The sequence below is a fragment of the Alloalcanivorax profundimaris genome (genome assembly GCF_015265435.1).
Lineage (GTDB): Bacteria > Pseudomonadota > Gammaproteobacteria > Pseudomonadales > Alcanivoracaceae > Alloalcanivorax > Alloalcanivorax profundimaris.
Map to the genome: position 1 here is coordinate 1 of NZ_JABJWH010000021.1, position 227,230 is coordinate 227,230.

Here is a 227,230-nt window from a genome sequence, read left to right on the forward strand (position 1 = left end):
CACCAGCGGCACCGCCAGGCGGGCCACCGCCGAGGCGCGCGGCGCGGCGGCTTCGTCCACCTCCGCCAGGGTCACCCGGGTGGCGATGCGCTCCCGGTAAACGGCGCCGGAGCCGGCCAGCAGCCAGTCGCCGCCGTCCAGGGCGGGCACGTCGTCCGGGTCGAACAGGCCGTCCGCCAGCAGCGCCTCGACGCGCTCGCCCTGGCCGTTGCCGCCGGCGTAACAGTGGTAGGCGCCCAGGTAGAGCTCGCCCATGCGCGCGTCGAAGGCCGCCAGCACCCGGGGGCGCGCCGGGTGGGCGTCGAAGGCGGCCAGCGCGCAGGCGGCCAGGGTGGAGACGCCGGCCACCGGCAGGTCGCGGGCGAACGCCAGGCCCTGGATCACCGAGGTGGCCACGCGCACCCCGGTGAAGGCGCCCGGCCCCTGGCCGAACGCCAGGGCATCCAGGGCGCCCAGGCCGATGCCCGCCTCGGCGAGCAGGTCGTCCACCAGGGGCAGCACCCGTTCGGTTTGACGGCGGGCACCGGGTTCGAAGCGTTCCAGCACCTCGCCGTCCCGGTACAGCGCCACCGAGCAGGCGTCGGTGGCGGTTTCAATGGCCAGAATGTGCGTCATGGGTCGGCTCTTGCGGGGCGGGCGCCGGCGGCGCCTCGCCGGGTTTCGATTGCGCCAGGCGTTCCGCCTGCAGGCGGGCGATGTGCGGGAAGAAACGCTGCACCACTTCCACTTTGCGGGTGCGCGTCATGCCCGGCAGGCTGTCCAGGAACAGGCGCCCGTAGCCCTTGGTCACCAGGCGCGGGTCGCCCACCACCAGCAGACCGTGGTCGTTGGGGTCGCGGATCAGCCGGCCGGCGCCCTGGCGCAGGGCCAGCACCGCCTGGGGCAGCTGGTAGTCGCGGAAGGCGTTGCCGCCGTTGGCGTTGATGTGCTCGATGCGCGCCGCCGCCACCGGGTCCCCGGGGGAGCCGAACGGCAGCTTGTCGATGATCACGCAACTGAGCGCCTCGCCACGCACGTCGATGCCCTCCCAGAAACTGCTGGTGCCAAGCAGCACCGCATTACCCAGACGCCGGAACTCGTCCAACAGTTCCCGACGGCCGGCCTCGCCTTGCACCAGCAGCGGGTATTCCAGCTTCTCCTCGCGCAGCAACGCCGCCGCCTCGCGCAGGGCCCGGTGGCTGGTGAACAGAAAGAAGGTGCGGCCCTCGGCGGCGCGGATCACCGGAATCATCGCCCGCGTGAGGCTTGCGGTGTAGTCCGGCGAGGACGGCGCCGGCAGGTTCTCGGGCACGTAGAACACCGCCTGGCGTTTGAAATCGAACGGGCTCTCCAGGCTCAGGGTCTCCGCCTCGTCCAGGCCCAGGCGCTTCTGCAGGTGCTCGAAGCGCCCCGCCACCGACAGGGTCGCCGAGGTCAGGATCCAGGCGCAGGGGTGCTTTTCGCGCTGGGCGCGCAGCTGGCCGGCCACCGACAGCGGCGTGCTGTGCAGCACCACGGTGCGGCGGAAGGTCTCGAACCAGTAGACCCGGTTGGGGCCGTTGGCGTCGAGGATCGATTTGAGCGTCAGCACGTGCTCGGAGGCCCGCCGGGCACAGGATTCCAGGCCCCGGCTGGCGCGGGCCTGGGGCTCGAGAAAATCGTTCAGGTCGATGAGGGCATCCAGCAGCGCCTCGCCGGCCTCGCGCACCGCCGGCAGCTCCGCCACCTCGGACCAGGGGGCGCGGCGTTCCTGCTCGCCCAGGCTCAGGCGCAGGTCCTGGCCGGCCTTGTCCAGGGCGGAGATGTGCTGGTTCAGCGCCGCCAGATCCAGCGCCGAGTGGGCCGCCTCGGACAGGGCGTCACGGCCCAGTTCCTGGATCTGGCGGGTGCTCAGGGAGTCGCCGAAAAAGGCGGCGGCCACCTCCGGCAGTTGGTGGGCCTCGTCGAAGATCACCGTGTTGGCGCTGGGCAGCAGCTCGGAGACGCCCTCCCCGCGCAGCGCCGCGTCGGCGAAGAACAGGTGGTGGTTGACCACCACCAGATCCGCCTCCTGGGCTTCCTTGCGGGCGTTCATCAGCGGGCATTCGCTGTATTTGGGGCACTCGGTGCCCAGGCAGTTGTCGGCGGTGCTGGTCACCCAGGGCCACACCGGCGCGTCCTCCGGCAGCTGCTTGAGCTCGGCGATGTCGCCGCTCTTGGTGCGCCCGGCCCAGTGCGCCACCACCTGCAGCTGCTCGGCGGTTTCCCGGGTCAGGAAACGGGCTTCCTCCTGGTGCAGCTCCAGCCGGTAGGGGCACAGGTAGTTGGCGCGGCCCTTGAGCAACGCCGCCTTGCGCGGCAGGCTCAGAGCCTTGAGCACCACCGGCAGGTCCTTGAAGAAAAGCTGGTCCTGCAGGCTCTTGGTGCCGGTGGACACCAGCGTGGGGCCATCGGACAGCAGCGCCGGCAGCAGGTAGGCCAGGGTCTTGCCGGTGCCGGTCTGGGCCTCCACCAGCAGGGTGCCCCGGGCACGGATCGCCTCGGCCACCGCGTCGGCCATGCGCAGCTGGGGCTCGCGGGGGCGATAGCCGTCCAGCAAGCGACCGAAGCGGTCGATGTCGTTAAGATAGTCGCGGGCGCTGTCCACTGAATGTCCCCGGTTGCCTGGGCGCAGAGGATAGCGGATAACCGATCACACTCCCAACACCGCGATAGCGCATGGATCTTTTCTATACATTACTGATTCTGGCCGGCGGCGAAGGGCGCCGCATGGGCGGCCGCGACAAGGGCCTGGTGGAGATCGACGGCCAGCCGCTGGTCGACCAGCTGCTGGACGCCGTGGCGCCGCCGGGGCCGGTGGTGATCAGCGCCAACCGCAACCTGGATCTTTACCAGGGCCGGGCGGACAGCGTGGTGCGCGACCGCCGCGACGGCTATTTCGGCCCCATGGCCGGCCTGGAGGCGGGGCTGGCCGCCTGCGGGGACGGCCCGGTGCTGTGCCTGCCCTGCGACCTGATGGCGCCGCCGCCCACCCTGCCCGGCCTGCTGCTCGACGGCCTGCCCGCCGACCGGGTGCGGCGGCTGGAGGACGACCACGGGCCCCAGCCCCTGTGCCTGGGGCTGCATGGCGCGCGCTGGGTGCCTTCGATCACGGAATATCTGGACCGGGGCGGGCGCAGCGTGCGCGGCTGGCTGAAGAGCGTGCCCCATGAGGTGGCGCGCCTCCACGGGCGGCTGGAGAACCGCAACCGGGAAGAGCGCGGCTGACACGGCCTGCGTTATCGCGACTGAAGTCGCTCCTACGGCCGGTGCTGTAGGAGCGACTTCAGTCGCGATCAGGGGTCCGGGAAAACACCCCCAAAAAAACGCCCGCGCGGGGCGGGCGTTTTCGATTCACCGAGGCGAAGGCGGATCAGGCGGTGATGTCCTGGATCTGCTTCATCAGCTGCTTCTGCTCATCGGTGGGCTGAGCGGACTGCAGGGACATCAGCTTGCTCATGTCGCCGTCGACCTTGATCTGGCCGCTCATGAAGCCCTGCATGCCGGCGGACTGGTCGCCTTCGATGAAGATGCGCTTGGCCAGATCGGCGGGCAGGGTCAGGGTGGTGGCCGCGTCCGCGTGCTCGCCTTCCTCGATCATGCCGCCCACCAGGGACAGGTGCTTCTCGCCGTCGTCGGTGTTCACCTTGATGTTGATGACCAGGTCGGCCAGGGCGGCGGGCGCTTCCACGTCGCCGGCGGACTCACGGATTTCCTTTACCTTCGCGAACCATTCGTCGGACAGAAATTCCACGCTCATTGTTGTCTCCTTGGTTGGATTCCGCTTCGACGCCCGGCTCGGTGCCAGGACCGGATTCAAACGAGCGTTCGAAACTTTCCCGTACCTTATAGAAAGGCCCCGAAGCTGACAATGCTTTCCCGGCGCTGGCAACGGGCCAACCGGTCAGCATCCCCCATCGTGGGAATCACCGCGCAGCAGCGCCTTGTAATGCTCGATGCAGCCGATGTTCTCACGCGGGTATTCCGGCGCCAGGGCGGCCAGCGAATCCGCCACCAGGCCGGCCACCCGGGCCCGGGCGGCGGGCTTGTCGTCGTTGGGAATCAGGTGCCAGGGGGCATGGTCCGTGTGGGTGGCGGTAAGGGTCTCGTTGACCAGCGCCAGATAGCGGTCCCGGCCGCGCCAGTTCTCGATGTCCGAGGGATCGAATTTCCAGCGCTTGCGGGGCTTGTCCAGGCGCTTGAGCAGGCGTCGGCGCTGCTCGTCCTCGGAGGTATTCAGCCACACCTTGATCAGGCGGGTGCCCTCCCGGTGCAGATGCCCCTCGAACTCGTTGATGGCCCGGTAGCGGCCGCGCCAGTCCGGCGGCGGCTCGCTGGTCGGCCACAGCCGCTCCGCCAGCACCGCCTCGTAGTGGCTGCGGTTGAACGCCACCACCTCGCCGCGCTCCGGCAAATGCCGCCACACCCGCCACAGGAAGTCATGGTGCACCTCATCGCCCAGGGGGCGGGCAAAGGAATGGGCGCGGAAGGCGGCCGGGTCCATGGCCCGGGCCAGGGTGCGGATCAGGCTGTCCTTGCCGGCGGCGTCCAAGCCCTGGACCACCAGCAGCACGGCGTAACGGCGGCCGGCGTAGAGCCGGCGCTGATGTTCGTGAATACGATCCAGGCTGTCGTCCAGGGCCGCCACCCCGTTCGCCGCCACCTGGAAAGGCAGCTGGCGAACGTCCAGGGCGCCGGCGTGGGGCCAGCCGTAGGGGTCCAAATCCATGGGGGCTCCTTAAAACGGTACCCCCAAAGCATACTGGACCCCGGGCGGCGGCGTCAGAGGTCGTAGCCGCGTTCCTCGTGCAGGGCGATGTCCAGCCCCTGGCTTTCCTCGTCCGGGCTGACGCGCAGCGGCGTGAACAGACCCACCAGCTTGAGCAGCGCCCAGGTCAGCAGCGCCGTGTAAACGAAGGTAACCACCACGCCCAGGGCCTGCACGCCCACTTGCTGAAGCATGCCGTAGTCCGGTTTGGCGAAGCCGTAGCCGGAGAACACGCCCAGCTCCGTGGAGGCGAACACCCCGGCCAGCAGGGTGCCGAGAATGCCGCCCACGCCGTGCACCGGAAACACGTCCAGGGAATCGTCGATGCGCCAACGCTGCTTGACCACCAGCACCATGTAGAAGCAGATCACGCCGGCGGCCAGGCCGATGATCAGCGCACCACCGGGGCCCACGAACCCGGACGCCGGGGTAATGGTGCCCAGCCCCGCCACCATGCCGGTGGCGATGCCCAAAGCGGACGGCTTGCCGAATTTTTTCGCCTCCAGGGTCAGCCAGGCCAGGGAACCGGCGGCGGCGGAAATGTGGGTCACCAGCATGGCCATGGCGGCGTTGCCGTCGGCGGCCAGCGCCGAGCCCCCGTTGAAGCCGAACCAGCCCACCCACAGCATGCCCGCGCCCATCACCGTCATGGTCATGTTGTGCGGCTTCATGGCTTGGCCGGGCCAGTCCTTGCGGCGGCCCAGCACCACCGCCGCCACCAGGGCGGCGACGCCGGCGGTAATGTGCACCACGGTGCCGCCGGCGAAGTCGTACAGGCCCAGCTGCGCCAGCCAGCCGCCGCCCCACACCCAGTGGCACACCGGCACATAGACGCCCAGCACCCACAGCACCGAAAACGCCAGCATGGCGCCGAAGCGCATGCGCTCCGCGAAGGCGCCCACGATCAACGCCGGAGTGATGATGGCGAAGGTCATCTGGAACAGGCCATGCAGGCTTTGCGGCAGGGAGCCGGCCAGGCTGTCCCGGTCGATGCCGGCGAAGAAGGCGTGCTGCAGGCCGCCGATCCAGGCGTTGGCGGCGCCGCCGTCGGAAAACGCCAGGGAATAGCCGGCGATCAGCCACACCAGCGACACCGCGCAGGCGATGGCGAAGCACTGCATCAACACCGACAGCACGTTCTTGTTGCGCACCAGGCCGCCGTAAAACAGGCTCAGGCCCGGCAGGGTCATGAACAGCACCAGGGCGGTGGCCACCAGAATCCAGGCGGTATCGCTCTTGTCCAGGCCGTCCGCCAGCGCCAGGGACGGGGTCAGGGCCAGCAGGCCCGCGATCCAGTATTTCATCGGGGCCTCCGGTTACAGGGCGTCGTCGTCGGTTTCGCCGGTGCGGATGCGCACCGCCTGCTCCAGCGCGGTGATGAAGATCTTGCCGTCGCCGATCTTGCCGGTCCCGGCGGCCTGCAGGATGGCGTCCACCGCCTGATCCACGCGGCCGTCGGCCACCGCCAGCTCCAGCTTGATCTTGGGCACGAAATCCACCACGTACTCGGCGCCCCGGTACAGCTCCGTGTGGCCCTTCTGGCGGCCGAAGCCCTTCACCTCGCTCACCGTCATGCCCTGAATGCCCACCCGGGCCAGAGCGTCCCGTACATCGTCCACCTTGAACGGCTTAATCACCGCCGTGATCATTTTCATTCTTGAGTCCCTCGTCCTCGGGGCCGAAACGCGGCCCGGAATTGCACCGCCGGAGCGCACCCCGACGGCATTGCACCGGGAAAGGGCATACAAGAATCAGGCCAGATCACAAACCCAGCGAACGCGCCCCTTCAGGGCGCAACCCGCACAAAATCCGGGCAAATACGCACCCAGAAAGTGCACATGCACCCTGAAAAGCACCAATGTCGATCACAAATAAGAAGAAAGCCTGCGCCACAAACAGGCAGACACAGAAGCAAGGGCCGTAGGAGAGACCGTAGGAGCGACTTCAGTCGCGATAATGGCGCCGAGTTATCGCGACTGAAGCGGAATGCCGCCCAGTCGCCCCTACCGCCACATCCAACCGCCAACGCCACACCAACGCCCCACTAAGGAGCCGCCCGTGACGCTACCTCGGAGCGTCCCGGTGTGGGCCCCCTTTCCGGGACCCTGTTTGACAGGATGTCAAACCGGGAGCCCCCAGGGGTGAGGCAAGCGTGTTGCGAAGCACTGCTTCGCGCGCCGCCGAACGCCGCCCATCTGTGATGGGTGGCCGGACCCGCTTGCGGGGGTTCACGGCGTTCCCGGAAAGGGGGCCCACACCGGGACGCGGCCAGAATGGAGGGCCCGGCGCCCCCCAGACGACTCAATGCAGATAGGTGAACATCCTGCGCCGATACTGACTGGCGAGCGGATCCCCCTTGGGCAGGCAATCGAACACCTCCAGCAACGCCTGCCGCGCCACCCCGTCCTTGTAATCACGATGATCGCGCAGCAACCTCAGCAACGCGTCCAGGCCGGCCTGGAACTGGCCCGCGGCGGCGGCACGCAGACCATAGGCGTGCAGATCCTCCGGGGTCGGATCGCTCTCGATGCGCGCGGCCAGGTCATGCAGGCTCTCGCCGCCGCCTTCCAGCTTCTCCAGCAACGCGAAGCGCGCCCGGAACGGCCGCAGCTCCTCCACATCCTCGACCACCTCGGCCAGCACGGACTGGGCCTCATCGGTGCGCCCCTCGCCCAACAGGTACTCCACCAGCAGCGCGCGGAAAGCATGCTTGTCCGGCTGCTCGGACAGGGTCTGGCGCAGGGCCTGCTCCGCCTGGCCGCCATGGCCGGCCTCGATGGCCTGGCGCACCTGCTCCAGGAACTGCTCCTCCTGCTCCGCCTGGGCGGCGTCCGGATCCACCACCGGCGCCAGCCACTGGCGCAGGGCACCCTCGGTCTGGGCACCGTCCAGCTCGCTGACCAGCTGCCCCTGATAGACCAGCTTCAGCGACGGCAGGCTGCGCACCCCGAACTGGGCGGCGATGTTCTGCTGGGCGTCGGCGTCCACCTTGGCGAGCAGGAACTTGCCCTGGTATTCGCCGGCCAGTTTCTCCAGCAGCGGCGCCATTTGCAGGCAGGGCTGGCACCAGGAGGCCCAGAAGTCGAACAGCACCGGAATCTGCCGGGAGCTTTCCAGTACCTGTTGAATGTTCTGTTCGGTGACATCGATGATCGAAGCGTTGTCCTGCACCGGGGACTCCTGTGACGGGAATGACTTTAGGGACCTTGATTGGCGGCAATTGTACGAAATTCCAAGGGTCCATAAACAGATTAAAAACTGTTAAAACGGCAACAGGGCGGGACGATGGGCGTACACTGGAACAAACGTTCACGTGCCCTCCATATCCACTGGGTAAGGTATGGAGGCATTCCCGACACAAGCAAGCGTCCTGGCAAAGGAGATGACCATGCTGAGCCTTTTGGCCCTGGTAATACTGGCCGCCACCCTGTTGGCCATATTCTACATGCAGCTGTCGCTGACTACCGGCAGCGCCGTGTTCGCGGTGGTCTGGCTGCTGTGCGGCCTGCTGGCGTCGTGGCTGTACAACCCGATTCTGCTGATCCTGGTGGCCGCCGTGCTGGTGGTGCTCAACCACCCGGGTCTGCGCGCCAAGCTGATCAGCCGCCCGGTGTTCAAGACCCTGGGCAAGATGATGCCGCCCATCGGCGACACCGAACGCGAGGCCATCGAAGCCGGCGCCACCTGGTTCGAGGCGGAGCTGTTCGGCGGCAAGCCGGACTGGGATGAATTCTCCAAGACCGACTTTACCCGCCTCACCGACGAGGAGCAGGCGTTCCTGGACAACGAGGTCGAGGAACTCTGCGGCATGCTCGATGAGTGGAAGATCTACCACGAGCTCAAGGACCTGCCCGAGGAAGTGTGGGAATTCCTCAAGACCAAGGGCTTCTTCAGCCTGATCATTCCCAAGGAATACGGCGGCCGCGACTTCAGCCCCTACGCGCAAAGCCGCACCATGAGCAAGATCGCCACCCGCTCGCTGACCACGGCGGTGACCGCCATGGTGCCCAACTCCCTGGGCCCGGGCGAGCTGCTCGCCAAGTACGGCACCGACGAACAGAAACAGCGCTGGCTGCCGGGCCTGGCCTCCGGCGAGGAAATCCCCTGCTTCGGCCTGACCGGCCCGGAAGCCGGCTCCGACGCCGGCGCCATCCCGGACAAGGGCGTGGTCTGCAAGCAGACCGTGGACGGCGAGGAAGTGATCGGCATCCGCCTGGACTTCGCCAAGCGCTGGATCACCCTGGCCCCGGTGGCCACCGTGGTGGGCCTGGCGTTCAAACTGTATGACCCGGAACACCTGCTCGGCGACCAGGACGAAATCGGCATCACCTGCGCCCTGCTGCCCGCCGACACCGAGGGCGTGGAAATCGGCCGCCGCCACAACCCGGGCGGCTCGCCGTTCATGAACGGCCCGATCAACGGCAAGGACGTGTTCGTGACCCTGGACGCCATCATCGGCGGCCAGGAAATGGCCGGCAAGGGCTGGCGCATGCTGATCGAGTGCCTGGGCGCCGGCCGGGGCGTGTCCCTGCCCGCCCTGTCCACCGCCAGCGGCGAAATCGGCTATCGTATGACCGGCGCCTTCTCCCGCATCCGCCGCCAGTTCGGCACCGCCGTGGGCCACTTCGAGGGCGTGCAGGAATCCTCCGCCGAGGTGGCGGGCCTGGCCTACACCCTGGAAGCCTACCGGCACCTGGTGACCCGGGGCCTGGAGGAAGGCACCATCTCCGTGGTCACCGCCATGGCCAAGTACCACTCCACGGAAATGATGCGCGTGCTGATCAACAACGGCATGGACATCGCCAGTGGTCGCGCCGTGCAGATGGGCCCGCGCAACTTCATGGCCCTGCCCTACCAGTCCATCCCGGTGGCGATCACCGTGGAGGGCGCCAACATCCTGACCCGCTCGCTGATGATCTTCGGCCAGGGCGCCCTGCGCTGCCATCCGTACCTCTACGATGAGCTGCAGGCGATCCAGGACGAGGACCAGGAGCGCGGCTTCAAGAACTTCGAACAGCTGTTCTTCAAGCACGCCGGCCATTCCCTGGGCAACATCAGCCGCGGCATGGTGCACGGCCTGAGCGGCGCCCGCCTGGCGGAAATCCCCGCCAACGCGGACAGTTTCAGCGCCCCCTGGTACCGCCTGATCACCCGCTACAGCGCGGTGCTGGCGAGCTTCTCCGACATCGCCTTCGCCCTGCTGGGCGGCGACCTCAAGCGTCGCGAGATGGTGTCCGCGCGGCTCGGCGACCTGCACAGCCACCTGCTGATCAGCTGCGCCGTCCTCAAATACCACGCCACCCTGCCCCGGGACGAGGCCAACGACGCCCACGCCACCTACGCGCTGCGGCGCTCGCTGAGCCAGGCCCACCAGGCGATCGAGGACTTCTGCCGCAACTTCGGCTACTTCGGCGTGGCGCGGCTGCTCAAGGGCCTGTTCTTCCCGCTCGGCCGCCCGTGCCTGGCGCACAAGCCCAGCGACGGGCTGATCCGCACCCTGGGCGAGCAGATCATGAGCCCCTCCAGCGTGCGCGACGCCCTGGCCGCCAACGCCTACATTCCCCAGGACCCGGAGGACAACATCGGCCGGGTGGAAGCCACCTACAACAAGCTGCTGGAGGTGGAATCCGACTTCGAGGCGTTCTACAAGGCGGACCTCAAGGGCAAGCTGGAAGGCGACACCCTGCGCGCCAAGGTGGAGAACGCCGCCGCCCAGGGCATCATCCCCAACGACAAGGTGGAGGCCATTCTCGAGTACGACGAGATGCGCTACGACTGCCTGCTCACCGACGCCTTCGACAAGGAGTTCAAGGAGGTGCAAATGCACACCGAGCGGCCGATCTGATCCGCCCGGCAGCCCCCACCCACAAAACCGCCCTCCGGGGCGGTTTTTTTATGTCTCGCGGTTTGGCGTGAAAGCCAGGGGGGTGATCCCTCCATCGGGGCCGCGTCTCGGTGTGGGCCCCTTTCCGGGACCCTGTTTGACAGGATGTCAAACCGGGAGCCCCCAGGGACGGGTTCACGGCGTTCCCGGAAAGGGGCCCACACCGAGACGCTTCGAGGTAGCATCACGCACGCTCCGCAGGGTGGGGGTTACGGTAGGAGCGACTTCAGTCGCGATGGCCACCATCGAAGGCAGTGCCGCCTTCATCGCGACTGAAGCGGAACGCCGCCCGGCCGCTCCTACAGCAGGGTCCAGGCTACGGGGCTCCCTACGCCGTTGTTCTTACCTGGCGACGGATTTCTGTCCAATCGGTCCCAGAGCGGTGAAATTTAACAAAGCGCCTCTGTCACGCCGCTTTCACCGAATGGCGCTTTCGACTAGGCTTTTCCGGACTTTCGTCGCCGGCCGCCCCGCTTCCGCGCCGGCGTCCACCCATTCGGTACAAGACACCCTCTAATGACAGTGGCTTCCGAGGAAAAAGCGGTTCTGGAATTCAAGGGCCGCATGCTGATGATGACGGTCCTGCACCTCAAGGACCTGGACCCCAACACCCTGCACCGCGAAGTGGGCCGGCGCCTGGACGAGGCCGCCCAGTGGCTGCGCGACGCCCCGGTGGTGATCGACGTGGCCGACCCGGAAAACAGCAACCAGATCGAGCTGCTGGCCGCCGTGGACACCCTGCGCGGCCTGGGCGTGAACCTGGTGGCCCTGGCCCGCAACGCCCACCTGGACGCGGACACCGCCGCCATGCTCGGCCTGGGCAGCATCAGCCTGGCCGGCGGCCGGGACGTGCCGCGTCCGGAGCCGGCCCCGGCCAGCCAGGCGCCGGCGGCGGAGACCCTGGTGGTGGAGCAGCCGGTACGCTCCGGTCAGCAGATTTACAGCCACGGCGACCTGATCGTGCTGGCCCCGGTGAGCACCGGCGCCGAGCTGCTCGCCGAGGGCCACATCCACGTCTACAACACCCTGCGCGGGCGTGCCCTGGCCGGGGTGCGCGGCAACACCGCCGCGCGCATCTTCTGCCAGGACCTGGACGCGGAGCTGGTATCCATCGCCGGGCACTATCGCGTGGCCGAGGATCTGCCCGATAATCAGCGCCGCAAGGCGGTGCAAATCACTCTGGACGGCGACGCCATGCGCTTCGTCGAGCTGAGCGGCAAATAAGCCGCCCCGCGAACACTCATTCAAGGAGACGAGATCGTGACAAAAATCGTGGTCGTAACATCCGGCAAGGGGGGGGTGGGCAAAACCACCACCAGCGCGGCCCTGGCAACCGGCCTGGCGCAGCGGGGCCACAAAACCACGGTGATCGATTTTGACGTGGGTCTGCGCAATCTGGACCTGATCATGGGCTGCGAGCGACGGGTGGTCTACGACCTGGTCAACGTGATCAACGGCGACGCCAACCTCAAGCAGGGCCTGATCAAGGACAAGCGCGTGGAGGACCTGTACATCCTGCCCGCCTCGCAGACCCGCGACAAGGACGCCCTCACCCTGGAAGGCATTGAGAAGGTGCTCGATGGCCTCAAGGAAATGGGCATGGAATACATCATCTGCGACAGCCCCGCCGGCATCGAGAAAGGCGCGCTCACCGCCGCCTACTTCGCCGACGAAGCGGTGGTGGTGACCAACCCGGAAGTGTCCAGCGTGCGCGATTCCGACCGCATCCTGGGGATTCTCTCCAGCAAGACCCGCAAGGCGGAACAGGGCGAGGGCGACATCCCCGCGCGCCTGCTGCTGACCCGCTACTCCCCGGAACGGGTGGAAAGCGGCCAGATGCTGTCCGTGGAGGACGTCAAGGAGATCCTGGCCATCGACCTGCTGGGCGTGATCCCGGAATCCCAGGCGGTGCTCAACGCCAGTAACGCCGGCAGCCCGGTGATCCTGGACCGCGAGTCCGACGCCGGCCAGGCCTACGACGACTCCGTGGCCCGCTTCCTCGGCGAGACCCGCGAGCACCGCTTCCTGACCAGCGCCAAGAAAGGCCTGTTCGGCCGCCTGTTCGGAGGGTAACGATGAGCATCTTCAGCTATTTGCTGCCCAAGAAGGAAAAATCGGCCTCGGTGGCCAAGGAACGCCTGCAGATCATCGTGGCCCGGGAACGGTCCACCCGCGGCGGTCCGGACTACCTGCCGCAGCTTCAGGAGGAGCTGCTGATGGTGGTGCGCAAGTACGTGCCCGTGGACCAGGACGCCGTCAACGTGCAGATGGACCGGGAATCCGGCTGCGAGATCCTGGAACTGAACATCACCCTCCCCGAGCAGGAATAAGCGGGCGAAAAAAAAGGCGCTCGGGGATCTCCCCCGGCGCCCAACGCTCTCCCATGTCTTGACCACTGTCCATTTGTACAGTATATTCAAGTTTCCGGCGGGCCCCCTTCAGGTTTTCTTTTCTGCGACCCCTCCGAAGGCCTGATCGATCTCCAGGTTCCAGGGACGGAACCGGGCTCCCGGACCCTATCCCATGTGCCAGCCGTGGCTGACGATCACCGACTGCCCGGTGAGCGCCGCCGACCGGAACGCCGCCAGATCCACGGCCAGTTGGCTGATGTCCTCCACGGTAGTGAACTCGCCGTCCACGGTGTTCTTGAGCATCACGTTGCGCACCACCTCCTCCTCGGACACGCCCAGTTCCCGGGCCTGCTCGGGGATCTGCTTCTCCACCAGCGGGGTGCGCACGAACCCCGGGCAGATAATATGGCTGCGCACGCCGTGTTCGGCGCCCTCCTTGGCCACCGCCCGGCACAGGCCCAGGAGCCCGTGCTTGGCGGCCACGTAGGGGGCCTTCAACGGCGACGCCTCCATGGAATGCACCGAGCCCATGTACAGCAGGGTGCCGCCACCGCCCTGGTACATCCGCCGCAGCGCCGCCCGCGTCAGCAGGAAGGCGCCGTCCAGATGCACCGCGGTGACCTTGCGCCATTCCGCCAGGGACAGCTTGTCGAGGGCTTCAATGTGCTGCACCCCGGCGTTGGCCACGGCGATGTCGAGACGGCCCCAGGTGTCGATCACCCGTTGTACGCCGTCGTCCACCGCTTCTTCGTTGGTGACGTCCATGGTCACGGCGATCGCCTCGCCTCCGGCGGCGCGAATCGCGGCCGCCGCGTCCTCGGCGGTGGCGGCATCCAGATCCGCCACCGCCACCCGCGCCCCTTCCCGGGCGTACCCTTCGGCGATTGCCCGGCCGATACCACGGCCGGCGCCGGTAATGATTGCTACACGGTCCTCAAGACGCATGACTTTCTCCTTGCGCGGACACCCCGTCCCGGCTCGCACCGCCGTTGCCGGCGCGGCGCTGGCGGCGGCGCGCCGCCCACAGCCGCAGCTGGCCGACGATGCCGGAGGGGAAGAAATACACGCTGAGCACGAACAGCAGGCCGAACCACAGCAACCAGCTGTCCGGGCCCACCAGCTCGGCGAGCATGGAGCCCTTCTCGACCTGGCCGGCGAGCAGCTTGAGCAGGTCCTGCAGGTAGTTCTGCGCCAGCAGGAACAGCGCCGTGCCGACCACGGCGCCGTACAGGGTGCCCATGCCGCCGATCACGCACATCAGCAGGATGAACACCATCAGTTCGAAGTTGAGCGTGTTCTCCGGGTTCACGTAGCGGTTGATAAGCGCGAACAGCACCCCGGCCAGGGTGGCCAGCACCGCCGACACGATCACCGCCGCGGTGCGGTAGAACACGGTGCGGTAGCCCAGCGCCTGGGCGCGGAACTCGTTCTCGCGGATCGCCTGCAGCACCCGGCCGAACGGCGAGTTGACCATGCGCAGCAGGAACAGGAACACCGCCACCGCGCTCAGGAAGGCGATGTAGTACACCAGGTGCCGGCCGTTGACGCGCACGTCGAACAGGGCGTCCTTGAAGGCATTGGCCGGGTCGCTGAACAGGCCGCTGAAGAAGCCCACCACATCGAAGCCCACCCAGGGCTCGTCGAAGGGCCGGAACGCCGGGCCCAGCTCCCGGGGCACGCGCACCGCCAAGCCGTCCTCGCCGCCGGTGAGGTTGTACAGCTGGGTCACCAGGCTCAGGAAAGCGAACGCCACCGCCAGGGTCACCAGGGCGAAGAAGATCGCCTTGACCCGCAGCGACAGCAGCCCCAGCAGCAGCGACAGCAGAATGGTGAGCAGCACGGCGCCGCCGATGCCGGCGAGCACCGCGCCGTAGCCGTTGCCCAAGGCGTCCGTGGCCATCGCCACGCCATAGGCGCCGATGCCGAAGAACATGGTGTGCGCGAACGACACGATGTGGGTGTAGCCCAGCATCAGGTCGTAGGAGGCCACCACGATGATGAACACGCAGATCATGCCGAGCATGGAGAAAGCGCGCACCCCGGGGAACAGGAACGGCCCCAGGGCCAGGCTCGCGCCGATGATCAGCAGCAGCGCGGTGAGCGCGCGGCTGCGCGGGTAATCGCCGGAAAGCAGTCGTTGCATCATGGCTGGCCCCTCACACCTTGATGACCGGAATCAGGCCCTGGGGGCGCCACATCAGCACGCCCACCATCAGGCCCACGGTGGCCACCGCCGCCAGACGCGGTTCCAGGTAGCCCACGTAGAGGTTGATCAGCCCCACCAGCACGGCGCCGTAGAAACAGCCCTTGATGGACCCCAGCCCGCCGAGAATGATCACCACGATCACCGAGATCATCAGCTCGTCGCCCATGTGGGCGGTGATGATCTCCCGGTACATGGCCCACATGGCGCCACCCAGCCCGGCCAGTGCCGAGCCGGCCACGAACACCCCCAGGAACAGCAGGCGGATGCGGTAACCGTGCACCTCCACCATCTCCCGGTCCTCCACGCCGGCGCGAATCAGCACGCCGGTGCGGGTGCGCTCGATCACCCAGGTCATCAGGCCGTACACCGCCAGCCCCAGGATCACCGCCACCAAACGGTATTTTTCCAGGGCCACGCCGCCGATCACCGGCAGGGATTCCGGCACCAGGAAGGCGCCGGTAAGGGTCTCCGGCCGGGGCACGGGAATCTCGTTGGGGCCCCACACCACCTGGATCAGCTCCATGAGAATGATGGAGCCGCCCACGGTGACCAGAATCTGTTTGAGGTGGTCGCCGTACACCGGCTTGATCACCAGCCGCTCGAACAGCAGACCGATCAGGCCGGCCACCACCAGGGCGAAGCCCAGCGCCGGCAGAACCGCCGCCAGGTTGGCCCACACCGAGGCCTCACCGGCCTGGACGTTGAGCCAGTGCACCAGCACCGTGGCGCCGGCGAAGGCGCCCAGGGAAATAAAGGCGCCGTGGGCCAGGTTGAGCACGTTCATCAGACCGAAGGTGAGCGTCATGCCCGAGGCCATCAAAAACACCATGGCGCCCATGGCCAGGCCGCTGATGGTGAGCACCACCCAGGTGCGCGGGTCCATCATGAAAAACGCCACCAGCATCATAAGCACCAGCAGGAACAGATGGGGCCGCTCCTCCCGGAAAGCGCGGAACCGGCCCAGGGCGCCCCGGGGCCGCGGTTCAATCAGTTCGTCGTGGGCCGACATGGCTGTGTTCTCCTTATTCATAGCGGCGCGCCCTCATTGATGCGCGCCGAGACCGAGGCCGAGCAGGTCGTGCTGCAGTTCCTCGTTGTCGGCGAGCTCGGCCATCTGGCCGGAATACACCACTCCGCCGTCGTTCATTACCGCCACGGACTGGCCCAGACGCCGGGAGAAATTGAAGTTCTGCTCCACCAGCAGAATGCTCACCCGCTGCTGCTTGAGCTGCTCGAAGGCGTCCGCCAGATCATTGATGATGGCCGGCGCCAGGCCCTTGGTGGGCTCGTCCACCAACAGCAGTTCGCGGGGCTCGATCACCGCCCGGGCGATGGCCAGCATCTGCTTCTGGCCGCCGGACAAATTGCCCGCCGGCCGGTTCCAGAACTTCTTCAACGGCGGAAACAGATCAAGGATCCAGTTCAGGCGCTGCTCGTCCATGGGGCCGCTCACCGCCGCCAGAATCATGTTCTCGCGCACCGTGAGCAGGCTGAAGATGCCCATGTTCTCGGGCACGAAGGCGATGCCCTTGCGGGCGATGCGCGGCGTCGGCTGGCCGGTGATGTCGTCGCCGCGAAAGCGCACGCTGCCGCCGGTCACCGTGGTCAGACCCATGATGGTGCGCAGGGTGGTGCTCTTGCCGGCGCCGTTACGGCCCAGCAGCACGGTCAGTTCACCGGCGGGCACTTCCAGGTCGACGCCGTGCAGAATGTGGTACTGGTCGATATTGGCGGACACCCCGGACAGGGACAGAATCGATTCGCTCATCTCAGATCTCCTCCACCTCGGCGCCCAGGTAGGCTTCCTGGACGATCGGCGAGGCGATCACCTCGGCGGGCTCGCCGTCGGCCACCAGTTCACCGTTGTGCAGCACCACGATGCGGTCGGACAGCGAACGCACCACGTCCATCTTGTGTTCCACCAGCAGAATCACCTTGTTCTGCTTGTTCTTGATGTCGGCGATCAGATCCAGGATCACCGGCACCTCGTCCACGCTCATGCCGGCGGTGGGCTCATCGAACATGAACACTTCCGGCTCCAGGGCCAGCATCAGCGCCACTTCCAGCTTGCGCTGGTCGCCGTGGGGCAGATTGGCCACCAGGGCGTCGGCGCGCTTGCCCAGGTTGACCTGCTCCAGGAAAGCGGCGGCGCGGTCGGTAATGTCGCGGCGCCGGCTCGCCATCTGCCAGAACACATGGCCGATGTGGTAGCGCGCGGCCACCGCCAGGCGCACGTTTTCCAGGGCGGTCAGGTCGGGGAACAGGTTGGTGAGCTGGAAGGCGCGGCCCAGCCCCTTGCCGGCGCGGGCGGCGGCGCCCAGCCGCGTGATGTCCTCGTCGAACAGGCGCACGCTGCCGGCGGTGGCGGCGAGCTGCCCGGAAATCAGGTTGAACCAGGTGGTCTTGCCGGCCCCGTTGGGCCCCACGATGGAGGTCAGGGTACCCGCGTGGAAGGCGCAGGAAACCTGGTTCACCGCCACGTGACCGCCAAAGTTGATGGTCAGGTCGCGGGTCTCCAGCACCGGGCGGGAATCGGCTTCGGGTTGCAAGGAGGCCATGGGAGGTCCCTTCGTGTTATCGGAATCATCGGGATCGGGGATGGGAGGCGTGGCCCGGCGGGGCCACGCCACCGGCTTAACGGTCGTTGCGGATCGGGATGTTCATCTGGTCGATGGCGATCTTGCGCACCAGCTCCGGCACGCCGGCGGTCACGGCGCGGTCGGCGAACCAGTCGTCACGCTCTTCCACCTTGACGCGGAAGTGGTACATCTCCTGCAGCGCCTGGTGGTCCTCGTCGCGGAGGATCATCTTGCCCTTGGGGGTCTCGAACACCAGCCCTTCCAGGGCGCTGATCAGGTCCTCGCTGTCGGTGGACCCCTCGGTCTCGCGGATCGCCGCGGTGATCGCCATGGCCTGGGAGAAACCCTGGGCGGTGAAGAAGTCCGGCGCCGCGTCGAAGCGCTTGAAGTGCTCCTTCACGAACCAGTCGTTGATGTCGTTCTTGGGCGACTCGAAGTAGTAGAAGCCGGCGCCTTCCATGCCCGGGAACTCGGAGTAGCTGACCATGGCCGCCAGGATGTTGCCGCCGGTGGCCAGCTTGATGCCATAGCGTTCCGGCTGCAGGTCCTGGATGCGGCTGAGCGGATTGGCGCTGCCCGCCCAGATGGCGAAGATGTACTTGCCCTGCTCGCAGTCGTCACGGTCCTTCAGGGAATTGAACAGCCGCTGGGCGGCGGCGGTGAAGTCGGTGGCGTCGGTGGGCAGGTATTCCTCGTGGACCACCTGGCCGCCCTGGCCTTCCATCGCTTCCTTGTAGGCGGCCACGCCGTCGCGACCGAAGGCGTAGTCCTGGGCGATGGTGGACACGCACACACCCGGTTCGCCCAGGGCCACCGCGTTGGACACCGCGTCCTGGGAGGAGTTACGGCCGACCCGGAATACATAGCGGTTCCAATCGGCGCCGGTGATGGCGTCGGCCACGCCCTCGGGCATGATCACGCGCTCGTACATCTCGGCGATCGGCAGGGTGGCCAGGGCCACGCCGGAGGACACCGGGCCCACCACGATGTGGGCGTCGTCCTCGGCGTAGGCTTCCTCCACCAGGGAGCGCGCCCGGGCCGGGTCGAGCTGGGTGTCCTTGTCGATGATTTCGATCTTGCGGCCTTCGATCTCCATGCTGCCGTCGGTGGCGTACTCGAAGCCCATCTTCATGCCCACGCTCAATTGCTCCGCGTAGGCGGACAGCGGGCCGGTGAAACCGGTGACATGGGCAATGCGAATGGAATCGGCGGCCTGGGCCGCGGGCGCGGCGGCGAGAGCGGTGAGGGTGAAAGCCGTCGCGGTAATGAGACGCTTCATAGGATCTCTCCCTTGTTGTTTTTCCGGCGCGGAGCCGGGGTTGTTGTTGTGTTGTTTATTCGGAGTTCGCCAACAATATGACAACTGATTCACCTTTCCGCAAGGGGTTGGCCAAAAAAATTCCACGATCGTGGAATATTGCCAAAAGGCACCAACGGAATAAGCGCAAAGCCTTTTATAAAAGGGGTTTCAAACCATCGACCGGGAGCCGGCGGCACCCTCTCCGAGCCACCATCCAGGTCTGGCCGGTTGACAGAACCGGGGCCCGAACCTAATTTAGTTGAATACCGATTCAACTTTCAAAGAACAACAACGGCCCCTTCCATGAACACTGCTGTCAACGCCAAACAGGCCGGCGCCGCCGGCAACCCGGGCCCCGGCGCCCCCAAGACCGCCCGCGGCGCCCGCACCCGGGCACGCATCCTGAAAGCGGCGGAAGACACCTTCGGCACCCTCGGCTATCACCGCGCCGGCATCAGCGATATCACCCGCGCCGCCGGCGTCGCCCAGGGCACCTTCTACACCTACTTCGCCGGCAAGGAAGAGATCCTGCGCGAGCTGGTGCGCGACATGGGCCACCAGGTCCGCGCCCACCTGGCCGCCGAGATCGTCGACGCCCGCGACCGGCTGGAAGCCGAGGAGAAAGGCCTGCGCGCCTTCCTCCAGTACCTGTTCGAGAACCCGTCCCTGTACCGGGTGCTGCAGGAAGCCCAGTTCGTCGACGAAAGCATTTACCGGGATTACTACGAGGCCTTCGGCAAGGGCTACCTGCGCATGCTGGCCAACGCCACCCGCAAGGGCGAGATCCGCGCCGGCAACAACGAGGTGCGGGTGTGGGCACTGATGGGCATGTCCAATTTCCTGGGTCTGCGCTACGCGCTCTGGGAACGGGACGTGCCGTTCGACGAGATCGTCGACACCATCGCCGACCTGTTCCGCAACGGCCTGACCCTGGACGGCAAGGAGAAAGCCTCATGAGCGCCGCCACCCTCCATGCCGCCACCCTGCACGTCGAGGACCGCGTCGCCCGGCTCACCCTGAACCGCCCGGAACGCCACAACGCCCTGGTGCCGGAGCTGCTGGACGCGATCCGCGAGCAGCTCGCCCGGGTGCGCGACAGCGACGCGGCGGTGCTGATCCTGGACGCCAACGGCCGCTCCTTTTCCAGCGGCGGCGACGTGGCCGGCTTCTTCGACACGCCCCGGGCCGAACGCCGCGCCTACGCGGAGAGAGTGGTGGGCACCCTCAACGCCACCCTGCTCGACCTGCTCGACCTGCCGGTGCCCACGGTGGCGGCGGTGCACGGCCTGGTCACCGGCGGCTCCCTGGGTCTGGTGCTGGCCAGCGACATCGCCGTGGCCGGCGACCGGGCCAGCTTCGCGCCCTGGTACACAGTGGTGGGCTACAGCCCGGACGGCGGCTGGACGGCGCTGATGCCGGAGCGCATCGGCCGCGCCCGGGCATTGGATATTCAGTTGACCAACCGCCGCCTGGACGCCGACGAGGCCTATCGCCTGGGTCTGGTGCAGTACCGCGCCGGCGCCGACGACACCGGCGCGCGGGCCCGGGAAGTGGCGGAAAAAATCCGCGACGCCCGGCCCCACAGCGTGGCCCGCACCCTGGCCCTGACCCGCCCGGACCGGGCCACCGTGGCCGCCGGCCTGGAGGCCGAATACCGGCATTTTCTGGAGCAAATAGAAAGCGACGAGGCGGACCTCGGCATGGCCGCCTTCCTGAAACGATAAGCGTCTGATCGCGACTGAAGTCGCTCCTACGGAGCCCCCTGTAGGAGCGACTTCAGTCGCGATACAAGACGCGAAGAATAACAACCAACGGGAGAGCATCATGAAAACAAAAAACCTGGCCGGCGCGCTGCTACTCGGCGCCCTGCCCCTCACCATCCCCCTCACCGCCGGCGCCTTCGACACCTTCGCCGACGAGGACCGCTCCGCGGAACTCAGCGGCGAGCCGGTGCAGCAACGCTACCAGTTCAACACCCCCACCACGGTCACCTATGACCGCGACTCGCTGAGCGGCGGCGCCAGCGGCGCCCGGGTCTACGTGGCCGACATGGGCAACCACGAAATCAAGGTGCTGAACCTGAACGGCGCCCTGGTGGGCCGCCTGGACGACGCCGACACCACCCTGGCCGGCGACAGCCCGGCCGCCTCGGTGCCGGAGATCCGCGCGCCCCTGGGCATCGCCTTCCTGTCGGAAAGCGAAGCGGACGACGACCGCCTGGCCGGCCTCTACGTCAACGACGTGGGCCGCCAGCAGATTCACTTCTTCCGCACCGTGGCCGGCGCCGCCGGCGACTTCGAATACGTCACCTCCATCGGCCAGCCCGGCCACGGCGGCGGCGAGGACCTCTACCTGCCGCGCAACATGACGATCACGCCGCAGGGCTTTATCTACGTTTCCGATGAGTTCAACCACCGGGTCAAGGCGTTCAGCATTGATCCGGACAACGGCTACCAGGTAAGCCTGATCCAGACTCTGGGCCACCAGGAAAGCGGCGACTATGTGCAAGCCGGGCCGATCATCCGTGGCGTGGACAAGAACTACGGCAGTGACTCCACCCACTACGACGACTACGCCGGCGAGCCCGCCAAACGGGACGGCTACCGCATTCCCCAGGGGATGACCTACTACCAGTCGCCGGACAACGGCGCCACCTACCTGTACGTGGCGGACAACGGCAACAACCGCATCAAGATCTTCCGCGTCGACACCGGCACCGGCCAGCTCACCCTGGACGACATGCTGGGCCGCTTCCGTGACGACGACGGCGACGTGGACCACCTCAAACGCCCGCGCGGCGTGCGCACCGACCTGGACGGCAACCTCTACGTGGCCGACACCTACAACGGCCGCATCCTGCGCTTCGATAATCTGGCCGCCACCACCGACAGCGACCCGATCCGCTACCGCGCCAACCAGAGCAGCGACGCCGAAGCGGCCTGGGTGTACGGCCGCCTGGGCATCCACCAGGTGGAAATGCGCGCGCCCACCAGCGCCGGCACCGAGGACGAAGCCTTCCAGCTGCCCAACGATCTGGTGCCGGTGATCCGCGCCGACGGCAGCTTCTACCGGGAGAACATCTATTCCTGGGGCTACTACTACAGCAACGCCCGGGTGCATCTGGTCAGCGACTCCGGCAACAACCGCATCAAGAAATGCTGGACCAATTCCAGCGGCACCAGCCTGCTGCGCTGCTCCGTGTCCGCCGGCGTGGGCACCGTGTCCGATAATGAATACTGGGGCCACCCGCGCACCCTGGCCGGCCAACTGCACTCCGCCAGCGGCATGGCCTGGTTGGGCAGCAAGAACCGCCTGCTGGTCAGCGACACCCCCAACACCCGCATCAACATGTACGACGGCAGCGGCACCTATCAGGGCCGCTTCCCGGGCACCAACATCAGCTACGGCGTGACCGGCATCGCCACCTTCAACGACCCCAACATCGGCGAAGGCGTGGCGGTGCTGGTGGGCGCCGACGCCACCCTGCCCTGGCCCTACACCGGCGACGCCAGCCTGCGCATCTACGACGCGGACGGCAACCTGGAGGAGTTGTTCAACCTGAGCTACCGCACCGGCGGCCTGTCCGCCCCGGAGATCGGCCTGTCCACCAGCAACACCAACTACCCGGTATCGGTGTCCGTGCACGGCGAAGGCGGCGACGAGCACGCGGTCTACATCACCAGCTTCGGCAACTACGTGTGGCGCTTCGACTACGACAGCGGCAGCGGCACCCTGGATGGCAACTGGTACGCCGGCGGCCCGGATAGCGCCAAGGGCAACGACCTGGGCGAAAACTGGAGCCTGGGCCCGGACTTCTTCGAGCAAGGCGCCGCCGGCACCTTCGACCAGATCGGCGATGTGCTGGCCCTGGACGACCGGGTCTACGTCACCGACCGCCGCAACCAGCGCCTGCAGGCCCTGGACCCGGCCACCGGCGCCCGCCTCGGCCAGGTGGGTCTGGGCGGCGGCACCTACGACCACCCGGAGGGCCTTGACCCGGACCGCCTGTTCCTGCCCGCCGGCCTGGCCTACGACGCCGGCCATGACGCCCTGATCGTGGCGGACGGCTTCAACATGGTGGCGCGGGTCTGGAATAACCCGGACGACTACGCCCCCAACGCCAGCGGCGTGATCGACCCGGCCTACCAGGGCCACTGGCTGGACCGCGACCTGGGCACCCGCCCCGGCGGCCTGTTCGACACCGAGCAGGTGGCGGTGGGCGGCGGCAACGTCTATGTGTTCTCGTTGATCAGCAACCGCATCACCCGGTTCAGCTGGTCGGAGTTGAATCCCTGATCGGAGAATAAAAAATGGAGATGTTCGACCTGCTCGCCCACCGGGCCCGGGTAACGCCGGCCCGGCCGGCGCTGGAGGACCTGGACAGCGGCGAACGCTACGACTACGCCGGCCTCAACGAGCGGGCCGCGCGGCTGGCCGCCGCCGCCCGCGAGCACTGGGGGCTCCAGGAAGGCGACCGACTCGCCTTCCTGGGCCACAGCCGCGCGGAATTCTTCGCCATGCTGTTCGGCTGCGCCAAGGCCGGCCTGATCCTGGTGCCGCTCAACTGGCGCCTGGCGGTGCCGGAGCTAGCCGTGCTGATGGACGACTGCAAGCCCGGCGCGCTGATCTTCGGCGCCGAGTTCGCCGACGCCGCCGCCACCCTGGCGGAGCGCCAGCCCGGGCTCACCCTGGTGGCCCTGGACGGCGCCGCCGCCGGCCAGCGCGACTACCCGGCGGATCTGGCCGACACCGAGCCGGACACCCGCGCCCACCCGGACAAGGACCCGGACACCCCCTGGTACCTGCTCTACACCTCCGGCACCACCGGCAAGCCCAAGGGCGTGATCCAGACCTTCCGCATGATGCTGGCCAACTACCTCAACATCGGCCTGGCGGTGGAACTCACCGGCAGCGACGTGCTGCTCAACGTGCTGCCGCTGTTCCACACCGCCGGCATCAACCTGTATTCCTCGGCGGTGTTCCTGGCCGGCGGCAGCGTGCTGGTGCCGCGCGGCTTCGAGCCGGACCAGGCCCTGCGCGCCCTGGAGGAGCGGGCCACGGTGTTCTTCGGCGTGCCGGCGGTGTACCAGGCACTGATTGACCACCCGGCCTTCGACGGCCGGCGGCTGGAGCGGGTGCGTTCCTGGGGCTGCGGCGGCGCGCCACTGTCCCTGCCGGTGGCGCAGCGCTACGTGGACCAGGGCATCCGCGTGCGCACCGGCATGGGCATGACCGAAACCGGCCCCACGGTGTTCCTGCTCGACGAGGACAGCGTGATCGACAAGATCGGCTCCGTGGGCCGCCCGCAGCTGCTCACCGAGGTGCGCATCGTCGACCGCGACGGCCGCGACGTGCCCGAGGGCGAGGCCGGCGAGCTGCTGATCCGCGGCCCCAACATCACGCCGGGCTACTGGAACCGGCCCGACGCCACCGCCGAGGCGATCCGCGCCGACGGCTGGCTGCACAGCGGCGACGTGGCGCGACGGGACCAGGACGGTTATTACTATATCGTCGACCGCTGGAAGGACATGTACATTTCCGGCGGCGAAAACGTCTACCCCGCCGAGGTGGAGAAGGTGCTCGAGCAGCACCCGGCGATCGCCGAGGTGGCGGTGGTGGGCATGCCCGATGAACGCTGGGGCGAAGTGGGCAAGGCCTACTACGGCCTGCAACCGGACCAGGATGACCCCGGCGAGGACGCTCTGCGCGACTACTGCCGCGAGCGGCTGGCGGGCTACAAGGTGCCGAAGGCATTCCAGCGCGTCCAGGCCCTGCCGCGCAATGCCCTGGGCAAGGTCACCAAACAGGAGTTACGCGATGACGCACGACGCTAAGCAACAGGATAACGACCGCTGCATTGCCTGCATCGAGCGGGACCTGGTCCTCGAGCAGTCCGACTTCGACCGCTTCGCCACGCTCAGCGGCGACCACAACCCGATCCACGTGGACCCGGACTACGCCGCCGCCACCCGCTTCGGCGCCACCGTGCCCCACGGCATGCTGCTGTTCACCGCGGTGCGCGGCCTGATCGCCGACCAGTACCCCGGCGCGGACCTGGAGACCCAGGAACTGATGTTCCCGGCGCCGGCCTTCGCCGGCGACCAGATGCTGATCCGGCTGAGCATCCCGGCGCCGCCGGAAAACGACCATCTGGAGCTGCGCACCCAGGTGATCCGCTCCGACGACCAGCTCTGCCTGGACGGCCGCTGCCGCCTGAAACTGAACCACGAGGACCCCCGATGAGCGACCACGAGCTGCCCCGTTTCGAGCGGCTGAGTATCGGCGACCGGGCCCAGGTGTCGCGCCGCTTCGAGGCCGCCGACCTGGAGCAATGGTGCCGCCTGGCCGACCACGACGGCGTGTGGCCGGAGGAAGTCCCCGAGCCGCTGATCGCCGCCCTGTTTTCCTACCTGCTGGGCGAGGAGCTGCCCGGCCACGGCACCAACTACCTGAAACAGAAGATGCGCTTCCACGCCGCCGGGCGGCCCGGGGAAACCCTCACCGCCACGGTGACGGTGTCGCGCCTGCGCCGGGACAAGGCGCTGGTCTACCTGGACACCCGCTGCACCGGCGAGGACGGCCGTCTGATCTGCGACGGCGATGCCCTGGTGCTGTTTCAATGCTGAAAGCGGACCATCCGAACGCCGGCCTAGCCGGCTGGCTGGACGGCCTCAACCGCCTGGTGGCCGAACAGGCCGCGCGCGGCGTGGCGGCCACCCCGGCCTCGGTGCGCGACAGCATGGCCGCCATGACCCGCAACCTGGTCACACGGTCACCGGCGCTGCCCTGGGTGGGCGACGCCACCGTGCCCGCCGACGGCGGCCCGGTGCCGGTGCGGCTCTACGATCCGGCCCCGGAGACGCGCAAGCCGGTGTGCCTGTTCTTCCATGGCGGCGGCCACCTGGCCGGCAGCGTGGCGGTCTATGACCCGATCTGCCGCAAGCTGGCCGAGGCCAGCGGCCGGCTGGTGGTCTCCGTGGACTACCGGCTGGCGCCGGAGCACCCCTACCCACGGGGGCTGGAGGACTGCCTGGCGGTGGCCCGCCATCTGTGGCCGCTGCTGGAGGCCGAGGGGCGCCGGGTGGAACGGCGCCTGAGCCTGGCCGGGGATTCCGGGGGCGGCACCCTGGCGGCCACGGTAAGCGCCGTGGCCCAGGACGATCCGGACCTGACCATCGAGCGGCAGGTGCTGATCTACCCGAGCCTGGATTACACCCTGGACCACCCTTCCGTGGAGGAGAACGGCCACGGCTACCTGCTGGAGACGCCGCGTATCCGCTGGTACTTCGACCATTATTTCCAGGACGGGCCCGCGCCGGACGCGGAGCGGCGCCGCGCCGCCTCGCCGCTGTACATGACGATCAGCGAGCGGCTGCCGGAAACCCTGGTGATCACCGCCGGGTTCTGCCCGCTGCGCGACGAGGGCCTGGCCTACGTGAAGCGCCTGGAGGCCGCCGGCGTGCCGGTGCGGCATGTGCCCTTCGCGGACATGATTCATGCCTATCTGAATCTGGAGGATCTGGTGCCCGAGGCTTGCGCGGAGACCTATCGGGTGGTGGGAGAATTCCTGGCTCGGTGATTCGGCGTGGGGAGGTGTCGTCGGAGGTGGGTTCTCCAGCGGGGGCGCGTCCCGGCGTGGCCCCCTTTCCGGGAACGCCGTGAACCCGTCCCTGGGGCTCCCGGTTTGACATCCTGTCAAACAGGGTCCCGGAAAGGGGGCCACGCCGGGACGCGCCGAGGTAGCTGCCACGACAGGTAGCCGGAATGAGCGGTTGGGGGCGTGGCGGGTGCGGCTGGCACCGAGCGTGGAAAGGATGCGGTAGGAGCGACTTTAGTCGCGATGGGGGTGGCACGGCGGTTCAGGGGGTGATCGCGACTAAAGCGGGATGCCGCCCAGTCGCTCCTACGCGTGTTAGAGGCGCGGGCGGGGGTCAGCCGCTCTGGCCGTCGTCGTCGGCGGCGGGGCGGCGGAGCAGTTCGTCGATGCCGTAGCAGGGGCCGGCCATCAGGTTCTGCGCCAGCATGAAGCGGTCCCGGGGGGTGTCGGCGGTCATTTCCGCCACGCTCAGGGATTCCAGCATCCAGGTGTCCCAGACGTTGACGAAGTGGGCGCGGATGTCCACGTCGCCGCGCAGCATGTCCGCCTGCAGGGCGGTGACGGTGAGGTCGCCACCGTCCCGCTCCACCTGGTAGCCCTGGTTGGGGTAGCCCACCTCCAGGCAGGCCAGGAAGTTCTTCATGGAGCGTTCCGAGGGCTGGCCCAGGGAAAACGCCAGAGGCTGGTCGGGCAGATCATCAAGGACCTGCAGGATATGGGCGTCGGCGAGCCGTTCGCGCAGGCGTGCCTGGTTCTCTTCCTCGGCGTTGGCTTGCTGGCGTTCCTCGGCGTCGCGCCGGGCGGCCTCCATGGCTTCGCGCACCCGCCGCTCTTCCGCGCGCTGTTCCGCCAGCGCCCGCTGGTGGGCCTGCTCGGCCTGGTAGGCCCGTTCCACCAGGCGCGCCATTTCCTGGTTGAAACGGCGTGCTTCCTCGATGCGCCGGCGGCAGGCCGGCAGCCACAGTTCCTCGAGGGTGCGTCGCGGTACGTAGCGTTCGGTGTCGTGGGCCTGGCGCAGGTTTTCGCAGCTGCCCTCCAGGGCACCCAGGTCGCGGATGGCGGTGTAATCGAGCCCGTCCACCGTGGCCGGCGCCGGGATGCGGCCGATCAGGCCGGCGGTGGTGTTCATCAGGGAAGCGCAGCCGCTCAGGCCCATGGCCAGCAGCCCCACCCCCAACAACAACGGTAAACGGCGCGTCATAAAAAAAAAGCCAATCGACGGCGATCAAGACTTCCGGCGCCGGGTCCATTGAACCGGGCCCGGCGTCCCCCGGTGCTCTAGGAGTCCAGGCACCGGGTTAAGTTCCGTCAAAGTGGAAGATTCAGGCGGTTTCCGCTTTTTCGGCGATTTTCTTCTTCCAGATCACCGGGCCGGTCTTGTGCACGGACTCGCCCTCGGAGTCCACCGCCACGGTCACCGGCATGTCCTCCACCTCGAACTCGTAGATGGCTTCCATGCCCAGGTCCTCGAAGGCGGCCACGCGGGAATGGCGAATCGCCTTGGACACCAGGTAGGCGGCGCCGCCCACGGCCATCAGGTAGACCGCCTTGTTGTCCTTGATCGCCTCGATGGCGGTGTCGCCACGCTCGGCCTTGCCGACCATGCCGATCAGGCCGGTCTTCTCCAGCATGGTGCGGGTGAACTTGTCCATGCGGGTGGCGGTGGTCGGGCCGGCCGGGCCCACCACTTCGTCGCCCACCGGGTCCACCGGGCCCACGTAGTAGATAAAGCGGTTGGTGAAGTCCACCGGCAGTTCCTCGCCCTTGGCGATCATGTCCACCATGCGCTTGTGGGCGGCGTCACGGCCGGTGAGCAGCTTGCCGGACAGCAGCAGGGTGTCGCCGGGCTGCCAGGTTTGCACTTCTTCCGGGGTCACGGTGTCGAGGTTGACGCGCTTGGCGCCCTCGTCGTTGCCCCAGGCGATGTCCGGCCATTCCTCCAGGTCCGGCGCCTTCAGGTCCGCCGGGCCGGTGCCGTCGAGAATGAAGTGGGCGTGGCGGGTGGCGGCGCAGTTGGGAATGATCGCCACCGGCTTGTTGGCGGCGTGGGTGGGGTAATCCGCCACCTTCACGTCCAGCACCGTGGTCAGGCCGCCCAGGCCCTGGGCGCCGATGCCCAGGGCGTTGACCTTCTCGTACAGCTCCAGGCGCAGTTCCTCGGCGCGGGTCTGGGCGCCCCGGGCCTGCAGCTCGTGGATGTCGATCGGGTCCATCAGGGATTCCTTGGCCAGCAGCATGGCCTTCTCGGCGGTGCCGCCGATGCCGATGCCGAGCATCCCCGGCGGGCACCAGCCGGCGCCCATCTTCGGCACCTGCTCGAGCACCCAGTCGACCACGGAATCGGACGGGTTGAGCATGGCGAACTTGGACTTCGCCTCGGAGCCGCCGCCCTTGGCCGCCACGTCGATTTCCAGTTTGTCACCGGGGACGATGGAGTAGTTGATCACCGCCGGGGTGTTGTCCTTGGTGTTAGCGCGCTTGCCGTCCGGGTCCGCCAGCACCGAGGCGCGCAGCACGTTGTCCGGGTGGTTGTAGGCGCGGCGCACGCCCTCGTTGATCATGTCGTCGAGGCTCATACTCTCTTCCCCGGAGGACGCCTCGAACGTCACGTTCATGCCGACCTTGGCGAACACCGTGACGATGCCGGTGTCCTGACAGATCGGCCGATGCCCCATGGCGGACATGCGCGAGTTCACCAGAATCTGCGCCATGGCGTCCTTGGCCGCCTTGCTCTCTTCCTTTTCGTAGGCTTCCTTGACGCCACGAATGAAATCCACCGGGTGGTAGTAGGAGATGTACTGCAGGGCGTCGGCCACGCTCTGAATCAGATCGTCCTGGCGAATCACCGTCATCGGGGTACTCCTGGGCTTGGAACGAGGGGCGCGCATTATAGCCCAGGGTGGCGGCGTGTTCACCCGCCCGCGTCAGACGCTGGCACCACCGCCCGGCACCCGGCAGAATCCCGGTTCTGACAAAGGACGGAGAACCGCGTGGGCGGCAACGACGACAAACTGGGCCTGGCGACGGTCACCGCCATCGGCATCGGCGGCATGATCGGCGGCGGCATCTTCGCGGTGCTCGGGCTGGCCATCGCCACCGCCGGCCACGCCGTGGCCCTGACCCTGGCCGGCGGCGGCGTGATCGCCCTGCTCACCGGCCTGTCCTACGCCCATCTGGGGCTCGCCTACCGGGACGACGGCGGCAGCTTCACCTACATCGAGAAGGCGTTCGACTCCCCCACCCTGGCCGGCTTCGCCGGCTGGTTGCTGGTGGCCGGCTACGTCGGCACCCTGGCGCTCTACGCCAGCGCCTTCGGCGACTACGGCGCCAGCCTGCTCACCGAGCCCGGCGGCAAGCCGGTGCTGGCGCCGCTGCTGGCCGCCGGGGTGCTGCTGGCGTTCCTGGCCATCAACCTGACCGGCGCCAGGCTCTCCGGCGGCGTGGAATTGACGGTGGTGGCCATCAAGCTGGCGATCCTGGCGCTGTTCGCCGTGGTCGGTTTCACCACCGTGCAGCCGGATCATTTCACCCCCCTGTTCGACCGGGGCCTGGTCACGCCGCTGGCGGCCATGGCACTGATCTTCGTGGCCTACGAAGGCTTCGAGCTGATCCCCAACGCGGTGGACGAAATGAAGGACCCGGAGCGCAATCTCAAGCGCGCCCTGGTGATCGCCATCCTGGTCACCACCGCCCTGTACGTGGTGGTGGCCCTGGTGGCCCAGGGCAATCTCACCGCCACGCAGATTCAGCAGGACCAGGAGTACGTGCTGGCGGTGGCCGCGCGCCCCACCCTGGGCCAGGCGGGCTTCGTGCTGATCGGCCTGGCGGCGCTGCTGTCCACCGCCTCGGCGATCAACGCCACCCTGTTCGGCGCCGCCCGGCTGGCCATGGTGATGGCCCGGGAGCACGCCCTGCCCCGGGTGTTCTCCCTGCGCGAACGGACCCGGTCGGTGCCCTGGGTGGCGTTGCTGGTGCTCACCGGCCTGGCGCTGCTGTTCACCCTGGGGGCGCCGCTGGCGGTGATCTCCACCTTCGCCAGCGCCACCTTCCTGATCATTTTCACGGCGGTGAACCTGGCGGCGCTCAAACGGCACCGGGCCATCCGGTTGAACCGCTGGGTGCCCCTGGCCGGGGCGCTGCTGGCGGCGGCCAGCCTGGTGGTCCTGCTGGTGCACACCGGGCGCCAGGACCCGGAGGGGTTGGCCTGGCTGGGCGGGTTCTATCTGGTGGCGGGGGTGTTGGAGGCGGTTCTGGTGGCCCGGCGTGGGCGGCGGGCTTATCGCGACTGAAGTCGCTCCTACAGTGGCTCTGTAGGAGCGGCTTTAGCCGCGATCCGCACGGATCAGACCAGGCATTCCCCGCGCTGCAGGTGGCGCACCAGCAGATCGGCCACCGCGTCCGGCCGCTCCAGGTGCAGGAAGTGCCCGGCGTCTTCCACCCGCTCCACGTACAGGCCGGCGGGAAAATCATCGGTGTTGATGGTGTGGTCCAGCAGCCTCGGGCTCATGCAGCCGTCGCGCTCGCCCATCAGCACCTGGGTCGGCACCGTCACATCCAGGGACAGCCACTCCTGGGCCTCGCGCTGCTGCTTGCGCCACAGGCGGATCAGGTGCCGGTACCAGCCCAGGGCGGCGGGCAGCACGCCGGGCTCCGCCAGGACGCGTTTGGCGTTCTCCAGGTACTCGCCCGGTTCCCAGTCCGGCGACCAGCGCCGCCACAGCCGCTCCACGCCGCCCAGGTCGTCGCGCTTGAGCCAGGCCTCCGGGGCCACCGGCAGCTGGAAGAACTGCATGTAGCCGCTCAGCTTGATCTGCTCGGGCACCTTGAGCAGGGCCTTGGGCAGGCGCTTGAGCGGCGGGATCGCCAGGGCGTTGAAGGTGCAGAACGAATCCGGGTAGCGGGCGCAGGCCAGGTAGCCCACGGCGGCGCCCCAATCATGGCCGATCAGATGCACGCGGCCACCGAGCTGGTTGGCGAACACCAGCAGATCGTCCACGGCGGCGTGCAGGGAGTAATCGCCACTGCCGGGCTGGCAGGACGGCGCGTAGCCGCGCAGTGCCGGCGCCACGCCGGTGTAGCCGGCGTCCGCCAGGCGCTCCAGGATACCGGCCCAGTTCTCATGGCAGTCGGGAAAGCCATGCAGCAGGATCACCGGCTCGCCGTCACCGGTGAGCAGGGCGGGAAAGCGCAGGTGCCCGTTGACCAGTTCCACTTGCTTCATATCAGACGCCAATCTCGAAATCCGTGTAGCGGCGGAGTTCGGCCTCGCTGACGCACAGCCCGGTGACGTCGGCGCCTTCCGGGCCTTCGCGCATCCAGACGATGAGCGTTTCCACCGCGTCGTCGCCGCCCTCCAGCCAGGCTTCCACGCGGCCGTCGGGCAGGTTGCGCACCCAGCCGGCGACGCCCAGATGGCGCGCCCGTTGCTGGGTGGAGGCCCGATAGTACACACCCTGAACACGGCCCCGGACGGTAACTTGTCGGGCAATTTCGGATTTATTGTTCATTTTTTTCATCCCGTTGATGGTGATCGTCGTTGTCCTCGCCCACCCGGTTCTCGAACAAACTTTCCAGGTCGAATTCCAGGGGCCCGTGCAAGCCCCGGCGGGCCTCGTCGCAGCGCTGCTTGAGGGTGGCCTCCCAGGGTTCCTTGCCGTGGGCGTTGACGCGCAGCTGCTGCTCCGCCGGCCAGGGCATCATCGCCACCAGCTGCGACAGGGTGAGCCGGCGCAGGTCCCGGGTCAGCACGTAGCCGCCTTCCTCGGTGCGCCGGATCAGCCGGCAGTCCTGCAGCAGGTTGCGGAAATCGTCCCAGTGGGTGACGCCGGACTCCTGCATCACCTGACGCACCTCGGTGCTGCGCAGAATGCGCCCGTGGCGCTGGCGCTCCCAGAACACCCGCAGCAGGCGCAGCAACGCCTGGGTGCCGGGCACCCGGCGGCGGTGCTCCTGGAACACCACCAGGGCGCGCACCAGCTCGGCGCCGAGCAGCACCAGAATCCAGGAAATATAGATCCACAGCAGGAACAGCGGCACCGCCGCGAAGGCGCCGTAGACCACCTGGTAGTTGGGCGCGTGCTTGATGAACTGGGCGAAGGCGGTCTTGGCCAGCTCGAACAGCAACGCCGCCACGGCGGCGCCGATCAAACCCTGACGTACCGGCACCGAGGTGTTGGGCACCATGATGTAGAGCAGCGACAGCATGGCGAAGGTGAAGAAGAACGGCAGCACCGACAGCCAGAAGCGCACCCCGCCCAGGTAGGCCACGGTGTCGCTGATCAGCGACACCGAGGTCAGGTAGGAGGAGATGCCCAGGCCGGCGCCCAGCAACAGCGGCCCCAGGGACAGCACCGCCCAGTACGTCATCAGGCTGAACAGCCCCTTGCGCGGCTGGCGGATGCGCCAGATGCGGTTGAGGGTCTGCTCGATGGTGCGCAGCATCAGCACCGCGGTGACGATCAGAAACACCACCCCCACGCCGGTCAGATTGGTGGCCTGCTGGGAAAACGTCGCCAGGTAGCCGAGAATCTGGTTGCCCGCCGAGGGCACGAAATATTCGAACGCCCATTTCTGGATCGCCAGGCCGCGTTCGTTGAGCGATGGAATGGCGGCGATCACCGCGAACATCACCGTCATGATCGGCACGATGGCGAACAGCGTGGTGTAGGTCAGCGCCGCGGCGCTGGACTGACAGCCGTCTTCCACGAACTGACGCCGCAATAACTGCAGAAACGCCCACACCGACGCCGCCCGGGCGCGGAACGGAATCACCGGTGGTTCGTCGGTTTTCGCCGGCTCGTTGTTCTCGCTCACTGGTTTCCTTAAGTCGTTATCCGTTTCGTCGCCGCCGCTCCTACAATGGGCGCGGCGCGTACCGTACAATGCCCCGCATCGAATCCATCAACGGCATTGCTCCAATGGCACAGTACACCATCTACCACAATCCGCGTTGCTCAAAATCCCGCCAGACCCTGTCCCTGTTGCAGGAACACGGCGTCGAGCCGGAGGTCATCAAGTACCTGGACACGCCGCCGGACGCCGACACCGTGCGCGATCTGGTGGGCAAGCTGGGCCTGGCCCGCGCCCATGATCTGGTGCGCGCCAAGGAAGCGGAATACCGCGAAGCGGGCCTGAGTCCGGACGCGGATGACGAAACGGTGATCCAGGCCATTGCACGTTATCCGAAATTGCTGGAACGTCCCGTGGTCGTCAAGGGCGGCCGGGCGGTACTGGGGCGGCCGCCGGAAAACGTGCTGGATTTGATCGGATGAGCGACTACATTCTCGTGCTCTATTACAGCCGTACCGGCTCGGTGGCCAACCTGGCCGGCCAGGTGGCCCGGGGGGTGGAAGCCGGTGGTCTGGAGGCGCGCCTGCGCACCGTGGCGCCGGTGTCCGCCAACCACGAGGCCACGGCGGCGCCGGTGCCGGACAGCGGCGCGCCCTACGCCACCCTGGACGATCTGGCCGGCTGCGCCGGCCTGGCGCTGGGCTCGCCCACCCGGTTCGGTAACATGGCCGCGCCGCTCAAGTACTTCCTGGATCAAAGCAGCGATCTGTGGATGGGCGGCGCGCTGATCGGCCGGCCGGCGGGGGTGTTCACCTCCACCGGCAGCCTGCACGGCGGCCAGGAGAGCACCCTGCTGTCGATGATGCTGCCGCTGCTGCACCACGGCATGGTGCTCACCGGCGTGCCCTATTCCGAACCGGCGTTGATGACCACCACCGGCGGCGGCACGCCCTACGGCCCCAGCCACGTGGCCGGCGAGCGCGGCGACAGCGCCACCAGTGACGACGAGAACGCCATTGCCCGGGCTTTGGGGAAACGGCTGGCGCACACCGCCAGAAAATTGAGCCGGCCCCTGAACGGGGCATAACGGCCGCGGGGGAGCGGAAGGACGAACATGCTGGATTTCATTTTACGCGCTTGCTACGCGCTGCTGTTGTTGCTGGGCGTGGCCGCGCAGTTCTGGTTCGCGCCGCCCAACGCGCCGGTGGCGGCGTCGGTGATCATGGCGATGGTGCTGTATCTGCCGCTGTTGCTGATGGCGGTGGCGCCGCTGCGGCTGCATCCGCGCTCGCTCACCTGGCTGTGCTTCCTGCTGCTGTTCTATTTCTGCGGTTACGTGATCCAGTGTCTGAACCCGCCGCCGCAGCGCACTCTGGCCATCGTCCAGCTGTCGCTGACCGTGGTCCTGTTCCTCGCCGCCATGCAGTTGATCCGGCGGGGCCCCCGTGCGGATTGACGACCAGCTGCACATCGATACCCCGGAAGGCGCCCGGCTCAGCCTGTCCCTGGCCGGGCCGATTCCCCGTGCCCTGGCCTACGGGCTGGACCTGGCCCTGCGCGGGCTGATCCTGTTCCTGGTGTCGATTCCGCTGATGCTGATGGGCGGCCACGGCTACGGCCTCTACCTGGTGCTGATGTTCCTGCTGGAATGGTTCTACCCGGTGTTCTTCGAGATGCTCTGGCAGGGCCGTACCCCGGGCAAGCGCGCCATGAAGCTGGCGGTGGTGCACGGCAACGGCGCGCCGCTGAGCCTTAACGGCAGCCTGGTGCGCAACCTGCTGCGCACCGCCGACCTGTTCCCCATCGCCTACCTCACCGGCTTCGTGGTGATGCTGATCTCGCCGCGCCTGCAACGGCTCGGCGACCTGGCCGCGGACACCGTGGTGATCCACGTGCCCGAGCCGCTGCAGGCGCAGCGGTCCCCCGGCGAGGGCAGCGAGGCACCGGACTGGCCCCTGAGCCGGGACGACCAGCTGGTGCTGCTGGCCTTCAGCGAACGGGCCCCGGGCCTGTCCCGGCAGCGCCAGGAGGAACTGGCGCGGCTGGCCTTCCCCGAGCAGCCGCCACCGGCCGCCCTGGAAAAACTGCGCCGCGTGGCCCGCCACGTGCTCGGCGACCCGGGCGGAGGGCGGCCATGAGACAGAGCCAGTTCGAACTGCGCTACCGGCCGCTCTGGGAGCGCCTGGAAACCACCCTCAAGGGGCTGGAAGGCGTGGGCAAGCCGCCGGCGGAAAACCTGTCCGCGTTCGCCGCCGACTACCAGAGCCTGTGCCATCAGCTGGCCCTGGCCCGGGAACGCGGCTACAGCCTGGCGCTGCAAAGCTACCTCAACGACCTGATGCTGCGCGCCCACCGCCAGCTCTACCGCCACCGGGCGCCGCTGCTGCCGCGCCTGGCCGCCTTCTTCGCCCGGGGCTTTCCCCAGGCGGTGCGCCGCCAGTGGCGCTGGCACCTGATCAGCACCCTGGCGTTCGTGCTGTCGGCGGCGCTGGTATGGGGCCTGATCCAGCACGACCCGGAGCTGGTGCACACCGTGGTGGGCCCGGATCAGGTCGCCGACCTGGAGGAAATGTACCACCCGGACCTGCGCGATACCGGCGACCGGGGCCGGGCCGACGACGTAATGATGTTCGGCTATTACATCTACAACAACATCGGCATCGCCTTCCGCACCTTCGCCGGCGGCCTGCTGCTGGGCGTGGGCGCCCTGCTGGCGATGCTGTTCAACGGCAGCTTCTTCGGCGCCGCCGCCGCCCACCTGAGCCTGGCCGGGGCATCACAGCCGTTCTTCACCTTCGTGATCGCCCACGGCGCCCCGGAGCTCACCGCCATCATGCTGGCCGGCGGCTGCGGCCTGAGGCTGGGCTGGTCGGTGCTGGCGCCGGGCTCCTGGAGCCGGGTGGACGCGGTGCGCCGGGCCGCCGGCGAGTGCCTGCCGGTGATGTACGGCGTGTTCGTGCTGCTGGTGATCGCCGCCTTCATCGAGGCGTTCTGGTCGTCCCGGGAGCTGGCGCCACAGATCAAGTACGGCGTCGGCGCGGCCTGCTGGGGCGTGCTGTACCTGTACCTGTTTCTGGCCGGGAGGCGCCATGGATCTGAATAGGATCAATGCCCGCCTGGCGCCGCGCTCCTGCTGGCAAGCGGTGGACTTCGGCACCCGCCTGTACCGGCGCTGGTGGCGCCAGGGCGCCCTGGTGTGGCTGGTGTTCACCGCCCTGCCCTTCGCCCTGCTGGCGGGCTACGGCGCCGCCACCCGCAGCGTCTGGCCGATGTTGGTGTTCTGGTGGCTCAAGCCGCTGTGGGAGCGCCCCCTGCTGGCCTTCTACAGCCGCGCCCTGTTCGGCGATTACCCGAGCCCCTGGACCCTGCTGCGCACCTTCCGGAGCTACGGCGTCAACGGCCTGGCCGGCCAGCTCACCTGGCGGCGGCTGAGCCCGATGCGCGGTTTCCTCACCGGCGTGTGGCAACTGGAAGGCAGCAAGGGCGACAAGGCGTCCGGGCGCCTCTCCGTGCTGCTGCGCCCGCCCAGCCAGCGTGCCGGCACCCTGACGCTCACCGTGCTCACCCTGGAGCACCTGATGACCGTGGCCCTGGTGGTGCTGGCGATCACCCTGGTGCCCTGGCAGTTCAACCTGGAGTTCAGCGTCTGGTTCCAGGAGCAGAGCCGGCTGCAATGGGCGTTCGCCAACCTGGCCTGGTACCTGGTGCTGATGGTCACCGAACCGCTCTACGTGGCCACCTCCTTCGCCCTCTACCTGAACCAGCGCACCTGGCTGGAAGGCTGGGACCTGCAGCTGGGTCTGACGCGCATCGGCGAGCGGCGCCGGCGCGCCGGCCGTGGCGGCGCCGCCCTGCTGGTGCTGCTGGCCCTGTTCAGTGCCGCGCCGCATCCAGCGGAAGCGCAGGCCGGCCAGCCCGAATCGCGACTGAAGCGGGATGCCGCCCAGTCGCTCCTACCGCCTGTAGAAAGCGGTAGGAGCGACTTCAGTCGCGATAACGGCGCCACCGAAAGTGCCAGCACCGACAAGGACGCCCCCAAACAACAAGCCCTGGACCTGCTCGCCTCGGACACCTTCATGCCCTTCGAGGAACGCCAGGACCGGCGCCTGCGCGAATCCCTCCGCGACGACGACAACGACAGCTGGTGGCGGGACCTGCTCAAGAAGCTGCTCGAACGGGACCGCGACAACAGCGACCGCGACGACCCCCTGTCGATCCCCGACACCGTGGTCGAAGGCATGGGCTACCTGCTGTTGCTGGTGCTGCTGGGCGTGATCCTGGCGCTGATCCTGCAGCGCCTGCCCGGCGGCCTGGCACGCCGCCGGCGCGGCCCGGAGATGCCGGTGAACGTGGCCGGCCTGGACACCCGCGCCGACAGCCTGCCGGCGGACCTGAACCAGGCCCTGGACGACGAACTGGCGCGCGGCGACATCCGCGCCGCCCTGGCGCTGCTGCTGCGCGATGGCCTGATCACCCTGTTCCAGCGCCACCCCACGCCGCTCACCGCCGGCGCCACCGAGCAGGACTGCCTGCGCGCCTACCGGCGGCTGCTCGGCGACGCCCCGGTGGTGGCCTGGCTGGCGGATTTGATCGACGCCTGGACACGCACCGCCTGGGCCCACCGGCCCAGTGACCGGGAGTGGGTGCGGGCGCTGCGCGACCGCTGGGGCGAGCTGCGCCCGGCCCTGACCGGGAGGGCGCCGTCATGAAGCGCTGGTTGATCCTGTTCGTGGTGCTGGTGGCCGGCCTGGTGGCCGGTTATTACTGGGCCACCGAGCCGGTGCGCTACATGGCCCCGGCCCGGGCCGACGCCGCCGCCCGCGACCCGTTCCTGGCCGCGCGCACCCTCCTGGATCGCTGGCAGCGGCCCAGCCGCCGGGTGTTCAGCACCCGCGCCCTGTTCCCCCTGCCGGCCACGGACACCACCCTGATCCTGGACGAATACCGGGGCGATCTGGGCCGCGACCGCATCCAGGCGCTGCTCGACTGGGTGGCCGCCGGCGGCACCCTGATCGTGGCGGCGCGGCCGGTCTACGGCGACCAGGACGAGGACCGGGAGCGCGCCGACCCGCTGCTGGAAGGCGTCGGCGTGCACGCCCGGCGGCTGCCCAACGAGAACGACGACGACGATGACCCCATGGCCACCATGCTGGACCGCTTCCAGCCCATGGAAAGCCTGTTCCTGGAGTACTGCCTGGGCAGCGACGACCCGGAAATGCAGCGCCAGTGCGAACGGCTCACCTGCGAGGCCCCGGCACGGGCGGCGCCGGCGCTGACCCGGGACTTCGACGGCACGCCCCGGCGGCTGCAGATCCTCAACAACCTGGTGCTGCTCTACAGCGGCGCCGAAGGCACCCGCATGGCGGTGCTCGCCGACAACGACCAGGGCCTCAAGCTGATCGGCCTGAACCACGGCGCCGGCCTGATCACGGTGGTGGCCGGCCTGGATTTCTGGAACAACGACCACCTGCACTATTTCGACCACGCCTGGCTGCTGCGCCGGCTCACCGGCGACGGGCCGGTGTGGTTCGTGCAGGGCATCGACATGCCGCCGCTGCCGCTGTGGCTGTGGGAACACGCCTGGCCGCCGATGCTGGCCCTGGTGCTGGCCCTGGCGCTGTGGCTATGGCGGCGGCTGCCGCGCCCGGGGCCGCGATGGCGGCCGCCGGGCCAGGACACCACCGACTACCTGGGCCACCTGCGCGCCCTGGGGCATTTTTACTGGCGCACCGGCCAGGGCGAGGCCCTGGTCTCGCCCCTGCGCGACGCCGCCCGGCGCCGGCTGGCGCTGCTGCACCCGGACCCGGAGCGGGCCCTGGCGCTGGCCGCGCAAAAACTGGCCATGGATGAGAACGAACTGCGCGCCGCCCTCGGGCCGGCGCTCAAGGACCGCCCGGGCTGGACCCGCCAGGTGGCGGTATTGCAACGGATCAGGAGCCGTCTATGACACCGCGAACCATCGAAGAAGCCGCCGAGCTGGCCAACCGGATCGAAACCCAGCTCAACCAGGTGCTGATCGGCCAGCCGGCGGTCACCCGCCAGGTCATGCTGGCGCTGATCACCGGCGGCCACGTGCTCATCGAGGGCGTGCCCGGCCTCGGCAAGACCCTGCTGGCGCGCAGCCTGGCGCGGGTGCTGGAGCTGGATTTCCAGCGCATCCAGTTCACCCCGGACCTGATGCCCTCGGACGTCACCGGCCATGTGCTGTTCGACAGCCAGACCGGCGACTTCCGGGTGCGCAAGGGCCCCGCCTTCACCAACCTGCTGCTCGCCGACGAGATCAACCGGGCGCCGGCCAAGACCCAGGCGGCGCTGCTGGAGGTGATGCAGGAACGCCAGATCACCATCGAGGGCGAGACCTTCGAGCTCGACCCGCCGTTCGTGGTGCTGGCCACCCAGAACCCGCTCGACCAGGAAGGCACCTACCCGCTGCCCGAGGCGGAGCTGGACCGCTTCCTGTTCAAGATCCTGATCGACTATCCGGAACTGGAGGACGAAACCCGGATGGTGGAAATGGTGCTCGACGGCAGCCTGCCGGACAGCCTGGACGCGGAGCAGCTCACCCCGGTGACCAACGCGGAGGGCATCCTGGCCCTGGCCCACCAGGCGGAGGCGGTGATCCTGGACCGCGCCATCATCGACTACATCCTGCGTCTGGTGCGCGCCACCCGCGAGCACCCCAGCCTGATCCAGGGCGGCGGCCCGCGCGCCAGCATCGCCCTGGCGCGCACCGCCAAGACCCAGGCGCTGCTGGCCGGCCGCGACTTCGTGATCCCCGACGACATCAAGCAGGTGGCGCCGCCGGTGCTGCGCCACCGTCTGCGCCTGGGCGTGGACGCCGACATCGAGGGCCAGACCGTGGAATCCGTGCTCGAACAGCTGCTCGAACAAGTGGAGGCCCCGCGCCAATGACCGCCCCCCTGTCGATCACACCAGCGCCGGCGAACGCGGTAGCCACCGCCGGTGCCATGGCAGCCGGCAACCAGGTGCGAGCATGCCGGTAAGACCGGGCGCGCGGCTGATCCAGGCGCTGCTCGGCTGGGCGGCGCTGGGCGCGCTGCCGTTGCTGGCGCGAGCCTGGGCGCCGGCGCTGGCGATGCCGGTGCTGCTGGCCTGGGCGCTGCTCGGCGCGCTGCTGGCGTTCTGGGCCCTGGACGACCTGCGGCGCCTGCGCCGGCGGCCCACGCCCCGGGCCGAACGGCGCCTGCCGGCGGCCCTGGCGGTGGGCGTGCCGCACACCGTGACCCTGACCCTGGACACCGGCGGCGTGGCGGAACGCTGGGTGGTGGCCGACCACCACCCCGCCGATGACATCGACACCGGCCTGCCGCGCACCCTGACCCTGACGCCGGGCCATGAACAGGTGGCGGTGACCTATCCGTACCGGCCCAGCCGCCGGGGCCCGGTGACCTTCGGCCCCATCGAGCTGTGGCTGCCCTCCCCGCGCCGCCTGTGGGAAGGCCGCCGCCGCATCGACGCCGAACGGCGGGTACCGGTGTATCCGGATTTCTCGCCGATTTCCCGGGCCGCCCTGGCGGTGGACAAAAGCCGCACCCGGTTCGGCGCCCGGGTGCAGCCGCGCCAGGGCGAGGGCCTGGAGTTCCACGAGCTGCGCGACTACCAGCCCGGCGACAGCCCGCGCCGCATCGACTGGAAAGCCACCGCCCGGCGGCGCCGGCTGATCACCCGCCACTTCCAGGACGAACAGAACCAGACCGTGTGGATCCTGCTCGACGGCGGCCGCCGCATGGCCCTGCCGGTGGGCGGGCTGACCGCCTTCGACCACGGCCTCAACGCCGCCCTGCTGCTGGCCTGGTCGGCGCTGCGCCAGGGCGACCGCGCCGGCGCCATGCTGTTCTCCGCGGAACAGCCGCGCTGGCTGGACCCGGTGCACGGCCAGCACGGCATCCAGAACCTGCTGCAGGGCTTCTACGACGTGCACCCGGCGGACCGGGCCAGCGATTTCAGCCAGGCCGCCCGCCACTTCCACGGCCGCTGGCCGCGCCGCTCCCTGGTGGTGATCGTCAGCCGCGTCCAGCCCGAGGACGGCGACGACCTGCTCACCGCCGTGCGTCTGCTGGGCCAGCGCCATCTGGTAATGGTGGCGGACATGGCCCTGCCCGAGCAGGAGGCCCTGCGCCGCACCGACGTCACCGAGCTGGACGACGCCCTGCGGCTGGCCGCCGACGCCCGCGAGCACCAGGAGCGCCGCGACCTGCACACCCGCCTGCGCCACGCCGGCGCCCATCTGGTGGCCGCCACCCCGGCCACCCTGGCGGAGCGGTTGGGGCAGGCGTATCAGCAGCTGAAACGCGCCGGGCGGCTTTAAGCGCTCACACTTTTCTCACACCCCGCCTGTGTTAGCCTCAAGGGCTCTTTCTGTACCCTGTACCGGCCGAAAGGATAAGGAGAGCCCAAAGATGGCCAATGAATCGGAATCACCTACCCCGGATTCCCCCAACGTAAAAATCAATCCACCGGTGTTCTTCACCTCCGTGGCGATCATCGCCGGCCTGGTGATCTTCTCGGTGGTGGCGCCCAAGGTGGCCGAGAACTTCTTCGACGGGCTCAAGAACTGGATCATCTCCGACGCCGGCTGGTTCTATGTGCTCACCGTGGCGATTCTGATCTCCCTGGTGGTGTTCCTGGCGATCAGCCGCTACGGCGACATCAAACTGGGCAAGGACCACTCCGAACCGGAATACAGCTACACCTCCTGGTTCGCCATGCTGTTCTCCGCCGGCATGGGCATCGGCCTGATGTTCTTCGGCGTGGCGGAGCCGGTGCTGCACTTCGGCGACCCGCCCATGGCGGAACCGGGCACCATCGCCGCCGCCCAGGAAGCCATGCGCGCCACCTTCTTCCACTGGGGACTGCACGCCTGGGCGATCTACGCCATCGTCGGCCTGATCCTGGCCTATTTCAGTTTCCGGCATAACCTGCCGCTGACCCTGCGCTCGGCGCTCTACCCACTGATCGGCAAGAAGATTTACGGCCCGCTGGGCCACGCGGTGGACGTGTTCGCCGTGGTCGGCACCGTGTTCGGCGTGGCCACCTCCCTGGGCTTCGGCGTGGAGCAGGTCAACGCCGGTCTCACCTATCTGTTCGGCATTCCCAAGAACGAATGGGTGCAGGTGGGGCTGATCATCGGCATCACCGGCCTGGCCACCATCTCCGTGGTCACCGGCCTGGACGGCGGCATCCGCCGGCTCTCCGAGCTCAACCTGGGGCTCGCCTTCCTGCTGCTGATGTTCGTGCTGTTCCTGGGCCCCACCGTGTTCCTGCTCAAGGCCTATGTGCAGAACCTGGGCGCCTACCTGTCCGAACTGGTGAACATGACCTTCAACCTCTACACCTACCAGCCAAAGACCGGAGACGGCCCGCAGGACTGGATGGGCGGCTGGACCCTGTTCTACTGGGGCTGGTGGATTTCCTGGTCGCCGTTCGTGGGCATGTTCATCGCCCGGGTGTCCCGGGGCCGCACCATCCGTCAATTCGCCCTGGGCGTGATGCTGGTGCCCGCCGGTTTCACCCTGTTCTGGATGACCGTGTTCGGCGACTCCGCGATCCAGATGATCCTGGACGGCATCTATCCGGAGCTGGCCGCCCAGGTGGACGAAGACAAGGCGGTGGCGCTGTTCCACTTCCTGGAGCAGTTCCCCTGGTCGGGCTTTATCTCCGGCGTCGCCACCCTGATGGTGGTGGTGTTCTTCGTCACCTCCTCGGACTCCGGCTCCATGGTGGTGGACATGCTGGCCTCCGGCGGCCACGACGACACCCCGGTGTGGCAGCGCATCTTCTGGGCCAGCTCCGAGGGCGTGGTGGCCATCGCGCTGATGCTGGCCGGCGGCCTGGGCGCCTTGCAGTCCGCCACCATCGCCTCGGCGTTGCCATTCTCGGTGGTGCTGCTACTCACCTGCTTCGGCTTGCTGCAATCGTTGCGGGTGGAGGGCATCCGAAGGCTGAGTTTCCAGAGCAACCTGGGCACCGCCCCGGCCACCATCCACGTGGGCCACACGCCACGCAGCGGCGGCTGGAAGGTGCGCCTGAAGGGTATGGTGAGCTTCCCGCACCGGGCCCGGGTGCTGCAGTTCGTCCGTGAAGTGGTGACGCCGGCGTTCAACGCCGTGGCCGAGGAGCTGCGCAGCCATGGCCTGGAAGTGGAGGTCAAGGAAGGCGACGACCGCGCCACCCTGATCGTCAGCCACGGCCAGGAAACCGACTTCCTGTACGGCGCCCGGGTGCGCGGCTACGCGCGGCCCTCGATCACCCTGCGGCAGCTGGAGCATTCCAAGCGGCACGCGGATACCGACCAGTACTTCCGCGCCGAGGTGTTCCTCCGTGAGGGCGGCCAGGATTACGATCTGATGGGCTTCACCCGGGAACAGGTGATCAGCGACGTGCTGGATCAGTACGAGAAGCACATGCACTTTCTGCATATGCTTCGGTAATACGAAGAGCATCGCGACTAAAGCGGAACGCCGCCCGGTCGCTCCTACGGGACGTTGTAGGAGCGACCGGGCGGCGCTCCGCTTCAGTCGCGATCATCCTAACGTTTCGATCAGAAGTTCACGGTAATCCCGGCGCTATAGCGCCGCCCGTCCAACACCCGCCCGAAGTTCTCGCTGTCCACGTCCTTGTCGAGCACGTTGTAGACGCTGCCGTACACCTCCACCCGCTCGGTGAGCCCGTAGATCACGCCGGTGTCCACCAGGGTGTAGCTGGGGTACTCGTCGGTGAGCCCGCCCCGGCCGGCCACCTGTTCCGCCTTGCCCTTGAAGCGCGCCTTGGTCCACAGCCGGGCGGCGTCGTTGACGCGCCAGTTCACGCCCACGTTGGCGCGGTGGCGGGGCTGGTCGTTGAGCGGGTTGCCCTCGTTGTCGCCGGACAGCTGCTCGCTGTCGGTGAAGGTGTAGTTGGTGTCCACCCGCACGCTGTAGCCCACCGGGAAGGAGAAGGTCACCTCGGCGCCACGCACGCGGGCCTCGTCCACGTTGGTGTAGCGGTACAGTTTTTCGTAGTCGTAACCCTGGTACACACAGGTGGCGTCCGGGCCGGACACGCGGTCGCAGATCAGCGGCTTCTCGATCTTGTCGTCGTAGTCGGTGTGGAACACGGTCACGCTGGCCTGCACGCCGTTGTAGCCTTCCCAGAGCGCGCCCAGTTCGTAGGTCAGGCTCTTCTCCGGCTTGAGGTCGTCGTTGCCGATGTCGCCGCCGTCCGTGGAGGGGCCGCCGCCACCTTCCACCCAGTTGGAATCGCCCTGCTTCAGGTCCGGGGTGCGGTAGCCGGCGCTGACGCCGCCCTTGAGGGTGAACCGGGGCGTGAAGTTGTACACCGCGTAGGCCCTCGGCACCGCCTCGCTGCCGTAGTTCTCGTCGTCCACCCAGCGCAGGCCGGCGGTGAGCGCCAGCGGCTCGGTGACGAACCACTGGTCCTCGGCGAACAGCGCCATGTCCCAGCGCTCCAGGGTGGACTCACCGATGGCGCGGCTGGGGTTCTCGGTTTTCTGCTCGCGGTACTGGCCACCCACGGTAAGCACGTGATCGGCCAGCGGGATGGCGGTCTGGGTATTGGCGGTGACCCGCTCGTAGAGCGCGTTCTGGGTCTGGTTTTCCAGCTCCTCGCGCTGCACGTAGCTCTTCGAGCTGACGTCGCCGGCCCACAGCAGATCGTGGCTGAGCGCCTGGTGGCGACGCACGGTGTACAGCTCGCTGTCGCCGCGCCCGCCGGTGTTTTCCACGGTGCCGATGGTGGTCTGGTCGGCGTAGCCCGCTTCCAGGGACAGGGTCTGGTCATCCCCCGGGGTCCAGGACAGCTTGGCCGTGGTGTTGTCCCGGTCCAGGTCCCGGTAGCCGCCCTCGATCTGGTCCTCGTCGCGCTGGTAGCGGGACCCGGTAACCGTGAAGCCCAGGGTGTCCTCGATCAGCGGCCCGCTCAGGTAGTAACGCTGCTGCTGATAATCACCGGACTCGTGGCTCTCCTGTTCGGTGCGCTCCAGGGTCACGGAACCGCCCCACTGATCCGGCGTGCCCTTGGTGATCACGTTGATCACGCCGCCCAGGGCATCGGAGCCGTACAGCGAGGACATCGGCCCGCGGATCACCTCGATGCGCTCGATGGCGGAGATCGGCGGCAGCCAGCCGTACTCGGCGCCGGAGCCGAAGCCGTTGTAGTAGGACTGGCCGGAGCCCTGCGGGCGCCCGTCCACCAGGATCAGGGTGTACTTGCTGTCCATGCCGCGGATCGAGATTTCCTCGGTGCCGCCCTTGCCGGAGGGGCCGTCGTCCACGTACACGCCGGGCACGTCCTGCAGCGCCTGGGTGATGTCCCGGTAGGACTTGCCTTCCAGGTCCTCGCGGCTGATCACGGAGATGCTGGCCGGAGCGTTGGTCACGTCCACGGCGCGACCGGAGGCGGACGCGGAGGTCACGCTCACTTCCGGCAGGCGGTGTTCGCGGTTGTCCGCCTTCGGCAGCCGGCGCAGCCGGTAGCTGCCGTTGGGCTGGCGCACCGCTTCCAGGCCGCTGCCGGCGAGCAGCGCGCGCAGGCCGCCACGGGCATCGTAGCGACCGTCCAGGCCCGAGGTGGTCTTGCCCTCGGTGAGGCGGCCGTCGATCACCAGGGTCAGGCCCGCCTCGCTGGCGTAGCGGCTCAGGGCGCTGTCCAGGCGCCCGGCCTCGATCCGGTATTCGCGGGCCTCGGCGGCGACCGCCGGCAGCGGCGCCAGCACGGTGGCGGACAGGGCCAGGCACAGTCCGGCGGCCGGCAGGCGGCGCCGTAACGTTGAGAAACGCATCATTCTCCGATCCTTAGCAGGGGTGAATTTCGTGTGGCTATACCGGTACCCCGAACGAGGACGGGAAAAGTGCTACGCCGCGTGGAAATTTTTTTGGGGGAGGAGGATTTTCAAGCCAGGCGAGGATCGCGCCTGAAGTCGGACAACGGCCGGCGGCCGAATCCAACGCCGAATCGCGACTAAAGTCGCTCCTACCGCTCCAGCCCTGGTAGGAGCGACTGGGCGGCACTCCGCTTTAGTCGCGATCCGGCGCCGGAATGAACTCCAGCCCCGATCGCTCCTTCAAACGGCGCTGACCCGCACCAACCAAGGCGTGCGGTAATGCACCGCCACCGGCAGCGCCTGGGCCAGGGACTGCAGCGCGTAATCCGTATCCGGCACCCGGAAGGCCCCGGACACCACCCGCTCCGCCACCGCGTCATCGCAATACAACAAGCCGTGGCGGTAGCGCCCCAGCTCGGCCAGGAAATCGCGCAGCGGCAGACGGTCGGCGCGCATCACGCCCCGGGTCCAGTCCAGGGCGGCGGCCCGGTCCAGCGGCACTCGCCGCACCCCGTCCGCCGACAACCAGGCCGCTTCGCCGGCCAGCAGGGTGGCTGCCCTGGGTGCGCGACCCATCGCGGCTGAAGCCGCGATGGCCCCGGGCCCGGTCAATACCCGCACCCGGCCCGCCAGCACCGACACCGCCAACCGCTCGCCGTGGTCGCGCAGCACCACCTGGCTGTCGGCGGCATCCAGAGCCATTTCCGCCATCTCCAGCCGCAGCGGGCCGCCCCCGGTGCCCCGGCTGTCCAGGGCGATCTCGCTGCCGGGCAATACCCGCAAACGACGCTCGCCGTTGAACGCCAGGTTCACCGCGCTGGCGGTATTGAGTTTCAGGCTGGAACCGTCCGGCAGGGTCAGATCGCGCTGCTCGCCGGGGCCGCTGCGGCAATCCGCCACCGCCCGCTCCACCCAGCCACCCCGCGCCACCAGGGCGCCGGCGCCGGCCAGACCGAACAGCGTCAGGGCCTGGCGGCGACTGAAGCGGCGCGACCGTTTCAGGGAGTGGCGGGCCACGTCCGAAGGCAGCTCGCCCAGGCGGCCGGCGAGCCGTTCCACCTCGGCCCAGGCGCGCTGGTTGCCCGGGTGCGCCGCCAGCCAGGCGGCCCAGTCGCGATGGCCGGCGTCGTCCATTTCCCCGGACCAGAGCGTCACCTGCCACTCCAGCGCCGCTTCCAGGCGGCCGGGTTCCAGGCCATGGCGGGCGGCGTGGCGCCCCAGGGCGGCGTTGGCGGTCATCGGCTCATTCGTCCAGGGCCAGCAGGCAGGCCTGGGTGGCCTTGAGCATGTACTTGCGGACCGCGCCGTGGGAGATGCCGAGGCGCTCCGCCACCTGGTGGTAGGTGAGCCCTTCGAAGCGGGACAGCAGGAAAGCCCGCGACACCTTGTCCGGCAGGCGGTCCAGGGCCTGGTCGATGCGCACCAGGATATCCAGCACCAGGGCGCGCCGTTCCGAGGACGGCGCTTCCTCCTCCGGGCGCGCCGCCAGGGCTTCCAGGTAGGCGCTTTCCAGCCGGCGGCGGCGGTGCAGGTCGATCACCAGCCCCCGGGCGATCTGGGTCAGGAATGCCCGGCCCTCCCCCGGTGGCGGGTAGCGGCCGGTGTCGATCAGGCGCACGTAGGTGTCCTGGAGCAGGTCGGCGGCGTCGTCCTGGTCGCCGCCCAGGCGGCCGCGCAGCCAGCCGAACAACCACTGGGCGTGGTCGCGGTAGAGGGTGCCGACGTGGGCGTTCAGGGCATTGCTCAAAGTCGTGGAGGCCATGGCATCCGGAATGTCTGGACCGCGGCAAAAGCGGGTGATTTGCGAATACAAATAGGAATAATTATCAATAGCGGGAATATAAAGGAGTGGTGGGTGGGTGGCAAGTGTTCGGGTCGGGGTGCGGGCCCTCCAGCGGGGACGCGTCTCGGCGTGGCCCCCTTTCCGGGAACGTCGTGAATCCATCCCTGGAGACTCCCGGTTTGACATCCTGTCAAACAGGGTCCCGGAAAGGGGGCCACGCCGAGACGCTTCGAGGTAGCCGCCATGGTGGGTGGCCGGAATGGGCGGTTGGGGGCGTGGCTGGCGCGGGAAGGATACGGTAGGAGCGACTTTAGTCGCGATGGAGGTGGCACGGCGGTTGGGGTGGGATCGCGACTGAAGTCGCTCCTACGGGGGGACGTGGCACGTGCTGGGTGGTATGGGGCGTGAGAAGGATGCGGTAGGAGCGACTGGGCGGCACTCCGCTTCAGTCGCGATGGAGGGTGGCACGGTCGGTGGGCGGAAAGACGGCGTCTAGGCGGTCGGCGAGGGGGCGGTGGGCGGTGTGGTAGTGGCGCTCGAGGGCGGCGACCCATTGGCGGGGGCGTTCGGGGAGGCCCTGGTCGATGAGGTCGTGGGCGAGCGCGCGGACGTCGGTGGCGAAGCGGTGGGCGTCGCCGGGGTCGCCGTCCAGGTTGTCCAGGGACACCTGGAAGCGGTGCTCGCAGGCGGCGCAGAACAGGGCCTCGAAGGCCTGGGGGCGCACTTCCACCCGCAGGAAGCGGGCCTGCTGATCGGCGTCGCGGCCGTCCGGGGCGTACCAGTAGCCGTAATCCTCCAGGGCGCGGCGGCGCCGGCCGGCCACGCACCAGTGCGCCACCTCGTGCAGGGCGCTGCGGAAATAATCGTGGGTGTAGCGGATTCGCGCCGGCGCGCCGGGCCGATAAAGGGGTTCGGCGAAGCCGCCTTCCAGCACGGTGTGGTGGCGGGCGTAAAACGTGTCACGGAACAGGGTTTCCAGGTCGGCGGCGCGGTGCATGGGCGGGGTGCTTTGCGGTATGGTAGCCGCCCCTTGCCCTGTCGCTGATTCACCATGTCCTTGCATCGTCGGGAATACCTTGCTCAGTTTCGCATTGCTCTGCCGATTCTCGGCGGCCAGTTGGCGCAGACCGCCAACGGTTTCGTGGACACCATGATGGCGGGCCGGGTGAGCGCCGAGGATCTGGCGGCGGTGGCGGTGGGTGCCAGCATCTGGGTGCCGCTGTTCCTGTTCATGACCGGGGTGCTGACCAGCGCCACGCCGATCCTGTCACGCCATCTCGGCGGCGAAGCTTACCATCGCGTCAACCCGCTGGCCCAGCAAGGCCTGTGGCTGGCCCTGGGCCTGGGGCTGCTGAGCATGCTGATCCTGCGCTCCATGGCGCCGGTGCTGCATCTGATGGACGTGGACGAAGCCATCCGGCCGCTGGTGCAGGGCTACCTGGACGCGCTCAGTTGGGGGATGCCCGGCGCCGCCGTGCTGCTGGCGTTGCGCAGCTATACCGAGGCCATGAACCACACCCGGCCGGTGCTGCTGATCAGCGTGGCGGGCCTGCTGATCAACATTCCCGCCAACTACCTGCTGATTTACGGCAAGCTGGGGCTGCCGGCCCTGGGCGGCGTTGGCTGCGGCTGGGCCACCAGCCTGGTGATGTGGTCCATGGCGCTGATGATGGCCGGCTACATCAAGCGCCACCCGGTGTACCGCCCGGCCAGGCTGACCCTGGGCCAGCGTCACTGGGAGCCGTCCAGCCTGGCCTACATGCTGCGCCTGGGCCTGCCGGTGGGGCTGTCGATTTTCTTCGAGGTGAGCATCTTCGCGGTGATCGCCCTGCTGATCAGCCGCCTGGGGCCGGAGATCGTGGCCGGCCACCAGATCGCGCTCAACTTCACCTCGCTGATCTTCATGCTGCCGCTGAGTTTCGCCATCGCCGCCACCGTGCGCGTGGGTCATGCGCGCGGCCGCGGCGACCGCCAGGGGGTGGGGGTGGCGGTGCGTTGCTCGCTGATCATCACCGCCGCCATCGGCCTGTTGGCCGGGCTGGCCCTGGTGCTCACCCGCGCCTGGATTCCACACATCTACACCGACAATGGCCAGGTAATCGCCCTGGCCGCCCACCTGCTGCTGTTCGCCGGCATCTATCAGGTGTCCGACGCCATCCAGGTGAGCGCCAACGGCTGCCTGCGCGGCTTCGAGGACACCGCCTGGCCGATGATGATGACCCTGCTGGCTTACTGGGGCGTGGGCCTGCCGATCGGTTACGTGCTCGGCCTCACCGACCTGTGGGTGCCGGCCATGGGCCCGGCGGGCTTCTGGATCGGCCTGGTGGCCGGCCTCACCAGCGCCGCCATCATGCTGGCGCTGCGGCTGCGCTGGCGGTTGCGGCAGCCGTTGCCGGCGACCGCGCGGCGGGATGAGGCAACCCTGGAGCAAGCCGCCTGACGGCGGATCGCGGCCGGGCGGCGTTCCGCTTCAGCCGCGATCGGGCGGGTAAAGAACGTATCGCCGGATTGCATCCCTTTCCTATATGCGGATAATAACGATTCTTATTTTCCGTGGGCTCCCGGGGATTCCATGTCCAAGCTTTCTCTGCGGCAACTGGCCGCCTCGCCGCGCCTGGGGGTGGCCTCGCGCACCCTGGTGGCGGTGTTCGGCGGCTATGCGCTGGCCGCCGTGACCACCGCCGCCCTGGCCCTGTGGCTGCCCGTGGAGCGGGCGGACGCGGTGATCACCGGCACCCTGCTCTCCTTCCTGATCTACACCGTGGCGGTGCTGTTCGCCTTCTCCACCCGTAGCGCCCTGCGCGCCTGGGTGGGCATCCTGGCGCCGACGCTGGTGGGCGCCGCGCTGGTGTGGCTGGGGGGCCCGGCATGAAGGCAAGCCTGCGACAATCCATGGCCTGGCTGCACACCTGGAGCGGCCTGCTACTGGGCTGGCTGCTGGTGGCCATTTTCATCACCGGCACCAGCGCCTATTTCCGCGACGAGATTTCCTTCTGGATGGCCCCGGAGCTGCACCATTCGGTGGCCTCGGAGGCAGCGCCCCGGCTCGCCTGGGAGCAGCTCAACGCCACCGCCCCCGACGCCCGCGACTGGCTCATCGCCCTGCCCCACGAGCGCCACCCGGCGGTGGAACTGCGCTGGCGGCCGGACACGCCGGACGCTCAGGAGAACCGCCGCCGGCGCGGCGAACGGGCGGAGCTGGACGCCACCACCGGCGAGCTGCTGGAACCCCGCGCCAGCCGGGGCGGCGGCTTCCTCTACCGGTTCCATTTCGAGCTCTACGGGGTGCCGCGCATCTGGGCGCGCTGGCTGGTGTGCGTGGCCACCATGTTCATGCTGGTGGCCATCGTCAGCGGGGTGATCACCCACAAGAAGATCTTCAAGGACTTCTTCACCGTCCGGCCGGGCAAGGGCCAGCGTTCCTGGCTGGACGCCCACAACGCCACCGCCGTGCTGGCCCTGCCGTTCCATTTCATGATCACCTATTCCGGGCTGCTGATCTTCATGGTGATGCTGATGCCCTGGGGCATGAACGTGGCCTACGAGGACGGCTGGCGGGGCTTTTTCAACGAGGTCTTCCCCCGCGAGGAGCAGGCCGCCAACGCCGGCGCCCCGGCTCCCCTGGTGGACGACATCCAGCCCCTGGTGGCGCGCACCGAAGCCGCCTTCGGCCAGCCGGCGCGCTACATCGAAGTGGAATGGCCGAACCGGGACAACGCCCTGATCCGCATCACCACCGCCAAGGAAGCGGCGATCACCGACCGCCGCCGGGGCGGCAACCCGTCACTGAGCTTCGAGGGCACCAGCGGCCGCCTGCTGAAGACCGACCCCGGCGTCGGCGCCGACGACGGCTTCGCCGCGCGCACCTACAACCTGTTCGTGAACCTGCACCTGGCGCGCTTCGCCGACCCGGCCACGCGCTGGCTGTTCTTCCTGTTCGGGGTGGTGGGCAGCGCCATGGCCTGCACCGGCATGTTGCTGTGGGTATCCAAGCGCACTCAGCAACTGCGCGGCAAGACGCCGGGCTTCAACCTGCGCCTGGTGAACGGCTTGAACATGGCCTCCATCACCGGGCTGCTGGCCGCCATGGCGGTGTATTTCGCCGCCAACCGGTTGCTGCCGGCGGCCCTGGAAACCCGGGAAAGCTGGGAGATTCGCGCCTTCCTGCTGGCCTGGCTGGCGACCCTGATCCACGCCCTGTGGCGGCCGCACCGGCGCGGCTGGCTGGAGCAACTGGCCGCCCTGGCGGCGCTGTGGCTGGCGGTGCCGGTGATCAACCTGGCCACCACCGACAGCCATCTGTTCAGCGCCATCGCCTGGCGCCACGGCGCCCTGGCCGCCTTCGACCTGGTCTGCCTGGGCATGGCCGCCGGCGCCGGCTACGCCTTCTGGCGGGTGGCCGGCCACAAGCCGGCGCGCAAACCGGCCCGGGCCGCCCGGGCCCGCCGCGCCGCCGCCGGAGAATCGTCATGACGCTGCTGCCGCTGACCTGGACCCTGGGCTACGCCGGCCTCACCGCCCTGGCCCTGGCCATGAAGCGCCACCACGAAGCGGTGCTCGGCGCCAAGGCCTCCGAGGCGCGGCTGCGCGGCTTCCGGGTGCTGGGCTGGGCGCTGCTGGCGGCCATGACCGCCGGTTGCCTGGCGATCTGGCCCACCGCCCTGGCGCTGTGGATGGCCCTGGGCATGGTGGCCTTCGCCGGGCTGCCCCTGGTGTTCCTGCTGCCCTACCGGCCGCGTCTGGCCGGCGGGCTGGCGGTGGGCTTGCCGGTGGTTGGTTTGGTGGTTGGGTGGGTGTTGGGCTAGGTTCGACGCCAGCGTTGATCGCGACTGAAGTCGCTCCTACGAAGCCGCTGTAGGAGCGACTTCAGTCGCGATCGGCGCCGCAACGATCCACCGCACCCCGCTCAGCCCCGCGCCGGGCCGGTGGCGTCCGGCCAGCACTCGGTGGCCAGCAGCCAGCGATAATATTCCTCGCTCAGCCAGGGCCGGCCGCTGAGCAGATGGTTCAGGTACCAGCGCTCCGGCAACACCGTGTCGCTTTGCCAATGTTCGTTGGCGATGTACACCCAGGTGTCGATGGGCCCTTCCCCGGCGCGCACCGTCATGGCATGGCGGCGGTAGCGCTCCGGGTGGCCCTCGAACGGGTCCATGCGGGCGATCTCGTCGGCGCCCACCAGCTCGTACAGCACCCCTTCCACGCCGCCACCGGCGTCCTCGACGATGTTGGCGTAGGCCCGCCCGTCGCGGCCGTTGGCGCGTTTGTTGAACGCCAGCGTCCAGCCTTCCAGAAAGCCGGCCACGCTGCGCCGGTAGCGCATGCCACGGCTGGCCATGCGCGCCGGATTCATATTGGAACCGTAGGCAAAGTAATAAATCGTCATGGCGACGAATTGTAACGCGGCGCCGTAAACAACGCTTGCGCCGCCCCCGCCGAGCGTCTAGTGTGAATTTGGAACGTCGGAATAACTCATGCGTGAGCACGCCGGCAGCGAGCGTCTACGTATCAGTTATTCCGCAGTTCCTTGGTCGGCTTGCGCGGAGGCGCTTATGGCAAACCGGCGTGACCCTCGCGGCAATAACGTATTGCCGTTCACCCCCCGACGGCGGGCATCGATTCCGCCGATTCTGCGACTCTCACCCGAGTACGACGGCATGGAGCTGCTCTATGCCAACGATCAGCACCCGGACACCCTGTTCTCCATCAAGATCCTCGCCTGGGCCCGCCGCGAAGACGGCGACACCGTGGCCGTGGTGCCCTGGCTCAAGGAGCTGGTCTCCGCCACCGATCTGGCGGACCCGCTCAACGGGCGCTGGGAGGGCTATCGCCTGCCCGACAGCGACTATCTGTTCCGCGACGCGCCACCGCACAAGGTCCAGGAGCTGGACGCGGCGGTCGAGTTCTTCGGCCGGCCCGGCGGCGACGGGCCGATCCAGGAGATCCCGGACACCATCGGCACCCATGCGGTGTTCTCCGAGGATCAATTCGAAACCCTCAGCCTGACCGAGGTGGTGAGCTGGCGGCTGTACGCCGACGGCACCGCCAAGGCCATGGTGGCCGACGAGGAGGCGGTCACCCAGACCCCGATCCTGCCCGGTGACGACTGCCTGCGCGCGGCCCAGGACGAACCGGACTTCCGCTACTTCTTCCAGCACGGCATCGCCAACCGGCTGAAGGACCGGGACCCGGAAGCCCTGGCCGCCATCGCCATGCTGTCCACACGCTCCTAGGCGCCGCAGCGGTAGGAGCGACCGCCCGGTCGCCCCTACCGCTCCGGCGGGCGTTTGCGGCGGGCGTCCGCGTTTTGCTGGCGCATGCTCCGCGCCAGGCCGATCAGCAGCACCTGGTCGCGGCGCGGCACCTCACCGAACAACCGCACCATGCTGCGCAGGCGCCGGGAGACACCGTCGCCCTCCGGCGGCGCCGTCTCGATGCCGTCCCACTGCTCCACCTGGCGCAGAAAATCCACCACCCGCACTCCCAACGCCGAACACAACCGGCACAAACGCCGGAAGCTCACGTCCTGGGCGTTACGCTCCACCCGCGACAGATTGCCCGCGTCGGTCCCGGCGCGCTCCGCCACCTGCTGCAAGGTGGCGCCCTGCGCCAAACGCTGCCGCTTCAACCCCGCTCCGATATTCATGACCCGCTCTCCCTTATCGCCTTCACGCTTTGCACTAGCGCAAAGCTTCGCTCTATACGGATAGCGAATCAATAGAACAACGATCAGGGGTCGGCGAAAATACGCAGGGTCTCGGGAAAACTCAGGCCGATCAGCAGCAAGGTACGGGCCGCGCCCCCGGGCGCCCCCACCCCACGCTCCCAACGATCCAGGGTCACCGGGTCCACGCCCAGCAAACGGGCCATGCGAAAACGGTCCAGCCCGGTCAGCCGCATCACCGCCGTCACATGGGTGCCGTCCACCGGCGTCTCCAGCGGCAGGTTCGCCAGCTCCGCGCGGCTGTGCTCCAGCAGCCGGTCCACCCAGGTATCCAGGGCCCGCCGCGGGCACGGCCAATAAGGGGTCTGTTCGTCCGACATGGGCGTCCTCGCTGCCGGCCCGGGCCGGCGTCGGCTTGCGTATCACGCATTCATCGTGACCGCCTCGCCGCCATCGAAAAATCAGCGATCCACCGCAATCTCTGTAGGAAATCCACCCCGAACCTTGTAGGAACGCCACGCGGCGCGCCTACAGCAGGACTTCGAGCCCCTTGCTTTCCACCAGGTTTAGCAGTTTCAGCGAAATGCCGTTGGGGCTTTTGTCACCACGTTCCCACTTCTGCACAGTGGAGATCGACGTATTCAGATAAGCGGCGAACACCGCTTGGCTGACCTTGTAACGCCGACGCATACGGCGGATGTCGGTGGCGCTCAGAGGGCGAATCTCCGGCAGACACATTGCGTCGAATTCGCGCAACGTCACCGAATCCATCACACCCGCCTCGGAAAGATCACGGGCCGTCTCGTGTACCGCGTCCAGAATACCCTTAGCCATCGTTGCTCACCTCGATGATCGCTCCGTGCCTCAGCGCCCGGTCAATCTCCGCCGCGCCCAACGGGCGAAGGAACGGTTCATGAATATTCGCACATCTCACCCAATCATACCACTTAGTGCCACAGAGTAGGATTCAGAATCCTCTGCTCAGCCAAGAGCATGGGCGGAGTGAACCGGCACGGCATTGGGTGATCTCGGAGATCGACGTAGGCATTCCGCCCCACGGCCTGTAGGAACGCGTCGACGGCGGCGCCGTGGATCAGGGGCTGGTGAGGGGCGCCGGGTCGGAGGCCGGGGCGGTGCCGCCGGCGAGGGCGGCCTGGACGGAGTCGTAGCCGGCCAGACGGTGCAGCACCGCCGTGGTGGGGGTGGCGAAGCGGCGCCGGCCGGTGCGGCGGTCCGCCAGGGCCTGGCGGGGCGTGAGCCAGCAATGATCGATGGTTTCCTGGCCATCGTGCAGAGGCACTTGCCCGGGCGGCGCCTCGGCCACGAAAAAGCGGGTGTCGAAGCGACGCGGCGGGCCCGGCGGCGTGACCCAGTGATCCAGGTACGCAACCCGGTCCAGGCACAGGTCCAGCCCGTGCTCATGGCACAGCACGGTGAGGCTGGCCTCGCCCCGGGCCACGGCGTGGCGCGCGGCCAGCACCGGATGGGCGGCGTCCACCCAGGCGCCCCGACCGTCCCGGGCCAGCAGCAGGCCGGCCTCCTCGAAGCACTCACGCACCGCCGCCACCAGATAGCCCAGCCCGCCCTCCTCCACGCCCAGCATGGCGTTGGCGGCGAGCTCCGCGGGCCGCGCGCCGTCGGCGGCCAGACTCAGATCGTGGTGGTCCACGGCGCCGCCGGGGAAGACGTAATAACCGGGCATGAACACGGCCTGGTGGGTGCGCTGCAGCAGCAGAACCTGGGGGCCGTCGTCGGAATCACGGAGCAGGGCGAGGGTGGAAGCGGGGCGTGGTTGCATGGCGTTATTATTCTCGAAACCGGACTTCAGCTTCGACCATAACCCGAGCCGGCGGAATCATCCAGGCACACGACACATTCACGGCCGGATCAGGCAACGGAGTCGTTCAAAAGACTTTCGTAGGGAATTCGAAGTCCATCGTGCAGCTTGCGGATCATCCGCAGGCTGAGCGCCCGCTTGCGATTCAGGACCTCGGACACCCGCCCGCTGGAACCAATGTAGGCTTCAAGATCACGCCGGGTAAGACCACGCTGCTCCAACGCGAAAAGAATCGCCTCGACGGGATCCGAAGGGCCAACGGGATAATGCTCATCTTCGTATTTCTCGATCAGGATGGAGAGAACTTCAAGTTCATCCGCCTCCTGGGTGCCTTCATCGGCTCCCCACAGCTCTTCCAGACGTGCGAAAGCACGCTCAAGATCGTCATCGGTATGGATCGGCTGAATATTCATCACACAATCTCCGCATCAACCCGGTCGTACTGAGCATGAGTGCCTACAAACCTCACCCAGGCGATCTGAAGATCGTAGCGGATGGCAACAATCACCCGGTATTTATTGCCGGCTATGTTGAAAACCACCCGACCGCCCCTCAGAACGCTGGCAGTACTGATATCGGCCTTAACCGCCTGGGGGGTGGCCCAGCACGCCCTGGTCATCATGTGGTACCACTGCGTAAGAGGCCTTTCCGCATCGCCATGGTCAGGCTCTTCCCAGAACTGCCTTAACGTCCGTTTCGCAATCACTCTCATCACTTTTCCCTACTTGTGCCGATCCTAGATCCTCCCAATTTGGGAGTCAAGAAAGATGAGCTCCCTCTCCCTCGCATTGTCCATGAGCTGATCACGAAAGCGCTGTTTTGCGGATTCCTCAACCTGGCCCCGGGTCCGAGGTCCGTGGCGGCGACCATGAAAGGACACATGGACCGGCTAAAGCGGCCACTGCTGAGCGGCATGCAAAATCTGGATGATCTCAACGTGGTCCTCCGAACAAGCGTAGACGACGATGTAGTTCGGGCGCACCACCAACTCCCGGGTTCCTGCGACACGCCCAGGCCGATGTATCAACGGATTCTCCAGCAGGCGAACGACTTTCTCTTCAATCTCATCCATCAAAGCCACCGCGGCAAGAGGGTTATCGTCAGAGATGTAATCCAGTATCTCCAACAAGCCCTCCCGAGCCATCGCACGCCACTTAATTCTTGCGCTGTCGTTTCCTTTCGATGAGCTCCCTTGCATCGTCCATGACCTGATCATGAGAAGCGGCCGCGCGGGTGTCTTCCATGGCCTCGCGGACTTTTGCCTTGAACCAAGCGTCGTAAAACTCGGGATCAGCGGTCAGACCGAGGGGCAAACCACGCTCCCTGACCACTCGAGTCAGCAAGATCCGTACGGCATCCGAGACCGTCAAACCCAGTCCGGCCAAAGTATCGGCGGCTTCGCCTTTCAATTTCTCGTTAATGCGCACATGCAGCATCGTCGTTTCAGCGGCCATGATTCTGTCCTCCTTATCTCGATGCCAATTCTGTATCTCAAATGAGATACATGCAATCAAGTACTGCCGGATCATGGCCCCAGGAAGTCTCCAGGCTAGCGTCCGGGACAGCGTGTCGCTGTAGGAGCAGGCTGAAAGCCTTGTCAGCCGAAACGGAAAGTCAGCCGGGAAGCCCCAGAGGCGGAAACCCCGGAGGCGGGAAACCGCCGAAAACCGTGCCCATAACGGCCGTTTTAGGGGAAAAACGGGGCCAAAATGGGAAAAAAGCGCTGTTTTGCGGATTCCTCAACCTGGCCCCGGGCCCGGGGTCCGTGGCGGCGGCATAAACACGCAGCCGCCATCCGTTTCCATTCCGGCGTTGCGGGCGGCGCCGGGGGCCTTCCCGGACGTGCCGGCGGCCGCCAGCTTTCCATAAATCCCAAGCGGTTCAATCACTAACGCCGCCACTTCCGGGGCGTTCATCGCGTCAAGGCGTTTTCGCCGCCCTACTGTCGCTACTGATGCCCGCGCCATGGACCATGAAGGCAAGGCAACGGGGATCCGCGGGCAAGGAGCCAGCCATGAGGGAGCGGGAACGACTGCTACTGACGGGGCACGCCCACCACCTGCTGCGGCAGGCGCGGGACGGCGAGCGCGTGTTCCGGGAACACACCGACTACGTGCACGGCGTCCGGCTGCTGCACGAATTGGCGGCGGAGCATGGCGTTGCCCTGCATGCCTGGTGCCTGCTTCCGGACAGGCTGCACCTGCTGGCGACGCCCCTCGGCGACCCCTGGGGCCTGTCGGTGTTCATGAAGGCACTGTCCTGCCGCATGGCGTTGCGCCATCGGGAGCGCCACCGGTCGCCGTCACCGTGGCGGCGACGCGGTCGCGGACGGCATCACCCTCAGCGCGATCGCGCCCCGCCATGTCCTGCTCGACCACGACGGCCGCCTGGAAAAACTCACCCTCGACCAGCGGACCGCGCTGAAGGGCGTGGCGGCCGGCCCCGAACCGGCCGCCGCCAGCGATGACGCCCGCGGCCGGCTGATCGAGAGTCTGGGCCTGACACCGATCCGGCCGGGCATGGCCGCCGGCTACCGGGTGGAGAATCCGGAAGGAGGCCTGGCACGCAAATACGGCTTCCTGGAAGGCGACGAAATCCTGTCGGTAAACGGCTATCCCCTGGGCACTGCGGAGGACGACCGGCTCGCCTACCACGTGGCCAGCCGGGCCGACGTGGCCCAGCTGCGGGTGCGCCGGGGCGACCGGGAGATCCGGCTCGAATACCACGCCGATCAGGACCGCATCGAAGGCCTGGACGCCCTCAAAACCGAATAACCGCTCCAACCGCCGCGAAAAAAACGCACAAGAACGATTTTAATCACGCACAAGTTTCGCCGTCCGCACCTTGCCCCACCCTGCCCACGAGAATTTACGCCGAACGACAGCGGTGAAAACAGCAAACCGGCCCGCCGTTTTCATTGTGGTACGAACGAACCAGAAACTAATTTGGAAATCGCCGGCCCCGAGCCGGCGCCCTCGGCGGCGCCCTGCTTCTGCTCTCACCGCTCAGCCAGGCGGGCTGGGTCAGCGGCGCCTGCCCCTCCGGGCTCTCGGTGCCGTGCGTGGAACAGGACTACAACGGCACCGTCTACCACTTCAACGGCGGCCACGCCGATGAGTGGCACCCCGACGCCAACGGTGACGACTTCAGCTTCTCCGGCAGCGGCACCATCCAGTGCCCCAGCCAGACGCTGGACTGCTCCGTCAACCTGGACGCCCAGGTGAAGAAGTTCCAGGACGACCAGGATGTCTGGCGCATCGGCTTCAAGGTCACCGACGCCAGCGTCTCCGGCGGCTTGCTGTGCAGCCTGGCGGACCTCAGCGGCATGCCCTGGTACCTGGCCGACAGCAGCACCCACGACAACTTCGGCAACGACGACGGCGTGGTCTGGCCGGGCCCCATCCAGGGCAACATCGGCACCCTGGAGGTGCTGCTCGCCGGTAGCTCCGTGGCATCGAACATCCATGCCCACGGCGTGAGCTACGACAACGTCGACACCTTCAGCCTGACTGGTGACCTCTACAATAACGGCACCGACACCGCCCAGGGCTGCAGCCTCAGCGGTGACCTTACCCTCGATTCGCCGGTGAACTACCTCACCGTGTTCTAAACCCACAACCCGGCCTGGCGCTCCCCGGTTTCCCCGCCGGGGGGCGCCCTTTAGCTCGAAGGCGGCTGGGCGTTAGCGGAACAGCTCGTCCAGGGAGGTGGCGTCCAGAACGCGATCGGCGAGGCTTTCCAGCTCAGCCTGGGAAGCGCCTTGCAGGCGCAGGCGGTACACGGCGGGCAGGTCGCCGAAGCGGTGCTGGATCAGGCGCAGGACCAACGCGCGCTCGCCTTCCAGACGGCCTTGCTCCACACCCTGAGCACGCCCCTGCTCGACGCCCTGCTCCAAGCCCTGCTCCACGCCGGCGCGACGCTGGCGTTCCTTCCATTCCTCGAACCGGTTGGTGATCATCTCGTAAGTCTCCTGCAGGTCGTGCATCTCAGGGAAGGTCTCGCCAGGGAACCAGCGCGGCAGCCGGCGGCGCAACCATTCCAGGCAGAACCAAGGCACTACCGCCTGGAAAAAAGCAGCGCCAAACGCTGAAAAGCGTGCCCAGGGCGGGCGTTTTAGGGCGAAAAACGGGCAAAACTGAAGGGGAAAGCGGTGCTTTGCGGATTCCTCAACGCCCGGCCGCTGCCACGGCGATGGCGAGTCATCCGCCCAGAAGCGGCCGGGAAAGCGCCAATGTTTCACAAAATGTCCAAGGATGATATTTTATTTAATAAATACCGCCACACGAAGACCCAAAGAGAATAAGAAAACCCTTTTTAATGCCCGCCATACCTGTCCTTTCCGGACACCGATAAATATTTTAAGCGACAATGTTCCCTTATCGGCAGAACTCCCGCCAAAGCCCCCTTCAAAGTCGACAAAAAGAGCCAATGAATCACGAAAAACCTGTCCCCAATATACCGCTTATCAGATTTTTGCTACCGAATAAAAGTGAACATCTCAACACTCACCTTCAATAAGCGCATGATTTCATTGAAATATCCGGCACGGAGAGGCGTTCTTTTCACCATTTTCAACCCTCCTTTTCACTCGATAAAATTCCAGACACAAAACGTTTCCTATTAAGGTTGTACCGACACAAACAAAAAACGAACACCAGCAAGGGGACCGGGGGCTCTATACCAGCCACCTTCGAACGTTTGAACGTCCGGCAGAGCGGCACCCAAGTGACGCCGACCGGACACCTCCACGTAAATCGAACGGGAAACACAAGCACGGGATGAGCTCAGAACGAGAATATTGATGAAAGGAGAATCATCATGTCTGGTAAGGATCGCTTGTTACTGGCGGGACACCCGCACTATCTGATGCGCAAAAGCGCCGACAACCAACCGGTATTTCTCGACGAGGCGGACTGCAACCACTGCCTCGGAGACATGCGCGAACTCAGCGCCCAGTACGAGCTGGCCGTCCACGCTTACTGCCTGCTGCCGCAAGGGCTGCACGTGGTGGCCACGCCGCGCGAGGACCCGGCGGCGCTGTCGCGGTTCATGAAGGCGCTGTCGTGCCGCGCCTCCCTGCGCCGCAAGAACCTTCATGGCCGCGACTCGGCCTGGGAGGTGCGCTACCGGTCCAGCCCCATCGAGCCCAGCCAATGGCTGCTCACCTGCATGTGCTATGTCGAGCGCCTGCCGGTGGTGCACGAGCTGGCGCCCTCCGCCTACCACTACCGGCGCAGCAGCTACCGCATGCGGCTGGGCAAGACCGGCCACTACTGGCTGAAGGATCCGGAGGAATACACCCGCCTGGGCGGCACCCTCGAGGAACGGGCGGAAGCCTACCGCATGTACATGAGCAGCGGGCTGGACACCAACGACGAAAGAGCGATCGAGGCGGCGGTGAAGCAGTGCAAGCTGATCGGGTCGGTGCGTTTCATACAGGAGGTGTGCCGGCGCTATGGCCTGCAAGGCGGTAAGTAGGAGGCGCTGGAACACGGGTCGGCGGGCTCTCCAGCCGCCGGCCCTTCCTCGGCAATCGTGGCGTTAGCGGAACAGCTCGTCCAGGGAAGAGGCGTCCAGAACGCGGTCGGCCAGGTCTTCCAGCTCGGCTTGAGAGGCGCTTTGCAGGCGCAGGCGGTAGCCGGCGGGCAGCTCGCCGAAGCGGTGCTGAATCACGCGCAGGACCAGTCTGCGCTCGCCTTCCAGGCGGCCTTGCGCCATGCCCCGCTCCATGCCTTGCTCGACGCCGGCGAGACGCTGGCGCTCTTTCCATTCCTCGAACCGGTCGGTGATCATTTCGTACGCCTCCTGCAGGTCGTGCAGCCACGTTACCAAAAGCTGAAGAAGGCGGGTCACTTCGCCGTAAGAGCCGTAGTGCTCCGGGGACGACAAAGAGCAAAAAAGGCGTCAAACATGCCCATTAAGGCCGCTTTAGAGAGAAAAACCGGGAAAACAGCGCCATTTTGCGGATTCCTCAATGGCGGTCGACGTGCCGCTTTGGCCGCGCCCGGATTGGCGGCCTCCGCCTACCACAGCCGGCGCGGCTGCCACCGCCTGTACATGATCGGCGGGCTGGATACCAACGACAAGAGAGAGATCGAGGCGGCAGTGAAGCCATATAAGCTGATCGGGCCGATGCGTTTGATACAGGAGGTGTGGCGGCGGCACCTGCGAGTTGCTCAACCTCCGGTCCCCGGGAGGCTCACGCCTTTGACGTCATCCGGAAAGTGGAAGGTGAACTCATCGCCCTCCTCTGTCCGGACCAGCACGCTGGCCCGATACCGGTCCTTGAAGGAAAGCCAGACAAGGTAGTCGCTATGGTATTCACCCACCGGATAGCCGTTCACGGCAACGATGGTGTCACCCGGCTCAATGCCCAGCTCCTCCGTGCCGCTTTCAGGGAAATCCTCCCCAACGCGATACCCATCCGGCGAGTGCTCACTGACCGGCTTGAGATCGAACTTGCTCAGAAAATCCAGCACACGTTGCGGCATCTTCGGGCCATCGTCGTCACTTGCCGGCGCTTCGTCGTCCGCGTCGGCGATCTCGGCGCGGCCTCCACCGCCTCTAAGTCCCATGCGTAAAGTGATACGCCGGTCACCATCACGGATGATCACTTCGGTGGAGCGTATATCCGCCAATACACCGCCTTCCGGCAGCTCAGCCCCCACATGGTACCGATGCGCACCCAGGCCCTCCGTATGGATCACCGCGGAAGCCAGCGGGCTATGGGCCTGGAAAACAGCCAGCAGTGCCAGGGCGCCGGGATCCATTCCAGACGGAGGCAACAGCGCGGCCGGTGTTGGCGTGGCGGACGGCGGCTCGGGGTTCACCTCCGGCAACGATGCTTCCGATGCGGCGCCGTCCGCCCGTGGCGTCAGCGACTGGGACGGGCGCTCCGTCCTGTTCTCCTCCGCGCCGCTCTCCTTCGGCTTTATCGCATCATCCATGCCATTATTCTCTTTCACAAAAAAGAAAATAAGGGATAGAAAAATTAAAGCCAGAAGAAACAGGCACTTAGTAATTATCTTCTGTCCTTTCATAATCACCCGGCCAAAAATTATGGTTTACGACTTGTTTTACAAGGAACTTAAATAATATATAGCTCTCTTTACTGAAGACAACAAAGAGCAAAAAACAAAAACCACGGAAGTCTCAATCAGGAGGAATCATGAGGATCCTAATCTTTGGCGCGCTGCCCCTGGCCATCCTCGCGGGGTGCAGCCACAACCCACCCGCGCAAAGCGAACTGAACACCAACCAACAAAAAGCCTCCTACGCCGCCGGCATGCTGCTCGGCGACAGCCTGGGCGGCACCCTCTCCAAGAGCAAACTCAACGAGGACCTGGTTCTGGAAGCCCTGCGCGACAAGCTAAAGGGCAACGAACTGCGCCTCAGCGAAGAAGACGCCCGGGCCGCATCCGCCGCGTACCAAAAGGAGGTCATGCAGCGCCTGGAGGAAGAGCACAAACAGCTCATCGCCCGCAACACGGCGCAGGGCGAGGAATTCATGGAGAAAAACAAAGAGCGCCCCGAGGTGAAAACCCTGCCAAGCGGCGTGCAGTACGAAGTGCTTGAGGCCTCCACCGGCGGCGCCAGCCCGGATGCCAATGACGCGGTCCGTGTGCATTACGCCGGCACGCTGCTGGACGGCACCTTCGTGGAAAGCAGCCTGGCCCGTGGCGAAGCCGTACGCGTGAATATGGGCGTGGCCTTGAAAGGGTGGCAAAAAGCGCTGGTGCACATGAAGGAAGGCGATAAATGGCGCCTCTTCATTCCGCCGGAGCTGGCCTACGGCGAAGCCGGCCTGCGTGGGAAAGTACCGCCGCAATCCACTCTGATCTACGAGCTGCAACTGGTCGAAGTGATCGACAGAAGCTGATAACCACCATTGGAAGGGGGCACACCCATGAGACCGTATCGCTACATTCTGAATGTTCTACTCATCGCCTTGGCACTCCCCGGCCTGGCCACCGCGGACCTTCGCGAGCGGGTGGAAAGCGCGCTGGCCGTCACCAACCCGAACCTGAGCGTGAAAAGCGTGCAGGACAGCCCCGTGGAGGGCGTCAAGGAAATCAAGCTGAGCAACGGCGAGTTCCTCTATGCCGAGCCGGGCAGCGACCATATTTTCTCAGGCCGCCTGCTTACATTCACCCAGGATTCCTGGAAAGACCACACCGAGGAGCGGGAACGGCAGGACCGGGCGCAAAGGCTTCAAGGCGTGGACAAGGGCACCACCATTACCTTCCCCGCCACCGGCCAGGAAGAGCACGAGATCTATGTGTTCACGGACATCACCTGCCCGTACTGCAAGCGGTTCCATGCCCATATGGCCGACATCAATGAGCGCGGCATCACCGTGCACTACCTGGCGCTGCCCCGGGCGGGCATCGACTCCTCGGCGGCCAACAACATGGCCAGGATCTGGTGCACCGAGGACCCGCAAACCGCGATCACCGACGTCTTCTCCGGCCAGCCGCTCACCCAGGAAGTGCTGCCCTGCCGCTCACCGGTGGCGGACCAGTACACCATGGCGCAGACCCTGGGCGTCAGCGGCACGCCGTCGGTCTTTGCCTCCGATGGCCGCAACCTGGGCGGCTACATGTCGCCGGATGAGCTGAGCGCCGCCATCGCCAACACTGCGGGCCTCAGGAACTGACAGCCCTCCGGGCCTGCATGATCACGCCGACATGCGGGCCCGTATTCCTTCCCTGTTAATCCCTCCCCAAGGCAAATAACCCCGCTTTATCGTATTTCCACAAAAATCCACCGCCGTGCGGGTCATAAGAAGCTGGCTAAGTGGCTGATTAAAAAGGCCATCCCGCAAACACCCTAATTAAACCCCGCCGAACTGCGGAACCGCCGCTAAAACCTTGCTACGTTGAAATGGCAGTACATTCTGCAGCATACGAACGACAAACAATTACGGAGACTTTGTCATGAAGACGAAACTGTTACTTTCAGCACTTCTCGGTATGGCCGCCTGGTCCTTCTCTGGCGTGGCAACCGCGAACTGGGATACCGGTGCCTGCCCCGGCGGTGGCTCCGCGCCCTGTATCGAAACCGAAATCAACGGCAACACCTATCATTTCAATGGTAGTGGCGGCCACGCCGACATCTGGCACGGTCGCCCCGCCGCCGAGGGTGGTGGTGACTTCGTATTCGAAGGCGACGGCACGGAACTGATTTGCAACCTCGATCTTAACTGTACCCTGGCGCTCAGTGGTCAGGTCAAGAAGTGCCAGGACTCAACCGGCGCATGGCGTATCGGCGTGAAAGTCAATGACGCCGACGTTTCAAACGGCACTTTCTGCGGCTTGGTGAACGTGAGTGGCTTCCCCTGGTACTCTAAGGACGCCAGCATTACCCCCCACTGCCCGTTCGAGGATGACTGCGACAGCTTCATCCCCTATGACCCGAACGCAACCAGCTACACCGGTAATTTCGGGGACATCAACGTCTCCGCTCTGGGTATGACCCTGGTCGATAACGAGCACGTTCACGGTGTGGTCTTCACCCCGGGTGTTGGTGCCAACTTCGACTTCCAGTCCTACTTCTACGATTGTGGAGAAAACCCAGACTGCTATATTGACGGTACTCTGACCGTTAATAATGCCACATCCCTGGACGTCAAATAACAGCGATTCATGGATTAACGTTCGGCGCTATAGCTCGTAACCAGGCTGGCGCCGAATGCTTCCCCATCCAGCCCCGGCCTTGCCGGGGCTTTTTTTGCCTTGAACGATACATTATGGAGATGGCAACCATGAAAATAACAAGCCCACCCCTAACTCTTCTCGGCCTGGCGGCCTGGTCTCTGTCCAGCATCACGACGGCGGCCTGGGACACCGGCACTTGCCCTGGCGGTGGCTCGGTGCCCTGTATCGAAACCGAAATCAATGGGAACACCTATCACTTCAACGGTACCGGTGGGCATGCCGATATATGGCATGGCCGGCCCGCCGCCGAGGGCGGCGGCGACTTCGTTTTCGAAGGCGATGCAAGTTTTGATTGCACCATCGGTTTGAACTGCACACTAGCCTGGAGTGGAGAGATAAAAAAATGCCAAGACAGCAATGGCAACTGGCGTATCGGCTTCCAGATCAATGGGGCCAGGATGTCGAATGGCGCGCTCTGCAGCTCGTTCGTTCTGAGCAATTTCCCCTGGTACCTGAAGGAACCCAGTCTCACCCCCCACTGCCCGTTCGTGGATAACTGTGATGACTTCATACCTTATGACGCAACAGCATCTAGTTATACCGCAAATCTGGGACGAATCAGCCTGACCGCTATCGGCATAGGATTAGTGAACGAGGAGCATCTTCACAGCGTGGCCTTCACCCCCGGCCTCGGCGCCAGCTTCGACTTCTCTTCCAATTTTTACGATTGCGATGAGAGCTCAGACTGTTCCTTTGAGGGTGAGCTGATGATTTATAACGCCACATCCTTGGACATCCAATAACAGCCAATATCGGCAGGCTCGGCGTCGGATCTCGCAATCGGGCTAACGCCGAACACTTCCCCATCCGGTCCCGGTCTAGCCCCGGCTTTTTTAAACGACTCGTTATGATGACAACCATGAAAATAGCAACTCTACCCCTGACGCTTCTCGGCCTAACGGCCTATTCGCTGTCCAGCATCACGGCGGCGGACTGGGACACCGGCGCTTGCCCCGGCGGTGGCTCGGCCCCTTGTATCGAAACCGAAATCAATGACAATACCTATCATTTTAACGGTACTGGGGGGGGGCACGCGGATGCATGGCATGGCCGCCCTGCCGCGGAGGGCGGCGGCGACTTCGTTTTCGAAGGTGACGGTGTGCCCTTCTATTGCGACTGGAGTGTGGACTGCGCCTTAGCCTGGAGCGGTAAGATAAAGAAATGCCAGGACAATAATGGCAACTGGCGCGTCGGATTCCAAATCAATGGGGCCAGCATGTCGAATGGCACTTTTTGCGGTCTTCATCGTTTCAGCGGTTTCCCTTGGTATACCAAAGATCCGGGAATTACCCCGCACTGCCCGTTCGAGGATGACTGCGATAGCTTGATCCCGTATGACGGAAACGCCTCTAGCTATACCGCAAATGTAGGCAACATAGGTATTAGCGCCCTGGGCGTTCCTCTCGTCGAAGACGAACACCTTCAAGGTGTTATTTTTTCTCCAGGTGTTGGCGCCAACTTTGCTTTCGCATCCGATTTCTACAATTGTGATGATGACGCGAACTGCTACCTTGACGGCGCACTGACGATAAAAAACGCTGCCTCACTGGACATCCAGTAACAAGCGATAGCGATATAAATTCGGCACCAGGTGGGCACAATCCGCTTGGCGCCGAACGCTTCCCCATCCTGCCCCGGCCTCACCGGGGCTTTTTTGAACGAATCACTATGGAGACGGCAACCATGGAAATAACAACCCGACCCCTAACACTTCTCGGCTTGACGACCTGGTTACTCATTACGGCGAAGGACTGGGACCCCGGCCGACGGCGGATCGGCGCCCTGTATCGAAACCGAAATCAACGGGAGCGCCTATAACTTCACCGGCACCCGCTCGCACGCAGGTGCGTAACATAGCCGATCTGCTACGAAAGAAACGGAATTTCCATTTTTTAGGCAACCATGTGATGGGGAAAGCTTACGTAAGCTCGCTCCGCACGCTTAACTCTTTGAGTCATCAAATCTACCACAATCAGGGCTGGAACGTGTCGACTCTATTCAGAACGGGCCAGGATAATAAAAAAGGGGCTCCTTACGGAGCCCCTTACAAGTAGGGCCTTGCTTTCTACTATTATTCCTATTTTATAGGCTCCGAAATCATATTAATACGGGATCCATATTCAGGAATAAAGAGATCAAGGTATCCTGCTTCTTCTCCACCAGAAGATAGACCGATATCAATATTGATCAAGTTGGTATTACGCTGTTCAACCTGCATGCGCCCGTCATCGAGAAAGCTTACCTCGCCCTCCAGGTTCATATTTAATTGGTAAGACTTAAGGTCCCCCGGGTTACTGAGCGGGTCCCACTGCAAAGAGTTCGGCGCATCAAGATAAAGTTCCATATCCATGCTCAATACCGCACCCTGATCTCGTTCCGAAATCCAGCCGACAATCGGCTCATCTCTATTATTTCCAGAGAAACGCATTCGCAGGATCTGCGGACCTGTCAGGGTACCCGCAGCGTAATACAAAGCACCAAGAGCATTGGTGTTGATATAGAGGTCAAGCGCTGTCCCCATAACAAGCGAGGGCCACAACTTGATTTTTACACGGCCATTCTCATCAACCTCATCGGTCACCTCCGCGATTGCAGCGGACATCAAATAGCTGAACTTGTTTTCGGGGCACTCAAGGGGTTCCCGAACTTCACTGGTGACCGGAAATATAGTGACTGGATCCATCTTGAAATCAGAATCATAACTGCATCCAACGTTTGCTCCGCTTAAGCTTTCCGCGGGCCCTCGGGAATCGAAGCGTGAAAGAATTTTTGCACTGTTCTTCGCAGGCTTGAATCCGTTCGGATCATAATCGGGATATAAACCGAACCCGAGATCTCCCGCCACAAGCGGACCTTCGGGACCGTACTCCTCAATATCGAAATCAAACTCCCCTGTTCCTGCAGCTCTTACGGGATCCGGCTCGCCCGTTACAGTCCAGAAGTCGATCACGTCGTTTATACTATCAGCTGCAGCACCGATATTAGTGCGGTCACTGACGAAGTTCCGGTTGGTATCTGCTATAGGCTGTGTTCGCAGTACTTGCAAGACATGTGCGCTTGGCGCATCGCCCCGGAAAAATTGCGTCATATTCGGGCCACCCGCCGTTATAGACGCGGTGGGATTCTCAGTGTATTTGTGGAATGTACCATCCGGATTCGTTTTTCTTGCAAAGGCCACTCCCACGGGCAGGGTGCGCACGGGCAAGCCTTCACTATCGCATACTGCGTCCACGCCGCATTGGAAGTCTCTGTTGTCCGCCGTTATCTGCGAATTCGCGCCAGTGCTGCATGGCTCAATTTCCGTGGCATCGTTCGCGACGATACGCTTCATGCTGCCGTTTCCCTCTGAACAGATTGCCCAGCCGGATGACTTCAGTGTGTACTGGTACAGTTCGTCTTCTTGCCACGGCTCCGCCGGCCAGAACTTTAATGTCATATCGGACATTTCCACCGTACCGGCCACTTCTTCCAGCACTTGTTCGCTCTCGTTGATCCTCTCCACTTTGAAGGTTTGACCCAGCACTACAGTATCGGGGTCGACCTTCATGCCGAAAGCAATGATGATTGGGCGGTTAGCGGGCATATCCATCACGGGGATCGCGTCATCCGCGGGACGATTCTCTCTCTCGGTGCCATCAGTGATGGCTTGCGCACCACCAGCGCACATACCCGCGACGCCGTTGGCAAGGTCTCTGTAGGAGGTCTGCCCGATGTCGTTACCCCCCGAGCCAGACTCAGACAGCCCAGTAAAACCACCTGCCTCGATAAAGTCCTCCAGCAAGGCGCAGGGAAAACCGGGATAAGCAGCCAGAATCACCGGCGCTTGTCTCGTCGTGCGAATCTCATTCCAGAAAGGCGAGGACGGATAAGTTGGAGACACCTCAGGGCTGGTCAGATCATAATCCGGCACGATGGTCGCCAGCTCGAACTGCTCGATCATCGGCATGCCGGTGGCCAGGTTGCCGGCGAGGTCGGTGGCGCCATCCACTTCCACGCGGTAGACGTTCGGGTTCTCCGCCGGGCTCAGTTGGAAGCCGGGCTGGCTTACCTTGGTGCCCGCGGCGGTTTCCTCGCTGGTTTCCTGCAGTTGGATCACCAGGGCGCTGCCATCGACGTAGTAGTTGATGTCCATTTCCTGATCGGCGGCATCGAAGACGTGCACCTTGCCTTCCACGCTGCCCGGCTCCAGGGGCTCGTCGAAGTTCATGATGATGGGGTCGCCGGGCTTGGCCAGCACCGCCTTCTCGTCGCCGGTGATGCTGTCGTTGCCCATGCTCCAGCTCTGCATCATCGGCGGCGTGGTGTCCGTCTGTTGCTGGCGAACGTCCGCCACCAGTTGCTCGGTCTGGTCCCGGTAGGTCTGCAGCTGGAAGCTCAGGGTGCCGTAGCCGCGTTCCAGGCCGAGGATCATCGGTTCCACCACGCCCACGGCGTTGATGTCGATGACGCCGGCGTCGGTGTCGGTGCTCACCGTGCCCACCAGTTCCAGGTGAGTGATGTTCTGGGTAACACCGCCGTTGGCGATGGCGTCCTCGGTGGTCATGGCCACATCCATGAACAGGCGCACCATGCGCGGGCCGTCCGGATCATAGACGTTGGGGATCAGGTAGCCGTTGGCGTCGGAGAGGAAATGCACACGCACTTCGCCGCTGTCGAAGCCGGCTTCCACTTCACCGCCGATTTTCACGTCGATGCTGCTGCCGGTGAGGAGCGTGCCGCGGCGAATGCGCAGCGGGGAGACCGTGGGCCAATCCGGCAGGAACGCCAGGTCGCCCAGTACGTCGCCTTCCTGCTGGGTGGCGGCCATGTTGGTGGTCTCGGCATCGCCGAGCAGCACGGCGTTCACCGGGATCTCGTTGATCGGCTCGCCGGTGAGTGGCGACACACCTTCATTATTGTCAGGATCATCGTCGTTTTGCAGCTCTTCCGGCGTGGTAATACGCTGCACCAGCGGCAGCGGCCGCTCGTCCGGGCCCTTGCCTTCGGCCAGGGAGCTGGACGGGTTGAAGCGGAAGCGGTTGCTGTTCGGGAAGGCGAAGCTTTCGCCGTAGATGCTCTGGACGGCGCCGTCCTCGAACGCCAGGCGGTAGGACTGCCCCGGGGTGAGGTCTTCCTTGGGGTCGACGGTGAGGTAGGGGCCGTCCACCACCACCCAGGCCGGCACCAGGTCGTCGTTGCGGTCCAGCAGGCGCACGGTGCTGTCGCCGCCCTGGCCGTAGACCAGGCTTTGCGGGTCCAGGGGCTGGGTGAACTGCAGGCGAATGGTGGAGAAGTCCATCATCGGATCCTGCTCGCCGCCGCTGGGCATGGCGCGGGTGACGTCCAGGGTGTCGGCGGTGATGGTGTTGGCCTTGATGCCCTCCTCGGCCGCGCGGGTGCTGAAGCGGATGTCCTGGGCGCCCTCAATGCCGGTGTCATCCGGGAAGTCGACCATGTACTCGGAGTGGTACTGGAGCTTCTGGGTCGGCGTGAGGATCAGTGATCGCCCGCCGTCGGCGAAGTGGCTTTCAGTGTCGATTGCCTGGCCGTCGAGGCGCAGGACCACGCTGTTCTCGATCCCCTGCCCTTCGACGCTTTCCGAGAAGCGCAGCACCACCGGCGTGGGGGTGGGCACTTCCTGCTGGTCTTGCAAGGGGAAGGAATAGATCAGCGAAGTGCCGGAGGCCTCGCCGGCACTGCCGGACGGGCTGCTTGAATCCCCCCCGCAGGCGGCCAGCATCACGGCCGCGGGCAAGGCCAGCGCGACTGGCGCTATCTTTCTTATCATGGTCGCTCCTCGACGTTTCATATTTAACCTCATTGTTATCAACGTCTTTTTTATATCGGCGTATTTATTTTAAATAGCCGCCGCGCACCGATCGCCACCCTTCCATTATTTTAAGAAGGCTCCGGCGAGTGGCGCGCGAATTCCTGATTTCCATTTTTTATGGGCACAAAACCCCTAAGGGCGGACTCCGTCTATAGTGGAAACTCGTTCACGTTTACAGCACTGAGAATAGCCAGCCGCTGGCCGGGGTGTATAGGCAGGGGAGACGTTAAAGAGGGTTTTCAGGGACAACCCTTAAAAGGGGACAGATATAATAAATTCTTGTTTATTAATAATGACTTACGGGCGGACCAAGAGCGTTTTTTGTGTATTTGGCAAAAATCGGCGTTGGCGTATGCACAAACAGGGAAAAGGTGACGGAATAAAAAACAAGCGGTTTTGTCTACATCTGTTACCGATAGAAACAGAGCCGCCGACCGGGGTGCCTCAGTCGCCGAACACCTGCCCCAGCGACTCGGCGTCGAGAATGCGGCTGGCCCAGAGATCGATCTCCTCGGGGGTACCCTGCCCCACCCTTTGGCGCACTTCATCCGGCAAGGGGCCGAACCGGTGGGTGAGCAAGAGGATGAGCAGTTTGGTCTGGCCCTGCTGCATGCCTTGTTGCTTGCCCTGTTCAACGCCTTCTTCCTTGGCGAGGCGCTCAAAACTGGTTACGTATTGCATGTGCTCTTCTCCTTCGATGGCGGTGTCTTGTTACTTCGGCGTGCAGCGGCCTTCTTGTGCCGGGCGGATGCGGTCGCCCGTGGCCACCTGGTGGCGACGGAAGAACCCGGCGTTGACCTCCAGGGCCGCGGCGTAGTCGATGCCGGGGCGGTAAACCCGGCAACGGCGGGGATCGCGGCTCTCGCAGGGGGTCATGGTGCGCAGTGCCAGAATGCGGCCGTCCGCGTCCAGGAAAGCGATGTCCAGGGGAATCAGGGTGCGGTACATGTAGAAGCCCTGGGCCCCGGACACCGGAGGATCGAAGCGGAACAGCATGCCCGTGTACGGCGCCAGGGATTCGCGCTGCATCAGCCCCCGCTGCCGGGACTCCGGCGTGGCCGCCACCTCCACGCGCACCGGTTGGTCCAGGTCGGCCACGCACAATGTTTCTTGCGGTGCCCCGTGGGTGACATCCGGGGTAATAAACAGCGCGCCAGCCAGCAGGGTCAGGGCTTTTAGTGGGGCAATGCGTTCGCCGGGCATGGTCATTTTTTGGACGCCTCTGGAATGTTTATCCGCACGGGGCGGGGCTTCAAAGGCTAGCAGACGCTTCGGTCCGCCTGAAATTATACATCGCGGGTAATTTTGTCGACCTTTCTTCACGCACATGCCGCTTATCAGATTTTCCATACCGCCTGTCATCGGATTTCTTAATAAAGGGGACGTATAACTTATTGAATTCACTGGATATTCTCTCTTTCCGCTCTCCTTCTTTTCCTTTAACGCAAACCCGGTTTTCAAAAAATGCCATTCCCGGACCCCGCCATTTCGATTAGGGTTTTATGCGTCGTCAAGAAAAGCGGCACACGCCCAAGGGCACGGAAGAAAAACCCGGCCGGCGTATACAAAACGAATATGGAAATCTCATGTCACTCGAAAAAAGAAACGTTCCCGGTAACCGTGGCTTGGTAAAGCCCCGTGGCGGGGTCGCACGGACAGCACCCCGCCTCCCTTTTTTACCCCCGGTTCCACCATCCAGGAACGTCCAGGAGGTCTCATGGCCATCCGCAGTACGTATACCCGCGCCGCCGGCTCCACGCCGAGCGGTTATCACTCCGCCATCGATCCGGGATCGGGCGGCCCACCTTTCGCAAGACGCCATCCACCCTGGTCTCGCGTGGCCTCCTTGTAGCCCGCGAGCACACACCACGCCGATCAAACAGAGGCCATCACGCGCAGTTGGCGAACTCTCGCTTTCGTGACCTCAAGGAACAGACACCGTGATGAAGGAGAATCATCATGCCTGGCACGGAGCGCTTGCTGCTCGAAGAGCATCCGCACCATCTGATGCGCAAAAGCCGTAAAGGCGAGCGCGTCTTTCAGAACGAAGCCGACTACCGGCACTGTTACGGCCAAATCCGCCAGCTCAAACAACGCTACAAGCTGGATCTCATGGCCTGGTCCATCCTCCCCGACCGGATTCACCTGCTGATCCGGCCAACACAGAAAATCAAGCACATCTCCGCCTTCATGAAGGCCCTGTCCTGCCGCGCCACGCTGCGCCAGCGCTACCTGAGGCAGCGCGGCTCGCCCTGGGAAGAAGGCTTCCGCGCCAGCCCGGTGGAGCCCGGGCAATGGCTGCTGGCCACCATGTGCTACATCGAGCGGCTGCCGGCCATGGAGGGGCTCGCCACCTCCGCCTTCCAGTACCGGCACAGCAGCTACCGCATGCGCCTGGGCAAGAGCGATCGCTACTGGCTCGACGACCCGGAGGAATACGCGCGGCTGGGCGACTCCATCGAGGAACGCGCCCTCGCCTACCGCACCTATATGAAGGAAGCCCTGGACCCGGGCGACCTGGAAACCATCCACGACGCCATCCACCGCAACCTGCTCACCGGCTCGCCCCGGTTCGTCCAGGAGGTGTACAAGAAGTTCAACGTGGTGGCGCGCAAACGCGGCCCAGGCCGGCCGCGCAAAAACGACGACGATGGCTTCGACGGCTTCGAACCGATCCCGCCGAAAGCCTGACCCACCCTCTTTTTAACCCGGACCCACCCAGCGTGGGCCCTTTTTATTCCGGCCACGCACCGTAGGAGCGGCTTCAGCCGCGATCATCGGCGTTGGTTATCGCGGCTGAAGCCGCTCCTACAGTGATATTTCCCACACGCTGTGAACGCACGTACCTGCCACCCTTGAAGCTCCATATCGACCAGCCGCCGCCCTCGACACAACGCCTTCTCCCTATAACTCATTGAAATATATTGGCTTTCCCAGAAACCGGACCGAATCAGAGAACGATCCAACCACCGCCCAACCACCTGAACGAACCCAGAACGTTACCTCTGGTAACACACCGGTGACCAGCCGCTCGATGACAGTCACATTAAAATTTTGAAAACGGAATAGTTTTCTATTTAGCGGAACTTTTAATAACCAAATGGAATAAAAATAGCAAATTTACCAATTAAAGGCCACAAAAAAGCAGCCCGAGACCACCTTCCCACTGGGGAAAGTTTACAAATGTACCGGGATGTGGATTCGCAAGTGTTTGATATCCCTTAATTTTCAATTTTCCGCGGGAATGAAAACCGGAATGAAAGGCACTTTTCGTCTTTTGCTATTTTTATTCACGGTCTTCTCTACTAACTTTGAAGTTGTCGGTTCGGGGGAAATAAAAACAACTCACGAACCGACGTCACGGCGAGCATGGAAGAAGTAAAAATCGCCGCGACAACCAATCCTTACTAACGGAAAAAATGAGGAGACTCTCATGTCTATCGAAATCATGAAGAAAGGCGCTTTGAGCCTGATCGGTGCGGCCGCAATCGTGGCCAGCGGCAACGTGCTCGCTGATGGCGAGATTTACGACGGCGCGCAATCGCCCACCGGTCCGCTGACTAGCGCGACTCGTAGCTTCACTGATTCCTCCGCTACGCTCACCGCCAACGTCTTTGGCAACCCCACTGACATCACCTGCGCACTTACCCTCGATGGTCAAGTCGACATTGATGCCTCTGGCACCAGCGGCACCGTGACCGTGTCTAGCGGCGACGTATCCGGTGGGTTCCTGTGCGGCCTGGTGGAACTTCAGTTCGCAAGCAACGGTGGCCAGGACTGGGTTGCTACTGCTGACGAGGCGGATCTCGCTTCCATCAGCAACCCTGTTGGCGATGTACCTCTGACGTTCCAAAACGTCTCCGTAAACCTCTGCAACAACGGTAACCCGGTATCTGTAGACACCGTCTTCAACAACAACGGTAACGGTACCCTGCTGAGCGGCGACTCTACCTTCACCTTCGACAACGCGGCGGTTGGCGGCTGTTCATTCACCGCTACCCTGACCCCGGATGGTGACGACATCGATGTTGTAGCCAACCCGTAAGACAGTTGACCTAGTCAACGGCAGGCTCCGACCAACGCGGAGCCTGCTTCTAGTCAAAGCAGTGCCATGACAAAATATAAGTTAAACAATTATTTATCCAAAGTTTCTTTGCTCCTCGTTGGTTTGATAGGATCATCTAGCCTCTATTACCTTTCTCGCCCGCCGACAGACACCCTCCCCCCTACTCCCATACCGAAAGCTCAAAAAGTGAACTCCGCCGCATCAAAAGAGACCATTACTTTGAATCAAATAGAATCCTGGAAGCTTTTTGGGCCATTGTCCAAAAGCCATACTGGCCACAGGGAAGAGGCAGAATACAAAGAAACTTCACTACCCATCGTAATAAAAGGACTTCTATCAAATGAAACTGGAGGCGGATGGGCCATCTTCGCTTTAGATAAGGGAGAGGAGAAAATCATTCGGAAAGGTATGGAAATCAAACCAGGCATTAGAGTTGAACGGCTAGAACAAGGCTATGCCGTAATCATAAATAAAGGAGTCTCGGAAAAAGTAGCTCTCTCTGACTTTTCTGACATTCAAGGGCTAGGTATAGAGAAAAGCCGAAAAGAACCCAACCTAGCTGAAACAGAAAAAGCGGAAGAAAAAGCAAGCGGGATACTACAAGCAATAAGAAATGCGGGCCTTCGGCGCGTATCGAAAGAAAGCGCAAGCGGCTATGTGGTAATCGGCGAAGACAACCGAGCCAACAAACAGTTTAACCTCAAAAAAGGTGACGTTATAAATTCGGTTAACGGCTACCCCGTCGGCTCAGACTCAGCGGACAACCTGGCTTTTAAAACTTACCAGCGCACAGGCAAAGCCAGCGTCGAAATATCAAGATCAGGAGAGACCATATATATAGAGTACCCTCTCTAAAGTTGCTAATTTTACCGTTAGTTAATTATTAATATAGACCCACCGCATTTCAAATAGTATTTCATTCAGATAGTCCTCATCATGGCATATCTTTTGGAAACTATGGCAATTAGATTCTTCTAGGCTCCACAGCACTTCCCAAATTCACTTCTCCCTTGTATTGCGAGCAGTTTTCCTCTTAGCCAAACTTGCCAACTCGCCCTGGGCCCGCATTGGGTTTTAGATATTTATATCATCATCACCCGCATACAACTAAATTCAGACATTCAAAACGCCTTTTATTATCTCCAAATCAATAAATATACACTTAATATAGGTTTCCCAAAACTCAAGCATAAGGGAGTGTCACCGTCCCGCCCTCTTATACCACCGGGCATACGGTTTCGCACCACGGCGGCGGTTCGACGTGGGCTGGCTGTGAAGCCCCACGACCGTGCCCATCAACGATACCGATCATAGGCTTACGAGGTACCGATTCTCGGCAAACCACCTTCAGCTGCGAGGCGCCGCTATTCTACCAAGACTTTCGGTCATTACTCGCGCTGTGACACGCTCGCTCTACGAGTAACCCCGGCCTCATCGGCGCACTCGGCTTCGCCGTTTGTCTGCCAGAACCATCCGGATTCACTCCTGTATTTGGTTACCCTTCCCGGGCCTGCAGAGGACTTGCACCTCCAAGCTGCCCCGGGCGGTCCCACGGCAGGCGGGGACAGGCGCTTCGTACAATGCCTAATGCAAAAAAAAGGCTCGCCGCAGGCGAGCCTTTAAATAGTCACGTAAAACTATTTTATAGACTCCGACACATATTGAATGTTCGTTCCGTATGCGGGAATAGTGATTGGAACGTCGCCCTGGTATGAGCCATTAGTACCGTAGAGCTTCACGTCGACCTCTACATCGTTCAGATTATATTGCTCAATAACCAGGCGCCCATCATCCAGAAAATCTACTTCGCCAGTTAACTCCATTGATATCTGCTTGCTGTATAGATTGTGAGAAGGATTATTAATCGGGAAATATGAATCGAGATCAACGCCATCCATATAAAGATCAACATCCGCGCTAAGCATCAAGGAGCCGCTCGAATCACTAATCCATCCAGTAATCGGCCGAGTCCTATTACCTTTTTCATCTTCTTCGTAACGCATACGAAGAATCTGAGCTCCACTAGCACCCTCAACAGCAAAAGGGAAAGCTGAGAATTGGGTAAAGATCGGCACCGAAGAGCTCATGATTTGACCGGGCCAGATCAATACTTTAATACCCATCTCAGGATCAACATCATTAGTCACTTCCGCAACCAGCGCGCCATTGAGGAAGGTGAATTTCTGGGTTGGACATTCCAGAGCGCCAGTGATCAGTACGCCAGCATTAATGTTGTTGGGATCAAGCAGTTGCGCATCAGAGTAACCGCACCCGAAGTTTGCACCGTTGATTGCTGACGGCTCGGTCAGGTTCGGCATTTCTCTCGATAGCACCTTGGCGCTATTCGGGGGAGGAAGAACGCCTCCAGGATCGAGAGCAGGATCGGCGTTGGGGTCCTCAGGTTGGTTCTCAGCCCCAGGCTCCTGGAAATTTTCAGCATAGGAATAGGTTGCATATGCCGGCTGATATTGAAGGAAGGGAGACATCTGCTCAGGCCCCACCTCGCGATTGTTATCATGCCGAAAGTTAGCATTAACGTCGTAAGACGGAGTGTTTTTTAAGATCTGAACGACACTCGTCCCATCAGGGCCACCAACAAAATATTGGCGAAAATCGGGGCCGCCGGCATCATATGGCTTTGGGGTTGCATCAAAATAAATCTGCTTATCATTATTAGAGACGCTGTCATATGGACCGATATTAAGATCAGCGAAAACAACTGTCTGAATGGGCAAACCATCTGCTAATCCGCATACGGCACCCTGCCCATCACACACCGCATCGGAAGAACTAGAGTCACCATTAGATGCGATTTTATAACTATAGTAGCTCCCCTCTTTCCAAGGATTATCAGGGATGAACATTATGGTTTTACCAGTAACCCTGACACTCCCGGGGATCCTGCCAAGAGCGGCACCGTTTTCATCAACTTCTGATACAACAAAAGAAGGCGCTGCTCCAGTGGTTTGCACACTTTCAGGATCAATAATTTTTGAAAACTGAACCACAATCGGCTTATTTGCCGGCAAGGCCTGTAAAGGCAGGAGATCGTCTTGCGGAATTAAATCGTCCGCACCGCCCGTCATAACGCCGGGAAAGCTCCCCTCACAACGTCCCTGCACTCCTGCGGAAAGATCAAGAGAACTTTCGTCCAAAGCACACGGAAAACCAGGATATGAAGAAAGAAGAATCGGCGAATGCTTCAAGGCGTTGGTTTCTATATTAACCGGACCATCTTCATCGTAGGTTTGAGTGGCATTTTGCACATAGTTCGGTAACTCAAAGACATCATCAACAACGCCGGTCCATTCATTTCCAAAAAGATCGGATACGCCGCTCAACTGCAATCTATACGATTTCTCTTGGTTTTCATAATTGTAAGAAATTTCATTTTTCGGACGAATCACAATCGCGGTGCCATCTACACTGACAGAGAGACCACTTTGCTCAACTCCATTCTCATACAAAATCGCCGATATATTATCAACGTTATGATCTAGTACTTCGTCAAAATTAAGAACAATCGCATCACCGGTGCGGTATATTCCGGATTTATTGCCGACAAGGTCGGAGTCATTGTCTAGCGTCCAGCTCTGCAAAACTGGTGGCGTCGTGTCCTCCGCGGCCCGCGGCGCATTGTTCTGGTCCTCGTAGGACTGCAGCTGGAAGCTCAGCAGGCCATAGCCGAATTCCTGGCCGAGGATGTCCGGTTCCACCACGCTGACCGCGTCCACGTTGAGCACGCCGGCGTCGGTGTCGATGTTGGCCATGCCCACCAGCTCGATATGCAGCAGGTCCTGGGTGAAGGCGCCGTTGGCCCGCGCCTCGCCGGTGGCGATGCCCACGTCCATCATCAATTTGATCATTCGGGCGCCGCTCTCGCCGCCGTCCGAATACGGGTTTTGCATCAGGTAGCCGGTGGCGTCGGAGAGCAGCGTCATGGTGACGTCGCCGGAGCCGAAACCGGCCGGCACTTCACCGCCGATCAGGATCGGGTTGATTTCATCGCCGTTGAGAACGGTGCCCTTCGGCAGGCGAATGGGCAGGGTCTCGGGGAACTGGGTGGCGTCGCCCAGCTCGGCGATCACGGATTCGGCCCGGGCCTGGGTAACGTTCGCGTCCTCGCCCAGCAGAGTGCCGTTCACCGGTACCTGGTTGACGTCGCGGCCGGTGAGCTTGGAGCGGCCGCCCACGGTGAGGCGCTGCACCAACTCGGTGGGCTCGCCGCGCGGCGAGGTGTCCAGGGGCCGGAAACGGAAGCGCTGCTCGGTGAGGTTGGCGCCGTAGGTGCTGGCCAGGTCACCGGTGAGGGTGAGGGTGTAGTTCTGGCTCGGATCCAGGTGCTCCGGTTCCGGGTCCACGGTGAGGTAGCGGCCGTCCACCAGCAGGGTCGCGGGGACCTGCTCATCGTCCACGCCGTAGGTGAGCGTGACGCTCTCGCCGTAGACGGCGGTGCCACGATCCACCGGTTGGGACATCTGGAAGCGGAAGCTGGAGAAGTCCATGGCCGCCAGGCGTTCGCCGTCGGCGACGGTCTGGTTATCGAAGTTCGGGAAGGTACGGATGACGTTGAAGTCATCCATGTCCGTGACCACCAGCTGCTTTGGCCCTTCGTGAAGCGCCCGGGTGGTGAACTGGAGAGTGCGGTCCCGGGCGGTGTCGCCGTTGGTGAGCCGCAGGTCGTCGATGACCACGGTGTATTGCTGGTTGGGTTGGAACGGGTCGTCGTCCGCTGGGACGATCATCACGTTGTTGGGTTCCCCCTGAACGGCTTCCACGTTCGGGGTCATCTCGCGGCCGTCGGCGCCACCTTCATAGAGGCGGATGCCGTTCATGGCGTCGCCGGCGCTGACGCTGGCGGAGAAGCGCAGAATGACCGGCGCGGCGGTGGACACTTCACCCTGGTTGTCGCTGGGATAAGCGTACACCAGGCCCTGGGATTGCGTGGAAGGGTCTTCGGCGCGACCGCCGGCGGAATCTCCGCCCCCTCCACACGCGGAAAGGAGTACCGCGGTGGATAACGCCACCGCGGCGGAGTTGAGGATTCGAATTGTCATAATGCCCTCTGTATACGATTTCGAGTGATGGAGCTGGTGAAATTCCGTCCTAGAATTTCAGTGTTACGGAGCCGGAAAAGACGTTCACATCCCCTTCGGTTACGACGGAATCCGGCACCGGATCGCCGGTCTGGGTGGTGACGATGTCGAAGCGACGCTCGTCGAGTTTCTGGTACTGGTAGGCCAGGTCCACGGTCAGCGGCCAGGCCAGCAGCGGCGGATTCTGGAAGGTGGCGGAGAGGCCCGCGCCGATCACCAGTTTGTCCGCGTCCAGGTAGTTCACGTCCTGGGAGGTCTGGTCTTCCAGGGGTGATTCTTCCCAGGCCACGCCGGTGGTGAACATGAAGCTGGGGGTGAAGTCGAACTCCAGGCCCACGCGCGGCACGAAGGTGTCCTGGAACTGCAGGTTGCCCTGGTCCTTGACGGTGTCGCCCTCGAACTCCTCGGAGAGATCGGACCACACCTGATATTCGCCGGTGAGGGCAAGGCGGGTGCGACCGAAGTCATAGCGGATACCGACGCTGTAGATATCCGGCTGGTAGCCTTCGATCACGTCCACCACACGGATCGGCAGCGCGTTGATCAGGCCGGGCACGTTGGGCGTGGCGGCGATGGAGGTGGTGGTCTTGGAGTAGCCGCGGAAGGCCAGCGCCGTGTCCAGGTTGTTCAGCCAGCAGGCGTTGTCCGGGCAGAAGGTCTCACCCCAGTTCATGCTGACGCCGACGATGGGCCGGTAGCTGGTCTCGGCGGACACGTCCAGGTTCTCGTAGCGGGTTTCACCGCTGAGTTCCAGTTGGGTGTCCAGGTCAGCGTCGTTCTGCAGGGTGATGTTGATCGAGGCCCCGAAGTCGATGCCGCGCCAGATCGGCGTGGCGGCGCCCACGTTCAGGAACAGCGGATTGCGGCCGTAGGTAAGGTACTGGCCGTCCCGGGAGGTCTGCGACTCGAAGGCGAGCATTTCCCGGCCGTACTTCTCGCTGCCCAGCATCAGGGCGAGATAGATCGGGTGGCCGGTGGTCAGCAGGTCGCTGGCGTCGGCCTTGAGGCCGAGGATCAGCTGCTGGGACGGCTCGTCGTTGATGCGCTTGCTGTTGGGGCCCGGGCCGGTGGCGTCCTTGTAGCCCAGGTCCGGTTCGCCGTGCAGGATGGCGCCGGTGAGCTGGCCACGGGTGTCCTGGGCCAGGGCCGCCGGGTTGTAGAACACCGCGTTGGCCTTGTCGCTGAACATGGAGAAAGCCTGAGCCGATGCCACATCCGAGGGGAACATGCCATAGGTGGACGGCGCGTTGCTCATGCCGGCCGCGGCGGTGGAGCTCAGCGCGAGCATGACGCCCGCGGACAATAGGTTGATTGGTGTCGAATTGCGGCTCATAGAAGCGGACCTCTTAACCCTGTTCTGCTTATTGTCGTATTGGTAGTTTTTATTTCGCATTGTGGTACCCACCGTATTCGTTTAACCGGTTAGAACTTCATGGTGATCGAGCCGGAGAAGACGCTGACTTCGCCGTCCGTGCTCACCGAGCCATAGGTCTCGTTCGGTTGACCCAACCGGCGGGTCCTGCTCAGTTCGAAATCACGCTCGTCGAGCTGCTGATACTGGTAACCGAAGCTCATGGTGACCGGGTGCGCGATCATGGGTACGTGCTTGAGGTTGGCGCTGACGCCCACGCCGAGAACCAGGCGGTCGGCGTCGATGTAGTTCACGTCCGGCGAGGAATCGCTTTTGAGGGGGGATTTCTCCCAGGCGACGCCGGAGGTGAGCATGAAGACATCGTTGAGATCCACTTCCAGGCCCACGCGCGGCACGAAGATGTCCTCGAATTCCAGGCCGGCCTGATCCTTGATGGTGTCATCGCGGAACTTGCTGCCGAGGCGGGACCATTCCTGATATTCCGCGGTGAAGCCGAGCCGCCAGGCGCCGAAGTCGTACTTGAAGCCCGCGGTGGTAACCGCCGGCTGGAAGGAGTCGATGACGTTGTTGACTTCGATCGGAATCCCCGGGGCGGTAACGGTGCCCGGGATGATGGCGTTGGAGGACACGGAGGTCTGCTGATCCGCGGAGGCGCGGTAGCTGATGGCCGTGTTCAGTTTGTCGAGCCAGCAGTTCTCCACGTGGCAGAAGGTTTCACCCACGTTCATGGTCAGGCCGACGATGGGCCGGAACTGCGGGCTGGATTCCACGCTCACCCGCTCGTAGGTGGTGGTGCCGGCCAGGTTGTTGGTGATGAACAGCTCCGCGTCGTTGTGCAGGGTAACCTGCACGCCGGCGCCGAACTTGATGCCGCGCCAAACGTTGGTGCCGATACTGGCGGCCAGGAAAAGGGGCTGACGGTCGTACTGGAAGTACTGGGCGTTGTCGCCTTCCGCGGAGGAACTGAAGGCCAGCATTTCCTTGCCGTAACGGTCCACGCCGGCGACGAAGCCGAGGTAGATCGGGTGTTGGGATTTCATCAGGCCGCTGAGGTCCGCCTTGAGCCCCAGCATCAGTTGCTGTGACGGGGTATCGAGAATGTTGCCGTCGTAGGCGGGGTTCGGGCTTTCGGTGTTCAGCTCATGCTCGGCGTGAAAAATCGCGCCGGTCACTTCGCTACGACGATCCAGCACCAGGTTGGCCGGGTTGTAGTAAGTGGAGGACGTGTTGGTGCTGAACAGTGAGAGCGCCTGGGCTGAAGCGATATCCGACGGAAACAGACCGTAGGTGGTACCCGTGTTGCCCATGTTGGCGAGCGCGGGCGAACCGAGAGCCAGCATTCCCGCGGGCAACAGGATTGTTTTGATTATCGATTTTTTCATAGTTAGACAACCTTTCTACCTGATGTTGTTCTTCTTGATGAACGCAGCCGGGTGACCGCAGCTCAACCATTAGCACAGCTTTTACATTTTCAGTAAGGATCATAGCGCCGCGATAAACGGTCTCCACGGCTAGAGCCGCGGCGTACCGGGTGTTTAAGCGGAGCGGTATTCGGGTATCGGGGGAACGGATGGGCCGTCCTGGCTCGTCGATGCGAAGAACATGCGTTCTCGACCTCCTTCTTTTTTTGTTGTACTTCACCGCGATAGGTCGCGGCTGATTTCTTTTTTTCGTCACGTTTTTCGGAGCGCCAACCCGGGCGCCGGAAAGACAGCGAAAAGACTGCCGAAATCCTAGTGGGTCGGCGACGAAACCGTAAACATAAAACCAGTGAAAAGCGGGTTTTCAAATATTGAAAAGAGGGATTTTTTCCTCACTCCCGCCGGTCACGCGGTCGACCATGACACGTCGCCGTCGCACGAACAAATGTAAACACTAATCCCCTACCAAGTCCAAGCCTGTTTCGCCCGCGAAAAGCGCAAAAAAATATACACACGGATCTGATTTGTTTCTTTTTCTAAGAAAACCTTCCCTTGGTCCTATAATTTAGGAAACATCGAGAGGCAGGATGTTGACTTAGTTTACAAGTGTTACCTACAGGAACACGGGGGTGCCGGAAAGCGCTTTCAGGGGGTCCGGGGTGGTCGTTCGGTAACGCGCGGGCACGGCGCCGGGCGGACCGGGGGTGTACCCGAAAGGATAAAAGCGGTGTTTCTCCGGCCTATGGTCGGGGCGAAACGGCTATGCCATACTCAACGACGTTCATGGATGGACGTACATGCACCCAGCTGCACCGCGCCAGGGCGTGGTCATAAAAAAACGAAATCAGGTGTAAACAACAAAAAGGGAATGAGCGATGAAACGGCTTGCGGATTTCGCCATTTTCGTGGCGGTCGTCAAAGCAGGGACCATCTCCGAAGCGTCCAAAACGCTGGATCTCTCCATTGCCTCGGTGAGCAAATACGTCACCCGTATCGAACAGGAAATGGGGGTGCGTTTGCTGGTGCGCAGTTCCCGGGGGCTGAAGCTCACCGACGAGGGCCGCGACCTCTACGAACACGTGGACCGGCTGCTCAACGAACTGGACACCGTGGTCACCAAGGTCAGCCGCACCAGCCTGCATCCCCAGGGCGTGTTGCGCATTACTTCCAGCATCGGCCTGGCGCGCCGCCAGATCGCGCCGCTGGTGTCGGAGTTCGCGGCGCAGTACCCGGACCTGTCGGTGCAGCTCACCTTCGGTGACCGGGAGCCGGACACCAGCTCGGAGCGGGTGGACGTGGCGATCGTCATCGGCCGGCCGCAGGATTCCTCCCTGGTGGCCAAACGCATTCTGCGCAATCCCTGCGTGCCGTGCGCCTCGCCGGCCTACCTGGAGCACCACCCCGCCCCCCACGACCCCGAGGATCTGAAGGAGCACGATTGCCTGGTTCTGGACTGCCCGGGCTCGTTCAAGGATCTGTGGGTGCTGGAGGACGACACCGGCAAGCGCCAGTCGGTGCGGGTCAAGGGCGGGCTGATCGCGGACAACAGCGAGACGCTGCGCCAGTGGGCCCTGGAGGGCCGCGGCATCGCCATGGAAAGCCTGTGGGACATCCAGGAGCCGCTGAAAAGCGGCGAGCTGGTACGGCTGCTGCCGCGCTACCGGGCGCCGGACCTGGACTTCTACGTGGTGTACGCCGGCCGCGAACTGATCCCGGCGAAGACGCGGGCGTTCGTGGCGTTCATCGAGGACCGCGCCGAGCACCTTCAGGAAGCCGGCTGAACGCCATTCGGGGCTGAACCCCATCTCAAGCCAGGGCCGGGTAATCCAACGTCCGGTCCAGGCGCCGAACCCAGGCTTCCACCTGCCCGCCCAGCTTGTAGTACAGATCCTGGGGATGAATCGAAACCCGCAGTGAGCGGCCGGCCATCAGGGCCATGGCCAGGTTGGCGCGGTTGAAGAGGTTCAGGCTCCAGGCCCGCCAGGCGGTGTCCGCCTCGAAGCCCACCAGCGGCAGCCGGATGAAGCGGCGTTCCCGGGCGTCGTACACGCCCCCCAGGGTCTCGAAATAACGGAACGGCAGGGCCGCCAGGGCCTGGGGTTCGATGCGACCCAGCGCCCAGGCCGGCGGCACGTAGAGCGGCGACGGCGTGAGGCCGTGCTCCACGAACCAGCGGTGGCAGTCCTGGATCAGGGCGGCGATGCCGGCGCCGTCCAGGGACAGGTGCTCGGCCACGTCCCGGGAGATGAACAGGCTGTGCAGGCGGTGATGGAGGGTGCGCGGCGGGTCGCAGCGGTGCCGCCAGCCGTGGCCGGCGAGCGGGTAACCTCGGGTACTCAGGTCGCGCAGCCAGTCCAGATCGTCGCCGCTCCAGTCGCGGCCGGGCACCACCAGCAGGGTGACCGCCGCCGGCGGCACGTCCGCCAGGCGTGCCAGTAGCTCGGAGACCCGGTCCCGGGTCTCCGGCATCACATCGTGAATGGAAACGAGCCCGGAAAGCGCCATGTCAGAGCCCGGGGCGGGCCTGGTTGGTGCTCAGGCGGCGCAGCACCGCCAGGGTCGGTGAGCGGCGCGGCTTGGGCAGGAAGGCGCCCTGGCGGGCGCAGCCCTGCAGGACCTGCAGCCAGCCGTTCACGGCCTCGCCGTTCATGGCCAGTGCGGCCTCGCGGCCGGCACGGGCCTGCTCGCGGCGCTGTTCCGGCGTCATCGCTTGCAGGCGGGCCAGGGTGTCCGCCAGGGGCTCGTCGGCCTCGGCCACGGTAAGGGCGCGGGCCAGGGCCGGCCATTGATTGATGCCGCACACCGGTGTGGTGATCACCAGCCGCTCCCGGGCCAGGGCTTCCAGGGCCACGGTGCCGAACGCCTCCACCGCGGAGGGCAACACCAGCACCTGGTGGCCGTCCAGCTCCGCCACCACCCGTTCGCGGCTGCACCAGCCCAGGAAATTCAGATTGGGCAGGTCCTTCTGGCGCTGTTCCACCAGGCCGCGCAGAGGGCCGTCGCCGGCCACGGTGAAGCGGCAGTCCGGGCGCGCCTCGGCCAGGGCCAGGAAATGTTCGATGTTCTTTTCCGCCGCCAGCCGGCCCACGTAGAGCACGGAGTCCGCCTCATCCGCCAGGGGCGTGACCTCGCTGTTGACGAATTCCGCGCCCAGGGGCGTGCCCACCAGTTGCGGGTGGCGGGCGCCGGCGGCGCGGGCGTCGGCGATCATGCTGTCGCAGATGGTGGCCACGGCGCTGCTGCCCCGGAACATGGCCCGGTTGAGCCAGTTGAGCAGGCCGCCGGCCAGGCGCGCCAGGCGCGGCCCCCAATACAGCTGCACCAGACGGTCGTAGTCGGTCTGGAAGGTGACGCACACCGGAATGCCCAGCTTGCCGGCGATCCAATAGGCGCCCAGGGAGAAAATGCCCGGCCCGGGGATCACGATGACGTGGGGTTTCATCTCCCACACCAGGGCGCTCAGCTCCCGCATCTTGGGGAAGAACAGCCGCTGGGTGGGGTCGCCGGGGATCGGCATGGACATGCCCTGGCAGGGGTGCGGGTCCTCCAGGCTGGGACAGACCAGCTCGGCCCTTTCCACCTCGTGGTCGAGGTGCGCCACCAGGTCCTGGAAGTAGGCTCCGACGCCATTTCGGCCCTTCATGGCGTCTACGACAAAAAGTACGCGCAGGTCTTTTGTTTTCATAACAGGCAGTATGAGTACCACTTATTTCCGATTTGTGACAAGAGAAATGTCACTCGTGTTCATCCCCCGGCAAGGGGTAACCAAACTTTTCGTAGACCCAGCCGAAGGTCTCGCGCAGCCGTTCCGGTGCCACGCCCAGGTTCTCCAGGGAATAATGGTGGCCGCTGCGGTAGCGCCGCGCGCGTTCGTCCTCGGCGGCCAGGCGGGCCTGGTAGGCCGGCGACGGGGTCAGGCCGAAGCGGTGGTAGAAGCCTTCCACCGTGGCGCGGGGCTCGGCGGCCAGGGTTTCCATCACGGACAGGGCCTGGCGCTCGGCGGGCAGGCGCGCCAGCTGGTCGAGCAGATGGCGGTAGTAATAGTCGAGCATGCCCAGGAAGCCTTCGCGCCAGTAGGCGGCGGTGTCGCGGCCGTCGAACACCCGGGCACCGATAACGATGGAGTTGATCTGCGAGGGCACCGCCGCCGTCGGGTTGCGCAGGCAGCCGATGAAGCGGGCGTCCGGGAAGGCCGCCGCCAGCGTCGCCATCAGCGGCGTGAAGGACGGGTTCTTCGACAGGAACGTCAGGTGGTCGCCATGGAAATAAAGGTGACGCTGCACGAAGCGGCGGTAGGCGGCCATCAGCCGGTGCTTCTCCGCCGCCGGCAGGTCGCGGTCCGCGTAGGTGAGCCGCCACAGGCGCGGATCCGGCACGGCCAGCACCAGCAGAAAACAACCCAGCACCGGCAGCAGCGCCAGATAATCTTCCTCCGGGTCGCGCAGGCCGGTCTTGTGGACGTCGTCCAGGCCGCCCAGCAGACGCCGCTCGGCCCATTGGAAGGCGCGCCCCAGCGGGCGCCCGACCAGGGCGTCCAGCCGCCCTGCCCCGCGCCACAGGCAGCGCTGGGTGATCGAGGGAGCGAAGATCAGCTCCCACAGGGCGGTGGTGGTGAAGCGTTTGTCGTCGGCGGCCAGCAGCCGGTGCAGGAAGGTGGTGCCGCTGCGCGGCACGCCCACCACGAACAGGGGCTCGCGCACCCGCACGCGGCGGAAATCGGGAAACAGCAGGTGATCCAGCAGCAGCCCCAGGCCGTTGATCGTCTGCACCAGCAGGAACAGGGGCCAGAAGCCGGCCATGACCAGCCAGCGTCGCGGCGAGACGCCGCTTACGGTGCCGTCGTAGTCCGGGTTCCAGGAGCGCACGAACAGCACCGCGTATGCCTTGATCAGGGAACCCATCCCGGTCTCCGGCGGTTCGCGGTGGGCCAACCCTAGCAGGCGCAACATGACTCTTCCATGACAATTGCCACGCGGCTATTGATGCGGCCGGAACGCCCACGCACAATGCCCGGCGATCCAGCGGGCGTCCGCGCAAAGCACAAGAGACCCATGACCCAAGGCATCCCCACCATTGTCGGCCACCGCGGCGCCCGCGGCGAGGCCCCGGAAAACACCCTGGCCGGTTTCCAGGTCGCCCTGGAAGCCGGCGTCCGCGAAGTGGAGCTGGACGTGCGCCTGTCCCGGGACGGGCACCTGATCGTGGTGCACGACCAGCACGTTACCCGCACCACCGGCGAGCGCGGCAAGGCGCACCACTACACCCTGGCGCAGCTGGGCGTGCTGGACGCGCGCCACAACACGCCTGGCTGGCACAGCCCGGTGTGCATTCCCTCCCTGCGCGAGGTGGTGGCGCTGTGCGGCCCGGACATGCGGTTCCAGTTCGAGGTGAAGGGCACCGAATCCACCCTGCTCCACCGTCTCGCCCACCAGCTGGTGGCGCTGATCGACGAGCTGGGGCTGCACGACCGGGTGGTGGTGACCTCCAAACACACAGGCTTTCTGCGCATGCTGGGCAATATGACGCCCCGGGTGGAGCGCGGCTATGTGGTGGAATACCGCTACCAGCAGCCCACCCGCCGCGCCGCCGGGCTGGGCTGCGCCTGGGTGATGCCGCGCCATTCCCTGGTGACGCCGGCGCTGATGCGCCGCGCCCGGCGCCGGGGCCTGAAGGTGTCCACCTGGACGGTGAACGATCTGATGGAAGCGGAGCGCCTGGCCGGGCTGGGAGTGGACGGCATCATCACCGATTTCCCCACCAGCTTCATCGCCCACTTCAATAAGCGCCGCGCCAATCGCGACTGAAGTCGCTCCTACAAAACCTTGCCAATAGCCACTGTAGGAGCGACTTCAGTCGCGATCCGGCCGGCCGACGATGACGGCGGTACGCAGGCGGGCCTGCCCGTAGCGGGTCATGCGCTCGAAACGGTCCCGGGTGATCGGCACGTGCTGGCAATCCAGCGGCACCTGATCCTCCGCCGGATCCGGGTCGTGGATGTAGAAGCATTCCTCATCGGCGCCGCTCACCACCACCCAATGGGGCGCCTTGCGCCCGTCCAGCCGCCAGGTGCTGATCAGCACGATGGCCACTTCTCCGTTTTGCAGCGCCCGGTCCAGCCGGGTCGCGGTGAGTTCCTGGTAGTGAACCGGAATCGCCAGCGCGCGGGCCTCCTCCTCGAAATGACCGTGCACGGTCTCGATCACCCGCTTCTTGTTCTCGTCGCGTACGGAATCCAGGAACAGCGGCCCGCGCTGGTTGCAGTAGACCTCCGCGTTCAGCCCCCGCCGGCGCGCCGCCAGGGCCAGCCCCAGGGGGTGGCAGCCGCCGTGACCGGCGGTCATGAAGATGGTGGTGGCCTCGCGCCAGATCAGCAGCTCCTCGCGCTCGTCCGGCGTGCGCCGCAGCAGCGCGGCCAGGGCCATCTGCAGGCAGGCCGGGCCACAGGTGAATTCAGTGCTCTGACGCACCCAGGGCACCGCCAGCCGGCTGCTGCCCTGGGGCGTGTAGTGCAGCCGCTTCTGGTAGCGCAGGGCGTCCTCGTGGTCCTCGTAGTAATCCGGCGTGCGCGCGAACAGCTTGTAGCCGCGCCGCTCATAGAGGCGGATGGCGGCGGCGTTGTCGCGGCGTACCTCCAGGCGCAGGTACAGGCGTTTCTCCTGGTGGGCGTAGTCCTCGGCGGCGTCCAGCAGCTGTTCGCCCAGGCCCTGGCCGCGCCGCCGCGGATCGGTGGCGATGGAATACAGCCGCGCCAGGCGCGTGCCACGCTGCAGGATCACCAGGGCGTAGCCGGCCAGAGCCCCGTCCTCGGCCTCCGCCAGAATCAGGCCGGAATGGGCCTGGCGGATCCAGTGGCGGAAGCTGCGGCGTGACAGCTGGTCGCTCTGGAAGCAGCGGCGCTCCAGGGCGGTGAGGGCATCGAGGTCGTCGGAACGGGCGGGGCGGAAGGTAAAACGATGGGCCATGGGTTTATCCGTTGAAGTGCGGCCAGCATAGCGCCGCCCCGGCGCCGGGCGCCAGCGGTTTCCGACGGATGACGGGCCGCCCGCCGTCGCCCATAATGCCGCCATAAGGAGATCGCACCATGCCAGTTTCGTCCGCCCCCACGCGGGGGCTGATTCTGTCCGGCGGCGGCGCCCGCGCCGCCTACCAGGTGGGCGTGCTCAGCGCCATCGCGGACATGACACCGCCCACCGCCGCCAACCCCTTTCCGATCATCTGCGGTACCTCCGCCGGGGCCATCAACGCCGCCGGCCTGGCCGCCGGCGCCCACGATTACCGCCAGGCAGTGCGCGGCCTGGAGCAGGTGTGGGCCAACATGACCGCCGACCAGGTCTACCGCACCGACATCGTCGCCTTCCTGCGCAGCCTGCTGCGCTGGCTGTTCAGCTCCGCCGCCGCCGGCCGGGGCACCACGCGCAGCGCCTTGCTCGACAACACGCCGCTGAAACGGCTGCTGCGGCTGGTGATCAACTTCCAGCGCATTGGCCAGAGCATCGATGAGGGTCACCTGCGGGCACTGTCGATCACCGCGTCCAGTTACGCTTCCGGGGAGTCCGTGGCGTTCTTCCAGGGCGCGCCGGATCTGCCGGAATGGAACCGGGCGAGGCGGCTGGGGCGGCGCTCCGCCATCGGCGTGCAGCATCTGCTCGCCTCGGCGGCGATCCCGCTGCTGTTCCCGGCGGAGAAAGTGGACGGCCGCTACTACGGCGACGGCGCCGTGCGCCAGCTGGCCCCGGTGAGCCCGGCCCTGCACCTGGGCGCCGACCGCCTGCTGGTGATCGGCGTGTCCGGCAATTCCTCCGCCGAGCACCAGCGCCAGCTGAGCGGCTACCCATCCCTGGCCCAGGTGCTCGGCCATGTGCTCGACAGCGTGTTCGTGGACACCCTGGAAGGGGACGTGGAACGTCTCGAGCGCATTAACCGCACCGTGCAGGCCCTCAGCAACCGGGCCCGCAACCAGCACGAGATCCAGTTGCGTCAGGTGGATGTGCTGAAGATCTACCCGTCCCAGCCCCTGGACGAAATCGCCGCCGAGCACACCAAGGAGCTGCCGCGCACCCTGCGCTTCTTCCTGCGCGGCTCCGGCGCCACCCGGTCACCGGGGGCCTCGGCGGTGAGCTATCTGCTGTTCGAGCCGGGATTCACCGGGCGGCTGATGGCGTTGGGGTATCAGGACGCCAAGGCCCGCGAGGAAGAGATTCGCGCCTTTTTGGCGGACTGAAGGGCCATCGCGGCAATGAGCGGCGGCCCTCGGGATAGGCCGGATCGCGGCGGGCGGCGCGGGGCGCCGGCCGCGGTGCCGGTTCAGGTTTTGAGGACGTCGCGGCCGAGCTCGGCGGCGCGTTGGGCGTTGACCTGGCGGGTGTTTTCGTCGCAGGCGTCCTTGTCGCCGCCGCAGATTTCGCAGCCGTCCTTCATGCCCAGGGCGGCGAGACCGCCGCAGGAGCCTTTCACGGGTTTGTTGGCCAGGATGGCGCCGATGGCCATGCCGGTGAACAGCAGGGCCACGATCACGAAGCTGGCGAGTACAGTGGCGAGCATCTCAGTTTTCTCCTTCCTCGGCTTCCAGGAGGGCCCGGAAGGCGGGGGTCATGATTTCCTCGGGGCCGTCATCGGTTCGGACAATGAACAGCGCCGGCAGTTCGCGGGCCTCGGCGAAGGCCCGCCCTTTTTCCGGCCCCAGCACGGTGAGCGCGGTGGCCAGACCATCCGCCACCATGCAACTGGAGTGTAACACGGTGACGGAGCCCAGTTGATGGCCCACCGGGTAGCCGGTGCGCGGATCGATGGTGTGCGAGTAGAGGGTACCGTCGTCCTCGAAGAAATTGCGGTAATCGCCGCTGGTGGCGATGGACAGGTCCTTGAGGGCGATGACTTTTTCCATTTCGCGGACGCCGGGGATCGGGCGTTCCACGGCGATGCGCCAGGGCTGGCCGTAGGGTTTGCGTCCGCCGGCGCGGAGTTCGCCGCCGATTTCCACCAGATAGTTCTTGATACCGGCGTTTTCCAGCACTTCCGCCACCTTGTCCACGGCGAAGCCCTTGGCGATGGACGACAGGTCCAGGTAGACCCCGCCGGGCTGCGCCAGCTGGTCGCCGTTGAGCTTGAGCTTGTCCCAGCCGACCCGGGCCCGGGCCGCCTCGATGTCCGCCTCCGGCGGCGGCTCGAAGCGCTCCGGGTCGGGCCCGAAGCCCCACAGGTTGACCAGCGGCCCCACGGTCACGTCGTAGGCGCCGTCGGTATCCCTGGAGATGGACAGGGCTTCCCGCAGAACCCTGGCGAAGTCCTTGGAGACGGTCACCGCCCGGCCCGCATCGGCCCGGTTGAAGCGGCTGATGGTGGCGTCTTCCCGGTAGGTGCTCATGTCCGCGTTGACCTGCTCCAGGGCGGCCTCGATGTTCTGGCGCAGCGCCGGGACGCCGCCGCTCGGCGTGCCGGTGAATTTCACCGACCAGGTGGTGCCCATGGTGGGGCCGGTGAGCGCGGACAGGCGGTCGTTGGTGTCGTCGCAGGCGGCGAGGAGCGCCAGGAGAGCGAGGAGCGGGAACAGGCGGAAGAGAGGGATTCGCATGGGGCTGCCGATTCGCGGGTTGGGGGATGCCGAGGAGCGGCGTCGGATCGCGACTGAAGTCGCTCCTACGGCACGTGGCGCGGTAGGAGCGGCTTCAGCCGCGACACCCGAGGTTTAATCACCCCCCGAAGTCATCCAGCATGATGTTCTCCGGCTCGACGCCCAGATCCTCGAGCATCTTGATCACGGAGGCGTTCATCATCGGCGGACCGCACATGTAGTACTCGCAATCTTCCGGTGCCGGGTGGTCCTTGAGGTACATGTCGTAGACCACGTTGTGGATGAAGCCGGTGGGGCCTTCCCAGTTGTCCTCGGGCTGAGGATCGGACAGGGCCAGGTGCCACTCGAAATTGTCGTTTTCCTCGGCCAGCTGGTCGTACTCTTCGTTGTAGAAGGTCTCGCGCCAGGAGCGCGCGCCGTACCAGAAACTGATCTTGCGCTTGGAGTTGAGGCGCTTGAGCTGGTCGAAGATGTGGCTGCGCATGGGGGCCATGCCCGCGCCGCCGCCGATGAACACCATCTCGGCGTCGGTGTCCTTGGCGAAGAACTCACCGAAGGGACCGAACACGGTGATCTTGTCGCCCGGCTTCAGGTTGAAGACGTAGGAGCTCATCAGGCCCGGCGGAATGTCCTTGGCGCCCGGAGGCGGCGTGGCGATCCGGATGTTGAACTTGAGGATGCCCTTCTCTTCCGGGTAGTTGGCCATGGAGTAGGCGCGCACCACGGTCTCGTTGCTCTTCGCCTTGAGGTCGAAGAACTTGAAACGCTCCCAGTCGCCGCGGAACTCCTCGTCGATCTCGAAGTTGGAGAAATCGATGTCGTAGGGCGGCGCTTCGAGCTGCACGTAACCGCCGGCGCGGAAGTCCACTTCCTCGCCTTCCGGCAGCTTCAGGGTCAGCTCCTTGATGAAGGTGGCCACGTTGGGGTTGGAAACGACTTCGCATTCCCATTTCTTCACGCCGAAGAATTCCTCGGGCACCTTGATCTTCATGTCCTGCTTGACGTTCACCTGACAGCTCAGACGCCAGCCGTCGCGGATTTCGCCCTTGGTGAAGTGGCCTTCCTCGGTGGGCAGAATGTCACCGCCACCGTCAAGCACCTGGCATTTGCACTGGGCGCAGGTGCCGCCGCCGCCGCAGGCGGAGGACAGGAAGATGCCCTGGTCGGCCAGGGTGCCGAGCAGCTTGCCGCCGGCCGGGGCGTCGATGCTCTTTTCCTGGTCGCCGTTGATGTCGATGTGGACGTCGCCGCTGATCACCAGCCGCGAGCGGGCGGCGAGAATCACCGCCACCAGCGCGAGCACGATGGCGGTGAACATGACCACGCCGAGAATGATTTCAAAACTCATGTTCTGGCTCTCCCCTTACCCTTAGAGTTGCACGCCGGAGAAGGACATGAACCCGAGTGACATCAGGCCCACCGTGATGAAGGTGATGCCCAGGCCCTTGAGGCCGTCGGGAACGTCGCTGTACTTCAGCTTCTCGCGGATACCGGCCAGCAGCGTGATCGCCAGGGCCCAGCCGGTGCCGGCGCCGATGCCATAAACCAGGGATTCGCCGAAGTTGTAATCGCGCTCCACCATGAACAGGGACGCGCCGAGAATGGCGCAGTTCACGGTGATCAGCGGCAGGAAGATGCCCAGGGCGTTGTACAGGCTCGGCACGTACTTATCCAGGGTCATCTCCAGGATCTGCACGATCGCCGCGATCACGCCGATGTAGCTGAGCAGCCCCAGGAACCGCAGGTCCAGGTTGGCCAGGGCGTCGATGCCGGTCCAGGCCAGCGCGCCCTCGTCGAGCAGGTACTTGAGGATCAGGTTGTTCACCGGAACGGTGATGGTGAGCACCACGACCACGGCGATGCCCAGACCGATGGCGGTGGAGATCTTCTTGGAAATGGCGATGAAGGTACACATCCCCAGGAAGAAGGCCAGCGCCATGTTCTCCACGAACACGGCGCGGACGAACAGGCTGATATAATGTTCAAACATTGCTTAACTCCCCTGTTCCACGCCGTTAAAACGCGTCGCTGACGCGGCTGTGCGGCTTCATCTTGAAGTCGTCCTCTTCCACCTGCTCCGGCTTCCAGGTCCGCACCGCCCAGATAAAGAAGCCGATCAGGAAGAAGGCGCTGGGCGGCAGCAGCAGCAGGCCGTTGGTCTGGTACCAGCCACCGTCGGCGGTGCTGGGCAGCACCTGCATCCCGAACAGGCTGCCGGCGCCGAACAGCTCGCGCACGAAGCCCAGGGTGAGCAGCAGCACGGAGTAGCCCAGGCCGTTGCCGATGCCGTCCATGAAGGAAGGAACCGGCGCGTTCTTCATGGCGAAGGCTTCCGCGCGGCCCATCACGATGCAGTTGGTGATGATCAGGCCGACGAACACCGACAGCTGCTTGGAGATGCTGTAGGCGTAGGCTTTCAGGAACTGATCCACCACGATCACCAGCGACGCGATAATGGTCATCTGCACGATGATCCGAATGCTCGACGGAATGGTGTTGCGGATCGTGCTCACGAAGAAGTTGGAGAACGCCACCACCAGGGTCAGCGCGATACACATGGTCACCGTGGTGCTCAGGTTACTGGTCACCGCCAGCGCGGAGCAGATACCCAGGATCTGCAGCGCGATGGGGTTATTGTCGAAAATGGGACCGAACAACAGGTCCTTGGTCTTCTCCGCCATTACGCCTCTCCTCCAGTCTCGCCGGCGTCGGATCCGGCATCACCGGCGCCGTTCTGCTGCATGCGCTCCAGGTAGGGGCCGAAGCCCTTTTCACCGACCCAGAAGCGCACCAGATGACTTACGCCCTTGCTGGTCAGGGTGGCGCCGGCCAGGCCGTCCACCTTGTTTTCCGCGTTGGGCGTCTTGCCGTCGACAGTGCCCTTGATGACCTGAATGGCCACGTCGCCGTCTTCGTCGTAGATTTTCTTGCCTTCCCAGAGTGCCTTCCACTTGGGATTGTCCACCTCGCCGCCAAGACCCGGGGTCTCGCCGTGCTGGTAGAAGCCCAGGCCGGCGATGGTCTTGGCGTCCGGCTCCAGGGCCATGAAGCCGTAGAGGGTGGACCACAGACCATAGCCGCGCACCGGCAGGATGATGCGGCTCAGGTCGCCGCTGTCATCACGGGCCAGGAACACCTCGGCCACGTCCGCCTGGCGCTTGATGCTGGCGATGTCCTCGTCGCCGCTGAGCGCCTCGCTCTGCTCCGGGTCCTTGGCGGCCTTGAGCTGGTCGTAGGAGTCCGGCTTGTCGACGTACTCCCCAGTTTCCAGATCGACGAAGCGACGTTCAATGGTCTCGAACGCCGCCTGCACGTCCATGCCGGGCTGGTAGAGGCCGGCGGCCTGCAGAATGTTGACGCGGCGGTCCAGGGTCTGGTTCTTCTGCTGCACGGGACGCAGGGTCACCGCGGCGGTGGACACCACCACGGCGCACACCAGACAGACCAGGAACGCGACCGTGAGGGTTTTTGCTACGCTCTCTTTGTTTCCAGCCATTACACCGCTCCACCGGTCCGACGCAGGCGACGACGGATGTTCGCCTGGGTCACGAAGTAGTCAATCAGGGGCGCGCACAGGTTGCCGAACAGGATGGCCAGCATGATGCCTTCCGGGAAGGCCGGGTTGACCACCCGGATCAGTACCGTCATGACGCCGATCAGCGCGCCGAAAATCAGCTTGCCGGTGTTGGTCATGGCCGCGGACACCGGGTCGGTGGCCATGAACACCAGGCCAAACGCCAGGCCACCCACGGTCAGGTGCCAGTACCAGGGCATGGCGAACATGGCGTTGGAGTCGCTGCCAATCGCGTTGAACAGGCTGCTCATGGCCACCACGCCGAGCAGCACGCCGAGCATGATGCGCCAGGAGGCGATCTTGGTGAGCAGCAGGAAGGCCGCGCCCAGGCCGATGGCGATCACCGAGGTTTCGCCGATGCAGCCCTGGATGCCGCCCAGGAAGGTGTCCATCCAGGCCAGGCTCTGGGTGGCGCCGTTGGCGCTCGCGGACAGGGCGTTCTCGGACAGGCCGGCGGCGAAGTTCAGGTCGCCGTTGGCGGCCAGGCCCAGGGGGGTGGCGCCGGAGAAGTTGTCCACGGCGGTCCAGATGGCGTCGCCGGACATTTGCGCCGGGTAGGCGAAGTAAAGGAAGGCACGGCCCACCAGCGCCGGGTTGAGGAAGTTCTTGCCGGTGCCGCCGAACACTTCCTTGCCGATCACCACGCCGAAGGACACGCCCAGCACCACCTGCCAGAGCGGAATCGCCGGCGGCAGGATCAGGGTGAACAGGATGCCGGTGACGAAGAAGCCTTCGTTCACCTCATGGCCGCGCTTCCAGGCGAACAGCGCCTCCCAGAAGAAGCCGGTGAGGTAAACGGCGATCAGGATCGGCACGTAGTAGACCAGGCCGTGCAGCAGGTTGGCCCAGAAACTCTGGTAGTCGAAGCCGGTGAGCGCCATCACCAGGTCCGCGCGCCAGCCGGGGATGGCGTCGTAGCCGAACTCGGTGATCTGCAGGTTGGCCTGGTAGCCGGTGTTGTACAGGCCGAACAGGATCGCCGGGAAGGTGGCGAACCACACGGTCATCATGATCCGCTTGAGGTCGATGCCGTCGCGCACGTGGGCCGCGGACCGGGTCACCGAGTCCGGGCTGTACAGCATGGTGTCGAACATCTCGAAGAAGACGTAGTACTTCTCGAGCTTGCCGCCCTCGTGGAAGTGAGGCGCGATTTTGTCGTCGATGTAGTTTCTCAGGCCCATCTCAGCTCTCCGCCTCGATCGTGGTCAGGTTGTCGCGCAGGATCGGCCCGTACTCGTACTTGCCGGGGCACACATAGGTGCACAGGGCCAGGTCCTCCTCCACCAGCTCCAGGGCGCCCAGCGCCGTGGCGCTGTCGGTGTCGCCGACGATCAGCGAGCGCAGCAGCTGGGTGGGCAGAATGTCGAGCGGCATGACCTGCTCGTAGGCGCCGATCGGCACCATCGCCCGTTCACTGCCGTTGGTGGTGGTGGTGAGGTTGAAGCGCTTGCCGGGCATCAGCTTGGACAGGTAGATGTTCATCACCGAGAAGCGGTTCATGCCGGGGGAGATGTAGCCCAGCAGATCCCGGTCGCGGCCTTCGCGCAGCACCGTCACCTGGTTGGCGACACGGCTCAGGTACATCAGCGGACCGCGGGCGTGGTGGCCGTTGAACACGGACCCGCCGATCAGGCGATTGTCGCCGTCCTTGAGTTCACCGCGCGTGAAGTCCTCGAGGCTGGCGCCGACGCGGGTGCGCAGCAGACGCGGGGTCTTCACCTGCGGGCCGGTGAGGGCCAGCACTCGGTCGGTGGCGATGGAGCCGGTGGTGAACAGCTTGCCGATGGCGATCACCTCCTGGTAGCCCAGGCTCCATACGGTTTTTTGCATGCTCACCGGATCCAGATGATGGATATGGGTGCCGGCGTTGCCCGCCGGATGCTTGCCACCGAAGGCCTGCTCGCGGATCTGGCCCTCGGCGAAGGACGGCAGATCGCCGCCGGCCGCCTTGCACACCCACACCGGACCGTCGGTGAGGCGGGTCAGGACGGTGAGGCCGTGGCGGAAGCTCTCTTCGTTCTCCTTGATCACCACCGCCGGGTCCTGGGCCAGGGGGTTGGTGTCGATGGCGGTGACGAAGATGGAGTTGGGGGCGCTGCCCGGCGCCGGCACCTTGCCGTAGGGGCGGGTGCGCAGCAGGGTCCACTCGCCGGAGTCGACCAGTTGCGTCTGCACGGCTTCCCGGTCCAGGGAGGCCAGGGACGCCGGGTCGTGGGCGGTGAAGGTGATTTCCTCCTCCTGGTCGGCGATTTCGATCACCACGGACTGGAGAACGCGCTTGTGGCCGCGGTTCACGGCGGTGACCTTGCCGCCGGCGGGCGCGGTGTATTTCACACCGTCGGTCTTTTTATCCGTGAAGAGCAGCTGGCCCTTCTTGACCGTGTCGCCTTCGCGGACCTCCATGGTCGGTTTCATCCCCACGTAGTCGCCGCCGAGCACGGCGACAGAACGGACCTGATGACCCTCCTCGATCGCCTGGCGCGGCGCACCGGCGATGGGAAGGTCAAGCCCCTTCTTGATTTTGATCATAGTGTCTCGCCCACGTTGCGTGTTGCTGAAGTCGAGCGGCGCTTTCCCCGGGGACCGCTGAATCGCGGTGGAGGCGGGAAGGCGCGCGGAAACCGGCAGAAAGCGTCAGGAACACCCGTTCGGGAAGTCCGGGCACCAAGCTCCGGAGAGGCCGGCGCCGGGCCGGCGCGCGACATTATAATGACCGACCGGTCCGGATGCCAGGATTGCCCGTGTGGGTATTCCCGAAAAAAAGCCCGCGGAAGCGGGCTTTTTCCTCTGACCGGTCAGTCTTTCGGGTAAATGGGGTATACCACCCCGGACAGTTGCTGCAGCAGGCGCACCACCTGGCAGCTGTACCCGAATTCGTTGTCGTACCACACGTACAGCACGCAGTGGCGGCCATTGTTGACAATGGTGGCCTCGGCGTCGATGACGGCGGCGTGACGGGAGCCGACGAAGTCGGTGGAGACCGCGTCCGGGCTGCTGATGAAGTCGATCTGACGCTGCAGCGGCGAATGCAGGCTCACCCAGCGCAGGTAATCATTCAGCTCTTCGAGCGTGGTTTCCTTGCCCAGGGTCAAGTTCAGGATCGCCATGGACACGTCCGGGGTCGGCACCCGGATGGAATTGCCGGTGAGCCGGCCGGCCAGATCCGGCAGCGCCTTGGCGGCGGCGGTGGCGGCCCCGGTTTCGGTGAGCACCATGTTCAACGGCGCGGCGCGACCACGACGCGGACCCTTGTGGAAGTTATCCAGCAGGTTCTGGTCGTTGGTGTAGGAGTGCACCGTTTCCACGTGGCCCACTTCGATGCCGAACTTGTCGTTCAGCGCCTTGAGCGGCGGCACGATGGCGTTGGTGGTGCAGCTGGCCAGGGACAGGATGGTGTCCTCGGCGGTGACCAGGTCGTGGTTGACGCCGGGCACGATGTTCTTGAGGTCGCCCTTGCCGGGCGCGGTGAGGATCACGCGCTGCACGCCGGCGCACTGCAAGTGCTGGGAAAGACCCTCGCGATCCCGCCATTTGCCGGTGTTGTCCACCAGGATGGCGTTGTTGATGCCGTACTGGGTGTAATCCACCTTGGACGGATCGTTGGCGTAGATCACCTTGATGTAGTTGCCGTTGGCGATGATGGCGTTTTCTTCCTCATCGACGGCGATGGTGCCGGCGAACGGACCGTGCACGGAGTCGCGGCGCAGCAGGCTGGCGCGCTTCTGCAGGTCTTCCTTGCCGGATTCGCGGACCACGACGGCCTTCAGGCGCAGGCCGTCGCCGGAGCCGGTCTTCTCGATCAGCAGGCGGGCCAGCAGGCGGCCGATGCGGCCGAAGCCGTACAGCACCACGTCGGTCTGGCCGGGCAGGTCCACCTTGTCGTTGACCGCTTCCGCCAGTTCCTCGCGGACGAAGTCCTCCACGGACAGGCCGCGGTTGTCCTTCTTGTAGGCCACCGCCAGCTTGCCGATGTCGATGCGGCTGGGGCCGATGTCCAGCTTGGACACTTCCTGCAGAATCGGGAAGGAGTCGACCACGGACAGGCCGCTCTCGAACAGCTCGGACCCTTCGATCTGCTTAACGAAACGGTGGGTCTTGAGGATCTGGATCACGGAATTGTTGACCAGGGAGCGGCTGTACACCGAGGTGGTCACATTCTTTTCCCGGTAGAGACGGCCGATCATGGGGATCATGGCCTCGGCGATCTCTTCGCGGTTTTTCCAGCGTCCGAAGTGGTCTTCCAGTTTGTTCACGGGGCGCCTCTCAGTCAGGTTCTGCAGGTCGGTTTACCGGTCCTCGGGGGACCGGACCCGGGGCGCGCGCATGATAGCGCCAAACGCCGGCCGCATCCAGCGGTGCCGCGACCCGGTGGTCGCTCGTGTGCCGGTTACACCAGCTCCTCGCCGGGGCGCAGGCGCATCAGCCCCTCCTGGGCCACGGTGGCCACCAGCACGCCGTCGCGGCGGTGGATGTTGCCGAAGGTCAGGCCCCGGGCGCCAGCGGCGCCGGGGCTCTGGCAGTCATAGAGCAGCCAGTCGTCGACCCGGAAATCGTCGTAGAACCACATGGTGTGGTCGAGGCTGGCGCACTGCACGTTGCTCTGCCAGAAGGTCATGTCGTGGGGCTGCATGGCGGTGCCCATGAAACCGTAGTCGGAGCAGTAGGCGAGCAGCGCCCGCTGGGTCATGCGGTCCGCTTCCACGGTGTCGCCCACCTTGAACCAGAAGCGCTTGACCGGCTCCCGGGATTCCGGCTCGAAGGCGTCGCGGGGGGTCACCGGGCGGAACGACAGGGGCCGCTCGCGGAGGAAGTCGTCGCGGAACTGCTTGGGAATCCGGTCGGCCATGCGCAGGCGGGCCTGCTCATCGGTTTCCAGTTCCTCCGGGGCGGGCACCTCGGGCATGGGCGCCTGGTGCCGGGCGCCCTCCTCTTCCACCTGGAAGGAAGCGGCCAGGCTGAAAATGGGACGACCGTGCTGAATGGCGTTCACGCGCCGGGTGGTGAAGCTCTTGCCATCGCGGATGCGGTCCACGTCGTAGATCACCGGGCGGCGGATGTCGCCGGGGCGCAGGAAGTAGGCGTGCAGGGAATGCACCGGCCGCTCCTCCGGCACCGTCATGGACGCCGCCAGCAGCGCCTGGCCGGCCACCAGGCCGCCGAAGATGCTGCGCTGGCCGTTGGCCTCGCTTTGTCCCCGGAACAGATTGTCTTCCAGGGGCTCCAGGCTGAAGCGCTGCATCAATTCGCGAACCGATTCTTTCATTGTCTGCCTCTGCGTATACCGAGCGGCGGGATGCTACCACAATCATCGCGGCTAAAGCCGCTCCTACGGTGAAGCCTCATGAACCCGTCACGCGGCTGCGTTACAATGCGCGCCCTCGATGGAGGCACGATGACCCTGTTACCCGATACTCCCCTGTTTCCCGCCGGCGCCGAGCACTTCAAGGATTGGCGCGGGCTTTCCGACGGCAGCCTGGCGGCGGTGCTCACCCAGGTGGCGCGCTCCCTGGACGGCCCCCTGGTGGTGGCCGCGCCGGGCAGCGGCCGCGCCCAGCAACTGGCCGACGCGCTGAGCTTTTATCTGGCAGGCAACCCTGTGGCAGGCACCCCTGTGGCAGGCACCCCTGTGGCGGGCGACGCCACCGGGGGCACCGGCGGCGCGCCGGACCTGCCGGTGATGCTGTTCCCGGACTGGGAGACCCTGCCCTACGACCTGTTCAGTCCCCACCAGGACATCGTCAGCGATCGCATCCGGGTGCTCAACTGGCTGCGCGGCGCCCGCGCCGGGGTGCTGGTGGTGCCCATCAACACCTTGATGCAACGGCTGGCGCCGCCGTCGCACATCGGCGGCAACAGCTTCATGCTGCGCGTGGGCGAGGCGTTCGACATGGAGCGCACCCGCTCGCAGCTGGTGGATTGCGGCTACCGGCAGCGCGACAACGTCTACGAGCACGGCGAGTTCGCCGTGCGCGGCGCCATCATGGACGTGTTCCCCATGGGCTCCACCCAGCCGTTCCGGGTGGAGCTGTTCGACGACGACATCGAATCCCTGCGCCTGTTCGACCCGGAAAGCCAGCGCTCCACCGGCCAGGTCGACGAGATCAACCTGCTGCCCGCCGCCGAGTACCCGCTCAGCGCCGAGGGCATTCGCCGTTTCCGCACCGCCTTCCGCGACACCTTCGACGTGGACCCGCGCCATGTGCCGCTCTACCAGGACGTGTCCGAGGGCATCGCCGCGCCGGGGCTGGAGTACTACCTGCCGCTGTTCTTCGACGGCCTGGCCACCCTGTTCGACTACCTGCCGGACAACGCCCGGGCCCTGGAGATGGCCGGCTGCGAGGAGGCCGCCAGCCACTTCTGGGACGAAGTGGGCGCCCGCTACGAGTCGCGCCGCCACGACATCCACCGGCCGGTGCTGCCGCCGGCGCGGCTGTTCCTGCGCCCGGACGAGCTGGACGCGGCCTGGAAGGGGCTGCCCCGGGCCCGCCAGCGCGACAGCGACCAGGCGGTGTCGTTCCGGGTGCAGGCGCCACCGTCGGTGGCCGCCGACCCGCGCGCCCGCAACCCGCTGGCGCCGCTGCACACCTTCGCCGACGAGCACCCGGACACCCGCATCCTGGTGGTGGCCGAGACCGCCGGCCGCCGGGAAGCCCTGCTGGAGCTGATGCAGAAGATCGGCATCCAGCCGGCGCTCAAGGACGGCTGGGCGGACTTCATCGCCGACCCGCAACGCTGGAACCTGACCCGGGGCGAGCTGGACGCCGGCTTTTACGCCCCGGAACACGAACTGCTGGTGGTCAGCGAGAGCGAGCTGTACGGCGAGCGGGTGATGCAGCGCCGCCGCCGGCGCACCAGCGAGGACAGCGGCAACGATCTGGGCATCCGCTCCCTGGGCGAGCTCAGCATCGGCGCGGCGGTGGTGCACCTGGACCATGGCGTGGGCCGCTACCAGGGCCTGACCCACATGACCGTGGACGGCCAGCCCCATGAATTCCTGCTGCTGGAATACGCCGGCGGCGACAAGCTTTACGTGCCGGTGTCGTCGCTGCACCTGATCAGCCGCTACGGCGGCGGCGACCACCCGCCCCTGAACCGGCTGGGCACCGAGCAATGGAGCAAGGCGCGCCAGAAGGCCGCCGAGAAGATCAACGACGTGGCCGCCGAGTTGCTCAACACCTACGCCCGCCGGGAGGCCCGCCAGGGCCGGCCGTTCGGCGTCGAGTCGGAGGACTACGAGCGCTTCGCCAGCGGTTTCCCGTTCGAGGAAACGCCCGACCAGGAGGCCGCCATCCGCGCCGTGATCAGCGACATGCAGCTGGCCAAGCCCATGGACCGGCTGGTGTGCGGCGACGTGGGCTTCGGCAAGACCGAGGTGGCCATGCGCGCCGCCTTCGTGGCGGTGCAGAGCGGCGCCCAGGTGGCGGTGCTGGTGCCCACCACCCTGCTCGCCCAGCAGCATTACGAGTCCTTCGTGGACCGCTTCGCCGACTGGCCGGTGAACATCGAGGTGCTGTCGCGGTTCCGCAGCGCCAAGGAAAAAGCCGAGGTGCTCGACCGGCTCAAGGCCGGCAAGGTGGACATCATCGTCGGCACCCACCAGTTGCTGCAGGAAAGCGTGTCGTTCTCCGACCTGGGCCTGATCATCGTCGACGAGGAGCACCGCTTCGGGGTGCGCCACAAGGAACGGCTCAAGGAACTGCGCGCCGAGTGCGACATTCTCACGCTCACCGCCACGCCGATTCCACGCACCCTGAACATGGCCATGAGCGGCATGCGCGACATTTCCATCATCGCCACGGCGCCGCAGAAACGGCTGTCGGTGAAGACCTTCGTGCAGCAGAGGGATTCCACCGCCATCAAGGAAGCGATCCTGCGCGAGCTGCTGCGCGGCGGCCAGGTCTATTACCTGCACAACGACATCGACACCATGGCGCGCACCGCCGAGGAACTGCGCAAGATGGTGCCGGACGCGCGGGTCGGCATCGCCCACGGGCAGATGCGCGAGCGCGAGCTGGAAGCGGTGATGAGCGACTTCTACCACCGCCGCTTCAACGTGCTGGTGTGCACCACCATCATCGAGACCGGTATCGACGTGCCCAGCGCCAACACCATCATCATCGAGCGCGCCGACAAGCTCGGCCTGGCCCAGCTGCACCAGCTGCGCGGCCGGGTGGGTCGCAGCCACCACCAGGCCTACGCCTACCTGATCACCCCCAGCCCGCGGGCCATGACCAAGGATGCCCTCAAACGCCTGGAGGCCATCGAGCAGGCCACCGATCTGGGCGCCGGCTTCGTGCTGGCCAGCCAGGACCTGGAGATTCGCGGCGCCGGCGAGCTGCTCGGCGAGGAGCAGCACGGCAACATGGAAGCGATCGGTTTCTCACTGTACATGGAGATGCTGGAACAGGCGGTGGAAGCGCTCAAGAACGGCGAGCAGCCGGACACCGCCAAGCCGCTGTCCGGCGGGCCGGAGGTAAACCTGCGCATTCCGGCGCTGATCCCGGAGGATTACCTGCCGGACGTGTTCACCCGGCTGACGCTGTACAAGCGCATCGCCGGCTGCAAGACCACGGAACAATTGGAAGAGCTGCAGGTGGAGATGATCGACCGCTTCGGCCTGCTGCCGGAGCCGCTCAAGAACCTGTTCCGGGTCACCGCCCTGCGCCAGCGCGCCGAGGCCCTGGGCATTACAAGGCTGGACGCCCACCCGCGCGGCGGCAAGCTGGAGTTCGCCGAGCGCACGCCGGTGGACCCGCTCACCATCGTCAAGCTGGTGCAGTCCGGGCCCAACCTCTACAAGCTGGAGGGCGCCAGCACCCTGCGCTTCGAGCTGGAGTCGGAGACCGCCGCCGAGCGCTTCGAGGTGGTGGAGGGGGTGTTGGGGCGGTTGTCCGGTGGCCGCGGTTGATCGCGACTAAAGCGGAACGCCGCCCGGTCGCTCCTACAGCTGTCGGAGAGGTGTTGTAGGAGCGACCGGGCGGCGTTCCGCTTCAGTCGCGATTAGCCCTGGCCGCGCCGGCGCTAATGATGATGCCCGGCCTCGGCCACCCGCTCGCCGGGCACCCACAGCACCTCGCCGGTGACCGCCACCGGCGTGTCCCCCACCGTCACCGGCAGGGTCCAGGTACTTACCCGGGCGCGCTCGCCGGCGTCCAGCACCGCCTCCGTGGGCCAGCGTTCGCCGTAGGCGGCGCGGGGCTCGGTCCAGGTATAGCGGGGCCCGCCGGCCACCTTCACCCATCGCGGCCCGGCCGCCTCCGGCGCGGCGTTCAGAAAGCTGCCGCCGGGTCCCACGCGCAGCCAGGGCCGGCCCTGGGCGTCGGCCACCGTCACCGGTTTCTCCCCCTGATTGTGCAGGTGCAGCGCCGGCACCGTGCCTGGCGCCAGGGTCACGGAGACGCCCTCGGTGAGCGCCGGGTCGGAGGTGAGCCGGGACAAGAAGCGTCCCGGCGGCAGCGGCTCATAGCGAAAAGCACCGGCCAGGGCCGTGGCCTCGCCGTCCCGGCGCGCCGCCACCGTCCACCCGGCGAGCCGCGCCGGGCGCCCGGCGTGCTCCAGGTCGTGGGGCACGTCCACGTCGTCGGTGCGCAGGCGCGGGTCGAACCAGCCCCAGTGGGGCCGGTCGTTGACCTTGGCCCAGCGCGGCTCGGCGTCCTGGGTCACGCCCTCCGGCAGGGGCACGCCCCGGGCGGCGGTCTGGCCCCGGTACCAGGCGGGGCTGGCCAGGTCCGCCAGCACCCCGCCCCGGTCGATGCGCAGAAAGGCGCGCCCTTCCCCATCGAGAATTTCCAGGGTTCGGTCGCTGTCGTTGGCCACCACCAGCTGCGGCGCCACCGTGGTCTGCACCTGGACGTCGACGCCGGCCAGGGCCGGCGGCAGCGGGTCCAGCCGGGCCTTCACGGCCTTGGCTTCCGGCCCGTGGGCGCCGGCGGCGCCGGCCAGCAGCAGGCCGGCCAGGGCCAGCGGACCGGCAAAGCGGAATGGTAACGTCATGATCGCGCTCCTTATTGCCCGGCCAGCTATTTTCGGACCAACAGGGCCGGCGCCGCGTCCGGCAACAGCACCTGAACCGAGGCGGCGGTGGACGGCACCACCATGGCGGAGCCGTCGCTGGCCACCCGGTTGACGAACAGCATGTAGTGCCCGGCGGGGGCCACCGCCGCGTTGCCCGGAATGGTCACGCTGACCTGGCCGTCGCCCACGGTGTGCGGCAGCACCACGGTGCGCTGATCGCCGTCCACCAGGTGGGTCAGGCTGGTGCGCCGCACCAGCAGCACCTCGTTGATGGCGGCGGCGTCATCCACCTGGATATCGATGGCCTCGCCGTGGGACACCTCCGTGGGCGCGGACAGGATCTCCGGGCGGTCCTTGAACACATAGGGCGGGCTGTAGATCTCGAACGACGGGTCGCGGCCGTCATTGGGCGAGAAGCCCAGCTCTTCCAGGTTGAGGCTGAACAGGTAGGCGGTGTTGATCGGCGCGTGGCCCCCCACCAGCACCCGGCCGTCCGGCAGCAACAGCGCCGTGTTGTGGTAGGTGCGCGGGTTCAGGGAGCTGGCCATGGGCGTCCAGGTACGGGTGTTGGGGTCGAACCGCTCGGTGACCTGCACCGGGTTGGCGGAGCCCGGCAGCACCACCTCGTCCCGGTTGGCGCCGTTGAAGGCCATCACCGAGCCGTCCGGCAGCAGCACGGCGGTGGAATACCAGCGCGGGCCGTTCAGGTTGCCGACGATTTCCGAGGAATAGCGCATGCCGCTTTCGGTGTCCGGCACGTTCACTTCCACCGTGTCCATGCGGGCATTGGGCACCGCCAGATAGCTGCCCGGGCTGGTGGCGGCCACCGCGCCCACCACGCCACCGGCGGTGAGGAAGCGGGCGGTGTCGTACTGGCCGGCGCCGTTCTGGCGCAGCGGCATCATGATCGAGAAGGTGGAGCCCCGGAAGCCGGCGCCCAGCAGCCGGTTGGCCACCTCCGGATCGGCCACGTCACCGAGCAGGTTCCGCACCTGCTCCAGGCTGCCCAGGGGGGCGCCCAGCAGGCCGGTGAGCAAGCCCTCGCCGGTGCCGATCAGGTCCTCCAGCAAATTCGGGCTGGTCAGGGTCAGGGCGTTGGTGATGCGCTCCAGGCCCAGCTCGTCCAGTTGCACATTGAGGCCGGCGTAGCCCAGATCGGTCCACAGTTCCTGCTCGGGATCATAGGCGGACACGAAGTTCCATTGCGCCTGGTTGTAGGACTGGCCGAACGGATTGAACGCCTGGCCGGCGGCGTTGTAGAACACCTGGCCGTTGGGCAGCAGGTGCAGGCGCGGGTACAGCGGCAGCGGTTTGCCGGCGGTGCTGTCCAGGCCCGGCAGCGGGCGCTCGCCGTTCTCGCTCCAGGTGCCGCTTTGCAGGTCGTAGGTTTCGCTGGCGCGCACGTTGTCGGCGGATTGCAGCAGCTCGCGCAGGCCGCTGCTTTCCCCGCCGATCAGGGCGCCGGTGTAGACCGGCTTGAGCAGCTTGGTGACGCCGCTGGCCACGAAGATGTCGCCGTCCGGCAGGGTCACCAGGCTGGGGTACCAGCGGCCGTGGTTCATGGCGCCGGTCTGGGTCCAGCTGTTGTCCTCGGGATTGAAGATGCGAGCGTCCTTGAGGCCTTCCAGCTCCACCACGCCGATGTCATCGGGCACGCTGATGTCGCCGAAGTTGCTGGGCAGGGGGATCTCGTTGTCGATGGACCCGAGCACGTCGCGGGCCTGGGGGAACACGGAGCCCAGGGACGGCTCGGTGTAATAGTCGGTGCCGCCCACCGCCATGATGCGGCCGTCGGCGAGCTGGATCACGTCGGCGCAGAACAGGGCACCGTCGTTGCCCGGAGTGCTTTCCGCGTCGCTCAGTTCGGCGCCAGGCAGCAGGGTGTCACTGTCGTTGCCGTCCACGTTGGCGCCGCCGCGCACCGGCGAGGGCCGCTGCCAGCTGATGCGGTCCTCGGGGCCGGCGGGGCCCAGGTTGAGTACCCGGGTCTGGTCGTTCACCGCCACGAAACCGAACTCGGCGACGATGGAGAACTCCACGTTCTCGGTGCCTTCCAGGGCATTGAAGTAGACCAGCCGGTTATCCGGCAGCAGCGCGATGGAGCCCGCCGCCGGCTTGCAGCGCAGGTCGCCCTCGCTGTCTTCCAGGCATTTGTCGTCGGTGGTCACCACCTTGAGGTTGTCGCCGGTGCTGGCGTCGCTGTAGCGGATGGTGGGCTCGGCGAAGGGGCCGGCGAACTTGCCCTGCTCGCACTCCTGATCCTGACACTGGTACTGGCGCCCCTCGAAGGAGGCGCCTTCCGGCGCCGGGGCCGGGTCCATGGGATCTTCCGCCCGTGGCGTGGCCGGGTCCTCGCCGCCTCCGCCGTCGCTGGACACCGTGGTGCCGCCGCTACCTCCGCCACCGCCGCCACAGGCGGCCAGCGCGCCGGCCAGCAGGGTTAAACCGATAAGCCGCTCCAGGTACTTCATGATGCTCTCTCCGGCTGTTCATTGTTATGTCATTGGTGGTCGCGGACGGGCCGCGACGGATCGAGTCTGCGCCGGGAGCGCGCCGGGCGTCGTGCGCATTCGGGCACGGAATTACCACACTCCGACGCATCCATACCGATGGGAGAAAGCGGGTTACGGAATTACCGAGAAAGTTTCACGCCGCGACGACGAGGCAAACAAAACAACGGGGATTTGTTGAGGGGAATCAGAGGGTTATAGGGACGATGGTGCCACCCTGTCGGGGATCAGCCACCAAACAGGCGGCGCCACCAGGGGCGCTTGGGCGCCTCCGGCGCCGCCGCGGCGGGCCGGTCCCGTTCATAGAACGGCCGGGTCTGGTGATACAGGTAGCCGGCCACGCCGCCCTCCTCCGCATCGCCGGCGATCTCGATCAGATCCACGGCGCGGCCTTCCGGAGCGGTGTCGGCGATCACCGAACCGGCGGCGTGGCGGGCGCGGGCCAGGCCATCGCCGCGCAGCCCCACCAGCAGGCTTTGCCGGGGCGCGTCCCCGCCCTCCTGCATCAGACACAGATAAGCGGCCTCCACCTCCGGGTAGCCAGGCAGCAAACGCTGGAGCGCTTCCACCATGGCGGTGGGGTAGTCCGAGGGCTGGCCGAGCAGTACGTCGGTGTCGGCTTCCGCCCGGCGGGTTTGCGGGCTCTGGTTGCTGCCGTTGTCCAGCAGCGAGCGGATTTCCTCCGGGTGGAATTCCTTGCCGTAATCGGAACGGGGATTGAGCACCAGCCGGGTGCCGGCGGTCATCTCGAACAGGCTGCGCGCCGGCAACCCCAGGTAGCTCTTCTCCTCATCGATGGCCCGCTGCAAGGCCTCCAGATCGGTGAAGAACGGGATCACCGATTCACCCTCGGCGTTTTGCCAGTGCTGGATGGAGAGATGGGCGCCCGCCGGCACCGTGCTCCTCCCCTCGCCGGGACCGTCCCCATGGCCAATCACGAAGACCTCGGCGGCCAGCAGCCGGCGGTAGAATTCCGGCCGCGCCGCCGGATCGTCGGCGGCGCGTTTGAGCGATTCAAACAGAGGGCTGTCCGGCATGTTCACGTCCTGCTGTGAGTGGTGGGCCATTTTAACCGGCGGCGACACGGCGGTGCCCGGTAGTGGTGCGCAATTGGCGGTTGAAGATGCCGTAGGAGCGACCGGGCGGCGCGGTCAGAGCGCCAGGCCGGCGGCGTGGGCGCTGGCCCAGGCCCATTGGAAGTTGAAGCCGCCCAGCTCGCCGGTAACGTCCAGCACCTCGCCGATGAAGAACAGGCCCGGCACCGCCTTGGCCTCGAAGGTCTTGGAGGACACCGCGTCCGTGTCCAGGCCGCCCAGGGTCACCTCGGCGGTGCGGTAGCCCTCGGTGCCGGCGGGTTTGAAGCGCCAGCCCTTGAGCACCGCCGCGATCTCCGCCAGTCGCTCGTTGCTCTGGTGCTGCAGCGGCCCGCGCCAGCCGAAGTGTTCCGCCAGGGTGGCGGCCAGGCGCTGGGAGAAGAAGCCGCGCAGCCATTTCTCGACGCCGGCGGCGGGCTGCTCGGCGCGGGCCTGGCGCAGGGCCGCCGCCGGGTCCGCCAGCGCCGGCAGCCAGTCCACGGCCACCTCGTCGCCGGGCCGCCAGAAGCTGGAGACCTGCAGCATGGCCGGGCCGGACAGCCCCCGGTGGGTGATCAGCAACGGCTCCTCGAAGCGGCGCCCGCCGGCCTCCGCGGCCACCTCGGCGCTGACCCCGGCCAGCTCCGCCAGCCACGCCTTGTCCGCCGGCTGCAGGGTGAAGGGCACCAGGCCGGCCCGGGTGGGCAGCACGGTGAGCCCGAAGCGCTCCGCCAGGCGGTAGCCGAAGGGCCCGGCCCCCAGGGTGGGAATGGACAGGCCACCGGTGGCCACCACCAGGCGGCGGGCGTGCAGCTCGCCACCGGCGGTGCGCAGCCGGAAGCCGTCGCCGGCGCTTGCCACCAGGACCGGATCGGCGCCCTGCCCTTCGCCGCCGTCCGCGCCGGCCACGGGCCGGTCGTTCACGTGGGTCACCGAGGTGTTCAGACGCACCTCGGCGCCGGCCCAATCGCACTCGGTGAGCAGCAGTTGCAGGATTTCCTTGCTGGAACCGGCGCAGAACAGCTGACCGGGGGCTTTCTCCACGTGCTCCACGCCATGGCGCTCCACCAGCTCCAGGAAGTGCCAGGGGGAATAGCGGTTCAGGGCGGACTTGCAGAAATGCGGGTTGGCGGAAGTGAAGTGCGCCGGGGTGGTGTTCAGGTTGGTGAAGTTGCAGCGCCCGCCGCCGGACATGAGGATCTTCTTGCCCGGCTTGTTGGCGTGGTCCAGCACCAGCACGGAGTGGCCCTGGTAGCCGGCGGTGGCGGCGCACATCAGCCCCGCCGCCCCGGCGCCGAGGACGATGACGTCGTAGCGTTCGGTCATGGGGACGGCTGGTTGGCGGCCAGGGCCGCCAGGGCCCGGCGCACGCCGGCCATGCCGTCGTGGAGGACCTGTTCGATCTCCGCCATGGTGATTTCCCGGTCGGCCTTGCCGGCGGCCGGGTTCACCACCAGCGACAGCATGGCGTAGGGCAGGCCCAGCTCCCGGGCGAGCACCGCCTCGGGCATGCCGGTCATGCCGACGATGCTGTTGCCGTCCTGTTCCAGGCGCTGGATTTCGGCGGCGGTTTCCAGGCGCGGGCCCTGGGTGGCGGCGTAGCAGCCGCCGTCCTGCCAGGGCGCCTTGGCGGCTTCCACGGCGATCCTGAGCCGCTCGCGCAGGGCGCGGTCGAAGGGCCAGCTGAAGTCCACGTGCACCAGGGGGTCGTCCGGGCCGTCGAAGAAGGTGCTGTCGCGGCCCCAGGTGTAGTCGATGATCTGGTCGGGGATCACCAGGCTGCCGGTGGCGGCGGTGATGCCGCCCACCGCGTTGACGGCGACGATGGCGCTGGCGCCGGCTTCCTTGAGCGCCAGCAGGTTGGCGCGGTAGTTGACCTGGTGCGGCAGGCGCGTGTGCGGGTCGCCGTGGCGGGCCAGGAACAGCACCGGCGCGCCGTTCAGTTCGCCTTCCACCACCGGCGCGGAGGGCTCGCCGAAACGGGTGCCGGCGGCGTGCCGCTGGCGGATGGTAAGGCCGTCGATGCGGGTCAGGCCGGTGCCGCCGATGAACGCCAGCATGGTCAGCCTTCCTCGCCGTCGAGGGCGAAGATGCCCGGCGCGTTGCGCCAGTAGCCCTTGTAGTCCATGCCCATGCCGAACAGGTAATGGTCCTCCGCTTCCAGGGCGGTGTAATCGGCTTTCAGGCCGGGCGTCGCTTTGCGGTCGTGGATCTTGTCGACCAGCACGCAGGTGGCGACGCTGGTGGCGCCCTGGGCCTTGCAGGCCTCGACGATGGCCAGCAGGGTGTTGCCCTCGTCGAGGATGTCATCGAGGATCACCACGTCGCGGCCGTTCAGGTTGGCGCTGGGGGTGACGATCCAGTGCACGTCGCCGCCGCTGGTTTCGCCCAGGTAGCGGCTGGCGTGGAGGTAGTCCACTTCCAGGGGGAAGTCCAGCCGCGTGAGCAGATGGCCGGCGAACACGATGCCGCCGTTCATGATGGTGACGAACACCGGGCAACGCTCGGAATAGTCACTGGTCAGTTGCACCGCCACCCGGCCGACGGCCGCCATCACCTCATCGTGGGAATGCAGCTCGCGGGCGTCGCGGCGCACCCGCATCAGTTCGTCCTTGAGTTCACTCGCCGTCGTCATCGCCTGTCTCCTGGTCCTGTTCGCCTTTCCAGCCCTGGCGGTGGTCGCGGCGGTTGCGGTTGCCGCGCCGCGCCTTGCGCCGGGCGCGCGGGGGTGGATCGCCGCCGTCATCCTCGACGTCGTCGTCCTCCATCTCGTCATCCCGCCCGCCGGGCTCGCTGGTGTGCATGTGCAGGGTGCGCGTGGGGAAGGCGAATTCCGCGCCGTGCTCGTCCACGATGTTCATGATGCGCAACAGCACATCCTGTTTGATCTCGTGGTAGCGCACCCAGTCCGTGGTCTTAGTGAAGGTGTAGATAAAGAACTCGATATGGGAATCCCCGTAATGATCGAAATTGACGATCAGGGTCCGGTAATCGGTTTCCATGTCTTCATGATCGATCAGCATCCGGCGCACGGCGGCGACGATGTCCGGCATCGCCCGCCAGTCGTCGTAGCGAATGCCGATCTTCTCGTTGATGCGGCGGTTGAGCATCCGCGACGGGTTTTCCAGCACCACCGTGGTGAACAGGGAGTTGGGTACGTACAGCGGGCGCTGATCGAAGGTGCGGATGCGCGTCAGCCGCCAGCCGATGTGCTCCACGGTGCCCTCGATGGCGCGGTCCGGGGAACGCACCCACTCGCCTACTTTGAACGGCTTGTCCAGGTACACCATCATGCCGCCGAAGAAGTTGGCGAGCAGATCCTTGGCCGCGTAGGCCACCGCGATGCCGCCCACGCCGCCGAAGGCGAGCACCCCGGAAATGCTGTAGCCCAGGGCCTGGAGGATGATCAGCAGCGCGGTGATCAGCACCGAGATGCGCAGCAGCTTGCCCACCGCGTTGGCGGTGGTCTTGTCCATGGGCTTCTCGACCCGGTCCGGGTTGACCAGGTTGTGCTCCACATTGCTGACCAACCGGGTCAGGAAGTAGGCGATGATGGCGATGAAGGCCACCCGGCGCACTTCCGAGACGTACTCGAAGATGGCGCTTTCGGACACCGACTGCAGCATCTCCGCGGCCACCGACAACCCCACCACCCACAGCAGCAGGCGCACCGGCACCCGGGCCGCTTCCAGCAGGGCGTCGTCCCAGAGGTTCTCGGTCTTGCGGCTGAGGTGGTCGATCAGGTCGATCACCCGCATCAGGATGAAGTTGGTGGCCACGGTGCAGAACACCACCACGAACACCTGGGTGAGCCAGACCAGGGTTTCGGTTTCCGGGCCGGGCCAGTTCAGCAGTTGGCGCCAGTCGGTGAGGGTTTGCCAGTTCATCGTGCGTCCTTCAGCAGCAAATCGGCCACGTCGCCGGCCTGGCGCCGGCGGCTCAGGTCCATGGGCGCGCGGGCGCGGCCGCGCAGGGTGGCGGCCGGGACGCGGGCGTCGAAGCGGCGGCCTTCCAGCCATTCCAGCACCGCCACGGCGCCGGGCCGGTCGTTGCACACCAGCACCATGTCACAGCCGGCGGTGAGCGCCGCCTCGGCCCGTTGCGGATAGTCGCCGGCCGCGGCGGCGCCGGCCATGGCCAGGTCGTCGGAGAAGATCACCCCCCGGTAGCCGCATTCGCCGCGCAGCACCCGGCCCAGCCAGTGGGCGGAGAAACCGGCGGGCTCCGGCGCCACCGCCGGATAGCGCACATGGGCGGGCATGATGCCCTCCAGGCGCCCGGCCAGGGCGCGGAACGGCGCCAGGTCCGGCGCCAGGGCGTCGCGGTCGCGGGGGTCCTCGGGCAGCTCCAGGTGGGAGTCCGCCGCCACATGGCCGTGGCCGGGGAAATGCTTGCCGGTGGCGGCCATGCCGGCGCGGGCCATGCCGTCGAGGAAGGCGCCGGCCAGGGTCGTTACCCGGTCCGGATCGGCGTGGAAGCTGCGGTCACCGATCACGCTGGAATGGCCGTAATCCAGGTCCAGCACCGGCGCGAAGCTGATGTCCAGGTCGAAGGCGCGCAGCTCATCGGCCATCAGTTCGCCGAGCAGGTCGGCGGCCTGGCGGGCGCCCTCCGGGTCGCGGTCGTGGTAGCGGCCCAGGGTGGCCATGGGCGGCAGGCGGGTGAACTCGGTGCGGAAGCGCTGCACGCGGCCGCCCTCCTGGTCCACGGCGATGAGCAGATCCGGCCGCTCGGCGCGCACCGCGCGTACCAGCTGGTGCAGCTGGTCCGGTTCCTGGTAGTTGCGGCTGAACAGGATCAGGCCGCCCACCGCCGGGTGGCGCAGCAGCTCCCGTTCCTCCTGGTCCGGGGTAAGCCCGGCCAGATCCAGCATCAGCAAGGGCTGGGTGTCATTGGTTTCTTGCATGTAACGGGTCTTTATTCGACGAGGGACACCGGCGTGGCCACCGGCACCCGGGCAAAGAGTGCGATCACATCCGTGTTGCGCATGCGGATGCAGCCGTGGGACGCCGGCGTGCCCATGGGCTCGCTGTCCGGCGTGCCGTGAATATAAATAAAGCGCCGGAAACTATCCACGTCGCCGCCGTGATTGAGGCCCGGTTCCAGGCCGCCGAGCCACAAAATGCGACTCAGGATCCAGTCCCGTCCCGGTTGCGTGGCGGCCCGTTGCGGATCGTGGATCTCGCCGTGGAAGCGGCGACCCTGGAACACCGCGCCCTCGGGCAGGCCGTCGCCGAAGCGGGCGCGCACCAGATGCCGGCCCAGGGGCGTGGCGTTGCTGCCCTGGCGGCAGCCGGCACCGGCGGCGGCGGTGGACACCGGGAACCGGTGGCTTTCGGCACCGTCCTGCAGCGTCAGGGTCTGGTCGGTGAGGGATACGATGATGTGCATGGCGAAACGATACAGCAATCCCGGCCATCGCGGGAACGGGGAAGGAATCCTGTAGGAGCGGCTTTAGCCGCGATTCAGCGCCGGATCGCGACTGAAGTCGCTCCTACAGAGGATGGAGGGGCAGCCGCTTCAGCCACGAATGCCGCCAACCACGAAGGGCAGCAACTGCTGGGTGATGCGGGCGGCGGTGATGTCGATGTTGAAGTCCTTCTTGCTGATGGTCCGCAGGGACTCCATGCCGGACAGGGTGAAGATCACCGCCCCCAGGCAGAAATGCACGCGCAGGAACAGCTCCAGGGGCGGCACGTCCGGCACCGTGTCGTGGAGCAGGCCCAGGAAGCGGCGGAACACGGCGCCGTAGTGTTCGCGCAGATAGGCGCGCAGATGGTCCTGGGGCTGGCTGTAGGCCTGCCCGGCCAGGCGGAAGAAGATCATCGCCCGGCGCGCCTCGTCGCCGTGGGAACCCAGGGCCAGCCGCGAGGCCAGGCCGAACAGTTTTTCCAGGTCGGCGCCGCCGGCCTGCTCCAGCTCCTGGAGCTTGGCGTCCAGGGCCTGGCAGAACGGGGTCAGGTAGCGTTCGAACACCGCCTGGATCAGGGCTTCCTTGGAACCGAAGTGGTAGTTCACCGCCGCCAGGTTGACCCCAGCCTTGCTGGTGATGGCCCGCAGGCTGGTCTCGGCGAAGCCCTTCTGGGCGAACAACACTTCCGCCGCATCCAGGATGCGCTCAACGGTATCGGACTGGGACATGGGGCCTCGCGCCTTTGGACAAGCGTTTTAAACATACGTTTGGCTGGCACGGGCGTCAAGCGAGGGGGGGGATCGCGACTGAAGTCGCTCCTACAGGGAAGAGTAGGAGCGACTTTAGTCGCGATGGCGCGGGCGAGGCTACCACTCTTCCATGTAGGCGGCGCACTGCTCGACCAGTTCCGCCACCCGGGCGGCGGCCTCGTCGAAGCGCTGGCGGTCGCCACCGGCCAGGGGCGCGTAGGGGTCCTCGGCGCGAATCGCCAGAGCGTCGCGCTCCTCCGGCGGCGTGGGGCGGCGGGCCAGGCCGGCGGCGCCCACGGCGGCGCGCATTTCCTGGTCCAGCCAGCACACCGCATCGGAGCGGTTGGCGCGGGCCTGGGTAAGCAGGTTCATTTCCGGGGCCTGAACGCCGGCGTCGCGGAAGGCCTGCTCCAGGGCCGCCAGGCTGATGAGGTCCTCGTAGCCGGGTACCCGGTAGCTCTTGGCGGCCTGGCGGGCGATGCCCACCAGCACCGAATAAAGGTGGAAGACGGCGCCGCCGCGCAGCGCCAGGCGCGGGCCGGCGGCGCCGTCCGGGTCGGCGTCCAGGGCCTTGAGCAGGCTGCGGGCGAAGAACAGCCGCTCGCGCAGGCCGCTGATCTCGCTTTCTCGAACCATTCGCGACATGGGGTCAGCTCTTCCTGGTGGCGGCTTTCTTTTTCGCGGCGGCCTTTTTCTTCTTGGCGGCGGCTTTTTTCTTGGGCGCGGTTTTCTTCTCTTCCTCTTCCCAGCGGCCATCGCGGTAGAAGGCGTACCAGCCGGTGGGCTTGCCGTCCTCCTCGGTCATCACGTACTGCTCCTTGGCCTTGCGGCTGTAGCGCAGTACCGCCTTGCGGCCCTTGGGGTCCTCCGCCGGGGCGTCCGCCAGGTACTTGTGCTTGGGGTCCAGCTTGTCGGCGACGGTCTGGATTTCCTCGATCAGCGGCGCCCGGGTTTCCCGGTTCTTGGGGAACTGGCTGGCGGCCAGGAACAGGCCGGAGGCGCCGTCGCGCAGCAGGTAGTGGTCGTCCACCTTCTCGCATTGCAGATGCGGCATGGGGATCGGATCGGCGCGGGGCGGCGCCGGCTCGCCGTTCTTGAGCAGCTTGCGGGTGTTGCCGCAGTCGTCGTTGGTGCACTTGAAGAACTTGCCGAAGCGGCCGGTGCGCAGCTGCATTTCGCTGCCGCACTTCTCGCATTCCAGGGTCGGGCCGTCGTAGCCCTTGATGCGGAATTCGCCCTGCTCCACCAGGTAGCCGTCGCAGTCCGGGTTGTTGCCGCAGACGTGCAGTTTGCGCTTCTCGTCGATGAGGTAGGATTCCATCGCCGTGCCGCACTTGGGGCAACGCTTCTTGCGGCGCAGCTCGTTGGTTTCCGCCTCTTCGTCATCGGCGTTGACCGCCTCGGCTTCCTCGCCGGGCAGCAGATTGAGGGTCGCCGTGCAACGTTCCTTGGGCGGCAGGCTGTAGCCGGAGCAGCCCAGGAAGACGCCGGTGGAACCGGTGCGGATCTGCATCGGGCGGCCGCATTTGGGGCATTCGATGTCGGTGTCCGTGGGCAGGTTGGCGCGCATGCCGCCCTTGGCCTGCTTGCCGGTGCCTTCGCCCTGGGCGGCGTCCAGCTTGGCCAGGAAGTCCCGGTAGAATTCGTCGAGCACGTCGCGCCAGTGGCGCTTGCCCTCGGCGATCTCGTCCAGGGTTTCCTCCATCTCGGCGGTGAAGTTGTAGTCCATCAGGTCCGGGAAGCTTTCCGCCAGCCGGTCGGTGACGATGTCGCCCATCTTCTCGGCGTAGAAGCGCCGGTTCTCCTGGCGCACGTAGCCCCGGTCCTGGATGGTGGAGATGATCGCCGCGTAGGTGGAGGGGCGGCCGATGCCGCGCTTTTCCAGCTCCTTGACCAGGCTCGCCTCGGTGTAGCGGGCCGGCGGTTTGGTGAAGTGCTGGGTGGCGTCGATGTCGTCCACGGCGAGCACGTCGCCCTGCTTGAGGTCCGGCAGCACGGTGTCTTCCTGGCCCTTGCGCGAGGCCTGGGGCTGAATGCGGGTCCAGCCGTCGAATTTCAGAATGCGGCCGCGGGCTTTGAGCTCGTAGCCATCGGCTTCGGCGGTGATCGTGGTGCTCAGGTACTCCGCCGGCGGCATCTGGCAGGCGATGAACTGGCGGCGGATCAGCTCGTAGAGGCGCTGGGCGTCGCGCTCCATGTCCTTGAGGCCGCTGGCCTCGCGCTTCACGTCGGACGGCCGGATCGCCTCGTGGGCTTCCTGGGCGCCCTCACGGCTGGAATAGCTGTTGGGCTTCTCGGGCAGGTACTTGCCGCCCAGCTTGTCGTCGATCCAGGCGCGGCAGTCGTTGACCGCGTCGGCGCTCAGGTTGGTGGAGTCGGTCCGCATGTAGGTGATGTGGCCGGCCTCGTAGAGGCGCTGGGCCATCATCATGGTCTTCTTCACCCCGAAGCCCAGGCGGGTGCTGGCCGCCTGCTGCAGGGTGGAGGTAATGAACGGCGCCGGCGGCTTGGAGCGGGTGGGCCGCTCCTCGCGCTGGGTGATGGTGAGCTGGCCGGCGGCCTTCAGGGCGGCGCGGTGCCTCTCGGCGTCGTCGCCGTTGTTGGGGCGGAAGTTCTCGCCGTTGTGGCGGGTCACCTGCAGGCGGATCTCGTCGCTGGCCTTGGCGGTGCTGTGGGTGTCCGCGTGCAGTTCCCAGAATTCCTCGGGCACGAAGGCGCGGATTTCCCGCTCGCGCTCCACCACCAGCTCCACGGCCACGGACTGCACCCGGCCGGCGGACAGGCCCCGGGCGATCTTTTCCCACAGCAGCGGCGAGATCATGAAGCCCACCACCCGGTCCAGGAAGCGGCGCGCCTGCTGGGCTTCCACCCGGCTCATGTCCAGCTTGCCGGGCTCCTCGAAGGCGGCCTGGATGGCCTTCTTGGTGATCTCGTTGAACACCACCCGGTCGAAGCGCTGGTCGTCGCCACCGATCACTTCCCGCAGGTGCCAGGCAATCGCCTCCCCTTCGCGGTCCAAGTCAGTGGCCAGATAGATGCGGTCGGCGTTGGTGGCCAGACGCTTGAGCTCGTCGATGACCTTTTCCTTGCCGGGGAGGATCTCGTAGTGGGCGTCCCACTCATGATCCGGGTCCACCCCCATGCGATTGATCAGCTGGGCGTGGGCCTTCTTCTTTTTATAGGCTTCCCGTTCTTCCTTGGGCAGGGACCGGGTATAGGCGGCCTCCTTGGCACGCTCCTTGGGCGTGGTTTTCTTGGCCCCGCCGCTCACCGGCAGGTCGCGCACGTGGCCGACACTGGATTTGACCACGAAGTCGTCGCCCAGATAGCGGTTGATGGTCTTGGCCTTGGCCGGCGATTCCACGATTACAAGGGACTTACCCATTCGTTGCTCACCCGATCATGCTACGGATACTCAAAAGAAACCTCCGATGCCTGCCCGTCGCGCCGGGATCGCCGTGCGCCGGGGCGCGATCGGAGGTGTCGCCGTGGGACGGTTGCGACCCCCGGCGGGCGCCTATTTAGACAGCGCCGGTATTGTCCGGTCAAGCGCCGGCGGCCCGGCCCGCTTCCGGCACCGCCCCGCCGGGGGCCCGCCCGGCGACCGCCAAAGCCGCGCGGGGCAAGGCTTTGCGGGCCACGCCACCGTGGGCTGGCGAGGCGCCGCGAGGCGGTTATACTGAGGGCATAACGAGCCAGCCGCTGGAGGAAATACCGTGACCGCACCCTACCGCAAGGTCCTGGTGGCCATAGATTGCAGCGATGAATCCGCCGAGGTGCTGGCCCGCGCCGCCGGCGTGATCGAGGGTACCGAGGGGGAGCTGCACCTGATCCACGTGATCGAGCCACTGGCCCTGGCCTACGGCGCCGACGTCCCCATGGACGTCACCGATCTGCAGAGCGGCCTGGTCAAACAGGCCCGGGAAACCGCCTGCAAATACGCGCAACAGTACCGGATTCCCAAGGAACGGGTGCACGTGGAGCTGGGCTCCATCGAGAAGACCATCGTCGACAAGGCGGACATCCTGGGCGCCGACCTGATCGTGGTGGGCAGCCATACCCGCAGCGGCCTGGCCCTGCTGCTCGGCTCCACCGCCCGCGGGCTAGTGCCCGGCGCCCATTGCGACGTGCTGGCGGTGAAGATGGACCGCAAGAAGAAGGAATAAGACCCGGCGGGCCACGCCGCACGGCCTGGGTGATCGCGGCTCAGATGGCGCGCCGCTGATCGCGACTGAAGTCGCTCCTACGGTGGGGCGGGGCTCCCGTAGGAGCGACTTTAGTCGCGATCACCGTCAGGTGAGCTGAGCGTTGCCGGTGGTGCCCGGCGGAAGGTGGTTCCACCGGTAAAGCAGATCGGCCAGGGCCCGGGCCTGCTCCCGCAGCGAGGTCAGCTCCGCCTCGCTGTCGCGCTCGCCGGTGAATACCGGCACCTTGCGCAGGCCGGCGGCCAGGGCCTCGTCCGGACTCTGCATGCGCCGCACCTCCACCGCCCAGCGGATCTGATGCACCAGCATGTGGAAAAACGCCAGCCGCGTGGCCAGACTGTATGGCGTGTCGCGATCGTCGTCGAAATCCTTGAAATCAAGCCTGGCCAGCACCGCCTCACGAGCGGCTTCCGCCACCCGGATGGTAGCCCCCCGGGTGCGCCCCAACAGCATGGACAGGGTCCCGAACACCTCCCCTGGGGACACGTAGTAGAGCACCGTCGGCGAGTCCTCGTCGCCCAGTACCACCAACTGACCGCGCAACAGGAAATACAGTGACGACGGCACCTCGCCGGCGCGGATCACGGTGTCGCCGGGCCCCGCCTCGATAATCTCGGTGCGCGCCAGCAAGCGGGCGCGCTGGTCGGCGTCGTCCCGGGCCACCTCGTTGAAGAACGGCACGCCGGCGAGCAGCGCCTCCACCCGGTGGTGGTCCGAATCCTGCCAGGATGCATGCTTCATGATCGTTCCCGATCCCGGTTGAAAGCGTCAATGCTAGGGGCTGAGCGGGACAATTGCGATGGCCGCGTGGTCCGCGGGGCTTTTAAAAGTACTGGACATATAATACTGTTCATATTATCAGTATGGGTCTGTGACGGGCACGGCCCCAAGGAGGACGTTATGAGCAGCACGCTAACCGCACGCCAGCAGCAGGTGTTGGACTGCATCCGCGATTCACGCCAGGAAACCGGCATGGCGCCAACCCGCGCCGAAATCGCCGAGCGCATGGGGTTCCAGTCCAAGAACGCCGCCTCGGACCACCTGCGCGCCCTGGAACGCAAGGGCTACATCCGCCTGCACGGCGACCGCTCGCGGGGCATTCAGCTGCTCGAAGCGGCCATGGAGGCGGAGGACGAGCTGCCGGTGGTGGGCAAGGTGGCCGCCGGCACCCCCATCGAGGCCATCGAGAACGTGGAGCGCACCGTGCCGGTGCCCCAGGGACTGTTCCGCCAGCGCCCCACCTACTTGCTCAAGGTGCAGGGGGACAGCATGGTGGAGGCGGGCATCTTCGACGGCGACCTGATCGCGGTGCGCAAGAGCCAGACCGCCCGCTCCGGGGAGATCGTGGTGGCGCGCATTGACGACGAGGTCACGGTGAAGACGCTAAGACTGAACAAGTCCAGCGCCACCCTGCTGCCGGCCAACGATGCCTACGAGCCGATCCGGGTGCCCGCGGACGAACTGATGATCGAGGGTATTTTCGTGGGACTGATCCGTGATCCGAACCGCCATTAACCGTCTCGCCACGGCGTTCATACTGGCCCTCGCCCTGGCCGCCAGCGGCTGCCAGAGCGACCCGGAGGCGCCCGCCGCCGAGACGGCCGAGACCGAGATGGCCGAGAAGAGCCACACCATGACGGACACTCGTTTGCTTGCCCCCTGTCCATCGTCGCCGAACTGCGTGTCCAGCCTGGCCGACGATGAACGCCACCGGGTGGCGCCGCTGCCCGGCGCCGGCCACCGCGAGGCCAGCCTGGCGCTGCTCAAGGATACCCTGGGCGAATTGCCCCGGGTGAGGTTCGAGGCGGTGGGGCCGGCGCGCCTCCAGGCCCGCTTCACCACCCGGGTGATGCGCTTCGTGGACGACGTGACCTTCTACGTGCACGAGGATGGCGTGATCGAGGTGCGCTCCGCCTCGCGCCTGGGCTACTGGGACCTGGGCGCCAACCGGCGCCGGGTGGAGGACCTGCGCGAGCGACTGAGCCGGCGCCTGGAGCCGGAGGCCGGCCAGGAGCAGGCCTCATGAGCACCACGCAATGGGCCGACATCGGCGTCAATCTGGGCGACAAGCAGTTTCGTGGCGACGCGGACGCGGTGCTGGAGCGGGCCCGGGAGGCCGGTGTCACGCGCATGCTGCTCACCGGCACCAGCGTGGCGGAGTCCCGCCAGGCCCTGACCCTGTGCCGGGATTATCCGGGCCGGGGCCTGCGCGCCACCGCCGGCATCCACCCCCACAACGCCCGGTTTTTCGACGACGATGCCCTGACGGAGCTGGCCGGCCTGCTCGACGAGCCGGAGGTGACCGCCGCCGGCGAGATGGGCCTGGACTTCAACCGCGACTTCTCGCCGCGCCCGGATCAGGAAAAGGCGTTCGAGGCCCAGCTGGCCCAGGCGGCGGAGCGCGGCCTGCCGGTGTTCCTGCATCAGCGCGACGCCCATGACCGCTTCCTCCCCCTGCTCAAGGCCTGGCGGGACAAGCTGCCCGCCGCCGTGGTGCACTGTTTCACCGACGGGCGCCGGGCGCTGTACGACTATCTGGACCTGGACTGCCACATCGGCATTACCGGCTGGGTCTGCGACGAGCGGCGCGGCAAGGCCCTGGCCGAGCTGGTGCCGGCCATTCCGGCGGCGCGGCTGCTGGTGGAAACCGACGCCCCCTACCTACTGCCCCGGGACCTGCCGGAGCCGCCGCCGGTGAAACGGCGCAACGAACCCTGCCTGCTGCCCTGGATCGGCCGCCGTCTGGCCGCCCTGCGCGGCGAAACGCCGGAGGCCCTGGCCGCCCTCACCTTCGCCAACAGCGCCGTTTTTCTGGGCGACTAGCGTTTGTCCAGGACGATGCCCTGGGCGGCGCAGAAAGCCCGCAGCTCGCTTTCGGCGGCGTCCGCCACGGTGAGCCGGGCGGTGACGCCCTGGCCGTAATCCACCCCGTCCAGACGGGCGTCGTGCTGGTCGCACCAGTGGCGCAGGGGCTGCTCGTCGGCGAAGCCCAGGGTCAGGGTGAAGGCGCTCTCCGGCACCTGCTCCACCACCTCCATGGCGGACAACACCGCCTCGGCGGCGCCGGCATAGGCCCGCACCAGGCCGCCGGCGCCCAGCTTGACGCCACCGAAGTAACGGATCACCACCACCATGACGTCGCCCACGCCCTTGTGCTGAATCACGTTGAAGATCGGCTTGCCGGCGGTGCCGGAGGGTTCGCCGTCGTCGTTCATGGCGCCCTGGCCGGAGTTGGGCGCGCCGATCAGCCAGGCGTGGCAGTGATGGGTGGCATCCGGATAGCGGGCGCGGGCCTCCTCGAGCACGGCCTGCCCTTCCTCCCGGCTGCGCACCAGGCGCAGCCAGGCGATAAAGCGGCTTTTATTGATCTCGATCTCGCGGTCCACCGGACCGCCGGGCACCGGATAGGTCACGATACCTTGAGCACCACGGCGCCGTGGGTTTTGCGCGCTTCCATGTCCTGGTGGGCGCGGCCCACGTCCTTGAGGTCGTAGATCGCCGGGGCGGCCGGGGCCAGGGTGCCGTCCTGGAGGGCGGCGAAGAACTCGGCGGCGACCTGATCGCGGCGCGCCAGGTCACCGATGTAATGGCCGAGCATGGGGCGGGTGACGGTGAGGGAGGCGGCGGCCAGGCGCGGCATGGCCAGCGGCTCCACCGACCCGGAGGACTGGCCGAAGTTGACCAGATGACCGCGCGGGGCCAGGCAATCCAGGGAGCCGTAGAAGGTGTCCTTGCCCACCGAATCGTAGGCCACGTCGACCCCCTTGCCGCCGGTGATTTCCTTCACCGCGCCGGCCACGTCCTGCTGGCGATAGAGAATCACATGGTCGCAGCCGCCGGCGCGGGCCTGCTCGGCCTTGGCGTCGCTGCCCACGGTGCCGATGACGGTGGCGCCCAGGTGGTGGGCCCACTGGCACAGCAGCTGGCCGACGCCACCGGCGGCGGCCTGCACCAGCAGGGTGTGCGACGGTTTCAGGGCGAACACATCGGTCATCAGCACCCGGGCGGTGAGCCCGCGCACCATCATGCCCGCCACCAGGGTCGCGTCCAGCCCATCCGGCAGCGGCACGGCGTTGTCCGCCTTGATCAGCCGCTCTTCCGCGTAGGCGCCGTAGCCATGGGCGATGTAGGCGACCCGGTCACCGACCCGGAAGCGGTCCACGCCCTCGCCCACCGCCAGCACCTCGCCGGCCCCTTCCAGGCCGGGCACGCCAGGCAACGCCAGGGTTTGGTAGAGGCCGGAGCGCACGTAGATGTCGTGGAAGTTGACGCCCACGGCGGTTTGCCGGAGATGCAGCTCGCCGGGGCCGGGCTCGCCCACCTCGATGTGCTCGGGTTTCAGAACCTCGGGGCCGCCGGGTTCGTGCATGGTCATCGCGATGGGCATGGGGACTCCTTGAAACGTTTTAAGAGGCGCATTGTATCACCGGCGGCCACCCCGCTCAGCGCATGAAGCCTTCCTCGCGCAGCTTGTGAATCTTGTCGCGCACGGCGGCGGCGCGCTCGAACTCCAGATTCTTGGCGTGCTCCATCATCTCCGCTTCCAGCTTCTCGATGTCCTTGGCCACTTCAGCCGGGGAACGCGCCACGTACTTTTCCTTGTCCTCGGCGACCTTGCGGGTGCGCTTGCGCTCCGGCTGGCCGGCGCCGGTGGTGTAGGCGTCGTCCATGATGTCGAGCACCTGCTTCTTGAGCGCCTGGGGCGTGATGCCTTGCTCCTTGTTGTGGGCGATCTGCTTGTCGCGGCGGCGCTCGGTTTCGTCCATGGCGCGGCGCATGGAGCCGGTGATCTCGTCGGCGTAGAGAATGGCGCGGCCGTTGATGTTACGGGCCGCCCGGCCGATGGTCTGGATCAGCGAGCGCTCGGCGCGCAGGAAGCCTTCCTTGTCGGCATCGAGAATCGCCACCAGGGCCACTTCCGGCATGTCCAGGCCCTCGCGGAGCAGGTTGATGCCCACCAGCACGTCGAACTTGCCCAGGCGCAGGTCGCGGATGATCTCCACCCGCTCCACGGTGTCGATGTCGGAGTGCAGGTAGCGCACCTTGACGCCGTTCTCGTTGAGGTACTCGGTCAGGTCCTCGGCCATGCGCTTGGTGAGCGTGGTGACCAGCACCCGCTCGCCCTTCTCCACCGACTCGCGCACCTCGCCGAGCAGGTCGTCCACCTGGCTGCCCGCCGGGCGCACCTCGATGGCCGGGTCCACCAGGCCGGTGGGCCGCACCACCTGCTCCACCACCTGGCCGGCGTACTTCTCCTCATAGGGCCCGGGGGTGGCGGAAACGAACACCATCTGCGGCGCCAGCCGTTCCCACTCCTCGAATTTCAGCGGACGGTTGTCCAGGGCCGAGGGCAACCGGAAGCCGAACTCCACCAGGGTTTCCTTGCGCGAGCGGTCGCCTTTGTACATGCCGCCAAGCTGGGGAATGGTGACGTGGGATTCGTCCACGATCAGCAGCGCGTCGTCGGGCAGGTAGTCGAACAGGGTGGGCGGCGCCTCGCCGGGCTGGCGCCCGGAGAACAACCGCGAATAGTTTTCCACGCCGTTGCAATAGCCCAGTTCCTGGAGCATCTCGATGTCGAAGCGGGTGCGCTGTTCCAGCCGCTGGGCCTCCACCAGCTTGTTGTTGTCCTTGAGGGTCTTGAGCCGGTCCGCCAGTTCTTCCTTGATCATTTCGATGGCCTTGAGCACCGTCTCCCGGGGCGTGACGTAGTGGCTCTTCGGATAGATGGTGATGCGCCCCACCCGCTTGATCACCTCGCCGGTGAGCGGGTCGAAGATGCTGATGTCCTCGATCTCGTCGTCGAACAGCTCGATGCGCACCGCTTCTTTCTCCTCCTCCGCCGGGAAGATGTCGATGACATCGCCGCGCACCCGGTAGGTGGCGCGGCGGAAATCCATCTCGTTGCGGGTGTACTGCAGCTCCGCCAGACGGCGCAGCAGGTCGCGCTGGTCGATGTGGTCGCCGCGCACCAGGTGCAGCACCATGGCGTGGTAGCTGGCCGGATCGCCCAGGCCGTAAATCGCCGACACCGTGGCCACGATGATGGTGTCGCGGCGCTCCAGAATCGCCTTGGTGGCGGACAGGCGCATCTGCTCGATGTGCTCGTTCACCGACGCGTCCTTCTCGATGAAGGTGTCCGAGCTGGGAACGTAGGCTTCCGGCTGGTAGTAGTCGTAATAAGAGACGAAATACTCCACCGCGTTTTCCGGGAAGAACGCCTTGAACTCCCCATAGAGCTGGGCGGCCAGGGTCTTGTTGGGCGCCAGGATGATGGTGGGCCGCTGAACATCCTGGATCACGTTGGCCATGGTGAAGGTCTTGCCGGAGCCGGTCACGCCGAGCAGGGTCTGGTGGCCCAGGCCGTCGTGAATGCCCTCCACCAGGCCGGCGATGGCGGTGGGCTGATCGCCGGCGGGCTGGTATTCGGAATGCAGGTTGAACGCGGTGTCTGCCATCGTCGTCTCTGTAAAATTAGGAAAACTGTCGGCGCCGAATCCGGCGGCAGCGGGCGGTGCCTCGGGCCAGGCCGGATCGGGGCTGGCGGCGGCCGGCGGGCCGCCCGGCGGCGGGGGTCGAAGCCGCCTCCGGCCTAGGAGGTGGCGGCGGAATACGGTAATATCAATGCCCCAATCCGCGCCACAAGCGCGGCCAGAACTCATTAGAGAAATGAGGAGTGCATGTCCGATATCAACCTTTCCGACCGCGTACAACGCATCAAGCCTTCCCCGACGCTGGCGATCACTTCCAAGGCAGCGGAACTGCGAGCCGAGGGCAAGGATATCATCGGCCTGGGCGCGGGCGAGCCGGATTTCGATACCCCGGATCATATCAAACAGGCCGCGATCGACGCGATTAACGCCGGCAAGACCAAGTACACCCCGGTGGACGGCACTCCCGGCCTGAAGAAGGCCATCATCGAGAAGTTCAAGAACGAGAACGGCCTCGACTACGAGCCCGGCCAGATCCTGGTGTCCAGCGGCGGCAAGCAGAGCTTCTTCAACATGGCCCTGGCGCTGCTCAACGACGGCGACGAAGCGATCATCCCGGCGCCCTACTGGGTCAGCTACCCGGACATGGTCAAGGTCGCCGGCGGCGTGCCGGTGATCCTGGAATCCGACGTGGACAGCCGCTTCAAGATCACCCCGGAACAGCTGGAAGCGGCGATCACGCCGAAAACCCGCCTGTTCGTGATCAACAGCCCGTCCAACCCGTCCGGCATGGCCTACTCCGAAGAGGAACTGGCCGCCCTGGGCGAGGTGCTCAAGAAGCACCCGGACATCGTGGTCGCCACCGACGACATGTACGAGCACATCCTGTGGACCGGCAAGCCGTTCGTGAACATCGTCAACGCCTGCCCGGAGCTGTATGACCGCACCGTGGTCATGAACGGCGTCTCCAAGGCCTACTCCATGACCGGCTGGCGGATCGGCTACGCCGGCGGCCCGCAGAAGCTGATCGCGGCCATGAAGAAGGTACAGAGCCAGTCCACCTCCAACCCGGCCTCCATCAGCCAGGCCGCCGCCGAGGCCGCCCTGGCCGGCGACCAGCAGTGCGTGAAGGACATGGTCAAGGCCTTCAAGGAGCGCCACGACTACGTGGTGGACGCCCTCAACAAGCTGCCGGGCGTGACCTGCGCCGCCGGCGACGGCACCTTCTACGCCTTCCCGGACTTCTCCGGCGCCATCGCCGCCATGGACGGGGTGGAAAGCTGCACCGACCTGGCCGCCAAGCTGCTGGAGACCGCGGAAGTGGCCCTGGTGCCCGGCTCCGCCTTCGGCGCCCCCGGCTGCCTGCGCCTGTCCTTCGCCACCGGCATGGACACCCTGAAAGAGGCGATCCGCCGCATTGAGCAGGCCCTGAACAAATAAGCAGCAAACGCACCCCGGGAGGTTGACGCCCCCCGGGGTCGCCACTACTATACGCGCCTCAAGATATTCCGCCTTAGCTCAGTTGGTAGAGCAGCTGACTGTTAATCAGCGGGTCGCTGGTTCGAGCCCAGCAGGCGGAGCCAAATAGAAGGGCCTACCCATCGGGTAGGCCCTTTTTCTTTGCCTATGGCCCCGCCGTAGGAACGACCGGGCGGCGTACCGCTTCAGTCGCGATCGCCCCCTCCCCGCCCGGCGGCCACCCCGAAACCCGGCCCGGTCACGCTTCGTGACCGAGTCTCCATTGAGCCTTACCGGCACCGTGTTAAACTTGCGCGATTATCCGGCTGTTCCAGGGACCGCATGCAGCAGCAACATAGTGTCCATGCCGCGCCGTCGCGACACGACCGCTGGTATGAAAAACTGTTCCTAAACCCGGTTCTGGGACATGCCACGGGACTCGGCATTCTCATCGCCGGCGCCCAGTTCCTGAGCTATCAGGGGGCGCCCCGGGACGAGAATCAGGCCACCACCCTGATGCTGCTGGCCAGTATCTATCTGATCAGCATGTATCTGAGCCAGCACATCGGCCGCTTCGCCGGCGGCCGGGCCCTGGCCTGGACCCTGGGCACCACCCTGCTGTCCGCCGGCCTGGTGATCACCGTGGTGCTGCTGTGCCGCATCGGCTACGCGCGCACTTCCCTGGTGGTCGGCATGGGCCTGCTGCTGGGTCTGCAAACCCTGTCGATTCTCATTAACCGCCGCTTCCGGCACCTCAAGCTGGCGGTGGTGCCCTCTTCCCTGGTGGGCGGCGAGATGCCGCGCACCCGCAACGTGCAGTGGCGCTACCTGGCGCGCCCGGAGCTGGGCGACTGCCGCTACGACGGCCTGGTGGTGGACATGCACGCGCGGCTGGACGACGACTGGATTCGCTTTATCAGCCATTGCAGCATCGCCGGCCTGCCGGTGCTGGACAGCGGCAAGGTGTTCGAGGCGATTCAGGGCAAGGTGGACCTCACCCGCCTGAAGAGCACCGATCTGGGTTCCCTGCAGCCCTCGCCGGTGTACCTGTCCGCCAAGCGGGCCCTGGACCTGGCGCTGTCGGTCCTGATGCTGCCGCTGATCATTCCGGTGTGCCTGGTGGTGGCGCTGTTGATCCGGCTGGATTCCCCGGGGCCGGCCCTGTTCGTGCAGGAACGGGTGGGACGGGGGAACCGGGTGTTCCGGATGTACAAGTTCCGCTCCATGCGGCCGGACGACGGCTCCAAACCCCAGTTCGCCGACGAGGACGCTCACCGCATCACCCGGCTGGGGGCGTTCATCCGCAAGTTCCGCATCGATGAGCTGCCACAGATTTTCAACGTGCTGCGCGGCGACATGAGCCTGATCGGCCCACGCCCGGAACAGCCCGGCTTCGTCGAGCGCTTCGAGCAGGAAGTGCCCTTCTACAGCTACCGCCACATCATCCGCCCGGGCATCACCGGCTGGGCCCAGGTGGCCCATGGCTATGCCACCGACACCGAATCCACCCGCCAGAAAGTGGAGCACGATTTCTATTACATCAAGAACCTTTCCCTGGGCCTGGATCTGCTGATCCTGATGCGCACCGTGAGAACCGTGTTCACCGGCTTCGGGGCCCTTTAAGCAATGGCGGAAGCGGACCAAACCGGGGTTCCGATCTCGGTGATCATTCCCATGTACCAGCACTGGGAGCTGGCACCTACCCTGCTCGCCGCGCTGGAGGCCCAGACCCTGCCCAAGGATCGCTGGGAATGCTTCATCGTCGACAACGGCTCCGACCGGGTGCCGGACCCGGCCACCCTGCCCAACTTCGTGACCCTGCTGGAATGCCCCCGCCCCGGCTCCTACGCGGCCCGTAATGTGGCCCTGGAGCAGGCCCGTGGCGAACTGCTGGTGTTCACCGACGCCGATTGCCGGCCCCGGCCGGACTGGCTTGAGCGCCTGTGGGCCCGCCACCAGGAAAACCCCGGCGCGCGCCTGATCGCCGGCGGTGTGCGGGTTTGCAAGTTCGATTCCGCGCCGCCCAACGCCGTGGAAATCTACGACACCGCCATGGGAATTCCCCAGGCCCGGTACGCCCGGCGCGGCTACGCCGCCACCGCCAACCTGGCGGTGCCACGCAGCGCCTTCCAGCGCCTGGGGCCGTTCGACGCGGCGCGCTTCTCCGGCGGCGACGCGGAATTCTGCCAGCGCGCCGGCGCCGCCGGCATTCCCTTGTTCTACGAGGCGGCGGCGGCGGTGGACCACCCGGCGCGGCGGGACTGGCCGGAACTGACCACCAAACTGAAACGGGTCAAGGGCGGCCAGATCCGCTCCGGGCCCTGGAAGCGACGGCTGAAATTCCTGATCAAGACCTTCGTGCCGCCGGTGTGGGCGTTCTGGTACGCCGTGCGCAGCGACAAGGTCTCCGCCCGGGAAAAGCTCACCGTGCTGCGGGTGCAGACGGCACTCTGGTTCCTGGAGATGGCCGAAACCCTGCGCCTGTTGTTCAACGGACGCATGGAGCGCCGCTAGCCCCATGAGCCCCAGCGTTTCCATTATCACCCCCTGCTACAACGCCGCCGACACGTTGCCGGGCACGGTGGCGTCGATTCTGGCCCAGGACTTCGATGACTGGGAGCTGCTGCTGGTGGATGATTGCTCCGGCGATGCCACCGAGGCGGTGGCGCGCGGCTTCGCGGAGCGGGATGCCCGGGTGCGTTATGTGCGCATGGTGGAGAACGGCGGCGCGGCGCGGGCCCGTAACCGCGGCATCGAGCTGGCGCGCGGTCGCTACATCGCCTTCCTGGACGCCGACGACCTGTGGCTGCCCAACAAACTGTCCGGCCAGCTGGCGTTGATGCGCGAGTGGGGCTGGGCTTTGACCTTCACCGCCTACCACAAGGTGGACGGCGAGGAGCGGCAACTGGGTCGGGTGGGCGTGCCGGAGCGGGTCGCTTACCGGCAGTTGCTGAAGACCAACTACATCGGCTGTTCCACCGCCATCTACGACAGCGAGACACTGGGCAAGGTGCTGATGCCGGACATTCGCCGGCGCCAGGATTTCGGTTTGTGGCTGCGCCTGCTCAAACGCACGCCCTATGCCTATGGCATCGACCGGGCCTGGACCCGCTACCGGGTGCGCGGACAATCCCTGTCCGCCAACAAGACCCGCAGCGCCGGCTACAACTGGCGGCTGTATCGGGAGGTGGAGGGGCTGTCCCTGCCCGCGAGCCTCTACTACTTCGCGCATTACGCGGTGCGCGGCCTGCTGCGCAGCCGGCTGCCCGGGCTGGCGCGCCGGCTCGGCTGGCTGTCCTAGGCGGCGTCCAGGGAACGTTCACCGTTCTCGCACAGCCGCACCACGCTGTCGTGGGGCCGGTCGTAGCGGCGCCGGATGGCATCGCCCAGCGCCATGCCCAATACTCGGAGGTAGGTTCCCGGGGCCTGGTAGAAACGGGCCTTGAGCGTCCACTGCAGTATTTTCAGCGGGGCGATGCCCCAGAACAGCCAGCCGGCGGCGGCGTGGTAGACCCGCAGACCGTTGCGATAGGTGTAGTACGCTTTCCACAGGGGCCGATATACCGGTTCGTCGTCATCGAAAGTGCTGCAATCGTGGGTGAAGCGCACCCAGGGCAGGAAGCGTATGCGGCGGCCGGCACGGCTGATGTTCAACGAATAGAGCACGTCGTCGCCGTAGATGAACAGTTCCCCCGCCGGCAGCCCCACCTCCTGCAGCATTTCGCCGCGCACGAAGAAGCCCACGAAGGACGTGGCGTCCACCGGGATCGCGTGCCCGGCCTGGTAATCCTGGTCGTCGATATGAAAACCGTCGCGCCCACCAAGCAGAGTGCGTAGGAACAACCGCCAGTGCCAGAACGGATTGCGGCTGGGCCGGTTCATCTCGCAGATGCGGCCGTCCGGGTAGTAGACCGCCGCCGCCGCGGCGTCCACGCCGTCCAGGTCGGAGTCCAGAAAGGCACGGAAGGCGCCGGGCTGCGGATGGGCATCGTCGTCGAAGCACACGATCCACTCCGGCCGGTAGCGGGCCTGGGCGTGCCAGAAGCCCACCTCGAAGCCGCCGGCGCCGCCCAGATTGCGCGGCATGGGCAGCAAGTCCAGGCGCTCGTGACGCTCGGCCTGCTCGCTCAGCCATTCCCGGGTGCCGTCGGTGGAACCGTTGTCCACCACCAGGATGGCATCGCAGTCCTGTTCCAGCAGCGCCGCCACGCAGGTCCGTAGATGCGCGAGGCGGTTGAAGGTGACCACCACGGCGGCCAGTCGGTTGTTCATGCGTGCACCTCTACGTCGCAAAAAGGAGTGGCGGCTTACAGCGGCCGGGTGAAGAACGCCGGCTGCGGCTCTCCACGGGCTTCGTGGTCCAGGAACGCACGGGCGCTATCCAGCGCCTCGCGGATAGTGACGTCCATGTCCAGATACCGGTAGGTGCCGAGCCGTCCCACGAAGGTGACGCCTTCACTGCCTTCCGCCTTGGCCACATAGCGCGACAGCATGGCCTTCTCGTTGACCAGCCGGATCGGGTAATAGGGAATGTCGTCCGGGCCGCAGGCGCGGCTGTATTCCCGGTAGCAGACACTGGCGCGGTGCTCCTCCCAGGGAGAGAAATGCTTGTGCTCGGTGATGCGCGTGTACGGCACCGCTTCATCGCCATAGTTCATTACCGCGCAACCCTGGTAATCGCCGTCATGGGTAAAGCGTTCGAAGTCCAGGGTGCGGTAACCCAGGCGGCCCTCGCTGTAATCGAAGTAGCCGTCCAGCGGGCCGGAATAGAACACATGGTCGTAGTCCCGGGCCATGGCCGGGTCGAACGGGGTATTCAGGTGCACCTGCATACGCGGGTGATCGAGTATGCCTTCCACCAGCGCCGTGTAGCCGTGTTCCGGCATGCCCTGGAAACGGTGGAAGAAGTAGTTGTCGTTGTAGTTGAAACGCACCGGCAGCCGCTTGAGGATGCTGGCCGGCAACTCCGAGGGATCACAGCCCCACTGCTTCTTGGTATAGCCGTGGAAGAACGCCTTGTACAGATCCGCCCCGACGAAGCGCATGCCCTGCTCCTCGAAGGTGCTCGGCTGGTCGATGTCGGTGGCGGCCTGGGACTCGATGAACTCGCGGGCCTCCTCGGGCCGCAGGGTGGTGCCGAAGAACTGGTTAATGGTGTGCAGATTGATCGGCAACAGATAGACGCGCCCGCCCACGGTGCTCTTCACCCGGTTCACATAGGGCATGAAGCGGCTGAAATGCCCCACGTAGTCCCACACTTCCCGGTCGTCGGTGTGAAAGATATGCGGCCCGTAGACATGCACCATGACACCGGTGTCCGGATCGCGCTCGGTGTGGCAGTTGCCGGCGATGTGATCGCGCTGCTCCACCAGCGTCACGGAATGGCCCGCATTGGCCAGCTCACGCCCGATTACCGCGCAGGAAAAGCCCGCGCCCACCATCAAGATATTCATACTGCCTCCAAAACCGGCATCATTCGCCGAACTGCTGCTTCCAGAAAACCTCACTGGTCAGATCACCGTGCGCATGCCGATAGGCACGACGCAGGCGACGGCCGTGCCAGATCAAACGGCACCAAAGGGCCAGTGACCGCCAGGCCACGGAAAAGAAATAACGTTTATCGTGCCGGGCCAGGAAAACCGGGCGTCCGGCGTCTTTGTACAACACCCCCTGGCGCCGGAACGCCACGCGAGCGAACGGCGACAAGGAAAACTCGGCGGACACGATGCTCCGTCGTTTGAACAAGCGGGCCGGCAGAAGGTGGCCATTGAGCGTGGCGAACCTGAAGCAACGGTGGCCGATACTTTCTTCCTTATGGAACTGAAAATCGTCGAGCAACCGCTCCGCGTCCTCATCCACCGGGTGCTCGTAGCGTGTTTGCGCCTTGAGCCGGCCCCGTCGCTCGCTGAGATCAATGTGCTCGGCCCAGAAATCCGGCCCGGCGAGCACGTCCATGGCCGCCTGGCACTGGGCCATGGTCCGGTCATAACAAAGCGCGAAGGATGATTTCATCGCCGCGCCGGCGAACCACAGAAGCACCCTGCCCCAGCCACCGTGCAGTAGCGCCGTGGCTAGCGTGGAGCGCGTCGAAAGGTAGGTCACCATGGGACCCGCCTTGGCGGCGAAATCCTCCTGCCAGGTGGCGATGCCATTCAGGGTGACAATGCGAAAATCATGGCTCAGGGAAAATTCGATGTCGTCGCCGCGTACGAAGAACGGGAAGGGAAAACGATGGGCTCGTTGAACAGGAAACAGGAAAAACCACCAGGCGCCGTAATCCACGTGCACTGGCGTTTCGTTGTCCAGCACCTGAGCGTAATCACGCAGATCAAGCCCGTTTTTAAGCGGTCGCACGAGACCGTCGAAGGCGGCGCCGGCTTCGTGCTGGATGAATTTCGATTCCTTCCTCAGCATCGCGCCGGCGATGCTCAAGGCGGGATCCTCGGAATAGGACAGAAAGGCGTGGGCGCGTTCCAGCGCCGTTACTTCACAGGCGGCATCGTCGTCCATGAACAGGCAATGGGTACACCCCGGCAGCGCCTTCGCCTCGGAGAGCCCCCTGGCAAAGCCGCCGGCACCGCCCAGGTTGGGGTTATCCAGTACCTTGAGGTGCTCGCTTTCTTCTACGTCGATGGGGTCGCCATTGTTGACGATGAACACCTTGATCCAGATATCGCGGTCGTGGGCCCGGTCGAGAAAGCCGTGTAAACGGCGCGCCGTGGCCGCGATGTCCTGGAAACGGTTAAAGGTGGTAATGACGATCGCCAGCCCCACCTCCCTGCTTCTGTCCTGCTCGGTGGTGAAAGCGACGCCGCCAACCCGCGTCGGCTTCAGTGCCGCGATCTCCAGGTACAAGGATTCGTAAGGCAGCGTCGCCACCGCGTCGCTGATCGCGAAGCGCTGGTCCGGTGAAGCACCGGTGACGTGCCACTCCTTCACCAACTCCTCGCCGCCGGCCGGGTTAGCACCCCACACGCGAACCAGCGCCTCACCTGCCAGGTCCAGCGACATGTTCAGGCTTCGCAACCGGGTATGGCGTTGCCATTTGCCCAGACTGAACGCACCAAAATAGGTGTTGAAACGGCTGACGCCGCCGGCCTCCAGATACAACGTCCGCTCCGTGAACGAATAGCTGCTCTGTCCACCGAGGCGGGCATAAAGGGGAAGATCAGCGCACAGTTTGCCATCGGGCAGAAGACATTCGTGCAGTTTGAACGACATGCTATTTTTTCCTCATTACATCAATCGCGGCGACGATCAGTGCACCGGCTGCCGCCGTGCACCGGTCATCCCGGTTACGGGCCCGCGTGGCGGCGTATTCCGCGTCATCCAGATCCGAGGACCGCCAGAGACAGTAGTCACGCCGTTGTTCCGGTTGACGCTCGAAAAGCGGGTCCTCGAAGTTCATGGGCAGAGCCTGGTTTGAACTCCGCCACAGTTCTCGCAACGGGGCATTGAAGTACTGGTAAGGCTCTCCGGCCCCTGGGTCGTGACGCGACTCGCCGGCCGATTCACGGATCAAATGCACCGCTCTCTGGTGTACGTCCAAAGAATGCTCGAAGCGATTCAGGTGCCGGACAATCTCAAAGCCGAGGCGGGTCAGACGCGGATTACGATCTTCAAAACCGCTCAGCCTTTCGGATGGCTGATACCCAATGAAGTCGCAAAAATCATCCACCACGCTGCCATTTTTGAGCCGATCCCGCTGGAAAGGCTTGAAAATCACCGCTTGCTCGCCGAACCGCCTGACCCAGCTCTTCCTCAGTGCCCGATAATCGCTGTGGCAGGCTGGCAGGGTGTCGGCGAGGGAGGCGATATCGCGGGTCGATTGATTGAAACCAAACTTGATCAGCTCATTGCACCATGACTCAACATGCTGGTCCTGCCTGCGCAGGTAAGCCACCACGGTTATCGAGTCAAACATTGGCCTGAGCCGGTCCGCCAGCACGGCGAGCGCCGACCGGCGCAGTCTTGAGGCTTGATCCAGGAAATAGAAATCCTCCGAGCTGAGAATCACGCGACGGCAGTCCGTGTGTTTGACCTGATGCGTCAACTGTTCCCACACACCAGCATCACGAGAGACATCATGAGGCGTCATGCGCAGCCCTTTCACCGTCTTCTCGCGCAACTCGTAGGACAGTGCATGCTGGGCATTGTCGTTATCGACATGGCGCAGGCGGGGGTAGAGAAAACCCTGCTGCTGGAGCCTACTCCTTTCCTGCGCCAGAAAGTCCTGCAGGGAAGTAGTCCCCGACTTGGGTTGGCCGATATGCAGGTAGAGTTCTGGTCGCCGCCGTGATCGCCTAAACCACATAGCTCCCCCCTTTCCGGTCCAGATCGATCACCCGGTCGGCCAGCTTTTTGACCTGCTCCTCCGAGTGAGAAACCAGCACCACGGTTTGCCTGGAGTGGATTTTCCTGGTCATTTCCAACTCCGCCTTGCGACGGAAATGGCGGTCACCCACGCTGAGGGCTTCGTCAATCAGCAACACGCCGGGAGACAAGAACATGGCCACCGCGAAGCCCAGGCGGGCCCGCATGCCGGCGGAATAGGTCTTCACCGGCTCATGCATGAATTCACCCAGTTCGCTGAAATCGGCGACCCTTTCCAGTGAGGCGCGTGCCTGCTTGCGGGTGTAACCGAGCAGCATGGCGCTGAGCACCGCGTTGTCGGTGCCCGGTAACTCTCCGTCGAAGCCGGCCTGCAAAGTAAGGAGGGAGACACTGACCCCGTGATTGACCAGCGTTCCCTGATCGGGCCGTAGAATACCCGCCAACACTTTGAGCAAGGAGGACTTGCCCGCGCCATTGCGGCCCACTAGTGCCAGGGTCTCGCCTTCATGGAGATCGAAGCTCACGTCCTGGAACGCTTGATGGTAACGGGTCGGCCTGAATATCCCGCCTCGCCGCTTATATCGCACACCCAGCTCCCGCGCGGAAATCACCACTGGCGCCGTCATTCGATCACCACCCGGGGGAATACCCCTTCAAGACGCCGGTAGGCGAGCAGCACGGCCACCAGGCCCAGCGCGCAGCCCAGCGCCAGCCAGCCCAGCTGGCTCCAGTCCGGCCATTGATGGTCCAGCAGAATGCGCCGGTATTGGTGCAGGAGATTGGCCATGGGGTTGGCCAGGAACAGGTCGCGCCAACGTTCCGGAATGGTGTCCAGGGTGTAGAACACGCCGCTGCAGAACAGCAGGAACTGGAGACCGGTGGGCACCAGGTTGAGCAGGTCGCGCACGAATGGAATCAGCATGGCGAGCGCGCAGCCCACCACCACCATGAACGCAAGCTGCAGCGCCACCACCGGCGCCAGTGCCAGCCAGTGCGGCGTGGGCGGCAGCCCGTAGACCACCAGGAACACCGCCAGCATCAGGAATACCAGGGTTTGCTTGCCGGCGTTCTGGGCCACCGCCACCAGTGGGAAGAACAGCGGCGAAATGCGCACCTGGTTCATCAGGCCGCGCCCTTCGACGATGGTGTTGGAGGCGTGCTGGATGGTCTTGGCGAACCATTGGAACGGCACCAGGCCGGTGAGCAGATAGGCGACAAAGCCCTCGCCGCCGCGATGCAGCAGCAGGCCGAACACTACGTAGAACACCGCCATGTAAAGCAGTGGATCAAGCACCCACCAGAGGTAACGCAGATGATTGCGGTTGGCTTCGGATTTGAGATTCAGGCGCGCCTTGGTGAGCACCAGATCAATGAAGTTGCGGCCGTCGCGGCGGCGCGGTGGCGCTACCGGAGGCGGCGCGGCGGCGTCGAGCTCGGCCAGCCAGTCGGTGCCGTGCTCCTCCGCCAGGCGCAAGCGCCGGGCTTCCCGGGGGCGGCCGAGCCGCTCCTCGGCGTCGGCGGCGCGGCGATAGCCGGCGGGCAGATTCGGAAACCGTTCGCGTACCCGGGCCCAGCGGGTCAGGGCTTCCTCCCAATCACCGGCTTCCATGGCCAGTTCCGCGTATTGGGCGAGGCCGCCGGGGTCGTCCGGGAACGCTTCACGGACGTGGCGGTTGAACACCAGGGCGGCGTCCGGGTCGCCGTCGGCCAGGGCGAGCCCGGCGCTGCGCAGCCAGACCGGCGGATCATCGGGGAAACGGCAGCGGGCCTCGGCCAGCAGGCGCGCGGCTTCGCCGTGGTCGCCCCGGGCCAGGGCCACGTTGGCGCCCTGCACCCAGCCCCCCGCGTGAGACGGAAAACGGCGGCGGGCTTCGTCCAGCAAAGCGGCGGCATCATCATGGCGGCCCAATTGTTTATAGGCCACCGCCGCCTGAATCCATACCGGGGCGTGGTTCGGGTAAACGGCGCGCAGGGTCGCCCAACGGCGCGCGGCGGCGTCCCACTGGCGCGCCGTCATGGCATCGCGTGCCCATTGAAAAGCGTCCTGCGGAGCGAGCCGGTCATCCTGCGCCGGCAACGGTTCGGGGGGCTGAATTTGGCGTGGCGCCATACTGCATCCGGTCCAAAACGGGTCGGGCAGAAGGTGCCACACAGAGCGCCGATGGAACCGAGACGCAGTCGGTAAAACACCCCCGGATCAGGGGGATTTTTGAATTTTTTACGACTTGTTCACGCCATCATGGCGCGACAACTGTTTACGCGGACTAGCGGTAACCGTTGGGATTGCGCTCCTGCCAGCGCCAGTGATCCGCGCACATTTCGTCGATGCCGCGCCGGGCGCGCCAGCCCAGGACCTTCTCGGCGTGGGCCGGGTCGGCGTAGCACACCGCCACGTCGCCGGGGCGGCGCTCGACGATGCGGTAGGGTACCTCGCGGCCGCTGGCGCGGGCGAAGGCCTGGACCATTTCCAGCACGCTGTAGCCACGGCCGGTGCCCAGGTTGGTGGTGATCAGGCCGCCCTGCTCCAGCAGCGCGTCCATGGCCGCCAGGTGGCCCTGGGCCAGGTCCATGACGTGGATGTAGTCGCGCACGCCGGTGCCGTCGGGGGTGTCGTAGTCGCCTCCGAACACGCTCAGTTGTTCGCGCTTGCCCACCGCCACCTGGGCCACGTAGGGCATCAGGTTGTTGGGGATGTCGCTGGGGTCCTCGCCGATGCGGCCGCTTTCGTGGGCGCCCACCGGGTTGAAGTAGCGCAGCAGGGCAATGCGCCAGGACGGGTCGGCCACATGCAGGTCTCGCAGCATGTCCTCGATGTGCAGTTTGGTGGCGCCGTAGGGGTTGGTGGTGCTGAGCGGGAAGTCCTCGCGGATCGGTACCGTGGCCGGGTCGCCGTAGACGGTGGCCGAGGAGCTGAACACCAGGGTGCGCACGCCGGCGCGCTCCATGGCTTCGAGCAGGCGCAGCGAGCCGACCACGTTGCAGTCATAGTAGCGCAGCGGCTGGGCCACGGATTCGCCCACCGCCTTGAGGCCGGCGAAGTGGATCACCGCGCCCACCTCGTGCTCGCCGAACAGCCGGTCGAGCAGCGCGCCGTCGCGGATGTCGCCTTCCTCGAACACCACCTGGCGGCCGGTCAGGGCTTCCACCCGGCGCAGCGCCTCGCGGCTGCCGTTGGACAGGTTGTCGAGCACCACCACCGGGTGCCCGTCCTCGAGCAGCCGCAGTACGGTGTGGGAGCCGATGTAACCGGCGCCGCCGGTGACCAGAACGGTTTTCATCGCGGGTCCTTCCTGGATTGAGGGTGGGTGTTTCCTGGCCGCCAGTGTAGCGCCGCAGCGGTCAGTTGGAGAAGGGGCGGCGGCCGCGCAGGGCGTGGGCCAGGGTGGCGCCGTCGACAAACTCCAGATCGCCGCCCATGGGCACGCCCTGGGCGATGCGCGAAACGTTGACGCCGGCTTCCCGGGCCAGATCGAGCACGTAATGGGCGGTGGCCTCGCCTTCCACGGTGGTGCCGGTGGCCAGGATCAGCTCCTGGATCTCGCCCTCGTTGAGGCGCGCTTCCAGCACGTCCAGGCCCAGCTCCCGGGGGCCGATGCCGTCCAGCGGCGAAAGCTGGCCCATGAGCACGAAATACTGACCCCGGTATTCACCGGATTGTTCCACCGCCAGCACGTCCGCCGGCGAGGCGACGATGCACACCAGCCCCGGGTCGCGGCGCGGGTCCTGGCAGATCGGGCACAGCTCCTCTTCGGCGTAGTTGCGGCAGCGCTTGCACTGGCGCACGCCGTCCATGGCCTGGGACAGGGCGGCGGACAGGGCGCGGCCGTCGTCGCGGCCGCGCTCAAGCAGCGTGTAGGCCATGCGCTGGGCGGAGCGGGGCCCCACCCCGGGCAGGCAGGTGAAGGCCTCGATCAGGGTTTCCACCAGGGGCGGATGTTTCACGGGTTGAAGCCCGGCGGGAACGGGAAGCCATCGGCCATGCCCTTCATGGATTCCTGCTGCTGGCGCTCCACGCGGCGCACCGCGTCGTTCACGGCAGCGGCGAGCAGGTCCTCCAGCATGTCCTTGTCCTCGCTCATCAGGCTGTCGTCGATGGCCACGCTCTTGACGTCGTGGCGGCCGTTCATGACCACCTTGACCATGCCGGCGCCGGCTTCACCGGTGACCTCGGCGTTGGCCGCGTCTTCCTGGGCCTTCTTCATTTTCTCCTGCATGGCCTGGGCCTGCTGCAGGAGATTGTTCATGTCGAAATCCATGGCAACCTCGATGGGGTCTCGGTTCAGTCTTCCCGGGGCTGGATGCTGTGCTCGTCCAGCCGGGCGTTGAAGCGTTCGATCAGGTTTTTCACGGTGCCGTCGTCGAGCAGCGCCTGGCGCGCCTCGGCGAGGCGCTCGCGCCGGCGGGCCTGGTCCAGGGCCTCCGGCGTGTCGCCGGCGTCCGCCTCGAATTCCAGGGTAAGACGGATACGGCGCTGGAAATAGTCGCTCAGCGCGCCGGCCAGCTCCTGGGTGCGTTCCTGGTTGACCAGCACCTGGTGGCCGGTGGCCAGCGTCAGGGTCCAGAGATCGTCCTGACGCTGGGCGAGCACCGCGTTACGGGCCAGGTTGCGCACGGTGCCGTCCAGGGGCAGGCGCTCCACCAGGGCCGCCCACCAGGAGCCCACGTCGTGGTCGGATTCGGGCTCGGCCAGCGGCAGCGGCGGTTCCTGGGCCTTGGCCGGGGCAGGCGCCGCGGCCGGGGTCCCGGCCTGGGCCTCGGTCTCGGCGCTGTCCGGCGCCGGCGCCTGGGAGCCCGCGGGAGCCCGAGGTGGCGTGGCCGCCTGGGGCGCCGGCGTCTCCGGCGGCGCGCCGTCCATCATGGCCGGGGGCGCTTCGTCCCAGGGCGGCGGCTCCTCGTTCCAGGGCGGCGCCTCGTCACCGCCGCCGGGGGACGGGGCCGGCGCCGCCGCTGCCGGTCGGGCGGCGGTGCCCTGCTCCGCCGGCGCCGGGCTCGGGGCGGGCGGAGCAGGTTCGGCGGCGGCCGGGCGCCGGGGAGCCCGGTCATCGCCGAGCAATGCGCGCAGGTCACCAGGGGTCGCGGTGGGCGTGCTGGCCGCCGCGTTCCCGGCCGGGGCGTTCACGGTGGAGGGGGCGTCACCGGTGGCACCGGCGGCGGGCGCCGGCTCAGGCTTTTTTGCCGGGGCCCGGGCCTCCCCGCCGGGCAGCACGCCACGCGGGGAGAACAGCACCATGCGCAACAGGATCATTTCCAGAGCGGCGCGGGCGTCCGGCGCTTCCTGGATGTCCCGGCGCCCCCGCAGGGCCACGTCGTAATACAGCTGGATCTGCTCCGCCTGGAAGGCGCCGGCCAGTTCCGCCATGGCCGGTTCCGCGTCGTCACCGCCCAGGGCCTGGATCACCGCCAGCTCGTGGAGCGCCGACACCACCTCGTCGAGCAACGCCAGCTCGTCCGGGGCGTGCTCGGCGATCCCCGCCAGGGCGCGCAGCACGCCGGCGGCCTCGCCGCCGGACAGGGCCTGCAGCAGGGTGCGCACATGGCCCCGGTCCACGGTGCCGAGCATGGCCGCCACCGCCTGCTCGGTGAGCTGCTCGCCGCCGAAGGCAATGGCCTGGTCGGTGAGGCTGAGGGCGTCGCGCATGGAGCCCTGGGCGGCGCGGCCCAGGGCCAGCAGCGCCGGCTCCTCGAAGCGGATCATCTCGCGCTCCAGCAGCGCCTTGAGGTGCCCGGCGATCTGTTCCGCCGGCAGCGCCTTGAGGCTGAACTGCAGGCAGCGCGACAGGATCGTCACCGGCATCTTCTGGGGGTCGGTGGTGGCGAGCAGGAACTTCACGTGGGGCGGCGGTTCCTCCAGCGTTTTCAGCAACGCATTGAAGGAATGGGCCGAGAGCATGTGCACCTCATCGATCAGGTACACCTTGTAGCGGCCCCGGGTGGGCGCGTACTGCACGTTCTCGAGCAGCTCGCGGGTGTCCTCCACCTTGGTGCGGCTGGCGGCGTCCACCTCGATCAGATCCACGAAGCGACCCTCGTTGATCTCCTGGCAGGTGGGGCACACACCGCAGGGCTGGCTGCTCACGCCCTCCTCGCAATTGAGGCAGCGCGACAGAATCCGCGCGATGGTGGTCTTGCCCACGCCGCGGGTGCCGGTGAACAGATAGGCGTGGTGCAGGCGATCCTGGTCCAGGGCATGGGTCAATGCCCGGGACACGTGCTCCTGGCCCACCAGTTCATCGAAGGTGCGCGGGCGGTATTTTCGGGCTAGAACCTGATAACTCATCGCTCTCCGGCCGGACGGCGTTCAGGGCTTCGGGAAAACCCGTATGCTAGCGAATCTCGCCGGTGGGGGACAGCGGATCGACCAAACAACGGGCCTGTACCCTTGCATTTTCAAGGAACTTTAGGGAAGTTATCATTTTTAGATAAACTTGCTAACCTGGCTATAAGCATGAACCCCATCACCAACCCTTACGCACCGGGCGCCGGTGCGCCACCACCGGCCCTGGCCGGTCGCGATGATTTGCGCGAGCGCGTGCACGTGGCCATCGAGCGGGCTCGCCGCGGACGTCATGCGAAGAGTGTGATTCTGGTTGGCCTGCGGGGCGTGGGCAAAACCGTTCTGCTCGACAGAATGCGGCTGGATTGCGAAGCGCGGGGCAACCAGACGATTCGTGTTGAGGCGCCGGAAGGTCGCTCCCTGCCAGCCATTCTGGCTCCCCGGCTACGCTCGGTTCTGCTCGGCCTGAGCCGGGTGGCGGCGGCCAGGGACCTGGCCGACCGCGCCCTGCGTGCCCTGGTGGGCTTCGCGCGCTCGCTCAAGGTCACCTTCAACGACATCGAGGTGGGCCTGGACCGGGAGCCGGAACCCGGGCTGGCGGACAACGGCGATCTGGAAGCCGACCTGGGGGTATTGCTGGAACAGGCCGGGTTGGCGGCCCGCCAGGCGGGCGTGGCCATCGCCCTGTTCATCGATGAACTTCAGTATCTGGAGGAAAGCCAGCTCGCCGCCTTGATCAGCGCCCTGCATCACTGTAGCCAGCGGCAGCTGCCGATCGTCATGGTCGGCGCCGGCCTGCCGCAATTGCGGGGCCGCGCCGGCAACGCCAAATCCTACGCGGAGCGGCTGTTTGACTACCCGGACGTGGGCCCCTTGACCCGGGAAGAGGACTTGCGGCAAGCGCTTATCGAACCCGCCCTGGAGGAAGGTGTTGAATACACCGACGGCGCCTTCCGCGCCGTGCTTTCGCATACCGGGGGTTATCCTTACTTCCTCCAGGAATGGGGTGCCAGCGCCTGGAAGGTGGCCACCGCCAGCCCGATCACGGAACAGGATGTGGAAGCAGCCACCGAGCAGGCCATCGCGGAGTTGGATCAAAGCTTCTTCATGGTGCGTTTCGACCGCCTCACCCCGGCGGAAAAGAGCTACCTCAGGGCCATGGCGGAGCTGGGTGCCGGGCCCCATCGCAGCGGCGAAATCGCCGCCAAGGCGGGGCGCACTTCCGCCTCGCTGGCGCCGATTCGCAACTATCTTATTCAGAAAGGGATGATCTGGAGCCCGAGCCACGGGGATACCGCGTTCACGGTGCCGCTGTTTGACGCGTTCCTGAAACGCGTAATGCCCGAGTTCGAACCAGGCTGAGCGGGTAGCAGAAGAAAGAAGGGGGGGGGAAGGAATGGAGGCCTTCCCGCCAGCCGCACCCCGGCACACGAGTCCACTGCTACCGTTGCTCCCTTCCGGGCCTGGCGGGGTTCACAGTTTGTCGTTGCGGGGGGACCGGCGGGTCGGCCATCGCTCGCCTTTCAGCGAGCGCGCATTGTGGCCAATGGCCCGGGGCTTTGCAAGCACCCGGGCCGCGCCCGGCGATCAGCCGCCGATTTATTCGGCGGATGGTCCATCCAGGGTGTCGCCGGCGCCGTTGATCGGCACCTGGCGGGGCTTGGCGGACTCGGGCACCACCCGGGTCAGGGCCACCACCAGCAGGCCGTCCTCGAAGCGGGCGCCTTCCACCTGCACGTGGTCGGCGAGGCGGAAGCTGCGCTCGAAGGCGCGCCGGGCGATGCCACGGTGCAGCCAGGTGCGGGTCTGGTCCTCGCTTTCGCGGGGCTTGCCGGTAATGCGCAGCAGGTTTTCCTGGACGGTGATGTCCAGTTCCTCCCGGGAGAAACCGGCCACCGCCATCACCACGCGGTAGGTGCCATCTTCCTCACGGATGATGTCGTAGGGCGGATAGCCGTTGGACTGATCGGAGCGCAGTACGCTTTCCAGCCAGTCGTCGAAGCGGTCGAAGCCCACGGAATGTCGGAACAGGGGGGCCAAGGTATTCATCACGTTACCTCCAATCCATCTCGAACGGTCCCCGAAGGCGACCGAAAGGACAAAGTCAGTGTCGTGACGGGTTAGCCGGCTAAAGCTGTCACGCTTTCTTATTTAGGGGTGGGGGAACGGATTTCAAGGGGTTGTTTGAAGCTGGGGGAGGATCGCGGCTAAAGCCGCTCCTACGATGCTGCGGGAGCGGCTTGTGGTGGCAATCAGCGGGCCGGGTCCGGCGCCAGGGTGGTGCTGTTGTTGCAGCGGAACCAGCCGGCGATGCTGAGCCGCTGGCGGCTCGCTTCCATAACCTCGTGGGGAATGCGGTCGCTGAGGAAGCACACCAGGGTGCCGGCCCGGGGCGTTACCTCCATCACCGGGGTGGCGGCGTCCGGGTCCGGCCACAGCCGCAGCCGCCCGCCTTCGTCGTCGCGCCATTGTTCGTTGAGGTAAAGCACCGCGGACAGCACCCGGCCGTTGTTGCCGTTGAAGGCATCCAGGTGGCGGCGATAGAAGGCCCCCGGGTCGTAGACCGCGAAGTGCGCCTCCAGATCGAACAAGCCCAGGAACAACGCCCGGTTCACCGCCAGCCGCAGGTGCTCCATCTCGTCGAGCAGGCGGCACTGGGCCAGGGTGGAGCCGTCCAGCCAGCGGGTACGGTCCCGGCGAACCCGGGTGTTACGGTGCTGATCCTGGCCACGGCCGATGCCGGCGTGATGAAACTCGCCCCGACGATGACGCAGCAATGCCTCGCGGCGCAGGGCGCGCACCAGGTGAGCGGGAAAATAGTCCGGCGCCACCGCGTAGTGGCGCGCCACCAGATCATCGATCAGCCGCTGGCAGCGGTCGCCGCCGGGGCCGCCGATCCAATCGGCAGGATTGTTCAGGGTCGTGTCCTCGGTGAGGGTGAAGACGGTTCAGTGCAGGGCGCCGGGCTCCGCGGGGCCGTCTTCGTCATCCGGATCCGGCCAGATCAGCCAGTCCGCCTGCTGGCAATCTTCCAGCAACTGCACGGTGGCGTCCAGCGTCGCCTGCACGAAGTAGATGAACTGGTCGAAGGTGACGCCTTGACGGCCAAACAACAGGTCGCAGGCGACCATGCGCGGCATGGCGTCGTCGTTGACGTCCAGGAACAGTTTCAGGGAGGGGTAATCCACGTTGAGCCGGGACAGATCCGCCTGGGCCACGAAGATCGCCGCGGGCCGCAGTTCCAGTTCGGTGGACAGCAGCACGCCGTCTTCTTCCACGAACAGGCGCGCGTCCACCACCCCTTCCCGGCCCTGCAGCTCGGACAGGTGCAGGCCATGGCACTGGTCGCAGATGTAGTATTGAATGTTGGCCTGTTCCAGCCAGCGCGTGACTTGTTCCGCGTCCGGCGTGACCACCGTCAGCATCGGCTCACTCCTTTATCCGGGGGCGCATGATCCGGCATTCCCGCGCTAAAGGAAAGGCCCGGATTGGAAAAAAGCGGCGCTTGCGCCCCCGGCCGCCACGGTGGTTATCATTGCCCGCGATACATGCTGTTTACCTTCCGGAGACTCCCCTTCCATGACAACAAAAACCTACGTGGCCTTCCGCAGCAGCGCCCGCCTGCACCAGCTCACCGACGGCTTTATCCAACGCATGCGCCACGGCGCCCGCGAACCGGAGCCCCGGGTGGTGGAAGACATCATGACCACCTTCATCGACGAAGCCCTGGACGCTTTCTTTCTGACCCCCGCCTCCTACTCCGGCCTGGGCACCACCCAGCAACGGCTGGTGCGGCTGGCCGCCGACACCATCTCCCGGGCCACCCGCCTGGTGATCGGCCGCAGTGCCCGCAAGATGGACCTGGCCCAGAACCGGGCCGCCGCCGACTACATGGACAGCATCCGCTTCCCCGGCCCGCAACACGCCTTCTGGTACGTGGCCTTCCCGATCGAGCCGGGCCTGGCGGAACGCGGCCGGCGCCTGGCGGAACGCACCGAGGAAGGTCACTTCGAAGGTGCCCGCGAGGACCTGGTCCATTACCTGCGCGGCGTCACCGACCAGGCCCTGCACTGGTACTTCAACAAACCCATCGATCTGCTCGGCTTCGGCCCGATTCTCCGCAGGGTGGCCTCGGTGGGCGTGGACACCACCCGCAAGGCCAGTTACGGGGTCATCAACAAGGTGATTCCCAATCTTAGTGACGAACAGTTGACCCAATCCGCGCTCTATTACCTGGACATGCAAGTGCGTCACTGACCACCGGAGGCGGTGCCTCACCGCCTTTTCGCTCACCCAAGAAAACACTCTGATAACAAATACTTACGCTCGTACCGGGAACGGAACGAACGTCACTAAGTTTTTACAAAAGTGCTTATACAACGGATTGCGCAGCGCTTCGGCGGCTCTCTACTATCAAATCAGCATCACGATAACGAACGAACGAGGAGCCAGCCGTGTCATTGCGCCATGCCATTCTTGTCCTACTGCAAGACCAGGAAGCGAGCGGCTATGACCTCGCCAGGGAATTCGCCAACAGCATCGGCCTGGTTTGGAACGCCACCCATCAACAGATCTATCTGGAGTTGGGCAAGCTCAACGAACAGCACATGGTCAGCTACCGCCATGTGCCCCAGGAAGGGAAACCGGATAAAAAGCTCTACCAGCTCACCGACGAAGGTCGGGCGGAGCTTATCCGCTGGCTAAAGAAGCCCGCCGGCCCGGCGCGCATCCGCGATGCCTTCATGGTGAAAGTGGCCGGCGGACAACTGGCGGATACCCAGAGCCTGCTCTCTGAGCTGGAACAGCTGGCCAAACAGCGACGGGAACGCCTGGCCACCTTCGAGGCCCTGGCCAAACGGCTCGATGACGAAGGCCTGGAAGACAACCTCTACAACTACCTGACCGTGCGCCGCGGCATCCTCGACCAACGGGCCTGGCTGCAATGGGCGGAAGAAGTGCGCCAGACCCTGGAACACGCCTCCGTCGGCAGCGCCACCTCTTGACCTCCCCGGCCCCGGCGGCATCCGCCGGGGCCCGCCTTGTCCGACAGAAGCCGACGTCCGCTTGCTCCTCCCCGAGGCGCTGGCTATGTTGGCCTTTGACTGTTCACCCGGGATCGGCCGCATGCACTTCGATGATCAACCCTCCCAGCTGGTCGCGCCGGACGGCCAGGTCCACCTCGGTCTGTTTCCGGATACCGTGGCCCGCGTTAACGGCCGCGATCACGATTACCGGCGCCCCATGGGTAGCCCGGCGTCGCGGCGGGCACGCCATTTCCATTACAAGCAGTTCCAGTATTTCGGGCTGGTCAGCGACGAGTTGCTGATCGGCTGCGCCCTGGCGGACACCGCCTATCTGGGGCTGGCGTTTTTCTATGTGTTCGAACCGGCCAGTGGCCGGCTGCGCGAGTACACCTGGCGCTCGCCGCTGGCGCGGGCGTTGTCCATGAGCGCCACGCCCCTGGAGGGCGAGAGCCGGTTCGAACAAAACGGCGTGGCGATCCGCCTGGGCTACGGGCAGACCGGGAACGGCGAGCGGCGCAAGACGTTGTCGGTGGCGTTGAAGGATCTGACCCTGGACGCGGCGTTGGTGGAGCCGCTGGATTACCGGCCCATGTCCCTGTGCACACGCACCGGGGTGAACGGCTGGACCTACGCCAACAAGGTGGCGGGGGTGGACGTGTCCGGCACCCTGCGCGACGAAGGCGGCGAGCGGGATCTGGGCGCCCTGCCCGGCGCCGGCGGCCACCATGATTTTTCCGCGGGCTATATGCGCCGGGAGACGTTCTGGAACTGGGCCTGCCTGTCCGGGCGGCTGGATGGCCACCGGGTGGGGCTGAATCTGTCCTGCGGGGTGAACGAGACCAGCGTTAACGAAAATTGTTTATGGCTGGATGGCGAACTGATCAAGGTGGAAGGCACCCGGTTCGATTACCAGCGCGACGATCTCCAGGCGCCGTGGCGGATACGCAGCCGCTGCGGCCGGGTGGATCTGACCTTCACGCCCTTGGGGCGTCATCGCGAGCGGCTCAATCTGGGGCTGTTCGCCAGTAACTTTCATCAACTGTTCGGGCGTTTCGACGGCGAGCTGCGCGCCGCCGACGGGGCGCCGCTGGCCGTGCGCGGCCTGCACGGTTTCGTCGAGGAGCAATACGCGAAATGGTAGACGAGCAAAAACAGCCGGACGAGCCGGAAACTCCGCCCGCCTCCGAGCCGGTCAACGAGCGCCTGCGGCGCGGTCTGTTCTGGGCCCTGGAGTACTGGCGCGAGCTGTTCAACTTCCGCTTCGACAAGTACATGATCATTCAGGTGATCCCGGGGGTGTACGGGGTGGCGCTCACCGCCATCGGCCTGGGGTTGCTGTATCTGTGTTTCGAGGCCTTCGTGGCGTCCACCTGGCGGGGGCTGTTCTTCCTGTTCATCGGCGGCCCGCTGCTGTTTCTGTTTTCCGCCACCTTGCTACGCGCGCTGCTGGAGTTCTACATGGTGGTGTTCAAGATTTCCGAACACGTGGATCAGCTGGTGGGGCTGCGCGACACCGTGGACCGGCTGTCCGGCATCGGCGATTCCGTGGACGAGATGGTGTCGGTGACCCGCCGCATTCCGTTCTGGCGGGTGCTGGCCGGTACCCGCCGGCGCGGGCGCGGCGCCGGAGAGGACGACTCGCACACATCCTGACGGCGCTCGGCGGGTGTATGCTGAAAAGCCTCTCCCCGCATGGAGCGTGATCATGGACGTGCTCAAACCCCATACCCGTGACATCGGTTTCCCGGTGCGGCGCCTGCTGCCGGCGGCCGGCCGCCAGCGCGTGGGGCCCTTTATTTTCTTCGATCACATGGGCCCCCATGTGTTTCCCGCCGAGGGCCGCGAGGGCGACGTGCGCCCGCACCCGCACATCGGCCTGGCCACGGTGACCTATCTGTTCTCCGGCTCGATGATGCACCGCGACAGCCTGGGCACGGAGCAGCGCATCGAGCCCGGCGCCGTCAACCTGATGACGGCGGGCCGGGGCATCGCCCATTCGGAGCGCATTCCGGAGGACACCCGGGCCGCCGGCGAGGCGGTGGAAGGCATCCAGACCTGGCTGGCGCTGCCGGTGGACCAGGAGGAGGACCCGCCCTGCTTCAGCCACCATCCCGCCAAGGCCTTGCCGGTGTACCGGGACCGGGGCGTCACCGCCCGGGTGCTGCTGGGCCGGGCGTTCGGGCTGGAGTCACCGGTGCCGGTGCCCTCCCCCGCTCTGTACGTGGACATCCAGCTGGAGGAAGGCGCTTCCCTGCCGTTGCCGGCCAGCGACCATGAGCGCGCTCTGTACGTGGCGGAGGGCACGCCCCGGGCCGGTGATTTGCCGCTGCGCGAGCATCACGTGGCGACCCTGGACAGCGACCGCAGCTGGCTGCTGGAAACCTTCGAGGGGCCGGCCCGGCTGATGCTGTTCGGCGGCGCGCCCCTGCCCCACCCCCGTCATATTTACTGGAATTTCGTGTCGTCCCGGGCGGAGCGCATCGAGCAGGCCAAGGAGGATTGGCGGGCGCGGCGGTTCGACGATATCCCCGGCGAGACGGAGTGGATTCCGTTGCCGGGGGAATGAGCGCCGATCGGCTTCAGCCGCGATTGGCGTCCAGCGCGGTCAGCAGCAACCGCTGGTAAAGGCGCTCCCGTATCCCGTCCGGTTCGTGCAGCCCCATGCGCTTGAGTTCGTCGGCGTGGGCGTCGGCGTCGTGGTCGTGCAGCAGGGCTTCCCGGGCCAGCTTCAGGTAATCCTTCTGGCTCACGGTTTCCTTCAGCCAGGTGAGCCCCTTGAGCAGCCGTTGCTCGGTGTCGTCGAAATCCGTGCCCAGGGGGAAATCCGGGAAGGCATCGGCGCCGGCTTCCGCCTTGAGGCGACGCAGGAAGTCCGGGTTGTTGTGCCGGAAGCGTTCCGGAATACGGTAGTCGTGGCGCAGCTTGCCGGCCTGCTGGGCCTGTTCCATGAGCTCCACCTGAAAGCGGCTGTCGGCCACGTTGAGCATGGCCATGACCACTTCCTCGTCGGTCTTGCCGCGCAGGTCGGCGATGCCGTACTCGGTGATCACGATGTCGCGCAGATGCCGGGGAATGGTGTTGTGGGCGTAGGAGAACAGCACGTTGGACGCCGCTTCACCGCCGCGCTCGCGCCAGGCCCGGGTCATCAGGATGGAGCGCGCGCCGGGCAGTTCATGGGCCTGGCTGACGAAGTTGTACTGGCCGCCCACGCCGCTAAGCACACGACCGTCGTCGAGCTGGTCGGAGACCGCCGCGCCCAGCAGGGTGACGGTGAAGGCGGTGTTGACGAAGCGTGCGTCACGGCGCTGCAGGACGCGCAGTTCCTCGCCGCCGTAGAGATCGTTGATCTGGTTCACCCGGGTCATGTTGATCTTGCCGCGCAGCTCCGCGTCCAGCTCACGCAGACGCTGGTAGAACGCCGCCGGCCCCAGGAAGAAACCGCCGTGCATGATGATGCCGCCGTTGAGGCTGTCACCGCGCCAGGTCTCCAGGGCTTCGCGGGTGTCCGGGTGGTCCAGGTCGTTGGGCACGCTGTCGTCGTTGGGCAGCCGCAGGCGGTTGCCTTCCACGGTGATGCCGCGCCGCAGCACGCCGAAGTCGGTGAGCCGCTTGAGGTGTTCCGGCGGCAGCGGCGAGCGAATGCCGCGCCGGCGCCGCAGGCCGTCGATCAGCTCCAAACCGGGCACGCAGTTGGCGTGCTTGAGACATTCCGCCTGCAGCGCTTTCCAGTCGTACACCGGGCGGCGGATGATGCCGTCGTCGATCAGCCGCAGCAGACCGTGGGTCATCATCTCGCTGCAACCGTAGAGCCCCAGCTCGAAGGGCCGGTCGCCGCCTTCCCGGCCGATCAGTTCCCGGTGCGCCTCGGGCAGTTCCAGGGCGTCCAGCAGGCGGCGGTAATCCTGATTGTACTGCTCGCGGCGGCGGGTGTGGTGCACCAGGGCGTCGCCCAGGGCGCCGATGCCGATCTGCAGGGTGCCGCCATCGCGCACCAGGGCGCTGGCGTGCAGGCCCACGAAATGATCCTGCAGGCTGACCGGCATGTTGGGGGTACTGAACAGCCGGGTCTGGGCCTTGGGGTCGTCGATGACGATGTCCATTTCGTCGTACCAGCGGCCCAGCTCGGCGTCGTTGCCCATGAACGGCAGGTCGTGGTGCACCTGGCCCACGGCGACGATGGTCTCGCCGGCGTCGCGGCGGGCCTTGAGCATGGGCAACAGTTCCAGGGTCACTTCCGGGTTGCAGGCGAAGCTGTAGCGGCGCGCGTCGCCCTCGCCTTCCACCGCCAGCATCTGCGCCACCACGTTGACGCCGCGGGCGTTGATGTCGCGGGCGGCGTGGGTGTAGTTGACGCTGATGTAGCGGCGCTGGGCGCTTTCACTGCGCAGCAGGCTGCCCGGCTGGAAGAAGAATTCGAACACGCGCACGTTGTCCGGCAGCTGGTCCTTGCGCAGGGCGTGCAGGTAATCCAGTTCCTCGTAGTCGCCGAACACCCGGTCCGCGAACGGCTCCAGAAAGCGCCGCTCCAGGTCGCTGCCGGCGGCGGGCCGGCCCAGGGACAGGGCGGTGTAGATGTCCAGGCGGATCGACGCGTCGTCCTGGGCGCGCCGATAGAGAGCGTTGACCAGACGGTTGGGCTTGCCCAGCCCTAACGGCAGCCCCAGGCGAATGTCGCCACCGGTGAGTTCGATTACGCGGTCGGCGGCCTTGAAGGCATCGTCCAGTTGCTCGGGCACGTCGGGCTCCTTGTTGTATTGGCAATACGTTCCTGGGCGTCAGTGTCCTCCGGTACGGGAGACGGCACTGACCAGAATCACGCCGATCACGATCAACAGCATACCCAACACCGCCGGGGCGTCGGGTATTTGTTTGAAAAATAAGGCCCCCACCAGGGCGATCAGTACGATGCCGGTGCCGGCCCATACCGCGTAGGCGATTCCCATGGGCACGGTACGCAAAGTCAGCGACAAAAAATAGAACGCCAGGCAGTAACCGGCTACGGTAACCGCCGAGGGCCAGAACCGGGTGAAGCCTTGGGAGGCATTAAGGGCGGAGGTGGCCACCACCTCGCTGAGAATGGCCACCGCCAGATACCAGTAGCCCATCAGTCCTCCACGACGGGAATGCGGGTGTCCGGGGCTTTCAGGGTCCAGGCCCGTTCGCCGGCCGGCGTCACCAGGAGGATGTCCAGGGGCACGCCGTTGATGAACTCCAGCAAGGGCACGTCCAGGGCCAGGAGCGCGTCCGGCTGTTGGCAACGCCAGGCGTAGCGGCCGGTGAACACCGCCGGCGGCGCCGAGACCGGCGGTGACAGGGTGGAATCCGCGTTTTGCCGGGTCACCGAACAGAGCGCCTCGGGCACCGGCTCCAGCACATTGCGGGCTTCGCTGAGGCGGCCCAGGGCGTCGCGCACCGCCAGCCTTTCCTCATCGGTGCGCGGCGCCTGCTCGAAGCCCACCACCTGGGCGGCGGGGAGGGACAGCCGCGCCACCAGGGCATGGCCCTTGAGGGCGACCTCCAGGCTGCCGGCGGCGCGCCCGGCGTCACCCTGCTCCGCCGCGCCGACGGCGCCGGCCAGCATCAACAGCCCGGCCAACAACAGCTCACGCATGCTCATTACCCTCCGTAGCGATCTCCAGCCGGCGCTGCCAGTCCCGCAGAAGACGTCGCGGCGCCGCCGGGTCGTCGCCAGCGGTGATCACCACCAGCCGGCTGTCCTCGTCGCCGCCGGGCCAGGCCGGCAGCGGCGTCATCTCCAGAGGTTGCGCGCCCACCGCCTGGATCAGCAAGGGGCCGTCCAGTTTTTCGATCGCCACCAGCCCCTTGAGGCGGACCAGATCGTCGCCGGCATCGTCGCGCAGCGCGGCGACGGCGGCTTGCAGCCGCTCATAGACGACCCGCCCGCGCCAGCGCAGCCCGGCGGGCTGCAGGGCATGTCCGCGCACCGGCGCGGCGGTGCTCGCCAGCGGCGACATCGACGTGGACACGGAAGCCATCCCGGACAGCGGCGCCAGCACCCCGGTGATCCGGCAGCGGCGGGGAAAATCCCGGTCCAGCAAGTCGGCGCCGGCGTCGGCGGCATCGATGACCTCCGCGTCCGGATTGAGCCGGGCCAGGGCGTCCGCCAGGGCCCGGCGGGCACCGGCGTCGACCCGGTCGGTCTTGGTCAGCAGCAATTGATCGGCGGCGGTGACCTGCTCCAACGCTTCCGGATAACGGGCCAACGCCGCCTCGCCGGCCACCGTGTCCACGGTGGTGAGAATGGAGCGCAGAGTGAACCGTTTGCGCAGCCAGGGGTCCTGCTCCAGCACCGATACCACGCCGAACGGATCGGCGGCGCCGGTGGTCTCCAGCAGCACCGTGGAAAATGGCGGCAGGTCACCGGCGGCCCGGGCCATGTAAAGATTGCGCAGCGTGGTGCGCAGGGTGCCCTGCACGGCGCAGCACACACAGCCGCCGGCCAGCAGGCTGACCGGGGCGCCCACCTTGCGGGCCAGATCCTGGTCGATGCCGATGTCGCCCAGCTCGTTGATGATGACGGCCAGGTCGCCGCGCTCGCCCAGCCAGCGGTTGAGCAGCGTGGTCTTGCCACTGCCCAGGAAGCCGGTCAGGACCACCAGGGGGGTGGGCGCGGTCATGGCGCCTCCCGCACCGCCCAGGGCAACGCCTGGCCGGCCATGAACGGCACCATGGCCTCGCCGGCGGCGGTGACCGTGTCCGGCACCGCCCAGTCGCGGCGCTCCAGGGTCACGGTGTCGGTGTTGCGCGGCAACCGGTAGAAATCGGCGCCGAAATGACTGGCGAAGCCTTCCAGCTTGCCCAGGGCGCCATGGCGGTCCAGGAAACTGGCGTACAGCGGCAGCGCCGCCCGCGCCGAATAACAGCCCGCGCAACCGCAGGCGGCTTCCTTCTTGTCACGGGCATGGGGGGCGGAATCGGTGCCCAGGAAAAAGCGCGGGTGGCCGTCCAGCACGGCACGCTGAATGCGCTCCTGATGGGTGCGGCGCTTAAGCACCGGCAGACAGTAGTTGTGCGGCCGCACGCCGCCCACCAGAAGATCATTGCGGTTCATCAGCAGATGCTGCGGCGTGACGGTGGCGGCGGTGAGCTCGCCGGACTCGCGCACGAAGTCCACCGCTTCGCCGGTGGTGACGTGCTCGAACACGATGCGCAGCTTGGGAAAGCGCTCGCGGATGTCGCCCAGGTAGCGGTCGATGAACACCCGCTCCCGGTCGAAGATGTCGATTTCCGGTTCGGTGACCTCGCCGTGCACCAGCAGCGGCACGTCGTGCTTTTCCATGGCCTCGTAGAGATGGCCGATGCGGCCCGGGTCGCTGACGCCGCTGTCGGAATTGGTGGTGGCGCCGGCGGGGTACAGCTTGAAGGCGTGCACGAAATCGCTTTGCGCGGCGCGGGCCACTTCTTCCACCGGGGTGGCGTCGGTCAGATAAAGCACCATCAGCGGGTCGAAACCGCTGCCCTCGGGAACGCGCGCCTGGATCCGTTCCCGGTAGGCGGCGGCCAGGGCCACGGTGGTCACCGGCGGCGTCAGGTTGGGCATGACAATGGCGCGACGGAAGACCCGGGCGGTGGCCGGCACGGTTTCCGCGAGCATTTCGCCGTCGCGGAAGTGCAGGTGCCAGTCGTCGGGTCGGGTGATCGTCAGGGTGTCGGTCATGTCTGCTGTCCTGTCGGCCGGTGAAAGACGCTCATGATACGCAAAATTGTCGGCTCTCCACAGTTGGCGTGCGACCAAGCGCACCCTTTGGCGCACTGCTTTTGAAGTCCATGACCCGCCCGCCTAGGCTTACCGCGCTTTTACCGAGGGCGTTGTTGTCCAGGCTTTTTTACCGGTGCTGATCACGGCGTCCGCCGCGATCAAACCGTGAGCCGGCGATGAGTAAGACTCAGAAATTCCTATGATAATCTGAACCAGTCGATGGTATTACACGGCCCGGCATGTTTGAGGCCGTGAGCAAGGGGGAGACATGGCGCGCACCGGGGAACAGGCTTCCACGCCGGGACACCTGGTCTGGCAACTGGATCATTTCGAGAACCACCGGCGCGCGATCCGCTTCGTGCGGCAGTTCCAGGACACCCTGTGCGTGTTCAGCGCCCCGGTGGGTCAGCTCTACACCAATTACGAGATCGCGGTGCCCGAGGGCCAGGACCGGTCACTGATCATCCTGCCCAATCCTTACGCCTACCACGACACCTTCAACGGCCTGCCGGAGGACAGCGCGCGCGCCACCGGCATCACCATCATTCCCGGCGAGCTGGCCGGTGGCAGCGGGCTGCACATGCTGATCCCGCTGCGCGGCAAGACCGGCCGCACGGTGCGCCGGGTGCCCCTGGCGACCGGGCTGAGGGCCCTGATCCGCCAGGAAAACACCGCCCGGCCGTTTCTGCCGGTGATCACCAAGGGCGACCTGCGCGCCTTCGACAAGGACAACCCCAGCCTGCACCTGCACCGGCTGGTGCCGGACCGTCTGAGCAACAGCTCGGCCATGGAGATCAACGGCATCCGCCGAGCGATCCGCGATCGCCTAGCGGTTTACCTGGACTAGTTGGCGCGGGCACCTAGCGCTCCACCGCCAGGGCCACGCCCTGACCGCCGCCGATGCACAGGGTGGCGAGGCCTTTTTTCACGTCCCGGCGCCGCATTTCGTGCAGCAGGGTCACCAGCACCCGGCAGCCGGAGGCGCCGATGGGATGGCCCAGGGCGATGGCGCCGCCGTTCACGTTGACCTTGGCCGGGTCCCACTCCAGGTCCTTGCCCACCGCCAGGGACTGGGCGGCGAAGGCTTCGTTGGCTTCGATCAGGTCCACCTGATCCAGGCTCCAGCCGGCGCGCTCCAGGCAGCGGCGGGTGGCGGACACCGGACCGATGCCCATGATCGCCGGGTCCACGCCGGCGCTGGCCTGGCCGGCCAGGCGCGCCAGGATCGGCAGGCCCAGTTGCTTGGCGCGGGCTTCGCTCATCAGCATCACCGCGGCGGCGCCATCGTTGAGCGCGGAGGCGTTGCCGGCGGTCACCGTGCCGTCCTTCTTGAAGGCCGGGCGCAGGCCGCCCAGGGAGTCGGCGGTGGTGTCGGCGCGGGGTTGTTCGTCGGTGTCGACGATTTTCGGCTCGCCCTTGCGCTGGGGCACCTCCACCGGGGTGATCTCATCCTTGAAGCGGCCGGACTCGATGGCCTCGGCGGCCTTGCGGTGGGAGGCGGCGGCGAACTCGTCCTGCTGCTCCCGGGTAAGACCATACTTCTCCGCCAGGTTCTCGGCGGTGATGCCCATGTGGTAGTCGTTGAAGGCGTCCCACAGACCGTCCTGGATCATCGAGTCCACCAGGCTGGCGTGGCCCATGCGCAGGCCGGTGCGCGCCTTGGGCAGCACATAGGGCGCCAGGCTCATGCTCTCCTGGCCGCCGGCGATCACCACCTCGGCTTCGCCGCAACGGATCGCCTGGCTGCCCAGGTGCACCGCCTTGAGGCCGGAACCGCACACCTTGTTGATGGTCAGGGCCGGCACTTCCTGGGGCAGGCCGGACTGGATGCTGGTCTGGCGGGCGGTGTTCTGGCCGGCGCCGGCGGTGAGCACCTGGCCCAGGATCACCTCGCTCACGGCACCGGGCTCCACGCCGGTGTCCGCCAGCAGCCGGCGCACCACGGTCTCGCCCAGCTTGGTGGCGGGCAGGTCCGCCAGCCCGCCCTGAAAGCGGCCGATGGCGGTACGGGTAGCGGCGACAATGACCACGTCTTGCATGGGATTCTCCCTCGTTCAAACGACAACAGGATTCAGCGAAAGGCGGCCATTTTAGGCGCTAACCGGCCGGCAAGCGACCACCCCGGCGCGGATAGGTCCACGCCGGGCGGTGGCCGGCGTTACAGGGCGCGGGCCCGATCTCGCAGCACGTACTTCTGGATCTTGCCGGTGGAGGTTTTCGGCAGCTCGCCGAACACCACGGTCTTGGGCACCTTGAAGCCGGCCAGGTGCTCCCGGCAGAAGCCGATCACGTCCTGCTCGGACAAACCATCGCGGCCGGCTTTGAGCGAGATGAAAGCGCAGGGCGTTTCGCCCCATTTGTCGTCCGGGCGAGCCACCACGGCCGCCTCCATCACGTCGCCGTGGCGATAGAGCACGTTCTCCACCTCGATGGTGGAAATGTTCTCGCCACCGGAGATGATGATGTCCTTAAGCCGGTCCTTGATGTCCACGTAGCCGTCCGGGTGCCAGACCGCCAGGTCGCCGGTATGAAACCAGCCCCCCTGGAAGGATTCCCGGGTGGCCTTCTCATTCTTCAGGTAGCCCTTCATCACCGTATTGCCGCGCATGAAGATCTCACCGATGGTTTCGCCGTCCCGGGGCACCGGTTCCAGGGTCTCCGGATCGGCCACCATCACCCCTTCCAGGGTCGGGTAACGCACCCCCTGGCGGGATTTGATGGCGGCGCGCTCCTCCAGGGGCAACTCGTCCCAGTGCCCGTGCCAGGCGCACACGGTCACCGGCCCGTACACCTCGGTGAGGCCGTACACATGGGTGACGCGAATGCCCATTTCCTCCACCGCGCCGATCACCTTGGCCGGCGGCGCGGCGCCGGCGGTCATGGCGTTGACCGGATGATCGATGGCCGCCTTGGCCTCGTCGGGCATGTTGATCAGGGCGTTGAGCACCACCGGCGCGCCGCACAGATGGCTCACCTGGTGCTGGCGAATCAGGGTCAGGATGCGTTGCGGGTCCACCCGGCGCAGGCACACGTGCACGCCGGCCTGGGCGGTGATCGTCCAGGGGTAGCACCAGCCGTTGCAGTGGAACATGGGCAGGGTCCACAGATACACCGGATGCAGGCCCATGGACCAGGTGGCCTGGTTGCCCAGGGAATTCAGGTAGGCACCGCGATGGTGGTAGACCACGCCCTTGGGATCGCCGGTGGTGCCGGAGGTGTAATTGAGGGAGATGGCGTTCCACTCGTCGTCCGGCCAGTGCCAGTCGAACGCCGGGTCGCCCTCGGCGAGGAAGGCTTCATAGTCCAGGTCGCTGACCGGCTCGCCCTCGCCGTACTCCGGGTCGTCCACGTCGATCACCAGCGGCGGCGTGTCCAGCCGCGCCAGGGCGTCACCGATCACGGCGTGGAATTCCCGGTCCACGATCAGCGCCCGGGCCTCGCCATGCTCCAGCATGTAGGCGATGGCGTCGGCGTCCAGGCGCACGTTCAGGGTGTTGAGCACGGCGCCGATCATGGGCACGCCGAAGTGGGCCTCCAGCATGGCCGGGATGTTGGGCAGCATGACGGCCACGGTGTCGCCCTTGCCGAGGCCACGGCCGGCCAGGGCCGAGGCCAGACTCCGACAACGCCGGTAGGTCTCCCGCCAGGTGCGGCGGATGTCGCCGTGAATCACCGCCGGGTAGTCCGGGTACACCGAGGCGGTGCGCTCGATGAAGCTGAGGGGGGTCAGGGGAACGTGGTTGACCTCGGTGGGCGCCAGGCCCTGCTCATAGATGGACATAACGATGGTCCCGTGGTTGTTCGCGGTATTATTCGGGTAGAGTCCCGGTATTGGCCCAGGACTCCGGGGCACATTTATAGACCAAACAGAATAAATATGGAAATTAAACCAGAGTCTTATAGTAATTATACTAGCACCTGCTCCGAGGGACACCGATGACCCGGGATGCCGCCCTCCCGCTCCTGGAACATGACCCGCAACCGGCGGCCCTGCTGGATGCCGAGGGCCGCCCCCTGGACGGCAACCGGGCCCTGAGCGCGCTGCTGGAGGCGCACCGGGCGGACACCGCCGCCTGCCTGCCCGCCAACCACGCCGCCCTGGCCGGCGCCTGCCTGGCCCAGGGCCGGGCCATCGTCGAGGTGGAGGCGCGCCTGGGCGACCGCATCCTGCTGTGGACCTTTATCCCGGTGCCCGACCGGGCCCGGGTGCTGGCCCGGGGCCGGGACGCCACCGATCAGCTGCGCAACGAAAAGGCCGCCCACCGGGCCCGCCGCCTGTACCGGCTGATCACCGAAAACACCACCGACCTGATCTCCCGGCACACCCCCAGCGGCGTTTTTCTGGACGCCTCCCCGGCGTCCTGGGGCCTGCTCGGTTACTGGCCGGAGGAATTGCGCGGCCGCGCCGCCCTGGACCTGTTCCACGACCAGGACCGGGACCGGCTGCGCCAGGAGGCCGCCGCCGCCCTGGAAGACAAGGGCTACCACACCATGACCTACCGCATCCGCCATCGGCGTGGTCATTACCTGTGGTTCGAAACCGCCAGCCACGCCATCCGCGAAACCTACACCGGCGCCGTGGTGGAAGTGGTCAGCGTGACCCGGGACATCACCGCGCGGGTCCAGGCGGAGGAAAACCGCCGCCGTCTGGCCGAGGTGGTGGAGGCCCAGCAGCGCCGCCACCAGGACGAGCTGGCGCGCAGCAGCCGGCTGATCGCCATGGGCGAGCTGGCCTCCGGCATCGCCCATGAAATCAACCAGCCGCTGGCGGCGATCCGCAACTACGCCGCCGCCAGCCAGCGGCATCTGAGCACCTACCAGGCGGCGCGGGACCAGGACCCCGGCCAGGACCCCGACCTGGACAAGGTGGCCCGGGGCCTGGACCGGGTGGGCGAGCACGCCCACCACGCCTCGGAGGTGATACGCCGGCTGCGCGCCTTCCTGCGCAAGGGCCAGCGACGCCTGGAACCCCTCGACGTCAACGCCGTGGCCCGCCAGGCCATCCGCCTGTGCGCCTGGGAAGCGGAGGGCCACCGTATTACCATCGACGAGCGTTTCGCGGTGGACCCGCCATCGCTGCAGGCGGACCGCATCCTGCTCGAACAGGTGCTGGTGAACCTGCTGCGCAACGCCCTGGACGCCAACCGGGAACGCCACGGCGATCGCGGCTCGGCGGTCACCGTGGAAACCGCCCTGGAGGACGACGGCCTGGCGATCCGCGTCCTCGACCAGGGCCCCGGCGCCGACCCGGACACCCTGGAGCGCCTGTTCACGCCCTTCTACACCAGCAAACCCGACGGCCTGGGCCTGGGGCTGCCGATGAGCCGCTCGGTGATTGAAAGCCTGGGCGGCGAACTGAACGCCCGCCCCCAGGAACAGGGGTTGGAAATGTACTGCCGGCTGCTGCTGGCCCGCCGCGAGGAGAACCGATGAGCGCCGCCGAACAACTCGTCTATGTGGTGGACGACGACGCCGGGATGCTGGAATCCACCGTCTGGCTGCTGGAGTCGGTGGGCCTGACGGCGCGCCCGTTCACCAATGGCGCCGACTTCCTGGCGGCCTGCGCCCCGGAGGATCACGCCTGCGTGCTGCTGGACGTGCGCATGCCCACCATGGGCGGCCTCCAGGTTCAGCAGGCCATGAAGGAGCGGGGCCTGGAACACCCGATCATCTTCGTCAGCGGCCACGCCGACGTGCCCATCGTGGTGCGCGCCTTCAAGGCCGGCGCCGTGGATTTCATCGAAAAGCCCTACAACGAGCAGTTGCTGCTGGACAGCGTGCAACAGGCCCTGGACCGGGAGCGCCGGGCCCAGGGCCACGGCGCCGACCGGCGGGCGGTGGACGAGCGGCTGGCCCGGCTCACCCCCCGGGAGCGGGACGTGCTGCTGCCCCTGGTCAAGGGCTACACCAACCGGGAGATCGCCGCCCAGTTGAACGTCAGCGTGAAAACCGTGGATCTGTACCGCTCAAGGGTGATGAAACGCATGGGCGCCGGGCGCCTGCCGGATCTGGTGGGGATGGCGATCGCCGCCGGGCTGGTGCGCCCGCTGCGGCTGCGGGAAGGGGATCAGGCGCCGGAAGCCGGCGCCTGATCGAAGGCGGATCGGGCCGGGGTCAGTTCCCCTGCCCGTCCCGTTTGGCCTTCTCGGCCTGCTCGGTCACTTCATGCAGCTCGAACCACATGGCGTTGAGAATGGCGAAGGTGCAGGCCAGACCGACACCCAGAATCCAGGCGAAATACCACATTGTCGGTTCTCCTCAGTACATGTCCTTGTTGACGTCGCTTTCACGGACCTTGCCCCACAGCACCTTGTACACCCAGGCGGTGTAGAGCAGCACGATGGGCAGCAGAATCACCGTGGCGATCAGCATGATGCCCAGGGTGTAGTGGCTGGAGGATGCGTCCCAGACCATCAGGCTGTGGCCCGGATCGGAGCTGCTGGGCAGGATCACCGGGAACATGGACACACCCACCGTGGTGATGATGGCGGCCACCGACAGCTTGGAGCCCAGGAAGCTGAGCGCGCCGATGCGCGCGTACAGCCCCAGCATGGCCAGGGCGGCGCCGGCGAAGCCCACCAGCGGCACCAGCCAGAGCAGCGGCTGGGCGCTGTAGTTGGCCAGCCAGGCACCGGCCTCGGTGGTCATTTCCTTGCGCAGCGGGTTGCTGGGGCCCACCGGGTCCAGGCCGCCCACAACCTGGTAGCCGTCCATGTTGCTGACCCAGAAACCGCCGATGGCGAACAGCACGATCACCACGGCGGCGGCGATCAGACCGAAACGCCGGGCCCGCTCCGCCGGTTCGCCATCGGCCTTGATCTGCAGCCAGGTGGCGCCGTGCAGAATCAGCATGGCCAGGGACACCAGCCCGCACAGCAGCGCGAACGGGTTCAGCAACCCGAAGAAGGAACCGGTGTAGAACGGCCTCAGGTCGCTGTCGAAGTGGAACGGCACGCCCTGCAGCACATTGCCCACGGCGACGCCGAAGATCAGCGCCGGTACCACGCCGCTGAAACACAGCGCCGCGTCCCAGCGGCCGCGCCAGGCGGCGTCGTCCCGCTTGGAGCGGAACTTGAACGCCACCGGGCGGATGATCAGAGCCACCAGGATCAGGAACATGGCCAGGTAAAAGCCGGAGAAGCTCACCGCGTAGAGCGCCGGCCAGGCGGCGAAGATGGCGCCACCACCGAGGATGAACCATACCTGGTTGCCTTCCCACACCGGCCCCACGGTGTTGATCACCTGACGGCGCTGGCCGTCGTTGCGGGCCACCGCCGGCAGCAGCGCGGCAACGCCCATGTCGAACCCGTCGGTCACCGCGAAGGCCACCAGCAGCACGCCGAGCAGGGCCCACCAGATCAACCGCAAAACGTCATAGTCGAACAGCATGGCGTTGTCTCCTTATTCCTGCGGCCGGGTGAAGGCCGGTGAAAAGCGCTCGTCGAGCCGGGCGGGGTCGTCCGCGCTCTCCTCTTCCTCGGGGCCCTTGCGGATGTACTTGAGCATCAGCTTGACCTCGATGATCGCCAGGGTGGTGTAGATCACCAGGAAGCCGGCCACCGTGATCAGCAGGTCGGTCACGGTCAGGCTGCTGACTCCCAGGAAGGTGGGCAGCACCCCTTCGATCACCCAGGGCTGCCGGCCGTACTCCGCCACCAGCCAGCCCAGCTCCGCGGCCACCCAGGGCAGCGGCAGGGTCAGGAAGGCCACGCGCAGGAACCAGCGCGGCACCTGCCGGCGCAGGGACACCAGATAGAAGGCCAGACCGAACAGGGCGATCATGTAGAAACCGATCACCACCATGAAGCGGAACGACCAGAACAGGGCGAACACATTGGGCAGCGCGTCCCGGGTCGCCATGGCGATCTGCTGGTCGCTGGCGTCACGGGGGTCTTCCACGTATTTCTTGAGCATCAGCGCATAGCCCATGTATTCCTGGTTCTCCAGGAAGGTCTGGCGGGCCTGGGCGTTGTTCTCGTCCACCTTGAGGGTTTCCAGGGCGTCGTAGGCCAGCAGGCCGTCGCGGATGTGCAGCTCGGAGAGCGAGATGAGCTCACGAATGCCGGGGATTTCCTGGTCGATGCTGCGGGTGGCGATCAGCCCCATGACCCAGGGAATCTTCACCTCGTAGTGGGTTTCCTGGGCTTCCCGGTCGGGAATGCCGAACAGGGCGAACGGCGCCGGTGCCTCCTCGGTCTCCCACATGCCCTCGATCATCGCCAGCTTCATTTTCTGGTTGTCGGTGATGGTGTAGCCGGATTCGTCACCCAGCACCACCACGGACAGGGCCGCCGCCAACCCAAAGGACGCGGCCACCGTGAAGGAGCGTTTGGCCAGGGCCTCGTGGCGCCCGCGCAGCAGGTACCAAGCGCTGATCGAGAGCACGAACACGGCGCCGGTGACATAGCCGGCGGCCACGGTGTGCACGAACTTGGCCTGGGCCACCGGGTTGAAGATCACCGCGGCGAAGTCCACCACTTCCATGCGCATGGTGTCCGGGTTGAACTCCGAACCCACCGGGTTCTGCATCCAGCCGTTGGCCACCAGAATCCACAGCGCGGAAAGGTTGGAGCCCAGCGCCACCAGCCAGGTCACCGCCAGGTGCTTCACCTTGCTGAGCTTGTCCCAGCCGAAGAAGAACAGCCCCACCAGGGTGGCTTCCAGGAAGAACGCCATCAGGCCCTCGATGGCCAGGGGCGCGCCGAAGATGTCGCCCACGTAATGGCTGTAGTAGGCCCAGTTGGTGCCGAACTGGAATTCCATGACGATGCCGGTGGCCACGCCCATGGCGAAGTTGATGCCGAACAGCAGCCCCCAGAACTTGGTCATGTCCCGCCAGATGGTGCGCCCGGTCATCACGTAGACGCTCTCCATGATCGCGATCATGAAGGACAAACCCAGTGTCAAAGGAACGAAGAGGAAGTGGTACATGGCCGTCATCGCGAACTGAAGCCGCGACAATTCGACCAGTGTGGCGTCGATCATTGGTGTTCTCCCCTGACTACAAACCGGCGGGCCGCCCCGCCTATTCGCGAAAGGACCTCCATGGCCTTCCAGTTCGAGGTACTGCGCGCGTGATGGTACACGCGGCGAAATGCCGGTGCCTTGAGCGAGATCAGAATCACACGGGTGAAAGCCCGCCGGATCACGTCTACCATTGACCGCCTCCGATCCGTGCCCCTGGCACCATCGTCAGAATAGCATCGCATCCGAGCCCCTTCACGTTACGTTGAGCAAAGTGGAACCAACTAGCACCATGTCCATTGATCCACATCAAGCCGACCCGGCCGGGTGGCTCGCGGACCAGCGCCGCCACGCCCCGCGCATGCTCAAGCGGCTGCTGCTGACCGCCCTGGCCGACGCGCCCCTGGCACTATTGCAAGCGGCCCTGCTGGCCTGGCTGGCCGCCAACCTGCTGGCCGGCCAGGGCCGGCTGTGGACCCCGGCGGCCCTGTTGCTGCTGACCCTGGCGGTGCGCGCCCTGGCCGGCGCCGCCCGCGCCCGCTTCAGCGCCGGCGCCGCCGCCGACATCAGCCTGGCGATCCGTGAGCGGGTGGCCGGGGCGCTACTGCGCGGCGCCGGCGGCGCCATGACCCCGGGCGAGGCCAGCACCGCCCTGCTGGAACAGGCCGAGGCGGTGGGTCGCTACCACGCCGGCTTCGCCGTTCAGCGGCGGGTGGCCAGCCTGGCCACGCTGCTGTTCCTGGTGGCCGCGTTCGCCGTGGACTGGGTGGTGGGGCTGATCTTCCTGTGCACCGCGCCGCTGATTCCGCTGTTCATGATGCTGGTGGGCACCGGCGCCCAGCGTGCCGCCGACCGGCAACTGGAAAGCCTGCGCTTCCTGGGCGGCTACTTCCTGGACCGCCTGCGCGGCGTGCTGACGCTGCGCGCCTTCGCCCGCGAGGAAGCGGAACGGCAGGCGGTGGACATCGCCAACGGCGAGTACCGGCGCCGCACCATGAAGGTGCTGCGCATCGCCTTCCTCACCTCGGCGGTGCTGGAGCTGTTCGCCGCCCTCTCGGTGGCGCTGGTGGCGCTCTACGTGGGCCTGCATCTGCTCAACCTGGTGGCCTTCGGCCCCGGCCCGGCGCTGGATTTCGGCACCGGCCTGTGGCTGTTGCTGCTGGCGCCGGAGTTCTACCAACCGCTGCGCCAGCTGGCCGCCGGCTACCACGACCGGGCCGCCGCCCAGGCCGCCGCCGACACCCTGGCGCCGCTGCTGGCCGACCACACTGACACCGACGCGACCCCATCCGCCGGGCCGATCGCGGCGGAAGCGGAACGCCACCCGGCCGCTCCTACCGCCCCATCCAAGGCAGCGTTGGCGCTGGAAGGGCTGAGTTTCCGCTACGCGGACGGCGAGGGCGAGCCGCTGTTCGAGAGCCTGGATGCCCAGGTGGCCGCCGGTGAATGCCTGGTGCTGCGCGGCGACAGCGGCACCGGCAAGAGCACCCTGCTCAAGGTGATCGCCGGCCTGCTGCCGGCGGACGGCGGACAGGTGCTCCACGACGGCCGGCCGGCACCCCGGCTGAATCAGGCCACCGGCCGGCTGGCCTGGGCCGGCCAGCACCCCTGGTTCCTGCACGGCACGGTGGCGGAGAATCTGCGCCTGGTGGCCCCGGAGGCTGACGACGCCGCCCTGGAGCACGTGCTGGCCGACTGCGGCCTGGCGGACCTGCCCGCCGGCCTGGCCACGCCCCTGGACGAAAACGGCGGCGGCCTGTCCGGCGGCCAGGGCCGGCGGCTGGCGCTGGCCCGGGCCCTGCTCAGCCCGGCGCCGCTGTTGCTGCTGGACGAACCCACCGCGGAGCTGGACGAGGACCTGGAGGCGCGCATCGTCGCCGCCCTGGCCGCCCGCAAGGGCGAACGCACCCTGGTGATCGCCACCCACTCCCCGGCCCTGGCGGCGCTGGCCGACCGGAGTGTGTGGCTGGGAGGAGAGGCCCATGAGTGATCACGATATATCCCCGCGCCACTGGCTGCGCCAGCAGTTCAAGGGCGAGGGCCGGCGCCTGCGTAACGCCTGGCTACTGGCGCTGACCACCGCCCTGGCGGCCATGGCGCTGCTCGGCCTGTCCGGCTGGTTCATCAGCGCCGCCGCCCTGGCCGGCCTGGCCGCCGGCGGCATCGGCGCCATATCCTTCAACCTGCTGGCGCCCAGCGCCGGCATCCGCGCCCTGGCGGTGGGCCGCACCGTGTCGCGCTATTTCGAGCGGCTGGTGAGCCACGACGCCACCTTCCATGTGATGCAGCGCCTGCGCACCCGGCTGTTCGGCGCCATCCTGCCGCGCGTGCCCGGCCCCCTTTCACACCTGAGCACCGGCCACCTGCTGGAGCGGTTGCTGGGCGATGTGGAGCGCCTGGAAAACGCCTGGCTGGGCCAGGGACAACCGACCCTGGTGGCCGCCGCCACCGCTCTGGTGCTGCTGGTGGCCGGCTATGCCCTGGCCGGCCCGTTGGCGGCTCTGGCGCTGCTCATCGGGTTTGTTCTGATGACCGCCCTGCTGGTCCGCCTGGCGCGGGTCTCCGACGCGCCGCTGCGGCAACGGGCCGAGGAGCGCGAACGGCTGCGCGGCGATCTGGTGCAGGCGTTGAACGGCCTGCCGGACGTGCTCGCCTACGGCCTGCGCCCCACCCTGCTGAAACAGTGGCGTGAGCGCCTGGCCGGCCTGGCGGACCTGGAACACCGGCTGGCCTGGCGCCAGGCGCTGGCCCAGACCCTGATCCAGAGTCTGATGCAATGGCTGGCGGTGGGCATGCTGCTCCTGCTGATCGGGCCGGTCCAGGACGGCGCCGTGGACGCGCCCATGGCCCTGGCGCTGATGCTGCTGGTGCTGGCCGCCGCCGAGGTCACCCTGCCGCTGGCACCGGCCTGGCAGGGCTGGTCGGACACCCGTTCCACGGTGTCGCGGCTGGCCGGCCTCACCGAAGCGCCGTTGCCCCGGGCCGCCGCCGAAGGCGACCGGACGCCGGCGCCGGACGGCCTGCTTGCCACCCGGGGGCTGACCTTCGCCTGGCCCGGCCAGGCGCCGCTGTTCGAGCACCTGGACCTGGACGTCCGCGCCGGCACGCCGCTGGCCATCGTCGGCCCCAGCGGCGCCGGCAAGAGCACCCTGCTGCACTGCCTGATGGGCCTGCAGCGCCCCACCGGCGGCGAGATCCGCTTCGGCGGCGTGGCCCAGTCGCAGGCCGATGGCGACGCCTGGCGCCGCTGCTTCAGCCTGCTGCTGCAGCGCCAGCAACTGTTCACCGGCACCCTGCGCGACAACCTGCGCCTGGCCCGGCCGGACGCCGACGACGACACCCTGTGGCGGGCCCTGGAGCAGGCCCGGCTGGCGGACCTGGTGCACCGGCGCGGCGGCCTGGACCTGTGGATCGGCACCGAGGGCCTGCACCTGTCCGGCGGCCAGGGCCGGCGCCTCTCCCTGGCCCGGGTGCTGCTGCGCGACAGCCCGGTGGTGCTGCTCGACGAGCCGTTCACCGGCCTGGAGCCGGCCACCGCCGACGCCCTGTTCGAAACCCTGCAAAGCGAACTGGCGGACCGGGTGCTGATCATGGTCACCCACGACCGCCGCCAGGCGGAGCGCCTGCCGGAGAAGCTGACCCTGACCCCGTGATGCCCCGTATCGGCCCCTGAAGCCGCTCCTACGGGGTGGGGTCATCGGTATTGTCTTGCCTCTCTCGCTGGGGTACTCTGCCAGCATCCTTTTGGAGAAAGACATGATCGACGCACGCCATAACAGAGCTTTCACCACTGCCGGCTTACCGGTGGCGGTGGCGTGTGCCGGTAACTTCTTCGGGTATTGGTTTAGCCGCTCGCGCGCCTGACCGTACCCGGCCAGGCGCGCCCGTTGGGGCCGCCTGCCGAAGACCCAGAAAACCCCCGGTTGGCGACCCACCGGGGGTTTTTTGTTTTCAGAGGTTTTCAGAGGAAGGAAGGATCACATGAACGCCAGTCTTGCCGCCGTCCGCGATGACACGGACGTCTCATCCGCCCCACGACGGGCCCACCCCCTGCCGGGCCCCGCCGCCCTGCGCGAGGCCCTGCCGCTGACCCCGGCGCTGGCCGACCAGGTCCGCGCCCATCGCGACCAGGTGCGCGCCATCCTGCGCGGCGACGACCCGCGCCTGCTGGTGATCACCGGGCCCTGCTCCCTGCACGACCGGGACGCCGCCCTGGAGTACGGCCGCCGCCTGAAGGCGCTCAATGACCGGCTCGGCGACCGCCTGCTGCTGGTGATGCGCGCCTACGTGGAAAAACCGCGCACCACCGTGGGCTGGAAAGGCCTGCTCTACGATCCCCATCTGGACGGCCGCGGCGACCTGGCCGAGGGGCTGCGCCGCTCCCGGGCGCTGCTGCTGGATCTGGTGGCCCTGGGCCTGCCGGTGGCCACCGAGCTGCTCAGCCCGCTGGCGGCGGATTACCTGGCGGACACCCTGAGCTGGGCGGCCATCGGCGCGCGCACCACGGAATCCCAGATTCACCGGGAGATGGTCAGCGGCCTGGATCTGCCGGTGGGCTTCAAGAACGGCACCGACGGCGAGCTGGGCGCCGCCCGGGACGCCATGGGCGCCGCCGCCCATCCCCATGCCCATCTGGGCATCGACGATCACGGCCACCCGGCGCTGATCCAGACCGCCGGCAACCCGGACACCCATCTGGTGCTGCGTGGCGGCCGGCGCGGCCCCAACTACGACGCCGCCAGCGTGGCGGCGGCCCGGGACGCCTTGGAAAGCGCCGGCCTCAACCCGCGTCTGGTGGTGGACTGCAGCCACGCCAACAGCGGCAAGGACCCGGCCCGCCAGCCGGCGGTACTGGACGAAGTGCTCGCCCAGCGCCGCGCCGGCGACCGCACCGTGGCCGGGGTAATGCTGGAAAGCCACCTGCACGGCGGCAACCAGGCCCTGGGCCCGGACCTGGATTACGGTGTCTCGATCACCGATGCCTGCCTGGGCTGGGACGACACCGAAGCCGCTCTCACAGGCCTGGCCGAAGGCCTCTAGAGCAACCGGCTAGGCAGGCACCGGGGCCGGCGCCCCTTCCTCCGCCGGCTCCGCCTCCTCGCCCTCGGCGGTAAGATTGAACACCGCCATCTCCCGGCGCAGGGTGCGCGCCTGGGCTTCCAGCCGGTCGGCGGCCTTGGCGGCGTCCGCCACCAGCGCCACGTTGTCCTGGGTGACCCGATCCATTTCCACCACCGCGCGACCCACCTGCTCGATGCCCTGGGTCTGCTCCCCGGAGGCGACCCGGATCGCCGCCATGATCTCGGTGACCCGGTCCACGGAGGCGAGCATCTCCGACATGGTTTCGCCGGCCTGGTTGACCCGCTCGGCGCCCTGCCCCACCCGCTGCACCGTGTCCTCGATGAGGGTGCGGATTTCCTTGGCCAGCCCGGCGGTATTCTGGGCCAGCTGCCGCACCTCGGAAGCGACCACCGCGAAGCCGCGGCCGTGGTCGCCGGCGCGGGCCGCTTCCACCGAGGCGTTGATCGCCAGAATGTTGGTCTGGAAGGCGATGCCCTCGATGCGGCCGGTGATCTCCTGGATCCGTTCCGAACCGTCGCGGATGCCGCTCATGGTGGCGGCCACCTCGCGCACCGCCTCGCCGCCGCGATGGGCCACCCGGCTGGCGCCCTGGGTGAGATCGTCCGCCTGGCGGGCATGCTCGTCATTGTTCTGCACGGTGGCGGTGAGCTCTTCCATGCTCGCCGAGGTCTGTTCCAGGGACGCGGCCAGTTGCTCGAACCGGGCGGACAGATCAGTGTTGCCGGCGGCGATTTCCCGGGAGCCGGCATGGATGGTGTCGCTGCTGGTGCGTACCTGGCCGACGATGGCGGCCAGATTGTCGCGCATCCGGCCCAGACCGTTGTAGAGCTGGCCGATTTCATTGTTGCCCCGGCGCTCCACCGGCTCGGACAGATCCCCGGCGGCCATGCGTTCGCAATGGGCGGCCACCCGCCGCAACGGCTGGAGCACATTGACCGTGATGCCCCACAGCACCACCGCCACCAGGCCCAGGGACGCCAGCAGCACCGTGGCCAGCACCGCGTCCAGACGGCCCGCCATGGCATGGAATTCATCCACCCGGGTGCGCACCTGGTCGCCGGAATCCGCCAGCAGGGTGTCGGCTTGCGCCGCCGCCGCGTCCGCGTTCAGGCCACGCTCCTGGCGCAACAGCTCGATGTAGGCGCCGCGCAGGGTTTCGGTGCGTTCGGCGTGCAATTGGTCGAGCGCCTCGAAGGCCTCCCCGTTGTGGTGGTTGGCGTACCCACTCACCCCGCCGATCAGCAGCACCATCAGGGTGAAGGCCGCCAGCACCAGGCTCCAGCTGCTTTTCACGGTCAGGTCGTCGAGCCACTTCATGTTTGTCTCCCACCAGCTTGGTAATGATCCGCAGCCTACTTCCGAATCACGACGATTTCCCGACAGATCGCCGTTTTCTTAATGCAAATCAAGGAATTAGGCTTCTCCCGGCGGCACCTTCACGGCGCCCGGAATACAGCCATGACATCGGCGAAAAGCCAATAAACTTGAATAAAAAAAGCGGCCCGAAGGCCGCCCGAGGAGGAGGAGCAAGGAAAGCACTCAATAGTCAGTTGGCGCAGCCGCCCGCGTTGGTGTATTCGCCGTCCACCACGGTGTCGATCCACTGGTTCATCAGCGCCGAGGCTTCGTCGTGGGCAACGCTACGGGCAATCGGCGGCATCATCCGCTGCGGGTCGTTCTCGGCGGCCAGCCGGCAGGCGACGATGGAGTCGGCGCTGCTGCCCGGCACCACCACGTGCTGGCGTCCGCAGGAGCCGCCGCCGGTGGCGGTGGGCTTCTTGCAGATGCCATAGCCGGCGTCCACGGCCCGGTAGTGATCCAGGTAATAGCCGGTGTTGGAGGCGGCGCCCTTGTCGTTGTGGCAATGCTGGCAGTTCACTTCCAGGTAGGCGCGTACCCGCTGCTCCACGTCCGCCGCCGAATGGGCGCTGGCGCCGCCGTCACCGGGCACGTTCCAGCGCGGCAGCCGCTCGATGTTGGTGGCCACGCCCTGGCCGTCCAGTTCCAGGTCCGGGGCGCCGGCCAACAGGCCCTGGTCGATCCAGTACTGGAGCTGGTTGACGCGGGGGAAGCCGGCCTGGCCGGCGGTGCCCATGAAGCTGCTTTCCGGCTGGTAGGCGCGGTTCAGGTTGCGGGGCTTGGGCCCGATGGGGGCGCTGCCCCCGGGCCGGTCGTCGTTGCCGTGGCAGGTGATGCACTGATTGGCGTTGGGCACCGAATAGCCGGCGGTCTCGCCGCTCACCACCTGGCCGGTGTTGGCGTCCCGGTAGTGCCAGTGCACCGCCCGGCTGCCGCCGCCGGGGGCGAAGCGGGCCACCATCTCGCCGTCCTGCTGCTCCCAGATGTAGGGCAGCCCGGCCCAGAACGCCTTGCCGCTCTGGCTGGTGCGTTTGATCAGCAGGCGGGTTTCCACCAGTTCCTCACTGCCGTTGGCTTCGTCGGTGAACGCAAAGGTCTTGGCGATCACCGTGCCCACCGGGAAGTCGATGGCGCCGTTGACGTTATTGCCATCCTGGCCGTCCCGGTACACCGCCTGCTCGCCGGGCGGAATGAAGGCGACCCGGTACTTGGTGGCGTAATCCGAGAACAGCTTGGTGTTGAGCACGAAGGGCACGCCGCCCTCGTGGGGCAGGCTGCGTGGATCGTCCGCGTCGGCGAACAGGTTGTACTGCTCCAGGCGCGGGCAATCCACTTCCAGGGCGGCGCGGTTGATTTCGCCCTCCGCCACTTCCTGCTCGCACAGGTGGTTGGTGTATTCCTCGGTGGTGGCCGGGTCGTAGTCGCCGCTGGGTTCGAACGGCGGGATCTCCACCCGGGGCAACGGCTCCAGTACGCGGCCGAAGCGCGCCTGGCAGTCGTGGTCCTCAAGCCGGGTGTCGGAGGGGAAATTCAACAGGCCGCCGATGATGTCCACCAGACCGCCCGGGGTCAGGATCGAGAGGTCCTGGTCGAGCAGGCCCATGACCAGCTCCAGGCCGTCGGTGCCGTGGAAGTTCAGATAGGGGGCGCTGTCGTCGGACAGCTCGTTGTCATGGAAACAGGAGCCCCAGGTGGGCAGCTTGCGCTCGCCCTGGTCGTCGAACTTGTAGGCGTTGTAGTGGCAGGACGGATTGGGGTGCTCGTTGGTGTGGATCGGCTTGCCGTTGTCGTCGCTGGGCACCGGGTTGCCCTGGGCGTCCACCGGGTAGGGGCAATCCGCGTCCAGATCGTCACGCAGGCCGTCCCAGATGATGTGCGCGCCCCGGCCCAGGTTGGCCAGATTCCGCAGGCTGGAAAGCAGCTCCGTGGGGTCGTTGAGGGTGGGCAGGTTCTTCAGGCCGATCAGGGTGGGCAGCACGCTTTCGATGTCGCCGGCCAGGGTTTTCTGCAGGTCCGGCGGCGGCAGGTCGTAGCCGGAGTTGGTCATCACATTGTCGTGGATGTGCAGACCTTCGGTGTACGGGTCCAGCTTCTTGTCGGCGGTGTTGCCGGGGCCGTCGATCAGTTCATAGCTGATGTAGAGCACGGCGGCGGTGCTGTGGTCCTCGAACACATTGTCGAACACCTCGATGTTGTCGTAGCCCAGGGTGATGAACCCCACGCCACGCGGCACCACGGACACCAGACCGCTGTGGGCGAAGTTGTAGGTGTTGTTGTTGCGCGCCAGGTTATTGACCATCACCGAGGTGTCTCCGTACTGGGTGATGTTCTCCAGGTCGTAGATCAGGAAGCCGCCGGTGTTGCACTCGGCCACGTTGTTGTCGTACTCGCCGCCCTGCACGTTCTCGATCTCGAAGCCCATGACGTTATAGGCGGCGCGGCTGTCGCGGATGATGGCGGTGTTGGTCTGGCCCACGTAGATGCCGGCGTCGGAGGCGCCGATGGATTCCGAATCCTCCACCAGGATGTTCTCCGATTCCACCGGGTAGATGCCGTAGCGGCCGCTGTCGGAGCTGGGCACGTAGTCCGGCGCCGGGTCACCCTGGTTGAACGGCGGCGCGGTGCAGGCCACGTTGATGCGCTGGGCGTAGTTGTCCCCGGTGATGGCGCCGCCACCGCCGGACCACAGGGCGCGCACGTCCCTCAGGGTACCCCACTTCACGCCCTTGAGCTTGAAGGCGTCGCCGGGGGAATCGAGGATGGTGATGCCTTCCACCACCAGGCCACGTACGTTGAGCGCCTCCAGGCCGGTGACGTTGACGCTGTCGCGGAACGACAGCACCGTCTTGTCCTTGCCGCAGCCTTTTACCCGCACGTTCTCGGTGGCCTGGATCAGCAGGCCCTCGTCGAGCTCGAAGTAGCCGCAGCCGAATTCCAGGGTGTCGCGGGGCTTGAGGCGAATCATGGCGTCCACCATGTCGGCGGTGGCGTCCGGGCCCGGCTCCACCCGGAAGGTGCGGCCTTCGGTGAAACGGTCCGGCACCTCTTCCTCGGGCTGGTTGGGGGTGGGATCGGCGCCATCGCCGCTCCCTCCCCCGCCGCCGGAACCGCCCCCACCCCCGCAGGCGCTCAATGCCAGAACGGCGGCCAACAGCCAGGCCGCCGGTGAATACCGGGATACGTCGCTCGTCATCGTCCTGCCCTCTTGCTCTTGTGTTGTCGGGTGCAGTGATTGGTACGTTTGTACGACGTTTCGCCGTGAAGAGGTGTATGGATATTGTGAAGGCTTGGTGAATGGGGGTATGGGGGCGTGGTTCTGTAGGAGCGGCCGGGCGGCGTTCCGCTTCAGTCGCGATTCGGCGTGTGGGGGGCGCTCCTAACGCTTGGGCGCGCTGCGCGCGCCGAGAGGGAGGGATTGGCTCGCTTCGCTCGGGGCTGCGCCCCGTCGCCGCGTTGCGGCGACGCCCCTCACGGCGCTTCGCGCCGTTCGGTCGAACCGGAGGGTTCGAATGAAGTGCTCCCTCTCCGCCAGACACAAAAAAGCCCGGCTTAGCCCGGGCTTTTTTGTGTCTGGCGGAGAGGGAGGGATTCGAACCCTCGATACGAGTAATACGTATGGTTCCTTAGCAGGGAACTGGTTTCAGCCACTCACCCACCTCTCCGGAACTGTATTGGCGCGCATGATACCAGCTTAGCTGGAAAATACAGCCCAAAAATTACACATTCTCGCTGCCGTCGCCGGTTTTTTCGTGCTGAATGCGCTGGTAAATCTCTTCCCGGTGCACGGCGACTTCCTTGGGCGCGTTGACGCCGATGCGGACCTGATTGCCCTTGACGCCGAGCACGGTGACGGTGACGTCATCGCCAACCATCAGCGTCTCGCCGACGCGGCGCGTAAGTATCAGCATGGAAAATCCCTCCTGGGTCCATCAGATTGTTCAGTGAGCGCTTTATCGCACCTCGGTCAAACCTGCGAATCCCTCTCTCGCGCCGGGTACGAAGGCCGCATTATGCAGGATCAAACCGGCAAAGTCTTCCCGCCGTGGGGAATCCGCCACCGGCCCCGCCAGGGGCCGGCGCGGGGCCACCTCAGGCGGCCGGCTGGTCCAGTTCGAAGGCCTGATGCAGAGCGCGCACGGCCAGTTCCAAATATTTCTCGGCGACCACCACGGACACCTTGATCTCGGACGTGGAGATCATGGTGATGTTGACGCCCTCGGCGGCCAGGGTCTCGAACATCTTGCTGGCCACGCCGGCGTGGGAACGCATGCCCACGCCCACCAGGGAGATCTTGGCGATCTTGTCGTCACCGATGATTTCCGGGTTGCCCAGTTCCTCGGCGGCCTGCTTGAGGGCCTCCTTGGCTTTGGCGAAGTCGTTGCGGTGCACGGTGAAGGTGAAGTCCGTGGCGCCGTCGGCGCCCACGTTCTGCACGATCATGTCCACTTCGATGTTGGCGTCGCTCACCGGGCCCAGGATCTTGAAAGCGATGCCCGGGGTGTCCGGCGCGCCGCGCACGGTGATCTTTGCTTCGTCACGGGTAAAAGCGATGCCTGAAATAACCGGCTTTTCCATATCCACCTCGTCGTCGACGGTAATGAGGGTGCCCGGGCCCTCCTGAAAACTGGACAGTACGCGCAGCGGCACGTTGTATTTGCCGGCGAATTCCACCGAACGGATCTGCAGCACCTTGGAACCGAGGCTGGCCATTTCCAGCATTTCCTCGAAGGTGATCTTGTCCAGACGGCGGGCGTTGTCCACCACCCGCGGGTCGGTGGTATAGACGCCGTCCACGTCGGTGTAGATCTGGCACTCGTCGGCCTGCAGGGCGGCGGCCAGCGCCACGGCGGTGGTGTCGGAACCGCCCCGGCCCAGGGTGGTGATGTTGCCGTCGTCGTCGATGCCCTGGAAGCCGGCGACCACCACTACGCGCCCGGCGTTCAGGTCGCCGCGCATCTTGTTCTCATCGATGTCCTCGATGCGGGCCTTGGAGTGGCTGTGGTCGGTGCGGATCGGCACCTGCCAGCCGGTGTAGGAACGGGCGTCCACGCCGCGCTGCTGCAGCGCCATGGACAACAGGGCGATGGTCACCTGCTCGCCGGTGGACACCAGCACGTCCATCTCGCGGGTGCTGGGCTGGTCGCTGACGCCGTTGGCGAGCTCGATCAGGCGGTTGGTTTCGCCGCTCATGGCGGAGACCACCACGACCACCTGATCCCCCCGTTCCTGGAAGCGCGCCACCCGTTCGGCGACGGCCTGGATGCGTTCGACGGTCCCGACCGAGGTGCCGCCGTATTTCTGAACGATGAGTGCCATAAATGACTTTTTCTGCAAAAAGGGGCGCGAAAGGATAGCATTTTCGCGCCGGGGTTTCATGTGAAGGCCCCGGAGGCGCGGGGTATCGCGGCTGAAGCCGCTCCTACAGTATCTTCTTGGCAGGAGCGGCTTCAGCCGCGATGGGTTTTCAGAGCCGCTCTTGCACCCAACCGTGGACCCCTTCCAGCGCCGCCGGCAGGGCCGCCGCGTCGCTGCCACCGCCCTGGGCCATGTCCGGGCGGCCACCGCCCTTGCCGCCCACCTGCTCGGCCACGTGCTTCATCAGGTCGCCGGCCTTGACCCGGTCGGTGAGGTCCTTGGTGACGCCGGCCACCAGGGCCACCTTGTCACCGTCGGCGGCGGCCAGCAGGATCACCGCCGAGCCCAGCTTGTCCTTCACCTTGTCCATGGTCACGCGCAGGGTCTTGGCGTCGGCGCCGTCCACCTTGGTGGCGAGCACCTTGACGCCGCCCACCTCGCGGGCCTCGGCGGTGAGGTCGCCGCCGGCGCCGGAGGCCAGCTTCTGCTTGAGGCGCTCCACTTCCTTCTCCAGCTCGCGCAGGCGGCGGGCCTGGGCGCCGACCCGCTCGGCGGCCAGCTCCGGGCTGCTCTTCACGGTGGCGGCGATCTCCTCCAGGGCGCGCTCCTGGTCGCGCACGGCGGCCAGGGCGAATTCCCCGGTGACCGCCTCGATGCGGCGCACGCCGGCGGCGGCGGAGGTTTCCAGGGTGATCTTGAACAGGCCGATGTCGCCGGTGCGCTGCACATGAGTGCCGCCGCACAGTTCCTTGGAGAAGCCGTCGGTGCCCATGGTCAGCACCCGCACTTCGTCCGCGTATTTCTCGCCGAACAGGGCCGTGGCGCCGGCCTTCTTGGCCGCGTCCATGTCCATCAGTTCGGTGGTGACGGCGGCGTTGGCGAGAATCTGCCGGTTCACCAGGGTTTCGATCTGGTCACGCTGCTCGGCGCTGAGCGCTTCGCCGTGGGAGAAATCGAAGCGCAGGTAGTCCGGCGCCACCAGGGAGCCTTTCTGCTGCACATGCTCGCCGAGCACCTGGCGCAGGGCGGCGTGCAGCAGGTGGGTGGCGGAGTGGTGGCGCATGATGGCGCGGCGGCGCTCCAGGTCCACGTAGGCGTCGACGTTGTCGCCGACCTTGAGGGCGCCCTCGCGCACCGTGCCGACGTGGATGTGCGCCTGGCCACGCTTGCGGGTGTCTTCCACGTCGAAGCGCGCGCCGTCGCCGGCCAGCACGCCCCGGTCGCCCACCTGACCGCCGGACTCGGCGTAGAACGGCGTGCGCTTGAGCACCACCATGCCGGTGTCACCGGCGTCCAGGCGGTCCACCGCCTCGCCGTCGCGGTACAGGGCTTCCACCTCGGCCTGGTCCTGGTGCTTTTCGTAGCCGGAAAAATCGGTGACCGCGTCGATGTTGAGCCGGTCACTGTAATCGTTGCCGAAGGCGCCGGCGCCCCGGGCCCGCTGGCGCTGGGCTTCCATCTCCTGCTCGAAGCCTTCCATGTCCACGCCCAGGCCGCGCTCGCGGGCCACGTCGGCGGTCAGGTCCGGCGGGAAGCCGTGGGTGTCGTAGAGCTGGAACACCACCCGGCCCGGCAGGGTGTCACCGTTCAGGTCGGCCATGGCGCTTTCCAGCACCTTCATGCCGGCGGCCAGGGTGCGGCCGAACTGCTCTTCCTCGGCGAGCAGGGCCTTTTCCACCCGCGCCTGTTCCCGGGCCAGCTCCGGATAGGCGTCGCCCATCTCGTCCACCAGTGCCTGGACCAGGGTGTGGAAGAACGGCTTGTCCTGGCCCAGCTTGTGGCCGTGGCGCAGGGCGCGGCGGATGATGCGGCGCAGCACGTAGCCGCGCCCTTCGTTGGAAGGCACCACGCCGTCGGTGATCAGGAAGCCGGCGGAGCGGATGTGGTCGGCGATCACGCGCAGGGATTTCTCTTCCAGGTCGTCGCAACCGGTGGCCTTGGCCGCCGCCTTGAGCAGGTTCTGGAACAGGTCGATCTCGTAGTTGGAGTGCACGCCCTGCTGCACCGCGGCGATGCGCTCCAGGCCCATGCCGGTGTCCACGCTGGGTTTGGGCAGCGGCTGCAGCTCACCGTCGTCCTGGCGGTCGTACTGCATGAACACCAGGTTCCAGATTTCGATGTAGCGGTCCAGGTCGCCGTCCTCGGAACCCGGCGGGCCGCCGGGCACGTCGGCGCCGTGGTCGTAGAAAATCTCCGAGCTGGGGCCGCAGGGGCCGGTATCGCCCATCTGCCAGAAGTTGTCCTCGTCGAGCCGCGAGAAGCGCTCGGCGCTGACGCCCATTTCCTTGAGCCAGATGTCGGCGGCCTCGTCATCGGAGACGTGAACCGTCACCCACAGGCGCTCCGCCGGCAGGCCCAGCTCCACGGTGAGAAACTCCCAGGCGAAGCGGATGGCGTCGCGCTTGAAGTAGTCGCCGAAGCTGAAGTTGCCCAGCATCTCGAAGAAGGTGTGGTGGCGGGCGGTGTAGCCCACGTTTTCCAGGTCGTTGTGCTTGCCGCCGGCGCGCACGCAGCGCTGGGCGCTGGTGGCGCGGGTGTAGTCCCGCTTCTCGCGGCCCAGGAACACATCCTTGAACTGGTTCATGCCCGCGTTGGTGAACAGCAGGGTCGGGTCGTTCTCCGGCACCAGGGAGGACGACGGCACCTTGGCGTGGCCCTGGCGGGCGAAGTAATCGAGAAAGGCCTGGCGAATCTCAGCGCTCTTCATACGGAACAAACACTTACCGGAAATTGGGGAACGGCAGTATAGCGTTGTCCCGGAGCGGTTGCGATGGGGCCGGTTACTTGAAAAAGGCGGCGGTGCAGACCAGCACCACCATCACCAGCAGGATCCACTTGAGCACCTTCTGGGACACCTTGTGGGCGAAGCCCACGCCCAGGCGCACCCCCAGCAGCATGCCCGCCCCCACCAGCAGCCCCGGCAGCCAGGCCACCTGGCCGCGCCAGGCGAAAATGCTCAGGGCCAGCACGGTGAAGCCGGCGGTGATGGCCAGTTTGAGGCCATTGGTGCGCACCAGGTCGTAGCGCAGCTGGCCGGCCAGCACCGCGATCAGCAGAAAGCCCACCCCGGCCTGGGCGAAACCGCCGTAGGCGCCGGTGAGGAACAACCCGGCCCAGGCCGCCGGCGTGGACGCCAGCGTGCGGGGCGCCTCGTCGGGCCCGGCCACCAGGGTGGCCGGTTTCACCACCATGATCACCGCCATCACCACCAGGGTGGTCAGCAGCACCGGTTCGAGAATGTCCGTGGGCAGAAACGACGCCGCCAGGCTGCCCAGCAGCGCCCCGGCCAGAGTGGGAATCAGGATGCCGGGCAAGGTACCGAACGGCATGGAGCCGTGGCGGTGAAACTGGCGCACGCCTTCCAGGCACTGCATCAGCACGCCCACGCGCATGGTGCCGTTGGCCAGGGCCGGGCCCATGCCAGTGAGCATCAGCAACGGCAGGATCAGCAGGCCGCCACCGCCGGCCAGGGTATTGATGAAACCGGCGATCACGCCGGAGCCCAGCAGAGCGGCGACCAGCCAGGGGTCGGCGAGGTATTCCATGGGGAAGCGCCTTAATCCTCGAAAGCGTCCAGGGCGGCGAAACTCTGCTCCGCGTCGAAGCCACGGGATTGCAGAAAGCGCAGCTGTTTGGCTTTTTCCTTGCGATCCGCCGGCGCCTGCCGGAAGCGGCGCCCGTGCACCTCCCGGGCCAGGGCGAACCAGTCACAGTCGGTCTCGTCCAGGGCTTCCGCCACCAGGGGCTCGGCCACGCCCTTCTCGCGCAGCTCGGCGCGAATGCGCAACGGCCCCTGGCCGCGTTCGATGCGCGAACGCACGAAAAAACCGGCGAAGCGCCGGTCATCCAGAAAGTCGTGCTCCTCGCACCAGCCCAGCACCGCCTCCAGCGGCGCCTCGTCGCCGAACTTGCGGCGCATTTTCAGGGCCAGTTCGGACCGGGCGTGGTCCCGCCGCGCCAGCAGCTTGATGGCGTACTGACGCAGCGTGGCCTCGTCCACGGGGCCGTCGCCGGCCCCGTCACGCCGTTCACTCATCCGTGGCTTCGGACTTCTCGTCGGCCTCGGCGGGCTGGTCGCCGGGGACCGCCAGCAGACGGGCGCGGATTTCCTTCTCGATGGCCTGGGCCACGTCCGGATGCTCGGCCAGGTAATCGCAGGCGTTCTGCTTGCCCTGGCCGATCTTGTCGCCCTGGTAGGCGTACCAGGCGCCGGATTTGTCCACCAGCCCCTGCTGCACGCCCAGGTCCAGCACCTCGCCGAGCTGATTGATGCCCTGGCCGTAGAGAATCTGGAACTCGGCCTGCTTGAACGGCGGCGATACCTTGTTCTTCACCACCTTCACCCGGGTCTCGTTGCCGATCACCTCGTCGCCCTGCTTCACCGCGCCGATGCGGCGGATGTCCAGGCGCACGGAGGAATAGAACTTGAGAGCGTTACCGCCGGTGGTGGTTTCCGGGTTGCCGAACATGACGCCGATCTTCATGCGGATCTGGTTAATGAAGCAGACCATGCAGTTGGCGTTCTTCACGTTACCGGTGATCTTGCGCAGCGCCTGGCTCATCAGCCGCGCCTGCAGACCCACGTGGGCGTCGCCCATCTCGCCTTCGATTTCCGCCTTGGGCACCAGGGCGGCCACGGAATCCACGATCACCACGTCCACGGCGCCGGAGCGCACCAGCATGTCGGTGATTTCCAGGGCCTGTTCACCGGTGTCCGGCTGCGACACGATCAGGTCGTCCACGTTGACGCCCAGTTTCTCCGCGTAGTCCGGGTCCAGGGCGTGCTCGGCGTCCACGAAGGCGCAGGTGGCGCCTTTCTTCTGGGCCTGGGCGATCACGCTCAGGGTCAGGGTGGTCTTGCCGGAGGATTCCGGGCCGTAGATTTCCACGATCCGGCCCTTGGGCAGGCCGCCGATGCCGAGGGCGATGTCCAGCCCCAGGGACCCGGTGGAAATGGCGGGAATACGCTCGCGCTTCTGGTCGCCCATGCGCATCACCGACCCTTTGCCGAATTGACGCTCGATCTGGGACAGCGCCGCGGACAGTGCCTTGCTCTTGTCGCTCATTGGTGAACCCCTCTTCGATTCCGTGTGCCGCCCACCGTGGTTACAGCCATCCGTCCTGACCCGATGACCAGCACTGTCTATTTGGACAGCATTATGGGCAGTGTTTGGCCGGGCTGCAACCCCCGGCCGTGATCACGCCGCCAGGCGCGCCCGCAGGCCGTCCAGGGCGGCGGCGATGGTGGCCCGGCGTACCGCCGCGCGGTCACCGGGAAAATGAAAGACCTCGGCACGGGACCAGTCCGGGCCCTGGGCCCAGGCGATCCACACCGTGCCCACCGGCTTGTCGTCGGTGCCACCGCCGGGGCCGGCCACGCCGCTCACCGCCACGCTGAGATCCGCCCGCGAGCGGGTCAGCGCGCCGCGCGCCATTTCCAGCACCGTGGCCTCGCTGACCGCGCCGTGGCGCTCCAGGGTGGCGGCGGCCACGCCCAGCATTTCCATCTTGGCGTCGTTGGAGTAGGTGACGAAGCCGCGCTCGAACCAGTCCGAGGAGCCGGCCACCTCGGTGAGCGCCTGGGCGATGCCGCCGCCGGTGCAGGATTCCGCGGTGGCCACCTTCAGGCCATGGTCGAGCAGATCGCGGGCCAGCGCCCGGACCGCCTGGTCGATGTCCGTCACGTGGGCTCCTTCGGATTGCCGGCCAATGAAGCCGCCATCATACCGCTCCGCCGCGCCGGCAAATAGGCCCCCTCGAACGGCCCCCGGCTTGACCTGGATCATGGGCGAAAAGCCGTGCCTCTATAACATGGATATCACTTACCGCTTTCCTGTCGAGGAGTTCATCGATGCGCGTTTCCCGCTCCGCCCTGGCCGTTCTGGTTTCCGGCCTGATGGCCGCCGCCACCCCGGCGCTGGCCGCCGATCACGAAGTCCACATGAAGAACCAGGGCGCCGACGGCACCATGGTGTTCGAACCCGGCTACCTGAAGGTGGCCCCCGGCGACACCGTCACCTTCGTGCCCGAGGACCCGGCCCACAACAGCCACGCCGTATTCACCCCGGACGGCGCCGACGCCTGGACCGGGCAGCTCAATGAAAAAGTCACCGTGACCCTGTCCAAGGAAGGCGTGTACCTCTACCAGTGCGATCCGCACATGCCCCTGGGCATGGTGGGCGTGATCCAGGTGGGCGGCGCCGGCAATCTGGACGCTGCCAAGGAAAAAGCCGAAACCCTGAGCGCCGGCATGGCCATGAACAAGGGCCGCTTCGCCGATTACCTGGGCAAGGTCGAGTAACGCTCGGATCGGCTGGTTACCCGCCGTACACCGGCATCGCCAGGGTCGCCTGCAGAACACGGCCCACGGGACCGCGCTCGTCATGGAGCGTGGTCTCCACCAAACCGTTGCCGTTGGGCTGCATGCGGGCCCGGGCGTCCAGGCCCAGCCACTCGCCTTGCGGAGCGCGGTGCAGATACAAGCTGATGTCCGCGTTGATGCTGCCGGTGTCGTCATTGACCTGGAGCTGGCCCACGCCGTTGCCGAAATCCGACAAGGTCGCCGCCTGCACCGACGGTGAGCAGGTCTCCCCCTCCACCACCGGCACCGGCAGACGCATCCAGACGCGCCCGCGTCCCCGGCCTTCCACCCCGTCCACCAGACTCACCGCCACGGTGTGATGCAACCCCGGCAAGGGGAAAGGATCCCGGTCACCGCGCGCGGCGATCTCCGCCAGGCTGGCCTCGCTCCCCGGCTCCCGGGGCGGCAAGCCGCCCGGTTCGAAGCGCGCCGCTTCCGGCACGTCCAGGGGCACCTGTTCCAGGTACAGCGCCGTGGCCCGGCACACCAGCACGTCGCCGGCGAACAGATCGCCTTGCAGCAGACGCAAACGGCGGCCGCCACGCACGGTTTCCACGCGCACCGTGAGCGGCGCGGTGGGCACCGGCCGCAGCAGATCCAGGGTAAAGCGCGCCAGCCGCAGGCCGCCCTCGGTGCCCGCCGGTTCCAGGGCCGAGGCGAGCAAGCCGGCCGGTGAACCACCGTGCAGATAATCCGGGCTCCACGGCCCCTGGGCGTTCTCGGAAGGGTGGTACCGGTCGCCGTCGCGGCGGAACAGGGCCGTACTCATGCTGCGTGATCCTCGTTATTATGCGGCGCTTGCGAAGAGCATCCGATCATAAGAACCGTTCCCGCCGTGAGCAAGACGGGAACCCTTGGCTACGGGACCCCAACCATGAACGAACTCTCCCCCGCCCTGCAGGACCAGGGCCATCCGGACGGCGTCTGCTACGGCTGCGGCAGCGCCCACCCCAGCGGGCTGCACCTGAAAAGTCGTTGGGACGAGGAAGGCCGCCATGTGATCGCCACCCATACCCCGGCGGAGGAATTCACCGGCTGGCCGGGGCTGGTGTACGGCGGCCTGCTGGCGATGCTGATCGACTGCCACTCCAACTGGACCGCCATGGCCTGGCACTACCGGGCCGAGCAGCGGGAACCGGGGAGCGACCCGGTGATCAATTGCGTCACCGGCCGGCTGGACATCCGCTACCTGAAACCCACCCCCATGGGCGTGCCGCTGCGGCTGAAAGCCTGGGTGGAAGGCGACGTGGGCCGCAAAACCAGGGTGATCTGCGAGGTGTGGGCCGGCGATGTGCTCACCGCCACCGCCGACTCGGTGTTCGTGCGCGTGGACACCGACCAGCTGGCGAAGGCGGCGGGCGGTGGCTGATCACGCCCCGGCGCGGCGCACCCGGATCACCAGCTTGCGGCCCACCACCTCGAAGCCGTGGCGTTCGGCGATGGCCCGTTGCCGGGCTTCGATCAGCGGGTCCTGGAATTCCAGGATGCGGCCGGTTTCCACGCACACCATGTGATCGTGCGCGGCGCCATCGGCCAGCTCGAACAGGCTGCGCCCCATGGTGTGCCGGTCGAAGTGATGCCGATGCACCAGACCCGCGTCCTCCAGGTCGGTGAGCACCCGGTAGATGGAGGAAATGCCCATGCGCTCGCCGCTCTGGCGCAGGCGGGCATAGATATCATCGGCGCTCAGGTGGTGGCGCTCCGGCAGCGCCGACTCCAGCAACTGAAAGATCCGCTCCCGGGCCGCCGTGGCTTTCAGTCCGGCCCGCGTCAGGGCCCGGCGTTCTCGGTTCATTACCGCTACCTCCTTGTTTCTCTACTTCCTATAGACGAACGAAACGCCCAGGGTTCACATTTCCCATGGTGAACGGCGTCACATCGCCATACATTATTGTAATGATACCCATTCTCACCTAGACTCCCACCGAAATAAATACCAACCAGACCCCGGGGGCGGGATCATGTCCGGCGCGACGCGGGAACCCCTTTCCGTGAAAACCCTGTACAGCGAATACCACGGCTGGCTGCGCGCCGTGCTGCAGCGCCGTCTGGGCGACGCGGACGACGCCGCCGACCTGGCCCAGGACGCCTTCCTGCGCCTGCTGGCGCGGCCCCGCTCCCTGGACCATGACAGTGCCCGCCCCTACCTGAGCCGCATGGCGCGGGGCCTGTGCGTGGACCTGTGGCGGCGCCGGGAGATCGAGCGCGCCTGGCTGGAAAGCCTGGCGCTGAACCCGGACCTGGAGGCGCCCTCCGCGGAGCAGCGCGCCACCGCCGTGGAAGCCCTGATGGAGGTGGACGCCATGCTCAAGCGGCTGCCGGCGCCGGTGGCCCGGGCGTTCATTCTGTCCATGGTGCACGGCCTGGACGGCAAGACCATCGCCGCCCGCCTGGGCGTCACCGACCGCACCGTGCGCAACTATCTGTCCCGGGCCATGCTCGCCTGCCTGCGCCTGCAGGCCCGGCTGACGCCGGAGGACGGTGCCCCATGAGCCACGCCACCCCGGACCCGGAGGTGCTCAGCCAGGCCGCCGACTGGTTCGCCCTGCTGCGCTCCGGCGACGCTTCCAGCGAGGACACCCGGCGCTGGCGCCACTGGTTGGCGCAACACCCGGCCCACCGCCAGGGCTGGGCGCTGGTGGAACGGATTCAACAACAGTTCGAGGCCGCCACCGGCGACCATCCGGCCCAGGCCGACGCCACCCTCGGCCGCGCCCGGGACAACCGGCTGCGCCGGCGCGCCCTGCTCAAGGGCCTGGCACTGATGCTGGGCGCCGGCGGCCTGGGCTGGGCGGGCTGGCGCACGGACGCGGTGCAGCAGCGGCTGGCGGTCTGGAGCGCGCCCTACCGCACCGGCGTCGGCGAGATCCGCGCCTGGACCCTGGCGGACGGCGGCCGCCTGTGGCTGAACACCGACAGCGCGGTGGACGGCGTGGAGGCGGACGGGCCGGTGCGCCTACTGCGGCTGCTGCGCGGCGAGATGCTGCTGGAGACCGGCGGGCCGGTGCGGGTGGACACGCCGGCGGGTTCCCTGCGCCCCCTCGGCACCCGCTTCACGGTGCGCCTGGACGAGCACCACACCCTGGTGGCGGTCCATGAAGGCAGGGTGGAAATCGTCACCGCCGAGGGCCGGCGCCGGGTGATCCCCGCCGGTCGCCAGACCCGTTTCTCGGATCACGCCATCGACCCGCCGCGCCCGGTGGAAACGGCCCGGGAGGCCTGGCACCGGGGCGTGCTGGCCGCCGACGACATCCGCCTGGCCGACCTGCTCGCCGAGCTGGCCCGCTACCGGCATGGCTACCTCAATGTGTCGCCGGCGGTGGCCGACCTGCGCGTGTTCGGCGGCTTCCCGCTCACCGACACGGACCAGGCCCTGGCGATGCTGGAAGCGGTGCTGCCGATCCAGGTGACGCACCCCCTGCCCGGCTGGACCGAGGTCCGCCCACGGGCGCCGGAAAAATAATTTTCCGCTTTTGCCTCCCCTGTTCGATACGTCGGTATACCCCGGCCCGAAAGGGCCATGACGGGGATCGGGAACCGACAACAACAGGAGACACCGTGCCATATTCATTCTCCGGCCAGGCCCGCCGCCTGCCCACCCTGATGCTCGCCGCCACCCTGGGGCTGGCGCCCCTGGCGTTCACCCCGGCCCAGGCGCAACCGGCCGCCGCCGACCAGGAGCAGCGCCGCCAGTACAACATCGCCGCCGGCCCGCTCAACGCGGTGCTGAGCCGCTTCGCGGAACAGTCCGGCGCGCTGATCGCCGGCAACCTGCAACTGGCGGCGGGCAAGCGCAGCGACGGCCTGCGCGGCCGCTACGGTACGCGGGAAGCCCTCAACCGGCTGCTGGCCGGCACCGGCCTGGTGGCGGAACCCCGGGGCGACGGCAGCTACGTCCTCAAGGACGCGCGCTCCGACAGCGGCGCCGGCCGGCTCGATCCGGTTACCGTGAACGCGCCGGCGGTGCCGGAGGCGCGCCGCTCCCTGGACTACGACCGCGCCACCATCGAGGCGCTGCGCCCCGGGGACGTGAAGGGCCTGTTCAAGAAGGAGGCCTCGGTGGCCGTGGGCGGCTCCATCCCCATGAACCAGAAGGTCTATGTGCGCGGCGTGGAGGAAACCGCCATGAACGTGACCGTGGACGGCGCCCGCCAGAACAACAAGGTGTTCCACCACAACGCCACCAATCTGATCGACCCGTCCCTGCTGAAAACGGCGCGCGCCTCCGCCGGCGTGGCGGCGGCGGACGACGGCCCCGGCGCCCTGGGCGGCAGCCTGGCCTACGAAACCGTGGACGTGGGCGACCTGCTGGCCCCCGGCGATCAACTGGGGGGCTTCCTGGACGGACGCTATGCCAGCAACGGCGATGCCCTGACCGGCGCCGGCGCCCTGTTCGGCCGCCAGGACGGCTTCGAGGCCCTGGGCTACGCCAAGCACACCGATGGCAACGATTATGAGGACGGCAACGGCGACACCGTGCGCTTCACCGCCCCGGCCCTGGTCAGCGGCTTGGCCAAGCTGGCCTACGAGAACGACCGGGCGGGCCGTTTCGAGCTCAGCCACGAGGTGGTCAACGACGACGCCGCCCGCCCCTACCGGGCCAACTTCGCCGGCCTGGACGGCGGCCGGCCGGTGCCGGAATCCCGGGTCTACGACCTGACCCGCCGCAACACCGCCTTCAATTACCGCCGCGACACCGGCAAAGGCTTCTGGAACCCGGCCCTCACCGTGGCCCACGGCGAAACCGAACTGGACACCCGCGAGGTGCCGCTGTCAGCGCCGGGCACGGAGGTGGTCTACACCGGCATCACCGAGAGCCTGTCCGCCTCCGCCAAGAACGTCTTTTACACCGGCTTCGCCGCCGTCACCGGCGGGGTGGATTACTACGACGACAGCGCCACCTTCAAGGACGACATCAACCCGGATCTGGAAGAACAGGCGGAGAACACCGGCGTCTTCCTGCAGATCCGCCAGCCCCTGCTGGACGACCGGCTGACGCTCTCCTATGGGGCGCGCTACGACGACCAGCGCTTCACCGGCACCGACGACTCCAGGCACGACGACAGCGGCGTGAGCAGCAATGTGTTCGGTGAATTCCAGCTCACCGACCACCTGTCCCTGAACGCCGGCTACGCCGATGTCTGGGGCGGCGTGGTCCTGGCCGAGAACTACATCCTCAACGGCGCCTGGGACTACCGGAACCTGACGGCGGTGGAAGCCCACAACCACACCTTCGGCTTCAAGGCCAACTGGAACGGCTTCTTCGCCGAGGCCAACCGCTTCCGAACCCGCATCGCCAACGGCCGGGTGCCGGTGTACAGCGGCGACCCGGCGGCGGTGGCGGATTTCGACATCGACGGCTACGACCTGACCCTGGGCTTCCACGGCCGCCTGGGGGAAGTGTCGGTGGCCTACGCGCGCATCGATTCGGAGAAGGACGGCGAAGCGGCCACCTCCTACGACGGCAGCTACTTCACCGCGCCCCTGGGCGAGCTGGTGACCCTGAACGGGGTGGTGGCGGTGCCCGCCTGGCCGCTGGAGCTGGGCCTGAGCGCGGAGTTCGCCCTGGACAACGACGACGTGGAAAGCAGCGGCGCCAAGCAGGAGGGCTACACCGTGGTGGATGTGTACGCGGAGTACCGGCCGATCCGGCCGCTGACCCTGCGGCTGTCCGTGGACAACCTCAACGACGAGGCCTACGCGGACCGCGCCACCTACGGCCAGGAGTTCACCACCGTGACGCCGCTGCTGGAACCGGGCCGCTCCATCGCCCTGGGGGCGCGTTACGACTTCTGAACGGCGTGCGGGCGGATCAGACCGTCAGGCCGGCGGTCTCGTCCAGGCCCAGGTGCACGTTCATGTTCTGCACGGCGGCGCCGGCGGCGCCCTTGCCCAGGTTGTCGAGCCGGGCCACCACGCACTGGCGTTCGCCGTTGCCGAACAGGAACAGCTCCACCCGGTTGGTGTCGTTGCTGCCTTGCACGTCGAAGAAGCCGCCATCCAGGGCGTCCGGATCGTCCGGCCCGTGCACGGTGACGAATGGCTCGCCGGCGTAGCGCTCCTTGAAGGCCTGGTACAGGGTGTCCGCGTCGGTGCCCGCCTTCAGGTGCGACAGGTGCAGCGGCACGGTCACCGCCAGGCCTTTCAGGAACGGGCCCACCGTGGGCACGAACACCGGCGCCGCCGCCAAACCGGCATAGCGTTGCATTTCCGGCAGGTGCTTGTGGGCCAGCCCTAGCGCGTAGGGACGGGGGGCGCTCAAACGCCCTTCGGTGTCGGCGTCGTAATCGGCGATCATGTTCTTGCCACCGCCGCTGTAGCCGGTGATGGAGGTGGCGCTGAGCGGGTAGTCCGCCGGCAGCAGGCCGGCGTCCACCAGCGGCCGCACCGCCAGGATGAAGGCGCTGGCGTGGCAGCCCACGTTGGCGATGCGCTTGCTGGCGCGGATCGCCTCGCGCTGGCCGGGCTGGAGCTCCGGCAGGCCGTACACCCAGTCGTCCGCCACCCGGAAGGCGGTGCTGGCGTCGATCAGGCAGGTGTCCGGGTTGTCCACCATCTCGGCGGCCTCCCGGGACGCCGCGTCCGGCAGGCACAGGAAAGCCACGTCGGCGGCGTTAAGCAGCCGCGCGCGCTCCGCCGGGTCCTTGCGCAGAGCGCTGTCGATGCGCAGCAGCTCGATGTCGTCGCGCGTTTCCAGATAGTCGAACAGGCGCAACCCGGTGGTGCCTTCCTGACCGTCCACATAGACCTTGAATGCCATCGTCGCAATCTCTCTCGGTGTGCCGGACCGGAAAGCCTAGGCACAAGGCCGGTGCGATGCAACGACCAAAGCCCGGTCAGACGCGGAACGACGCCGGCACGGTGAGCTCGTAGGTGCGCCCCAGGGGCAGAATGCCGGTGGCCCCGGACGGCGCTCGCTGGGAACTGAAGTACAGCCGCGAGCCGTCCGGCGTGAACGCCGGGCCGGTGAGTTCGCTGCCGCCGCCGGGCACCTGCAGCAGGATTTTCGCCGCCTGGTTGGGCACCATCACCATCAGGCGCATGGCCTCGCCGTCCTCGGCCACCACCACGTCGCCCATGGGGCTCACCACCAGGTTGTCCACGTCGTCGAACTTGTCCTCGCCGGCGGTGATCAACTGCTCGTTGTCGAACACCACCTCGATCAGGTCATTGTCCACGTCCAGGGCATGGACCCGGTTGTCGCCCTTGCAGGCGAAGAACACCACGGCGCGCAGTGGATGCTCGAAGCCGGACACGGTGTCCCGCTCGCCCTCCGGCCAGTACTGGATCCAGATGCCCTCGCCGCCCTTGAAGCGGGTGCCCGGGGCGCCCTGGCCGGTGCCGTCCTGGATCCGCGAGCGCACCCGGCTCTGGGGCTCGTCCGGGGACTGGACGTCCACCCAGTTCACCCGGCGGATCTCGCGGGCGCTTTCCAGGTCCTCCATGTAGGCACCCTTCTCGAAGCCCTCCACTTCCAGCACCTGCAGCACGCCATTGTCCAGATCCAGCCCCTCGCCGCCGTTGATGGCGCTGACCCGGCCGGCGGAGCGGAAGCGGTACAGGCGGCCGTCGCCCTCGTCCTCGGTCATGAACACCGAAGCGGTGGCCATGTCCACGGCGGCGGCCTCGTGCTTGAAGCGCCCCATGGCCGGGTGCGCCTGGGCCTGGCGGGGCGTGCCGCGCGGGTCGCATTCATGGACCTGGCCGTTCTCGATCTCCTCGCAGGACAACCAGGTGCCCCAGGGCGTGGCGCCGCCGGCGCAGTTGATCAGGGTGTTCTTGAGGATCGGGTAGGCATCCACCAGCTCGCCGTCGGCGCCGAAGCGCAACGCCCCGACGCCGCCGGGCACGAATTCGCTGTTGGACACGTACACCCAGCCGCCATCCGCCATGGGGAAGACCGCGCCGCCGTCCGGCAGCGGGTGCCACAGGAACAGCGGCCCCCCCGGCACCGGCTGCCGGCCAGCAGTGGCCACCAGACGCAGGGAGAAGCCCTCCGGGATCATCACCCCATCCACGCCGGAGTCCACCAGCGGACCGATGCCGGACAGGGGCCCGGCCCGCAACGGCAACTCCCGGGCCACCGGTGGCGGTTCCGGCGGCGGAGTCGGGGTGCCGCCCCCGTCGCCCGGCGTGTTGGGCGTCTCGCCGCCACCGCCGGCGCCACCGCCGGAGGATGAAGAGCCGCCCCCGCAGGCGGCCAGGGCGGCGCCACCGCCGCCCAGGAACATCAATTGCAGAACATCGCGTCGGGAGATCGTCATGGTTCAACCATCCAGGTACAGGTTGAACCCAGGCTAGATGAGAAAGATGACGACCATGCTTAAGCCCGGGCCGCCATCGTTCCCTTCTTGTTGGCGAAACGTAACGGCCGGGTAAGACCGCCGTCCCTAGGGCACCACCATGGCGACCACCGCCATCACGCCGATCACCAGGCCGACCACCATCAGCGCGTAGATCAGCAGGTAGTCACTGCCCCTGCCACTTTGAAAATCCCGCTCGCGTTTTTTCTGGCTCTGCACGCCGAACAGTCCCGCCAGTACCCCCTGGCACACGTCCAGAAGGCTGGCTTTTTTCCGCTCCTGCGGCGCGGACTGAGAGTCGTCGTTACTGGAATTGCCGGCCATAGGCGCTCCTGACTCAATCATGAAGGTGGATTCAACCGCCGCCCTCGGAGCGGCGGAAGCGGGGCTCGGGTTGGGCCACCGAGCGCGCGTAAACGCGCTCGAAATCCGCCAACCCCTTGATGGCGTCGGTGAGGCATTTGTCCTCGCGCACGGCGAACGACGAGAAGCCACAATGGCGCATCAGCGCCAACTGATCCCGCAGCACATCGCCCACCGCGCGCAGATCGCCCTGAAAGCCATAGCGGCTTCTCAGCAGGCTCGCCTGGCTGTAGGCGCGGCCGTCACGAAAGCTGGGAAACCGCAGAGCGATCAGCGGGATGCGGGCGATCTCCGCGCGCACTGCTTCCGGGTCGTCGTCCGGTTCGAGCAGCACGCCGTGGAGGGACGGGTCCGCCCCTTCCAGCTCCACTCGTGTTTGCCAGCGGGGCCAGCCCAGCACCGCGTAGGGGGCATCGCCCTCCTCGTCCAGGTACCAGGGATCATCGTGAAGCGGCGTGGCGACGCCCTGAAGCAAGCCAAGGGTGTTTTTCATCCGGCGCTCTCCCGCTGGCGCTCCGGGCCGTAAACGCTTTCCTTGAACGGCACCAGGCCGAGACGCTGCACGGCTTCCGCGAACGGCTCGTCCTGCTCGCGGCGGGCCAGATAGGTGTCCAGCAGCCGGCCGATGGCGTCCGGCACCTCGTCCACCCGGAAGGCGCGACCGATCACCTTGCCCAGGGCACTGTCCCGCCCTTGCGCCCCACCGATGGTGATCTGAAAGAACTCCTCGTCGTTCTTGTTCACGCCGAGGATGCCGATATTGCCGATGTGGTGGTGACCACAGGCGTTGACGCAGCCGGAGATATTCAGGCTCAGCTCGCCCAGGTCATGGAGGAAATCCAGGTCGTCGAAACGTTCCTGGATCGCCCGCGCCACGGGCAACGAGCGGGTGTTCGCCAGGGCGCAATAGTCACCACCGGGGCAGGCGATCACATCGGTGAGCAGACCGATGTTCGGCGTCGCCAGCTGGTGCTCGCGCAGTACCGACCAGAGCGCGAACAGATCCCGCTCACGCACGTCCGGCAGCACCAGATTCTGTTCGTGGGTAACGCGGATTTCGGAGAAACCGTAAAGGTCGGCCAGCTCCGCCACCGCGCGCATCTGCGCGGCGGTCAGGTCGCCGGGCGGCGCCGCCGCGCCGGGCTTGGTGGACACCACCACCGAGGCGTAGCCGGGCACCTTGTGGGCGCGGGTATTGTTTTTCACCCAGGTGGCGAAGGCCCGCTCTTCGGCGAGCCGCTCCTGGTGGGCCGGGTCCTGGGCGGCCGGCGGCTCATAGCGCGGCGGGCTGAAATCCCGGGCCACCCGCTGGTATTCCACCTCGGTCAGTTCGGCGGCGCCGTCGCGAATTTGCCGCCACTCCCGTTCCACCTCGGCGGCGAACGCCTCCACGCCCAACGCCTTGACCAGAATCTTGATTCTCGCCTTGTACTTGTTGTCGCGGCGCCCGTACCGGTTGTAGACGCGCAGCACCGCTTCCACATAGGTCAGCAGGTGCCGCCAGGGCAGCCCCTCGCGGATGGTCTGGTTGAGAATCGGCGTGCGGCCAAGGCCGCCGCCCACCATCACCCGCAGCAGCATTTCGCCTTCGTCATCGCGGTACAAGTACAGCCCAATATCGTGCGCGCGCACGGCGGCCCGGTCCTGGGCCGAGGAAGAAATGGCGATCTTGAACTTGCGCGGCAGGAACAGGAATTCCGGGTTAATGGTGGACCACTGGCGCATGATCTCGGCCAGCGGCCGGGGATCGGTGATCTCATCCGCGGCGACGCCGGCGAAGGCCTCGGTGGTGATGTTGCGCACGCAGTTGCCGGAGGTCTGAATGGCATGCATGTCCTGGTCCGCCAGCACCTGCAGGATGTCCGGCACCCGCTCCAGAGCCACCCAGTTGAACTGGATGTTCTGGCGGGTGGTGAAATGCCCGTAGCCCTGGTCGTATTCCTCGGCGATACGCGCCAGTACCCGCATCTGATCCGACGAGAGAGTGCCGTAGGGAATCGCCACGCGCAGCATATAGGCGTGGCGCTGAAGATAGACGCCGTTCTGCAGCCGCAGCGGCAGAAACTCCTCTTCGCTGAGTTCGCCGTTCAGCCGGCGATTCACCTGATCCCTGAACTGGGCCACCCGTGCCTGGACCAGATCCCGGTCGAAGCTGTCGTAGTTGTACACTCGGCCTGCCCCTGATGACGATGAATCCGGGCGCTACTGTAGCGTGCGGCCGACGATAGGTTCAGGCGCAATTTTTTTAAATCCAATAGGGACAGTTATAGCCGCCCGCCTTCCTCAGGCGGCGTACAGCACGTCGGCCAGCCGCTCCAGGGCGACGAGCCGATCCGGGTGCCAGCGGTGGGCGAAGCCGATGCGCAGGCAATTGCGGAACTGGCCGGAACCGGAGAACAGCGGCCCCGGGGTGATCACCACGCCCTGCTCCAGGGCCCGGTCATAGGCGGCCAAGGTATCGATACCGACATCCAGTTCCACCCAGACCGCCAGGCCGCCTTCAGGGCGGCTCACCCTCACCTCGCCGGGCCAGCGCCGCAACCGGTCGATCAACTGGTCGCGGTTGACACGCAGGTCGTGCCGTTGGCGTCGCAGATGGGCGGCGAACCCGCCGTCGGCCATGAAGTCCGCCACGCCCTGCTGCAAGAAGCGGCTGCCGGCCAGTTGCGTCACCAGCTTGAGGCGCAGCACCCGCTCGTGCCAGCGGGCACCGGACACCCAGCCCAGCCTCAGGTCGCGGCTCAGGCACTTCGAAAAGGAGCCGCACAGGATCACCCGGTCCTGGGTATCCAGGGCCTTGAGCGGGTCCGGCACCGGGCCCAGGGCGGTCTCGGCGTAGATGTCGTCCTCGATCACCGCCAGATCATGCTGCTCCGCCAGCGCCAGAAGTCGGCACCGGGATGCCTCCGGCATCAAGGCGCCACCGGGGGTGGCGAAGGCCGGTGACACCACGCACGCCTTCACCTTCCAGCGGTCCAACACCTGTTCCAGGGCATCCATGTCCATGCCGGTATCCGGCGAGGCCGGGACTTCCACCACCTGCAACCGCAGTTGTTCGAGCAACTGCAGCACGCCATAGAACCCCGGCGACTCCACCGCCACCACATCACCCCGTTCGCAGCAGGCCATCAACGCCAGGAACAGCGCATGCTGGCAGCCGGAGGTCACGCACAGCCGCTCCGGCTCCACCGGCCAGCCGCGCCGGGCATGCTGCAATGCCAGTTGCTCACGCAATTCCGGCTCACCGGCGGGCGCGTCGTAGTACTGGTAGCCGCCGCCGCGCCGGCGCCGCAGGGCGCGACCGACCGCGCGGTTCAGTGCCAGCACCCCGGGCGGCAGGCTGCCCGCCAGCGGGTCCGGCACCAGATCGAAGGCCGCGCCACGGCCCATGATGTCCAGCAGCAGATCGCTGACGCTGGCGGCACGGGGCGCGACGATGCGGGCCCGGCTACGCGGCGTGGTCGGGCTCTCGGGGCGCAGGCTGAGGAAATAACCGGCCTTGGGCCGGGCCTCCACCAAGCCGCGCGCCTCCAGACGCCGCAGGGCATGCTGCACGGTGGCTTTTGACAGCCCGTGCTCGCGGCACAGGGTGCGAATCGAAGGCAGTTTCTCACCCAGCCGCCAACGGCCCTCCTCAATGCCTCTTAAAAGCCAGGTCTCCAACCGCTGATACCGATACGCCGTCAACACCGTCCCCATCTGTACCTATTGATGCCCACTTGTTTACACCTGGGGCGATTGGCAATTCAAGCGCCGCGACACCTGCCACCGCACTTGGAGCCCCCCGGCAACCGGACTAAACTAGGCGGTTTGGGCCGACGGCAAGCCATCATGTTCTTCACGGACGAGCGCGAGCAGTTCTTCAAACCGCTGACCGGCAAATACCGCGAACAGGTGGTGGAATGCGTGCGCCTGCTCCACGAGCGGCTGTACAGCAGCCAGGCGGACTACGGCGAATCCCTCAAGCGCGACCAGGTGCTGGACGTGTTCGGCGAGGCCCTGGAGCGGGCGCCGCTGCTGGAAGGCGACGACGACGCCGGGCGCTTCCGCAACAACCGGGAACAGGCCGGCTGGATTCTCAACCTGCTGGTGGAGCACGGCTGGCTCAAGCGCGACAAGGACGAAGCCTCGTTCCAATCCACCTACCCGTTCAGCCGCACCGGCCGGCTGTTCACCCAGACCCTGGTGGAGGTGGACGGGCGCAGCGTGCGCACCCGCCACCGCAATACCCGTAACACCCTCAATGCGCTGAACGCCTTCGCGGAGCGGGGCGAGGTCTATGACCTGCTCGACGCCCACGAGCATTCCGAGCGCATCATCGCCGACTTCACCGACATCATCGCCGAGCTGGAGGAGCGCAAGCGGGAGTTGGTCAAGGAGGTGGAGGCCCGCCAGCTAGTGCAGCAGGCCAGCGATCAGTTCTTCGAATTCATGGAACGGCGCTTCCAGCCGGACGTGGCGATCCGCATGTCCGCGGACAGCGTGGAAAAACACCGCGATCGCATCCAGAGCGCCGTGGAGCGCATCAAGAGAAAGCCGAAAAGCTGGAAGGCCCAGGCGGAACGGGATCTGCGCCACCGGGCCCCGGATCTGGTGGTCAGCCAGGAGGCCTCGGTGTTGTTCCAGCTGCTGGACAGCATCGACATGCGCATGCGCAACGCCTCGGAAATCATGCTGCCCGCCCTGCGCCGCACCCTGCAGGGCTTCACCCGGCGCGCCGACATCATCATTCGCCAGCTCAGCTACCTGCACACCCAGAAACACAACGACATCGTCGGCGTCTGCCGGGCCCTGTCGGAACAGGACGACGCTACCTATGCACGGCGGCTGGGCCAGGCCGGCGACGCCTTGGCCAGCCTGCACCTGGGCCTGGTGGATCCGGCCCAGGTGCGCCCGCGCGAGCAGCGCGCGCAACGAACCGTGCACCACCAGGTGGTGGAACTGGACGAACCGGACCGCGATACCCTGCGCGACCTGGCCACCCAACAACTGCTGGAAAAGGCCTTCAACATCAATGGCGGCGCCCTGCGCGACTACCTGCGCGACGCCCTCGGCGCCAGCCGCCGCATCGACAACCGCGACCTGCCGGTCAACAACGCCCGCGACCTGCTGGCCCTGAGCCACGTCATTGAACTGGGCAGCGCCGACCACGCCGCCGCCGGCTTCCGGCTGCGCATCGAACCCACCGACGTCGTCCGCGATGAACATTACTTCGTGCATCGCGACGGCTTCCTGCTGGAACTGGAACAGGATGACACTACGGCACGCCCTGAATGAGGCCCTGGACGCCCACGGCGTCACCCCGGCGCAGTTCTCGGAGCTGATGATCCGCCTGCTCGACCACGGCGTGCTGTGCCGTGACGAAAGCAAGAAGGAAGCGGAGCTGTACGACCGCTACCTGCGCATTCCCGAGCTGGTGGAAGACTACCTGAGCGTGCTCCAGGTGCGCCTGCACCACGAACACCGCTTCGCCTCCCTGCGGCTGTTCCCGCCCGGCGCCGAGGTGCCCGGCCTGGCGGACCAGGACGAGGGCCTCGGCGGCGGCCTGCGCCACCGCCTCGGCCAGCAGGAAGTGGCTCTGGTGCTGGTGCTGCGCGCGGAATACGACAAAGCCCTGCGCGAGGGGCAGATCGATGAACAGGGCCAGGCCACCCTGCCCCTGGAGGCCCTCACCCTGGCCAGCAAGAACCTGCTGGGCCGGCCCCTGCCGGACGGCCGCACCGAGCGCGAGGCCCTGTTCCGCCGCATGCGCCAGCTGCGCCTGATCCGCGGCGCCGGCGACGCCGGCCTGGAAGACGGCGAAGCCTGGGTGACCATCCGCCCGGACATCACCAGCCTGGTCACCGACGCGGTGCTGGCCACCCTGATCGAGCGCGAGGACGACCAGCCATGTACCTGAAACGCTCCATCACCGTGAACTGGGGCAACCTGCCCGCCGGCGAGCTGGAATACGGCCCGGTGAACCTGTTCTCCGGCGGCAACGGCTCCGGCAAGACCACCGCCGCCGACGCCCTGCAGACCCTGATGACCGCCGCCCACGACAACCTGTTCACCTACAACCCGGGCCAGGACGAAACCACCCAGCGCGGCCGGGGCGGCAAGCAGGTGCGCACCCTGGCCTCCTACGTGCTGGGCTGCGACGACGGCGCCTTCGCCCGCCCCTACGACAGCGACGGCTACATCGCCGGCGTGTTCCACCCCACCAAGGGCGAAACCGCCGAGCCGTTCACCGCCGTGATCGGCGTGCGCGCCCACCTGGACCGCGCCGGCACCGGCGCCCAGGCCCGCCAGGACGAGCTGCTGCTGATGATCGTCCCCGGCGAGATGCTGAGCCTGTCGGACTTCGTCCACGAACACGTGGACGGCAAGCACACCGTGCCGATCACCGACATCGCCAACCAGCTGCGCCGCCAGTTCGGCAAGAAAGCCGTCGAAACCTACGACAAGAAAGGCGCCTACCTGGCGCGGCTGTACGGCGCCCTGCGCGGCAAACGCGATGCGGTATCACGCAATGAAGCGCGCAACGCGGCGCGCACCTTCGCCCGCTTCATGGCGTACAAACCGGTGGAGTCCATCAACCAGTTCGTCGCCAGCGAAGTGCTCGAACCCCACGACATGGGCGACACCCTGCGCCGCATCCGTGACCTGATGCGCACCGTCCACGGCATGGCCGAGGAAGCGGAGCACCTGCGCCGCAACGTGGACCTGCTCGCCCAGGCCCGCGACCAGGCCGGCAACTACCTGGAACACTGGCTGGAACGCACCACCCAGGCCTACGGCGCCGCCGCCCAGCAGTTCCGGCGCAACCAGCGGCACTACCTGGAACACAAGGAAGAACAGAACCGGCTCCGCCAGCAACAGGAAGGCAACGGCGACGAATCGGAACAGGTCCAGCAGCGTCTCGACCAGGCCCACCAGGAGCTGGTGGAACTGCAGGCACGCATCCTCGGCATCCCCGCCCTGCGCGACAAACAGCAACTGGAGCAGCGCCACGAACAGCTCAGCCGGCAACTGCGGGAGGGCGCCCGCCCGCTGCTCGAGCAGGACCAGCAGCGCACCCGCAACCTGGAAGCCCTGCGCAACATCCTCGGCCTGCTGGCCCGCCACAGCGTGGAGCTGGAACTGCCCGGCTTCGCCAGCAAGCACTGGCGCGCCACCAGCAAGGCGCTGATCGCCGAGCAGAACACGCCGCTGCCGGACCTGAACCAGATGCTGGCCCGGGACTGGATCGACCTGTCGCCCCTGGAAGAAGGCCTCGCCCGGGTGCGCGCCGAGCAGCAACTGCACAACCAGCTCGCCGAGCATCTGCACGGCGAACGCCCGGAACAGCCGGGCCAGGACACCGACTCCCTGGCACGGCGCCTGGACCGGCTGGTCGGCAAGCGCGGCCAGGCCCTGGAAGCCCTCGAGCAGCAACAGAAAAAAATCGAACACCAGATCCGCAACCTGGAATCCAGACGGGTGAATTACCCCCAGGACGTGGAGATCGCCCTGCAGGCGATCCGCCAGGAATGCCCCCAGGCGCAACCCCGGGTGCTGTGCGACCACGTGGAAGTGGCCGACCCGCACTGGCAGATGGCCATCGAAGGCTACATTGGCGGCGCCCGTTTCGGCATTCTGGTGGAAGCGGAATACGAAGCGGAGGCGATCCGTATCGTGCGCCGGCTGGCCGGCAAGCAACGCAACCGGGCCCGGGTGATCCAGGGCGAACAGGCCCGTCGCGACGCGGAAAAACTGTCCCTGCCGGACGACTCCCTGTTCCACGCCCTGCGCTTCAGTCACCGCACCGCCGAGCACTATCTGAAAGCCTCCTACGGCAGCGTGGCGCGGGTGGACGACGCCGATGCCCTGCGCACCACCCGCCGTGGCATCACCGCCGACGGCCTGGGCTCGGGCAACTACGCCCTGTTCCGCTGCGACCTGGACGACGGCCAGCTGGTGTTCGGCGAGGGTGCCCGGGAACGCAACCTGAACGCCAAGCGCGACGAACGCCTGGAGCTGGAAGAGCACTACCAGCGCGCCGCCCAGGACTATCAGGCCGTCAAACAGCTCCACGATCAGGTCCAGGCGTTCCAGCCCCTGCACTGGATCGCCGCCGCCGGCCAGCTGCTGGATGCCCAGCGCCAGCTCCAGGAAACCGAGAACGCCCTCGCCGACCTGGACCTCAGCGACCACGAAGAGCTGGAAGAAAAACAGCGCCAGGCCCGCGACCTGCACCAGGACCTGGAAGCACGGCGCAAGATCCTCACCGAGGAACACGGCAAGCTCAGCGAAAAACTCGACGCCTGCGGCGCCACCATCCGCAAACTGGCGGACCAGAACGACCGCTTCCAGCAACAACAGGACGACGCCGAAGCCGCCCTGCACGCCTGCACCCGCTACTGGCCCGGGCTCGACGTGGAACCGCGCATCGAGGCCATGGACCAGCGGCTGCAACAGGCCCACGGCGACATCGATTTCGTCGAGGAAGACAAGGAGCTGACCCGCAAGCTGCAGCAAAGCATCGGCGACCTGCAGCGCACCCTGGACCGCTACAACCAGCAGGCCCAACCCGCCGATCAGGTGCTCGCCGACACCGCCGAGGACGTGCACGGCCCCGGCTTCTTCGGCCATGTGCACGCCCTCGACCAGCAGCTGGACAACCTGCACAACCGGTTGCGCAACAACGTGCTGCTGGAAAAACAGGAAAAACTGGCCGACCTGCGCACCACCTTCAACACCACCTTCATCAGTGACCTGTGCAGCCAGATCCACCAGGCCATCAAGGACGGCGAACGGATTCTCAAGAGCCTCAACAGCGAGCTGGAGCACCACCAGTTCGGCGCCGACCGGGAACGTTTCTCCTTCGAATGGCAGTGGATTCCCGAGTACAAGGAATACTGGAACTTCTTCAAGGAAGTGATCGATATCCCCAACCTGGGCGACGGCGCCAGCCTGTTCGACACCCCGCTCTCGGCCAAGGCCGAGCAGGTCCGCGACCGGCTGCTCGGCCTGCTGCTGGACGGCGACGAACAACAGGCCCTGCGCGAACTGGAACGGATCAGCGACTACCGCCGCTACCGCCAGTACGACATCCTCAAGCACCCGGAAAACAAGGCCCCGATCAGCCTCAGCCAATACGGCACCGGCTCCGGCGGGCAGCTGGAAACGCCCGCCTACATCATCCGCGCCGCCGCCATCACCAGCGCCTTCCGCTTCAACGAAGGCGACAGCCACCTGCGCATGGTGATCGTCGACGAAGCCTTCATGCACATGGACGAAAACCGCTCCAAGAGCGTGATCGACTACCTCACCCGCACCCTCGGCCTGCAGCTCATCTTCATCATGCCCACCAGCAAGGCCGGCCCCTTCCTGGACCTGATCAGCAACCAGTTCGTGTTCAGCAAGGTGCCCAGCCCGATCCCGGTGGGCGAGCTCACCACCCGGGTCCTGGTGGACCGCCAGCAACTGCACCAGGAGCGGGTCGCCGAACTCTGGGACCAGCACCGCCGCGTGATCCGCCAGCAAGGCGCCCTGGACTTCATGGAAGATCTGTAATGACGGCGCCGCGCTGGCTCGACGACGAACCCTGGCTGCGGCAATTGCTGCATGCCCTGCTCGACGGCCTGGAGAAACCGCGCACCCGGGACGTCACCCGGCGCATCAAGCGCAGCACCACACCGGCGCTGTTCGCCTTCGGTGAAGACACCGAGTACCGCTGGCAACTGATCGAACGTCTGGCCGACGACCATGGCCTGTTCGAGATTCGCTACGACCGGCGTCTGGCCCCGCATCAGGAACGCTACGACAACGCCCAGTTGCGCCTGCGCGCCGACGCCGAGCCGCTGTTGAGGGAGTGGTTGGAGCGCCCGAGGATCAATCCGGTGGACGCTGAATGGCACGCCGCCGTGGGCAACCATGGCGGGATCTTCCAGGACGGTGGCGCCGCCCTGTTGGACACCAAGCCAGGCCTGCCCGATCGTTCACCCGAGGAAATGGTGGCCGCTTTCGCCAACCTGCCCACTTTGCTCGGCCAGGACCTGACCCTGCGCGAGCTCTCGGCCCGCGCCTTCCATGGCGACTCCAAGTTTCTCGACCACCGCGCCGACCTGCTGGCGCGCCTGTTCGGCGACCGCGCCAGCGCGATACCGGCCCGGCCCCTGCTGCTCACCGCCTGGGCACCGGCCGGGTTCCAGCAACTTCTGATCGTGGAAAACCAGGACAGTTTCCTGCGTCTGGTGGAACACCCGCCCGCGGACACCGCCCTGCTCTACAGCGGCGGCTTCCGCGCCAGCGCCGCCCGGCTCAACAGCGAGCACACCCGCTTCGCCTATCTGCCCGGCAGCGACGCCGGCTATTTCCAGCGGCACTGGCTTGATCCAAACCATGCCGCCTCTTTCTGGGGCGACCTGGACTACGCCGGCCTGAGTATCCTGGCGGCACTGCGGCAAAGCCTGCCCCACCTCCGGGCCTGGCAACCGGGCTACCAACCCATGCTACGGGCGCTGCTTGATGGCAACGGCCACACCCCGGAACAGGCTCGCAAACAGGGACAAACGGACCCCGGGCAAACCGGCTGCGACTACGCCGACCAGCAGCTGCTGCCCGCCCTGCGTGAGGCTGGCCGGTTTCTCGATCAGGAAGGCTTCCAATCTGAATAAGGGACTGTGCATGTCCACCACGGACCGGACCAAACGCTGGCTGGAAAGACTGAACCGCTCCCGGCACATGCCGTGGCTGCTGGGCGTGCTCTCCTTTCTGGAGACCATCGTCCTGCCGGTGCCCATCGAACTGGTGCTGATTCCGCTGATGGCCGCCAACCGCGAGCGTATCTGGCGGCTGGCCACGGTCACCACCGCCGGCTGCCTGCTGGCATCGTTGCTCGGTTACGGGGTGGGCATGGTGCTCTATCAATCCCTCGGCACCTGGTTCATCGACGCCATGGGCATGCAGAACGCCTATCAGGGCTTCCAGAGTTTCTTCCACCAGTATGGTTTCATCGCCATCCTGACCCTGGGCATTCTGCCGATTCCCTTTCAGGTGGCGATGATCACCGCCGGGCTGTCCGGCTACCCCATCGCGTTGTTCGTGCTGGCCGCCCTGATCGCCCGGGGCATCCGCTATTACGGGCTGGCGTGGCTGGTGTGGAAGTTCGGGCCGGCGGTGGAAGAACAATGGCGCCGCCATGCGCTGGCCACCAGCCTGGTGGTCGGCGGGGCGGTGCTGGGCCTGGCGCTGGGCATGCAGTGGCTGGCCGGGCGAGTGCTGTAGGCAGGCCAACGCCTAAAGCCAATTCTCCACGCGCAGCCCGGCCACCCGCTCGAATTCGCGCATATTGTTGGTGACCAGGATCAGCCCTTCACCGCGTGCGTGGGCGGCAAGGTGCAGGTCGTTAACGCCGATGGGCGTCCCTTTGCGCTCCAGGTCCGCGCGGATGTCACCGTAGTGAGCCGCCGCCTTGCGGCCGTAATCCAGCACCTCAAGGCGGGACGTGAAATCCTCGACCTGACGCAGGTTATGTTCGCGGTGCTGGCTTTTTTCGGCACCGTGAACAAGCTCCGCTTCGGTGATGGTGCTGATGGCCATCTCCCCCGCGCGGCGATTGAACACCTCCAGGACTTCCATCGGGCGCCGCTTGATCACATAGATAACGATGTTGGTATCAAGCAGATAGCGCAGCATCACAAGGGTTCCCGTTCGGGCTGCTCCTGGGAGGCCCGTTCGGGCAGAAAGTCGTCGGTGACACTCTCCTCGGACAGGAAAAAACTGTCCCAGGTGTTCTCCACCGGTGACAGAATCCGGTCCCTGCCGACCTTGCGTACCCGCACCCGCTTAACGCCATTCGGAAAGCGGGAGTCCGCCGGCAAACGGACCGCCTGGGTGCGATTGTTTTCAAACACGGAACCCGTACTCATGATCTGCTCCTTACCGTGTGCGTACCGCCTGTATACATCAACCACAGGTATATAGCAACGCCATATACTTGCGGTTATGACTTCTTTATTCGGAAGAAATCAGGCGGCGGCGCGTAGCTCGCGCCAGCGGCGGGCGGCGCTGGCTACCGCGCCGGCGGCGGCGAAGGTGGCGCCCACGGTGAGGCACAGCGCCGGCCCGTGCTCGCCGCCCAGCCCGAACAGCAACGTCACCAGCGCCGAGCCCAGGGTCCAGCCCGCGAACCGGGCCACCGCGTTCATGCCGGAAGCGGCACCGCTGCGGGAGGCCGGCGCGGTGGTCATCATGGCGGCGTTGTTGGGGGTCTGGAACAGGCCGAAACCGACCCCGCACACCGCCATGCGCCAGGCGATTTGCCAGTAGGCCGGGTCCGCCGGCAAGAACACCATCAGCAGCAGCCCCGCCGCCATGGTCGCCAGCCCCACGCTGCTCAGCACCGCCGCCGGATAGCGCACCACCAGGCGGCCGGCCAGCTGGGCGGCGATGGCGGTGGTCAGCGGCCAGGGGGTGATCAGCAGGCCGCTCTGCACCGGCGTCATCTGCAGCACCCGCTCGAACAGGAACGGCAAGGACACATAGGCGAGAATCTGCGCCGTGTAGGAACAGGACGAAGTCAGCACCGCCAGGGAAAATACCGGCATGCGCAGCAGATCGAACGGCAGCATCGGCGAAGGATGACGCCGCTGCTGGGCGAACAGCAGCGCGAAGCACACCAGCCCGACCAGAATTTCCGCCACCGCCAGACCGGTATCGCCACTGCCCAGGGTGCCGACCCCCACCACCAACAAGCCGAACGCCAGCGCATTGAGCAGGGTGCCGGGCACGTCAAAGCGGTGCCGGGTCCGCACGCTGCCGGGCACCGTCCGCAGCAGCAACAGGGCCGCCACGCCCAGTGGTACATTGATCAGGAACAGCCAGGGCCAGGGCGCCACCGCCAGCACCAGGGCCGCGAAGGTGGGCCCCAGGGCCGCCGGCACCGCCACCGCCATGGCCAGCCAGGCCATGCCGGCGCCGATCAGATGGCGCGGGTAGATCATCCGCACCAGGGCGACACCGGCCACGGACAGGAAAGCGCCGCCGGCCCCCTGCAGCACCCGGGCCGCCACCAGGGTGCTCAGATCCGGCGCCACCGCGCAGACCAGGGAAGCCAGGGTGAACACCGTCAGGCCGGTGGCGAACAGGCGCTTCAAACCCAGCGCCTCCACCATGGCCGCCACCGGCAGCAGGCACACCACCGCCGCCAGCTGGTAGCCATTGACCACCCACACCGTGGCCGCGTCGCTGGCGGCCAGAGAGCGGGCCATGTCCGGCAGGGCGATATTGACCACCGCCGTGCTCAGGTTGCTCAGGGCGATGCCCAGCAGCACCGCCAGCGCCGCCCAGCGGCGCTCGACGGGGGGCAGCCCGTCGCCGGCGGCGGCGGAAGACGAAGCGGTGTGATTCATTGGATGGCGGCTCCCAGGGCCGGCCGGGGCGCCCGGTCGACCGTCGTGAAGGCGCCATGCTAGCATCGCTGGATTAAGATTTTACGCCAACGATTATCGATGACACGCCAACCCGCCCCTCCCCCCCTGTTCCGCACCCGGCAACGGGCCCGGCAACGCGGCGAGACCATCGGCGAGCACCATCACGACGAGGCCCAGCTGATCCTGGCGCTCTCCGGCACCACCCAGGTGTACACCGACACCGGCCGCTGGCTGGTGCCGCCGCAGCTGGCGGTGTGGATTCCCGCCGGCGTCACCCACCGGCTGGATGTGCTCTCCGGCGCGGAAATGCGGCTGCTCCACTGGCACCCCGACGCGATCCGCCGCTGGGCCCCCAACGCCAACCTGGAGCGGGAATTCGCCCTGCGCGTGTCGCCGCTGCTGCGCGAACTGATCCACGCCGCCTTCGCCCCGGACACCGGCGCCGACAAGCAAGAGCTGATCGCCCGGCTGGTGCTGCACGAACTGAGCGGCGTGGTGGACGCGCCCACCTACCTGCCCCTGCCCACCAGCAACGTGGGCCGGCGCGTCGCCCACCTGGCGCTCTCCGACGCCGGCCTTGGCCTCACCACTCCGGACCTGGCCGCCGGCGCCGCCACTTCCGTGCGCACCCTCAGCCGCCTGTTCCCCGCCGAAACCGGCCTCACCTTCCGCGCCTGGCGGCAGCGGGCGCGCATCGTCCGGGCCATTGATCACCTGGCCAGGGGCAAGACCATCGCCCAGGCGGCGGGGCTGGCGGGGTTCAGCAGTACGGCGGCGTTTTCCTATGCGTTCCGGCAGGTGACCGGGGGGACGCCTTCGGGGTTTATGGGGGAATGAGCCTTGCTAGCGCTGGTTCTGCTTGGCGTCGGGCATCAAGCCGTCCAGCGCCTCGAAAATACCGTCCACCACCGTGTCCCGGCCGGCGAACAGCGCTTCCGGTCCACCACCGTGCAAGCTGCTGAACGGGGGCTCGTAGAGTGCCGAGGGCGCCATCACGCCCCGTGAGGTGAGCTGTTCGATGATCATTTCCACGAAGCGGATCTGGGGAGCGGTGAGGCTGGTATCGTCCAGGAAGCGGGCGAAGGCCTGCTTGGCGGTGGCTTCGTCCATGCCCACCAGGCTACGGACGAAGTGCGCCAGGGAAGGTGCTTCGGTGCGCTCCAGCAGATCCGACAGCAGCGTCCTGCCGTCGTTTTCACCCAGGCTGGCGAGCATGTTTTCCAGGGCTTCCAGATCGCTGGCGGTGAGCGGCCGGTTGGTTCTCAAGCGGTGGATCACGATGTTGTCCAGGTGATTGCGCAGGTACTCACGAACTTTCTTTTCGTACTGCACGCTGGTCATCCTGGGCAGCGGCAGCACGGTGTCCTCGCGCACGCCCATGACCTCGTCCTTGAAATCCGTGTACACCACCTTGCGCCGTTTCTTGTCCAGAAACGGCACCACACCGCGCAGGCGCAGCCGCATTTCTTCCAGGGTGGGCACGTCCATGCCATCCCAGAAGGCCGGGTCCTGCAGCGCCTGCAGGTACTCGAGTTGCTGGGCGACGGCGGGAATGCTGGTTTTCTCTTCCAGCATGGCGGCGATCTCCAGCACCCGCTTGCGATAGCGTTCAAAGGCCGCCTGGTCGGCGGTGAGCACGGCAAGCTGCAGACGCAAGGCGGTGAGATCGAACATGCGGGAAGCGACGTCGTCGTACTCCAGCTCCGTGGGCAGGGTCGCCACCTCCGCGTTCAACAGCCGCTGGTCGTCCTCGCTTAGCCGGTCCCAACGCTTGCGATCCTTGAAGTGGTCCACGGCTTGGCGCTTCATGCGCACGATAAAGTTGCCCGGGTTCATGGCCGCCACTTCGCCATACAGCGTCTCGGTGGTGTTGCCGGCCACCTTGGCCTCCGGATCGGCCTCCGGGGACTGCTGCAACAGCCCCAGCAGATTTACCCGGGCGCGGAAGACACGAACACTGAGCGGCTCGCTACCGCCGGCCTCGATGCCTTCCGGGTTCTCGTTGAAGAAATCGAAGTTGCAGCAGAAATCGAAGATACGAAAGTCCGCCTTGTCCTCCCCCGGACCAAAGAGATCCGGGCACAGCCGTGTGCCCCGCCCGATCATCTGCCAAAACTTGATCTTGGAATACACCGGCTTGAAGAACACCAGATTCACCACCTCCGGCACATCGATGCCGGTGTCCAGCATGTCCACGGAAATGGCGATATGGGGTGCCTTGTCCTTCTGGGAGAAATCGTCGATCAACGCCTGGACGTAGTTGACCTGGTAGGAAATCACCCGGGCAAAGTGCCCGGCGTGTTTCGGGTAGTGGTGGTTGAAACGCTTTTCGATAAAGTCCGCGTGGGCCTGGTTGCGGGCGAAGATGATGGTCTTGCCGAGGCGGTCGCCACCCTCCACCTTATGGCCGTGCTCCATAAGGTGCTTGAGACCCTTGTCCGCGGTGTCCTTGTTGAACAGCCAGTTGTTCAGGGCGGTGGCGTTCACCTGCTCCGGGATCAGGGTGCCTTCGGGCACATTGTCGCCCCACTCCAGGGATTCCCACTGAGTCTTTTCGTCCTCGGACAGGTCGTCGTAGCGGATACCTTCCCGGGGAAAGCGCAGATCCACTTGCTGCACCTTCGGCGGCACCAGATAGCCATCGCTGACCGCCTTGCCCAGCTCATAGGCGTCCGTGGGCACGCCCTGCTCCAGATCGAACAGGTCATAGGTGTTCTTGTCCACCTGCTCCCGGGGGGTGGCGGTCAGGCCGAACAACATGGCGTCGAAATAGCTGAAAATAGCCCGGTAGCGCTGATACACCGAGCGGTGCGCCTCGTCGATGATGATCAGATCGAAGTGCCCCACCCCGAACCGGGCTTCGTCGGTATCGGAGCCCAGGTTGGCATCGATCAGACCCATCATGGTCGGATAGGTACACACATACACCCGGCCTTCGGTGTCCTTCTCGGTGACCAGGTTCACCGGGCTGGATTCCGGCAAGTGGGCCTTGAAGGCATTCACCGCCTGATTCACCAGAGACACCCGGTCCGCCAGGAACAGAGCACGTTTGACCCAGTTGGCCCGTTGCAGCACGTCCACCAGGGCAATAGCGGTACGGGTCTTGCCGGTGCCGGTGGCCATCACCAGCAGCGCCTTGCGCTGGGAATTCTTGAGCTGCTCGAAAATGCTGCCAATGGCGCGCTTCTGGTAATAGCGCTCAACAATGTCGGTATTGATGGCGGCCACGTCCAGGGGCTTGCGGCTGTCCCGGCGGCGGATCAGGCGGGTGAGTTCGTCTTTCTTGTAGAAGCCCGCCACTTCCCGGGGCGGATAGGCTTGGTCATCCCAAAGCCAGGTGTCGTAGCCATTGGTGAAGAAGATCAGCGGCCGCTGGCCGTGCATTGCCTCCAGGCAGTCCGCATAGAGCTTGGCCTGCTGTTTGCCCACCGTGGCGTCCAGGGTAGTTTTCTTGGCTTCCACCACCGCCAGTGGCTTGCCATCGTCGTCCCAGAGCACATAGTCCACATAGCCAATGCCCTTGTTGTTGGGCATGCCGGTGACTTCGTACTCCCGGTCCTGTTCCTGATCCAGCGGCCAGCCGGCCCGATGCAGCTCCAGATCAATCAGGTAACGGCGGGTCTCCGCCTCGGTGTAATCGTGACTGTCCGGGACCTGCTCCCGGACCTGACGCAGAGCCGCCAATTCCTTGCGCAGCGCCTGCAGCTCCTGATCCAGGGCGTCGCGCTCTTTCTGCTGTTTAAGAGCGGCCTCGTTCTGGGCCGCGAGCTTCGCCTCCAGGGCTTCCAATTCGGCCCGCGGTACCACCTTGTCCGTATCCAGCGGTTGTGGCACCCGATCATCCCGCCAGGCCGCGCCCTCCCGGGAGACGCCGGGCGCGTAGGTGCGCACCAGCCAATGGCAGACATGGTGCAGCTCCTTCACCACCTGCATGGCCTGCCGGGGCTCGATCGGTTTGGTCTGGTGGACCGCGATATTGCCCACCTTCTGGATCACCCGGGCCTTCTGAAACACCGCCTCCGGCAGCAGGTTCATAAAGGTGGGTTCATGCAGCAGCGCCCCCAGCTTGTTGTCGTAGGGCATGCGCAGGCTGGCATCGTGGCGATACAGCCAGTGCACCCCCGCCTCCAGCGCGAAGCGGGCATGGAAGCAGGCGGCGCGGGGGTCACCGAGAATATGGCCTTCCGCCAGCGTGGCAGCCTGACTCAGTGCCTTGAATTCGTTGGGCAGGAAGGCGAAGTTGGTCATGGTGCTTTATAGCTCCCCGGAAAAGGCTCTTTGCTGCAAGGAGGCGAAAAAGTAAGTCAACTGCTCGTTATGCTCTAGCAATCTAGCTTTCTGCTGTTTCGAATATTGAACGATTTTGGCGAACTTATCTTGAAGATCAATCGGAGGCAAAGGAATAGGAAGCGCTTTAATGATCCCCATGTTTAGGCCAGACATGATCGCCCCCTTAGCATTATCCTCCAGATAACGCCTAGCCGTTGGATGTAACAAGAAGTAAGCATGCATAAATTCAGGAAGACAGAGCTCTTTATTCAGAGATATGCAGCACAGGTGTTTTGTATTGATAGCGACACCCAGTCCATCAGGAACAATCGCGCATCTCCCACAGGTTCCCATTATGGTAATCAACACATCCCCTGGATGAACCGTATAACGCTTCAGCCTTTCATACTTATCAGCAGTAATAAATCTGGGCCGCCCTTCTCTGAATTCGTTCGAAACGACATTGTCGATTCCCAGTACAGGAACACCTGAATCAACAAACTCACTATGCAAAAGCTGACTTCCGAAAGGCCCTGTTCTTATAGCCCCCTTACGTTTCTCGGCGACATCTTCTACCACAGACCATTCCCAACCATTAGAATCTGGGTCACCAAAGAGATCGAGAAAGGTGGATTGCAGGAGCGCATCAAGTTGGGCGAGGGACTCGCGGCGCTTGGCCCGCAGCGCGTCCGCCGCATCCAGAATTTTCGCAATGCGTTTTTGTTCTTCCAGAGGAGGCAGAAAAAGGCGCTGCCTGTAAGCGTCTTCTCGATTCAACCCAGGAATAGCGGCAGCACGATTCAATTCTGTTAATCGAAGCTGAGGAAGAATCTTGGCGAGCCACGGCAAACATGAATCAGTCTGATCTTCGGTAATGTAGTACGTTGTATCAATAGGCCAGCAAGGGGATTCACTGTACTGGACCTCTCCAAAAGATCCTTTCCTTCCGACGACAATAGTCTCCCCGGAAGTAAGAGATTGATCGTGAAACCCAACAACGCCATTGGAGCCATAAACAGGGTATCCCTGCCCCGTCCTACTCTTAGCAGGCAAACTCTTACCGTAGGCGAACTCGCAAATATCACCAAGCCTCACTTCTTGCCAGCCACTCATCTCAGCATGGCCTCCAACGCCTTACGACCCTCTGATATCTCTTCCTCCAGCTTTGCCAACCGCTCCAGGATCACCTGCGGCGACTCATATTTCACCGCCTCGTACTCCACTTCCTTGTAGCGGTTGATGGACAGGTCATAGTCGTTTCCGGCGATTTCCTCCCGGGGCACCAGGAAGCTCTGTTCGGTGCGCTTGCGCTCGCCTTCGTTCTCCCGGTTCTGCCAGCGGGCCAGCAGATCCGGCAGATCGCTTTTGTCCGGCTGCGGGGTGCGTTTGTCGTCCAGGGAGAAGCCGTCCGCCTCCATCTTGTAGAACCAGACGTTGTCGGTGCCACCGGAGTTGGTTTTGGTGAACAGCAGGATGGCGGTGGAGACCCCGGCGTAGGGCTTGAAAACGCCGGAGGGCATGGAGATCACGCCATCCAGTTTCTGTTCCTCCACCAGCATTTTGCGCAGGCTCTTATGGGCCTTGGAGGAGCCGAACAGCACGCCGTCGGGCACGATCACCGCGGCGCGGCCACCGGTTTGCAGCAGGCGCAGGAACAGGGCCAGGAACAGCAGCTCGGTCTTTTTGGTCTTGACGGTTTGCAGCAGGTCCTTGGCGGTGGATTCATAGTCCAGGCTGCCGGCGAACGGCGGATTGGCCAGGATCAGGGAGTATTTCTCTTCGTCCAGGTCGTCCGCCTGGGCCAGGGAATCCTTGTAGCTGATGTCCGGGTTTTCCACGCCGTGGAGCAGCATGTTCATGCTGCCGATGCGCAGCATGGTGTTGTCGAAGTCGTAGCCATGAAAGGTGCCCTCGTTAAAGCGGCGGCGGGCCTCGTCGTTTTTGTAGATGGCCTTGCTGTGATGCTGCTGGATGTATTCGGAAGCCGCCACCAGGAAACCGGCGGTGCCGCAGGCCGGGTCGCAGATTACATCCTTGGGGGTGGGCGCGGTCATATCCACCATCAGCTTGATGATATGGCGCGGGGTGCGGAACTGGCCGTTCTGGCCGGCGCTGGCGATCTTGCCGAGCATGTATTCGTACAGGTCGCCCTTGGTGTCCGCATCGCTCATGTCGATGCTGTCGAGCTGATCCACCACGTTGGCCAACACCCGCGGGGTGGGCATCATGAAGAGGGCATCCTTCATGTGGTGGGTATAGGTGCTACCGCCCTCCCCGTCTTCCTCGCCCTTGTTACCCAGGGTTTTGATAAACGGGAACACTTGATCTCGCACGGTGTTGAACATGTCCTCCGGGGCGAAGTCTTTGAAGCGGGACCAGCGCAGGTGGTCCTGGTCGGGGCCAAACACCGGGTTTTCGATGGGCTTGCTGAAGCGCTGCGCTTTGTTCTCCTGGCGGGTATGTATCTCATCCAGCCGCTTGATGAACAGCAGGTAGGTGAGCTGCTCAATCACGGACAGCGGGTTGGAGACGCCGCCGGACCACATGGTGTCCCAGATTTTATCGACCTTGGATTTCAGTTCGCCGGTGATCATGGGGTTGCTGTTATTCCTCGTTGAAGTAATCGCTGTCGATGTGTTTGACGTCAAAGGTTTCCTTGGTGGCCACGCCCAGGTTGTACTGGATCATCAGCCTGGCCAGTTCCTGGCCATCGATGAGCACGATCTTTTTCTCGATCATGCCGGGCGGCCCATGTCCGGCGCGGTCTCCAGCACTCGAAAAGGCCGCGCGATGGCGTGGCCGGCACGGGCGGACAATTCTCCGGCTTCCAGGATGGCCCGGCACCGGGCCAGCTCCCGCGCGGCACCTTCAGTCATGATTACTCGTGACACCCGGGTGGTGCCTTATCGTCACGGCCCCAGGACTCCAGCCACTCATTGGTTTCCTGGACCGTGAGGCGACGCCCGGTCTCGCGGTAGGACCGCCAGGACGCCAGGGCTTCCCGCTTGAAACTCTCATGGGCCTCTTCGCGGGCCACATATTGCCTGATGGCTTCCAGCATGATCCAGTGCGGTGAGCGGCGGCGCTGGCTGGCCAGTGCCCGGACGCGGCCTTTCAGCTCGTCGTCAATTTTGATGGAGGTTGCCATGGCGGCCTCGTATCGAAAGGTAATACCCTAGGCACGTGCGGGGCTTCCGTCCATCCTCCCTGTCGCGCCAATAAAGCCGTGCTCACGGGTTTACTATTCCTTCGCACTTGGCTCCGCGTTTAGATAAAGCCCTCATATTCCCGCAACCTATCGACGGTCACGACCAGGCCCTGAGCCGCCAGCGTCTCAAGATACTCTTCCACCCCTTTCGGAGGTTTTTTCAACGAACCGCTATGGTTTTTCGCCGTTTCAATAACCCTTGCTTCGTGAAGATCGAACTGCTGAACAACAAAATCATCCGGATGAACTGCCTCTATTCCGAACCTCGCCAGCACGGCCTCTGGAAAATCTCTTAGGTTAAAGGTAACGATCAGTTGAGCACCGGCCACAACGGCCGCCGCGAGCACATGTCTGTCGTCGGGGTCTGGCAATGTCAGCCCCGCGATCAGGTTTTCGTAGCCGGTAACCCGGCAGTCCGGCACGGCCTGGTTCATCAATTCGATGGTGCGAGGCAGCTGTCCGGCGAGTTCCGGTCGGTCCTCCAGCAGATTCCGGGACCATTCGTTCTGAATATCGTCCGACCATCTCGCTGCGAACAAACCCGATAGCGCCAGCCGGATTAGAAAATCGCGGAGCGGAGCCGGGTACAAAACGCAGGCGTCGTAGATGACCGAAAAGCGCATCAGTACCCCATATCGTGCTCTTGGGCCTGATCCGCCAGCGCCTGTAGCGCGGCTTCGCTTTCGGTGGCGCGGGCTGCCCGGTACGCCATGACATCCTGAAAGCGGATGCGTCGGTGCGTCCCAACCCGGGTGAAGGGAATGGCGCCTTCCTCCAGCAGCTTGACCAGGTGGGGCCGGGAGACGTTGAGCAGGTTGGCGGCTTCCTGGGTGGTCACTTCGGCGTGCACCGGCATCAGGGTGACGGCGTTGCCCTGGGCCATTTCCGTGAGGATATTGCGCAGCAGTTCCAGGGCGTGACGGGGCAGCACCAGATCGATGTCGTCCATGCGCACCCTGGCACGGTCCTGCCGGGGGTGGTCCTTCAGCAGCCGCGCCAGGGCGGCGGCGCTTTCCCGGGCCAGGTCCGCGGCCTGGGGGTCCGGGAGCTTGTCATGATCTTGCGCGGTGTTCATGGGTTACCTCTGACAGCGATATCGCGCGATATCCATAAAATATTCGAAACAAACGAAAATCGCAATAAACGAAACACTGAACCCGCGCGCCCAATAGAGCCATGCGCAAGGGTTTGCTATTCTTTCGCGCTTGGCTCCGTTTGGGTGGGGATCGCGGCTGAAGCCGCTCCTACCGCCAGCTTTCCCGCGCCCTGCCCTTGAGCCGCTCCACTCTTTTCACGTGGAGACGCAAGCGTCGGCTGGCTCGGGCTTCGAGCAGTCGACGTCCTGATCGCGCTCAAGTAAATCACAGAAAACTGAAACTGAACTGAATTTCTTGAACGGTTTAAGGCAATTAAGGAGAGCATCATGAAAAAAATCATTATCGCTGCCGCAGCTGCCACTTTATTTTCTACAATGGCCACTGCCAATTCAGGATTGGCCGATCGAATTAATGAAGCGCGCACTTACCCGAACAAAACAGCCGACGCAAAAACCAGAATGATGACCTGCATGAAAGAAATGCAATCTCGCAAATCAATGAACGGGTCCAATGTCAATAAGCAGCAAAAAATATCAGTCAGAAACACACACCACAATCATACTTAAATAAATCCAGCGTGTTAGAGAATAACCAGTAGTCGACTGTCTCTTAGAACGACAGTCGACTATTTATTAAATATTGAAAATACAGAAAGTAATTTACTTCACTTCCACGATGCCTCTTCATTTGGCTCTCAGAGTCAACCACCCAAGAAACATCCATTTGACAATCAGGCCCGTTATCGGTGGCAAGAAAACCCATTGTGCAAGAGGAATTACCCCTGTGCCTGTCCATGTGACTACCGGCATTAACTCGCTATAATTCCATCTTAAACCTGCCGAACCATCCAGGCCTCCAGGTCCGGTTCCCAGGTCCAGTATTCGGTTTCGATACGCATGGTGAAACGGCCGTGGTTGCTGTCCGACCACAGGGTGGCCTCCATCCCCTCAATCAATGATTCCGCCGAGGGCGCACCACCCAGCGCACTGCCCGGAAAAACACTTAGAAAAGCCACCACCCATAAGCATTTCATACGCTGCCTCCTTGAGTTAATCGTCTGATTACCCAGAGAAATCAGAGCCCACTCCTTTCAGACCATGCCTCATAGATCCGCTTGTCCCATTTGCTCTGGAAATAGGCGATAGCGGCTTTTTGATCGTCCCTGGAGAGCTCGTCTGCGAAGGCCGGCATTTTCCCACCCATGGGGGCGCCACCTTGACTAATTGTACCCATCAGCGTGTCGAAGGAATGGTGCCAGGCATGACCTGTTCCGTTGAGCGGTGGCGGCGGGTAAGAGCCATCCTTCAGAGTCTTTTTCCAATTGAAAGCGCCTTGGGCATTGCCGCCATGGCAGCTTGCGCAGTTGTCGTCGAACACCACTGCGCCGCGCTCGACCTCAGCCTGTGTGTACCAGCGGTCATCCACCGTCTGTTTACCGCAGCCGCTGATTAGTGCGACTGCAAGAACGCCTACTGAGATAGTTGCCCCATGCATCATTCTTGTTCCTCGATTTCCTTGCGCCTCAAATTCCTCAATCGCGGAATAAAACGGGGAGTTCTGGCTGCATAGGCCCGCCAATCGGAGCCGAACGCTTTTTCTGTTTCACGCTCCTCGTGAATAGACAGGCGCGAGTACATCCACACCAGCACCGGGAACATGGCCAGCGTCAGCAGCGTTGGCCACTGCAGCAGAAAACCGAACATGATGAGCACGAAGCCGGAATACTGAGGGTGGCGAACGTGGGCATAAAGGCCGGTTGTGGCCAACTGCCCTGCCTTTTGCGCGGCATACAGGGTACGCCAGCCAGCCGCAATCAGATAAAACCCGAGGCCAATAAACACTGTGCTCAAGAGATGAAACGGCCCAAAGTGTGGGGAACCCTTCCAACCAAACAGCATTTCCAGCAAGTGGCCACTGTCGTGAGCCAACCAGTTCACGTCGGGATACTGGCTCTGCAGCCAGCCGGAGAGGAAGTAGAGCGTCAGCGGGAACCCGTACATCTCGGTGAACAGTGCCACCAGAAATGCGCTGAAGGCACCAAACGAACGCCAGTCCCGGCGGGTCTGCGGTTTGAAAAAACTGAAGGCGAAGAATATGAAAATCGCCGAATTCAGGACCACCAGGCTCCAAAGGCCATAATCCGATGCACCATCAGTCATCACGCTGCTCTCCACTCTTTCCCGGTTGCTCTGCCTGGTGGTTATGTCCTCCATGTTCTCCATGCCCTCCATGCCCTCCATGCCCTCCGTGCCCTCCGTGCCCTCCGTGCATAAAAATATGGATCAGCGGACAAGCAAGCAGTATCAGCCAGGGCAAGGCGCCAAGCAGATGAACCTTGTGTTCTCCCCAGAGTAAAACCAGTGCGATAACGGCAAACATTGCCAAGGTAATTTTAAAGCGTCGATCCATGAGCGGTTCCTTTGCGAAAAAGCCAGTGTCAGAACAGGGTACTAATGGGCCTCAAGGGATATCTGATGGCCTATGCCGCTCAGCGCGATCTCATCAACCACATCGAGGGATTCCGGGTCGAGCACCCAAAGCTTGTTCTCTGCCCGACTGGTCACCAGTAGCTGGCCATCGTAGGGAGAGACCGCAAGATGATAGGGCGCAGGAGCCAGCGGCCTGGTGTGGCGGGCGCCGCTGGCTAGCTCAATCCGGACCACTTGGTTGCCGCCCTGGCTGGTGGCATAGAGGGTCTGGCCATCTGCGCTCAAGCCAACGCCATGGGGCGCCTCCCCAACCTCGTACCGGTTCGCCACCGCGCCTTTGGCAAGCTCAAGGACAAGAACCTGGCCGGATGCAGCATCATTCACGTAGAGCCGCTGGTTGCCGGGGGCAAGCACCATATGCTCTGGGTTGCCGCCAACTCGCAAATTGCGCTCGACGAACCAGTGCTCGGTATCCACTTCGCTGACCGTGCCATTACCGGTATTGCTGACCAGAAGGGATTGGCCGTCGTCGGTTTGCACCAGATAGTTGGGGGCCGGCCCCGTCGCCACAGTTTTGACCAACTGACCGGAATCCAGATCCACAACGCTGATACTGCCACTGGCAGGATGCGTGGAAACGGCATAGCGACCGTTGGAAGTCACCAGCACATGGTGCACCGGCCCCGGCACTTCCAGTTTGCGGTCAATCGTCTTTGTGGCCGTGTTCACCAAATAGAGCAGCCCGGTACTCCCTGCTTCCAATTCAGTAGACTGCCCGCCCCCATGATGAGCGGCGTGTTCATCTTCTGAAACGCCTTCGGGGCGACTAACCGGCTCCTGACGATCATGCGCCGACAAACTACCCACCACCAGATGCCGGCCATCCGGGGTCAGTGCCGAACCGTGGGTATTCAGTGTGCCGCCAATGGACGACGTCACCTTGCGGTTTTCCAGATCAATAACGCCGACGGCATCCGCTGTGCCCATGGGAACAAATGCCCGGTTTGTGTCTGCGGCCACCATCAGCGAAAAACTCATAGCGACACTGGCCGTAATACCAGCAATACACTGCTTGCGCAACGAATGGTTCATAGCGTGCCCTTTTTGGTCAGAGGGTTTCAGTAAGATCTCCTCGCCCGGTAAGCAAGATCCCGAACAGGCATGGTCATTACTTGGCAGTCCATCACACCAAGCTGAAACAGGCCTGAAAACAGTTGCGAAACATGCATTCGTTTGACCAGAATCAAGGTGGAACGATTCACAATGACCATGGACGACCAATGCAAGACGTGCCCCAGGAAAACCAGCGAACAACCAAAACCCACGCCGACCAGCTCAACCGGCAGTGTTACTGCATCACCCTTGACCGAAAAGCGCTCACTGACAGCCTCCAGAAGCAGTTTTCAGACACTGGGAACGAGGCGCCGGCCACTCCCGAGATCCATCATTTCTTTTCAAACACGCCGGTTTTTGTTCCCCAGGCTGACATCGCGACGATGGAGCGGATTGTTCAGGCGATCGAATCCGCAGCCGAGCTTCCGCCCTATAAGGAAAAAGCTCTGTCCTGGGCGCCGGACATCGCCGGTTTTGATCCAGGCCCCATCGGGGCGTTCATGGGCTACGACTTTCACCTGGGCGAGAACGGGCCTCAGCTGATCGAAATCAACACCAACGCCGGCGGCGCATTTCTGAACACGGTATTGGCCCGGGCTCAACACCGATGCTGTGACCCGTCCCAGCAGACCGCTGGCACCAACCGTGCATTGGATGGGTTCGAGGACGCGGTGTTTGCCATGTTCCAGCAGGAGTGGGAACGGCAAGGTGGCGACTCGACGCCCGGTTGGCTGGCCATTGTGGACGATGCCCCAGAATCCCAGTTTATGTTCCCGGAATTCCAACTGGCCCAGCAGTTATTCCAGGCCAGAGGCATAGAGACCTTGATCCTCGACCCATCGGAGCTTGAGTATGTTGATGGTGCCCTGAGCGCCCACGGCAAGCCTATTGACATGGTGTACAACCGCCTGGTGGATTTTGCCTTGGAGGCCCCGGCTCTTGGGGCGCTGAGGCGCGCCTACCTCGACGGCGCGGCGGTCGTCACGCCCAATCCACGCGCCCATGCGCTGATGGCCGACAAACGGAACCTGATCCTGCTATCTGATGCCCAAACCCTGCGCGACTGGGGCCTGAGTGAAACCGAGGCAGGATTTCTGGATAGAGCTGTACCGAAGACCCGGCTGGTTTCAGCAAGTGATGAGGCGGAGTTGTGGAGCAACCGGCGTAAACTGTTTTTCAAACCGGTAGCGGGCCATGGCAGCAAGGGCGTCTATCGGGGCGAAAAACTAACCCGCCGCGTTTTCGAAGAGATCCTGAAGGGTGATTACATCGCGCAGAACTTCGTTCCCGCCGGAGAACGCACCCTGAGAGTGGATGGCACGGTCACCACCAGAAAGGTCGATATCCGTTTGTACACCTATGCCGGGCAACATCTGCTTGCCGCTGCCCGTGTGTACCAGGGCCAGGCCACCAACTTTCGAACGCCGGGAGGTGGCTTTGCGCCCGTCTTTGAGGTGTGAAGGTGAGCCTCAATTGGAAACATTCAAAGGGATTAAGCCGTCAGCAAAAGTGCTCGGATCTCATAGATCCTGCATTCGGCCAACCTGACGAGCCAGTCTCATCGACTCATTTTCCTCCATCGCCAAAAGAGATTCGAACAGCTCTTTTGCTTCTGGAATTTCGGCTTTTCCAATCAGCGTTTTGTAGAGATCAATAATCTGATCATGAAAGTCGAACACTTCGCGGCAGATACCATCAAAATCAAGCTTCGCGTAAGGCTCGTCGCAGGTTCGATGAGTTTTGATCGGATTATGGGACAGGTAGTCGTACACCCGAGTTTCCAGTGCCTTCTTATCCCCTTGGTGCTCAAACTCGTTCACGATCCGCTCTATTTCCGATTCATGAGCTGCCAGATAATCCAAAAGCGCACGGGCCCGTTCTTCCTCGTGCTTTGTTGCGCAATGGGACAGACAGCTCGCCAGATGTGAGTGCAGATCGCGCGTCCAGTCGATCAGTTGTCCAAAAGTCTTTATATCCATATCTTTTTTCCTTTTTTCTTCTCCATAATATGACTGACATCAAATAGGTATCCCGTCGTCAAATGAGGAGTCCTATTTGCATTTCCAGTGTTCAGTTGGGCTATGCGCTCGCCTGGCTAATTCGCTAATCCATTGCAAACCGCAGGCACTGCAGCAAATCGACGCCTCTACCGGCTTCAGATCGATTCCACAACCTCAGAGAGCATATCCCTGACCTTCCCGGCAACCTGCTTGAGCTCGTCATTATCGATGGCGCTCATGGAAGCCAATGGATCCACTGCACTTACCTCAATGCCCTCCGAAACCTCACGAAGAATAACGTTGCAAGGCAGCATGGCACCCACGCGAGGCTCCACACCGATGGCTTCCCAGGCCATGCCAGGATTGCAGGCCCCGAGAATCCGATAGGCCAACATATCCTTGTCAAGCTTTTTCTTCATGGTGGCTTTGACATCAATTTCTGTCAGCACACCGAACCCGTGATCAGTGAGGGCCTGACGCGCTCTTCTGTCCACGTCCTCGAAATCGACATCTTTGATAACTTGATCGATCGTGTATGACATAGCTACCTCCAATGATTCAGAAGTTCATTGCTTTGACCCGAGTTTCACCACCCTCAAACGCAGCGCATTCACGATCACGCTGACCGAGGACAGCGACATGGCGGCCGCTGCAAAAATGGGCGACAGCAGTATCCCGAAAAACGGGTACAAAACCCCTGCCGCTATCGGAACACCGGCGGAGTTGTAAACGAAGGCGAAAAACAGGTTCTGACGGATATTGCGCATGGTCGCCAGAGACAAACGGCGCGCCTCGACAATGCCCATCAGGTCGCCGCGTAGCAGCGTAATGCCGGCGCTTTCGATGGCGACATCGGTCCCGGTGCCCATGGCCACACCGACATCCGCCGTTGCCAGTGCAGGCGCATCGTTTACGCCGTCACCCGCCATCACGACAACACGGCCTTCGTCTTTCAGGCGCTGGACGATCTTGCCCTTATCTTCCGGCAGGACTTCCGCTTCCACTTCGTCGATATGCAGTTTTCGGGCAACTGCTTCAGCTGAAGTGCGGTTATCGCCGGTCAGCATGACCACCCGGATGCCGTCTTTTTGCAGCGCGGAAATAGCGGCTTCGGTGGTTTCCTTGACCGGATCGGCAATCGCCAGCAACCCTGCGACGTTTCCGTCGACAGCAGCAAAAATCACGGTAGCACCATCTTTTCGGAGCTGGTCGGCGTCGCCGTCAAATCGCGTGGTGTCGACATTTTCCGACTCCATGAGAAGGCGGTTACCAAGTAGCACCCGCTTGCCGTCTATTCGACCGGTAACCCCTTTACCATTCGGAGAGTCAAAGTCTTCCGCATCCGGAAGCTTCAGGTCCATGCCCTTGGCTTTATCGAGTATGGCGTGAGCCAGTGGGTGCTCACTGCCTTTCTCCAGGCCGCCTGCATAACGCATGAGACTACTGTCATCGAACCCGTTGGCCGCGACAAGCCGGGTGACTTGCGGCTTGCCCTCTGTCAGCGTGCCGGTTTTATCCACCACCACGGTGTCCACCTTCTCCATACGCTCCAAGGCTTCCGCATCGCGAATCAGAACGCCACTTTGAGCACCGCGTCCGACACCCACCATGATGGACATGGGCGTCGCCAAGCCAAGTGCGCAAGGGCAGGCAATGATCAGAACACTGACCGCTGCAATCAGCCCGAACGCCATAGGCGGCGTGGGCCCGAAGAATGACCAGGCTATAAAGGCGATAATGGCGATCACGATCACCGCAGGCACAAAATAACCCGCCACCTTGTCGGCCAGGCCCTGAATGGGCGCGCGGCTGCGCTGGGCGCTCGCCACCATCTGCACAATCTGGGACAGCATGGTGTCACGGCCAACCTTGTCGGCCCGCATGATAAAGCTGCCCTGCTGGTTGATACTGCCGCCGATCACCTGGTCGCCGGATTTTTTGCTGACTGCCAAAGGCTCACCGGTCACCATGGATTCATCCACGTTGGAGCTGCCTTCAAGCACCTCGCCGTCCAACGGCACCTTGTCTCCCGGACGTACCCGCAAGCGGTCACCGACCTTGACCTGATCAAGCGACACATCGGATTCGCTGCCATCGTCGTCCAGTTTTCTGGCCGTCGCCGGTGCCAGATCCAGCAGGGCCTTGATGGCACCAGAGGTTTTCTCTCTGGCGCGCAATTCCAGCACCTGCCCCAGCAGCACCAGCACCACGATGACAGCAGCCGCCTCGAAGTAGACGGCGACCGACCCGTCTTCCTGCCGGAAGGCGCCTGGGAAGATCTGCGGCGCCAGGGTCGCCACCAGGCTGTAGATCAGCGCGACGCCGGTACCAATGGCAATGAGCGTAAACATGTTCAAGTTACGGCTAACCACGGATTTCCAACCCCGGACGAAGAAGGGCCAACCGCACCAGAGCACCACAGGCGTTGCCAGCACCAGTTGAATCCAGTTGGACATCTGCGGGGCTATAATGTGATCGAGTCCGGTGAGGTGCCCACCCATCTCCAGTACCAGTACAGGCAGGGCCAGCACCAGGCCGATCCAGAATCGGCGGGTCATGTCTTTGAGTTCTTCCGAAGGCCCGTCGTCCAGGCTTACCTGCTCGGGCTCTAGGGCCATGCCGCAGATTGGGCAGTCCCCTGGCCCTTGCTGCCGAATCTCGGGGTGCATGGGACAGGTATACATAGTGCCCGGCGCTACCGGCTCTTGCTGTTTCTTTTCCCAATCGAGGTACTGCTCAGGGTCCTCGTCGAATTTGGACTGGCAACGCGACGAGCAGAAGTACCAGGTTTTACCGCCATGCTGGCTGCGGTGTTCCGCGGTATGCGGATCGACTGCCATGCCGCAAACCGGATCCTTGGCGGTGTGCCCGCCAGGTTCTTTATCGGCGTGGTGATCGTGGTCATGGGCGTGATGGTGCTCAGCCATTCTGATCTCCTGTTTTATCGGCGGGCCAGTCTGCAAATGCAATGAAATACAGCAGAACCAGATTGACGATAGGGATCAGTATCAGTACACCCATCCACCCCGGATACCCCGTGCGCTGGCAAATACGCCAGGCCGGAATGACGACCACAATGGCAATCACCAGCATCCACAGCCAGTGGCCTGCCCACATGGTGTTCCCGAACATGTTATCTCCCATCATGGCAATAGCCTCTCTTCCTGATTCTGGTTAATGGTGACGATGCGCGTGACTCTCTTCCTGTTTCGCTTGCGCGGATTCCGGCGATCTTTTCAGGAAAATCTGCTCGGAGACTGCAAGCACAATCATGGTGACCACTGCCACGCCGATGACGAACGGGTCCGTATTCAGTTTTACCCAGACAAAGCCGCCCAGAGCCAAAAGATCCAACAAGATGGCTGTAGTTGGCACCCAGGTGTTGGCCTTGATGTCTTTGCGAAGATAGCGCAGTACACCCCAGTGAATGGCAATGTCCATAATCAGGTAAAACACGATACCCAGCGCGGCAATTCGTGACAGATCAAAGAAGGCGGTGAGGATCAGCCCCAGGACAACGGTATACACCAGTGTGTGTTTCTGGATGCTGCCGGGCATGCCAAAATGCCGATGTGGTACGAGCTTCATCTCCGTCAGCATCGCCAGCATGCGGGATACCGCGAAGACGCTGGCGAGAATACCGCCCGCCGTGGCCATCATGGCAATAGCGACAGTAAACCAGACACCGTAATCGCCGAGAGCGGGACGCGCAGCAGCAGCGAGGGAGTAATCCTGCGTTTCGATAATTTCAGCCAGTGACAGGTTGCTGGCGACCGCGAAGCCCACCAGCGTGTAGATCACCACGCAGGCGGCAATGGAAATCACGATGGCGCGCCCGACGTTTCGCTTTGGGTCTATTACTTCCGAACCACTGTTGGTGATGGTCGTAAAGCCTTTGAACGCCAGAATCCCCAGTGCGGTTGCGCCCAGGAAGTTGCCCAGCGCTCCGGCTTCACCGGGCTCCGAAAAATCAACCGAGACTGAGTCGGCAATCCAGATCCCGACCAGACCGAAAATCAGTATGCCGCCGATTTTCAGGATCCCGATAAAGGAAGCCACCCCCTGAATCATCCGATTGCCGAGCAGGTTGATCACGAAAGCCACGAGGATTAATGCCACCCCCAGAATGGGCACCATACGGCCGCTTTCGTCCCCTCCGAATAGTTGCATGGTGTAAGAGCCAAAGGTGCGGGCCAGGAAGCTCTGGGCGATCACCATGGAAAAGTACATCAACAGGGCGTTGAAAGCCGTTGGCAGCCGGTTTCCGTAAGCCTTGTGCAGGTACATGCCGATACCGCCGGCGGACGGGTAGGCATTGGAGATCTTGATGTAGGAATAGGCGCTGAAGCTGGCAATCACCGCCGCCGCGAGAAAGGCCAGCGGGAAAAGGACACCGGTCATCTGGGCCATCTGCCCGGTAAGTGCAAAAATACCGGCGCCAATCATGACGCCGGTACCCAGCATGACTGTCCCTGGTAAAGTGAGACTGCCCTCCTGGTAGCGGGTAGTTCGATCTTCCTCCCTGTTCATTCAACCTCCTGTTATTTTTTCATGGGTGGAATCTTGGAACAGCAGAACGGCTCATGCTTGGCATTTGCCCGGACGTTGTCGTCGGTAACCCGGTACCAAGCCAATTTGCGCCGGGTCCACCATCCGGTTTTCAATTGGCCACCGTAAGCCTTGATCAGTTCCAGTAATTCATCGACGGACCAGTGGGTTCCGTCGTACGTCACCTGCAATGTGCCATTTGGCTTACGCTCGGCGAAATCAACGCAGGGGTGGCGATTAAGATCGTGGATGAGCCCATCCCACTGATCCTCTCCAAGCCCCTCGACGGCCATTTTTCGGCGCAACAAAAACTGCTCCTGATTGGTTGCTTTGTGTGCTTTGGTCATGGGGTGACACCTCTCTTCCTGATGACTTCTCCCTGTATCAAAACACTTCAATCTGAACTGCGGCTGACAATGGACACAGACTTTCGGTGGATTTGAGTTACATCAAATCATAGACGAAAAAGGGCCGTGGGTTTCCCCATGGCCCATCAGCATCAGAATGCGATTCGAGCGCCGATCACGGCAAACCAGTCTTCTGTGCCACCGCCGTCCGCCTCGGCCAGGTCGGCGCTATCGCCATACTTACGCTCGTGCACCACACCCACGTAGGGTGAGAACGCACGGTCGATCAGGTCGTAGCTGAGCCGGAGGCCGGTTTCGGTGGAAACCAATCCCTTGCCGACGCCGATCTCTTCATCCTCACTGAACGCTACTGAGGCATCCAGCGTTGCCGCCAGAATCCAGTAGTTAGTGAACAGCAATTCGTACTCAGCGTCCAGTTCAGCTGACGTATCGCCATCCTTGCTGACATACAGATTTGCATCGATCTCAAACCATTGGGGCGCCAGCCCGGCCACACCGAGAACCGCATACGTACGGTCCGGCCCCTCGGGCGTATCGAAACGCACGCCCGCTTTGGCGTCGAAGAACTTGGAGATAGGGATCTGGCCGACCAGCTGGTTTTCCAGCGTTTCGTAGGCCTGCTCCTCTATCTCGTACTCCCCGGTTGTGAGCAGCCGGACTTTAAAGTCGTCGGTGCCATAGAAGGCATCCGCATTCCAGACGCCCAGCTCCTCGTCATCGTCGCTGTAGCGGTACTCAAATTCCTCGAATTGAACGCCCCAGGTTGTGAGCGGCTGTTTTCGAGCGGTCGTGTCGGAGATCATTTCCTGAGCTGTCACCGCCGTTGAGACACCAATAGAGGCAAGGAAGCTGACTGCGACAATTGATCGAATACAGCTCATACCTCACCTCCATCTTTGGCAATCACGTCTGTTTTGGCCTGCGTCGACTCTGGCCCACCTTCAACAATGACCTTGCGGAACATACCAGCGGCCGCGTGATAGGACAGGTGACAGTGGAACGCCCACTGACCGGGCTCGTCGACCTCGGTTTCCATGTAAACCGTGGTGCCTGGCTGCACACTGACCGTGTGCTTGATCGGGTTCCATTGGTCTGCACCAACATCGAGAATGGACCACATACCGTGCAGGTGCATAGGGTGAGTCATCATGGTCTCGTTCACGAATTTGAAGCGAACTCGCTCACCGTATTTGAGACGAATTGGGTCTGCGTCTTCGTACTTGACGCCATTAATGCTCCAGGTATAACGCTCCATATTGCCGGTCAAACGAAGCTCAATTTCCCGGGTCGGTTCGCGGTCTTCATACAGTGGATCTTGGGCCTTCAGGTCAGCATAGGACAGGAACTTGCCGCCATTGGCTGCCGTGGGTACAAGGCCACTTCCCTTGGCGTAAAAGGGGTCGCTTTGGCCGCCTTTTCCCATCGCCATGGAACCATGATCCATGCCTTCCATGTTGGAATGATCCATTCCGGACATCCCTTCTGAGCTATTCATATCCATGTCGCCATGATCCATACCGGCCATGTTGCCATGGTCCATGCCGGGCATACCGCTCATGTCTGCCATAGTCAGGCGCGCCGGATCACGCAGTTGCGGAACAGCCGCTTCCATACCTTCTTCGGGGGCCAACGTTGCCCTGGCATAGCCGGAACGCCCCATGGATTCAGCGAAAATGGTGTAGGCCTGCTCATCTTTCGGGTGGACGATCACATCATAGCTTTCCGCCACACCGATCCGGAACTCGTCCACGTTAACGGGCTGAACGTTGTTGCCATCGGCCTGTACAACCGTCATGTCCAGACCGGTAATCCGTATGTCGAAGTAGGTCATGGCCGAGGAGTTGATGAACCGCAGCCGGATGCGTTCTCCGGGCTCAAAAAGGCCAGTCCAGTTCTGCTCGGGACCTTTGCCGTTGATCAGGCCCGTAAAGCCCTGCAAGTCCTCAACGTCCGCTTTCATCATCCGCATGTCACCCCAGGCCATGCGGTCCCGAATGGTGTTCATCAGACCGTTTTTGGACGCGTCCGAAAAAAACTCCCCCACGGTTTGCTGCTCACGGTTGTAGTAATCCGGTATCATTTTCAGGTTGCGCATGATGCGGTCACCGGAATGGGGGTGCTTGTCAGTCAACTGCACCACGTACTCGCGGTCATAACGAAACGGCTCACGTTTTTCCGGTTCGATCACAATGGCACCATAGGCGCCATCCGGCTCCTGAAAACCAGAGTGGCTGTGGAACCAGTAAGTGCCTGCCTGCTGGATAGGAAATTCATAAGTAAAGGTTTCACCCGGCTTGATGCCCGGGAAACTGATACCAGGCACACCGTCCTGGTTAAAAGGAAGGATCAGGCCGTGCCAGTGAATGGACGTCATCTCATCCAGGTTGTTGGTCACGTTGATCCGGACGTTCTCGCCTTCCTTGAAACGCATTACCGGTCCCGGAGATGCGCCGTTGTATCCAATGCCTTCCTTCACAAAATCGCCGGTATCAATTTTTACCCGGTCGACCGTAAGGTCGTATTCGCCGGCCAGAACCATGGCTGGCATCAGCAGGCTCAAAAGCCCTGTCAAAAAGCGTGGTTTCATCTGT

General features: G+C 65.5%; 209 protein-coding genes, 2 tRNA genes and 1 other RNA gene. 77 read left to right on the plus strand and 135 right to left on the minus strand.

The window, feature by feature from the left end; genetic code table 11:
* On the minus strand, positions 1-615 hold a 615-nt coding region (gene tsaB / locus HMJ39_RS12340), incomplete at its 3' end, for a tRNA (adenosine(37)-N6)-threonylcarbamoyltransferase complex dimerization subunit type 1 TsaB (protein WP_194297555.1).
* Positions 593-2,605, minus strand: a complete 2,013-nt coding sequence (locus tag HMJ39_RS12345; protein WP_194297556.1) for an ATP-dependent DNA helicase — start codon at positions 2,603-2,605, stop codon at positions 593-595. The genes HMJ39_RS12345 and tsaB, both read right to left, overlap by 23 nt.
* A 71-nt stretch (positions 2,606-2,676) precedes the next feature.
* Between HMJ39_RS12345 and mobA the strand changes: the two genes are divergently transcribed.
* The gene (mobA, locus tag HMJ39_RS12350; RefSeq protein WP_194297557.1) at positions 2,677-3,225 is read left to right on the plus strand and encodes a molybdenum cofactor guanylyltransferase; all 549 of its coding nucleotides are present in this window, start codon (positions 2,677-2,679) and stop codon (positions 3,223-3,225) included.
* A gap of 145 nt (positions 3,226-3,370) precedes the next feature.
* On the opposite strand, the gene HMJ39_RS12355 is transcribed toward mobA, so the two are convergent.
* The 5 genes from HMJ39_RS12355 to HMJ39_RS19165 form a co-directional block, all read right to left on the minus strand.
* The gene (locus HMJ39_RS12355) at positions 3,371-3,757 is read right to left on the minus strand and encodes an SCP2 sterol-binding domain-containing protein (protein ID WP_161383692.1); all 387 of its coding nucleotides are present in this window, start codon (positions 3,755-3,757) and stop codon (positions 3,371-3,373) included.
* A gap of 144 nt (positions 3,758-3,901) precedes the next feature.
* The gene (locus HMJ39_RS12360) at positions 3,902-4,726 is read right to left on the minus strand and encodes a polyphosphate kinase 2 family protein (protein ID WP_194297558.1); all 825 of its coding nucleotides are present in this window, start codon (positions 4,724-4,726) and stop codon (positions 3,902-3,904) included.
* Between the two features lie 53 nt (positions 4,727-4,779).
* Positions 4,780-6,069, minus strand: coding sequence for an ammonium transporter (locus HMJ39_RS12365; protein WP_194297559.1), 1,290 nt, complete (start codon positions 6,067-6,069; stop codon positions 4,780-4,782).
* Between the two features lie 12 nt (positions 6,070-6,081).
* Positions 6,082-6,420, minus strand: coding sequence for a P-II family nitrogen regulator (locus tag HMJ39_RS12370; RefSeq protein ID WP_161383689.1), 339 nt, complete (start codon positions 6,418-6,420; stop codon positions 6,082-6,084).
* A gap of 646 nt (positions 6,421-7,066) precedes the next feature.
* The gene (locus tag HMJ39_RS19165) at positions 7,067-7,936 is read right to left on the minus strand and encodes a tetratricopeptide repeat protein (protein ID WP_194297560.1); all 870 of its coding nucleotides are present in this window, start codon (positions 7,934-7,936) and stop codon (positions 7,067-7,069) included.
* 217 nt (positions 7,937-8,153) lie between these two features.
* Here HMJ39_RS19165 and HMJ39_RS12380 point away from each other — a divergent pair, with 217 nt between their 5' ends.
* From HMJ39_RS12380 to minE, 4 genes are all read left to right on the plus strand, one after another.
* Positions 8,154-10,610: an acyl-CoA dehydrogenase gene (locus HMJ39_RS12380; RefSeq protein ID WP_194297561.1), complete on the plus strand. Its 2,457-nt coding sequence runs from the start codon at positions 8,154-8,156 to the stop codon at positions 10,608-10,610.
* A gap of 555 nt (positions 10,611-11,165) precedes the next feature.
* Positions 11,166-11,873: a septum site-determining protein MinC gene (gene minC, locus HMJ39_RS12385; protein ID WP_161384834.1), complete on the plus strand. Its 708-nt coding sequence runs from the start codon at positions 11,166-11,168 to the stop codon at positions 11,871-11,873.
* A 36-nt stretch (positions 11,874-11,909) separates the two neighbouring features.
* Positions 11,910-12,722, plus strand: coding sequence for a septum site-determining protein MinD (gene minD, locus HMJ39_RS12390; protein WP_161384833.1), 813 nt, complete (start codon positions 11,910-11,912; stop codon positions 12,720-12,722).
* Between the two features lie 2 nt (positions 12,723-12,724).
* Positions 12,725-12,979: a cell division topological specificity factor MinE gene (minE, locus tag HMJ39_RS12395; protein WP_161384832.1), complete on the plus strand. Its 255-nt coding sequence runs from the start codon at positions 12,725-12,727 to the stop codon at positions 12,977-12,979.
* Positions 12,980-13,165: 186 nt separating this feature from the next.
* Here the strand turns inward: minE and HMJ39_RS12400 are convergent, their stop codons facing one another.
* From HMJ39_RS12400 to HMJ39_RS12425, 6 genes are all read right to left on the minus strand, one after another.
* Complete coding sequence (locus tag HMJ39_RS12400; protein ID WP_194297562.1) at positions 13,166-13,945, minus strand: 3-hydroxybutyrate dehydrogenase; 780 nt, start codon at positions 13,943-13,945, stop codon at positions 13,166-13,168.
* Complete coding sequence (locus HMJ39_RS12405; RefSeq protein ID WP_161384830.1) at positions 13,935-15,146, minus strand: branched-chain amino acid ABC transporter permease; 1,212 nt, start codon at positions 15,144-15,146, stop codon at positions 13,935-13,937. The genes HMJ39_RS12400 and HMJ39_RS12405 overlap by 11 nt, the downstream gene beginning before the upstream one ends.
* Before the next feature lie 10 nt (positions 15,147-15,156).
* Positions 15,157-16,215 (minus strand): branched-chain amino acid ABC transporter permease, encoded by a 1,059-nt coding sequence (locus HMJ39_RS12410; RefSeq protein WP_194297563.1) that lies wholly within the window; start codon positions 16,213-16,215, stop codon positions 15,157-15,159.
* 33 nt (positions 16,216-16,248) lie between these two features.
* Complete coding sequence (locus tag HMJ39_RS12415; protein WP_161384828.1) at positions 16,249-16,974, minus strand: ABC transporter ATP-binding protein; 726 nt, start codon at positions 16,972-16,974, stop codon at positions 16,249-16,251.
* A gap of 1 nt (position 16,975) precedes the next feature.
* Positions 16,976-17,764, minus strand: a complete 789-nt coding sequence (locus tag HMJ39_RS12420; protein ID WP_161384827.1) for an ABC transporter ATP-binding protein — start codon at positions 17,762-17,764, stop codon at positions 16,976-16,978.
* 76 nt (positions 17,765-17,840) lie between these two features.
* On the minus strand, positions 17,841-19,064 hold the full coding sequence (locus tag HMJ39_RS12425; RefSeq protein WP_194297564.1) for a substrate-binding domain-containing protein: 1,224 nt from the start codon (positions 19,062-19,064) through the stop codon (positions 17,841-17,843).
* Positions 19,065-19,388: 324 nt separating this feature from the next.
* On the opposite strand from HMJ39_RS12425, the gene HMJ39_RS12430 reads away from it, so the two are divergent.
* The 7 genes from HMJ39_RS12430 to HMJ39_RS12460 all read left to right on the plus strand — a co-directional run bounded on the left by HMJ39_RS12430 (position 19,389) and on the right by HMJ39_RS12460 (position 26,664).
* On the plus strand, positions 19,389-20,042 hold the full coding sequence (locus HMJ39_RS12430; RefSeq protein ID WP_161384825.1) for a TetR/AcrR family transcriptional regulator: 654 nt from the start codon (positions 19,389-19,391) through the stop codon (positions 20,040-20,042).
* Positions 20,039-20,809: an enoyl-CoA hydratase/isomerase family protein gene (locus HMJ39_RS12435; RefSeq protein ID WP_194297565.1), complete on the plus strand. Its 771-nt coding sequence runs from the start codon at positions 20,039-20,041 to the stop codon at positions 20,807-20,809. Before HMJ39_RS12430 ends, HMJ39_RS12435 begins: the two co-directional genes overlap by 4 nt.
* A gap of 100 nt (positions 20,810-20,909) precedes the next feature.
* Positions 20,910-23,381, plus strand: coding sequence for an NHL repeat-containing protein (locus HMJ39_RS12440; protein ID WP_194297566.1), 2,472 nt, complete (start codon positions 20,910-20,912; stop codon positions 23,379-23,381).
* Between the two features lie 14 nt (positions 23,382-23,395).
* Entirely contained in the window at positions 23,396-24,919 is a 1,524-nt protein-coding gene (locus tag HMJ39_RS12445) for an acyl-CoA synthetase (protein WP_194297567.1), read from the plus strand.
* Positions 24,903-25,328, plus strand: a complete 426-nt coding sequence (locus HMJ39_RS12450) for a MaoC/PaaZ C-terminal domain-containing protein (protein WP_194297568.1) — start codon at positions 24,903-24,905, stop codon at positions 25,326-25,328. Before HMJ39_RS12445 ends, HMJ39_RS12450 begins: the two co-directional genes overlap by 17 nt.
* Positions 25,325-25,711: a hotdog family protein gene (locus HMJ39_RS12455; protein WP_194297569.1), complete on the plus strand. Its 387-nt coding sequence runs from the start codon at positions 25,325-25,327 to the stop codon at positions 25,709-25,711. The genes HMJ39_RS12450 and HMJ39_RS12455 overlap by 4 nt, the downstream gene beginning before the upstream one ends.
* A complete protein-coding gene (locus tag HMJ39_RS12460) occupies positions 25,705-26,664 on the plus strand; it encodes an alpha/beta hydrolase (protein WP_194297570.1) in 960 nt (319 codons plus the stop codon). Before HMJ39_RS12455 ends, HMJ39_RS12460 begins: the two co-directional genes overlap by 7 nt.
* A gap of 352 nt (positions 26,665-27,016) precedes the next feature.
* Here HMJ39_RS12460 and HMJ39_RS12465 read toward each other — a convergent pair whose 3' ends face one another.
* Together HMJ39_RS12465 and HMJ39_RS12470 are read right to left on the minus strand one after the other, a co-directional pair.
* On the minus strand, positions 27,017-27,883 hold the full coding sequence (locus HMJ39_RS12465; RefSeq protein ID WP_194297571.1) for a hypothetical protein: 867 nt from the start codon (positions 27,881-27,883) through the stop codon (positions 27,017-27,019).
* 121 nt (positions 27,884-28,004) lie between these two features.
* Positions 28,005-29,534 carry a fumarate hydratase gene (locus tag HMJ39_RS12470; RefSeq protein WP_194297572.1) on the minus strand — a complete coding sequence of 510 codons (1,530 nt, stop codon included), beginning with the start codon at positions 29,532-29,534 and terminating at the stop codon, positions 28,005-28,007.
* Positions 29,535-29,672: 138 nt separating this feature from the next.
* On the opposite strand from HMJ39_RS12470, the gene HMJ39_RS12475 reads away from it, so the two are divergent.
* A complete protein-coding gene (locus HMJ39_RS12475) occupies positions 29,673-30,971 on the plus strand; it encodes an APC family permease (protein ID WP_194297573.1) in 1,299 nt (432 codons plus the stop codon).
* Between the two features lie 53 nt (positions 30,972-31,024).
* On the opposite strand, the gene HMJ39_RS12480 is transcribed toward HMJ39_RS12475, so the two are convergent.
* From HMJ39_RS12480 to HMJ39_RS12490, 3 genes are read right to left on the minus strand one after another with little or no spacing between them, the layout of a single operon-like run.
* The gene (locus HMJ39_RS12480) at positions 31,025-31,903 is read right to left on the minus strand and encodes an alpha/beta fold hydrolase (protein WP_194297574.1); all 879 of its coding nucleotides are present in this window, start codon (positions 31,901-31,903) and stop codon (positions 31,025-31,027) included.
* Between the two features lies 1 nt (position 31,904).
* On the minus strand, positions 31,905-32,189 hold the full coding sequence (locus tag HMJ39_RS12485) for an acylphosphatase (protein ID WP_161384814.1): 285 nt from the start codon (positions 32,187-32,189) through the stop codon (positions 31,905-31,907).
* Positions 32,179-33,495: a YihY family inner membrane protein gene (locus HMJ39_RS12490; protein WP_161384813.1), complete on the minus strand. Its 1,317-nt coding sequence runs from the start codon at positions 33,493-33,495 to the stop codon at positions 32,179-32,181. Before HMJ39_RS12490 ends, HMJ39_RS12485 begins: the two co-directional genes overlap by 11 nt.
* A gap of 104 nt (positions 33,496-33,599) precedes the next feature.
* Here HMJ39_RS12490 and arsC point away from each other — a divergent pair, with 104 nt between their 5' ends.
* The 10 genes from arsC to betT all read left to right on the plus strand — a co-directional run bounded on the left by arsC (position 33,600) and on the right by betT (position 43,922).
* Positions 33,600-33,953 carry an arsenate reductase (glutaredoxin) gene (gene arsC / locus HMJ39_RS12495; protein WP_161384841.1) on the plus strand — a complete coding sequence of 118 codons (354 nt, stop codon included), beginning with the start codon at positions 33,600-33,602 and terminating at the stop codon, positions 33,951-33,953.
* Entirely contained in the window at positions 33,950-34,558 is a 609-nt protein-coding gene (wrbA, locus tag HMJ39_RS12500; protein ID WP_161384812.1) for an NAD(P)H:quinone oxidoreductase, read from the plus strand. Before arsC ends, wrbA begins: the two co-directional genes overlap by 4 nt.
* Positions 34,559-34,585: 27 nt before the next feature.
* Positions 34,586-34,927, plus strand: a complete 342-nt coding sequence (locus HMJ39_RS12505; protein WP_161384811.1) for a DUF2069 domain-containing protein — start codon at positions 34,586-34,588, stop codon at positions 34,925-34,927.
* Positions 34,917-35,609 (plus strand): RDD family protein, encoded by a 693-nt coding sequence (locus HMJ39_RS12510; protein ID WP_161384810.1) that lies wholly within the window; start codon positions 34,917-34,919, stop codon positions 35,607-35,609. The genes HMJ39_RS12505 and HMJ39_RS12510 overlap by 11 nt, the downstream gene beginning before the upstream one ends.
* Positions 35,606-36,574, plus strand: coding sequence for a stage II sporulation protein M (locus HMJ39_RS12515; protein WP_194297575.1), 969 nt, complete (start codon positions 35,606-35,608; stop codon positions 36,572-36,574). The genes HMJ39_RS12510 and HMJ39_RS12515 overlap by 4 nt, the downstream gene beginning before the upstream one ends.
* On the plus strand, positions 36,561-38,180 hold the full coding sequence (locus HMJ39_RS12520; protein WP_194297576.1) for a DUF4129 domain-containing protein: 1,620 nt from the start codon (positions 36,561-36,563) through the stop codon (positions 38,178-38,180). The genes HMJ39_RS12515 and HMJ39_RS12520 overlap by 14 nt, the downstream gene beginning before the upstream one ends.
* The gene (locus HMJ39_RS12525; protein WP_194297577.1) at positions 38,177-39,418 is read left to right on the plus strand and encodes a DUF4350 domain-containing protein; all 1,242 of its coding nucleotides are present in this window, start codon (positions 38,177-38,179) and stop codon (positions 39,416-39,418) included. The genes HMJ39_RS12520 and HMJ39_RS12525 overlap by 4 nt, the downstream gene beginning before the upstream one ends.
* On the plus strand, positions 39,415-40,383 hold the full coding sequence (locus tag HMJ39_RS12530; RefSeq protein ID WP_194297578.1) for an AAA family ATPase: 969 nt from the start codon (positions 39,415-39,417) through the stop codon (positions 40,381-40,383). The genes HMJ39_RS12525 and HMJ39_RS12530 overlap by 4 nt, the downstream gene beginning before the upstream one ends.
* Positions 40,384-40,465: 82 nt before the next feature.
* Positions 40,466-41,800: a DUF58 domain-containing protein gene (locus HMJ39_RS12535; protein ID WP_194297579.1), complete on the plus strand. Its 1,335-nt coding sequence runs from the start codon at positions 40,466-40,468 to the stop codon at positions 41,798-41,800.
* A gap of 91 nt (positions 41,801-41,891) precedes the next feature.
* The gene (gene betT / locus HMJ39_RS12540) at positions 41,892-43,922 is read left to right on the plus strand and encodes a choline BCCT transporter BetT (protein WP_161384804.1); all 2,031 of its coding nucleotides are present in this window, start codon (positions 41,892-41,894) and stop codon (positions 43,920-43,922) included.
* A 110-nt stretch (positions 43,923-44,032) separates the two neighbouring features.
* Here the strand turns inward: betT and HMJ39_RS12545 are convergent, their stop codons facing one another.
* The 4 genes from HMJ39_RS12545 to HMJ39_RS12560 form a co-directional block, all read right to left on the minus strand.
* Complete coding sequence (locus HMJ39_RS12545) at positions 44,033-46,273, minus strand: TonB-dependent receptor (RefSeq protein ID WP_194297580.1); 2,241 nt, start codon at positions 46,271-46,273, stop codon at positions 44,033-44,035.
* A 279-nt stretch (positions 46,274-46,552) separates the two neighbouring features.
* Positions 46,553-47,551 (minus strand): DUF4880 domain-containing protein, encoded by a 999-nt coding sequence (locus HMJ39_RS12550; protein ID WP_194297581.1) that lies wholly within the window; start codon positions 47,549-47,551, stop codon positions 46,553-46,555.
* A gap of 4 nt (positions 47,552-47,555) precedes the next feature.
* Positions 47,556-48,074 carry a sigma-70 family RNA polymerase sigma factor gene (locus HMJ39_RS12555; protein ID WP_161384801.1) on the minus strand — a complete coding sequence of 173 codons (519 nt, stop codon included), beginning with the start codon at positions 48,072-48,074 and terminating at the stop codon, positions 47,556-47,558.
* A 466-nt stretch (positions 48,075-48,540) separates the two neighbouring features.
* Positions 48,541-49,092, minus strand: a complete 552-nt coding sequence (locus tag HMJ39_RS12560; RefSeq protein ID WP_194297582.1) for an elongation factor P hydroxylase — start codon at positions 49,090-49,092, stop codon at positions 48,541-48,543.
* Positions 49,093-49,146: 54 nt separating this feature from the next.
* Between HMJ39_RS12560 and HMJ39_RS12565 the strand changes: the two genes are divergently transcribed.
* From HMJ39_RS12565 to HMJ39_RS12580, 4 genes are all read left to right on the plus strand, one after another.
* Entirely contained in the window at positions 49,147-50,535 is a 1,389-nt protein-coding gene (locus tag HMJ39_RS12565) for an MATE family efflux transporter (RefSeq protein WP_194297583.1), read from the plus strand.
* Between the two features lie 132 nt (positions 50,536-50,667).
* On the plus strand, positions 50,668-50,967 hold the full coding sequence (locus tag HMJ39_RS12570) for a DUF3649 domain-containing protein (protein WP_161384798.1): 300 nt from the start codon (positions 50,668-50,670) through the stop codon (positions 50,965-50,967).
* Positions 50,964-52,568: a PepSY-associated TM helix domain-containing protein gene (locus tag HMJ39_RS12575; RefSeq protein ID WP_194297584.1), complete on the plus strand. Its 1,605-nt coding sequence runs from the start codon at positions 50,964-50,966 to the stop codon at positions 52,566-52,568. Before HMJ39_RS12570 ends, HMJ39_RS12575 begins: the two co-directional genes overlap by 4 nt.
* Positions 52,565-52,900: a DUF3325 domain-containing protein gene (locus HMJ39_RS12580; protein ID WP_194297585.1), complete on the plus strand. Its 336-nt coding sequence runs from the start codon at positions 52,565-52,567 to the stop codon at positions 52,898-52,900. The genes HMJ39_RS12575 and HMJ39_RS12580 overlap by 4 nt, the downstream gene beginning before the upstream one ends.
* Positions 52,901-53,001: 101 nt before the next feature.
* Here the strand turns inward: HMJ39_RS12580 and HMJ39_RS12585 are convergent, their stop codons facing one another.
* Positions 53,002-53,478, minus strand: a complete 477-nt coding sequence (locus tag HMJ39_RS12585; RefSeq protein WP_194297586.1) for a gamma-glutamylcyclotransferase family protein — start codon at positions 53,476-53,478, stop codon at positions 53,002-53,004.
* Positions 53,479-53,644: 166 nt separating this feature from the next.
* On the opposite strand from HMJ39_RS12585, the gene HMJ39_RS12590 reads away from it, so the two are divergent.
* On the plus strand, positions 53,645-54,325 hold the full coding sequence (locus HMJ39_RS12590) for a hypothetical protein (protein ID WP_161384794.1): 681 nt from the start codon (positions 53,645-53,647) through the stop codon (positions 54,323-54,325).
* A 35-nt stretch (positions 54,326-54,360) separates the two neighbouring features.
* On the opposite strand, the gene HMJ39_RS12595 is transcribed toward HMJ39_RS12590, so the two are convergent.
* The 8 genes from HMJ39_RS12595 to HMJ39_RS12630 form a co-directional block, all read right to left on the minus strand.
* Entirely contained in the window at positions 54,361-54,738 is a 378-nt protein-coding gene (locus HMJ39_RS12595; RefSeq protein WP_194297587.1) for a helix-turn-helix domain-containing protein, read from the minus strand.
* 83 nt (positions 54,739-54,821) lie between these two features.
* Positions 54,822-55,136: a helix-turn-helix domain-containing protein gene (locus HMJ39_RS12600; RefSeq protein ID WP_161384792.1), complete on the minus strand. Its 315-nt coding sequence runs from the start codon at positions 55,134-55,136 to the stop codon at positions 54,822-54,824.
* Between the two features lie 148 nt (positions 55,137-55,284).
* Complete coding sequence (locus HMJ39_RS12605) at positions 55,285-55,590, minus strand: helix-turn-helix domain-containing protein (protein ID WP_161384791.1); 306 nt, start codon at positions 55,588-55,590, stop codon at positions 55,285-55,287.
* Between the two features lie 259 nt (positions 55,591-55,849).
* Positions 55,850-56,554 (minus strand): NUDIX hydrolase, encoded by a 705-nt coding sequence (locus HMJ39_RS12610; RefSeq protein WP_194297588.1) that lies wholly within the window; start codon positions 56,552-56,554, stop codon positions 55,850-55,852.
* 89 nt (positions 56,555-56,643) lie between these two features.
* Entirely contained in the window at positions 56,644-57,006 is a 363-nt protein-coding gene (locus HMJ39_RS12615; protein WP_194297589.1) for a helix-turn-helix domain-containing protein, read from the minus strand.
* Entirely contained in the window at positions 57,006-57,305 is a 300-nt protein-coding gene (locus HMJ39_RS12620) for a type II toxin-antitoxin system HigB family toxin (RefSeq protein WP_194297590.1), read from the minus strand. The genes HMJ39_RS12615 and HMJ39_RS12620 overlap by 1 nt, the downstream gene beginning before the upstream one ends.
* A 177-nt stretch (positions 57,306-57,482) precedes the next feature.
* Positions 57,483-57,719: a type II toxin-antitoxin system RelE/ParE family toxin gene (locus tag HMJ39_RS12625; protein WP_256245800.1), complete on the minus strand. Its 237-nt coding sequence runs from the start codon at positions 57,717-57,719 to the stop codon at positions 57,483-57,485.
* A 28-nt stretch (positions 57,720-57,747) separates the two neighbouring features.
* Positions 57,748-58,047, minus strand: a complete 300-nt coding sequence (locus HMJ39_RS12630) for a type II toxin-antitoxin system RelB/DinJ family antitoxin (protein WP_161384787.1) — start codon at positions 58,045-58,047, stop codon at positions 57,748-57,750.
* A gap of 975 nt (positions 58,048-59,022) precedes the next feature.
* On the opposite strand from HMJ39_RS12630, the gene HMJ39_RS12635 reads away from it, so the two are divergent.
* Positions 59,023-59,367, plus strand: coding sequence for a Do family serine endopeptidase (locus HMJ39_RS12635; RefSeq protein ID WP_194297592.1), 345 nt, complete (start codon positions 59,023-59,025; stop codon positions 59,365-59,367).
* Between the two features lie 287 nt (positions 59,368-59,654).
* Positions 59,655-60,203, plus strand: coding sequence for a hypothetical protein (locus HMJ39_RS12640; RefSeq protein WP_194297593.1), 549 nt, complete (start codon positions 59,655-59,657; stop codon positions 60,201-60,203).
* A 72-nt stretch (positions 60,204-60,275) separates the two neighbouring features.
* Here HMJ39_RS12640 and HMJ39_RS12645 read toward each other — a convergent pair whose 3' ends face one another.
* A complete protein-coding gene (locus tag HMJ39_RS12645; protein ID WP_256245799.1) occupies positions 60,276-60,650 on the minus strand; it encodes a DUF4351 domain-containing protein in 375 nt (124 codons plus the stop codon).
* A gap of 761 nt (positions 60,651-61,411) precedes the next feature.
* On the opposite strand from HMJ39_RS12645, the gene HMJ39_RS12650 reads away from it, so the two are divergent.
* Positions 61,412-62,071 (plus strand): hypothetical protein, encoded by a 660-nt coding sequence (locus tag HMJ39_RS12650; RefSeq protein ID WP_194297595.1) that lies wholly within the window; start codon positions 61,412-61,414, stop codon positions 62,069-62,071.
* A 63-nt stretch (positions 62,072-62,134) separates the two neighbouring features.
* Here the strand turns inward: HMJ39_RS12650 and HMJ39_RS12655 are convergent, their stop codons facing one another.
* Both HMJ39_RS12655 and HMJ39_RS12660 read right to left on the minus strand, forming a co-directional pair.
* Positions 62,135-62,386, minus strand: coding sequence for a DUF4351 domain-containing protein (locus HMJ39_RS12655; protein ID WP_194297596.1), 252 nt, complete (start codon positions 62,384-62,386; stop codon positions 62,135-62,137).
* A gap of 383 nt (positions 62,387-62,769) precedes the next feature.
* A complete protein-coding gene (locus HMJ39_RS12660; protein WP_194297597.1) occupies positions 62,770-63,633 on the minus strand; it encodes a type II secretion system protein N in 864 nt (287 codons plus the stop codon).
* 128 nt (positions 63,634-63,761) lie between these two features.
* On the opposite strand from HMJ39_RS12660, the gene HMJ39_RS12665 reads away from it, so the two are divergent.
* From HMJ39_RS12665 to HMJ39_RS12685, 5 genes are all read left to right on the plus strand, one after another.
* The gene (locus HMJ39_RS12665) at positions 63,762-64,472 is read left to right on the plus strand and encodes an FKBP-type peptidyl-prolyl cis-trans isomerase (RefSeq protein ID WP_194297598.1); all 711 of its coding nucleotides are present in this window, start codon (positions 63,762-63,764) and stop codon (positions 64,470-64,472) included.
* A gap of 27 nt (positions 64,473-64,499) precedes the next feature.
* Positions 64,500-65,249, plus strand: a complete 750-nt coding sequence (locus HMJ39_RS12670; RefSeq protein ID WP_194297599.1) for a DsbC family protein — start codon at positions 64,500-64,502, stop codon at positions 65,247-65,249.
* 280 nt (positions 65,250-65,529) lie between these two features.
* Positions 65,530-66,228: a hypothetical protein gene (locus HMJ39_RS12675; RefSeq protein WP_194297600.1), complete on the plus strand. Its 699-nt coding sequence runs from the start codon at positions 65,530-65,532 to the stop codon at positions 66,226-66,228.
* Between the two features lie 113 nt (positions 66,229-66,341).
* Complete coding sequence (locus tag HMJ39_RS12680) at positions 66,342-67,052, plus strand: hypothetical protein (protein WP_194297601.1); 711 nt, start codon at positions 66,342-66,344, stop codon at positions 67,050-67,052.
* Positions 67,053-67,156: 104 nt separating this feature from the next.
* On the plus strand, positions 67,157-67,870 hold the full coding sequence (locus HMJ39_RS12685; RefSeq protein ID WP_194297602.1) for a hypothetical protein: 714 nt from the start codon (positions 67,157-67,159) through the stop codon (positions 67,868-67,870).
* Between the two features lie 516 nt (positions 67,871-68,386).
* On the opposite strand, the gene HMJ39_RS12690 is transcribed toward HMJ39_RS12685, so the two are convergent.
* The 3 genes from HMJ39_RS12690 to HMJ39_RS12700 all read right to left on the minus strand — a co-directional run bounded on the left by HMJ39_RS12690 (position 68,387) and on the right by HMJ39_RS12700 (position 73,327).
* Entirely contained in the window at positions 68,387-72,076 is a 3,690-nt protein-coding gene (locus tag HMJ39_RS12690) for an Ig-like domain-containing protein (RefSeq protein WP_194297603.1), read from the minus strand.
* Between the two features lie 486 nt (positions 72,077-72,562).
* Positions 72,563-72,799 carry a DUF4351 domain-containing protein gene (locus HMJ39_RS12695; protein WP_194297604.1) on the minus strand — a complete coding sequence of 79 codons (237 nt, stop codon included), beginning with the start codon at positions 72,797-72,799 and terminating at the stop codon, positions 72,563-72,565.
* Between the two features lie 30 nt (positions 72,800-72,829).
* On the minus strand, positions 72,830-73,327 hold the full coding sequence (locus tag HMJ39_RS12700) for a DUF192 domain-containing protein (protein WP_194297605.1): 498 nt from the start codon (positions 73,325-73,327) through the stop codon (positions 72,830-72,832).
* Positions 73,328-74,077: 750 nt separating this feature from the next.
* On the opposite strand from HMJ39_RS12700, the gene HMJ39_RS12705 reads away from it, so the two are divergent.
* From HMJ39_RS12705 to HMJ39_RS12715, 3 genes are all read left to right on the plus strand, one after another.
* Complete coding sequence (locus HMJ39_RS12705) at positions 74,078-74,809, plus strand: transposase (protein WP_194297606.1); 732 nt, start codon at positions 74,078-74,080, stop codon at positions 74,807-74,809.
* A gap of 742 nt (positions 74,810-75,551) precedes the next feature.
* Positions 75,552-76,163, plus strand: coding sequence for a hypothetical protein (locus HMJ39_RS12710; RefSeq protein WP_194297607.1), 612 nt, complete (start codon positions 75,552-75,554; stop codon positions 76,161-76,163).
* Between the two features lie 66 nt (positions 76,164-76,229).
* Positions 76,230-77,039 carry a type II secretion system protein N gene (locus HMJ39_RS12715; protein WP_194297608.1) on the plus strand — a complete coding sequence of 270 codons (810 nt, stop codon included), beginning with the start codon at positions 76,230-76,232 and terminating at the stop codon, positions 77,037-77,039.
* Between the two features lie 782 nt (positions 77,040-77,821).
* Here HMJ39_RS12715 and HMJ39_RS12720 read toward each other — a convergent pair.
* The 3 genes from HMJ39_RS12720 to HMJ39_RS12730 all read right to left on the minus strand — a co-directional run bounded on the left by HMJ39_RS12720 (position 77,822) and on the right by HMJ39_RS12730 (position 83,959).
* Positions 77,822-81,241, minus strand: coding sequence for an Ig-like domain-containing protein (locus tag HMJ39_RS12720; RefSeq protein ID WP_194297609.1), 3,420 nt, complete (start codon positions 81,239-81,241; stop codon positions 77,822-77,824).
* A gap of 49 nt (positions 81,242-81,290) precedes the next feature.
* Complete coding sequence (locus HMJ39_RS12725; protein WP_228462335.1) at positions 81,291-82,568, minus strand: OmpP1/FadL family transporter; 1,278 nt, start codon at positions 82,566-82,568, stop codon at positions 81,291-81,293.
* Between the two features lie 134 nt (positions 82,569-82,702).
* A complete protein-coding gene (locus HMJ39_RS12730) occupies positions 82,703-83,959 on the minus strand; it encodes an OmpP1/FadL family transporter (protein ID WP_228462336.1) in 1,257 nt (418 codons plus the stop codon).
* A gap of 989 nt (positions 83,960-84,948) precedes the next feature.
* Between HMJ39_RS12730 and HMJ39_RS12735 the strand changes: the two genes are divergently transcribed.
* Positions 84,949-85,854, plus strand: a complete 906-nt coding sequence (locus HMJ39_RS12735) for a LysR family transcriptional regulator (RefSeq protein WP_194297612.1) — start codon at positions 84,949-84,951, stop codon at positions 85,852-85,854.
* A gap of 25 nt (positions 85,855-85,879) precedes the next feature.
* Here HMJ39_RS12735 and HMJ39_RS12740 read toward each other — a convergent pair whose 3' ends face one another.
* The 3 genes from HMJ39_RS12740 to HMJ39_RS12750 all read right to left on the minus strand — a co-directional run bounded on the left by HMJ39_RS12740 (position 85,880) and on the right by HMJ39_RS12750 (position 88,974).
* Positions 85,880-86,578, minus strand: a complete 699-nt coding sequence (locus HMJ39_RS12740; RefSeq protein ID WP_228462337.1) for a polysaccharide deacetylase family protein — start codon at positions 86,576-86,578, stop codon at positions 85,880-85,882.
* 1 nt (position 86,579) lies between these two features.
* Positions 86,580-87,716, minus strand: coding sequence for a glycosyltransferase (locus HMJ39_RS12745; RefSeq protein WP_228462338.1), 1,137 nt, complete (start codon positions 87,714-87,716; stop codon positions 86,580-86,582).
* A 91-nt stretch (positions 87,717-87,807) separates the two neighbouring features.
* Positions 87,808-88,974: a sulfotransferase family protein gene (locus tag HMJ39_RS12750; RefSeq protein ID WP_161384752.1), complete on the minus strand. Its 1,167-nt coding sequence runs from the start codon at positions 88,972-88,974 to the stop codon at positions 87,808-87,810.
* Between the two features lie 150 nt (positions 88,975-89,124).
* On the opposite strand from HMJ39_RS12750, the gene HMJ39_RS12755 reads away from it, so the two are divergent.
* The gene (locus HMJ39_RS12755) at positions 89,125-89,877 is read left to right on the plus strand and encodes a glycerophosphodiester phosphodiesterase (protein ID WP_194297614.1); all 753 of its coding nucleotides are present in this window, start codon (positions 89,125-89,127) and stop codon (positions 89,875-89,877) included.
* A 45-nt stretch (positions 89,878-89,922) separates the two neighbouring features.
* Here HMJ39_RS12755 and HMJ39_RS12760 read toward each other — a convergent pair whose 3' ends face one another.
* The gene (locus HMJ39_RS12760) at positions 89,923-91,035 is read right to left on the minus strand and encodes a GNAT family N-acetyltransferase/peptidase C39 family protein (RefSeq protein ID WP_194297615.1); all 1,113 of its coding nucleotides are present in this window, start codon (positions 91,033-91,035) and stop codon (positions 89,923-89,925) included.
* Positions 91,036-91,154: 119 nt separating this feature from the next.
* Here HMJ39_RS12760 and HMJ39_RS12765 point away from each other — a divergent pair, with 119 nt between their 5' ends.
* On the plus strand, positions 91,155-92,294 hold the full coding sequence (locus HMJ39_RS12765; RefSeq protein WP_161384747.1) for a patatin-like phospholipase family protein: 1,140 nt from the start codon (positions 91,155-91,157) through the stop codon (positions 92,292-92,294).
* A gap of 83 nt (positions 92,295-92,377) precedes the next feature.
* Here HMJ39_RS12765 and nqrM read toward each other — a convergent pair whose 3' ends face one another.
* The 10 genes from nqrM to tesB all read right to left on the minus strand — a co-directional run bounded on the left by nqrM (position 92,378) and on the right by tesB (position 102,481).
* A complete protein-coding gene (nqrM, locus tag HMJ39_RS12770) occupies positions 92,378-92,614 on the minus strand; it encodes a (Na+)-NQR maturation NqrM (protein ID WP_161384745.1) in 237 nt (78 codons plus the stop codon).
* Position 92,615: 1 nt separating this feature from the next.
* The gene (locus tag HMJ39_RS12775) at positions 92,616-93,644 is read right to left on the minus strand and encodes an FAD:protein FMN transferase (protein ID WP_194297616.1); all 1,029 of its coding nucleotides are present in this window, start codon (positions 93,642-93,644) and stop codon (positions 92,616-92,618) included.
* Between the two features lie 118 nt (positions 93,645-93,762).
* Complete coding sequence (gene nqrF / locus HMJ39_RS12780; protein WP_194297617.1) at positions 93,763-94,992, minus strand: NADH:ubiquinone reductase (Na(+)-transporting) subunit F; 1,230 nt, start codon at positions 94,990-94,992, stop codon at positions 93,763-93,765.
* 21 nt (positions 94,993-95,013) lie between these two features.
* Positions 95,014-95,634 carry an NADH:ubiquinone reductase (Na(+)-transporting) subunit E gene (gene nqrE / locus HMJ39_RS12785; RefSeq protein WP_194297618.1) on the minus strand — a complete coding sequence of 207 codons (621 nt, stop codon included), beginning with the start codon at positions 95,632-95,634 and terminating at the stop codon, positions 95,014-95,016.
* 25 nt (positions 95,635-95,659) lie between these two features.
* A complete protein-coding gene (locus tag HMJ39_RS12790) occupies positions 95,660-96,325 on the minus strand; it encodes an NADH:ubiquinone reductase (Na(+)-transporting) subunit D (protein WP_194297619.1) in 666 nt (221 codons plus the stop codon).
* Positions 96,325-97,140: a Na(+)-translocating NADH-quinone reductase subunit C gene (locus tag HMJ39_RS12795; protein WP_194297620.1), complete on the minus strand. Its 816-nt coding sequence runs from the start codon at positions 97,138-97,140 to the stop codon at positions 96,325-96,327. Before HMJ39_RS12795 ends, HMJ39_RS12790 begins: the two co-directional genes overlap by 1 nt.
* A complete protein-coding gene (locus HMJ39_RS12800; protein ID WP_194297621.1) occupies positions 97,140-98,399 on the minus strand; it encodes an NADH:ubiquinone reductase (Na(+)-transporting) subunit B in 1,260 nt (419 codons plus the stop codon). Before HMJ39_RS12800 ends, HMJ39_RS12795 begins: the two co-directional genes overlap by 1 nt.
* A 1-nt stretch (position 98,400) precedes the next feature.
* The gene (locus tag HMJ39_RS12805; RefSeq protein ID WP_194297622.1) at positions 98,401-99,747 is read right to left on the minus strand and encodes a Na(+)-translocating NADH-quinone reductase subunit A; all 1,347 of its coding nucleotides are present in this window, start codon (positions 99,745-99,747) and stop codon (positions 98,401-98,403) included.
* A 266-nt stretch (positions 99,748-100,013) separates the two neighbouring features.
* Positions 100,014-101,471, minus strand: a complete 1,458-nt coding sequence (locus HMJ39_RS12810; protein ID WP_161384731.1) for a glyceraldehyde-3-phosphate dehydrogenase — start codon at positions 101,469-101,471, stop codon at positions 100,014-100,016.
* A 134-nt stretch (positions 101,472-101,605) separates the two neighbouring features.
* Positions 101,606-102,481 (minus strand): acyl-CoA thioesterase II, encoded by an 876-nt coding sequence (gene tesB / locus HMJ39_RS12815; RefSeq protein WP_194297623.1) that lies wholly within the window; start codon positions 102,479-102,481, stop codon positions 101,606-101,608.
* Positions 102,482-102,610: 129 nt separating this feature from the next.
* Here tesB and mfd point away from each other — a divergent pair, with 129 nt between their 5' ends.
* A complete protein-coding gene (mfd, locus tag HMJ39_RS12820) occupies positions 102,611-106,126 on the plus strand; it encodes a transcription-repair coupling factor (RefSeq protein WP_194297624.1) in 3,516 nt (1,171 codons plus the stop codon).
* A gap of 113 nt (positions 106,127-106,239) precedes the next feature.
* Here mfd and HMJ39_RS12825 read toward each other — a convergent pair whose 3' ends face one another.
* From HMJ39_RS12825 to topA, 12 genes are all read right to left on the minus strand, one after another.
* A complete protein-coding gene (locus HMJ39_RS12825) occupies positions 106,240-107,211 on the minus strand; it encodes a hypothetical protein (protein ID WP_194297625.1) in 972 nt (323 codons plus the stop codon).
* 26 nt (positions 107,212-107,237) lie between these two features.
* Positions 107,238-109,703, minus strand: coding sequence for a galactose oxidase-like domain-containing protein (locus HMJ39_RS12830; protein WP_194297626.1), 2,466 nt, complete (start codon positions 109,701-109,703; stop codon positions 107,238-107,240).
* 266 nt (positions 109,704-109,969) lie between these two features.
* The gene (locus tag HMJ39_RS12835) at positions 109,970-110,779 is read right to left on the minus strand and encodes an enhanced serine sensitivity protein SseB C-terminal domain-containing protein (protein WP_194297627.1); all 810 of its coding nucleotides are present in this window, start codon (positions 110,777-110,779) and stop codon (positions 109,970-109,972) included.
* Between the two features lie 114 nt (positions 110,780-110,893).
* Positions 110,894-112,141: a BaiN/RdsA family NAD(P)/FAD-dependent oxidoreductase gene (locus tag HMJ39_RS12840; RefSeq protein ID WP_194297628.1), complete on the minus strand. Its 1,248-nt coding sequence runs from the start codon at positions 112,139-112,141 to the stop codon at positions 110,894-110,896.
* Positions 112,138-112,875, minus strand: coding sequence for an S-methyl-5'-thioinosine phosphorylase (locus tag HMJ39_RS12845; protein ID WP_194297629.1), 738 nt, complete (start codon positions 112,873-112,875; stop codon positions 112,138-112,140). Before HMJ39_RS12845 ends, HMJ39_RS12840 begins: the two co-directional genes overlap by 4 nt.
* 2 nt (positions 112,876-112,877) lie before the next feature.
* Positions 112,878-113,450 (minus strand): hypoxanthine-guanine phosphoribosyltransferase, encoded by a 573-nt coding sequence (locus HMJ39_RS12850; RefSeq protein WP_161384722.1) that lies wholly within the window; start codon positions 113,448-113,450, stop codon positions 112,878-112,880.
* Positions 113,434-114,702 (minus strand): mechanosensitive ion channel family protein, encoded by a 1,269-nt coding sequence (locus tag HMJ39_RS12855; RefSeq protein ID WP_194297630.1) that lies wholly within the window; start codon positions 114,700-114,702, stop codon positions 113,434-113,436. Before HMJ39_RS12855 ends, HMJ39_RS12850 begins: the two co-directional genes overlap by 17 nt.
* Positions 114,699-115,721, minus strand: a complete 1,023-nt coding sequence (gene nagZ / locus HMJ39_RS12860) for a beta-N-acetylhexosaminidase (protein ID WP_228462339.1) — start codon at positions 115,719-115,721, stop codon at positions 114,699-114,701. Before nagZ ends, HMJ39_RS12855 begins: the two co-directional genes overlap by 4 nt.
* An 11-nt stretch (positions 115,722-115,732) precedes the next feature.
* A complete protein-coding gene (locus HMJ39_RS12865; RefSeq protein WP_194297709.1) occupies positions 115,733-116,206 on the minus strand; it encodes a L,D-transpeptidase in 474 nt (157 codons plus the stop codon).
* A 129-nt stretch (positions 116,207-116,335) separates the two neighbouring features.
* A complete protein-coding gene (locus HMJ39_RS12870; RefSeq protein WP_194297631.1) occupies positions 116,336-116,956 on the minus strand; it encodes a TetR/AcrR family transcriptional regulator in 621 nt (206 codons plus the stop codon).
* A gap of 138 nt (positions 116,957-117,094) precedes the next feature.
* Positions 117,095-117,622, minus strand: a complete 528-nt coding sequence (locus tag HMJ39_RS12875; RefSeq protein WP_194297632.1) for a hypothetical protein — start codon at positions 117,620-117,622, stop codon at positions 117,095-117,097.
* Positions 117,623-117,626: 4 nt separating this feature from the next.
* On the minus strand, positions 117,627-120,362 hold the full coding sequence (gene topA / locus HMJ39_RS12880) for a type I DNA topoisomerase (protein WP_194297633.1): 2,736 nt from the start codon (positions 120,360-120,362) through the stop codon (positions 117,627-117,629).
* A gap of 331 nt (positions 120,363-120,693) precedes the next feature.
* On the opposite strand from topA, the gene HMJ39_RS12885 reads away from it, so the two are divergent.
* Positions 120,694-121,143, plus strand: coding sequence for a universal stress protein (locus HMJ39_RS12885; RefSeq protein ID WP_194297634.1), 450 nt, complete (start codon positions 120,694-120,696; stop codon positions 121,141-121,143).
* 126 nt (positions 121,144-121,269) lie between these two features.
* On the opposite strand, the gene HMJ39_RS12890 is transcribed toward HMJ39_RS12885, so the two are convergent.
* Complete coding sequence (locus HMJ39_RS12890; RefSeq protein ID WP_194297635.1) at positions 121,270-121,923, minus strand: cyclic nucleotide-binding domain-containing protein; 654 nt, start codon at positions 121,921-121,923, stop codon at positions 121,270-121,272.
* A gap of 159 nt (positions 121,924-122,082) precedes the next feature.
* Here HMJ39_RS12890 and lexA point away from each other — a divergent pair, with 159 nt between their 5' ends.
* Genes lexA through HMJ39_RS12905 form a run of 3 tightly spaced genes read left to right on the plus strand, consistent with a single transcriptional unit; the run spans position 122,083 to position 124,005 of the window.
* Positions 122,083-122,697, plus strand: coding sequence for a transcriptional repressor LexA (lexA, locus tag HMJ39_RS12895; RefSeq protein ID WP_161384930.1), 615 nt, complete (start codon positions 122,083-122,085; stop codon positions 122,695-122,697).
* Positions 122,678-123,208 carry a DUF1499 domain-containing protein gene (locus HMJ39_RS12900; protein ID WP_256245192.1) on the plus strand — a complete coding sequence of 177 codons (531 nt, stop codon included), beginning with the start codon at positions 122,678-122,680 and terminating at the stop codon, positions 123,206-123,208. The genes lexA and HMJ39_RS12900 overlap by 20 nt, the downstream gene beginning before the upstream one ends.
* The gene (locus tag HMJ39_RS12905) at positions 123,205-124,005 is read left to right on the plus strand and encodes a TatD family hydrolase (protein WP_194297636.1); all 801 of its coding nucleotides are present in this window, start codon (positions 123,205-123,207) and stop codon (positions 124,003-124,005) included. Before HMJ39_RS12900 ends, HMJ39_RS12905 begins: the two co-directional genes overlap by 4 nt.
* Here the strand turns inward: HMJ39_RS12905 and HMJ39_RS19170 are convergent.
* Genes HMJ39_RS19170 through uvrB form a run of 3 tightly spaced genes read right to left on the minus strand, consistent with a single transcriptional unit; the run spans position 124,002 to position 127,640 of the window.
* Positions 124,002-124,595: an IMPACT family protein gene (locus HMJ39_RS19170; protein ID WP_323370899.1), complete on the minus strand. Its 594-nt coding sequence runs from the start codon at positions 124,593-124,595 to the stop codon at positions 124,002-124,004. The genes HMJ39_RS12905 and HMJ39_RS19170 overlap by 4 nt on opposite strands.
* On the minus strand, positions 124,592-125,569 hold the full coding sequence (locus tag HMJ39_RS12915; RefSeq protein WP_194297637.1) for a quinone oxidoreductase family protein: 978 nt from the start codon (positions 125,567-125,569) through the stop codon (positions 124,592-124,594). The genes HMJ39_RS19170 and HMJ39_RS12915 overlap by 4 nt, the downstream gene beginning before the upstream one ends.
* A 55-nt stretch (positions 125,570-125,624) precedes the next feature.
* Positions 125,625-127,640: an excinuclease ABC subunit UvrB gene (uvrB, locus tag HMJ39_RS12920; protein WP_161384933.1), complete on the minus strand. Its 2,016-nt coding sequence runs from the start codon at positions 127,638-127,640 to the stop codon at positions 125,625-125,627.
* A gap of 222 nt (positions 127,641-127,862) precedes the next feature.
* On the opposite strand from uvrB, the gene HMJ39_RS12925 reads away from it, so the two are divergent.
* The 5 genes from HMJ39_RS12925 to HMJ39_RS12945 all read left to right on the plus strand — a co-directional run bounded on the left by HMJ39_RS12925 (position 127,863) and on the right by HMJ39_RS12945 (position 132,372).
* Entirely contained in the window at positions 127,863-129,053 is a 1,191-nt protein-coding gene (locus HMJ39_RS12925) for a pyridoxal phosphate-dependent aminotransferase (protein WP_194297638.1), read from the plus strand.
* A gap of 67 nt (positions 129,054-129,120) precedes the next feature.
* Positions 129,121-129,196, plus strand: a tRNA-Asn gene (locus HMJ39_RS12930).
* A gap of 217 nt (positions 129,197-129,413) precedes the next feature.
* Positions 129,414-130,694: an exopolysaccharide biosynthesis polyprenyl glycosylphosphotransferase gene (locus HMJ39_RS12935; protein WP_194297639.1), complete on the plus strand. Its 1,281-nt coding sequence runs from the start codon at positions 129,414-129,416 to the stop codon at positions 130,692-130,694.
* A gap of 3 nt (positions 130,695-130,697) precedes the next feature.
* Complete coding sequence (locus HMJ39_RS12940; RefSeq protein WP_194297640.1) at positions 130,698-131,585, plus strand: glycosyltransferase family 2 protein; 888 nt, start codon at positions 130,698-130,700, stop codon at positions 131,583-131,585.
* Between the two features lie 4 nt (positions 131,586-131,589).
* On the plus strand, positions 131,590-132,372 hold the full coding sequence (locus tag HMJ39_RS12945; RefSeq protein ID WP_194297641.1) for a glycosyltransferase family 2 protein: 783 nt from the start codon (positions 131,590-131,592) through the stop codon (positions 132,370-132,372).
* Here HMJ39_RS12945 and HMJ39_RS12950 read toward each other — a convergent pair.
* From HMJ39_RS12950 to dnaX, 10 genes are all read right to left on the minus strand, one after another.
* Positions 132,369-133,343, minus strand: a complete 975-nt coding sequence (locus HMJ39_RS12950) for a glycosyltransferase (protein WP_194297642.1) — start codon at positions 133,341-133,343, stop codon at positions 132,369-132,371. The genes HMJ39_RS12945 and HMJ39_RS12950 overlap by 4 nt on opposite strands.
* A gap of 35 nt (positions 133,344-133,378) precedes the next feature.
* Positions 133,379-134,524, minus strand: coding sequence for a UDP-galactopyranose mutase (gene glf, locus HMJ39_RS12955; RefSeq protein ID WP_194297643.1), 1,146 nt, complete (start codon positions 134,522-134,524; stop codon positions 133,379-133,381).
* A 19-nt stretch (positions 134,525-134,543) separates the two neighbouring features.
* Positions 134,544-136,292, minus strand: coding sequence for a glycosyltransferase (locus HMJ39_RS12960; protein ID WP_194297644.1), 1,749 nt, complete (start codon positions 136,290-136,292; stop codon positions 134,544-134,546).
* A 1-nt stretch (position 136,293) separates the two neighbouring features.
* Positions 136,294-137,385, minus strand: a complete 1,092-nt coding sequence (locus HMJ39_RS12965) for a hypothetical protein (RefSeq protein ID WP_194297645.1) — start codon at positions 137,383-137,385, stop codon at positions 136,294-136,296.
* The gene (locus HMJ39_RS12970) at positions 137,375-137,929 is read right to left on the minus strand and encodes an ABC transporter ATP-binding protein (RefSeq protein WP_323370900.1); all 555 of its coding nucleotides are present in this window, start codon (positions 137,927-137,929) and stop codon (positions 137,375-137,377) included. Before HMJ39_RS12970 ends, HMJ39_RS12965 begins: the two co-directional genes overlap by 11 nt.
* Before the next feature lie 98 nt (positions 137,930-138,027).
* Positions 138,028-139,515: a tetratricopeptide repeat protein gene (locus HMJ39_RS12975; RefSeq protein ID WP_194297646.1), complete on the minus strand. Its 1,488-nt coding sequence runs from the start codon at positions 139,513-139,515 to the stop codon at positions 138,028-138,030.
* A gap of 154 nt (positions 139,516-139,669) precedes the next feature.
* On the minus strand, positions 139,670-140,683 hold the full coding sequence (galE, locus tag HMJ39_RS12980) for a UDP-glucose 4-epimerase GalE (protein ID WP_194297647.1): 1,014 nt from the start codon (positions 140,681-140,683) through the stop codon (positions 139,670-139,672).
* A 61-nt stretch (positions 140,684-140,744) separates the two neighbouring features.
* Positions 140,745-141,347 carry a recombination mediator RecR gene (recR, locus tag HMJ39_RS12985; protein ID WP_194297648.1) on the minus strand — a complete coding sequence of 201 codons (603 nt, stop codon included), beginning with the start codon at positions 141,345-141,347 and terminating at the stop codon, positions 140,745-140,747.
* Positions 141,344-141,661: a YbaB/EbfC family nucleoid-associated protein gene (locus HMJ39_RS12990; protein WP_161384948.1), complete on the minus strand. Its 318-nt coding sequence runs from the start codon at positions 141,659-141,661 to the stop codon at positions 141,344-141,346. The genes recR and HMJ39_RS12990 overlap by 4 nt, the downstream gene beginning before the upstream one ends.
* A 23-nt stretch (positions 141,662-141,684) precedes the next feature.
* On the minus strand, positions 141,685-143,682 hold the full coding sequence (dnaX, locus tag HMJ39_RS12995) for a DNA polymerase III subunit gamma/tau (protein ID WP_194297649.1): 1,998 nt from the start codon (positions 143,680-143,682) through the stop codon (positions 141,685-141,687).
* Positions 143,683-143,850: 168 nt separating this feature from the next.
* Here dnaX and HMJ39_RS13000 point away from each other — a divergent pair, with 168 nt between their 5' ends.
* Complete coding sequence (locus HMJ39_RS13000) at positions 143,851-145,041, plus strand: ATP-binding protein (protein ID WP_194297650.1); 1,191 nt, start codon at positions 143,851-143,853, stop codon at positions 145,039-145,041.
* 44 nt (positions 145,042-145,085) lie between these two features.
* On the opposite strand, the gene ffs is transcribed toward HMJ39_RS13000, so the two are convergent.
* The 4 genes from ffs to HMJ39_RS13020 form a co-directional block, all read right to left on the minus strand.
* An RNA gene (ffs, locus tag HMJ39_RS13005) (signal recognition particle sRNA small type) lies at positions 145,086-145,182 on the minus strand.
* A 96-nt stretch (positions 145,183-145,278) separates the two neighbouring features.
* Complete coding sequence (locus HMJ39_RS13010; protein ID WP_194297651.1) at positions 145,279-145,728, minus strand: Hsp20 family protein; 450 nt, start codon at positions 145,726-145,728, stop codon at positions 145,279-145,281.
* 203 nt (positions 145,729-145,931) lie between these two features.
* Positions 145,932-146,528, minus strand: a complete 597-nt coding sequence (locus HMJ39_RS13015) for a 2OG-Fe(II) oxygenase (RefSeq protein ID WP_256245187.1) — start codon at positions 146,526-146,528, stop codon at positions 145,932-145,934.
* A gap of 99 nt (positions 146,529-146,627) precedes the next feature.
* On the minus strand, positions 146,628-147,104 hold the full coding sequence (locus HMJ39_RS13020; RefSeq protein ID WP_161384952.1) for a YbjN domain-containing protein: 477 nt from the start codon (positions 147,102-147,104) through the stop codon (positions 146,628-146,630).
* Positions 147,105-147,258: 154 nt separating this feature from the next.
* On the opposite strand from HMJ39_RS13020, the gene HMJ39_RS13025 reads away from it, so the two are divergent.
* The 5 genes from HMJ39_RS13025 to HMJ39_RS13045 all read left to right on the plus strand — a co-directional run bounded on the left by HMJ39_RS13025 (position 147,259) and on the right by HMJ39_RS13045 (position 151,269).
* Positions 147,259-147,936, plus strand: coding sequence for a hypothetical protein (locus tag HMJ39_RS13025; protein ID WP_161384953.1), 678 nt, complete (start codon positions 147,259-147,261; stop codon positions 147,934-147,936).
* 197 nt (positions 147,937-148,133) lie between these two features.
* Positions 148,134-148,682, plus strand: a complete 549-nt coding sequence (locus tag HMJ39_RS13030; RefSeq protein WP_161384954.1) for a PadR family transcriptional regulator — start codon at positions 148,134-148,136, stop codon at positions 148,680-148,682.
* 121 nt (positions 148,683-148,803) lie between these two features.
* Entirely contained in the window at positions 148,804-149,844 is a 1,041-nt protein-coding gene (locus HMJ39_RS13035; protein WP_194297652.1) for a DUF2804 domain-containing protein, read from the plus strand.
* Positions 149,838-150,356 carry a DUF4282 domain-containing protein gene (locus tag HMJ39_RS13040; protein ID WP_161384956.1) on the plus strand — a complete coding sequence of 173 codons (519 nt, stop codon included), beginning with the start codon at positions 149,838-149,840 and terminating at the stop codon, positions 150,354-150,356. The genes HMJ39_RS13035 and HMJ39_RS13040 overlap by 7 nt, the downstream gene beginning before the upstream one ends.
* A gap of 52 nt (positions 150,357-150,408) precedes the next feature.
* Entirely contained in the window at positions 150,409-151,269 is an 861-nt protein-coding gene (locus tag HMJ39_RS13045; RefSeq protein ID WP_194297653.1) for a pirin family protein, read from the plus strand.
* 13 nt (positions 151,270-151,282) lie between these two features.
* Here the strand turns inward: HMJ39_RS13045 and HMJ39_RS13050 are convergent, their stop codons facing one another.
* From HMJ39_RS13050 to pyrC, 5 genes are read right to left on the minus strand one after another with little or no spacing between them, the layout of a single operon-like run.
* Entirely contained in the window at positions 151,283-153,439 is a 2,157-nt protein-coding gene (locus tag HMJ39_RS13050; protein WP_194297654.1) for an acetyl-CoA hydrolase/transferase family protein, read from the minus strand.
* A gap of 39 nt (positions 153,440-153,478) precedes the next feature.
* Positions 153,479-153,808: a DMT family transporter gene (locus tag HMJ39_RS13055; protein WP_194297655.1), complete on the minus strand. Its 330-nt coding sequence runs from the start codon at positions 153,806-153,808 to the stop codon at positions 153,479-153,481.
* A complete protein-coding gene (locus tag HMJ39_RS13060; protein ID WP_194297656.1) occupies positions 153,808-154,320 on the minus strand; it encodes a ZrgA family zinc uptake protein in 513 nt (170 codons plus the stop codon). Before HMJ39_RS13060 ends, HMJ39_RS13055 begins: the two co-directional genes overlap by 1 nt.
* Positions 154,307-155,341, minus strand: coding sequence for a CobW family GTP-binding protein (locus HMJ39_RS13065; protein ID WP_194297657.1), 1,035 nt, complete (start codon positions 155,339-155,341; stop codon positions 154,307-154,309). The genes HMJ39_RS13060 and HMJ39_RS13065 overlap by 14 nt, the downstream gene beginning before the upstream one ends.
* A complete protein-coding gene (pyrC, locus tag HMJ39_RS13070) occupies positions 155,338-156,381 on the minus strand; it encodes a dihydroorotase (RefSeq protein WP_194297658.1) in 1,044 nt (347 codons plus the stop codon). Before pyrC ends, HMJ39_RS13065 begins: the two co-directional genes overlap by 4 nt.
* Positions 156,382-156,691: 310 nt before the next feature.
* Between pyrC and HMJ39_RS13075 the strand changes: the two genes are divergently transcribed.
* Positions 156,692-157,270, plus strand: a complete 579-nt coding sequence (locus HMJ39_RS13075; protein ID WP_194297659.1) for a hypothetical protein — start codon at positions 156,692-156,694, stop codon at positions 157,268-157,270.
* A 13-nt stretch (positions 157,271-157,283) separates the two neighbouring features.
* Here HMJ39_RS13075 and HMJ39_RS13080 read toward each other — a convergent pair whose 3' ends face one another.
* Together HMJ39_RS13080 and HMJ39_RS13085 are read right to left on the minus strand one after the other, a co-directional pair.
* A complete protein-coding gene (locus HMJ39_RS13080) occupies positions 157,284-158,462 on the minus strand; it encodes an acetyl-CoA C-acetyltransferase (protein ID WP_194297660.1) in 1,179 nt (392 codons plus the stop codon).
* A gap of 119 nt (positions 158,463-158,581) precedes the next feature.
* Positions 158,582-160,204, minus strand: coding sequence for an acyl-CoA synthetase (locus HMJ39_RS13085; RefSeq protein WP_194297661.1), 1,623 nt, complete (start codon positions 160,202-160,204; stop codon positions 158,582-158,584).
* A 155-nt stretch (positions 160,205-160,359) separates the two neighbouring features.
* Here HMJ39_RS13085 and HMJ39_RS13090 point away from each other — a divergent pair, with 155 nt between their 5' ends.
* Entirely contained in the window at positions 160,360-161,856 is a 1,497-nt protein-coding gene (locus HMJ39_RS13090) for a PAS domain-containing sensor histidine kinase (protein WP_194297662.1), read from the plus strand.
* The gene (locus HMJ39_RS13095; RefSeq protein ID WP_194297663.1) at positions 161,853-162,515 is read left to right on the plus strand and encodes a response regulator transcription factor; all 663 of its coding nucleotides are present in this window, start codon (positions 161,853-161,855) and stop codon (positions 162,513-162,515) included. Before HMJ39_RS13090 ends, HMJ39_RS13095 begins: the two co-directional genes overlap by 4 nt.
* A gap of 22 nt (positions 162,516-162,537) precedes the next feature.
* Here HMJ39_RS13095 and cydX read toward each other — a convergent pair whose 3' ends face one another.
* The 3 genes from cydX to HMJ39_RS13110 are packed head-to-tail and all read right to left on the minus strand — an operon-like array spanning position 162,538 to position 165,408.
* Positions 162,538-162,669, minus strand: a complete 132-nt coding sequence (cydX, locus tag HMJ39_RS13100; protein WP_194297664.1) for a cytochrome bd-I oxidase subunit CydX — start codon at positions 162,667-162,669, stop codon at positions 162,538-162,540.
* A gap of 12 nt (positions 162,670-162,681) precedes the next feature.
* Entirely contained in the window at positions 162,682-163,812 is a 1,131-nt protein-coding gene (gene cydB, locus HMJ39_RS13105) for a cytochrome d ubiquinol oxidase subunit II (protein ID WP_194297665.1), read from the minus strand.
* 12 nt (positions 163,813-163,824) lie between these two features.
* Complete coding sequence (locus HMJ39_RS13110; RefSeq protein ID WP_194297666.1) at positions 163,825-165,408, minus strand: cytochrome ubiquinol oxidase subunit I; 1,584 nt, start codon at positions 165,406-165,408, stop codon at positions 163,825-163,827.
* Positions 165,409-165,679: 271 nt separating this feature from the next.
* Here HMJ39_RS13110 and cydD point away from each other — a divergent pair, with 271 nt between their 5' ends.
* The 3 genes from cydD (at position 165,680) to HMJ39_RS13125 (ending at position 170,427) form a co-directional block, all read left to right on the plus strand.
* Positions 165,680-167,377: a thiol reductant ABC exporter subunit CydD gene (cydD, locus tag HMJ39_RS13115; RefSeq protein WP_194297667.1), complete on the plus strand. Its 1,698-nt coding sequence runs from the start codon at positions 165,680-165,682 to the stop codon at positions 167,375-167,377.
* Positions 167,370-169,040 (plus strand): thiol reductant ABC exporter subunit CydC, encoded by a 1,671-nt coding sequence (gene cydC / locus HMJ39_RS13120; protein ID WP_194297668.1) that lies wholly within the window; start codon positions 167,370-167,372, stop codon positions 169,038-169,040. Before cydD ends, cydC begins: the two co-directional genes overlap by 8 nt.
* A gap of 328 nt (positions 169,041-169,368) precedes the next feature.
* Positions 169,369-170,427, plus strand: a complete 1,059-nt coding sequence (locus HMJ39_RS13125; protein WP_194297669.1) for a 3-deoxy-7-phosphoheptulonate synthase — start codon at positions 169,369-169,371, stop codon at positions 170,425-170,427.
* A 9-nt stretch (positions 170,428-170,436) separates the two neighbouring features.
* Here HMJ39_RS13125 and HMJ39_RS13130 read toward each other — a convergent pair whose 3' ends face one another.
* The 10 genes from HMJ39_RS13130 to HMJ39_RS13175 form a co-directional block, all read right to left on the minus strand.
* Positions 170,437-171,786, minus strand: coding sequence for a methyl-accepting chemotaxis protein (locus tag HMJ39_RS13130; protein ID WP_194297670.1), 1,350 nt, complete (start codon positions 171,784-171,786; stop codon positions 170,437-170,439).
* Between the two features lie 229 nt (positions 171,787-172,015).
* Positions 172,016-175,021: a parallel beta-helix domain-containing protein gene (locus HMJ39_RS13135; protein ID WP_194297671.1), complete on the minus strand. Its 3,006-nt coding sequence runs from the start codon at positions 175,019-175,021 to the stop codon at positions 172,016-172,018.
* A 378-nt stretch (positions 175,022-175,399) separates the two neighbouring features.
* A tRNA-Ser gene (locus HMJ39_RS13140) sits at positions 175,400-175,490 on the minus strand.
* 54 nt (positions 175,491-175,544) lie between these two features.
* Positions 175,545-175,736 carry a carbon storage regulator CsrA gene (gene csrA / locus HMJ39_RS13145; RefSeq protein WP_161384976.1) on the minus strand — a complete coding sequence of 64 codons (192 nt, stop codon included), beginning with the start codon at positions 175,734-175,736 and terminating at the stop codon, positions 175,545-175,547.
* 181 nt (positions 175,737-175,917) lie between these two features.
* The gene (locus HMJ39_RS13150; protein ID WP_194297672.1) at positions 175,918-177,144 is read right to left on the minus strand and encodes an aspartate kinase; all 1,227 of its coding nucleotides are present in this window, start codon (positions 177,142-177,144) and stop codon (positions 175,918-175,920) included.
* Positions 177,145-177,292: 148 nt separating this feature from the next.
* Positions 177,293-179,890: an alanine--tRNA ligase gene (alaS, locus tag HMJ39_RS13155; protein ID WP_194297673.1), complete on the minus strand. Its 2,598-nt coding sequence runs from the start codon at positions 179,888-179,890 to the stop codon at positions 177,293-177,295.
* Positions 179,891-179,963: 73 nt separating this feature from the next.
* On the minus strand, positions 179,964-180,728 hold the full coding sequence (locus HMJ39_RS13160; protein WP_194297674.1) for a sulfite exporter TauE/SafE family protein: 765 nt from the start codon (positions 180,726-180,728) through the stop codon (positions 179,964-179,966).
* Between the two features lie 11 nt (positions 180,729-180,739).
* On the minus strand, positions 180,740-181,219 hold the full coding sequence (locus HMJ39_RS13165) for a regulatory protein RecX (RefSeq protein ID WP_194297675.1): 480 nt from the start codon (positions 181,217-181,219) through the stop codon (positions 180,740-180,742).
* Positions 181,212-182,249, minus strand: coding sequence for a recombinase RecA (gene recA, locus HMJ39_RS13170; protein WP_161384981.1), 1,038 nt, complete (start codon positions 182,247-182,249; stop codon positions 181,212-181,214). The genes HMJ39_RS13165 and recA overlap by 8 nt, the downstream gene beginning before the upstream one ends.
* A 132-nt stretch (positions 182,250-182,381) precedes the next feature.
* A complete protein-coding gene (locus HMJ39_RS13175; protein WP_256245180.1) occupies positions 182,382-182,867 on the minus strand; it encodes a CinA family protein in 486 nt (161 codons plus the stop codon).
* Positions 182,868-183,034: 167 nt separating this feature from the next.
* On the opposite strand from HMJ39_RS13175, the gene HMJ39_RS13180 reads away from it, so the two are divergent.
* Entirely contained in the window at positions 183,035-183,484 is a 450-nt protein-coding gene (locus tag HMJ39_RS13180) for a pseudoazurin (protein WP_194297677.1), read from the plus strand.
* A 16-nt stretch (positions 183,485-183,500) separates the two neighbouring features.
* On the opposite strand, the gene HMJ39_RS13185 is transcribed toward HMJ39_RS13180, so the two are convergent.
* Positions 183,501-184,313 carry a thioesterase family protein gene (locus tag HMJ39_RS13185; protein ID WP_194297678.1) on the minus strand — a complete coding sequence of 271 codons (813 nt, stop codon included), beginning with the start codon at positions 184,311-184,313 and terminating at the stop codon, positions 183,501-183,503.
* A 105-nt stretch (positions 184,314-184,418) separates the two neighbouring features.
* Between HMJ39_RS13185 and HMJ39_RS13190 the strand changes: the two genes are divergently transcribed.
* A complete protein-coding gene (locus tag HMJ39_RS13190; RefSeq protein ID WP_161384984.1) occupies positions 184,419-184,913 on the plus strand; it encodes a PaaI family thioesterase in 495 nt (164 codons plus the stop codon).
* Here HMJ39_RS13190 and HMJ39_RS13195 read toward each other — a convergent pair whose 3' ends face one another.
* Complete coding sequence (locus HMJ39_RS13195) at positions 184,914-185,339, minus strand: transcriptional repressor (protein WP_194297679.1); 426 nt, start codon at positions 185,337-185,339, stop codon at positions 184,914-184,916.
* Positions 185,340-185,505: 166 nt separating this feature from the next.
* Here HMJ39_RS13195 and HMJ39_RS13200 point away from each other — a divergent pair, with 166 nt between their 5' ends.
* From HMJ39_RS13200 to HMJ39_RS13210, 3 genes are all read left to right on the plus strand, one after another.
* Positions 185,506-186,036, plus strand: coding sequence for a sigma-70 family RNA polymerase sigma factor (locus tag HMJ39_RS13200; protein WP_194297680.1), 531 nt, complete (start codon positions 185,506-185,508; stop codon positions 186,034-186,036).
* Positions 186,033-187,007, plus strand: a complete 975-nt coding sequence (locus HMJ39_RS13205) for a FecR domain-containing protein (protein ID WP_194297681.1) — start codon at positions 186,033-186,035, stop codon at positions 187,005-187,007. Before HMJ39_RS13200 ends, HMJ39_RS13205 begins: the two co-directional genes overlap by 4 nt.
* Before the next feature lie 95 nt (positions 187,008-187,102).
* The gene (locus HMJ39_RS13210; protein ID WP_323370901.1) at positions 187,103-189,340 is read left to right on the plus strand and encodes a TonB-dependent receptor; all 2,238 of its coding nucleotides are present in this window, start codon (positions 187,103-187,105) and stop codon (positions 189,338-189,340) included.
* A 16-nt stretch (positions 189,341-189,356) separates the two neighbouring features.
* On the opposite strand, the gene argC is transcribed toward HMJ39_RS13210, so the two are convergent.
* The 6 genes from argC to HMJ39_RS13240 form a co-directional block, all read right to left on the minus strand.
* Positions 189,357-190,304: an N-acetyl-gamma-glutamyl-phosphate reductase gene (gene argC, locus HMJ39_RS13215; protein ID WP_194297682.1), complete on the minus strand. Its 948-nt coding sequence runs from the start codon at positions 190,302-190,304 to the stop codon at positions 189,357-189,359.
* A 76-nt stretch (positions 190,305-190,380) separates the two neighbouring features.
* Entirely contained in the window at positions 190,381-191,808 is a 1,428-nt protein-coding gene (locus HMJ39_RS13220) for an alkaline phosphatase PhoX (RefSeq protein ID WP_194297683.1), read from the minus strand.
* Positions 191,809-191,934: 126 nt separating this feature from the next.
* Positions 191,935-192,171: a DUF2970 domain-containing protein gene (locus HMJ39_RS13225; protein WP_194297684.1), complete on the minus strand. Its 237-nt coding sequence runs from the start codon at positions 192,169-192,171 to the stop codon at positions 191,935-191,937.
* Positions 192,172-192,202: 31 nt separating this feature from the next.
* The gene (locus HMJ39_RS13230) at positions 192,203-192,703 is read right to left on the minus strand and encodes a DUF934 domain-containing protein (RefSeq protein ID WP_194297685.1); all 501 of its coding nucleotides are present in this window, start codon (positions 192,701-192,703) and stop codon (positions 192,203-192,205) included.
* Positions 192,700-194,379, minus strand: coding sequence for a nitrite/sulfite reductase (locus HMJ39_RS13235; RefSeq protein WP_194297686.1), 1,680 nt, complete (start codon positions 194,377-194,379; stop codon positions 192,700-192,702). The genes HMJ39_RS13230 and HMJ39_RS13235 overlap by 4 nt, the downstream gene beginning before the upstream one ends.
* A gap of 114 nt (positions 194,380-194,493) precedes the next feature.
* Positions 194,494-195,873 (minus strand): aminotransferase-like domain-containing protein, encoded by a 1,380-nt coding sequence (locus tag HMJ39_RS13240; RefSeq protein ID WP_256245175.1) that lies wholly within the window; start codon positions 195,871-195,873, stop codon positions 194,494-194,496.
* Positions 195,874-196,041: 168 nt separating this feature from the next.
* Here HMJ39_RS13240 and HMJ39_RS13245 point away from each other — a divergent pair, with 168 nt between their 5' ends.
* The 5 genes from HMJ39_RS13245 to HMJ39_RS13265 are packed head-to-tail and all read left to right on the plus strand — an operon-like array spanning position 196,042 to position 203,460.
* Positions 196,042-197,487, plus strand: coding sequence for a Wadjet anti-phage system protein JetA family protein (locus tag HMJ39_RS13245; RefSeq protein WP_194297688.1), 1,446 nt, complete (start codon positions 196,042-196,044; stop codon positions 197,485-197,487).
* Complete coding sequence (locus tag HMJ39_RS13250; RefSeq protein WP_194297689.1) at positions 197,462-198,109, plus strand: DUF4194 domain-containing protein; 648 nt, start codon at positions 197,462-197,464, stop codon at positions 198,107-198,109. Before HMJ39_RS13245 ends, HMJ39_RS13250 begins: the two co-directional genes overlap by 26 nt.
* Positions 198,100-201,747 (plus strand): ATP-binding protein, encoded by a 3,648-nt coding sequence (locus HMJ39_RS13255; RefSeq protein ID WP_194297690.1) that lies wholly within the window; start codon positions 198,100-198,102, stop codon positions 201,745-201,747. The genes HMJ39_RS13250 and HMJ39_RS13255 overlap by 10 nt, the downstream gene beginning before the upstream one ends.
* Positions 201,747-202,850, plus strand: a complete 1,104-nt coding sequence (locus tag HMJ39_RS13260) for a Wadjet anti-phage system protein JetD domain-containing protein (protein ID WP_194297691.1) — start codon at positions 201,747-201,749, stop codon at positions 202,848-202,850. Before HMJ39_RS13255 ends, HMJ39_RS13260 begins: the two co-directional genes overlap by 1 nt.
* A 10-nt stretch (positions 202,851-202,860) precedes the next feature.
* Complete coding sequence (locus tag HMJ39_RS13265; RefSeq protein WP_194297692.1) at positions 202,861-203,460, plus strand: YqaA family protein; 600 nt, start codon at positions 202,861-202,863, stop codon at positions 203,458-203,460.
* Positions 203,461-203,472: 12 nt separating this feature from the next.
* Here HMJ39_RS13265 and vapC read toward each other — a convergent pair whose 3' ends face one another.
* From vapC to HMJ39_RS13280, 3 genes are all read right to left on the minus strand, one after another.
* Positions 203,473-203,871, minus strand: coding sequence for a type II toxin-antitoxin system tRNA(fMet)-specific endonuclease VapC (gene vapC / locus HMJ39_RS13270; RefSeq protein ID WP_194297693.1), 399 nt, complete (start codon positions 203,869-203,871; stop codon positions 203,473-203,475).
* Positions 203,871-204,104: a type II toxin-antitoxin system VapB family antitoxin gene (gene vapB / locus HMJ39_RS13275; protein ID WP_161384996.1), complete on the minus strand. Its 234-nt coding sequence runs from the start codon at positions 204,102-204,104 to the stop codon at positions 203,871-203,873. Before vapB ends, vapC begins: the two co-directional genes overlap by 1 nt.
* A gap of 99 nt (positions 204,105-204,203) precedes the next feature.
* Complete coding sequence (locus tag HMJ39_RS13280; RefSeq protein WP_194297694.1) at positions 204,204-205,586, minus strand: MFS transporter; 1,383 nt, start codon at positions 205,584-205,586, stop codon at positions 204,204-204,206.
* Positions 205,587-205,685: 99 nt separating this feature from the next.
* Between HMJ39_RS13280 and HMJ39_RS13285 the strand changes: the two genes are divergently transcribed.
* Positions 205,686-206,444 (plus strand): AraC family transcriptional regulator, encoded by a 759-nt coding sequence (locus HMJ39_RS13285; protein ID WP_194297695.1) that lies wholly within the window; start codon positions 205,686-205,688, stop codon positions 206,442-206,444.
* Positions 206,445-206,450: 6 nt separating this feature from the next.
* Here the strand turns inward: HMJ39_RS13285 and HMJ39_RS13290 are convergent, their stop codons facing one another.
* From HMJ39_RS13290 to HMJ39_RS13320, 8 genes are all read right to left on the minus strand, one after another.
* Positions 206,451-209,855, minus strand: coding sequence for a DEAD/DEAH box helicase family protein (locus tag HMJ39_RS13290; RefSeq protein ID WP_194297696.1), 3,405 nt, complete (start codon positions 209,853-209,855; stop codon positions 206,451-206,453).
* A 6-nt stretch (positions 209,856-209,861) separates the two neighbouring features.
* A complete protein-coding gene (locus HMJ39_RS13295) occupies positions 209,862-210,989 on the minus strand; it encodes a restriction endonuclease subunit S (protein WP_194297697.1) in 1,128 nt (375 codons plus the stop codon).
* A complete protein-coding gene (locus HMJ39_RS13300) occupies positions 210,986-212,470 on the minus strand; it encodes a type I restriction-modification system subunit M (protein ID WP_194297698.1) in 1,485 nt (494 codons plus the stop codon). Before HMJ39_RS13300 ends, HMJ39_RS13295 begins: the two co-directional genes overlap by 4 nt.
* A gap of 10 nt (positions 212,471-212,480) precedes the next feature.
* Positions 212,481-212,615 (minus strand): hypothetical protein, encoded by a 135-nt coding sequence (locus tag HMJ39_RS19095; protein ID WP_256245169.1) that lies wholly within the window; start codon positions 212,613-212,615, stop codon positions 212,481-212,483.
* Positions 212,612-212,752: a hypothetical protein gene (locus HMJ39_RS13305; RefSeq protein WP_194297699.1), complete on the minus strand. Its 141-nt coding sequence runs from the start codon at positions 212,750-212,752 to the stop codon at positions 212,612-212,614. The genes HMJ39_RS19095 and HMJ39_RS13305 overlap by 4 nt, the downstream gene beginning before the upstream one ends.
* Before the next feature lie 2 nt (positions 212,753-212,754).
* Positions 212,755-213,024, minus strand: a complete 270-nt coding sequence (locus HMJ39_RS13310) for a CopG family ribbon-helix-helix protein (RefSeq protein ID WP_194297700.1) — start codon at positions 213,022-213,024, stop codon at positions 212,755-212,757.
* A 119-nt stretch (positions 213,025-213,143) separates the two neighbouring features.
* The gene (locus HMJ39_RS13315; RefSeq protein WP_194297701.1) at positions 213,144-213,707 is read right to left on the minus strand and encodes a PIN domain-containing protein; all 564 of its coding nucleotides are present in this window, start codon (positions 213,705-213,707) and stop codon (positions 213,144-213,146) included.
* Positions 213,707-214,159, minus strand: a complete 453-nt coding sequence (locus tag HMJ39_RS13320; RefSeq protein WP_194297702.1) for a helix-turn-helix domain-containing protein — start codon at positions 214,157-214,159, stop codon at positions 213,707-213,709. Before HMJ39_RS13320 ends, HMJ39_RS13315 begins: the two co-directional genes overlap by 1 nt.
* 348 nt (positions 214,160-214,507) lie before the next feature.
* Here HMJ39_RS13320 and HMJ39_RS13325 point away from each other — a divergent pair, with 348 nt between their 5' ends.
* On the plus strand, positions 214,508-214,747 hold the full coding sequence (locus tag HMJ39_RS13325) for a hypothetical protein (RefSeq protein ID WP_161385003.1): 240 nt from the start codon (positions 214,508-214,510) through the stop codon (positions 214,745-214,747).
* A 508-nt stretch (positions 214,748-215,255) separates the two neighbouring features.
* Here the strand turns inward: HMJ39_RS13325 and HMJ39_RS13330 are convergent.
* Genes HMJ39_RS13330 through HMJ39_RS13345 form a run of 4 tightly spaced genes read right to left on the minus strand, consistent with a single transcriptional unit; the run spans position 215,256 to position 217,702 of the window.
* Entirely contained in the window at positions 215,256-215,678 is a 423-nt protein-coding gene (locus HMJ39_RS13330) for a c-type cytochrome (RefSeq protein WP_022990666.1), read from the minus strand.
* Positions 215,675-216,421 carry a methyltransferase gene (locus tag HMJ39_RS13335; protein WP_456061965.1) on the minus strand — a complete coding sequence of 249 codons (747 nt, stop codon included), beginning with the start codon at positions 216,419-216,421 and terminating at the stop codon, positions 215,675-215,677. The genes HMJ39_RS13330 and HMJ39_RS13335 overlap by 4 nt, the downstream gene beginning before the upstream one ends.
* On the minus strand, positions 216,333-216,590 hold the full coding sequence (locus HMJ39_RS13340; protein WP_161385004.1) for a DUF2933 domain-containing protein: 258 nt from the start codon (positions 216,588-216,590) through the stop codon (positions 216,333-216,335). Before HMJ39_RS13340 ends, HMJ39_RS13335 begins: the two co-directional genes overlap by 89 nt.
* A gap of 41 nt (positions 216,591-216,631) precedes the next feature.
* Positions 216,632-217,702: a YncE family protein gene (locus tag HMJ39_RS13345; protein ID WP_058092334.1), complete on the minus strand. Its 1,071-nt coding sequence runs from the start codon at positions 217,700-217,702 to the stop codon at positions 216,632-216,634.
* 188 nt (positions 217,703-217,890) lie between these two features.
* Between HMJ39_RS13345 and HMJ39_RS13350 the strand changes: the two genes are divergently transcribed.
* Positions 217,891-219,183, plus strand: a complete 1,293-nt coding sequence (locus HMJ39_RS13350; RefSeq protein ID WP_161385005.1) for an ATP-grasp domain-containing protein — start codon at positions 217,891-217,893, stop codon at positions 219,181-219,183.
* A gap of 60 nt (positions 219,184-219,243) precedes the next feature.
* Here the strand turns inward: HMJ39_RS13350 and HMJ39_RS13355 are convergent, their stop codons facing one another.
* The 8 genes from HMJ39_RS13355 to HMJ39_RS13390 form a co-directional block, all read right to left on the minus strand.
* Positions 219,244-219,702 carry a hypothetical protein gene (locus tag HMJ39_RS13355; protein ID WP_022990672.1) on the minus strand — a complete coding sequence of 153 codons (459 nt, stop codon included), beginning with the start codon at positions 219,700-219,702 and terminating at the stop codon, positions 219,244-219,246.
* Between the two features lie 176 nt (positions 219,703-219,878).
* A complete protein-coding gene (locus tag HMJ39_RS13360; protein WP_058092337.1) occupies positions 219,879-220,265 on the minus strand; it encodes a DUF302 domain-containing protein in 387 nt (128 codons plus the stop codon).
* A 24-nt stretch (positions 220,266-220,289) separates the two neighbouring features.
* Positions 220,290-222,650, minus strand: a complete 2,361-nt coding sequence (locus HMJ39_RS13365; protein WP_022990674.1) for a heavy metal translocating P-type ATPase — start codon at positions 222,648-222,650, stop codon at positions 220,290-220,292.
* Entirely contained in the window at positions 222,643-222,855 is a 213-nt protein-coding gene (locus HMJ39_RS13370; RefSeq protein ID WP_022996756.1) for a hypothetical protein, read from the minus strand. Before HMJ39_RS13370 ends, HMJ39_RS13365 begins: the two co-directional genes overlap by 8 nt.
* Positions 222,856-222,897: 42 nt before the next feature.
* Positions 222,898-224,253 carry an APC family permease gene (locus HMJ39_RS13375; protein ID WP_161385006.1) on the minus strand — a complete coding sequence of 452 codons (1,356 nt, stop codon included), beginning with the start codon at positions 224,251-224,253 and terminating at the stop codon, positions 222,898-222,900.
* 11 nt (positions 224,254-224,264) lie between these two features.
* Entirely contained in the window at positions 224,265-224,618 is a 354-nt protein-coding gene (locus HMJ39_RS13380; RefSeq protein WP_094625993.1) for a hypothetical protein, read from the minus strand.
* 152 nt (positions 224,619-224,770) lie between these two features.
* Positions 224,771-225,520 (minus strand): copper resistance protein B, encoded by a 750-nt coding sequence (locus HMJ39_RS13385; protein WP_058340741.1) that lies wholly within the window; start codon positions 225,518-225,520, stop codon positions 224,771-224,773.
* Positions 225,517-227,226 carry a copper resistance system multicopper oxidase gene (locus tag HMJ39_RS13390; protein ID WP_194297703.1) on the minus strand — a complete coding sequence of 570 codons (1,710 nt, stop codon included), beginning with the start codon at positions 227,224-227,226 and terminating at the stop codon, positions 225,517-225,519. The genes HMJ39_RS13385 and HMJ39_RS13390 overlap by 4 nt, the downstream gene beginning before the upstream one ends.
* Between the last annotated feature and the right edge of the window lie 4 nt (positions 227,227-227,230).

Coding starts and splice junctions, on each gene's coding strand:
- mobA (WP_194297557.1), top strand. CDS start 2,677: ATGGATCTTTTCTATACATTACTGATTCTGGCCGGCGGCGAAGGGCGC.
- HMJ39_RS12355 (WP_161383692.1), bottom strand. CDS start 3,757: ATGAGCGTGGAATTTCTGTCCGACGAATGGTTCGCGAAGGTAAAGGAA.
- HMJ39_RS12360 (WP_194297558.1), bottom strand. CDS start 4,726: ATGGATTTGGACCCCTACGGCTGGCCCCACGCCGGCGCCCTGGACGTT.
- HMJ39_RS12365 (WP_194297559.1), bottom strand. CDS start 6,069: ATGAAATACTGGATCGCGGGCCTGCTGGCCCTGACCCCGTCCCTGGCG.
- HMJ39_RS12370 (WP_161383689.1), bottom strand. CDS start 6,420: ATGAAAATGATCACGGCGGTGATTAAGCCGTTCAAGGTGGACGATGTA.
- HMJ39_RS12380 (WP_194297561.1), top strand. CDS start 8,154: ATGCTGAGCCTTTTGGCCCTGGTAATACTGGCCGCCACCCTGTTGGCC.
- minC (WP_161384834.1), top strand. CDS start 11,166: ATGACAGTGGCTTCCGAGGAAAAAGCGGTTCTGGAATTCAAGGGCCGC.
- minE (WP_161384832.1), top strand. CDS start 12,725: ATGAGCATCTTCAGCTATTTGCTGCCCAAGAAGGAAAAATCGGCCTCG.
- HMJ39_RS12400 (WP_194297562.1), bottom strand. CDS start 13,945: ATGCGTCTTGAGGACCGTGTAGCAATCATTACCGGCGCCGGCCGTGGT.
- HMJ39_RS12405 (WP_161384830.1), bottom strand. CDS start 15,146: ATGATGCAACGACTGCTTTCCGGCGATTACCCGCGCAGCCGCGCGCTC.
- HMJ39_RS12410 (WP_194297563.1), bottom strand. CDS start 16,215: ATGTCGGCCCACGACGAACTGATTGAACCGCGGCCCCGGGGCGCCCTG.
- HMJ39_RS12415 (WP_161384828.1), bottom strand. CDS start 16,974: ATGAGCGAATCGATTCTGTCCCTGTCCGGGGTGTCCGCCAATATCGAC.
- HMJ39_RS12420 (WP_161384827.1), bottom strand. CDS start 17,764: ATGGCCTCCTTGCAACCCGAAGCCGATTCCCGCCCGGTGCTGGAGACC.
- HMJ39_RS12425 (WP_194297564.1), bottom strand. CDS start 19,064: ATGAAGCGTCTCATTACCGCGACGGCTTTCACCCTCACCGCTCTCGCC.
- HMJ39_RS12430 (WP_161384825.1), top strand. CDS start 19,389: ATGAACACTGCTGTCAACGCCAAACAGGCCGGCGCCGCCGGCAACCCG.
- HMJ39_RS12435 (WP_194297565.1), top strand. CDS start 20,039: ATGAGCGCCGCCACCCTCCATGCCGCCACCCTGCACGTCGAGGACCGC.
- HMJ39_RS12440 (WP_194297566.1), top strand. CDS start 20,910: ATGAAAACAAAAAACCTGGCCGGCGCGCTGCTACTCGGCGCCCTGCCC.
- HMJ39_RS12445 (WP_194297567.1), top strand. CDS start 23,396: ATGGAGATGTTCGACCTGCTCGCCCACCGGGCCCGGGTAACGCCGGCC.
- HMJ39_RS12450 (WP_194297568.1), top strand. CDS start 24,903: ATGACGCACGACGCTAAGCAACAGGATAACGACCGCTGCATTGCCTGC.
- HMJ39_RS12455 (WP_194297569.1), top strand. CDS start 25,325: ATGAGCGACCACGAGCTGCCCCGTTTCGAGCGGCTGAGTATCGGCGAC.
- HMJ39_RS12460 (WP_194297570.1), top strand. CDS start 25,705: ATGCTGAAAGCGGACCATCCGAACGCCGGCCTAGCCGGCTGGCTGGAC.
- HMJ39_RS12465 (WP_194297571.1), bottom strand. CDS start 27,883: ATGACGCGCCGTTTACCGTTGTTGTTGGGGGTGGGGCTGCTGGCCATG.
- HMJ39_RS12470 (WP_194297572.1), bottom strand. CDS start 29,534: ATGACGGTGATTCGCCAGGACGATCTGATTCAGAGCGTGGCCGACGCC.
- HMJ39_RS12480 (WP_194297574.1), bottom strand. CDS start 31,903: ATGAAGCAAGTGGAACTGGTCAACGGGCACCTGCGCTTTCCCGCCCTG.
- HMJ39_RS12485 (WP_161384814.1), bottom strand. CDS start 32,189: ATGAACAATAAATCCGAAATTGCCCGACAAGTTACCGTCCGGGGCCGT.
- arsC (WP_161384841.1), top strand. CDS start 33,600: ATGGCACAGTACACCATCTACCACAATCCGCGTTGCTCAAAATCCCGC.
- wrbA (WP_161384812.1), top strand. CDS start 33,950: ATGAGCGACTACATTCTCGTGCTCTATTACAGCCGTACCGGCTCGGTG.
- HMJ39_RS12505 (WP_161384811.1), top strand. CDS start 34,586: ATGCTGGATTTCATTTTACGCGCTTGCTACGCGCTGCTGTTGTTGCTG.
- HMJ39_RS12515 (WP_194297575.1), top strand. CDS start 35,606: ATGAGACAGAGCCAGTTCGAACTGCGCTACCGGCCGCTCTGGGAGCGC.
- HMJ39_RS12520 (WP_194297576.1), top strand. CDS start 36,561: ATGGATCTGAATAGGATCAATGCCCGCCTGGCGCCGCGCTCCTGCTGG.
- HMJ39_RS12525 (WP_194297577.1), top strand. CDS start 38,177: ATGAAGCGCTGGTTGATCCTGTTCGTGGTGCTGGTGGCCGGCCTGGTG.
- HMJ39_RS12530 (WP_194297578.1), top strand. CDS start 39,415: ATGACACCGCGAACCATCGAAGAAGCCGCCGAGCTGGCCAACCGGATC.
- HMJ39_RS12535 (WP_194297579.1), top strand. CDS start 40,466: ATGCCGGTAAGACCGGGCGCGCGGCTGATCCAGGCGCTGCTCGGCTGG.
- betT (WP_161384804.1), top strand. CDS start 41,892: ATGGCCAATGAATCGGAATCACCTACCCCGGATTCCCCCAACGTAAAA.
- HMJ39_RS12545 (WP_194297580.1), bottom strand. CDS start 46,273: ATGATGCGTTTCTCAACGTTACGGCGCCGCCTGCCGGCCGCCGGACTG.
- HMJ39_RS12550 (WP_194297581.1), bottom strand. CDS start 47,551: ATGACCGCCAACGCCGCCCTGGGGCGCCACGCCGCCCGCCATGGCCTG.
- HMJ39_RS12555 (WP_161384801.1), bottom strand. CDS start 48,074: ATGGCCTCCACGACTTTGAGCAATGCCCTGAACGCCCACGTCGGCACC.
- HMJ39_RS12560 (WP_194297582.1), bottom strand. CDS start 49,092: ATGCACCGCGCCGCCGACCTGGAAACCCTGTTCCGTGACACGTTTTAC.
- HMJ39_RS12565 (WP_194297583.1), top strand. CDS start 49,147: ATGTCCTTGCATCGTCGGGAATACCTTGCTCAGTTTCGCATTGCTCTG.
- HMJ39_RS12570 (WP_161384798.1), top strand. CDS start 50,668: ATGTCCAAGCTTTCTCTGCGGCAACTGGCCGCCTCGCCGCGCCTGGGG.
- HMJ39_RS12575 (WP_194297584.1), top strand. CDS start 50,964: ATGAAGGCAAGCCTGCGACAATCCATGGCCTGGCTGCACACCTGGAGC.
- HMJ39_RS12580 (WP_194297585.1), top strand. CDS start 52,565: ATGACGCTGCTGCCGCTGACCTGGACCCTGGGCTACGCCGGCCTCACC.
- HMJ39_RS12585 (WP_194297586.1), bottom strand. CDS start 53,478: ATGACGATTTATTACTTTGCCTACGGTTCCAATATGAATCCGGCGCGC.
- HMJ39_RS12590 (WP_161384794.1), top strand. CDS start 53,645: ATGGCAAACCGGCGTGACCCTCGCGGCAATAACGTATTGCCGTTCACC.
- HMJ39_RS12595 (WP_194297587.1), bottom strand. CDS start 54,738: ATGAATATCGGAGCGGGGTTGAAGCGGCAGCGTTTGGCGCAGGGCGCC.
- HMJ39_RS12600 (WP_161384792.1), bottom strand. CDS start 55,136: ATGTCGGACGAACAGACCCCTTATTGGCCGTGCCCGCGGCGGGCCCTG.
- HMJ39_RS12605 (WP_161384791.1), bottom strand. CDS start 55,590: ATGGCTAAGGGTATTCTGGACGCGGTACACGAGACGGCCCGTGATCTT.
- HMJ39_RS12610 (WP_194297588.1), bottom strand. CDS start 56,554: ATGCAACCACGCCCCGCTTCCACCCTCGCCCTGCTCCGTGATTCCGAC.
- HMJ39_RS12615 (WP_194297589.1), bottom strand. CDS start 57,006: ATGAATATTCAGCCGATCCATACCGATGACGATCTTGAGCGTGCTTTC.
- HMJ39_RS12620 (WP_194297590.1), bottom strand. CDS start 57,305: ATGAGAGTGATTGCGAAACGGACGTTAAGGCAGTTCTGGGAAGAGCCT.
- HMJ39_RS12630 (WP_161384787.1), bottom strand. CDS start 58,047: ATGGCCGCTGAAACGACGATGCTGCATGTGCGCATTAACGAGAAATTG.
- HMJ39_RS12650 (WP_194297595.1), top strand. CDS start 61,412: ATGTCTGGTAAGGATCGCTTGTTACTGGCGGGACACCCGCACTATCTG.
- HMJ39_RS12655 (WP_194297596.1), bottom strand. CDS start 62,386: ATGATCACCGACCGGTTCGAGGAATGGAAAGAGCGCCAGCGTCTCGCC.
- HMJ39_RS12660 (WP_194297597.1), bottom strand. CDS start 63,633: ATGAAAGGACAGAAGATAATTACTAAGTGCCTGTTTCTTCTGGCTTTA.
- HMJ39_RS12665 (WP_194297598.1), top strand. CDS start 63,762: ATGAGGATCCTAATCTTTGGCGCGCTGCCCCTGGCCATCCTCGCGGGG.
- HMJ39_RS12670 (WP_194297599.1), top strand. CDS start 64,500: ATGAGACCGTATCGCTACATTCTGAATGTTCTACTCATCGCCTTGGCA.
- HMJ39_RS12675 (WP_194297600.1), top strand. CDS start 65,530: ATGAAGACGAAACTGTTACTTTCAGCACTTCTCGGTATGGCCGCCTGG.
- HMJ39_RS12680 (WP_194297601.1), top strand. CDS start 66,342: ATGGAGATGGCAACCATGAAAATAACAAGCCCACCCCTAACTCTTCTC.
- HMJ39_RS12685 (WP_194297602.1), top strand. CDS start 67,157: ATGATGACAACCATGAAAATAGCAACTCTACCCCTGACGCTTCTCGGC.
- HMJ39_RS12690 (WP_194297603.1), bottom strand. CDS start 72,076: ATGATAAGAAAGATAGCGCCAGTCGCGCTGGCCTTGCCCGCGGCCGTG.
- HMJ39_RS12695 (WP_194297604.1), bottom strand. CDS start 72,799: ATGCAATACGTAACCAGTTTTGAGCGCCTCGCCAAGGAAGAAGGCGTT.
- HMJ39_RS12700 (WP_194297605.1), bottom strand. CDS start 73,327: ATGACCATGCCCGGCGAACGCATTGCCCCACTAAAAGCCCTGACCCTG.
- HMJ39_RS12705 (WP_194297606.1), top strand. CDS start 74,078: ATGCCTGGCACGGAGCGCTTGCTGCTCGAAGAGCATCCGCACCATCTG.
- HMJ39_RS12710 (WP_194297607.1), top strand. CDS start 75,552: ATGTCTATCGAAATCATGAAGAAAGGCGCTTTGAGCCTGATCGGTGCG.
- HMJ39_RS12715 (WP_194297608.1), top strand. CDS start 76,230: ATGACAAAATATAAGTTAAACAATTATTTATCCAAAGTTTCTTTGCTC.
- HMJ39_RS12720 (WP_194297609.1), bottom strand. CDS start 81,241: ATGACAATTCGAATCCTCAACTCCGCCGCGGTGGCGTTATCCACCGCG.
- HMJ39_RS12725 (WP_228462335.1), bottom strand. CDS start 82,568: ATGCTCGCGCTGAGCTCCACCGCCGCGGCCGGCATGAGCAACGCGCCG.
- HMJ39_RS12730 (WP_228462336.1), bottom strand. CDS start 83,959: ATGGGCAACACGGGTACCACCTACGGTCTGTTTCCGTCGGATATCGCT.
- HMJ39_RS12735 (WP_194297612.1), top strand. CDS start 84,949: ATGAAACGGCTTGCGGATTTCGCCATTTTCGTGGCGGTCGTCAAAGCA.
- HMJ39_RS12740 (WP_228462337.1), bottom strand. CDS start 86,578: ATGGCGCTTTCCGGGCTCGTTTCCATTCACGATGTGATGCCGGAGACC.
- HMJ39_RS12745 (WP_228462338.1), bottom strand. CDS start 87,716: ATGAAGGGCCGAAATGGCGTCGGAGCCTACTTCCAGGACCTGGTGGCG.
- HMJ39_RS12750 (WP_161384752.1), bottom strand. CDS start 88,974: ATGGGTTCCCTGATCAAGGCATACGCGGTGCTGTTCGTGCGCTCCTGG.
- HMJ39_RS12755 (WP_194297614.1), top strand. CDS start 89,125: ATGACCCAAGGCATCCCCACCATTGTCGGCCACCGCGGCGCCCGCGGC.
- HMJ39_RS12760 (WP_194297615.1), bottom strand. CDS start 91,035: ATGGCCCATCGTTTTACCTTCCGCCCCGCCCGTTCCGACGACCTCGAT.
- HMJ39_RS12765 (WP_161384747.1), top strand. CDS start 91,155: ATGCCAGTTTCGTCCGCCCCCACGCGGGGGCTGATTCTGTCCGGCGGC.
- nqrM (WP_161384745.1), bottom strand. CDS start 92,614: ATGCTCGCCACTGTACTCGCCAGCTTCGTGATCGTGGCCCTGCTGTTC.
- HMJ39_RS12775 (WP_194297616.1), bottom strand. CDS start 93,644: ATGCGAATCCCTCTCTTCCGCCTGTTCCCGCTCCTCGCTCTCCTGGCG.
- nqrF (WP_194297617.1), bottom strand. CDS start 94,992: ATGAGTTTTGAAATCATTCTCGGCGTGGTCATGTTCACCGCCATCGTG.
- nqrE (WP_194297618.1), bottom strand. CDS start 95,634: ATGTTTGAACATTATATCAGCCTGTTCGTCCGCGCCGTGTTCGTGGAG.
- HMJ39_RS12790 (WP_194297619.1), bottom strand. CDS start 96,325: ATGGCGGAGAAGACCAAGGACCTGTTGTTCGGTCCCATTTTCGACAAT.
- HMJ39_RS12795 (WP_194297620.1), bottom strand. CDS start 97,140: ATGGCTGGAAACAAAGAGAGCGTAGCAAAAACCCTCACGGTCGCGTTC.
- HMJ39_RS12800 (WP_194297621.1), bottom strand. CDS start 98,399: ATGGGCCTGAGAAACTACATCGACGACAAAATCGCGCCTCACTTCCAC.
- HMJ39_RS12805 (WP_194297622.1), bottom strand. CDS start 99,747: ATGATCAAAATCAAGAAGGGGCTTGACCTTCCCATCGCCGGTGCGCCG.
- tesB (WP_194297623.1), bottom strand. CDS start 102,481: ATGAAAGAATCGGTTCGCGAATTGATGCAGCGCTTCAGCCTGGAGCCC.
- mfd (WP_194297624.1), top strand. CDS start 102,611: ATGACCCTGTTACCCGATACTCCCCTGTTTCCCGCCGGCGCCGAGCAC.
- HMJ39_RS12825 (WP_194297625.1), bottom strand. CDS start 107,211: ATGACGTTACCATTCCGCTTTGCCGGTCCGCTGGCCCTGGCCGGCCTG.
- HMJ39_RS12830 (WP_194297626.1), bottom strand. CDS start 109,703: ATGAAGTACCTGGAGCGGCTTATCGGTTTAACCCTGCTGGCCGGCGCG.
- HMJ39_RS12835 (WP_194297627.1), bottom strand. CDS start 110,779: ATGCCGGACAGCCCTCTGTTTGAATCGCTCAAACGCGCCGCCGACGAT.
- HMJ39_RS12840 (WP_194297628.1), bottom strand. CDS start 112,141: ATGACCGAACGCTACGACGTCATCGTCCTCGGCGCCGGGGCGGCGGGG.
- HMJ39_RS12845 (WP_194297629.1), bottom strand. CDS start 112,875: ATGCTGGCGTTCATCGGCGGCACCGGCCTGACCCGCATCGACGGCCTT.
- HMJ39_RS12850 (WP_161384722.1), bottom strand. CDS start 113,450: ATGACGACGGCGAGTGAACTCAAGGACGAACTGATGCGGGTGCGCCGC.
- HMJ39_RS12855 (WP_194297630.1), bottom strand. CDS start 114,702: ATGAACTGGCAAACCCTCACCGACTGGCGCCAACTGCTGAACTGGCCC.
- nagZ (WP_228462339.1), bottom strand. CDS start 115,721: ATGCAAGAAACCAATGACACCCAGCCCTTGCTGATGCTGGATCTGGCC.
- HMJ39_RS12865 (WP_194297709.1), bottom strand. CDS start 116,206: ATGCACATCATCGTATCCCTCACCGACCAGACCCTGACGCTGCAGGAC.
- HMJ39_RS12870 (WP_194297631.1), bottom strand. CDS start 116,956: ATGTCCCAGTCCGATACCGTTGAGCGCATCCTGGATGCGGCGGAAGTG.
- HMJ39_RS12875 (WP_194297632.1), bottom strand. CDS start 117,622: ATGTCGCGAATGGTTCGAGAAAGCGAGATCAGCGGCCTGCGCGAGCGG.
- topA (WP_194297633.1), bottom strand. CDS start 120,362: ATGGGTAAGTCCCTTGTAATCGTGGAATCGCCGGCCAAGGCCAAGACC.
- HMJ39_RS12890 (WP_194297635.1), bottom strand. CDS start 121,923: ATGAAGCATGCATCCTGGCAGGATTCGGACCACCACCGGGTGGAGGCG.
- lexA (WP_161384930.1), top strand. CDS start 122,083: ATGAGCAGCACGCTAACCGCACGCCAGCAGCAGGTGTTGGACTGCATC.
- HMJ39_RS12905 (WP_194297636.1), top strand. CDS start 123,205: ATGAGCACCACGCAATGGGCCGACATCGGCGTCAATCTGGGCGACAAG.
- HMJ39_RS12915 (WP_194297637.1), bottom strand. CDS start 125,569: ATGCCCATCGCGATGACCATGCACGAACCCGGCGGCCCCGAGGTTCTG.
- uvrB (WP_161384933.1), bottom strand. CDS start 127,640: ATGGCAGACACCGCGTTCAACCTGCATTCCGAATACCAGCCCGCCGGC.
- HMJ39_RS12925 (WP_194297638.1), top strand. CDS start 127,863: ATGTCCGATATCAACCTTTCCGACCGCGTACAACGCATCAAGCCTTCC.
- HMJ39_RS12935 (WP_194297639.1), top strand. CDS start 129,414: ATGCAGCAGCAACATAGTGTCCATGCCGCGCCGTCGCGACACGACCGC.
- HMJ39_RS12940 (WP_194297640.1), top strand. CDS start 130,698: ATGGCGGAAGCGGACCAAACCGGGGTTCCGATCTCGGTGATCATTCCC.
- HMJ39_RS12945 (WP_194297641.1), top strand. CDS start 131,590: ATGAGCCCCAGCGTTTCCATTATCACCCCCTGCTACAACGCCGCCGAC.
- HMJ39_RS12950 (WP_194297642.1), bottom strand. CDS start 133,343: ATGAACAACCGACTGGCCGCCGTGGTGGTCACCTTCAACCGCCTCGCG.
- glf (WP_194297643.1), bottom strand. CDS start 134,524: ATGAATATCTTGATGGTGGGCGCGGGCTTTTCCTGCGCGGTAATCGGG.
- HMJ39_RS12960 (WP_194297644.1), bottom strand. CDS start 136,292: ATGTCGTTCAAACTGCACGAATGTCTTCTGCCCGATGGCAAACTGTGC.
- HMJ39_RS12965 (WP_194297645.1), bottom strand. CDS start 137,385: ATGTGGTTTAGGCGATCACGGCGGCGACCAGAACTCTACCTGCATATC.
- HMJ39_RS12975 (WP_194297646.1), bottom strand. CDS start 139,515: ATGGCGCCACGCCAAATTCAGCCCCCCGAACCGTTGCCGGCGCAGGAT.
- galE (WP_194297647.1), bottom strand. CDS start 140,683: ATGAAAACCGTTCTGGTCACCGGCGGCGCCGGTTACATCGGCTCCCAC.
- HMJ39_RS12990 (WP_161384948.1), bottom strand. CDS start 141,661: ATGGATTTCGACATGAACAATCTCCTGCAGCAGGCCCAGGCCATGCAG.
- dnaX (WP_194297649.1), bottom strand. CDS start 143,682: ATGAGTTATCAGGTTCTAGCCCGAAAATACCGCCCGCGCACCTTCGAT.
- HMJ39_RS13000 (WP_194297650.1), top strand. CDS start 143,851: ATGAACCCCATCACCAACCCTTACGCACCGGGCGCCGGTGCGCCACCA.
- HMJ39_RS13010 (WP_194297651.1), bottom strand. CDS start 145,728: ATGAATACCTTGGCCCCCCTGTTCCGACATTCCGTGGGCTTCGACCGC.
- HMJ39_RS13020 (WP_161384952.1), bottom strand. CDS start 147,104: ATGCTGACGGTGGTCACGCCGGACGCGGAACAAGTCACGCGCTGGCTG.
- HMJ39_RS13025 (WP_161384953.1), top strand. CDS start 147,259: ATGACAACAAAAACCTACGTGGCCTTCCGCAGCAGCGCCCGCCTGCAC.
- HMJ39_RS13035 (WP_194297652.1), top strand. CDS start 148,804: ATGCACTTCGATGATCAACCCTCCCAGCTGGTCGCGCCGGACGGCCAG.
- HMJ39_RS13040 (WP_161384956.1), top strand. CDS start 149,838: ATGGTAGACGAGCAAAAACAGCCGGACGAGCCGGAAACTCCGCCCGCC.
- HMJ39_RS13045 (WP_194297653.1), top strand. CDS start 150,409: ATGGACGTGCTCAAACCCCATACCCGTGACATCGGTTTCCCGGTGCGG.
- HMJ39_RS13055 (WP_194297655.1), bottom strand. CDS start 153,808: ATGGGCTACTGGTATCTGGCGGTGGCCATTCTCAGCGAGGTGGTGGCC.
- HMJ39_RS13060 (WP_194297656.1), bottom strand. CDS start 154,320: ATGAGCATGCGTGAGCTGTTGTTGGCCGGGCTGTTGATGCTGGCCGGC.
- HMJ39_RS13065 (WP_194297657.1), bottom strand. CDS start 155,341: ATGACCGCGCCCACCCCCCTGGTGGTCCTGACCGGCTTCCTGGGCAGT.
- pyrC (WP_194297658.1), bottom strand. CDS start 156,381: ATGACCGACACCCTGACGATCACCCGACCCGACGACTGGCACCTGCAC.
- HMJ39_RS13075 (WP_194297659.1), top strand. CDS start 156,692: ATGGCGCGCACCGGGGAACAGGCTTCCACGCCGGGACACCTGGTCTGG.
- HMJ39_RS13080 (WP_194297660.1), bottom strand. CDS start 158,462: ATGCAAGACGTGGTCATTGTCGCCGCTACCCGTACCGCCATCGGCCGC.
- HMJ39_RS13085 (WP_194297661.1), bottom strand. CDS start 160,204: ATGTCCATCTATGAGCAGGGCCTGGCGCCCACCGAGGTCAACCACGTT.
- HMJ39_RS13090 (WP_194297662.1), top strand. CDS start 160,360: ATGACCCGGGATGCCGCCCTCCCGCTCCTGGAACATGACCCGCAACCG.
- HMJ39_RS13095 (WP_194297663.1), top strand. CDS start 161,853: ATGAGCGCCGCCGAACAACTCGTCTATGTGGTGGACGACGACGCCGGG.
- cydX (WP_194297664.1), bottom strand. CDS start 162,669: ATGTGGTATTTCGCCTGGATTCTGGGTGTCGGTCTGGCCTGCACCTTC.
- cydB (WP_194297665.1), bottom strand. CDS start 163,812: ATGCTGTTCGACTATGACGTTTTGCGGTTGATCTGGTGGGCCCTGCTC.
- HMJ39_RS13110 (WP_194297666.1), bottom strand. CDS start 165,408: ATGATCGACGCCACACTGGTCGAATTGTCGCGGCTTCAGTTCGCGATG.
- cydD (WP_194297667.1), top strand. CDS start 165,680: ATGTCCATTGATCCACATCAAGCCGACCCGGCCGGGTGGCTCGCGGAC.
- cydC (WP_194297668.1), top strand. CDS start 167,370: ATGAGTGATCACGATATATCCCCGCGCCACTGGCTGCGCCAGCAGTTC.
- HMJ39_RS13125 (WP_194297669.1), top strand. CDS start 169,369: ATGAACGCCAGTCTTGCCGCCGTCCGCGATGACACGGACGTCTCATCC.
- HMJ39_RS13130 (WP_194297670.1), bottom strand. CDS start 171,786: ATGAAGTGGCTCGACGACCTGACCGTGAAAAGCAGCTGGAGCCTGGTG.
- HMJ39_RS13135 (WP_194297671.1), bottom strand. CDS start 175,021: ATGACGAGCGACGTATCCCGGTATTCACCGGCGGCCTGGCTGTTGGCC.
- csrA (WP_161384976.1), bottom strand. CDS start 175,736: ATGCTGATACTTACGCGCCGCGTCGGCGAGACGCTGATGGTTGGCGAT.
- HMJ39_RS13150 (WP_194297672.1), bottom strand. CDS start 177,144: ATGGCACTCATCGTTCAGAAATACGGCGGCACCTCGGTCGGGACCGTC.
- alaS (WP_194297673.1), bottom strand. CDS start 179,890: ATGAAGAGCGCTGAGATTCGCCAGGCCTTTCTCGATTACTTCGCCCGC.
- HMJ39_RS13160 (WP_194297674.1), bottom strand. CDS start 180,728: ATGGAATACCTCGCCGACCCCTGGCTGGTCGCCGCTCTGCTGGGCTCC.
- HMJ39_RS13165 (WP_194297675.1), bottom strand. CDS start 181,219: ATGAGTGAACGGCGTGACGGGGCCGGCGACGGCCCCGTGGACGAGGCC.
- recA (WP_161384981.1), bottom strand. CDS start 182,249: ATGAGCGACAAGAGCAAGGCACTGTCCGCGGCGCTGTCCCAGATCGAG.
- HMJ39_RS13180 (WP_194297677.1), top strand. CDS start 183,035: ATGCGCGTTTCCCGCTCCGCCCTGGCCGTTCTGGTTTCCGGCCTGATG.
- HMJ39_RS13185 (WP_194297678.1), bottom strand. CDS start 184,313: ATGAGTACGGCCCTGTTCCGCCGCGACGGCGACCGGTACCACCCTTCC.
- HMJ39_RS13190 (WP_161384984.1), top strand. CDS start 184,419: ATGAACGAACTCTCCCCCGCCCTGCAGGACCAGGGCCATCCGGACGGC.
- HMJ39_RS13195 (WP_194297679.1), bottom strand. CDS start 185,339: ATGAACCGAGAACGCCGGGCCCTGACGCGGGCCGGACTGAAAGCCACG.
- HMJ39_RS13200 (WP_194297680.1), top strand. CDS start 185,506: ATGTCCGGCGCGACGCGGGAACCCCTTTCCGTGAAAACCCTGTACAGC.
- HMJ39_RS13205 (WP_194297681.1), top strand. CDS start 186,033: ATGAGCCACGCCACCCCGGACCCGGAGGTGCTCAGCCAGGCCGCCGAC.
- argC (WP_194297682.1), bottom strand. CDS start 190,304: ATGGCATTCAAGGTCTATGTGGACGGTCAGGAAGGCACCACCGGGTTG.
- HMJ39_RS13220 (WP_194297683.1), bottom strand. CDS start 191,808: ATGACGATCTCCCGACGCGATGTTCTGCAATTGATGTTCCTGGGCGGC.
- HMJ39_RS13225 (WP_194297684.1), bottom strand. CDS start 192,171: ATGGCCGGCAATTCCAGTAACGACGACTCTCAGTCCGCGCCGCAGGAG.
- HMJ39_RS13230 (WP_194297685.1), bottom strand. CDS start 192,703: ATGAAAAACACCCTTGGCTTGCTTCAGGGCGTCGCCACGCCGCTTCAC.
- HMJ39_RS13245 (WP_194297688.1), top strand. CDS start 196,042: ATGTTCTTCACGGACGAGCGCGAGCAGTTCTTCAAACCGCTGACCGGC.
- HMJ39_RS13250 (WP_194297689.1), top strand. CDS start 197,462: ATGACACTACGGCACGCCCTGAATGAGGCCCTGGACGCCCACGGCGTC.
- HMJ39_RS13255 (WP_194297690.1), top strand. CDS start 198,100: ATGTACCTGAAACGCTCCATCACCGTGAACTGGGGCAACCTGCCCGCC.
- HMJ39_RS13260 (WP_194297691.1), top strand. CDS start 201,747: ATGACGGCGCCGCGCTGGCTCGACGACGAACCCTGGCTGCGGCAATTG.
- HMJ39_RS13265 (WP_194297692.1), top strand. CDS start 202,861: ATGTCCACCACGGACCGGACCAAACGCTGGCTGGAAAGACTGAACCGC.
- vapC (WP_194297693.1), bottom strand. CDS start 203,871: ATGCTGCGCTATCTGCTTGATACCAACATCGTTATCTATGTGATCAAG.
- vapB (WP_161384996.1), bottom strand. CDS start 204,104: ATGAGTACGGGTTCCGTGTTTGAAAACAATCGCACCCAGGCGGTCCGT.
- HMJ39_RS13280 (WP_194297694.1), bottom strand. CDS start 205,586: ATGAATCACACCGCTTCGTCTTCCGCCGCCGCCGGCGACGGGCTGCCC.
- HMJ39_RS13285 (WP_194297695.1), top strand. CDS start 205,686: ATGACACGCCAACCCGCCCCTCCCCCCCTGTTCCGCACCCGGCAACGG.
- HMJ39_RS13290 (WP_194297696.1), bottom strand. CDS start 209,855: ATGACCAACTTCGCCTTCCTGCCCAACGAATTCAAGGCACTGAGTCAG.
- HMJ39_RS13295 (WP_194297697.1), bottom strand. CDS start 210,989: ATGAGTGGCTGGCAAGAAGTGAGGCTTGGTGATATTTGCGAGTTCGCC.
- HMJ39_RS13300 (WP_194297698.1), bottom strand. CDS start 212,470: ATGATCACCGGCGAACTGAAATCCAAGGTCGATAAAATCTGGGACACC.
- HMJ39_RS19095 (WP_256245169.1), bottom strand. CDS start 212,615: ATGATCGAGAAAAAGATCGTGCTCATCGATGGCCAGGAACTGGCCAGG.
- HMJ39_RS13305 (WP_194297699.1), bottom strand. CDS start 212,752: ATGACTGAAGGTGCCGCGCGGGAGCTGGCCCGGTGCCGGGCCATCCTG.
- HMJ39_RS13310 (WP_194297700.1), bottom strand. CDS start 213,024: ATGGCAACCTCCATCAAAATTGACGACGAGCTGAAAGGCCGCGTCCGG.
- HMJ39_RS13315 (WP_194297701.1), bottom strand. CDS start 213,707: ATGCGCTTTTCGGTCATCTACGACGCCTGCGTTTTGTACCCGGCTCCG.
- HMJ39_RS13320 (WP_194297702.1), bottom strand. CDS start 214,159: ATGAACACCGCGCAAGATCATGACAAGCTCCCGGACCCCCAGGCCGCG.
- HMJ39_RS13325 (WP_161385003.1), top strand. CDS start 214,508: ATGAAAAAAATCATTATCGCTGCCGCAGCTGCCACTTTATTTTCTACA.
- HMJ39_RS13330 (WP_022990666.1), bottom strand. CDS start 215,678: ATGATGCATGGGGCAACTATCTCAGTAGGCGTTCTTGCAGTCGCACTA.
- HMJ39_RS13335 (WP_456061965.1), bottom strand. CDS start 216,421: ATGGAGGGCATGGAGGGCATGGAGAACATGGAGGACATAACCACCAGG.
- HMJ39_RS13340 (WP_161385004.1), bottom strand. CDS start 216,590: ATGGATCGACGCTTTAAAATTACCTTGGCAATGTTTGCCGTTATCGCA.
- HMJ39_RS13345 (WP_058092334.1), bottom strand. CDS start 217,702: ATGAACCATTCGTTGCGCAAGCAGTGTATTGCTGGTATTACGGCCAGT.
- HMJ39_RS13350 (WP_161385005.1), top strand. CDS start 217,891: ATGCAAGACGTGCCCCAGGAAAACCAGCGAACAACCAAAACCCACGCC.
- HMJ39_RS13355 (WP_022990672.1), bottom strand. CDS start 219,702: ATGGATATAAAGACTTTTGGACAACTGATCGACTGGACGCGCGATCTG.
- HMJ39_RS13360 (WP_058092337.1), bottom strand. CDS start 220,265: ATGTCATACACGATCGATCAAGTTATCAAAGATGTCGATTTCGAGGAC.
- HMJ39_RS13365 (WP_022990674.1), bottom strand. CDS start 222,650: ATGGCTGAGCACCATCACGCCCATGACCACGATCACCACGCCGATAAA.
- HMJ39_RS13370 (WP_022996756.1), bottom strand. CDS start 222,855: ATGTTCGGGAACACCATGTGGGCAGGCCACTGGCTGTGGATGCTGGTG.
- HMJ39_RS13375 (WP_161385006.1), bottom strand. CDS start 224,253: ATGAACAGGGAGGAAGATCGAACTACCCGCTACCAGGAGGGCAGTCTC.
- HMJ39_RS13380 (WP_094625993.1), bottom strand. CDS start 224,618: ATGACCAAAGCACACAAAGCAACCAATCAGGAGCAGTTTTTGTTGCGC.
- HMJ39_RS13385 (WP_058340741.1), bottom strand. CDS start 225,520: ATGAGCTGTATTCGATCAATTGTCGCAGTCAGCTTCCTTGCCTCTATT.
- HMJ39_RS13390 (WP_194297703.1), bottom strand. CDS start 227,226: ATGAAACCACGCTTTTTGACAGGGCTTTTGAGCCTGCTGATGCCAGCC.